The sequence below is a fragment of the Massilia sp. Root133 genome (assembly GCF_001426525.1).
In the GTDB taxonomy this organism is placed as follows: domain Bacteria; phylum Pseudomonadota; class Gammaproteobacteria; order Burkholderiales; family Burkholderiaceae_D; genus Telluria; species Telluria orientalis.
This window is the reverse complement of record NZ_LMEW01000012.1, coordinates 283,956-512,650: the sequence shown is the minus strand read 5'-3', so window position 1 is coordinate 512,650 and position 228,695 is coordinate 283,956. Positions and strand designations below refer to the sequence as shown.

Below are 228,695 nucleotides of genomic sequence, written 5' to 3'. Positions count from 1 at the left end.
ACTTCGACCTCGTACAGGAACTCGGGTTGAAAGTCCTGCGCTACGGGCCGCCCTTGCACAAGACGTGGCTCGGGCCCAAGCGCTACGACTGGGAATTCGCCGACCTGGCACTCAACGACCTGCGCCAGCGCAACATCGCATCGATCGTCGACCTGTGCCACTTCGGCGTGCCCGACTGGATCGGCAACTTCCAGAACCCGGATTTTCCCGAGTTGTTCGCCGAGTATGCCGGCACGTTCGCGCGGCGCTACCCATGGCTGCAGTTGTACACGCCGATCAACGAGATGTCGATCTGCGCCCTCTTCTCCGCCCTGTACGGCTGGTGGAACGAGCAGATGACGACGGACCGCGGCTTCGTCACGGCGACGAAGAACCTCGTCAAGGCGAACATCCTGGCCATGCATGCGATCCTGCAAGTGCGTCCGGACGCCCTGTTCGTGCAAAGCGAATCGACCGAATACTTTCACGCCGAAAGCCCGTCCGCCATCGGCCCCGCCGAGCTGTACAACTCCCGCCGCTTCCTGTCGCTGGACCTGAATTACGGCCGCCGCGTCGATTCCGAAATGTACGAATACATGATGGACAACGGCATGACGCGCGAGGAGTATCACTTCTTCCTGAACAATAATCTGAAGCACCACTGCATCATGGGCAACGATTATTACCAGACCAACGAGCACTACGTATCGGCGGACGGGCTGACGCGGGCGGCGGGCGAGATCTTCGGCTATGCCGTCATCACGCACCAGTACTACAACCGCTACCGGCTGCCCGTGATGCACACGGAAACGAACTTGTGCGAAGGGCCGCGCGGCGACGAGGCCGTGCACTGGCTGCGCAAGGAGTGGGCGAATGTCCTGCGCGTCCGCAATAACGGTGTGCCGCTGGTCGGGTTCACCTGGTATTCGCTGACGGACCAGGTCGACTGGGACACGGCCCTGCGCGAGAACAACGGCAACGTCAATGCGCTGGGCCTGTTCGACCTCGACCGCAAGATCCGCCCCGTCGGCATCGCCTACAAGGAGCTCGTGCGCGCGTGGATGGAAGTGCTGCCGACGCAAAGCGTCTGCCTGCAGGTGCCGATCGTGATGCCGCACGAATTCCAGCGCCATGTGCCGCCGCCGAGCGGCTGGCCATTCGACGAAGACGCGACGCTCGCGCCACGTACCGAAGAGCGCGAGTGACCCGCAAGGTCAATGCTCGGCGGGCCCGAACGTGTAGGTATCGCCGTGCGCCAGGTAGACGACCTGCTGGTCGAGTCCGGCCGCCTTCACCTCCCGTGCAAAGTCCGACAGCGGCGACTTGAACACGTCGTAGTCGTCGTAATGGATCGGAATCGCCTTTTTCGGCTGGACGATCTGCATCAGGGTCACGCCGTCCTTGCCGTCCATCGTGACCTTGAAGACACCCAGGATGCGCGTGCCGCCCAGGTGCAGCAGGGCGAGGTCGACACCGGGAAATCGTTGCGGGATCGCCTTCAGGTCGTCGTAGATCAACGTATCGCCGCTGACATACATGCGATAGGCCGGGGCCGCCGTGTTCGGGCCGAAGTCGAGGACCGATCCCATCACGGAGGGCAGCAGCGCCTGCATGCCCGCCTTGCCGTGGCGACCCGGGGCCGCCGTGATGCGCAGCCGGGCCTCGCCTTTTTCGATGTCGATCCGGTCCCACGTCGCCAGCCCGAACGTGCGCTGGAAGCCCATGTCCTTGAGCTTTTTCGCCGCCGACTTGGTCGTGATGATGGGAATGTTCTTGTCGAGTTTTTCCTGCACGAGCCTGTCGAAGTGATCCTCGTGCAAGTGAGAGAGCACGACGAGATCGATCGGCGGCAACTGTTCGAGATTCAGGGCCGGATTCGTGAGGCGTTCGGACGTGATGCCGTAGCCGAGGTGCACATGGTCGCCCTTGTGCAGGAAATTGGGATCCGTCAGGATCGTGAAGCCCTGGTAGCGGATCAGCACCGTCGCGGTGCCGATGAACTGGACGGTGCCGTTCGCTTCAGCGGGCGCACCCGCCGGTGGCAGCCTGAGTGCGAGCGTGGCGGATTCGGGCGCCTTCGTTTGCGCGCTTGCCATCACGCAACCGGACAGGAACATCACCATCATCCACACCACCCGGACCAGCACCATATCGCCTCCTTGCCATTGTCGAGTCAAGACTAGCATGGGGGTATGCACGCAGGCGTTCGCTAGCCTGCAGTCAACGAAAGGATGAGGGGGTGGCCTGCCCAGCTGGGTTCGAACCAGCGACCCTCAGCTTAGAAGGCTGATGCTCTATCCAACTGAGCTATGGGCAGTATGGCTTCATAAATGAAAACGGGCCGTCGAGGACAGCCCGTTTGCAAACGGTGGTCGGAGTACAAGGATTCGAACCTTGGACCCCCTGCTCCCAAAGCAGGTGCGCTACCGGGCTGCGCTACACTCCGATTGGAACGATCATACCCCGCCGGGCGGGAGGCGTCAATGAAGGGTCCCGCCGCGGCGGATGGTCAGACTTCGAAGCGCGCGGCGATGCGTTTGGCCATTGACTCGGCCAGTTCGGCGTTCTTCGCCTCCACCATGACACGCACCAACGGTTCCGTGCCGGACGGGCGGATCAGCACGCGGCCATTGTCGCCCAGTTCGCGCTCGACGTTCTCCTTTTCCGCCACGACGGCCGCGTTCTTCGTCCAGTCCGTACCCGGCTGCACGCGCACGTTGATCAGGGTCTGCGGATACAGCGTCAGGTCGCTGCAGCACTCGGCCAGGCCCTGGCCGGAACGCTTGAGCGCGGTCAACACCTGCAGTGCCGACACGATGCCGTCGCCGGTCGTGTGCTTGTCCAGCGCCAGCAGGTGGCCCGAGCCTTCGCCGCCCAGCAGCCAACCGCGGTCCTGCATCATTTCCAGCACGTAGCGGTCGCCGACCTTCGCGCGCGCAAAACCGATGCCCATGTCCTTGAACGCCACTTCGAGCGCCATATTGGTCATCAGGGTGCCGACGGCACCGGCCACCGGACCGGTCGCCATGCGCGCGCGCACCATCACGTACAACAGCTCGTCGCCGTTGTACAGGCGGCCTTTGGCGTCGCACATGATCAGGCGGTCGGCGTCGCCGTCCAGCGCGATGCCGAGGTCGGCCTCGTGCTCGACCACCGCGGCCGCCATCGCCTTCGGTGCCGTCGCGCCGACGCCGTCGTTGATGTTGAAGCCGTCCGGCTTGGTGCCCAGCTCGATGACTTCGGCGCCCAGTTCATGGAACACGTGCGGCGCAATGTTGTAGGCGGCGCCGTGGGCGCAGTCGACGACGATTTTCAGGCCGCGCAGGTCGAGCTCGTTCGGGAACGTGCTCTTGCAGAATTCGATGTAACGGCCCTGCGCGTCGCGCAGGCGCGTGGCCCGGCCCAGCTTTTCCGACGACACGCAGCCCATCGGCTGGTCGATCATCTCCTCGATTTCAAGCTCGACGGCATCGGGCAGCTTGGTGCCATGGCCGGAGAAGAACTTGATGCCGTTGTCCTGGAAAGGATTGTGCGAGGCCGAAATCACGACGCCCGCCTGCAGGCGCAGTGCGCGCGTCAGGTACGCGATGGCCGGGGTCGGCATCGGGCCGGCCAGCATCACGTCGACGCCGGCTGCCGAGAAACCGGCTTCCAGCGCCGCTTCCAGCATGTAGCCGGAAATACGCGTGTCCTTGCCGATCAGGACCGTTGGACGTTCGCTGGTGCCGGCCTTGTCCTTGGCCAGCACCTTGCCGGCGGCATAGCCCAGCCGCATCACGAAGTCAGGGGTGATGGGCGACTTGCCCACCAGGCCGCGTACGCCATCGGTACCGAAATATTTGCGTGCCATTAATTAAATTCTCTTCATCTATTGATTATTCGTAGTGGCCGCTTGCCAGACTTTCAGCGCATCCACCGTCTCTGCCACATCATGGACCCGTACGATCCGGGCGCCCTGCGCTGCCGCAGCGAGCGCACCGGCCAGGCTGCCGGCCAGCCGCTGCTCGACGCTGCGGCCCGTCACGGCGCCGATCATCGATTTGCGCGACAGGCCCGCCAATACGGGCAGGCCCAGTTCGCTTTCCATGCGGTTTATGCTCCGGAGCAAAGCATAATTATGCTCGACACTCTTCCCAAAACCAAATCCGGGATCAATCGTGATACGTTCGCGTGCCACACCCGCCGCCAGCAGCGCATCGATCCGCTCGCGCAGGAAGGCGATCACGTTGGCCACGACGTCGACGTATTCGGGCTGTGCCTGCATGTCCTGCGGGGTGCCCTGCATATGCATTACGCACAGCCCGCAGTCGCTGTCCTTCACGGCCTCGATCGCGCCGGGCGCGCGGAAGCCGTTGATGTCGTTGATCATGTCGGCGCCCGCGATGATCGCCTCGCGCATCACCTCGGGCTTGCAGGTATCGATCGACAGCGGATAGCCCAGTTCGCGCAACGCGTAGATGGCCGGCATGATACGGCGCAGCTCTTCGTCGACGGGGACGCTGGGCGAACCCGGACGCGTGGATTCGCCGCCGATGTCGATGATGTCGACGCCGTCCTTGATCATCTGCTCGGCCCGCTCCACGGCGAATTCGAGGCCCTGGTAGCGGCCGCCGTCGGAAAAGGAATCGGGGGTAACGTTGAGGATGCCCATGACCAGCGGGCGCTGGGCGAGGTTATAGCCGAAACGGCCGCACTGCAGATATTGACGCATGACGAAAAACCAACGGAATGAAGAATAAAAAGGCACCCGCTCGGGGTGCCTTTTCGAGGAGAGACCGCGCTGGTCAGGCCGGGGCGGTCGCGTTCGGGGCGACGCCGCTGTCGCTCGGAGGCGTGCGCTTGGTCAGGACGACCGACTTCGGCGGGCGCGGCTCGCGGCCGGCCATGATGTCGTTGATCTGGTCGGCGTCGATGGTTTCCCATTCGAGCAGCGCCTTCGTCATCACTTCGACCTTGTCGCGGTTTTCTTCCAGCAGGCGGCGTGCCAGCGTGTACTGCGTGTCGAGGATGTTGCGGATCTCGGCATCGACCTTTTGCTGCGTCGCTTCGGAGATGGTCTTCACGGAGCCGCCGAAGAAGCCTTCGTTCGGATCATCCTCGTAGACCATCACGCCCATGCTTTCCGACATGCCGAAGCGGGTCACCATCGAGCGGGCCAGCTTGGTCGCGCGGGCGAAGTCGTTCGAGGCGCCGGTCGACATCTGGCCGACGAAGATCTCCTCGGCGATACGGCCGCCGAACAGGATCGAGATCTCTTCCAGCATCTTGTCCTTGTAGCCGGACAGGCTGTCGTGCTCCGGCAGTTGCCACGTCAGGCCGAGGGCAAAGCCGCGCGGCATGATCGTGACCTTGTGCACCGGGTCCGCCTTCGGCAGCAGCTTGGCGATCACCGCGTGGCCCGACTCGTGGTACGCGGTGTTGCGGCGCTCTTCCTCGCGCATGACCATCGATTTGCGCTCCGGACCCATGAAGATCTTGTCCTTCGCGTCTTCGAAGTCGCTCATCTCGACGAGACGCTTGCTGCGGCGTGCGGCGAACAGCGCGGCTTCGTTGACGAGGTTGGCAAGGTCGGCGCCGGAGAAGCCCGGGGTGCCGCGCGCCAGGATGTCGGCCTTCACGTCGGTGCCGATCGGCACTTTACGCATGTGCACGTTCAGGATCTGTTCGCGACCGCGGATGTCCGGCAGGCCCACCATCACCTGGCGGTCGAAACGGCCCGGGCGCAGCAGCGCCTTGTCCAGCACGTCGGCACGGTTGGTCGCGGCGATCACGATCACGCCCGACGATGCCTCGAAGCCGTCCATCTCGACCAGCAGCTGGTTCAGCGTCTGTTCGCGTTCGTCGTTGCCGCCGCCCATGCCGGCGCCACGATGGCGGCCGACGGCGTCGATCTCGTCGATGAAGATGATGCACGGCGAATGTTTTTTCGCGTTCTCGAACATGTCGCGCACGCGCGACGCACCCACGCCGACGAACATCTCGACGAAGTCCGAACCGGAGATCGAGAAGAACGGGACCTTGGCTTCGCCGGCGATGGCGCGGGCCAGCAGCGTCTTGCCGGTACCCGGGGGGCCGACCATCAGCACGCCGCGCGGGATGCGACCGCCCAGTTTCTGGAACTTGGTCGGATCCTTCAGGAAGTCGACGATCTCGCCCACTTCTTCCTTCGCTTCGTCGCAGCCGGCGACGTCGGCGAACGTGACGGTGTTGTTCGTCTCGTCCATCATGCGCGCCTTCGACTTGCCGAACGAGAACGCCCCGCCCTTGCCGCCGCCCTGCATCTGGCGCATGAAGAACACCCAGACACCGATCAGGAGCAGCATCGGGAACCAGGAAATGAAGACTTGCTGGAGGAACGACGGTTCCTCGGGCGGCTTGACGTCGAAGCGCACGTTGTTGTCGCGCAGGTCGCCGATCAGGCCGCGGTCGAGCATGGTCGCGGTGGTGCGGACCTTGGTGTCGTCGGTGCGGGTCGCGGTGATGCTCGAACCTTCGATCACGACGTCCTTGATGCGTTTCGCCTTGACGTCATCGAGCAGCTCGGAATAAGCAATGGTCTTGCTGCCGCCCGCGACGCTGTGGTTGTCGAACTGCTTGAACAGCATGAACAACAGCAGCGCGACGACCACCCAGATGGCGGATTTGGAAAACATATTATTCACGAAGACTCCTCTGATGCGAACGCATCTTTTCCCATTTTTTCAAAGGCAGATTTTACCGCAATAAGCAGCCCGTGCCACGCACGACCGCCATAGTGCCTATGCTCCACTATAGCCGGTTTTTATTTCCGTTGCGCAGCCATCATGTACATAGACGTGGCTGTCCTTTGCTGATGTGCGGTTGTACCGCAGGAAATCAAGGGCGTTTCCGTCGAATTTCGCAATTTCAGGCGGCCGGATTTTTCAGCCCACGCCCCAGCAGGAAAATTTCCGAGGATTTGTCGCGGCTGGCCTTCGGTTTGATCTGTTTGACGACCTTGAATTCGGTGCGAAACTTCTCCAGGATCTGGGTAAATCCCATGTCCTTGAAGCATTTCACCAACAATGCCCCTGAAGGTTTGAGGTGCATTTGAGAGAACTCAATAGCGAGATCGATCAAATCCTCCATGCGCGCTGCATCCGCCGACGGAATACCGGAGAGATTCGGCGCCATGTCGGACAGCACGACGTCGGCCATGCGGCCTTCGAGGACGCCCGCCAGCTCGTCGAGCACCTCCTGCTCGCGGAAATCGCCCTGGATGAAATGCATGTCGGCGATCGGCTCCATCGGCAGGATGTCGAGGCCGATCATCGTGCCCTTGATGCCGCCCTCCTCGCCGCCGGCCAGCTTGCGCCGCGTGTACTGGCCCCAGCTGCCCGGCGTGCAGCCGAGGTCGACGATCACCTGGCCGGCCTTGATGAGCTTTTCGCTTTCGTCGATTTCCTTCAGCTTGTAGGCCGCACGGGCCCGGTAGCCCTCTTTCTGTGCCAATTTGACATAGGGATCGTTGATGTGATCGTGAATCCAGTTTTTATTGAATTTGTTCTTGGCCATTCGCGTAAAATACTGCTTTTAATAGGTATCTCAAAATAACATCATGATCAAACTTACACCGGTCGAGCGTGCAGCGCTGCGTGCGGAAGCCCACGGACTCAATCCTGTCGTCATGATCGGCGCAGACGGCCTGACCGAGGCCGTCATGAAGGAAATCTCGTCCAGCCTCGACGCACACGGCCTCATCAAGGTACGCGTGTTCGGCGACGACCGCGAAGAGCGCATCGCGATCTACGAACGCATCTGCGCGGAACTCGACGCCGCGCCGGTCCAGCACATCGGCAAGCTGCTCGTGCTGTACCGCCCGAAGAAGGACGACGTCAAGGAACGTTCGGCCAAGTCCGGCAAGGGCCTGCGCGAAGTCACCATCGTCAAGCCGAGCCCGAGCGGCACCAAGAAGCCGACCGTGACCAAGGTCCTGCTGAAAGGCAACGAGCGCGTCACGCAAGGCGGCAACATCAAACGGGCCAAGCCACGTCAGGCCAGCACCAAGAAGACGGCCCTGAAATAAGCCGTGTTCACCAAAAATTAACCGGGGCCGCTACCCCGGTTTTTTTTATGCCTCAGCGGGCCTTCACGACAAGAAGCGCGCCAAGGATGCTCTCGGCCAGGTACAACACCTGCGAGACCCCGTGCAGCGCCGCGAATGTCCCCCACTGCGGCGACGCCCGCACACCGGCCGGCCCGGCCGCTGCGCGGATCGCCGCCATCATCGGCTGCAGGCCCAGGTAGACGACGAGGCTGCATGCCAGCATGCCGGCGATCAGCGCATACAGCCAGCGCTTGCGCCGCGCGTCCACATCCGCCGCACGCGACGTCAGCAGCGCCAGCAACACGGCCAGCGCCATCGCCAGCCAGGCCGAGCGCGTCAGCATGACGCCGACGACGTTGCCCGCCTGCGTGCTGTCGAGCACGGCGAACGCGCTCGGCGCGGCCAGGTAGCTGACGGCCCAGATACTGCCGGCCCACAGGGCGGCCAGCAGCAGGCGCGCGTTGGCGAGCATCGTGGCGGAATTAAACGTAGCGGACTTCCAGGATTTCGTATTCGCGCGGGCCGGACGGCGCCTGCACTTCGACCACGTCGCCGGCGTATTTGCCGATCAGCGCGCGCGCGATCGGCGAGGTGACGGAGACCTTGTTCTCCTTGAGGTCGGCTTCGTCGATGCCGACGATCTGGTAGGTGACCTTCTGGCCGTTGTCGAGGTCTTCGAGGTCGACGGTCGAAGCGAACACGACGCGGCCTTCCGCATCCAGCGTGGACGGGTCGATGATCTGCGCGGTGGACAGCTTCTGCTCCAGCTCGGCGATTCGGCCTTCGACGAAGGCCTGGCGCTCCTTGGCGGCGTCGTATTCGGCGTTTTCCGACAGGTCGCCGTGCGAGCGCGCCTCGGCGATCGCATCGATCACGTTGCGGCGTTCCTTGGTCTTGAGCTGGTGCAGCTCTTCCTTCAACTTCTCGGCGCCGAATTTGGTCAATGGAGTGTTCATCGTATTCTGTTCTCAGTGTTTGCGGACGTACCAAGTGAAAACCACAGAGCCGCACGGCGCAAGCCGCGCGAACTCTGTGGTCTTAGGTACTGCTAAGCGGTGGTGCTATGTTACCGCATCGCCGCTTAGTTTAAGGTTTTATGCAGGCCTTGTAAATCGTACACCCGCAGTTCGTCCAGGTGACGCATGCCCTGCACGGCCGCCTCGGCGCCGGCGATGGTCGTGTAGGTGACCACGCGCGCCTGCAGTGCCGACGTACGGATCGTACGCGAGTCGGCGATGGCGCTGCGCTTCTCTTCGACCGTGTTCACCACCATCGCGATCTCGTGGTTCTTGATCATGTCGACGATGTGCGGACGGCCTTCGATCACCTTGTTGACCGGAGTGACCGGGATGCCGGCGGCGGCGATGACGGCCGCGGTGCCCTTCGTCGCGACGAGCGAGAAGCCCAGTTCGACGAGGTCGCGCGCCACTTTCACGGTGCGCGGCTTGTCCGAGCCCTTCACGGACAGGAACACGCGGCCGGTCTCCGGCAGGATGATGCCGGCCGCCAGCTGCGACTTGACGAACGCTTCGCCGAACGTCATGCCCACGCCCATCACTTCGCCCGTCGACTTCATCTCGGGGCCGAGAATCGTGTCGACGCCGGGGAACTTCACGAACGGGAACACGGCTTCCTTGACGCTGTAGAACGGCGGCACGATCTCTTTCGTGATGCCCTGCTGCGCCAGCGTCTGGCCGACCATGCAGCGCGCGGCGATCTTCGCCAGCTGCAGGCCCGTCGCCTTCGACACGAACGGCACGGTACGCGAGGCGCGCGGGTTCACTTCCAGCACATACACGGTGTCCACGGTCTGGCCGTCGACTTCCGACTGCTGGATCGCGAACTGCACGTTCATCAGGCCGACGACGTTCAGCGCCTTCGCCATCAGCGAGGTCTGGCGCTTCAGTTCATCGATCGTGGCCTGCGCCAGCGAGTACGGCGGCAGCGAGCACGCGGAGTCGCCCGAGTGCACGCCGGCCTGCTCGATGTGTTCCATCACGCCGCCGATGAAGGTCGTCTCGCCGTCCGAGATGCAGTCGACGTCGACTTCGATCGCGTCGTTCAGGAAGCGGTCCAGCAGCACCGGCGAATCGTTCGACACCTTCACGGCCTCGCGCATGTAGCGTTCGAGGTCGCGCTGCTCGTGGACGATCTCCATCGCGCGGCCGCCCAGCACGTACGACGGACGCACGACGAGCGGGTAGCCGATCTCGGACGCCAGCGCCAGCGCTTCGGCTTCCGTGCGCGCGGTGCGGTTCGGCGGCTGGCGCAGGCCCAGGTCCTGCAGCAGCTTCTGGAAGCGCTCGCGGTCTTCGGCCGCGTCGATCATGTCCGGCGACGTGCCGATGATCGGGACGCCGTTCTTTTCCAGGTCCAGCGCGAGCTTCAGCGGGGTCTGGCCGCCGTACTGGACGATCACGCCTTCCGGCTTTTCCAGGTCGACGATTTCGAGCACGTCTTCCAGGGTCAGCGATTCGAAGTAGAGGCGGTCGGACGTGTCGTAGTCGGTCGACACGGTCTCCGGGTTGCAGTTGACCATGATGGTCTCGTAGCCGTCTTCGCGCATCGCGAGGGCCGCGTGCACGCAGCAGTAGTCGAACTCGATACCCTGGCCGATGCGGTTCGGGCCACCGCCCAGCACCATGATCTTCTTCTTGTCGGTCGGGTTCGATTCGCACTCTTCGTCGTACGTCGAGTACATGTACGCGGTGTTGGTCGCGAATTCGGCGGCGCAGGTGTCGACGCGCTTGTAGACCGGACGGATGCCGAACTCGTGGCGCTTGGCGCGCACGGCTTCCGGCGTCGTCTGCATCAGGAACGCGAGGCGGCGGTCGGAGAAGCCCTTCTGCTTCAGTTTATACAGCGTCGGCTTGTCGAGGCTGTCCAGCTTCTGGTGATCCAGCCACAGTTCGATGTCGACGATTTCCTTGATCTGGATGAGGAACCACGGATCGATCTTGGTGAGGTTGTGCACCTCTTCCAGCGTGAAACCCTGCGCGAACGCATCGCCCACGTACCAGATGCGCTCCGGACCCGGCTCGCCCAGTTCTTCCTCGATCTTTTCGCGGTCGCGGGTCTTTTCGTTCAGGCCGTCGACGCCGACTTCCAGGCCGCGCAGCGCTTTCTGGAACGATTCCTGGAACGTGCGGCCCATCGCCATCACTTCGCCGACGGACTTCATCTGCGTGGTGAGGTGCTTGTCGGCGGTCGGGAATTTCTCGAACGTGAAGCGCGGGATCTTCGTCACGACGTAGTCGATCGACGGCTCGAACGAGGCCGGGGTCGCGCCGCCGGTGATCTCGTTGCGCAGTTCATCCAGCGTGAAGCCGACGGCCAGCTTCGCCGCCACTTTCGCGATCGGGAAGCCCGTGGCCTTCGATGCCAGCGCGGACGAACGCGACACGCGCGGGTTCATCTCGATGACGATCATGCGGCCGTCTTTCGGGTTGATCGAGAACTGCACGTTCGAGCCGCCCGTGTCGACGCCGATCTCGCGCAACACGTTGATCGACGCGTTGCGCATGATCTGGTATTCCTTGTCCGTCAAGGTCTGCGCCGGCGCGACGGTGATCGAGTCGCCGGTGTGCACGCCCATCGGGTCCAGGTTCTCGATCGAGCAGACGATGATGCAGTTGTCCTTCTTGTCGCGGACGACTTCCATCTCGTACTCTTTCCAGCCGAGCAGCGATTCTTCGATCAGCAGTTCGGAGGTCGGCGACGCTTCCAGGCCGCGCTTGCAGATCGCTTCGAATTCTTCTTCGTTGTAAGCGATGCCGCCGCCCGAGCCGCCCATCGTGAACGACGGACGGATGATGGTCGGGAAGCCCAGTTCGCGCTGCACGGCGCGCGCTTCGTCCATCGAGTGGGCGATGCCGGAACGGGCCGAACCCAGGCCGATCTTGGTCATCGCTTCCTTGAACTTGAAGCGGTCCTCGGCCTTGTCGATGGCTTCCGGCGTCGCGCCGATCAGTTCGACCTTGTACTTGTCGAGGACGCCGTGGCGGTGCAGGTCCAGCGCGCAGTTCAGCGCGGTCTGGCCGCCCATCGTCGGCAGGATCGCGTCGGGACGTTCCTTGTCGATGATGCGCTCGACGGCCTTCCACGTGATCGGCTCGATGTAGGTGACGTCGGCCGTTTCCGGGTCCGTCATGATGGTCGCCGGGTTCGAGTTGACCAGGATGACCTTGTAGCCTTCTTCGCGCAGCGCCTTGCAGGCCTGGGCGCCGGAGTAGTCGAATTCGACCGCCTGGCCGATGACGATCGGGCCCGCGCCGATGATCAGGATGCTTTTGATGTCAGTACGTTTTGGCATTTATTTCTTCTCACTTGCTGGCGTGGGCTTGCATCTTGCTGATGAAACGGTCGAACAGGTAGGCGACGTCCGTCGGGCCTGGCGACGCTTCCGGGTGGCCCTGGAAGCAGAACGCCGGCTTGTCGGTACGCTCGAAGCCCTGCAGCGAGCCGTCGAACAGCGACACGTGGGTCACGCGGCAGTTGGCCGGCAGCGTCGCGGCATCGACTGCGAAGCCGTGGTTCTGCGACGTGATCATGACCTGCTTCGAATCCAGGTCCTGCACCGGGTGGTTGGCGCCGTGGTGGCCGAACTTCATCTTGACGGTCTTCGCGCCCGAGGCCAGCGCCATGATCTGGTGGCCGAGGCAGATGCCGAACGTCGGGATGCCCGAGTCGATCACTTTCTTCGTCGCGGCGATCGCGTAGTCGCACGCGGCCGGATCGCCCGGACCATTGGCCAGGAAGATGCCGTCCGGATTCAGCGCCAGCGCTTCTTCCGCGGTGGCTTGCGCCGGCAACACGGTGATCTTGCAGCCGCGCTCGGCCAGCATGCGCAGGATGTTGCGCTTGACGCCGTAGTCGAAGGCGACGACGTGGAACTGCGGGTTCTCCTGCTTGCCGTAGCCCTCGCCCAGCTTCCATTCGGTCTGGTCGAACGTGTACGGTTCCTTGACGGAGACGACCTTCGCCAGGTCCATGCCGTTCAGGCCCGGGAACGAGCGCGCCAGTTCCAGCGCCTGCGCTTCCGACGGCTCATTGCCCTGCGTGCCGGTCAGGATCGCGCCGTTCTGGGCGCCCTTCTCGCGCAGGATGCGGGTCAGCTTGCGGGTGTCGATGCCGGCGATGGCGACGACGTTTTCCTGCTTCAGGTAGTCCGACAGCGATTGGGTGGAGCGGAAATTCGAGGCCAGCAGCGGCAGGTCACGGATGATCAGGCCGGCGGCGTGGACTTTCGAGGCTTCGACGTCTTCGGCGTTGATGCCGTAGTTGCCGATATGGGGGTACGTCAGCGTGACGATCTGACGCGAATAGCTGGGGTCGGTCAGGATTTCCTGGTACCCGGTGATGGCGGTATTGAATACCACTTCACCGATGGTGTGACCGGCGGCGCCGATCGAATATCCTTTGAAAATGGTTCCGTCTGCCAGAGCGAGGATGGCTGGAACGGCTGGGCCAGAAAAAAATGGCGGCAAGGGCAACTCCCGATAAAGTCGCCGTAGGCTGCGCCACGTCAGACCGGCCTGAACAGGGTGTGGGCATGCATCTCGCCCAGTGTTACAGGTCGCTAGATAGAGGTATGTGTGGGGTAGTCGCTACGGCAGATAAGTGATGGCTAAACCTCTGAATTATAGCGCGATTTATATCGGCCGGCAATCGCCTGCCCCACGTTTTTCCTCTAAATACCCTGCAGAAAAAAAATCGGCGGGCGGGCGCGACGATCTGTCGCACCACGCCCGCCGACTTGACGTAAACGTAAATTACAAGCCCAGCGCGGCGATACCGGCCTTGGCGATCTGCGCGTCTTCCGCCGATTTCACGCCCGACACGCCCACGGCGCCGACGACTTCGCCGTTGACGACGATGGGCACGCCGCCTTCCAGCATGCCGTCCAGTTCCGGTGCGCGGGCGAACGACACGCGGCCGTTGTTGATCATGTCTTCGTAGATCTTCGACTCACGACGGCCCAGCGCGGCCGTCCTGGCCTTTGCCGGGGCGATGTGGGCCGATACCGGGGCGGCGCCGTCCAGGCGCTGCAGCCACAGCGGGTGGCCGCCGTCGTCGCAGATGGCGATGACGACTTTCCAGCCGTTCGCGACCGCTTCGGCTTCGGCGCCGGCGGCGATCTTCTTGATGTCTTCGAGGGTAAGGACGGGCTTGGTTTGCATCTTGAGTCTTTCTTTCGTGTGGCGTTACAAAAAAGGTCTGCGATCAGCGCGCGGCCGACAGCGGGGCCGGCGTGCCCTGTTTGGCCTTCAGCCTGGCCTTGAGGTCGGCCATGACGCCGGCCGCGGCCTGCTCGCCGGCCAGCACGGCCAGGTTGCGGCCGGTGAAGTCGGCGCTGCCCATCGTGCCCAGCGCGGGCGTGATGACGACGTCGGCATCCTTCAGCTCGTACTGGTTCAGACGCTGGCCCATGATGGTGAAGGTCTGCATCAGCACATCCACGGAACTCGCGGTGGCCTGCGCTTCGGTCGCACTGGAGATATTAACCGCGATGATGAATTCGGCGCCCATTTCCTTCGCGAAGCGAACGGGCACGGGGGCGACGAGGCCGCCGTCGACGTAGCTGCGGCCGCTGATGACGACCGGCTGGAACACGCCGGGCACCGACGACGACGCGCGCACGGCCATGCCGGTGTTACCTCGGCGGAACAGGATCGGCTTGCCCGTCTTCAGGTCCGTGGCGACGGCGCCGAACGGAATCTTGAGCTTTTCGATCGGCTGGTTGTGCACGGCCTTGTTCACATAGGTCTGCAGCGCCTCCCCTTTCAGCACGCCGGGAGCCTTGCTGAAGAACGGGATGGCCCAGTCGGAGATCGTCGTCTCGTCCATGTCGAGGGCGATCTTCTGCAACTGGAATCCGTTGTAGCCGGACGCGTACAGCGCGCCGACGACGGAACCGGCACTCGTGCCGACGACGATGTCGGGCACGATGCCCTGGGCTTCCAGGGCCTTGATCACGCCGATGTGGGCGAACCCGCGCGCGGCGCCGCCGCCGAGGGCGAGCGCGATTTTCACGTGACGCAGCGGGACGGGAGTCGGCGTGGCGGCCACCGGCGCGGCCGGCTGGGTGGGCGTGGAGCCGCAGCCCGCGAGCAGTGCCGCGGCGCCGAGCGTGGCAAGAATGGAACGTCGGGAGAAGGTCATCCGGAGCGAGCTGATAAACGGGCAAAGATGGGATTGTAACCCGATACTGGCCAATCTCGCGGGATCCGGCAATGCAGGCGAACTTGGGTACCCGCCTGCGCGGGTACGACGTTTCAGGGCCTCAGGCCGCAAGACCGTCGCCCCTGCGCAGGCAGGGGCCCAAGTTGTCGTTACCCAGGCAGCGACGTATTCGGCAGCGTGGCCGTAAACACGCTGCCCTTGCCCGGCGTGGACCGGATCGCGAGCTTGCCGCCGTGGCGCAGCAGCACGTGCTTGACGATGGCGAGACCGAGGCCCGTGCCCTGCGTCTCGCGCGAGCGGCTCTTGTCGACGCGGTAGAAACGCTCCGTCAGGCGCGAGATGTGCTGCTCGTCGATGCCGATGCCGTTGTCGATCACTTCGAAACGCAGGTCGTTCGGGCCGCGCAGCCAGCGCAGTTCGATCCGGCCGCCTGCCGGCGTATAGCGCACGGCGTTGCTGGCCAGGTTGCCGAACGCGCTGCGCAGCTCTTCGCTGCTGCCCATCACGTCCGGACCGTCGACGGCGAAGTCGATCTCGTGGCGGCCGTTCGACAGCGCGCGCGCGTCGTTCGCCACCTGCGCGACGAGGGCGCGCACATCCACGCGCTCGCGCTTCAGGGGATACTCGTCCGATTCGAGGCGCGACAAGGTGAGCATGTCCTCGATCAGCCGCTGCATGCGCTGCGCCTGTTCCGTCATCAGCATCAGGTGCGCGGTGCGGGTCTTCTCGTCCAGGCCCGGGTCGGCGAGCGCGATCTCGAGGAAGCCGACGATCACCGTCAGCGGCGTGCGCAGCTCGTGCGATGCGTTGGCGATGAAGTCGCGGCGCATCGCTTCGATGCGGTCGGTGTCCGTCGCGTCGTGCGTGACGAGGATCTGGCGCCGGTTCTCGAACGGAATGATCTGCACGATCAGCTTGCGGCCGCGGATCGACAGCGTGAGTGGCTGTTCGTAGCGGCCAAGGATCAGGTAGTCGATGAATTCCGGGTGGCGGATCAGGTTCGTCACGCGCCGGCCCTTGTCCTGTTCCAGCGTGAGGCCCAGGTGGCGCTCCGCCGTCGGGTTGCACCATTCGAGGAACAGGACGTCGTCCATGATCGCCACGCCTTCCGGCAGCAGATGCATGGCCTGGCGGAAGCGCGCGAGCCATTCCGTCAACTCGTCGCGGTTGCGTTCGTCGTCGCGGCGGAGGCGGTACAACCGGGCGAAGACGTCCGTCCACGCGCCCCACCCGTCCGGCAGCTTCGTGCTCTGCGGGTCGTCGAGCCACTCGCCCAGCTTGTGCAAATAGGCCAGTTGGGAAATCAGCAGGCCGAGCGTGATGAGCAGCGCGAGCGCCAGCCCGGAGACAGGACCCAGCAGCCACCACGCGATGCCGGCGACCGCGAGCATCAGGGCCAGGCGCAGCAGCGCCGGGACCCAGAACATGACGCGAGGATTCAAGCGGACGACCTTTCTATTTTTCTTTCTCGCTCAGCATGTAGCCCACGCTGCGCACGGTCTTGATCAGCTTTTCCGCTTCCTTCAACGCCTTGCGCAGGCGGAGGACGTGGACGTCCACCGTGCGTTCCTCGACGGCCGCGGCGTCGCCCCACACCTTGTCGAGCAGCTGGCTGCGCGAAAACACGCGCTCGCGGTGCGCCATCAGGAATTTCAGCAGGCGGTATTCGGCGTTCCCCATATCGAGCTGGCGGCCGTCCAGGGTGACCGTGCAGCTGGCCGGATCGAGCATGACCGGACCGGCCGACAGCGGCGCCTCTGCCAGGTGCGGGCTCTTGCGGCGCAGCAGCGCTTTCGAGCGGGCCACCAGTTCGCGCGGCGAGAACGGCTTCGTCACGTAGTCGTCGGCGCCGGTATTGAGCCCCGCGATCTTGTCCTCTTCCATGCTCTTCGCCGTCAGCATGATGACGGGGATGTCCTGGAAATCGCGGTCGCCGCGCAGGCGCGACAGCAGGCGCAGGCCGCTCTGGTCGGGGAGCATCCAGTCCAGCAGCAGCAGGTCGGGCCTGCCGTGCACGATCGAATCCCAGGCCGACGCCACGTTCGCGGCCGTGCGGATATCCCAGCCCGTCTCGCGCAGCGAATAGCTCACCAGTTCGACGATCGCCGGCTCATCTTCGACAATCAGGACGCTCGTGTTGGCCGCCATCGATCACCCTTCTCCGCCGGCCGCGACGGCTTGCGGTTTGCTATGACGAATATCCCTGCCCTCGACCACGTAGATCACGTACTCGGCGATGTTCTTCGCGTGGTCGCCGATGCGCTCGATCGCCTTCGCGACCCACAATACGTCCAGCGCCGACGAGATCGTGCGCGGGTCTTCCATCATGAACGTGATCGTACTGCGCATGATGGTGCGGAACTCGTGGTCGATGACGTCGTCCTGGGCGATGATCTGCACGGCCGCCTTGCCGTCCAGGCGCGCGAACGCGTCCAGCGCGTCGTGCAGCATGTCGGCCGTGGCGCGCGAGATCGTGCGCACCGTCTCGTAGTGGTTAAAGCTGACCATGCCGCGCTCGTGCAGGCTCTTGGCCGTGCGGGCGATCTTGGCGGCCTCGTCGCCGATGCGCTCGAGGTCCGTGATCACCTTGATCGTCGCCATGATCGTACGCAGGTCGTTGGCGGCCGGCTGGCGGCGCACGATCAGGTGGCTGCAGGCGTCGTCCAGCTGCACTTCGAGCTGATTGACGGCGTGGTCGTCCGCCACGACCTTGTCGGCCTGCTCGGTGTTGCCGACGCGGAACGCATTCACCGCCTCGTCGAACTGCGTTTCCACCATGCCGCCCATGAGCAGCACTTTCGACCGGATCGCTTCCAGTTCCTGGTCGTACTGCTTGGAAGAGTGCTCGCCTACCATGTGTCCATCCTGTTCAATTTGGTTATCTTACCGCATCAGCCAAAGCGACCGGTGATGTAGTCTTGGGTTTCTTTTCGTACAGGGTTCAGGAACAGCTGGTCGGTCTCGCCGAATTCCACCAGTTCGCCCAGGTACATGTACGCCGTGTAGTCCGAGCAGCGCGCGGCCTGCTGCATGTTGTGCGTGACGATGGCGATCGTGTAGTCGCCCTTCAGTTCGCTGATCAGTTCCTCGATCTTGGACGTCGAGATCGGGTCCAGCGCGGAGGTCGGTTCGTCCAGCAGCAGCACGTCCGGCTTCACCGCGACGCCGCGCGCGATGCACAGGCGCTGCTGCTGGCCGCCGGACAGCGACAGGCCGCTCTTGTTCAGCTTGTCCTTCACTTCGGTCCACAGCGCGGCCTTCTTCAGCGCCCATTCCACGCGCTCGTCCATCTCGCCCTTGGACAGGTCTTCGTACAGGCGCACGCCGAACGCGATGTTGTCGTAGATGGACATCGGGAACGGCGTCGGCTTCTGGAACACCATGCCGATCTTCGCGCGCAGCATGTTCACGTCGACGCCAGGCTCCAGGATATTCCGGCCGCGGTACCGGATGGCGCCCTCGGCACGCTGGCCCGGGTACAGGTCGTACATGCGGTTCAGCGTGCGCAGCAAGGTCGACTTGCCGCAGCCCGACGGGCCGATGAATGCCGTGACCTGCTTGTCGTGGACGTCCAGGTTGACATTCTTCAGGCTCTTCGTCTTACCGTAATAAAAGTCCAGGCCGGAGATCTCGATCGTCTTGGTCTTCGGCTTGGCGTTGGTCGCCGGCGGCGTCGGGGTGGACAGGGTCTGGGTCATCATGGGATCTAGGGTCTTCGTCGATTTATTGCGGGTTCTTTTGGCGGAACAGGGTCCGCGACAGGATATTCAGGAGCAGCACGCTGAACGTCACCAGCAGTGCGGCGCCCCAGGCGAGGCTGCGCCAGTCTTCGTACGAGCTCATCGCGAACAGGTAGATCGCCACCGGCAGGTTGGCCATCGGCTGTTTCATGTCGAGGCTGAAGAACTGGTTGTTCAGCGCGGTGAACAGCAGCGGCGCCGTCTCGCCGGCGATACGGGCCACGGCCAGCAGCACGCCGGTCACGACGCCCGCCTTCACGGCGCGCAGGCGCACCATCATCGCCACTTTCCAGCGCGGCGCGCCCAGCGCGAACGCCGCTTCCAGCAGGCTGTTCGGCACCAGGTGCAGCATGTTGTCGGTCGTGCGGACGACGACCGGGATCGCGATCAGCGACAGCGCGATCGTGCCCGCATAGCCGGAGAAATGCCCGAAGCGTGCCACGCACAGGGCGTACACGAACAGGCCGACCACGATCGACGGTGCCGACAGCATGATGTCCGTGACGAAGCGCGTGACGGCGGCGAACTTGTTGTTCTGGCCGTACTCGGCGAGATAGATGCCGGCCAGGATGCCGACCGGCGTCGAGATCGCCGTGGACAGGCCGACCATCATGAGGCTGCCGACGATCGCGTTGCGCACACCGCCCGGGCTGCCCGGCGCCGGCGTGTCCATCGTGAACAGCGTGTGCGACAGTGCGCCGAAGCCATTGACCAGCAGGGTCTCCAGGATCCACAGCAGGAAGCCGAGGCCGATTGCCATCGCCAGCACGGACAGCGCGATGCCGATGCGGTGCGACAGCAGGCGGCGGCGATACACCGAATTGACAGGGGAATTAACTGCGGCATCCATTACTTCACCCCTTCCTTGCGGGACATCCCGACGAGCATCAATTTGGCGGCCGACAGCACGATGAACGTGATGGCGAACAGGATCAGGCCCAGCGCGAACAGCGAGGACACGTGCAATTGCGAGCTGGCTTCGGCGAATTCGTTGGCCAGCGTCGAGGAAATCGAATTACCCGGCGCGAACAGCGACAGCTTGATGTCGTTGGCATTGCCGATGACGAACGTGACGGCCATCGTCTCCCCCAGCGCGCGGCCCAGGCCCAGCATCACGCCGCCGACGACGCCGGCGCGGGTGTACGGCAGCACGATCTTGCGCACGACTTCCCATTTGGTGCAGCCGAGGCCGTAAGCGGATTCCTTCAGCACGGCCGGGACGATCTCGAACACGTCGCGCATGACGGAGGCGATGAACGGGATGATCATCACGGCAAGGATGATCCCGGCGGTCAGGAGGCCCAGGCCCATCGTCGGGCCCTGGAAGAACGGGCCGATGAACGGCAGCACGCCCAGCGTCTTTTTCAGGAACGGCTGGATGGTGTCGCCGAACAGCGGCGCGAACACGAACAGGCCCCACATGCCGTAGATGATCGACGGCACGCCGGCCAGCAGTTCGACGGCCATGCCCATCGGGCGGCGCAGCCAGGCCGGGCAGATCTCGGTGAGGAACAGCGCGATGCCGAAGCTGATGGGGAAAGCGACGAGCAGCGCGATGATCGACGTGACCAGCGTGCCCGTGATGGCGATCAGCGCGCCGAATTTGTCGTTGACGGGATCCCACTCGTTGGTGATGAGGAAGGATGCGCCGAATTCGCGGAACGCAGGCGCCGCGCCGATCGCCAGGGAAATGATGATGCCCACGAGGACGATCAGGACGCTCGCGGCGAACAACAGGGTCACCTTGTGGAAGATGAAGTCCTGGATGCGCTGCACGCGCATGGTATTGCGCAGTGCGACGTTGCGGGCTTCTTCCTGCAACGCGGCCTGGCCGGCCTCGTCGGCGGCGAGCGCGGGGTGTGCGTTCATGTGTTTGTCCAATTTATTACCTAGAAGCAAAAACGCGTCACTCCCACCTGCCCGACCTCGCGCCGGGAGGTGGGAGCGACGCTACCCACGCAGGGATTGCTCACCTTGGGTTTGCCCGATTACCAGATCGCCTTGCCCGAACCGTCTTTCAGGTTGTTCTTCCAGGCGGCTTCCACCAGCTTGGTGACGGACTCCGGCATCGGCACGTAGTCCAGCTCGTTGGCGGCGGCGGTGCCGCTCTTGAAGGCGTAGTCGAAGAACTTCAGGACTTCCTTGCCCTTGGCGCCATCGGCCTGCGACTTGTGAACGATGGCGTACGTCACGCCGGTGATCGGCCATGCGTTCTTGCCCGGCTGGTCGGTCAGGACGACGCCGAAGCCCGGTGCCTTGATCCAGTCCGCGTTGGCGGCGGCGGCCTTGAAGTTGTCGTCGTCCGGCTGCAGGAAGTTGCCGTCGCGGTTCTTCAGCTGGGTGTGGGCCAGCTTGTTCTTCTTGGCATATGCCCACTCGACGTAGCCGATCGAGCCCTTGATGCGCTGGACGTTGGCGGCGACGCCGTCATTGCCCTTGCCGCCCACGCCGACAGCCCATTTCACGGCGGTGCCCGCGCCGATCTTCGCCTTGAAATCCGGATTGGTCTGCGACAGGAAATTCGTGAACAGGAACGAGGTGCCCGAACCGTCGGCGCGGTGCACGACGGTGATGTCTTCGGCCGGCAGTTTCACGCCCGGGTTCAGGGCGGCGATGGCCTGGTCGTTCCACTTGGTAATCTTGCCCAGGTAGATGTCCGCAACCACCGGACCGGTCAGTTTCAGCTGGCCCGGCGCCACGCCGTCCAGGTTGACGATGGCGACGACGCCGCCCATGATGGTCGGGAACTGCATCAGGCCCGCTTCGTTCAGCTCTTCGACCGGCAGCGGCATGTCCGATGCGCCGAAGTCGACGGTCTTGGCCTTGATCTGCTTGATGCCGGCGCCCGAGCCGATCGATTGGTAGTTCAGGCCATTGCCGCTGGTCTTCTTGTACATCTCCGCCCATTTCGCGTAGATCGGGTAGGCGAAGGTGGAACCAGCACCGGTGATGTCGGCGGCCAGGGTCGCGGTGCTCGCGAACGCGGCGGTGGTGCCGATGATGATGGTTGCCAGCAGTTGCTTCATGCGCATATCAAGGTCCTTTGGTTAGGTGTGACACGGTTGATGCTGCGCAGTGTAGTGAGCAAATATGACGGCTTTATGACATGGCCAACCTGGCCATATGACATGCGGGATGCATCATGTGACGGCCCGAAAAAACATGTCACACAGCCCTGCGTGCCTTGTCACAATGTGCGGCTCCACCCTCTCCCACCGTCGAGAAAAGTGCCTTGTAAATACTTTTTCTTATGCTAATTTGAAAGTGTTTATGCAGTATGGAGGAGTAGTCCTACAATCTCGAATGACAGATGAGGGGGGAGCGCTCAACGGCGTTCGAACGGTATGTTATTCATTACAGGGATGCTGACCGGGATGGTCGTCCTCGTGCTGTATGGGGTGATTTCCGAAGGCATCGGCAGTTCACAAAAGTTGCACGACCGCTATCACGAATAGCATTGGGGGCCGCAGAGGTCTCATCAAAGAAAAAGCGGCGGGGCCCAAGGCACCCGCCGCTTTTCTTGTCAACCGGCCAATGAATCAGCGCAGGAAGCGTGACACCTGGCTCATCGCCGCCAGGTCCAGGTTCATGAACTGCAACCCGGCCTTGAATTCACCATTGCTGAAAATACAATACATCACCTTGACGCGCCCATGCAGGGGGAACGGTGTGCCGTCGACGAGCAGGTCGAAGCCGACCTGGCCCGTCTGCCCCGCCTGCAGCGGATGCGGCACGGTAATGCTGACGCCATTGGCGCCGATGTCGGATGTACGTCCCTGGACGGGGGCCTGGCCTTCCATCGCCAGGACGGCCCGCACCTTCAGGATCTTGCGTGCGGATTGCCTCTGATCTATTGCCACGATTAACCTGTGAGCCTTTTAAAAACGAGGTGGCATTATAGGTGCAAACGATAACCTTGCGTGTTACCGCTATTTAAGTTACGGCGATCAGTCGAGCTCGCGCAGCTTGCTGAATGCTTCATCGATCCGCTCGACGGCCACGATGTTCATTCCCTCGATCTTTTGCTTCGGCACATTGGCTTTCGGGATCACGGCGACGGAAAAGCCCAGCTTCGCCGCCTCGCGCAAACGCTCCTGCCCACGCGGGGCGGGACGGATCTCGCCGGCCAGGCCCACTTCGCCGAACACGACGAGGCCGCGGGGCAGCGGCTTGTTGCGCATCGACGAATTGATCGCCAGCAGGACGGCCAGGTCGGCCGCCGGCTCCGTGATCTTGACGCCGCCCACCGCGTTGATGAATACGTCCTGGTCGAACGCGGCGATGCCGGCATGGCGGTGCAGCACCGCGAGCAGCATTGCGAGGCGGTTCTGCTCGAGGCCGACGGACAGCCGGCGCGCGTTCGGCAAATGACTCGCGTCGACGAGCGCCTGCACTTCGACCAGCAGCGGCCGGGTACCCTCCTGCGTCACCATCACGCAGGAACCGGGCACCTGGTTGTCGTGTTGCGACAGGAATAGTGCGGACGGGTTCGACACGCCTTTCAGTCCCTTTTCCGTCATCGCGAACACGCCCAGCTCGTTGACGGCGCCGAAACGGTTCTTGATGGCGCGCACGAGGCGGAAGCTGGACTGCGTATCGCCTTCGAAATACAGCACGGTGTCGACGATGTGCTCCAGCACACGGGGCCCCGCGAGCGCGCCCTCCTTCGTCACGTGGCCGACGAGGATGATCGTCACGCCCGTCTGCTTGGCCACGCGCGTGAGCTGCGCCGCGCATTCGCGCACCTGCGAGACGGAACCGGGGGCCGACGTCAGCGCATCCGAGTACAAGGTCTGGATGGAGTCGATGACGGCGACGTCCGGCTTGAGGTCGGCAATGGTGCCGAGGATTTTTTCCAGCTGGATCTCGGCCTGCAGCTTCAGGTCTTTCGCCTCGACCTGCAGGCGGCGCGCGCGCAGGGCGATCTGGGCGCCGGATTCCTCGCCGGACACGTACAGCGTGCTGCGCGCCGCGGCCAGGTTCGCCAGCGCCTGCAGCAGCAAGGTCGACTTGCCGATGCCGGGATCGCCGCCGATCAGCACGACGCCGCCCGCGACGAGGCCGCCGCCCAGCACGCGGTCGAATTCGTCGATGCCGGTGCCGAAGCGGGGCACGTCGATCGCCTCGATGTCGGCCAACGACAGCACGGGGGCCGTCTGCGCCAGGCTTTTATGCATATGCGGCGCCTGCGACATGCGGTTCAGGCCGGCGGTCTCGACCTGCTCGGTCATCGTGTTCCAGGCCTTGCAATCGGCGCATTGGCCGGTCCAGCGGCTGGCGACGCTGCCGCAATCGCTGCAGACGAAACTGGTACGGGGTTTAGCCATGATTCCTTTTATTTACAAGACGGGATCGCACCCGAGCGGCGCCTCGGCCACGCGTACGCGCGGCGCCACGGCGCACATCAATTCATAGCCGATCGTGCCGGCGGCCTGCGCCACCTCGTCGATCGGGAGACCATCGCCCCACAGGGTGACCTTGCTGCCCACGCGCGCGTTCGCAATGGGCGACAGGTCGACGGCCATCATGTCCATCGACACCCGGCCGACGAGCGTCGTGCGGATGCCATCCACCAGCACGGGCGTGCCGTGCTCGGCGTGGCGCGGGTAGCCGTCCGCATAGCCGCAGGCGACGACGCCCACCGTCATGGTCCGGTCCGCCTGGAAGCGGCTGCCGTAGCCCACGCTGTCGCCCGGCTCGATGTGCTGGATGCCGATGATTTCCGATTTCAGCGTCATCGTGGGCAACAGGCCGTAATCCTTCGCCGAGCGGCCGCCCGGGGTGCCGCCATACAGCATGATGCCGGGACGGACCCAGTCGCTCTGCAATTCCTGGACGAGCTCCGCCGTGTGCAGCACGCCGCCCGAATTGGACAGGCTGCGCTCGCCCGGCAGACCGTCCGCGCCCAGACGGAAGCGGCGTACCTGCTCGCCGATCGACAGGCGCGGATGCTCCAGCTCGTCCGCGTTCGCGAAATGCGTCATCAAGGTGATGTTGCGGATGCCCGGGATGGCGCGCAGCCGCTGGTACGCCGCGGCGAACTCGTCCGGGCGGAAGCCGAGGCGGTTCATGCCCGTGTTCATTTTCAGGTGCACGTCGATGGGACGGTAGAGCTGGGTGTACTCCAGCATCTTGACCTGCTCGATGCAATGGACCGTGCTGTTGACATTATGTTCAGCCAGCAAGGGGATGTCCGACGTGTCGAAGATTCCCTCTAATAACAGGATCGGCTTCACCCAGCCCAGCTCGCGCAGGCGCAGCGCGTTTTCCGTTTCGATCAGGGCCAGGCCGTCGGCCTGCGCGAAGCCGCGCATGCCCCGTTCCAGGCCGTGTCCATACGCATTCGCCTTCACCACCGCCCAGACGTTCGCCTGCGGCGCACAGGCGCGCGCACGGGCCAGATTGTGCTGCATGGAGTCGAGGTGGATGGTGGCGTGCAGGGGACGTGGCATGGCTTGCAGATGGGGGCGACGGCTGAGAACGAAAGGTTTATTTTACTCCCGGCAGTGAAATGCCGTATTGTCGATTCCTTGGGCTAAGCGGTCTTTCATGGTATAAAGCAACCCATCCAGTTTTTTGAACCTTTCGAATGAACCGTGGTTTTTATACCATCATGGCGGCGCAGTTCTTCTCGTCGCTGGCCGACAACGCGCTGATATTTGTCTCGATCGGTCTGCTAACGGCGATGAAAGCCCCGGCTTCGCTCACTCCGCTGCTGAAGCTGTCGTTCGTCTTGTTCTACGTCCTCCTGGCGCCATTCGTCGGCGCGTTTGCCGATTCGATGCCCAAGGGACGGGTGATGTTCACCGCCAATTTAATCAAGGTTTTCGGCTGCTGCCTGATCTTCTTCGGCGCGCACCCTCTCATCGCCTGCACCGTCGTCGGCTTCGGCGCCGCCGTCTATTCCCCCGCCAAATACGGCATCCTGACCGAGCTGCTGCCGGCCGAACGACTCGTCGCGGCCAACGGCTGGATCGAGGGCCTGACCGTCATGTCCATCATCCTCGGCGCGGCCATGGGCGGCGCCCTCGTCAGTGCCCACGGCAGCGCCTGGCTGATGACGCTGGACGTGCCCTATATCGACACCGGCATCAACTCCTCGACCAAGGCCCAGCTCGCCGTGCTGATCGGCGTGTACGCGCTGGCGGCCGGCTTCAACCTGCGCATCCCGGACACCGGCGCCCGCTACGAGCACCAGGAACGCAATCCGGCCAAGCTGATCGCCGATTTCGCCGACTGCTCCGCCACGCTGTGGAAAGACAAGCTGGGCCAGATCTCGCTGGCCGTGACGACGCTGTTCTGGGGCGCCGGCGCGACGCTGCAATTGATCGTGCTGGAGTGGGCCAAGCGCTCGCTGCACATGTCCCTCGACAAGGCGACGGGGCTGATCGGCGTCGTCGCCATCGGGTCCGCGATCGGCGCGGCGATGGCGGCGAAGATGATCCCGCTGAAGAAATCGCTGACCGTGATCCCGCTCGGCATCATCATGGGCCTCGTCGTGACCTCGATGACGATCGTGTATTCGCTGCCGATCGCCGTCGTGCTGCTGCTGCTCATCGGCCTCCTGTCCGGCTACTTCGTCGTGCCGATGAACGCCCTGCTGCAGCACCGCGGCCACGTGCTGATGAGCGCCGGCCACTCGATCGCCGTGCAGAACTTCAACGAGAACCTCTCCATCCTCACCATGCTGGCGCTGTACGCCATCATGATCACGCTGAGCCTGGACCTGGACATCATCATCGTCCTGTTCGGCCTGTCGCTGGCCGGCATCATGTGGCTGATCGGCCGCCGCCACGCGGCGAACCAGCGCGAGCACGACTCGCTCGCGCTGATCGGCGAGCACAAGCACTGATTCAAGGCGTCAGTCGTAACACCGGGGTCAGAGCCCAAATTTCGGCAAGGTCCATAACGCAATTTCCAAAAACCGGGCTCTGACCCCGGTTTGCGGCGGTTAAGGATGCAGGCGGGCGTTGGCGCGGTCGCGCCAGTCGTCCGGGACGATGAAGCCTCGTTCGAATTCCACGATGTTGTCCGGCTCTTCGCGCACGAGCGCCACGAGCACGGGCGCGCTCGAGGCCATGAAGTGGTCTTCCAGTTCCGCAGCCAGCTGGGCCTTGTCCAGCATCCACACAGCCGATTGCGCGCGGAACGGCGGCAGCCATTGCAGGCGCGGCAGGATCAGGAAGCGGTCGCCGGGCAAGGCATCGAGTTCGGCCAACGGGCACCAGAAGCCGCGGCAATGGCCCGCCGTGATGCCCTGCATGGCCTGGTACGTCCCGCGCGGATAAAACAGCCAGCCCTTGACGAGCGCGCGCGCCGCGACGACGGGCCGCGGCAGCACGTCCTGCGCGGCCGGGTGGCTGCCCAGTTCGAGCTGGCGCTCGAACACCTTGCGCATCTTGCGGCCGAGGCTGTCGGCCAGGTTCGGACCGACGAACGTGTCGAAGCCCGTCGTGGCATCGCCCTGCAGCAGGTAGAATTTGGTGGCGAACTCGATGTGCTCGACGCCGCCCGCATTCCCCCCACCCTCCGCATCCAGCAGAAAATCGAACTCGCCGACGGTGTCGTTGCGGCTGGCCCGTACCTGCAGGCCGTGCGCGACGAGGCGGCCCTGGTGCGCGAAATAAAAGGCCATCAGCTTTTCCGCGTACAGGCCGAGGCGCGTATACATTTTCGAACCGAGTGCCGCGTCCAGCGGTGCGGGATCGGCATCGAGTTCGGCCAGCCAGCGCGCCGTCTCTTCCGTCATCGGACCGAGCGTCGCGATGCGGCCTTCCCAGTGCGGGTCGTGGATATCGAGGAGGTCGGGGGCGTCCAGCAGCCAGGCCAGCGCCCGCACCCGCGCACGCCGCAGATGGCGCCAGCGGCGTTCGAACAGAGCCTGGTACGTGTCAGCCTGAGCGCGCACGGGCGTTCCTTGCCCTGCACAAGTCGGCCCACGCGAGGGCCTTGTCGGCGCCGCGCCGCAGCAGTTCGCCCGGATGCAAGGTAGCCACCAGGTTCACCGTGCGTCCGCCCGTCTCCAGCGCGTGAGCGCTGCCCCGCGCGCCGGCCAGCGGTTCCGGCAGCGGGCGGCCCAGCAAGGTGTTGGCGGCGATCTGGCCCAGCGTGAGCACGGTCTGCGCTCCGGTCAGCGCGACTTCCCGTTCGAGGTAGGGACGGCACGCGGCCGCCTCCTGCGGCGTGGGCGCGCGCTCGCCGCCGTTCGGCGTCGTCGGGCGGCACTTGATCAGGTTCGTCACGTAGACGTCGCGCTCGCGGCCCATGCCGACGGCGGCCAGCATATTGTCCAGCAGCTTGCCGGAATCGCCCGCGAGCGGGACGCGCGCCTTGTCATCGGCAGCCGTCGTGGCCCCGGCCGCGACGACCCAGCGCGCCTGCTTCGCGCCCGTGCCCGGCACCGGCGCGCGCCCTTCGCGGCACGCGCTGCAGCGGCGGCACGCGGCGATGGCGATGGTGAGCTGGTCCCAGTCCATGGCCGCGATTTCTTCCGGCGTCGCGTCGCTCGGCAAGGCGGCATCGTCCCAGGCGGAATCGTGGTCGGCCGGCGGCGCCAGCGCGGACACGGATTGCGCGACGGGTTGCAGCGGCGTCGGTCCGGGCGGACGCGGCCCCGCCGGCGCAGGCCGTGGCGGGAGCACGGCCGGCACCGGCTGCGGCGCGGCCGGCTCGGCGACCGGCGCCAGTGCGGACGCCGACTGCGCCACCGGCTGCAGCGGCGTCGGTCCCGGGACGATGGCCACGTCGGCCTCGACGGCAGCGGCAGCAGATGCCGGCGCCGTGCGCAACTGCCACAGCGGCCCGAGGCCCATCTCGTTCAGGAAGATGGCGTCGCGTTCGCTGACACCGTTCATAACACATACCTCATCACGATCGCATCCTCGCGCCGCCCTTCGTGCGCGGGATAATAGCCCTTGCGGCGGCCGATCTCTTCATAGCCGTAGCGCCGGTACACCTCGAGTGCGCGCGTGTTCGACGGCCGCACCTCGAGCAGAATCGACGCCATGCGCTCTGCCCGCGACCTGGCCGCGATGCGGTCCAGCAGATAGCGCCCGACGCCGCGCCCGTGCAGCGGCGCCGCGACGGCCACGTCGAGCAGATGGGCTTCGTCCAGCGCATACATCAACAGGAAATACCCGGCCAGCGCGCCCGTCGGCGCGCGCAGCACCCAGGCGTCGTAGCCGCTCGCGAGCGAGTCCATGAAGTTCGCGCGGCTCCACGGATGCGGAAATACGCTGCATTCGAGGGCATGCACCTCGTCGACGTCGCCCACGACCATCGGGCGCAGTTCCAGGTGCGCGACCTCCGTCATCGCGCATCCGCCTTGGCCGCGTTGATGGCCTGGCGTTCGGCGCTCGTGTACGCGACCTTGTTGCGCAGGTAGAGCGGTTGCGCCTCGTCGGCCGGCACCGCGCGGCCCGCCGCCAGTGCAGCCACGCCCAGCACCGCGAATTCGCGCGCATGCGGCAGGATGTCGCCGTGCGCACCGGCCGCAAAAGGCGCGTCCGCGAAGGCTTCCGGATACGCCGCGAAGCCATTTCCGCACGCGGCCAGGCCGTCGACCATCTCCGGCGCGACGGCGCCCGGCGCGCTCAGCGCAGGCTCGCGCACGGCCTGCCATGCGCCGGTCCAGCGGTACTGCGCCCAATAGACTTCGCCCATGCGCGCATCCAGCACGGCGAGCACGTCGGCCGCGCCCGTGCGTGCGCGGCACGCCTCGGCCATCGCTTCCAGCGTCACCAGCGGCAGCACGGGTTTGCGCGCGCCAAACGCGAGACCCTGCGCCACGCCACACGCCGTGCGCACGCCCGTGAACGAACCCGGACCGGCGCCGAATGCGATCGCGTCGCAGTCGGCCAGGGCGATGCCGGCGTCGCGCAGCAGTTCCTGCACCATGGGCAGGACGGACTGCGAATGCGTGCGTACGCCGGACGATTCGCGGGTCAATACGCGGGTCAATAGAGGGGTGTCCGCGCCGTCCGCGCTGTTCAATAACGCGCAGGACGCCAGCTCGGACGAGGTTTCGATGGCGAGGATGATAGGCATGGCGTATTGTAACCCGGCGGCCCGGCCAGCCAAAAGCGCGGAACCGTTGTAGAATCGCGCCCATGTCCAGTCTGACCCTCGAGCCCGATACCCGCGACCAGGTCGCCGCCGCCCTCCACGGCGACGGCTGGATCGTCGCCTGCCTGTGCGCCGCCTGGTGCGGCACCTGCTCGTCCTACCGCGCCGCGTTCGACGGCCTGGCCGCGCGCCATCCCGACAAGACCTTCGTCTGGATCGACGTGGAAGACCAGGCCGACATCGTCGGCGACCTCGACGTCGAAAACTTCCCCACGCTGCTCGTGCAGCGCGGCGATGACGTCGCGTTCTTCGGCACCATGCTGCCGGATCCGAAAGTCGCCGACCGGCTGATCCAGGCGCAGGCGGAGCTGAGCAGCGCCGAACTCACGCGCCAGGCGGCCTCCACGCCGGAACGGCAGGCGTGGCAGCGCGAGTGCAACCTGCGCACCCTCATCGCCAACGCCGACGAGTGATCAACTCAAGCGCAGCGGCAGGCTGCGCAACCGCTGCCCCGTCAGCTTGAACACGGCGTTCGCCACGGCCGGCGCGACGGGCGGCACCGCGGGTTCGCCCATGCCTTCCGGCGGTTCCGCACTCGGTACGATGATGGTCTCCACCTCGGGCGCCTGCGCCATCCGCAGCACCGGATAATCGCCGAAATTCGTCTGCTGCGGCTGGCCATCCCTGAACGTGATTTCCCCCGCCAGCGCAGCCGACAGGCCGAACACGACGCTCGATTCGACCTGCTGCGCGACGATGTTCGGATTGACGACGAGGCCGCAATCGACGGCGCACACGACCTTGTGCACACGGATTTCCTTGTCTTCCACCGACACTTCCGCGACCTGCGCGACAACGGTGCCGAACGACTGGTGCACGGCGACACCGTGCGCGCGGCCGTCCGCCGGCGTCCCCGCGCGCGCGAGCGCGGCGTCCAGCACGGCCAGGTGGCGCGGATGGTCTTTCAGCAGCACGCGCCGCCACGCGACCGGGTCCTGCCCCGCAGCATGCGCCAACTCGTCCGCGAAGCTCTCCTTGAAGAACGCGTTGTGCGAGTGGCCGACCGAACGCCAGTACCCGATCGGCACGGCGCTGTCGACGGTCACGTGGCGGCTGCGGCGGTTCGCGATCGCGTACTGCAGGTCGTACTCGCCCTCGGCCGTCGTCTTGTCCGGACCGACGCCGGGCAGGCCGAGATTGCGCGGGAAGTACTGGTGGCCGATGGCGCCGCTCGCCAGCTTGCTGTCCCACGCGAGCACGCGCCCGTCCGCGCCGACGTGCGCCGTGTAGCGCGCCAGCGCGGCCGGGCGGTAGACGTCGTGGCCCGTGTCGTCCTCGCGCGTCCAGAGTAACTGCACCGGGCGGCCGCGCGTCTGCATGGCCACCGCGACGGCCTGCGCCACCATGTCCGTCTCCAGGCGCCGGCCGAAGCCGCCGCCCAGCATCGTCACCTCGATGGTCACGTCCTCGCGCGCGACGCCCGCAACCTTCGCCGCCACGTCCACCGCGATGCTCGGAACCTGCGTGGGCGACCACAGCGTTACTTTGCCGTTCAGGACCTGCGCCGTGCAGTTCTGCGGTTCCATCGTCGCGTGCGCGAGGAAGGGCGCGCGGTATTCGGCCTGCACGGTGCGCGTGCCCGCGAGTTCGGCCGCATCCTGGCTGCCGGCCTCGAAATACGCATGGCCCGATTCTTCATCGAGCGCCTTCGCAAAACCGGCGAACACGGACTCGCTCGACAACGCGGCATGCGGGCTCGCGGTCCACTGCACGGGCAGCGCCAGCGCGGCCTGCCTGGCCTGCCACCATCCCTTCGCCACCACGGCGACGCCGGCGCCCGCGCCGGACAACGGCGCGAGCGCGGACGACACGTCGACGACGTGCTCCACGCCCGGCAGCGCCGCCACCTTGCCCGCATCGAACCCCGCGACACGCGCACCCAGCACGGGCGCCATGCGCAGCGCCGCGTACAGCAGGCCTTCCGGCCGCACGTCGATGCCGAACACCGCGCGGCCGTTGACCTTCGATGGCGCGTCGCGCCGCGGCACGGGCTTGCCGATCAGGCGGAAGTCCGCGGGCGTCTTGAGGCGGACGTCGTCTGCATCGATGTCGCCGCCCAACGCGGCCGCGCGCCGCGCCAGCAGGCCGTACGGCGCGCGCCGTCCGTCCGGATGGAGCACCATGCCGTCGCGCGTCGACAGCGTCTCAGGTGTCGTCTTCCACTGTTCGGCGGCCGCGCGCAGCAGCATCGCGCGCGCGACGGCGCCGGCCGTACGCATCGTCGGCCACGCATCCTTCACGCTCGTCGAGCCGCCCGTGAACATGATGCCCAGCTCGCGCGCCACCTTGCCCGCGACCCAGCGTGCGCCCAGCTGGAAGTTGCCGGCATCGTCCGGATGGAACGGCAGGGTGTCGCGCAGGACGGTGAGGTTGGCGAAGATCTTGTCGATGGGCGCCTGCACGACGCGCACGGCTGCCAGCGGCGCGTCCAGCTCCTCGGCCAGCAGCACGGGCAGCGCCGTGTGCACGCCCTGCCCCATCTCGCTGCGCGGGACGACGACGTCGATGGTGCCGTCGGGGGAAATCGCGACCCAGCCGTTCAGGGCAACGGTGCGGGCATCGTGCACGGCAGCCGGCTCGGTCGCGCGCAAGCGCTGGCGCGGCGGCGCCACGCCCCAGCCGACGACGAGCGCCGCGCCCGCGGCCAGGCCGCCCAGCAGGAACCGGCGCCGGCCCCCGCGCACGGTGCGTACCGGACCGCCGTCCTCCTTATCCGAACCTGGTCCGCCCGTGTCCCGCATCGTCCTGCCTCCATGTCTCCAACAATTCAGCCGGCTCCACCGGCCGGCCGTACAGATAGCCCTGCGCGCGCCGGCAGCCGTGGCGCAGCAGGAAGGCCGCCTGCTCGGCGGTCTCCACGCCTTCCGCGATCACCGCGAGATCCATGCTCTTGCCCAGCTGGACGATGGCGACCGCGATCGCCTCGTCGTCCTTGTCGGCAGGGATGTCCTTGATGAAGCTGCGGTCGATTTTCAAGGTCTGCACCGGCAGCTGCTTCAGGTACGCGAGCGACGAGTAGCCCGTGCCGAAATCGTCGATCGCCAGTTCGACGCCCAGCGCGTGCAGGTCGTTGATGTACTGGAGCGCGTCGCCCGTATTCATTATCACGGACTCCGTCACCTCCAGCTGCAGCCGCTGCGGCGCCAGGCCGGTGCCGGCCAGCGCGCACGCCACGAGCGGTGCGACGCTGCCGCGGTCGAACTGGCGTCCGGACAGGTTCACCGCCACCTTGGGCACGTACAGCCCGGCCTTCTCCCAGCATACCACCTGGCGGCACGCCTGTTCCAGCACCCAGGCACCCAGCTGGCAGATGAAGCCGATGTCCTCGGCGAGCGGGATGAAGCGCGCGGGCGGCACGTGGCCCAGTTCCGCGCTGTGCCAGCGCACGAGGGCCTCGACGCCGATCAGGCGGCCCGTCTCGATCTCGACCTGCGGCTGGTAATGCAGGCGGATCTCGCCCCGCTCGATCGCGCGCCGCAGCAGGCCTTCCATGCGCAGTCTCTCGGCCCCGTCGCCGTCCATCGACGGCGCATATAGCTGGTAGCCGTTGCGGCCGCGCGCCTTGGCATGGTACATGGCCACGTCGGCATTCCGGATCAGCATGTTCATGTCGGCGGCATCCTGCGGGAACAGGCTGATGCCGACGCTGCCCGTGACGAACAATTCGTAGTCCGACACGAGCACGGGCCGCTCGAACAACTGCATCAGCTTTTCCGCCACCAGGCGCGCGCCGCGCGCGCCGTCGACGTCTTCCAGCAACACGATGAATTCGTCGCCGCCCAGGCGCGCCAGCGTGTCGCCGTCGCGCAGGCACTCGGCCAGCTGGCCCGCGACCTGCTTCAGCAGCTCGTCGCCGATGTGGTGGCCGAGCGTGTCGTTGACGGTCTTGAAGCGGTCGAGGTCGATGAACATCACCGCGAGCTCGCGGTTGTTGCGGGCCGCGCGCACCATCGCGTGCTGCAGGCGGTCGTGGAACAGCAGGCGGTTCGGCAGGCCCGTGAGCGGGTCGTGGTGCGCCAGGTGGTCCAGCTTGTCCTGCGATTCCTTGACCTTCGTGATGTCGGAAAATACGCAGACGTAGTGCGTGACGGCGTCGGCATCGTCGCGCACCGCGGACACGGTCAGCCACTCGAGGTACGTCTCGCCGTTCTTGCGGCGGTTCCGGAGTTCGCCGCGCCAGAAGCCCGTCTCCGCCAGGTCGGCCCACAGCGTCTCGGAGAACCCGGCGTCGTGGCTCGCCAGGCGCGTGAGGCTCGAATGCGTGCCGACCGCTTCGCTCTCCGTGTACCCGGTGATCTGCGTGAAGGCGGGGTTCGTCGCGACGATCTTGCCGTGCAGGTCGATCACCATCACGCCGTCGGCGATGTGTTCCAGCACGGTGGCCGACAGGCGCAGCTTTTCCTCGGTCTGGCGCCGCTCCGTGATGTCGGCGAACACCCAGATGCTGCCGTCGTCCTGGCGTTCCGGGTCGAGCGCGCGGCCGCTCACGGTGCACCACACCAGGCTGCCGTCGCGGCGGCGGAACTGGCGCTCGTCGCCGAAATCGCCGCCGCGCGCCAGCACGGGTTCCGCCACCTCGATGCCCTGCACGTAATCCTCGACGGTCGGGAACAGCACGCCGATCGGATCGCCCAGCAGCTCGCCCTCGCCGTAGCCGAACAATTCGTCGAAGCGGCGGTTGGTCGACACGACGCGGCGCTCGCGCACGTACATGATGCCGAACATGACGTTGTCCAGCACCGCGCCCTGCTCGGCCAGCAGCGCCTCGATGCGCATCTCGTTGTATTTGCGCTCGCTGATGTCGGAGATGATCCCGTCGATCCAGAACGCGGCGTTGTCGTCGAAGCCGACCGGCTGGCCGCTTTCCAGCACCCAGCGCTCGATGCCGGCGGCGTCCGTGATGCGGTATTCGATCTCGTAAGGCCGCACGGCCAGCACGGCCTCCTTGACGAAGTGCCGCTGCATCTTGCGGTCTTCCGGGCAGATGACGTCGGCCCAGCGGTCCGTGTGCGCGCCGATGAATCGAGCCGCAGGATAGCCGGAGATGTCTTCGATGGCGTCGCTGACGAAGTCGATCAGGCCACCCGGCCGGGCGCGGAACACGGCGCCCGGCACCTGCGTGACGATGGTGCGGAAGCGTTCCTCGCGCCGCGCGATGTCCTGGAACAGGTCGCCGATCGCGATCCGCATGTGTTCCAGCTGGCCGCCGAGCCGGCCCAGTTCGTCGTTCGTGGACAGCGCGAGCGGCGCGTCGAACTGGCCGCGCGACAGGTGGTCGGAAAAGCTCATCAGGGTGCCCAGCGGCGCCAGCAGGCGGCGCCGCAGCAGCATCAGGATCAGCAGCAGCGACACGCCCAGCTGCACGGCCAGCACCAGCGCGTAGCGCACCTGCTTGGCGCGCAACGATTGCTGGCTCAGGCTGTCGTCCATCTCGACCGTCACGTGGCCGATCGGCTGGCCGTGCACGACGACCTCGCGCTCGGCGCGCAGCACGTGGCCGGCGGGCGCGGCGGCCGCGCGGCGGTCGATGAAATCGCCCTCCGCCTGCGCGCCCACGTGCACGCGCACGACGGCCGGGTCGCGCATCAGCGAATCGACGAGCGAGCGGGCCGCGTCGATGTTCATGTTCCACAGCGATTCCTGCATGCCGAGGGCGAGGATGTCGGCATTGCGCTGCAGGGTCTCGTCCAGCTCGCGGCGCGCGGCCTGCTGTTCCTGCACGCCGATCATGAGGTAGCCGCCCACGACGGCCGGTATCGCCAGGCCGCCGGCCACCAGCACGAGCAGCGCGGCGTACAGCGAGCGGCCGTACAGCCGCGCGAGGCGCGACGGTAACGCGGACAGGGCGGCACGAGATATGAAGGCCATGGCGGACGGATGCGGTGCCGGTCAGCCTGTGGCTGATACGACAACTTTATGTGGTAAATCAATAAGTTAATGCTTTTTTTGATTATGCACGCAACAGTTGCCGTACGTCACATCTTTTTAAGGGCGCGCCCATGGTGGTAGCGGAAACCGTTACCTGGTTGCCACGTTGGCGATGCAGACTTACGTGATTTCCCATGCCGGTTGTGGAATTTCGCGATTGCGGGCGTAATACGGCCGATTACAGAATCGATACGCGACTTATCACACCGACAAATCATGCTCCCACCTCGATACCCCCAAGGCTGCCTCGGCCTGGCCCTCGCGTTCGCCTGCGCGACAGCGCACGGCGCCCCCATTCCCTACGCGACGGAACACGTGATCGCCGCGGACGACACCCCCGCCGCGATCGTCGCCAAGGCCGCGACAACCCTGCCCCGCCCCAACCAGTCCGCCTGGATGCGGCTGGAGCGCACGTTCTTCCTGCACTTCGGCGTCAATACCTTCAATGAAGTGGAATGGGGCAACGGCAAGGAAGACCCTGCCCTGTTCAATCCCACGCAACTGGACGCGCACCAGTGGCTGCGCGCGGTGAAGCAGCTCGACGGCAAGATGCTCGTGCTGGTGGCCAAGCACCACGACGGCTTCGCCATGTGGCCGTCGCGCTATACGGGCCACTCGTCGGCCGCGAGTCCCTGGCGCGGCGGCAAGGGCGATCTCGTGCGCGAGGTGGCCGAGGCGGCCCGCGGCGCCGGCGTCAAGCTCGGCATCTACCTGTCGCCGGCCGACCTGTACCAGCTGAAGACCAACCCCGCGAACCCGGCCGGCTATTACGGCAACGGCAGCGCGAAACGCCGCTCGACGATCCCGACCGACCCGGCCCGCTTCCAGAGCGACCCCGCGCAGGGGCGCACCCCGCCGCCGGGCCGGCCCACGTTCACGTACGAGGTCGACGACTACAACCGCTACTTCCTCAACCAGCTGTACGAACTGCTGACGGAATACGGACCGGTCCACGAAGTGTGGTTCGACGGCGCCAATCCCGACCCGAGCGTGGCCGAAACCTACGACTACGCGGCCTGGTACGACCTGATCCGCAAGCTGCAGCCGGACGCCGTCATCATGGGCAAGGGGCCGGACGTGCGCTGGGTCGGCACGGAAAGCGGCTACGGCCGCACGACCGAATGGAGCGTGATTCCACTGCCCACGGCGCCCCGCGCGTTCCAGTGGCCCGACATGCAGGCCGCGGACCTCGGCAGCCGGGCGCAGCTCAAACCCGGATCGCACCTGTGGTGGTACCCGGCCGAGACCAACGCGACCCTGCTGGCGAACGGCCAGTGGTTCTGGGCGCACGACAAGCGTCCCCGTCCCGTCACGCAGCTGGTCGACATCTTTTATTCGTCGATCGGCCGCAACGCCAACCTGATCCTGAACCTGTCGCCGGACAAGAGCGGCCTCGTGCCCGACGACCAGGTCGCGACGCTGGGCCAGCTGGGCGCCATCGTGCGCGCCACGTTCGCCGTCAACCTGGCGCGCGGCGCGCGCGTGACGGCCGACCACGCGGCCCCACGGCATGCCGCGCCGGCCGTCCTGGACGGCAGCCTGGACACCTGGTGGGAGGCCGCGCCCGGACGCAGCGACGGCACGCTCACGCTGACCCTGCCCCGGCGTACGCGCTTCGACGTCGTGTCGCTGCAGGAAGCGGTGGACCGGCGCGGCCAGCGCATCGAGTCGTTCGAGATCGAGACGTGGGACGGCGCGGCCTGGACCGCGCCCGCGCGCCACCCGGCCGACGTGACGACGACGGTCGGCCACCGCCGCCTGATCCGGCTGCGCGCCCCGGTGACGACGGACCGCGTGCGCCTGCGCATCACGGGCGCGCGCCTCGAACCGACGCTGGCGGAGATTGGGCTGTACAAGCAATCGGAGGACCTGTTGCCGCCCACGATCGCCGACCGCGATGCCGCCGGCGCCGTGCGGCTCGACCATCCGGCCGGCGGCACGATCGTCTACACGGTCGACGGCTCGGCCCCGACGGCCGCGTCGCCCGTGTACCGCGCGCCGCTGGCCATGCCCGGCAGCGGCATCGTGAAGGCGGCGCGCCTGCTGCCCGGCGGGCGGCTCGGCGTCGTCGGCGTGCGCGACTTCACGGGCTTGTCGCCGCGCGGCTTCACGGTCGTGGCGGCGGATGCCGAAGATGCCGGCCACGCGGCCGCACTCGCCGTCGACGGCGATCCCGCCACGTTCTGGCAGACGCCGTGGGGCGGCGGCCGGTCCATCCAGGTCGACATGGGCCAATCCCACCGCATCGCGGGCCTCGCCTACCTGCCACGGCAGGATGGGCAGGTGGCGGGGACGGCCGTGAACTACCGCTTCGAGACGAGCGCGGACGGGACGCACTGGCAGGCCGCCGTCGAACGGGGCACGTTCGCGAACGTCCACAACAACCCCGACCTGCAGACGGCCCGTTTCGCGCCGGTCGCCGCCCGCTTCTTCCGTTTCACGGTGCTGGACGATGTGTGGCGCTCCGGCTCGGCCAGCGCGGCCGAACTGTCCGTCATTCCCGCCGACGCCGATTGACCGCATGCCGACATGACGACCGAACACGACCACCGCGGCGCCACCATGCGCGCCGTCCTCCACTGCCTGCTCGCCGCATGCGCCGTGCTGCTGGCGGCGATGCAGTTCGCCCACGCGGCCCCGCGCGAGCGCCTGTCGCTGGATGCGGGGTGGCGCTTCCTGCGGGGCGACGTGCCCCTGCCGGCGATCCAGGGCCACGGCGCCAGCTACCTCAACGCGAAGGCAGGCGAGGCACAGGGTCCGGCCAATGCCGACTACGACGATTCCGACTGGCGCCGGGTCGACCTGCCGCACGACTGGGCGGTGGAAGGCCCGTTCGACGCCGCGCAGAACAAGTCGCAGGGCTACCGCCCGCGCGGCATCGGCTGGTACCGGCGCTACTTCACCTTGCCGGCGTCCGACCGCGGACGGCACATCGAGCTGCAGTTCGACGGCGTCGCCACGCACAGCACCGTGTGGGTCAACGGCATCGTGGTGAACCGCAACTGGTCGGGCTATAACGGCCGCTACATCGACATCACGCCGTACATGCGCTACGGCGCGGAGCCGAACACAATCGCCGTGCGCGTGGACGCTGAAGTGATGGAAGGCTGGTGGTACGAAGGCGCCGGCATCTACCGTCACACCTGGCTCGTCAAGCGCGACGCCATGCACATCGCCACCGACGGCATCCACGCGAATCCGGTGCGGAAGGACGGCCGCTGGACGCTGCCCGTGACGGTGGACGTCGACAGCAGCGCAGACAGCGCACGCAAGGCGCGCCTGGAAGTCAGCCTGCTCGATCCGGCCGGCCATGAAGTCGCGCACGCCGGCGCGCCCGTGCAGGTCGATGCGCTCGGCAAGGCCAGCGCGCGGCTGGCTCTGGCCATACGCAATCCCCAGCCGTGGACGCTGGCGAGGCCGGCGCTGTACCGCGTGCGCGCCGTTCTGCGCGATGCGACTGGCGAGCTGGATCGCGACGAGACGCACACGGGCTTTCGCACGATCCGCTTCGACGCCGACCGCGGCTTCTTCCTCAACGGCCAGCCGCTCAAACTGCAGGGCGTGGCGATCCACCAGGACCATGCCGGCGTGGGTGTCGCCGTGCCCGACGCGATCTGGGAATTCCGCCTGCGCCAGCTGAAGTCGATGGGCGTGAACGCGGTCCGCTTCGCGCACAACGCGCCCGCGGCCGAAGTCCTGGACAGCGCCGACCGCATCGGCCTTCTCGTGATGGACGAGAACCGCAACTTCAACACGTCGCCCGACTACATGCAGCAACTGACCTGGCTCGTGAAGCGCGACCGCAACCGTCCCAGCGTCATCCTGTGGTCGATTTTCAACGAAGAAACGCTGCAGGGCACGGAGGTCGGCTACGAGATGGCGCGCCGGATGGTCGGCGCCATCAAGCAACTCGACACGACGCGCCCCGTTACCGCCGCGATGCACAGCGGCCTGTTCGCCGCCAGGAGCGCCGTGCAGGCGCTGGACGTGGCGGGCATCAATTACCAGGTGTGGGAATACGACCGCTTCCACAAGATGTTCCCGCACAAGCCCGTGTTCAGTTCGGAGGACACCTCGGCCTTCATGTCGCGCGGCGAGTACACGACCGACCAGGACAAACACCTCGTCGCCAGCTATGACGACGACGCGGCCCAGTGGGGCCAGACGCAGCGCGGCAGCTGGAAGCAGATCAGCGCCCGTCCCTTCCTGGCCGGCAGCTTCGCGTGGACCGGCCTCGATTACCGCGGCGAACCGACGCCGCACGAGTGGCCCAGCGCCGGCTCGTTCTTCGGCATCATGGACCTGTGCGCGCTGCCGAAAAACGCGTACTGGTTCCGCCAGGCGCTGTGGCTGAAGGACCGCACCGTCGTCAAGGTCATGCCGCACTGGAACTGGGCCGGCAAGGAAGGACAGCCGGTCAAGGTGCGGGTCGCGACCAACGCGCCGCGCGTACGCCTGGTGCTGAACGGTGCCGTCATCGGCGAGCAAAACGTCGATCCGTTCGACATGGCGACGTTCCAGGTGCCGTATGCGCCGGGGCGGCTCGAAGCCGTGGCGCTGAAGGATGGCGCCGAGGTCGGGCGCGACCAGGTCGAGACGAGCGGCGCCCCCGCCCGCCTCGTGCTGGCGCCGGACCGTCCGGCGCTGGCCGGCGACGGCGCCGATGCCGTGCCCGTGACGGTGAGCGCCGTCGACGCGCAGGGCCGTCCCGTCGCCGACGCCAACCTGCACGTGACGTTCGACCTGGCCGGCCCGGGCGCCATCATCGGCGTCGGCAACGGCGACCCGAACTCGCACGAGTCCGAGAAGGCGCCCGAGCGCAACCTGTACAACGGCCTCGCGCAGGTGATCGTGCAAAGCCGCCGCGCGGGCCAGGGTCCGCTGATCTTGCGTGCGCACGCGGACGGCCTGCAATCCGCCGCGCTGGCGCTGGACGTGCGCGCCGTCGCGCCCATCCCCGCCGTCGCCGAGGCGGAGCCGCTCGTGCGGCCGGCGCCGTGGCGCACGTCGCCGCCGCAGGCCGACCGTCCGGATCCGAACCGGGTCCTGGCCGACAACGACATGAACACGTGGGGCTGGGGCGAACCGCCGCTGACACAGGCGCCCGCCGCGCTGCCGTGGCGCAGCTACCGCGTCGCGTTCGGCCTGCGCCGCGACCGCAACGACGGCCAGGCGCGGCTCGTCATGCGCGAGATCGCCGGCAAGGCCGAGGTGTGGCTGGACGGCGACAAGCTGGGCGAGAAGACGGCGTACGAACCTGGCCCGCTGACCCTGGCGGTGCCGAAAGGTGCGGGCTGGCGCACGCTCACCGTGCTGGTCGAAACGCAGCCGGGCCAGCCGTCCGGCCTGACGGGCGACGTGACGATCGAACCGGGTACGCCATGACGCCGCGCCCCCTCATCCTCGCCATCGCCCTGGCGTTGCACGGCGCCGGCGCCTGCGCGGCAGCCGTCACCGTGCACGATGCGCGCACGCTGGCCGCCGCGCTGGACCGGGCACGCGGCGACAAGCGCATCGACCGCATCGTGCTGGCTCCCGGCACGTATGCACTCGCGCAGACCATCGTCATCGACGAGCGCCTGTCCGGCCGGTCCGGCCATCCGTTCGAACTGGTGGGTGCGCCCGGCGCGCGCGTCGTGCTGAGCGGCGCGCCCGCCCTGCCCCTGCTGCGGTGGGAACCGTGGCGCGACGGCATCTGGCGCGCGCGCTACGCCGGTCCGGCGTTCCAGCGCTTGTGGCTGGACGGCCGGCGATTGGTGCGTGCGCGCTATCCGAACATCGGGGCCGACCCCGACGCCTTCGTTGGCGCCGCCGACGCCACCGCGCCGACCCGCGTGGCGCGCTGGCACGACCCCGCCGGCGCCGTCCTGCACGCGCTGCACGGCCTTGGCTGGGGCGGCGTACAGGTCACTATCCTCGGCAAGGATGCGAACGGCGGCCTGCGCTACGGCGCGCAAGTGGCCAACAACCGCGCCATGGAGCCCAGCGCGACCGCACGCTGGGTCGAGAACGTGTTCGAGGAACTCGATGCGCCGGGCGAGTGGTTCCACGACCGCACGGACGGCTGGCTGTACCTGAAGCCAGTGACGCCGGGCCGCCCGCACGCACGCGGCTTTGCCGCCGGCGCACTCGATACGCTCTTGCGCATCGCCGGACAGCGCAGCGACGTGCACGACGTCGCGGTACGCAACCTTGTGTTCACCCGCACGGAGCCCACGGTCCTGCAGGCGCTGGAACCGTTGCTGCGCTCCGACTGGAAATTCGCCCGGATCGGGGCCGTCACCGTGGAAAACGCGCGCGACGTGCGCATCGCCGACGGCGAATTCACGGACCTGGGGGGCCAGGGCGTCGTCGTCAGCGGCCGCGCCGCGGGCGTCGCCGTGACGGGCAACCACATCCACGGCATCGGCGCCACGGCGATCGCGTTCGTCGGGCGGCCGCAGGCCGTGCGCTCGCCGCTGTTCGAATATTATCAACAGCTGGACATGGACAAGATCGACCGCACGCCCGGGCCCGCATCCGACGCGTACCCGCACGATTCATCGGCGGTGGACAACCTGATCCACGACATCGGCACGATCGACAAGCAGGCCGCCGGCGTGGAGATTTCCATGGCGGCGCGCATCACGCTCGACCACAATTCGATTTACCACATGCCGCGCGCCGGCATCAACATCGGCGACGGCAATTGGGGCGGCCACAGCATCACGCACAACGACGTGTTCGACACCGTCCTCGAATCCGGCGACCACGGCGCATTCAACAGCTGGGGGCGCGACCGCTACTGGCACCCGGACCGGCTCGAGATGGACCGGCGCGTCGCCGCGGAACCCGCCCTGGCCCTGCTGGACGCGGTGGAACCGATCGTCATGAGGTACAACCGCTTCCGTTGCGACCACGGCTGGGACGTCGACCTCGACGACGGCGCCTCGAACTACGTGATCGAATCGAACCTGCTGCTGTCCGGCGGCCTGAAGCTGCGCGAAGGGTTCGCCCGCGTCGTGCGCAATAACATCCTCGTCAACAATACCTTTCATCCGCACGTATGGTTCGACGCCAGCGGCGACGTCTTCGAGCACAACGTCGTGATGGCGCCGTACCAGCCGGTGACGATCCGCCGCTGGGGCCGCAGCGTGGACCGCAACCTGTTCACGACGCGCGCGGCGCTGGCGGCGGCGCAGGCGCGGGGCACGGATGCCGGATCGATCGTCGCCGATCCCGCCTTCGCCGCGCCGCTGGCCGGCGACTACACGGTGACGGATACGGCCGCCTCCGCGCGCATCGGCTTCGTGAATTTCCCGATGACCGACTTCGGCGTGCGGCCCGCCCGCCTGAGGGCGCTGGCGAAGACACCGTCGTTCGCGGCGCCGGCCCACCCGGCCGACACCGGGCCTGACGCGGCGCCGCAATCGCTGGCCGGCATGACCGTGAAGGACGTGCGCACGGCGGGCGAGCAGTCGGCCGCCGGCCTGGGCCGCATCGCCGGCGTCCTCGTGCTGGCAGTGGAACCGGGCAGCCCGGCCGCCGCCGCGGGCTACCGGGCGCGCGACGTCATCGTCGGCGGTGCCGGCGGTACGGTCCTGGACGACGTGGCGGCGCTCCAGGCGTGGCTGGAGGCCGGGGCGGCCGGCGCGCGCGAACTCGTCGTCGTGCGCAATCAGGCGCGGGCGCGCCTGCCGGCGCCACGGCCGTAGGGCGGGTTCTCCGGCCCGCGCGCATGTTTGCGATGTGTTGGCGTTACGCGTGGGCACCGGGGTGCCCACCCTACCGGGACAGGCGCATGCCGCTGCTTATTGCGCCACGACCGGAACGGACGGCAGCGCCGGCACGGCCCGGACGCCGATCATGGTCTCGGAAGGCTTCAGGCCGGCCGCCGTGGCGCGCAGGACAAGACTGCCCGCGCCGCCGCGCCGGCTTTGCAGGATGACCTGGGCCAGACCGTTGTAGATCGTGACCTTGTCGCCTTTCTCCGGCGCGTGGTTGTTCGGATCGCCGTTGCCGACGCCGATGTTCGCGCCCGGACCGCTGACATCGAGCGCGACGGCCAGGTTCGCGGTGGGCACGGGCCGTCCCTGCGCGTCGATGGCCTCGACGGTCACCGGAACGGCGTCGCGGCCGTCGCCGGCCAGCGCGTTGCGGTCCGGCGTGAGGCGCAGCGCCATGGGCGCGCCGGTGGTCTCCACCGCAAAGCGCGCGACTTCGCGCCCATCCTTCTTCCCGACGGCTTCGAGCCGGCCCGGTGCCCAAGGCACCTGCCACTCCACCATCCTGAAGGGATCGGCCTTCTTTTCCTCGACGAGTTTACCGTTGAGGTAAAGCGCCACCGTGTCGGTGTTCGTTGCCGCCAGCACCTTGATCGGTTGTCCCTCCTGGCCCGCCCAGTTCCAGTGCGGCACCAGGGTCAGCACCGGCCGGTCCTTCACCCAGAGCGCCTGCCGGACGTAAAACTCGGTCGTGGGGAACCCGCAGAGATCCAGCGCGCCGAAGTGGGAGCTCGCGGACGGCCAGCCATACGGCGTGGGCTCGCCGCGGTAGGCAAAGCCCGTCCATGAAAAGCCGCCGGCAAACGACGGCTGCTTGGCGATCGCTTCCCATGCGCCGCGTGCCGTGCTGGTGGTTGCCCAACCCGGATAGACGTCATCGTACGAGGCTACGACCTTCGACCAGTCGGTCGTGTATTCCCCACGCGTCATGACCTGGGAGGTGTCCTCGGTGCTGACGATGGGCTTATCAGGATAGGCCGCGCGAATCTTGTCATATTCATCCGCCTGGTAGTTGATACCGACCACGTCCACACTGTGCGCCGCGTTCTTCGGATTCGCCTTGCCGTCCGCGCCCAGTTGCCCCATGTTCTGCGCGCCGGTCGTCGGCCGGGTGGTGTCGAGCTGCTTGACCACCGCGTTCATCACGCGCGCGATCTCCATGCCTTCTTCATTGACCTCGAGCCCCTCTTCGTTGAACAGGCTCCACAGGATCACACTGGGGTGGTTGCGATCGCGGCGCACGAGCCACCGGAGTTGCTTCAGGTATTCCGGCGACGCGTTGAAGTGCCTGGTCTCGTCCATCACGAGCATGCCGAGCCGGTCGGCGGCATCCAGCAGTTCCTTCGCCGGCGGGTTGTGCGCGGTGCGGTAGGCGTTCGAACCCATCTCCTTCAGCTTGCGCAGGCGGAAGTCCCAGAGCGAATCCGGCACGGCAACGCCGACGCCCGCGTGATCCTGGTGATTGCTGGTGCCCTGGAGCTTGAGCGGCTGGTCGTTGAGCAGGAATCCCTTCTGCGCGTCGAAGCGGATCGTGCGGAACCCGATGCTGGTGTCGACCGAGTCCACCGCCCTGTCGCCGCGCAGCACGGTCGTGCGCACCGTGTAGAGATTCGGCGACTCCACGGACCACAGCCGCGGTGCCGCCACCGGGACGGCGACCTTCGCCACGGTGTCGCCCTGGGAGACGATGCGCACCGGCGCGGAGCGGCTGCCCGCGATCCGCCGGCCCGCGGCATCGAACACCCCGACGTCCACGGCGGCCGAGGCGGTTCCGGAGCCGATATTGGCCAGCGTGACCTCGGCTGGAATCACCCAGCGTCCATCGGCGCCCTTGACGGGGTTGGCGTACACGCCGTCGGTGGCGATGTGGACGGGGCTGCGCTTGACCAGCCAGGTGTGGCGATAGATGCCGCCGCCTTCGTACCACCAGCCCTCGGCGTCCTCGGCATCCACCCGCACCGCGATGGTGTTGACGGCATCGTCGCCGTAGCGCGCCAGCGGCGTCATGTCGATCTGGAACGAGGCGTAGCCGCTCCAGTTGTGATGGACCTCGGTGCCGTTGACATACACCGTGCAGTGCGTCGCCACGCCGTCGAACTGCAGTTCGATGTTCTTGCCGCGATCGGAGGCGGGCAGCTTGAACGTGCGCCGGTACCACGCGATGCCGCGCGGGCGATAGCCCTGCTGCTTGAGCGCCTTCTCGTCGAAAGGCTGTTCGACGACCCAGTCGTGCGGCAGGTCGACCCGCTTCCAGCTCTTGTCGTCATAGCCGCGTGCCGCTGCGCCCCAGGCGCTGCCGGCCTTCGCGCCGTGGTAGGTGATGTCGGGGCCGTAGAGATTGACGCCCTGGCCGCCGGCGAAGGAATCGCGTGGGATGTCGCCGGGGTGGAAACGCCAGCCCTCGTCCAGCGAGAGGGTTTGCCGCAAAGCGGTGGAAGACGCCGGGCCGTCGGGTTGCGCGTGAACCGCGGGGTTCAGCGCGGACAGGCAAAGGGTCATGAAACCGAGGATGAATAAACGGATCATCGTAGGGGCGAGAATGATTGGATTGAAGAGTTGGCCGCGGGACAGCTCGACTGCGACCAAATAGAAAAATGCCAGTTAGCTTGACTGACTGGCATTCGGCTCGCAGCCTCCGCTTCTCATTGCGGCGCGCGGATCAGCCCCGGCGACGACGCGCCAGGCCGAAGGCCGCCACGCCGCCCAGCAGCAGCGACATGGTGCCCGGCAGCGGCACGGCCGCGGACGCGGCTTCCACGTCGACATTGGCGATCGCATTGACCGCGCCCGACGCGAAGCGCAGCTCGGTGACGCCGTTCAGTGCCGTGTTCCAGGTGCCGCCGCCCTGCAGGAAGGCCTGCAGGTTGCCGTCGGTCGACAGCGTGCTGCCGGTCGTGTAGTAGTCAAAGCTGCGCAGGTCGAACAGGCCGCCGCCGATGCGTGTCAGCGTGACGAAGGTGTCGGCGCCGTTCTCGAAGCCGTCGTGCCAGTTGTACGTCTGCGGGTCGAACGTGCCGTCGCCGACGTGGGCCGCGCCGGCGTCCGCCCCCGGCGCGTTCAGGGTCAGCCGGTAGCCCGACTCCTCGTACACGAGGTTCGTGCCGTCGTAGTGCATGTTGGCGGCGAGCGGGAAGCCGTCGCCGTACATCATCTCGGTCAGGCTGTCGAACGTCAGGACGGTCGCGCCGGCGTTGGCGGCCGCGACGCCCAGCGTCAGCGCGGCCAGGATTGCTTTCAGTTTCATATGCATGTCTCCAGGTATTCGAATAAGGGCCGGTCCCGTGTCCGACACGCGGGACCGGCGTTGCATCAGTAGCTGTACAGGACGCCGCGTGCGGCGCCGGCGAAGTACACGCGGCCAGGCACGGTCTGGTCGGCCGCGAGGTTGCTGATGCCGGCGTACTGGTGCTGGTCGTCGTTGATGCGGGTCCAGTTGGCGGCGCCGTCATCCGAGCGATACAAGCCCCACTGGCCGTTGATCACGCCCACGATATAGATCGATGCCGGGTACCTGGCGCCCGCCGGGGCCTTGCCAAGGGCGATCGACGTGGCGCCATAGATCGTCGGCTCGTAGTAGTTGTTGGGATTCGGAACCGACTGGGTCACGTTCAGCTTGGTCCAGTTGGCGCCCGCATCGGTCGAGTGCAGGATACTGAACCCGTCCACCACCCAGATGTCGCCTTCCGCGTTCGGATTGACGGCAATCGAGGTCTGTCCGAACTGGTTCAACGCGGCAACGTTCTTGAACGTGGCGCTCTCGGTGAACGTGCGGCCGCCGTCCGTCGACGTGTAGAAGTGCGCCGCGCCGCCCCATTGGGCCCACCATGCACCGCCCGAGTCGTATGCATAGACCTTGTTCGGGTTCTTGCGGTCGGCCACGACTTTATAGCCGCGCGACACGCTCATGCTTGGCAGCGCCGGCAGATTCGTGTAGGTCCACGTGTTGCCGTTGTCGGCCGTCCACGCCGGGACCGACTCGGCCGGTGCCCAGACCGCGCTGCCGGCCTTCGTGACGGCAATGCTGGCGGTTTCGGACTGGTGCGCCTTCGCGTCCGGGTGGTTGGTCGCGAACTTGTTCCAGCTTGTCCCGCCGTTGGTGGAGTAGGCGCCGACGATGTCCGGGTAGTCGTACGAGCCGGCGCCGATGGCGGCGATATAGTTGGGATTGGACCATGCGGCGTCGATGCCGAACGCGCTGCCGAACCAGTTGCCCGAGGTGCGCGTGGGCGACTTGAGGAGTTCCGTCTGCACGGTGACGCCGATGTCCAGGCCGGCGCGCATCAGCGCGTAGTTGGCGCCCGGCGCCGGGGCCATCAGGGCCTTCGTCGCGACTTCCTCGACGCCGCCGACGATGAAATTCCACGTCGGCTGCGCGGCCGACGCGTCGCGGGTCTCCCACACGCCGCCGCCAGTCACGTGCAGGACGCGGTCCGGATCGTTCGGGTCGATCTCGACGTCGTCCACCCAGCCGGAGTACCCGCCATCGGTCGGGTTGCGCGGCATCAGGTTGGCGATCTCGCGCCACGTCGCGCCGCCGTCGTCGGACAGCTGCACGGCCGGCATGCCGACCCAGTTCCCCCACGTGTTGGTCACGCCCAGCGCGATGCGGGTATGGGCGCCGGTGCCGGACACCGACAGGCCGCCCATGCCGAAGCTGGACCACTGGGTGTCGTCGTAGCCTTTCAGCAGGGTCCAGTTGGTGCCGTCGAACTTGTACAGGCGGCACGGACCGCCGGCGCCCGGGCCTTCGCCCTTCGTGAACGCCACGTACATCATGCCATCCTTCGCGCGCACCATGTGCGGGACGATGTAGCCCTGCACGTCGGCCGGGACGGGGATGCTGGTCCAGGACGCGCCGCCGTTGGTCGTCTTGTACAGGCCGGCGGTCAGGCCCGCCATGCCCGCGTAGTCCGGCGCCACTGCCGTGTAGATCGTCTGCGTGGCGGTGCCGGCGCCTTTGGTATCGGTATCGAAGATCACCTGCTCCACGCCGACCGGGCTGCTCCAGTAAGTCGTATCGATCTGTGCCTGGGTCATCGTCAGCGTCGATAGCGACGTCACCTGTTTCCACGTCTGGCCGCGGTCCGTGCTCTTCCACAGGCCGGCCGTGCGCGTGCCGTAGAACAGGATGGCCGGGTCGTTCGGGTCGACCATCAGGCGTTCGCCGATCGCGCGGCCCTGGTTGTTGCCGCCCGCCGGGAACGGCAGGTCGACGTGCGTCCAGTGGGTGCCGCGGTCGGTGGACATGTACAGACGCGCGGTGCTGCTGGCCCAGTTGTACATGCCGGCGCTCATGTAGACGCGCTGGTCGTCGGTCGGGTCGAGCGCCAGCGTTTCGCTGCCGTGGTAGAAGCCCTCGCCGGGGCCGAACATGTCCGTGATCGCGATCCAGGACGCGGCGGCCGCATCCCAGCGGTAGGCGCCGCCCACGTCGGTGCGCGCGTACAGCACGTCCGGGCTGGTCGGATGGAAGATCAGGCCCGGCACGTAACCGCCGCCGCCGAACTTCACGCTCCCGAAACGGGCGGGCTTGATGGTGGGGCTGGCCGAACCGATGGTGCCCGCCAGGACGGTCTGGCCGTTGGCGTGATCGGCCTCGCTGCCGCCGCAGCCGGCAGCGAGGCCCGCCACGACGCCAGCCAGGGCGATGAGTCGCATCTTGTGCATGTTTGTGTCTCCAGAATGATGGTGATGACGGTCCGGCAGCAGGCGTGCCCGCCGGGTTCGAACCATTCTGTGAGGCTGTCCATACGGCGGCAATGTCGAAAATCCTCAGGCGATCCACGAAATCCCGGAGCGTGCACGCGGCCCGACATGAAATTCCGCAGCGCCGGCAAAATTTTTACCAGTCGCCCCGGACGACGCGGGCGCACGGCCCCACCGGTGTTAGCATCCGCGCGCCAACCCATCACGACACGCCCATGACACCTCGACCTCTCTCCAGGACCGCCCTTGCGGCGGCCGTCGCCCTGACGCTGACCCTGCCCGCGCAGGCCGATCCCGCCGCCCGGGCGCACGCCCTGCTGGCCCGCATGACGCTGGACGAAAAGGCCAGCCAGCTGCAATCCACGTCACCCGCCATCGCGCGGCTCGGCATCCCGGCCTACAACTGGTGGAACGAAGGCCTGCACGGCGTCGCGCGGGCCGGCAACGCCACCGTGTTCCCGCAGGCGATCGGCCTGGCCGCCACGTGGAACGCCGCGCTCGCCGAACGCGTCGCGGACACCGTCGGCACCGAGTTCCGCGCGAAGTACCTGGAAACCGTGCATCCCGACGGCGGCGCCGACATGTACCGCGGCCTCACGGTGTGGTCGCCGAACGTGAACATCTTCCGCGATCCGCGCTGGGGGCGCGGCCAGGAGACGTATGGCGAAGACCCGTACCTGACGTCGCGCCTGGGCGTGGCGTACATCCGCGGCCTGCAGGGTTCCGATCCGGGCGCGCCGAAGGTATCGGCCACCGTCAAGCACTTCGCCGTGCACAGCGGCCCCGAAGCCGACCGCCACCGCGAGGACGTGCATCCTTCCCCGCGCGACCTGACGGAAACTTACCTGCCCGCGTTCCATGCGGCCGTGACGGAAGCGCATGTGCTGTCCCTCATGTGCGCGTACAACGCGGTGAACGGTCTGCCCGCCTGCGCCAGCGGCCCCCTGCTCAAGGATCTGCTGCGCGATGCGTGGAAGTTCCAGGGCCACGTCGTGTCCGACTGCGGCGCCATCGCCGACATCCACTCGGAAGGCGCGCACCGCTACGTCGACACGCCGGAACGCGCGGTGGCGGCGGCCATCAAGACGGGCACCGACGTGATGTGCGAGTTCGGCGACAGCCCGACGGCGACGCCCGCCACGACCGTGCGCGCGGTCCGGCAAGGCCTGCTGGCCGAGGCCGACGTCGATCGCGCCGTTCTGCGCCTGCTGGAAGCGCGCATCCGCCTCGGCCTGCTCGATGCACCGCGCCCTTGGGCCGGCATCACGGCGAAGGATTACGACACCCCGGCCGACCGCCGTCTGAATCTCGAGGCGGCGCGCCAGTCGCTCGTGCTGCTGAAGAACGACGGCCTGCTGCCGTTGAAGACGGCGCCGCGCCGCATCGCCGTGATCGGCCCGAACGCCGACAGCGTGGATGCGCTGGTCGGCAACTACAGCGGCACCCCGTCGAAGCCGATCACGGTGCTGGCCGGCCTGCGCGCCCGCTTCCCGCAGGCGCAGGTCACGTTCGTGGAAGGCACGGGCTGGGTCGCGCCGCCGCTGCAGGACGTGCCGGCGGACGCGCTGTGCCTGGACGCCGCGTGCACGCACCCTGGCGTGCGGACGGAACGCTTCGACAACCCCGACCTGGCGGGCGCGCCAGCCGCCGTCGACACGGGCGCGCAGGCGGCATTCAGGTGGGGCTGGCCGGACCGGTTCGACCGCAAGACGTCCACGCGCTGGAGCGGCTACCTGCGCGCCGCGGAGACCGGTCCGCATCACCTGCGGCTGAAAGGCGGACAGGGCTATCGCATCCGTATCGACGGACGTCTCGTCACGGACCTGTGGGACATCGCCTGGCCGACGACGAACACGCCGGTCGAACTCGCGGCCGGCAAGGTGTACCGGATCGAGATCGAGGCCCGGCAGCTCGGCTGGGACGGCGAACAGATGCTGCAGTGGACACGGCCCAGTTTCGACGACACGGCCGCCCTGGAAGCGGCGCGCGCGGCGGATCTCGTCGTGTTCGCGGGCGGCCTGACGTGGCAGCTGGAAGGCGAGGAAATGTCGGTCAATGCACCGGGTTTCGCCGGCGGCGACCGCACGAGTCTCGACCTGCCCGCGCCGCAGGAAGCGCTGCTGGAACGCCTGGGCAGCCTCGGCAAGCCGCTGGTGCTCGTCAACATGAGCGGCAGCGCCATGTCGCTGAACTGGGCCGCAGGTCACGTGCCGGCCATCATCCAGGCGTGGTACCCCGGCGGCGAAGGCGGCCAGGCCGTGGCGGAACTGATCGCCGGCGACTACAGTCCCGCCGGACGCCTGCCGGTAACGTTCTACAAGTCGGCGTCGGACCTGCCCCCGTTCAAGGACTACGGCATGCAGGGCCGTACCTACAAGTACTTCAAGGGCGAGCCGCTGTACCCGTTCGGCCATGGCCTGAGCTACACGCAGTTCTCGTACAAGCTCGCCGCGCCCGCGCCAAGGGCCGTGTGCGCCGGCTGCGCCGTCAAGGTCGCCGTCGACGTGAAGAACGACGGACCGCGCGCCGGCGACGAAGTCGTGCAGGTCTATGTCGCCCGTTCCGGTCCTGCGGCGCCCAACCGCACGCTCGTCCGCTTCGCCCGCGTCACGCTGCAGCCGGGCGAAAAACGCCGGCTGACGTTCGACCTGGACGGCAAGGCCCTCAGCACGGTCGATGCGGCCGGCAAGCGCAGCGTCGAGCCGGGCCAGGCCACCGTATGGATCGGCGGCGGCCAGCCTGGCCCGCGGACCGCGGGCGTCGCGCTGAAGGTCGGCGTCAAGGGCCGCCGCAGCCTGCCGCCGTTCTGACGCCCTACTCCTGCACGGTGACGACCACGACGGACTTCGCCGGCAGGGACAACACGAGCCCGCCGTCCCGGGCCGCGGCCTGGAACGGCGCCGGCCTGACGGCATCCGGCGCGGCGAACGTGTTGTGCGCGTCCATCGCGGCCGCCGTCAGCACGGAACCGGCCGCCCCGCGCGCGGCGGTGCCGCTCACGTCGACCGTGACGTCGGCCGCCGCGCGCGGGTTCGTATTGACGAGGGCAAGATACAGCTTGCCGTCCTTGCCGCGCGCCGCCGACGCGCTGACGGCCGGGATCGCGTCGGTGCCGAACGTGTACAGCGGATTGTGCGCCAGCGTCACCGGCACCGAGACCGCATCCTGGAACGGCACGTACATCCTGAAGACGTGGTAGGTCGGCGTCAGCACCATCCGCGCGCCGTCCGTGCGGACCATCGCCTGCAGCACGTTCACCATCTGCGCAATGCTCGTCATGCGCACGCGGTCCGCATGCGCATGGAAGATGTTGAAGTTGAGGGCCGCGACGAGCGCGTCGCGCAGGGAGTTCTGCTGCTGGAGGAAGCCCGGTCGGCTGCCCTCCTCGGCGTCGTACCACGTGCCCCATTCGTCGACGGCGAACATGAGCTTCTTCTGCGGGTCGTGCGCGTCCAGTTTCGCGACGTTGGCGGCGATGAACCCTTCCATGCGGCGCGTCTCGCTCAGCGTATGGATCCAGCGGCTTTCGTCGAAGCCGGCCGCACCGTACTTGCCGTTCTTGTCGGCGCCGGGCGACGTGTAATAGTGGAACGAGATCCCGTGCGCGCGCACGCCCCAGCCGCCGATGTGCTGGCTCAGGTAATCCGTCCAACTCGTATCCTCGTCGTGGCCGCCGGCCGCGATGAATTGCGTGTCGCCGCCGGGATGCAGGAAGGTCGCGTAGCGGCGGTAGGCGTCGGCGTACTGCTCCGGCCGCATATTGCCGCCGCAGCCCCACGCCTCGTTGCCGATGCCGAAGAACGCCACCTTGTACGGCGCCGGGTGGCCGTTGCGGGCACGCAGCCGGGCGAGGCTCGACGTGCCGTCCGCCGTCATGTATTCGATCCATTCCGACATCTCCCGCACGGTGCCGGTGCCGAGGTTGCCGTTGACGTAGGCATCCGCGCCGAGCTGTTCGACGAGGTCGAAGAATTCGTGCGTGCCGACGGCATTGTCCTCGTCGACGCCGCCCCAATTCGTGTTGATGCGCACGGGCCGCTGCGCGCGCGGGCCGATGCCGTCGCGCCAGTGGTACTGGTCGGCGAAGCAGCCTCCGGGCCAGCGCACGAGCGGCACGTGCAGCGCCTTCAGCGCGGCCACGACGTCGTTGCGCCAGCCGCGCGTGTTGGGGATCGTCGAGTCGGGACCGACCCACAGGCCGCCGTAGATGCCGGTACCGAGGTGCTCGGCGAACTGGCCATACACGTAGCGGCTGATGACGGGGCCCGGCTTGCCCGCGTCGATCGTGACGCCGACCTGCGCGGTGGCGAAGGTGGACGCGGCCGCGCAGACCGCGAGCGCGCACAATCGAAGTTTGTTCATGGTGGAATCTCCGTTCTCAATACGCGCGCAGCCGGATCTTCAGGATCGTGGGCCGCGCCGGCAGGTTGACACCATGGTCGACCTGGTCGCCATTCCAGTTGCGTTCCATGATCCAGCGCCCCTGCGGGTCGAACTGCCCTTCCTCCACGCGCGCGAACATGGAACGTTTGCCTTCGTTCGCGCCGGCCGGCCAGAAATGCAGGCGGACGTGCTGTCCGATCACGATGAACTCGTCGGCGCCGATCTGCGCGAAGGCCGCGCCGCCGTTCGGGGCCGCCGTGCCGGGCGGGTAGTCTTCCTCCTTCGCGTCCTTGCCCATCGTGCCGAACTGCCACTCGCGGAACGAGGCGGAGACGCCCCAGTCCTTGAGTACCAGCGACTGCGGCTTGCGGTCGTCGCCTTCCGCGATGCCGGCCGTGCGTCCTTCCAGCGCCCACCGTCCCCACTGCTGCGCCAGCGGCGCGAACGCGGCGTAGATGGTCCCGAACGGTTCGACCATGGTCTTGTCCGTGCGCTTGGAGCCCAGCGGATAATTGCTGTAGTCCGCGTAGTCGATGCCAAACGGCGCCACGCCGATCGCGCCGGCGCCGAGGATCCGGTAGACATAGCGGGCATACGCGGCCGCGTTGCCCATCTCCGGCACGAACAGCGCGTTGTCCGGGCGCTGGAACTTGTCCAGCGTCGCCGCCACGCTGTTCGATTGCGGCGCGTACAGGTCGGGACCGGCGACGTCGATGTGCGGGGCGGCGGCCTTGTAGATGTCGATCACGTCGTACGTCGGACCGCCGCTGGCGAAGTTGCCCTTCCACGGTGCCAGCGGTTCGAGCGGATCGCGCAGCGCATTGTTGACGAACATCGGCAGGTCGTACACGGCGCGTCCGGCCTGCGCGATGTCCTCGATGTAGTTGGCGACCGCCCAGGCGTGGAAATATTCGTCGGCATACGGACCGTAGACCTCCGACCAGGTGCCGCTCGCGGCGCCGGGCACGGGCGGCTTCTTGCGCGCGAGGACGGCCGCCGGCACCGGCTGGCGGAACGCCGCCTCGCCCCGCGGTGCGAAATCGCGCACGGTGCCGTAGGTGCCGACCTCGTTCTCGACCTGCACCATGATCACGGTGCGCTGCGCTTCGTCGATCTGCTTCAGGTGGCGCATCAGGGCGACGAACGCCTTCCTGTCGGCCACCAGGGTCTGCTCGCCCAGCGGCGACAGGCAGTAGCTGGCCTTGCCATCGCGGCCGAGCATGCGCGGGAAACGCTTGTCGTCGAACTTGACCCATTCGGGCGTGTACGCGGGGCCGGTGTTCTTCCAGGTACCGAACCACAGCAGCACGAGGCGCACGCCGTTGCGGCGGGCCTCGGCCACGAGCGTGTCGACGTAGCCGAAATCGAACTTGCCCTCGACGGGCTCGATCTGTTCCCACGCCACGGGGATCTCGAGCGTGTTGGCGTGGGCATCCTTGACGGCGGCCCAGACCTTGGGCAGCGCATTCGGATAGTTGCTGGAATTGTGGGCCTGCACGCCGAGCATGGTGAACGGCTTGCCGTCGACCAGCAGCGCATAGTGGCCGTCTTGCTGGACCAGGCGCGGCATCGGGGCGGCGGCCAGCGCCTGGGTGGAGATCAGGACGAGCGTGGCCAGCAGGTGATTGGAGCGTTTTTTCATACGTGGATCCGTCGGGTTGAATGAAATGGCCTCCCGCGACCGGCAAAGGTCGCGGGAGGCCTGTTCCGCAGCTGAATGCTTAGAACGTGTAGTTCATCTGGGCGCTGAAGGTGCGGCCCGTGTAGAAGGCGTTGTGCAGTTTCATGCCGACCTGCTGCTGCATGTACTGCCGGTAGACCTGGTTCGTCAGGTTGCCCACCTGGCCGCCCAGGCGCAGGTGGTCCGTGAACTTGTACTGGAAGCCCAGGTCGAGCTGGCCGTACGCGCCGCCCCAGGTCGGCAAGCCGTAGTTGACCGAGTAGCCCTGGCCGTAGTTCGGGCTGTCCGGGTTGCGGTCGATGCCATCGTTGCCGGCCGTGCCCCACGAGTTGGTCGACTGCAGGTACTTCGAGCGCCAGCTGTACGCGAGGCGCAGCGACACCGCGTCCTTGTCGTACAACAGCGCCACGTTATACGAGTTCTTCGACAGGCCCACCAATGGCATGTCGCCGAACACCCGGCCGTCGGTGTCGCAGCCTTGCAGGTTGCGGACCATGTTGGCCATCAGCGTGTCCTTCGGCGTGCACCAGGTGCCATTGACCGGGTTGTGGTACGTCGTGCTGCTGTCGATATATGTGAAGTTGCTCGACACGCCAAGGCCGGAGAACAGGCCCGGCAGCTTGTCGAAGTAGGTCTGGAAGCCCGCCTCGATGCCGCTGACGCGGGCGTCCATGCCGTTCACGGGCCCCGTGACCATGAAGTCGTGCGTCGTTCCGGTGACGTCCTGCAGCGGATAGACCGTCGTCTGCGCGATGATGACGTCCTTCAGCCGCTTGTTGAAGACGCCGAACGTCGCCGAGCTGGCGCGGCCGAAGTAGTACTCGGCCGTCAGGTCGAGGTTGGTGGCCATGACCGGACGGAGCGACGTATTGCCGCGCAGCTGGCCGTTGTACGCGATCGAGTCGACCACCGGCTTCTGGTCGTCGCCGGGCGGCGTGTGCGTCTTGATGTCCATGCCCAGCGTCGTGTAGGCCTGCAGCAGGTAGAAGTCCGGACGCGACATGCCCTTCGACAGCCCGAGGCGGAACTGCAGCTCGTCGCTGGCCTTCAGCTTCAGGTTCAGGCTCGGCAGCACGCGCGTGTAGGTGCTCTCGAACGTCTGCTTCTCCGACTGCGCGGGAATGTCCGGCACGCCCGGCAGCAGCGGCTTGTTGGGCGGCGTGAACAGCGTGTAGCCGATCGACTTCGGATTCGTGCGCACGACGCGCACGCCGACGTTGCCGTCGATGGGATACGCGAGCTTGTCGAACGCGAAGCGCAGCTGGGCGTAGGCCGCCTGCGTGCGTTCGTGCTGGTCGTTCAGGCCGATCGCATCGCCGAACTTCGGCGGTTTGTAGCTGCAGTCGTTGTTGCGGCCGGTCGCGTTGGCTTCGTTGCACAGGGTCGTGTAGTAGTCGTGCAGCTTGTTGACGGCGTCGACCGAATTGGCCAGCGACGCGTCGGGCACGATCACCGGTGCCGGCGACGCCGCGGAACCGCCGAAGAAGTTCTTGAACTGGTGCAGGCCGAAGCCCTGGGCGAAGCGCGGGTCGCCCAGGCCGGCGAACTGCGCCAGCGGCTGCCACGACTGGTTGCCGACCGCCCATCCCTGCGAGATCTGGACCCATTCGGAATCGTGGGTGGACTGCGTCACCGCCGAGCGGTCGGTCACGCGCACGCCGAAGCGCAGGTCGTTGAGGATCGGATGGTCGAACGTGTACTTCGCGTCCAGGCGCGCCGTGTTCATCTGCGCCTTCGCCACGTCATGATGCACCTGCGTGAAGCCCCAGTAGTAGTGCGACGGATCGGCCAGGTATGCCCGCGACGCCTGGTCGAACGAGATCGACGGCATGCCGCCGCGCAGGTCGACCGTCTGGCCGGGCACCCAACCGCCCAGGCCGACCGTGTTGTCGTAGCCGTCCGTCGTGGCCTGCACGTGCTGCAGGTCGGCCTTGAAGGTCCACGCGTCGCTGGCGCGCCAGGTGCCCGACCACGACACGTCGCGCGTGTCGGACGTGCGGCCGCTCGCGCGCGCATCGGTGCCGAAGCCCAGGCCCGTGCCGAAGCCCGGACCGCTGTTGGTGGTGTCGTGCAGCGTGCCGGTCAGCAGGGCGCCGTTGGCGTCGTACGTGGCGCCCGGATCCAGCGACAAGGTGGCCGGGTTCGTGCCGCCGAAGTAGGAGTGCTCGTCCGAGTGCTGCTTGTAGCGCGAACGCAGGAACGTCACGTACGAGCTGAAGTCGCCCTTCTTCCACTGCAGCGCGCCATACAGGCCGTCGCGGGTGCGGTCGAAGGTGTTCTGTCCCCAGCTCGCGGACGGGGTGACCCAGACGCGCTTGCCGGGCACGAGGTCGTCGCGCGAGCTGTACGGGGCGATCGACAGGCTGTCGCTCTGGTTCGCGATCTTCGAGTGCGCGAGGTCGATCAGCACGCCGACCTGGCCGAACCGCGTGTCCCAGCGGTCCGAGTACAGGCCGGACACGGACGGCGGCGCGGTCTTCTGCCGCAGCGACGAGCGCGAGACCTCGGTCGACAGCGCCACCTTGCGGCCCTTGGCATCGAACGGCAGCGCGGTGCGCAGGTTGACCAGGCCGCCGATGCCGCCTTCGATCTGCTCGGCGGACGGGTTCTTGTACACGTCCACGCCGGCCATCAGCTCGGGCGGCACGTCCTCGAAGCTCAGCGCGCGGCCGCCATTGGCGGAGAACGCGTCGCGGCCGTTGAATTCGGAGCGGACCTGGCCCGCGCCCAGGCCGCGGATCGACACGCCCGTGCCTTCGGCCGCGTAGTGGTTGACGCTGTCGCCCACGCCCTGCTGCGGGTCGACCCGGTTCATCGTGCGGTCGATGCTCACGCCGACGACCCGCTGCAGCACTTCCGTCACCGATTTGTCCGGCAGCTTGCCGATGTCGTCGGCGACGATCGAGTCGACGATTTCGTCCGCGTTCTTCTTGATGTTCTGCGCCGACTCGAGCGCCGCGCGCTGGCCGTGCACGACCACCGTGGCCGGTTCGGTCTGCGCCAGCGCGGCGCCGCTTGCCATCAGGGCGAGCTGCGCGACGCCGATGGCGATCGCTGTTTTCCTGGTATTGTTCACCTTGTCAAGTCTCCGTGTTGTCCTGGATGTCGTCGCCGTCGAATACGTGCGGCGATCCCTCATTCTGTTTGCCGCACCGGCCCGCAGCAATTTCGAAATCCCTCAAACAACCAACGAAAACAAGGCGCGCTTCGACACGGGCCCAAAAAAAGGGACGGCCGGAGCCGTCCCTTAACCCACTTGAACGCGGGAGGAGATGATGCTGCGCATCGATCGGAGAACGATGCGCGAGCCACCCATGCATTCTACGGACCGCCATCCGGCGTCGCCAGAACGAAATCCCTCAAATTGTTGGTGAAAATCCGTGGGCGCGGGCGCGTTACGGCCCGGCGGATTCCGGTGCGCTGTCGCGCAGCTTGCGGAAGGTCTTCGGCGTGCAGCCGTATTCTTCCTTGAAGAGTTTGTTGAAGTAGGAGACGTTCCGGTAGCCCACGGCATAGGCGATTTCCGCCACGCTCGTGTCTTCCTTCGCGCCCAGCAGGCGCGCCGCCTCGGTCAGCCTGAGCTTGTTCAGGTACGTGGAAAACGTGAAGCCCAGCTCCGCCTTGAGGATCTCGTTGATCTTGTTGCGGCCGATGCCGAGCTTGTTCACCGTGGTCTCGACATCCAGTTCCGGGTTGACGTATTCCGTCGCCATGAAGCGCAGGATGGCGCTCTGCTCCTTGTCGCGATGCAGGTCCTGCGACAACTGCTGATAGGCGACCAGGGGAATGTCGCGCCGCATCTTGTCCTTCACTTCCGCCAGCAATGCCCGGGTATGGCGGCGGAAGAACCACAGGCCATAGGCCGGCCACGCGACGACCATGAACGCCGCGAACAGGGCCAGGTAGCGCATGTCGCGCCCCGTCAGGGTAAGGTTCCTGACCTGGACGGTCGAGAGCACGCCGTAGGGGCTCTGGAACGTGCTGCCGAACGAGAGCTTGGCGATCCGTGTCAGCGTGTGTTCCTGGCGCGCGAGGTTCAGCCCGTACCTGTCGAACCACCACTGGTCGGTGCGCAGACGCGCCAGGTCGAGCTCGACGTGCTCGCCGTTCTTGTTGCAGAAAAAATAGGTGTAGGGGGTGCGATAGGTATCGAACCGGCCGGGAACCGATACCTGGTCGTCGAACAGCACGAGGCCGAATGCCAGCGTGTTGGCCGGCGCGCAGTTGACGTCGAACTCCACCGCGCTGTAGCGGGACAGGTCGACGTGCGTGAACTTGCCGGCGCGGTCGCGGAACGCCACTTCCGCGTGGACGAACGGATACGCCGCCGCCTTGACGGACGTGAACTCGAAGCTCAGCGTGGCGGCGTCGTCGATCAGCCTGGCCGTCGAACGCCCGCCCACGGCCGAATCGGCCATGATCTCGGCGTGCCACGGCAGGCTGCTGTCCGCGGCGGGCAGCAGCGGCAGCCGGACATAGGTGCTGCGGACGCAGGCATAGCCGATGAGAACGCTCGCCACGACGAGCCCCAGCAGCCCGGCGAGCGCCTTGTTGTAGAAACTCTGCATTACCTGCTGCCACCTCGACGAATTTAGGCTTGGCGGCCGTCTTGCGGCCCCATCAACATAATGACAGGTCGCCCATGGATTTGTCGAGATGCGCGCCGGGTGGCGCGGGCGTCAGGCCTGCAGCGCGACTTCCTGCGGTATAGCCTGCGCCAGCGCCACGCGCTGCTGGTATTCCCGCGGCGAACAACCGAGCTCGCGCTTGAACACGGCGAACAGGTATTGCATCGATGTAAAGCCGCAACGCTGCGCCACCTCGGCCACGCTGCAATCCCCTTCCGCCAGCAGCGCGGTCGCGGCATCGAGCTTGAAGCGCAGGATCTCGTCGTGCACGCTGCAGGCCAGTTCCTGCTGGAAATACGTCTCGAGGGTGGAGCGCGAGACGCCGACGTAATCGGCGACCTGGTCGCCCTTGATGCCCTGGCAGGCATACTGGCGGATAAAATGCCGGGCACGCATGACGCGGGGGTTCTTGACGGGCTGGTGGCTGCTCGACGCGAGCACGTTGATGCCGGCGGGCGGCACCAGGATGCGCGAGCATTCCAGATACGTCCCTTCGAGCAGCTGATGCAGCATCCGGGCCGCGGTGCGGCCGATCTCGTTCGAGCCCTGGATCACGGAGCTGAGCGGGATACACGACAGCATGCGTGCCAGCGGATCGTTGTCGATGCCGATGATGGCGACCTGTTCCGGCACGGCGATATTAGCAAACTGACAAGCCTGCAGCAACTGGCGCGCGCGCGCATCGGTGGCGGCGATGATCCCGATGGGTTTTGGCAGGCTCTGCAGCCACCGTACCTGCTGCGCGACGTCCTCCTCCCAGCTGCGGGCGCCCTCTCCGCGCAGGATCTCGACGTCGAATTTGTCGCGCTGCATCAGGAACCGGAACGCCTTTTCGCGCTCGAGCGCCCATGGGTGCTTCGTCCCGTCGGGCAGGGAAAACAGGGCGAACCGGCGCAATCCAACGTCGATCAGGTGGGTATAGGCGAGGTTGACGAGCTTGAAGTTGTCGGTCGCGACATACGGCACGTTGGCCGGATAATCGGCCTCGTTCGCGTATGAGCCGCCGACGGCGACGACGGGCACGGGGCTGTCGGCCAGCGCCGCGGCTACGGCCGGGTCGTCGAAGTGGGCGATGATGCCGTCACCTTGCCAACGCGCAAGACTCGACAGGCGCAAACGAAAATCATCTTCGATGAACAATTCCCACGATGTCCGCCGGCTCGACAGGTAACCGGCGATACCGCCGATGACCTCCCGGGCGAACGCCTGGTTGGCATCAAATAACAATGCAATGCGATGTGTTTTTGGGCACTTCATTGGCGACGGTCTCCATGTTGCGTCCTGGCTGGACGTCTCTTTTCAATCCGGCAATGTCCCAAAGTATCTTTTCGAGTGCGCTGTTCCCTGTAGAATTTTTTTAATCGACTCCTAGGAGGATACGAATAGTTGAAGTTTTACATGCCAAAAGTGTTATTTGCGGGCGCCAAGCGGCAATGATGCAGGCTTGCTATCATCGGGGTCTTTATATATTGAGGAGGCATCCATGACACTTTCCCTGTACACGGCTTCGGTCCCCGTGTTCCGCCAGATCCTGGGCAGCCTGTCCGCCATCCTGACGAAGGCCGAGGCGCACGCGGACGCGAAGAAGCTGGATCCGAACGCGCTGCTGCAGGCGCGCCTGTTCCCGGACATGTTCCCGCTCGTGCGCCAGGTGCAGCTGGCGACGGATTTCGCCAAGGGCGCGGCCGCGCGCCTCGCGGGCGCCGACGTGCCGCGGTACGACGATGTGGAGACGGATTTCGCGGGCCTGCAGGCACGCCTTGAAAAGACGCTGGCCTTCCTGGACACGGTGGCGCGCGAGGCGGTGGATGCCGGCGGCGACCGCGACGTGACGATCGGCACGGGCGCCAACCAGCGCCAGTTCAAGGGCCAGGTTTATTTGTTGCACTACGCGCTGCCGAACTTCTATTTCCACGCCGCGACGGCGTACGACATCCTGCGCCATAACGGGCTGGAGATCGGCAAGCGGGATTTCGTCGGGACGTTCTGATCAGGTATTGCGGCGCGGGTAGCCCTGCGCCAGGATGCGCTGCCACACCACTTCCTTCTGCTCGGCCGTCATCGAGACCCAGTGCGCCACCTCGACGACGGTCCGGCCGCAGCCGCGGCAGATGTCGTCGAAGGTGGTCGAGCAGACTGCGACACAGGGCGTGTCCGGCCTCACCGGCAGGGGCGTTCCCTGCTGCGCGTCAACGGGCCGGGCCGACATCGAGCTTGTCCCAGCCTTCGTGGCCGAGCTGTTCCATGGTCTCGATATTCTTCTCGAAGATCTCGGCCGCATCGGGGATCGCTTCCACGGCACGGTCGATGCTGTCTTCGCGCAAGAGCTGCAGCACCGGGTAAGGCGAACGGTTCGTAAAGTTCTCGATGTCGTTCGGGTCCGTGTCCGCGAACTGGTAGTCAGGGTGGAAGCTGGCGATCTGCAGCTCGCCGTCCAGGCTCATGTCTTCGACGGCGGCGTCGGCCACATCGAGGAATTCATTGAAGTCCAGGAAATCCTGCAGCACGTACGGGTGGATCAGCAGGGTCGTGTCGACCTGCTCCGGGTCCGTGTCGGCCAGCAGCTGCAGCTCGTCCATCAGCGTGTCCAGCAGGGATTCCGGCGCGCGCGCGTGGGAGACGACATAGCGCACCTGGTCCTTCACTTGCACCGCCTTCGCGAACGGACAAAGGTTCAGGCCGATCACGGCGCGGTCGACCCAGCGCCGGGTGGCGGCGATGATGGCGTCATCGTCCACGTTCTCGTTGGTAGTGCTCATTCGATGCTTTCCAAAAATACAAAACTGCTTGGTGCAGAGACGGCAATTGTACGCTTTTTGCGTCCTCTCATGGAACATCCGACAAGCCGGACTAACTTGAAAGACAGGCTGGTATTACCCGGCAGTCCATGAAGTCCAGGTACAAATTTGACAATGCCGGGCTCGTGAAAGCACCGATTTTCTCCGTCGAAATTTCATATACACCCATGGGTATCTACCAAAGCGCTTGATTTTCGTCAGTCAAAGACAAGCTCGCTGGAACCATACCCCCTCATATATCGTCTTAACGGGTGTCCTCGTTAGCAAAAAGAATAGACAAGATTTTTTGTAACTGCGCCGACATATTTCTTGACTGACTCGGTAACTGGTCCGTACACTCCGACTTCACTCGTCAGTCCTGCCGTTCCTGGACGCAACACTGGAAAGCTATGAACGAAACGACTCGCTCCACTTACGCCCTGGCCATCGCGCTCCTGTCCGTCTCCGCGATCAGCCACGCCGCCGACAGCGCCCCGAGCCCGATCGCCCAGAGCAGCAGCAGCGCGGCCGCCATGGCCAAGGCGATCCTGCCGCAATCCCCGACCCCGTCCAAGTCCGACGACTACAAGGACCCCGACCTGTGGGCCCGCATCCGCAGCGGCTACGCCATTCCCGACATCGACAACGCCCTCGTCGCCAAGCACGTGCAGTGGTACGCGAGCCGTCCGGACTACCTGACGCGCACCTCGGGCCGCGCGTCGCTGTACCTGTACCACGTCGTGCAGGAGCTGGAAAAGCGCGGCATGCCGACGGAACTGGCCCTGCTGCCCGTGATCGAATCCGCGTTCAACCCGCAGGCCCTGTCGAACGCCGACGCGGCCGGCATCTGGCAGTTCGTGCCGGGCACGGGACGCGACTTCAACCTGCAGCAGAACATGTTCAAGGACGAGCGCCGCGGCGTACTCGCCTCGACCGACGCCGCCCTCACCTACCTGCAGCGCCTGTACACGATGTTCGGCGACTGGCAGCTGGCACTCGCCGCCTATAACTGGGGCGAAGGCAATGTGCAGAAGGCGATCCAGAAAAACCGCGCGCTGGGCAAACCGACCGACTTCGAGAGCCTGGCCGAGCTGATGCCAGCGGAAACCCGCAACTACGTGCCGAAGCTGCAGGCCGTCAAGAACATCATCGCCAATCCGGCCCAGTACGGCGTCGCGCTGCCGACGATCGACAACACGCCGTATTTCGTCGCCGTCGACAAGACGTCCGACATCGACCTGGCCGTGGCCGCCCAGCTGGCGGAGATGTCTGTCGACGAATTCAAGGCCCTGAACCCGCAATTCAAGAAGCCCGTGATCACGGGCGAATCGACCAAGATCCTGCTGCCGAAGGAAAACGCCGAGAAGTTCAACCTGAACCTCGCGCAATGGGGCCGCGCGCTGTCCACCTGGACCACGCACAAGATCACCTCGGCCCGCGAAAGCATCGCCTCGCTGGCCGCGAAACTGGGCACGACCCCGGAAGTCATCCGCCAGGCCAACAATATCCCGCCGCAGATGCGCCTGAAGGCCGGCTCGACCATCCTCGTGCCGAAGACCAGTGCTACCGCGGGCAACGACATCGCCGAAAGCATCGTCGAGAACGCGTCGATGGTGCTGGAAGCCGACCGCGGCGAATCGCGCCGCAACGGCCGCAAGCTGTCCGGCGCCCAGCGCTTCAAGGCCAGCGCCGCGCATGCCGTGGCCGAGATCAAGAGCCGCGTGTCGCGCGGCTCCAAGCCGGCCGTCAACGCCAACGGCCGCAAGCGCCGCTGATTTCGTATCGTTTCGACCACGCGACGGGCCCACGACCCGTCAATACGCGCACATCTGGACGCGTGCCGTGCACGCTATTCAAAAGTGCGGTATAGTGTTGGTTGTGCGCTGCAATAAACATGGCAGTTCGCCGACAGCAGTACCACTAGCAGCTACGCAAGCCCAGGCATCCACGAAGGGTGCCTCTCCATAAAGCCCTCCCGCCCTGTGTGCCGAAACTGGCACCGTCCCGGCGCAAAGCTTTTGTGCCGAAATTTCTTTCGTTTCAGAGTCATTTCGTATCGTTGGCTCGCGTTGCTATTTCGCGTTCCGCTCCGAATAGCGTGGACGCTCACTGATCCATACCGAAAGTAAAGTTAAACAATGAGTTTTGAAGCACTAGGCTTACACGCGTCCATCGTCAAGGCAGTCTTCCAGGCCGGCTATGAAAAGCCGACCCCGGTGCAGGAGCAGGCGGTGCCGGCAGCGATCGCGGGCCGCGACCTGCTGGTCTCGTCGCAAACCGGTTCCGGCAAGACGGCGGCATTCATGCTGCCCTCCCTGCACAAATTCGCCGACGCCGAACCGGCCGCGGCCGGCCGTACCCCTGCGCAGGAAGCGCAGGCAGCACGTGCTCGTGGCGAGCGCGTCCGTTTCAAGGCAGCCCAGCCGAAAATGCTGGTCCTGACTCCGACCCGCGAACTGGCCCTGCAGGTGACCACCGCGACCGAACAGTACACCGCACACATGCGCCGCATCCGCGCCGTGTCGATCCTGGGCGGCATGCCGTATCCGAAGCAGATGCAACTGCTGGCCAAGAATCCGGAAATCCTCGTCGCGACCCCGGGCCGTCTGATCGACCACATGGAGTCGGGCAAGATCGACTTCTCGCAGCTCGAGATCCTCGTGCTGGACGAAGCGGACCGCATGCTGGACATGGGCTTCATCGACGACATCGAGAAGATCGTCGCCGCGACGCCGGAAACGCGCCAGACCATGCTGTTCTCGGCCACGCTGGATGGCGTCGTCGGCAACATGGCGCGCCGCATCACCAAGAACCCGCAGGTGATCCAGATCATGAGCGCGGCCAACCGCCACGAGAACATCACGCAGAAGGTGCACTTCGTCGACGACCTGTCGCACAAGAACCGCCTGCTCGACCACCTGCTGCGCGATGAAACCATGGACCAGGCCGTCGTGTTCACGGCGACCAAGCGTGACGCCGACATGATCGCCGACCGCCTGAACATCGCCGGCTTCGCGGCCGCCGCACTGCATGGCGACATGCACCAGGGCGCCCGCAACCGCACGCTGGACAGCATGCGTCGCGGCCAGGTGCGCGTGCTCGTGGCAACCGACGTCGCCGCGCGCGGCATCGACGTGCCGTCGATCACCCACGTGGTCAACTACGACCTGCCGAAGTTCCCGGAAGACTATGTGCACCGCATCGGCCGCACGGGCCGCGCCGGCCGCAACGGTACGGCAGTCTCGCTCGTGAACCACGCGGAAAGCATGAACGTGCGCCGCATCGAGCGCTTCACCAAGCAGACCATTCCGGTCGACGTGGTGGAAGGCTTCGAGCCGAAGCGTTCGGCAGCACCCCGTTCGGGCGCGCGTCCGGGCTGGAAACCGGGCGATGGCCGCAACGGCAAACCGGGCCAGCGCAGCTTCCACAAGCCGGCCGGTGAAGGCTACCGTGGCGACGCACCGCGTCGCGAAGGCGGTTACCGCAGCGAAGGCGCACCGCGCACGGAAGGCGGCTATCAGGGCCAGCGCCGCGAAGGTGGCTACCGCACTGAAAGCGCACCGCGTAGCGAAGGCGGCTACCAGGGCCAGCGTCGCGAAGGCGGCTTCCGTAGCGAAAGCGCCCCGCGCCGCGAACGCCCGGCCTTCGGCGCGCATCCGCGCTCGGCCGACTCGGCTCGTCGTACGTTCGGCGACCGCTAAGCTTCAGCAGGCATAAAGAAACCCCCGGCATCGCAAGGTGCCGGGGGTTTTGCTTATTTGTTTCATAAGGCGCAGCTGCGGAATCCGGCGAAGATGTCGTCCCGCTCCGGCGTGAAGAAATTGCGGAAATGCGGCGAGCGCAAGCGCGCCGGCGTCGCGAACGACGCGCCGCGCAAGGTCTGGCGCGTGCCGAACCACGGCGCCGAATAATCGCGGTAGCGGTCCGCCTCGAAGCCCGCGAACGGCAGGAAGGGGGACGCCGTCCATTCCCACAACTGCCCCCACGCAAAGCCCGGCTGGTTCGATCCCGCCGCGTATTCCCACTCGTCTTCCGTCGGCAGCCGGCGGCCCGCCCACGCGCACCAGGCCTGCGCCTCGTACAGGTTCACGTGGCGCACGGGTTCCGCGAGGTCGAGCGCGACCGGCCGGCCGAAGCGCACCGTGTACCAATCCTCGCCCTCGCGCGCCCAGTAGCGCGGCGCCGAGCGCTCCTGCGTCATCAGCCACGCGCGGCCGGCCTCCGTCCAGTACTGCGAACGCTCGTAGCCGCCGTCGTGCACGAAGTCGAGGTAGGCGGCCGTGCTGACGAGTCCCGCGTCGATGGCGAACGGGGCGACCTTGACGAGCGCGGCGTTTCGCTCGTTGTCGAACACGAAGCCCCTCGACTGGTCGCCGCCGCGCATGAACGACCCGCCGGGGAACGCGATGTCGCCCGCGCTGCCCGCGGCCGTCGACTGCGCGCGTGGCGCCAGCGCCCCCGCCGGCGCCGGCGCCGGCGCGCCGCGCGACTGCAGCGTCTGCAGGGAGTACAGGAAGGCTTCGCCGTGCATGTCCTCATGCGCCAGTGCCAGACGATACGGATACAGCGCGAGGTCGTCGTCGGCCTCGTGCGCGAGACGGTCGAGGATGCGGTCGAGCACCTCGTGGCAATAGGTTTTCACCGCACCCGGCGGCGGCAGGTCGAGCGTCCAGCGCGCGGCGTGCGGGACGGTGCCGGAATCGAACCAGTCGTCGCCGCGCGCCAGCAGCGAGTGGCCGCTGGCGGCGCCCGGCCGGCTGTCCAGTGCGCCGCGCAGCACGAACCATTCGGCGAACCAGGCCGTATGACCCAGTTCCCACAACGGCGGATTCACGATGGGCAGGCGCGGCACGCGGGCCGCGTCGTCGTAGCCGGCGGCCGCGAGGGCCTCGAACAGCGCGAGCGTATAATGCCGCGCATCCTGCAATGCGACGGCCAGTTCCCTGGGTCCCGCGTGGCGGAACGATGCTTGATTGACGGTCATGCATCATTGTACGACCAATTCCGACTCCGATTCCTACCGATGGCACGAGCGCACATCCACATCGTCAGCCCCGCATCCGCCCGCGAAAACAATGGCAACTGGCAGACCGCAAGCCGCTGGCGGCGCCACCTCGCGCGCGACTACCGCGTCACGATCGGCCCCGGCTGGCAACCGGGAGATGGCGTACCGGACCTGTTGATCGCGCTGCACGCGCGCCGCTCCGCGGCCGCACTGACCGCGTTCAGCGATGCGCATCCGGACCGGCCTGCGCTGCTCGTCCTGACGGGCACTGACCTCTACCGCGACATCCACGACGACGCCGGCGCGCAAGGCTCGCTCGCCCGCGCGCACGCGCTCGTCGTGCTGCAGCCGCGCGGGCTGGACGAGCTGCCGGAAGCCGTCCGCGCGAAGACGCACGTGATCTACCAGTCGGCGCCGCGCCTGCGTCCCGCCCGGCCGCGCATGCCGCGCGACGTCGCGATGATCGGCCACCTGCGCATCGAGAAGGATCCGCAGACGTTCATGGATGCGGCCCGCCTCGTCGGCACGCCGGGCGTACGCCTCGTGCACATCGGCGCCGCGCTCGACGCGGACCTCGGCCGCCGCGCGCAGGAAACGCAGGACGCGACGTCCACCTACCGCTGGCTCGGCGCCCTGCCCCACATGGCGACGCGGCGCCGGCTGCGCCGCTGCCACGCGATGGTCATCGCATCGCGCATGGAGGGCGGCGCGAACGTCATCATCGAAGCGGTGACGAGCGGCGTGCCGGTGCTGGCATCGAACATCTCCGGCAACGTCGGCATGCTGGGCGACGACTACGCGGGCCTGTTCGCACCGGGCGATGCGCAGGCGCTGGCCCGTTTGATCGAACGCAGCGCGACCGACCCGCGTTTCGCCGAGCGCCTGCGCCGCCAGTGCGCGGCGCGCGCGGCCCTGTTCGCCCCCGCCGTCGAGCGAGCACGCCTGCTCGACTTGGTGGATAATCTTCTTCTTCAATCAACGCAAGCACACGAAGGCACCGTATGAACACATCCGCCGACCAACCCATCAAACTGACCTCGTTCTCCCACGGCGGCGGCTGCGGCTGCAAGATCGCGCCGGGCGTGCTGTCCGAGATCCTGAAAAAGTCGAGCGGCTTCCCCGTGCCGAAAGAGCTCATGGTCGGCATCGAGACGGCCGACGACGCGGCCGTCTACAAGCTGAACGACGAGCAGGCGCTGATCGCCACGACCGACTTCTTCATGCCCATCGTCGACGACCCGTTCGACTTCGGCCGCATCGCCGCCACCAACGCGATCTCGGACGTGTATGCGATGGGCGGCACGCCGATCATGGCGCTGGCCCTCGTCGGCATGCCGATCAACAAGCTGCCGCTGGAGACGATCGGCAAGATCATCCAGGGCGGCGAATCGATCTGCGCGGAAGCGGGCATCCCCATCGCGGGCGGTCACACGATCGACTCCGTGGAACCCATCTACGGCCTCGTCGTGATGGGTCTCGTGCACCCGTCGAAGGTGAAGCGCAACGCGGATGCGCGCGCGGGCGACGTGCTCGTCCTCGGCAAGCCGCTGGGCGTGGGCGTGCTGTCGGCCGCGCTGAAGAAGGATCAACTGGATGCGGACGGCTATGCCGCGATGGTCGCGAACACGACGAAGCTGAACAAGCCGGGCAAGGCGTTGTCGGAACTGGCGGGCGTGCACGCGCTGACGGACGTCACCGGCTTCGGCCTGCTGGGCCACCTGCTCGAGCTGGCGCGCGGCGCGCGGCTGACGGCGCAGCTCGACATGGCGAACATCCCGCTGCTGCCGGGTGTCGAGGCGCTGGCCCATGCCGGCTTTTTCACGGGCGCGTCAAGCCGCAACTGGGATGCGTACGGCCACGACGTCGAACTGGGCGCCGCGATCACGGACACGCAGCGCGTGCTGCTGACGGACCCGCAGACGTCGGGCGGCCTGCTCGTCGCCTGCGATCCGGGCAGCGTCGACGAGGTGGTGGCGCTGTTCCGCCGCGAAGGCTTCGGCGACGCGGCCGTCATCGGGTCGATGGCGGCCGGCGCGCCGAAAGTCGTCGTCGGCTGAACGCCCGGTCAAACCGTAAACAGGCCGCCGTCGCGGTCCGGATGCGTCGCGTCCGGATCGATGTCGAGCACGGCCCCGTCCGCGCCGGGAATGCGCACGGGCAGCAGCTGGATGATGTCGTAGCGCTTCTGTTCCGCGTACAGGCGCGAGCCCGCGAAGGCGGTCGACTGCGACAGCCAGGACAGGGCCGCCTGGCCCCGCTCGACCAGCGTGCCGCAGCACAGGCCCGAGCCGTACACGCCCACGCGGTACGACGGTTTGCCTTCCGCCGCCACGTACAGCGCCGCGTGCACGCCGGTAAAATAATTGCTGACGGCGCCGTCGAGATCGGCCTGCGTCGGATCGTAGTCGACTGCGAAATAGATCGCGGAGCCGAACGGTTGCTTGACCACGTCACGGGCCATCTGGAAGGCCGCCGCGCCGTCCGCCAGGCCCTGCGCGCGCGTAAAAAAGCCGGCGCGGGTGCCGCTCGTTTCCCACACGACGCCGAGCGCGAGTCCCGCCTGCGACAGCGCCCGCGCCTCGCCCAGCGACAAATTCTTGGCCGCGTTGTGGCTGTAGTAGCGCAGCGCGAACGCGTAGCCCTGTTCCTGCAGCGCCTGGGCGTGGCGCGTCAGTTCCATCGTCGTGTCGAGACCTTTCAGTACGGGCATGGTGTCCTCCTGGCGACATGAAGCGCGTACTGTGACACTCGGCTCATCCAGAGAAGTTGATTGTTCGCAAAAACCGTGGTGACCAAACGACAACACACGAAACGCTTGACACGCCAAACAAAATTCACTTAGAGTGGAGAAATGTTCTCCCCTCTGCCTCTGTCGACTTCCCTATCGCTTGCCCGCGCGCTAACGCCGGCAGCCCTGCTACTACGCGCGTAAATCGCCGCTGTCCCGCCCGGCCAAGCTTGCCGGATTCGTAGCCCAAGGAAAGTTGTACCGATGTTTGCCACGACCACATCCACGCTGTCTGTTATTTCCGCCGGAGCTTTCCTGCTGTCTGCCGGCGCACGTGTGGTGTTTCGCTCGCTAAAACTACCGATCGGTTGCCGGGCCTAGCGTCCGTGGCCCGTCCGGCAGCCTCCCGCCACCACGATCGAAACGACACCTTCACCAGCATTTGATAATCAGGAGCACCGCCATGTTGACCAACCCTTCCGCCAAATACCGCCCCTTCCCCGCCGTCCCGTTGGCCGACCGCCAGTGGCCGAACCGCATCATCGACAAGCCGCCGGTCTGGATGAGCACCGACCTGCGCGACGGCAACCAGGCACTCATCGAGCCGATGAGCCCGGAAAAGAAACTGCGCTTCTTCGAAAAGCTCGTGCAGATCGGCGTGAAGGAAATCGAGGTGGGCTTCCCGTCCGCGTCGCAGACGGACTTCGACTTCGTGCGCATGCTGGTCGAGGAAAAGCGCATTCCGGACGACGTCACCATCATCGTGCTGACGCAGGCTCGTGAAGAACTGATCCGCCGCACCGTCGAATCGTGCGTGGGCGCCAGGCAGGCCATCGTCCACGTCTACAACTCGGTCGCGCCGGTGTTCCGCCGCGTCGTGTTCGGCATGAACCAGGACGAGATCGTGCAGATCGCCGTCAACGGCACGAAGCTGATCAAGGAACTGGTCGCCCAGCATCCGGACACGAAATGGGGCCTCGAATACTCGCCGGAGTCGTTCTCGACGACGGAACTGGATTTCTCCAAGCGCATCGTCGACGCCGTCGTCGACGTGTGGCAGCCGAGCGCGGACAACAAGGTGATCGTCAACCTGCCGTCGACCGTGGAAGCGGCGACGCCGAACGTCTACGCCGACCAGATCGAATGGATGTGCCGTAACCTGAAGCAGCGCGAGAACCTCGTGATCAGCGTGCACCCGCACAACGACCGCGGCACCGCCGTCGCCGCCGCCGAGCTGGCCGTGATGGCCGGCGCCGACCGCGTCGAAGGCTGTTTGTTCGGCAACGGCGAGCGCACCGGCAACGTCGACCTGGTCACCCTCGCGCTGAACCTGTACACGCAAGGCGTGCACCCGGGCCTGGACTTCTCGGACATCGATGCCGTCCGCCAGCTGGTCGAGGAATGCAACCAGATCCCCGTGCACCCGCGCCATCCGTACGTCGGCGACCTCGTGTTCACCGCGTTCTCCGGCTCGCACCAGGACGCGATCAAGAAGGGCTTCGCGAAGCAGCAGGCGGACGCGATCTGGGAGGTGCCGTACCTGCCGATCGACCCGGCCGACCTGGGCCGCAGCTACGACGCCGTGATCCGCGTGAACAGCCAGTCCGGCAAGGGCGGCATGGCCTACCTGCTCGAGCAGGAATACGGCCTCGAACTGCCGCGCCGCCTGCAGATCGAATTCTCGCGCGTCGTGCAGAAGCATGCCGACGCCACCGGCGGCGAAGTGGCCGCCGCCGACATCCACGCCCTGTTCGACCGTGAGTACTTCAACCAGGAAAACGCGGCCTACCGCTACGTCTCGCACCGCCTGGTCGAGAACAGCGAGGGCGAGGAGCGCGTGCAGATCGACACGACCGTCCAGCACAACCGCGTGACGGAGCCGCACCAGGGCACCGGCAACGGCCCGATCGACGCCTTCGTCAACGCGCTCGGCCTGGACATCCGTTTGATGGACTACCACGAGCACTCGATCGGCTCGGGCGCCGATGCGCGCGCCGCCTGCTACGTCGAGCTGCGCCTCGCGAACGGCCCCACGCTGTTCGGCGCCGCCATCGACAGCAATATCGTGACCGCGTCGTTCAAGGCCGTGTTGTCGGCCGTGAACCGCCAGCTGGCGCTCAGCGCGGAACAGGCGCCGCAGCAGGCCGCCTGACCAGTCCTTCCAGCACCCCGGCGACCGTCTCCGCCTGACGGTCCGCATCGAACGCCGCGTGGCGCCGCGCAAATGCCTGCGCCGCCACGCGCAAGCCGCTCCCCGCCAGCATCCGGCCCACGACGGCATTCCAGTCGAGCGGGCGCGCCATCTCGTTCACGTTGATCCCGGCACCCAGCCGGCGCACGCGGCGCGCCGTCAGGAACGACTCGGCCGTGCGCGGCAGCAGCAGCAAGGGCACGCCGGCCAGCAGCGCCTGCGACACGGTCGATTCGCCTGCATGGCAGATTGCGAAGGCCGACTGGCGCAAGGCATGGTCCAATGCCACCGGCCCCTCGGCCCACGCGATCAGCGGATGCGCGTACGGCGGCGCGGCGCCCGCCGCCACGTCGGGCAGGTAGCACAGCGTGCGGCAGCCGGCGCGCGCCAGCGCTTCCAGCATCGCCCCATGCTCCGGGTGTGGCCCGCGCAGGTAGGCGAACACGCGCGGCCCAGCGCCTTCCGGCCAAGCGGGCACTCCTGCGCCGGTGCCGCCGATCGTGGGGCCGAACCAGCGCGCATCCGTCTCCGCGCGGCCCCACGGATCGAGTTCCGGCCACGTGCACAGCAGCGGCGCATCGCCCCGCAACAGGTCGGCCGCGCGCGCGTACGCCGGCGCGCCATGGCGGGCCAGCACGGCATTGGCGGTCGCCAGCACGCGTGCTTCGGTCGCCGCCATGCGCGCCTGCGGGACCGCTTCCCAGTCGCGCAGCGGCGGCAGCGGTCCGGCGGGCGGAATCTGGAAGCCCGCGCCGACGGCGCTGCTCGCGATGCCGAGGCTGCGCGCGGCCAGCAGTGCGCCCGGTGCGTAATCGCCCACGACGACGTCAGCCTGGAGCGCGCTGAATAAATGGCGCCAGCCGCCGACGAGCCCCGTCATCGCGTCCGCATCGAGCCAGCCGCAGGCGAGCAGGATGTCGGCGAGACTCGCCTCGCCGGGCGGCAGCCCTTCCACGCGGTGCAGCCACAGGGGCGCCTGGTAGACGGGGAGGCGCATGTCGGCCAGCAGGCGGCGCGTGTGCACGAGGTCGCGCAACACGAACGATACGGCGTGCCCGCGCGCGATGAGCGGTCGTGCGAGCGCTTTCAGGCGGCCGGCGTGGCCGAGCGCCGCGCCGAGTTCCCAGCAAAAGACGATATTGGCCATCAGGGCGCCGTCCGCATCGGCTGCGGATCTTCTCCTTGCCCCTTCTGCCCCACGCGCTCGTATTCCGCGATGACCTGGGCGCCGAACAGCAGCAGGCTGGCCGCGATCTCGAGGCTGAACATGACGACGATCGCGGTGCTCATCGAGCCGTACACGAGGTTCACCTTCGACAGCGTCGTGAAGTACCACACGAGCACATGGCGCGCGACTTCCCACAGCAGCGCGGCCGTCACGCCGCCGATGAGCGCATGCGACAGCGACAGCCGCCCCACCGGCATCACGAGGTAGATCGACGTCAGCACGAGGATCTCGCCCACGAGTCCCAGCAGGTACAGCAGCGCGCCGGACACGCCGTGCAGCGACCACGTGCGGCCGAACAGTTCGACGCTCTCCGAACCGATCACCTGCAGCGTGCCGGCGACGAGCGTCACGATCATCACGCCAAAGCCCAGCGCGAGGATGTAGCAGTATGGGAGCACGGCCGACACGAGGAAGTGGCGGCGGCGTACGGCCACGCGATGCACGAAGATCACGCTCATCGCGTTCTCCAGCACGGTGAACGCGAGGGAGCTGAAGAACAGCATCGTGAAGCCAAGCACCCACGTGATCAGGTCGCGCGTGTCCAGGAAGTGCGCCACCTCCGCCACGATCGAGCCGGACTGCCCCGGCACGAGCAGTTCCAGGTAGCGGCGCAGGGTGAGCAGCAGGTTGACCTGGTCGATGAAGTGCGACAGCACGACGACGACCAGCATCAGGAACGGCACGATCGACAGCAGCGCGTAATAGGCGACGGCGCCGGCCAGCAGCAGGCCCTGGTTGGCGCGGAAGGCGCGCACGCACTGCAGGGTGAAGTCGAGCGGGTGCGCGACGATCCACGCATTGGCGCGCCGGTTCAGCACACGCAGGCGCAGGCCGCGCGCCGGCTTCATCGCGCCAGCCTGATCCCGCTGAACTGCCAGCGTGCGCCGGCCGGGAAAAAGTTGCGGTAGCTGGCGCGCGCATGCCCGTGCGGCGTCGCGCAAGACGAGCCGCGCAGCACATACTGGTTGACCATGAACTTGCCGTTGTACTCGCCGATCGCACCCGCGGCCGGGGCGAAGCCGGGGTAAGGCGCGTAGCTGCTCGCGGTCCACTGCCAGCACTCGCCGAACATCTGCGCGAGGCCGCTGCTGCCCGCCGCGCGCGGATGCAGGTCGCCGCAGGTCAGCGCGGCGTCGCGCGCCGCGAACTCCCACTCCGCTTCGGTCGGCAGGCGCGCGCCGCGCCAGCGCGCGTACGCGTCGGCTTCGTACAGCGACACGTGCGCGACGGGCCGCGCCAGGTCCAGCGCCTGCAGGCCGTGCAAGGTGAACTCGCGCCGGCGGTCGCCGTCGTCGACCCAGTACAGCGGCGCGTCCAGCGTGCCGTTCGCGACGAGGTCCCAGCCGTCGGACAGCCACAGCGACGGATCGCGGTACCCGCCCGCCTCGACGAATTCGAGGTACTCGCCGTTCGTCACGAGGCGCGACGCGAGCGCGAACGGTTGCAGGTACTGGCGGTGGCGCGGGCTTTCGTTGTCGAAGGCGAAGCCGTCGCCGGCGTGGCCGATCTCGGCGAGGCCGCCGTCGAACTCGATCCAGGCCAGCGGTTCCACCGGGCCCGATGCGGGCAGCGGCGAATCGATATAGGCCGGGTACAGCGGATTGCGCGACAGCAGGTGCTTGACGTCCGTGAGGATCAGTTCCTGGTGCTGCTGCTCGTGCTGCAGGCCCAGCTCGACCAGGGCCGCGAGTTCGGCGTCGTCCGGCCTGGAAGCCAGCAGGCGCAGCAGGCGGGCGTCGACGGCGGCCCGGTAGGCCTGCACCTCGGCCAGCGCCGGCCGCGTCAGGAGGCCCCGCTGGGCGCGCGGATGCTTCGCGCCGACGCCGTTGTAGTAGGAGTTGAACAGCACGCGGAACGCCGCGTCGTGGGGCCGGAAGCCGGGTTCGCGCGGCTCGAGGATGAAGGTCTCGAAGAACCACGTGGTATGCGCCAGGTGCCATTTGATCGGGCTTGCGTCGGGCATCGACTGGGCACAGCAGTCCTCGGCCGTCAGCGGCTCGGCCAGGTGCAGCGTGCGCTGCCGGACGTGTGCGAACGCGGTGGACAGGCGGTGTTCGGAGGCTCCCATCGCGACTCCTTCAATGCGACAGTGCGCGCGCGTAGATCACGGCGAACCACTGTTTCGGGTCCGTCCACACGCGCGCGGCCGCGAAGCCCGCCTGGGCCAGCAGGCCGACGGCGTCGCTCTGGCGGTATTTGTAGCTGTTCTCCGTGTGGATCCACTCGCCCGCCGCGAACCGGCGGCTGCCGCCGCGCCACGTCACCTGCTGCACGGTCTGCGCTTCCAGGTGCATCTCGACGCGGCCCTGGGCCGGGTTGTAGAGGCCGCGGTGGCGCCACTGGCGGATGTCGAAGTCGGCGCCCAGCAGGCGGTTCACGTGGCGCAGCACGTTGAGGTTGAACGCGGCCGTCACGCCCAGCGCATCGTCGTAGGCGGCGTCCAGCACGGCATGCTCCTTGGCGAGGTCGATGCCTATGAGGAGCCCCCCGTCGCGCCCGCACTGCGCATGCACGCGCTGCAGGAAATCGCGCGCCTCGTCGGGCGTGAAATTGCCGATCGACGAGCCGGGATAAAAGAACAGGCGGCGCTCCTCGCGCACGCTGTCGGGCAGTTCGAGGCTGCCCGAGAAATCCATGCCGAGCGGGCGCATCTCGATGTGGCGGAAGCGCTGGCGCAGGCGCTCGACGGCATCGAGCAGGAATTCGGCCGAGATGTCGACGGGAACGTACTGGCGCGGCTGCAGCAGCGGGAACAGGTTCGCCGCCTTGGCGCAATTGCCGGCGCCCAGGTCGATCAACGTGGCACCGGTGCCGACCGTACGTGCGATCTCGGGGCCGTGCAGGTCGAAGATGCCGGCTTCCGTCCGCGTGGGGTAGTACTCCGGCAATTCGCAGATCGCCTCGAACAGCTTCGACCCCAGGGGGTCGTACAGGAACTTGGGCGAGATCCAGGCCTGGCGCGCGCTCAGGCTTTCTGCCAGCTCGGCGGGTATGTGCAATCCATCGTTGTTTACTACGGGCACTGCGGGCGATGTGGTGTTCAGCATCGGGTGTCCTCGGTGGTGCGGCCGCACCGTGCGGCCGGCTGGAATGTTGCCGTTCCGGCCATGATACGCGATTCCGCGATTCCGCACGCACGCCCTTACCCTGCAAGAATTCGGGGTCAGAGCACATTTTTCGGCAAATTTGGGGTCAGAGCACGATTTGATCTGGCGCAAAATCCCGCTTTTCGGCGCCGCCGGCCGTCCCGACCAAGCCGTTTCAGACCTGGGCAGACAGATCATTATCCAATGATCAATTGGCCAAAAATGTGCTCTGACCCCGAATTGGGGGGCGTGCTAGAGTAGTGGTTTTGTCAATCGGCGTTCCATGCTCGAACTCGTCAATCTCAGCAAATCCTATGGCGGCCGCGCCGTGCTCGCGGCGTTGTCGCACCGGTTCGAACCCGGCGAGTTCGTCGCGATCATGGGGGAGTCGGGCGTCGGCAAGTCCACCTTGCTGAACCTGATTGCCGGACTCGACGCGCCCGATAGCGGCGAGGTCCGCGTCGATGGGACGCCGATGTCGGCGCTCGACGACGATGCCGCCACCCGGCTGCGCCGTACGCGCATGGGTTTTATCTTCCAGGCGTTCCACGTGCTGCCGCACCTGACGCTGCTGCAGAACGTCGCGCTGCCGTTGCTGCTCAATGGCCGCCCCGACGCCGCCCGCGCCACGCAGATGCTCGACGCGGTCGGCCTCGGAGGACGCGGCGCCGATTTCCCGCGCCAGTTGTCCGGCGGCGAGCTGCAGCGGGTGGCCATCGCGCGCGCGCTCGTGCACCGCCCCGCCCTGCTGCTGGCGGACGAGCCCACCGGCAACCTCGACCCCGACACGGCCGCCGGCATCCTGCACCTGCTGCGCACCGAGATCAAGGCCAGCGGCGCCGGCGCCATCATGGTCACCCACTCCCACGCGGCCGCCGCCCTGGCCGACCGGACCTTCGTCTTGACCCGCGCCGGACTGAAATTAGCGTAAGTTCCTGCAAGAAAGACGCATCTTATGGCGTTTTAGTCATGAACAGTGCGTCATAGTTGTCAACTCCGTAGTAGCATTCCAACAAACCCACCAGGCATAAGTCATCAATAAATCGGTCGGGCTGGATTCCGTTCGGGCAGGGCATGAGGCGGACGGACCCCGCAACTCTCCAAAACAGTCGATCTGTCTTGAACATAACCCCAATGCGGAGGAGTTCATGAGCGTACGGCAGAAAAAACAGGAGTTGCTCGAGGCGATGCAGCGCGCCCGGGCCATGGAGCCGTCGAGTTTTGTTCCGAACAAATTGCTCGACACATTAATTCAACGAATGCAGCTGAAGAACGACGCGGAACTGTGCCGCGTCCTGGAGGTACAGCCACCCATCATCAGCAAGATCCGGCACCGCAAGCTGAACGTCGGCGCCACGATCCTGCTGCGGATGCACGAGAAGTCGAATATCCCGATCCGCGAGCTGAAGGAGCTGACGGCGGAAGCGCGCACGGAGCCGCCGCCGACCCATCACTGAATGCGGTTCACTCGCCGGGCGGGCGGCCGGTCTTGAGCTGGGGCAGGCTGTCGAGCACGGCGCGCAACGACGCCGTGTCCAGCTGGCCGAGCAGCGCCACGCCCATGCGCAGCAGCTCGCTCTTCTTGACTTCGAAGCCGGCCTTCAGGCAGGCCTGCTTGACAGTGGCGAGCACGGCGTATTCCTGCTCGGGCATGGTGAAGCTGTCGCGCACGAGGTGCGGCCGCACGGCCGGTGCAGGCGCGGCCTTGGCACGCGTGGTTTTCACCGGCGCCGCGATCGCGCGCGCGGCCTCGCGCGCCACCTTCGCCGGCGTGGGCGCGGCCTTCGCGCGCACCGGCTTGGCCGGCGCAACAGCCGCCTTCTTCACCGCCGCCACCTTCTTCGCCGGCGCGGCTTTCGTCGCCACCGCCTTCTTCGCCGCGGGCTTCGCAGCTGTCTTTACGGGCGTTTTCGCCGCCGTCGTCCTCGCCATGGGACCTCCATCTTCAAACAAGCCAAACAATATATATCATTTAGCCGTTTTCCGGAAGATCAGGCGTCCGGCTCCGCGTCACGGAACTCCTCCGCGATCGCCGCGAACTGCCCTTCGATCTCGCAGAACGCATCCAGCACGTCCGGATCGAAATGCGTGCCGCGCCCCTTGCGCATCACGTCCAGCGCCTGCTGGTGCGTGAACGCGGGTTTGTACACGCGGCGCGAGATCAGCGCGTCGTACACGTCGGCCACGGCCATCAGGCGCGCCGACAGCGGGATCTGTTCGCCCGCCAGGCGGTCCGGATAGCCGGAACCGTCCCACTTCTCCTGGTGCGAGTGGGCGATCTCGCGTGCGAACATCAGGAAGCCGTTGGTCCCGCCGATGTGCTTCTCGACGAGCATGATGGTGTCGCGCCCGTACACGGCGTGCAGCTTCATGACCTCGAATTCCTCGCGGTCGAGCACACCGGGTTTCAGCAGGATGCGGTCGGGGATGCCGACCTTGCCGATGTCGTGCAGCGGCACGGAGCGGTACAGGAGCTCGATGTTCTCGTCGGTGAGGTCCGCCGCGAAGCGCGGATGGTGCTGCAGGTGCCGCGCGAGCGCGCGCACGTAGTGCTGCGTGCGGCGGATGTGATGGTCGCCGAGGCTCACCGCCGCGTTGTCGCGCGTCTCGGCCAGGGTGCCCATGGCCATGATGATCGCTTCCTGCATCAGCGCCAGCTGCGCCGTACGGTCCTGCACGAGCTTTTCCAGGTTCTCGTTGTGCGCCTGCAGCTGGCGGCGCGCGCCCGCCAGCGTCAGTTGCGTGGCCACGCGGGCGAACAGGATCGGGGGGCTGATCGGCTTGGCGATGTAGTCCACGGCGCCCAGCGACAGGCCCATCGCCTCGTCCTCGACCTGGTTCTTCGCGGTCAGGAAGATCACGGGGATGTCGGCCGTGACGGGGTTCGCTTTCAGCTGGCGGCACGTCTCGTAGCCGTCCAGGCCGGGCATCATCACGTCGAGCAGGATCAGGTCCAGGCCGGGCGTCGACTGCGCGATCTGCAGCGCCAGGCTGCCGTTGTTGGCGACCTTCGTGTTGTAGCGGTCCTTGAGCAGGCGCGACAACAGCATGATGTTGTCGGGCGTGTCGTCGACGATCAGGATCGTCGGCTTGTCCTTGTTGCTCGTGCTCGTCTTTTCGGTGGTGACAATGTTCATCAGGTTTCCGCGGTATCGGGGCGGGTTGCGGCGGGCAACTGCTGGCGCGCCTCTTCGAATTCGTAACGGGACAGGTGCTGCTCCAGCCGCGCCATGTGCTCGGCGTCGAGCACGCCGGCCAGGCGCGCGCGCACCGTCTCGAAGTAGTCAATGGCATCGCCCGAGTACTCGGCCAGCAGCTGGTCGAGCTGGGCCACGGCGTCGAGCGCGGCATCGTCCGCATCCGTGGCGACCGACGGCGGCGCCGGCGGCGCGGGCGGCGGCGGTGCGATGGCGGCGCGGGCAAAATAGCGGTCGAGCGACTCCATGGTCGCATCGACGGCCGCTTCCAGCGCGCGCACGCCGGCCGCGAGGCGGCCGCGGTCGGGCGCCGCCAGTCCGAGGCCCTCTTCCACCGACTGCGCCAGGGTCTGCAGCTCGCGCGCGCCGATGTTGCCGGCCACGCCGCGCAACGTATGCGCCCGCGCGGCCGCCTGGCGCAGGCGGCGCGCCTGGTAGTCGGCGCGGATCTGGGCGCCCGCGTCGCGCTGGGTGGCGCGGAAGCGGTCCAGCAGCTGCACGTACAGCGCGACGTTGCCGGCCACGTGGCGCAGGCCGTACGCGGAGTCGATGCCGGACACGGTCGACAGGCCCGGCAGCGTGGGACCGTCCGCCACGACGGCGCCGCCGGACGACAGCGGCGGCGGCACGGCCTGGCCGATCCAGCGCGCCAGCGTGGTGTACAGCTTCTCCGGCTCGACGGGCTTGGTGATGTAGTCCTGCATGCCCTCGCGCAGGCAGCGCTCGCGGATCTCGGCCAGCGCATGCGCCGTCATCGCGACGATCGGCAGCTTGTCGAAGCGCGCATCCTTGCGCAGTTCGACGGTGGCCGCGTGGCCGTCCAGCTGCGGCATTTCGAGGTCCATCAGCACGAGGTCGTAGGCCTGCGGGCCGCCGTCGTACAGCATGTCCAGCGCCTCGTTGCCGGTGGCGGCGACGTCCACCGCGATGTTCTGCGCCTGCAGCAGTTCCAGCGCGATCTCCTGGTTGACCTGGTTGTCCTCGACGAGCAGCACGCGCGCCGCGTGATCGCCCGGCGCCCCGAATTTTCCATTCCTCCTGCTGTGCGCATGCGGCGCGCGCGGCGGCGCGAACAGGGCGACGAGCGTGTCGACGAGGGCCGACTGGCCAATCGGCTTGCACAGGAAACCGCGGATGCCCGCCGCTTCCGCTTCTTTCTGCACTTCCTCGCGGCCGAACGCCGTCACGAGCACGGTCGACGGCGGATGGCGCAGCGCCGGGTTGCCGGCGATGCGGCGCGCCAGTTCGATGCCGTTCATGCCCGGCATCTGCCAGTCCGTCAGCACGACGCGGTAAGGGTCGCCCGCCGCGTCGGCCGCGAGCAGCGCGCTTTCCGCCTCGGCGCCGCTGGCGGCGAGATCCACGCGCAGCGGCAGCGTCTGCAGCGCTTCGCTCATGATCTCGCGCGCGACGTCGGAATCGTCGACGAGCAGCAGGCGCGCGCCGTCCAGTTCCGGCGGCGCGACGGCCACGCGTTCCGGCTCGCCGGACAGCGGGAAGTCGAGGTCGAAGTGGAACGTCGAGCCCTTGCCCGGGCTGCTCGCGACGACGATGCGCCCGCCCATCAGGCCGACCAGCTGCTGCGAGATCGACAGGCCCAGCCCCGTCCCGCCGTACTCGCGCGTCGTGCTGCCGTTGGCCTGGCTGAACGCGCGGAACAGTTTCGCCTGCTGCTGTTCGCTCATGCCGATGCCCGTGTCGCGCACGGCGAATCGCAAGGTGGCATAGCCGTCGCGGAAGCGGTCCGCGGCCGGATCGTCGAGGCGCATGCACGACAGTTCCAGCTCGCCCGCCGGCGTGAATTTCACCGCGTTGTTGACGAGGTTGATGAGGACCTGGCCCAGGCGCAGCGGGTCGCCCACGAGCATGCGCGGGATCGCGTGCGGCACATGGAACAGGTATTCCAGGTGCTTGTCGGCCGCCTTCTGGCTCGTCACGCTGGCCACGTTCGCGAGCACGTCGTCCAGGCAGAACGGGATGTGCTCGACGTCCAGCTTGCCCGCCTCGATCTTGGAAAAGTCGAGGATGTCGTTGATGATCCCCAGCAGCGACAGCGCGGCGCGGTGGATCTTGCCGACGTAGTCCTGCTGCTTGGGCGAGAGCTCGGTGCGCAAGGCCAGATAGGCCATGCCGATGATCGCGCTCATCGGCGTGCGGATCTCGTGGCTCATGTTGGCCAGGAATTCCGACTTGGCGACGTTGGCCGCCTCCGCGCGCACGTTGGCCGCGACGAGCGACTGCTCGCGCTCGCGCCGCTCGGAGATGTCGCGGATGAACGAGCAGAATTCGTAGTCGTCGCTCGTGGCCAGCTGCACGCGCGTGATGGCCAGCTCGATCGGAAACTCCACGCCGTCGCGGCGCAGGGCGTACGTCTCGATGCGGCTGTCCAGCACCCCGCCCACGCCGCTGCGCTCGTAGCGCGCGAGGCCGTTGCGGTGCGCGGCGCGGTGGCGCTCCGGCACGATGCAATCCGAGAGGTCGCGGCCCAGCACTTCTTCGCCCTTCCAGCCGAACATCTTTTCCGCCTGCGCGTTCCAGCCGACGATGCGGCCCTGGCGGTCCATGCGCACGACGGCGTCCAGCGCCGTGTCGACGATGGCCTGCAGCTTGGCCTGGCTGCCCTGCGCCATGCGCATCGAATCCAGCAGCTCGCGCGTGCGCGCAGCGATCTTCTGCTCGAGGTCTTCGTTCAGGTCGCGCAGCTGCTGTTCGATCACGCTCTTTTCGCGCAGCAGGCCGTTCGTCACCTGCTCGGCGCGGCGCAGCCGGTTCAACGTGTCGCGGAAGCTGCGCACGGCCGAGGACAGGCGGCCGATCTGGTCGCGCCGGCCGATGCCGGACAAGTGGATGTCGGTCTCGCCGCGCGCCAGCTTTTCCAGCGCTTCCTGGATGTCGGCGAACGGCTGCGTCATGCGGCGGCCGATCAGCAGCACGCACAGGGTGATGGCCAGGGTGAGGATCAGGTTGCCCAGCACGGTCTGGATGATCTGGCGGCGCAGGTCGGCGTCGATCTGGCGGCGCGAGATCGCCAGGTCGATCGAGCCGACCAGGTATTCGCGGTTGCCGTCGTGGTAGACGACCTTCTGCTGCACCCGTTCGGCGCCCTCCTCGTCCGCGCCCGAGCCGAGCGACGCGAGCACCATGCCGTTCGGCGCCAGCACGCGCAGCATGATCACTTCCGGCGTGCCGCCCAAGGCATCGACGACCGAGGACACGGCCGCGCTGTTGATGTCGAACAGCGGCCGCGCCAGCGCGTGCGACACCACGTTGGCCTGGCGTTCGACCCGTTCCCCCAGCCGCGCGCCCGCTTCGCGGTGCAGCGAATGCATCACCCAGGTCGTGTACACCGTCGTCGACAGCGCCACCGCCAGCACGATGCCGGCGCCGAGCCGGAACACGATGTTCTGGCGCCAGCTGTCGACGAGGCCCCGTACGAGTCCCCCCGGGCGGCGCGCACCGGTGGACGCCAGCGGATTAATGACCGCCTCCCGGATGGCCGGTCAGCTCGCGCTCGCGGCGGCGGTAGGCGGGGCTCGTGCGCACGTCCTCGATCGTCTTCCAGATGCGTTCCGCGAGGTCCGGCTGCTGCGCGACGAAGGCGTGCGACAGCAGCAGGTAGTACGGCTTTTCGATCAGCGGCACGGGCAGCATTTCGATCTGCGTGGCGTACGCCGACCGCATCAGCCGCATCGCGTCGCCGCCGCCGAGGGCCGCCGCCACGAGGCGGCCGGCCAGCATCTTCTGCACCAGTTCGTCGGCCTGCTGGCTGCCCTCGTCCACGGTCACGTTCCGGGCACGCAGGAAGTCACCGATGGAGTAGCCGAGCTGGAAGCCGATGCGGCCGTCCACGTTGGCGAAACGCTTGCCGTCCCAGTCGACCTTGCCGCCCTTGCGCCGCACCAGGACGTAGCGGTCGACGTGCATGCGCCGGGCCGGATCGGCCTCGCCATCGCCGCCTTTCACGCCGGGATAGGCGCCGAGCGCCAGGCGCTCGCGGCTGAAGCTGACGGCGAAGGCCCCGTTGACCTGGTTCGCCTTGACCTGCGCGAGACAGCGCTTCCACGGCATGCTCTGGTAATCGAGCGTGAGCCCGAGGCGCCGCGCCACTTCGGCCAGCAGTTCGAAATTCAGGCCGCCGCCGTCCAGGGTGCGCCACGGCAGCACTTCCTGGCGCTCGAAGCACAGCGACACGGTGCCCGCCGCGAACGACGGCGCGCCGGCGAGCAAACAGCAGGCGATCGATCCGTGGCGAAGGAAGCGCAGCATGGCTTGGGTAGGGCGGCAGCGGCAATAATGATTAAAAACAGACAACAGTATGCCAGACCTTGCCGACAAAACCTACGTGGACCGTCAAGCCGCCAGCGCGGCGCGGCCGTGGCGCAACTCGGCCAGCACGCCGGCGCGCAGCCCGGTCTTCGGCACCTCCAGCTCCTCGATCTCCAGCTCTTCCATGAGCCCCAGCAGGATGGCCAGCGCGGCCGTCACGTCGCGCAGGCGCAGGTGACCGAGGCCGGCCAGCGCTGCCCCGCCGCCGCCCTGGCCGAGCGCGCGTGCCGCGAGCGACTCGAGCCGGGTGCGCGTGATGGGACCGGCCAGGTCGTTGTCGGCCAGCAGCCGCGCCAGGGTGTGGATGGTGCCGGAGGCGCCGCACGCGCGGTCGCGGCGGCCGGGGCCGAACGCGGGCGTCTCGTCGCCCAGCTTGGCGCGGGTGGATGCGATCGCGGCCGCGAACGACACCGCGTCGATGCGTCCGCCGCTGAAGAACGTGAGGGCCAGGCGCGACGTGCCCAGGCCCAGCGACGCCACCTTCTGCACGTGGCGTCCGGTGCCCAGCGCGAGCTGCGTCGAGCCGCCGCCGATGCCCAGCACCAGCGTGCGCGTGTCCGGGTCGTGCGTCGCGCCGTCGGCCACGCCGAGATAGGTCAGGACGGCTTCCTGCTCGCCGGTCAGCACATGCACCGGATGGCCGAGCAGCTGCTGCGCGGCCGGCAGGAACAGGTGGCTGTTGCGGGCCATGCGCAGGGTCGACGTGGCGACCACGCGTACGGCGGCCAGCGCATGGTCGGACAGGCGCGCGCGGATCGTGCGCAGGCAGTCGAAGGCGCTGTCCATCGCCTCGGGGCTCAGGCAGCCCTGCGCGTCCAGCGCGGCGGCCAGGCGCAGCGGCGCATGGAAACTGTCGAGGGGCCGCAGCGCGCCGTCCTCGACGACGCCGACGAGCAGGCGGAAACTGTCCGAGCCAAGGACGAGTGCGGCGTGAATGGGAGGTGTGGTGCTCATGCAGACTCCGAAGTCGAAAACGGCGCCACGATAGCGGGGCTGGATGACGGATCGATGACAGGAGCATCGTTGATCACATTATCATAAGCCATGCGCGCCCAAGGCGCCATGGCGGACACGGGTGTTCGTACGCGCCCCGGCGCGGGGGCGTTCATTCTTCTTCCACCGGCGCCAGTACGGCTGCCGCCACTTCGACCCGGTTGCGCCCCGCCTTCTTGGCCACCCGCAACGCCTCGTCGGCGCGGGCCAGCAAGGTGACGGTGCTGTCGTCGGGGCGGATCGTCGTGACGCCGAAGCTGGCCGTCAATGAAATCATCGCCCGCTCGGTCTTGACGCGCTCCGCTTCGATCGCGGCGCGCATGCGCTCGGCGACCATCGCCGCATCGTCCAGGTTCGTGCGCGGCAGCAGGATCGCGAATTCCACGCCTACCAGGCGGCCCAGCAGGTCGCTGTCGCGCAACTGGCGCTTGCACGTATTGATCAGGTGCGCGAGCACGACGTCGCCGGCCGGGTGGCCGTAGCCGTCATTGATGCGTTTAAACTGGTCGAGGTCGAACACGACGAGGGCGGTCGGCTGGCCGGGACGGCGCGCCAGCGCCATCCATGGGGCCAGGGCCTGGAAGAAGCCGCGCCGGTTCGGCACGTCGGTGAGCGGGTCGTTGACTTCCAGGCGCGCCAGCTCGGCCTGTTCGCGCTCGCGGCCCAGCAGCAGCCAGCCGAAGCCGCCGACGAGGGCCAGCAGATACAGGGCGCCCGAGTGCAGCTGGCGCAGGATGTCGCTCGTCATCCAGCCCCAGCCCGCGGGCGCCAGCAGCACGAGCGCGCCGCGCGCGCCGACGACGACGGCCAGCGCGGTCGTCGCCAGCGCGAGGAAGCGCTGCAGCATCGATGCGGCCGCCCAGCCGCGCGCCAGCGCCGCCGCGAGCGACAAATAAAAGCCGCCGAGGACCAGCGACGCGGCCACGGCGCGCAGGCCGATCGGGTCGATCAGCCAGCACAGCAGGAAGGCGGCGACGGCCAGTCCCAGCGCGGGGAGCGTGGCGCGGCGCCAGCGCAGGCGGCCGGCGCGTTCCCACGCGGCGCCGGATTCCCAGGCCACGCCGGCGAACACGAGGACGTAGGCGATGGGCAGCGCGAGGCCTTCCGGCACGACGCCCGCCGCGCCGATGGCCAGCAGCAGCCAGCCGGCGCCCTGGTACAGGCGCGACCAGCCCCACGTCGGCACGGCCGGACGGCCGGCATGACCGGATTGTTCGAAGAAAAACAGGGTGGCGCACAAGGCCAGGTTGCCGAGTGCCAGTGCCAGGACCATCGTGGTGGCATCCATCGTCACCTCAGCATTCGTGCACGACTGCGGTCGTGCCGTCGCCGACGCGGCTGGACCAGGCACGCGTCCAGTACTCCCGTTCGGCCCCGGTGGGCGGTTCGTGCCAGAACACGATCAGGGTCCCTTTATGGTCGTGGATCTGGGTCAGCTTCTCGACGAAACCCGGGTTGCCGTCCACGTCCGCCAGCGCCATCGCATATCCATAGACGCGATCCAGGCGCTCGATGCGGTCCGGTTCGGTCTGGCTGTTGGTGGCGGTAATGGTCGGGTGGTCCAGGAACATGAGGTCTCCGCGTGGGCTGCAACGGCCAGCTTATCAGAAACCTATCGACCGCAACAAGTTCACCTATACTTGGCGGCATGCCTCACAACAGCCCCACCCCGCCGCTCGTACGTACGCACCGGGGCCGCCGGACACTCGAATTCGTCCCCGGCGACATCCAGAGCGAGATGCTGCTGGCCCGGCCCGACGCCCTCGTGCTGGCCTATTTGCGCGCCATGATGGGTTTTGTCCTGTTCGCGCCGTCTCCCATCCGCATCGTGATGGTCGGGCTCGGCGGCGGCTCGCTCGCCAAGTTCTGCCACCGCCATTTTCCCGACGCGCACATCACCGTCATCGAACTCCGCGCCGACGTGATCGCCCTGCGCGACGCCTTCCACGTGCCGCTCGACAGCGCGCGCTTCGCGGTCGTCCATGCCGACGCGGCCGAGTGGCTGGCCGCGCATCCCGGCTCGGCCGATGTACTTCTGGTCGATGGCTTCGACGCGCGCGGACTGCCGCCCAGGCTGGCCGACACGCCCTTTTATACGGACTGCCGACGCGCGCTGCGGCCCGGCGGCGTGCTCGTGGCCAACGTCTTCACGTACGATCCGCGCTACCCGGACGTGATGGACGCGCTGGATACCGTGTTCGCCGGCCACACCTGCTGGTTCGACAAGGTCGCGGGCAACAACCGCATCGTGTATGCGTTGCACGCCCCCGGGGATGCCGCCCTGCGCCGCATGACGGCGCTGCGGCGGCGGCGCGGGCTCGGCCTCGGATTATTGAATCGGCTAGCCATTCGATCCATCCTTGCCTGGATCGCATCGCGATCTGTTTTGGCCCTACCACACCTTCGCGCTACGCGGTCCCGCTTGTGACAATTTGTTTGCGGAAACTAGAGTTTCTGTGACAAACTGATGCCTCTTCATGCCTTAGGGCAAGCTCTCATCTTTCATGCATAGGGAACCCTGGATGTCGCGTCGTCGACTGCCGTTTTCGCTCACGCTCGCAGCAGGCCTCACGCTGGCCGGCGGCCTGGCCGCAACCGCGGTGCTGACGGTTGCCGTCAGCCGTCTCGAATACGACAACAAGGCGCTGGCCTTCGAACAGGGGACCGGTGTGCGCGTGGCCGCCCTGCGCCAGGGCATGGACGATGCAGTCGAAGTCCTGAACGTGACCAACCAGCTGTTCACGACCGTGCAGCCGGTCACGCGCGCGCAATTCCACGATTTCACGACGCCGCTGCTGCAGCGTAATCCGTACATCCGCGCCTTCAATTTCCACCGCGTCGTGGACGCCGCCGACCGCGCCGCGTTCGAAGCGGACCTGCGCCAGTTCCAGCCCGACCTCGTGGTGCGCGAGATGCGCGGCCGCGCGCGCGTGGCGGCGCCGGCGCGCGAACGCTACCACGTCGTCGACTATCTCGAACCCATGCAGGGTAACGAGGCGGCCCTCGGCCTGGACGTCAGCCAGAACCATCAGGTCATGGACGCCCTCGGGCGGGCGCAGGCGAGCGGCCGTGCCGCCCTCACCAGCCTGCTGCAGATCGCCCAGGCGCCCGGCGCCCCCAGTTTCGAAGTGCTGATGCCCGTGTACGCCCGCGGCGGCCGCCTGCTGGGCGACACCGCCGCCGTGGTCTCCGTGCCGACCCTTGCCAATGCCACGCTGGCCAGGGCCGGCCTGCTGGACGACCACAGCATCCAGTTGAAATTCTATGCCGGCGGCCGCGCCGATCCGGCCCACCTCGCCTATGCGAGCCGCGCCGTGACGTCGTCCGAAGCGCCCGTCCCGCTGATGTCGGGCGGCTACACGGGCCGCGCCTTGAACACCTTCACGGTCGGCGGCCAGTCGTGGACCGTGGAAGCCATCGCCGCGCCCAGCCCGTGGCTGGCCGACCATCTCGGCTCGACCCTGCTGCTGACCGGCGGCGTGCTGTCGACCCTGCTCCTGTGCGCCTTCGTGCAGGCGGCCGGCGAGCGCGCGCGCAAGGTGCAGGAACTGGTACGCGAGCGCACCGCCGACCTGAAGCTGACGAACCAGCGCCTGATCGACGACGTCCTCGCGCGCAAGCGCACGGAAAAAGCGCTGCAGGAAAGCGAGCAGCGCTTCCGCCAGCTCGTCGCCATGTCGTCCGACTGGTATTGGGAACAGGACGAGGAATTCCGTTTTACCCACGTCACCGGCGACTTCACGGAAAAATCCGGCATCGCCACCGAGCGCGTGCTCGGCCGCCGCCGCTGGGACTACGTGCCGGCGCTGACGGACACCGAGCTGGGCCGCGACCACGTCGCCACCCTGGAAGCGCACGAACCCTTCCGCAACCTCGAATACCGCGTCGTCGACGACAACGGCGAGGAGCGCTGGTTCTGCATCAACGGCCAGCCGACGTTCGACGAGACGGGCCGCTTCACCGGCTACCGCGGCACCGGCAGCGACATCACGGCGCGCAAGGTCACCGAGCAGCGCGTGCACCACGTGGCCCAGCACGACGTGCTGACGGGCCTGCCCAACCGCTCGCTGCTGCAGGACCGCCTGGGCCAGGCCGTCGCGTACGCCACCCGCAGCGGCCACCAGGTGTGGGTGATGCTGATCGACCTGGACCGCTTCAAGTACGTCAACGACAGCATGGGCCACAAGGCCGGCGACGTCCTGCTGATGACGGTCGCGGCGCGCCTGCGCTCGTCGCTGCGCGACACGGATACCGTCGCGCGCCTGTCCGGCGACGAATTCGTCGTGATCCTGTCCGAGCACCACGACCAGCCGCTCACGCCGGACATCGTGCAGCGCGTCATGGATTCCGTCGCGCAGCCCGTCATGCTGGGCACCAAGGAGTTCTTCGTCACCTGCAGCATCGGCGTGGCCGCGTTCCCGAGCGACGGCACGCCGTCCGAGAACCTGATCGAGCACGCGGACATCGCCATGTACCGCGCCAAGAAACTGGGCCGCAACAACTTCCAGTTCTATACGCCGGCCATGAACGAGGAATCGCTGGAGCGCGTGCGCATCGAGAGCGCGCTGCGCAATGCCCTCGAACGCAACGAATTCGTGCTGCACTACCAGCCGCAGGTCGACCTGCAGACGGGCCGCATCGTCGGCATGGAAGCGCTGATCCGCTGGAAGCATCCGGAACTGGGCATGGTGCCGCCGTCGCGCTTCATCGGCATCGCCGAGGACACGGGCCTGATCGTGCCGATCGGCGCCTGGGTGATGCGCACCGCGTGCGCCCAGAACAAGGCCTGGCACGATGCGGGCCTGGGCAAGCTGCGCGTGGCCGTGAACCTGTCGGCGCGCCAGTTCGGCGCGGCCGACCTGCTGCCGGGCATCGAGGCGGTGCTGGGCGACACCGGCCTGGATCCGTCCTGCCTCGAACTGGAACTGACGGAAAGCCTGTTCATGAGCGACGTCACGCCGGCCGTGGAATTGCTGCACCGCATGAAATCGCTGGGCGTGAACCTGTCGATCGACGATTTCGGCACGGGCTACTCCAGCTTCTCGTACCTGTCGCGCTTCCCGATCGACGTGCTGAAGATCGACCGCTCGTTCGTCAACGACATCACGCACGACGCCAACGATGCCGCCATCGTCGCCTCGATCATCGCGCTGGCGCACAACCTGCGCCTGTCCGTGATCGCCGAGGGTGTCGAAACGGCCGAACAGCTCGATTACCTGCGCCACCAGGGCTGCGACGAAATGCAGGGATATTACTTCTCGAAGCCGCTCCCGGCCCATGAATTCGAGCAATTGCTGCGCCAGCGGCGCGGCCTGACGGCCCCGGAAGACGAGCCGCAGACGGCCGCCGCCTGAAGAAATCTCGAATCCGCTTTAAGTTTGGATTACAAGTGCGATATTTCGTGCAATTTCCTGTGGCTTAATCAATATCGTTCTCATACAATACTCCGTGATTCTTTGGCAATACACTCACCGAGCATTGATGATGATGACTGAACTGAATATCGACACCGCCGCGGCCACCCTGGCGGAACGCAGGCCGCGCACCGACATGCGCACGCGCGACCTCGTCAACCAGGCCGTCGCGTCCGTTCCCACGCTGGGGCTGCAGCGCGCCGCGGAATTCCTCGCGGCGATGGGCGTGCCGGCGGAGATCGCGGTGCGGGCACTGGTGTACCCGAACCGCCGCCGGACGAATTAATTTTGCTGTGATGCGATGTCGGCCAGGGATTCGCGTCCCCGCGCCGTCAATTCGAACCCGCCCTCGGCCCGCGCCGCAATGTGCGACTTGCGGCTGAGGAACTGGACGACGTCGTCATCCACATTCGCCGCCGGGTCCGCCTCGAGCGCGCGCAGCGCCTGCACGCAGCGGCGCAGGAACAGCAGTTCCGTCCCCTGCGGCGTCAACGCCAGGTTCCCGTTCTTCGCATACTGGATCAGCTTCAGGCCCGACAGGCGCTTTGCGTTGCGCCCGACACAGGCATTGACGCGGTCGGTCTTCGCGCCGCGCCGGATGAATTCGAGCGCATCGTATTCGTCGCCCGTCAGTTTCAGATTCTTCATTACCACTTTCCAAGAGAACAAGCCCGCCATGGTAACGGCGACGGGCCGTCCCGGCAACCTGTCTGGCGTCAGCGCAACGCCCGCACGGCGGCCCAGACGAGGCCCGCACCCGCCAGCACACCCAGCGCCACGGCCGCGTGCATCTTGTGCGACCCCAGCAGCGGGCCGCGGCCCAGCGGAATCTTGTTGTACAAGGTGGTGCTCATGCTTTTCTCCTCCGAAAATCGTTGGCCTTCGCGCCTATTATTAAAAAGTTCCTGCAAGATATATGTGCGCCAGCGTACACAAGCGGCGATCCTATTGCGCGCCGGGGCCGGACGTGGACTGTTAGTATTGCGCCAACACGACAACGCAATGGAGCACACCATGAGAACCGACATTCCGAAACCGGATCCGGGCGCCGACGCCCCGCCGAACATGCACGAAGCGGACATCGGCAGCGGGGAGCGCTCGCCCGGCCAGCATGAAACGGACGAGATGATCCGCGACATTCCCAAGCGCGGCAGCGACGAGGGAAATAAACGGGACGCCGGCCAGGCCGGCAGCCAGCAATCGACGTCGAACAAGACCTGAACCTCGGGCCTGAACCTCGGGCCTGACCCTCTCGTGACAAAGGATGGGGCGACGCGACGGTCCGCCCCATCCTTTCCCCTTCACCTACTCATTCCGCCTTGATGGGCGGTTCCGGCGCGTCCGGCTCCTTCACCGGTGCGCGCGCCGGCGCCGGCACGTCGTCCGGATCCGGACTCGGCTGGGGCGGCGGCAGTTCCGGGTCGGGCGTCGTGGGGTCCGGCGTGGAATGTGCGTATTCCGGCAAACTCATCGATTTTCTCCGGCGTACAGGCTCAACGGCCTTCTTTCTGCTTGGCGCCGCCGCCCGCACCTTTGCCCTTGCCGGCCTTCACGGTCGACATATGGTCGTGGCTGCTTTTCTCCTTGACCCCCGCCTTCTGTTTCTGGACGTCCTCCTCGGACTGGTTACCGGACTGCTTGTTCTGGCTACCTGTGGATTTCGATTGGGTCATGATGATCTCCCTATGGTTGCGGTTGACGTTGTGTGCAGCCTAGCATGGAAGATCGCGGCGGGTTTTCAATCGTGCGGGCCGCATCCGCTTTGCTATAGTCGAGCCCATGACACGCCTCGCCGCCCTCGCCCTCACTCTCGCCATGACCTCTACCGTGCACGCCGCCCCGATGACGCTGGACGACTACCTGGCCCTGTCCGGCCCCGCGCCCGCCGCCACCCTGCGCTACGGCGCCGCGCCGTCGCAGTACGCCGAACTGTTCCTGCCGTCCGGCACGGGGCCGTTCCCCGTGGCCGTGCTCGTGCACGGCGGCTGCTGGACGAAGGAATTCGGCGGCATCACGCAGCTGCGCAACATGGCGGGGGCGCTGGCGGCGCGCGGCATCGCCGTGTGGAACGTGGAATACCGCCGCGTCGACGAGGCCGGCGGCGGCTACCCGGGCACCTACCAGGACATGAACGCGGCCCTCGACCTGCTCGCGCGCACCGCCAGGGAACATCCGCTCGACCTCGGCCGCCTCGTGGCCGTCGGGCACTCGGCCGGCGGCCAGCTCGTGCAATGGCTGGCGGCGCGGCCCCGCATCCCCGCGTCGAGCCCGCTGTACCGCAAGGACATCGTGCCGGTGCGCCAGGTCGTCAGCCTGGGTGGCCTGGCCGATCTGCGGCGCGAGGCCGCGCTGCTGAAGACGAGTTGCGGCCGCGAGACCGTCGAACTGGCCGGCACGCCGAGCGCGGACCGGCCGGACGTGTTTTCCGACACGAACGCAGGCGACCTGATGCCGAACGGCAGCCATACGATCCTCGTCACCGGCGAGCTGGACACGATCTCGCCCCCGCGCGTCGCGCACGACTTCGCGGCCCGCGCCCGTGCGGCCGGCGACGGCGCCGAGGTCGTGATCCTGCCGGGCGCCAGCCATTACGACGAGGTGGCGGCGACGTCGAGCGCATGGCCGCGCGTGCTGCGGGCGATCGAGTCGGCGCTGGGCCTGGACGCGCGTTGACGGGGCTTGGAGCGCCTGACAAAGCTTCTCCAAGTCGCTTTAAGAGATGAGTGAGCGGGCGGGCTAGATGGCCGTCATCTTAACGCTCGGACTTCTGCGCTCTTGCTCCGCGCAGGCCGACGACAACTGCTTAGGGCGCGCTCAACTTCAACCGTTTCAATACTTCGAGAACAATTTCGGGGTCTGGCGCCATGCTTGTGCAACGACACTTACGGGGACATAAGACACAACGGACCTGGTTGCCCGCCTCGGACGCTGGCGAGATGCCCAGAATTTACGATCTGGTCGATGGCTTGTTCGACGGATGTTTTGGCTGCGCATTCAATCGGTCGACGCAACTCAACGTACGGCCGTTCTGCACTTGATTAACTGAGGTATTGTGGAGCGTGCTACTGATTTGCTATCTCATTTATGCGGACAAGCCTTTTTGCAACAACTGTGTAACGAGTTCATTCAATTCGACGCCGCGCTCTTTGCTCAAAGTCTGCAACTGCTTGACTAGGTCGCTGTTGAGCTTGACGGCAAACGGCACCAGACCCAGCGCGCGCTCACGTTCGCGTTGTTCGCGACGGTCGGGCATAGCTGCCGACGCTCCTACACCGTACGTTGCGCCTTTCGCACTCATTTGATTCATCAGTTTCTTCGCGTCGCTTTTTGCCAGGTCTGTCTTTTTCATTGCTTGCCTTTGATTTGAGTAGATTGAGGCCGCATTTTACTCGCGAAAGGAGCGGGACAATGCGGCACCTACACCGATGTGACTGCAACGTCCGTTTCTGGCCGATCTACATGCGGCTACTGGCCCACACAAATAACTTTAGTTTCATACTGTTGGGCATTTTCTTTTTTCTTTGCGGCCCACGTGACCACTTCCTGAGCTTCAGCGGATGTCATGACAGTTGCTTTCTCTTTATTCTTAATAAATGACACGCCCTCGAACTTGCCTTCCTTGCTACGCATGACTCTGGCAAAAACGGGCGCCGCCTTACCGTCGTCAGTGCGCTTGTTTTGCTGGACGAGGTAACGCTGGTCGATTGTTTCCATGATAAGACTCCATACTTGCAGACGAAATCAGCATTCTACGGCGCGTGAAGCGCCACCAGGAAAACATGGCGGGAGCAATGATCATTCTTGCCAGGATGACGCCGGTTGCTGAACGTCAGGACCCAACCGAAAGCGTACCTATTCGCGGCTTTCGCCGCTCTCAGGTTTTCGATGCGCTTCCGTGGGTATGATCCTGCCTGTAACGCACCCCACAAGCGGGGTCGTGAGGTTGTTGCCACCGAAGCAAGTCAGCGGCTATGCCACGGGCTCTTACTCGGGAAACACGATCTTCTTCGCCAGCCGCTGGTCGACCACGAGATCTTCCTGCGCGACGGCAACGCACGGCAGGATATAGCCCTCGCGTTTTTCGTCGAGGGACAACCCCGGCCATTCCACGAGATAGCGCACCTTGCCGCCCGCGAGGCGGCAGATGCATGTGCGGCACGTGCCGTTGCGGCAGGAACTGGGCAGGTCGATGCCGGCCCGTTCGGCGGCGTGCAGCACCGTCGTCTCCGTGTCGGTGTCGAAGGACCAGCCGGACGGCTGCAGGGTGATGGTCAACATGGTCATGCGGCGGATTGTACCGCCGGCCTGACAGGCTTGGGTTCGTTCCCGCACAGAGCCCCGTCTTGCGCGGCACTAACCTGAAGCCAACGCAATTTCAGGCAGGACACCATGTTGAAAACGACCCGCATCCCCCTTTTGATCGCCCTGCTGGCCGGCCTCGCCGGTCCGGCGGGCGCCGCGCAACCGCAGGCGCAGCCGGCCGCCGCTACGCCGGCCGCGCAGCCCGCTCCGGCCGCCGCACGGGCGGCCGAGTTCGAGCGCCTGCTGCGCGCCCAGGTGCTGCTCGACCGCGCCCACTTCTCGCCCGGCGAAATCGACGGCGCCTACGGCTCCAACATGCGCCAGGCGCTGGCCGGCTTCCAGAAGGCGCGCGGTCTCGATCCGACCGGCAAGCTCGACGACGCCACGTGGAACGCGCTGAACACCGACCAGACGCCGACCCTGCTGACCTACACGCTGGCTGACACCGACGTCGCGGGCCCGTTCCAGCGCGTGCCGGACGACATGATGGAAAAGGCCAAGCTGCCCACGCTCGGCTACGCCACGCCGGCGGAAGGTCTCGGCGAGAAATTCCACGCGAGCCCGGCGCTGCTGGAAAAGCTCAACCCCGGCAAGGACCTGGGCCGCGCCGGCGAGCAGATCGTCGTGCCGAACGTCGTCGGCACCCCGGCGCTGGCGCCGGCCGCGCGCGTCGTCGTGTCGAAGGAAGGCCGCATCCTGCAGCTGCAGGACGCGGCGGGGACCGTGCTGGCCCAGTATCCCGTGTCGAGCGGCAGCGAACACGATCCTCTGCCGATCGGCGACTGGAAGATCGAAGGCGTGCACCGCAACCCCACGTACCACTACAACCCGAAACTGTTCTGGGACGCCAAGCCGGGCGACAAGAAAACGACGGTCGCGGCGGGTCCCAACAACCCGGTCGGCGTCGTGTGGATCGACCTGACCAAGCCGCATTACGGCATCCACGGCACGCCGGTGCCGGCCTCGGTGGGCAAGAGCGAATCGCACGGCTGCATCCGCTTGACGAACTGGAGCGCATCGGAAGTGGCGGGGCTCGTCCAGGCGGGCACGGAGGTCGTACTGCAAGACTAAAACGAAGCAAAGGAGACGACGATGAGATGGTTGATGACCTTCCTGCTCGGCGTGCTGGTGGGCGCCGGCGGCCTGTTCGTCTGGCTGCGCCAGATGCCCCACGCCCCCGCCACCCCACCGGCCGTGGCCGCGGACACGGGCGCCCTGCCCGCGCCGCCGCCGCCATCGAGCGGCATCGACGGCAAGCTGCCGCCGGCGCCGCAGGTCATGCCCGACCTCACGGAACTCGACCTGCCGCTGCGTCCCGCCGCCTCGGACACGCCCGTCACCGCAGCGGGCACGGCGCCCGCGCCGTCCGTCCCGCCGGGCAAGCTGCTCGTACCCGTCGACGGCATGCCGTTCTCCAAACTCGCCGACACCTACGACCAGCCGCGCGGCACGGAACGCCACCACGAAGCGCTGGACATCATGGCGCCGAAAGGCACGAAGGTGGTCGCGGTGGCGGACGGCAAGATCGTGAAGCTGTTCACGAGCAAGCCAGGCGGGCTGACCGTGTACCAGTTCGATCCGACCGAAAAATATGCCTATTACTATGCGCACCTGGACCGCTATGCGGACGGCCTGCAGGAAGGCGCGCAGGTCAAGCGCGGCGACCTGATCGGCTATGTGGGCGCGACCGGCAATGCCGATCCGAACGCGCCGCACCTGCACTTCGCCGTGTTCGAACTGACGCCCGAGAAGCAGTGGTGGAAAGGGACGCCGGTGAATCCGTATCCGTTGCTGCAGCCCTGAAGTTTTCTGCTCGGCTACTCCTCAGCCATTGCGATAATATGAACAAAATCGCTGCCTGAGGGGACTATGAAGAACATCGATCGACGCCGTCGCACCGTATGCATGGGCATGCTGGGCGGACTTGCCGGACTGACCATGGGCAATGCCGCCCGGGCGCGTCCCACCATCGACGACGCGGCGCACGTCTTCCGGCTCGACGGCGGCGCCGTCACCTACGCGTTCGGCGTCAACCCGGATGGCCGCCTGCAGACCATGTACTGGGGCAGCGCACTGTCCCCGGACGATCCGCTGCCGGCGCCGGCACCGGTCGCCGAGAACTCCAGCAACGAAACGTCGATCACCGTCACGCCGTTCGAGTATCCCGGCTTCGGCGCGGGCCTGACGGTGGAGCCGGCCCTGAAGGTCACCTTTCCCGATGGCGTGCGCGACCTGGACCTGCGCTACGCCGGCCACCAGCTCGACGGCGACCGCATCCTGGTCAGGCTCAAGGATGTCAGTCGCGCCGTGCACGTCACGCTCGCCTATGCGATGGAAGCCGCAACCGGGATCCTGACGCGCAGTGCCGTGGTCGAGAACCGGACGAACGGCTGGATCCAGGTCGACCAGATGGCCGCGGCCAGCATCAACCTGCCGTACGCCGACGATTACCGGCTGTCGTACCTGACGGGACGCTGGGCCGGCGAGTTCGCGCTGCAAACCCGCCCGGTCGGTCCCGGCGCGACGGTGATCGAGAGCCGCAAGGGCGTGACGTCGCACCAGGCCAACCCGTGGATTGCGCTGAGCCGGGCCATGACCGAAGAGGAGTCCGGCCCCGTGTGGTTCGGCGCACTGGGCTGGAGCGGCGCGTGGCGCATCGGTGTCGACATGGATGCGCTTGGCGGCGTCCGCATGACGGCCGGCTACAACCCCTTCGATTTCGCCTATCGGCTCAAGCCCGGCGAACGCCTCTCCTCGCCCATGTTCCACGCGGGATATTCCGGCGAAGGGTTCGGCGGCGCGTCGCGCCTGTTCCATCGCTACCAGCGCACGCGCATCCTGCCGGGCGCGCCGGCGTTGCGTCCGCGGCCCGTTCTCTACAATTCATGGGAGGCGACCGAGTTCGCCGTCGACGAAGCGGGCCAGATGGCGCTCGCGGAGAAGGCCGCCGGCCTCGGCATCGAACGCTTCGTCGTCGACGACGGCTGGTTCGGCGCGCGCAACAGTTCGAAAGCCGGCCTCGGCGACTGGGTCGTCAACACCAAGAAATTCCCGAGCGGGCTGACGCCCCTCATCCGACGCGTCAACGACCTGGGCATGGAATTCGGGCTGTGGGTCGAACCGGAGATGGTCAATCCGGACAGCGATTTGTACCGGGCCCATCCCGATTGGGTCATCCACTTTCCGGGACGCACGCGCTCCGAAGCCCGCGACCAGCTGGTGCTCAACCTGGCGCGCAAGGACGTGTACGACCACCTGCTCATGGTATTGGACAGGCTGCTCGGCGCGAACAACATCGCGTTTCTGAAGTGGGACCATAACCGCGCCTGGTCCGAACCGGGCTGGCCGCAGGTGCCGCCCGCGGAGCAGCAACGCCTGTACGTGACGTACGTGGACAATCTCTACAAGCTGCTCGGCGAACTGCGCCGGCGCCACCCGAAGGTCGAGATCGAATCGTGCGCCAGCGGCGGCGGCCGCGTCGATCTCGGCATCATGGCCCTGACCGACGAGGTCTGGGTGTCGGACAATACCGATCCGTACGACAGGCTGTTGATCCAGGATGGCTTCAGCCAGGCCTATGCGCCGGCGATCATGATGGCCTGGGTCACCGACTCGCCCAACTGGGTCAACAAGCGCGCCACGTCGCTGGAATACCGGTTCCTGTCGTCCATGCAGGGCGCGCTCGGGATCGGCGCGAACCTGAACCACTGGAGCGCGAACGACTTCACGCAAGCGAAGCGCCTTATCGCCGAGTACAAGCGTATTCGGGTGACCGTCCAACAAGGCGATCTGTACCGCTTGATCTCGCCGCAGGGCGGCTCGGCACGGTCCGCGACGCTGTCGGTCGCGCAGGACGGCAACCAGGCCGTCCTCTTCGCCTTCCTTCATTCCGGCGGCATGCGCAATCCGGCGCCCCATATCCAGTTGCGCGGACTCGATCCACGGAAGACGTATGCGCTGCGCACCATTGCAGGGGGCGTGGCGCCGCGCACACCAAAGCAGGCGAGCGGCGCCTATTGGATGGGACAAGGGATCCAGCCCAACCTCGTCGGCGACTTCCAGGCCGCGGCCATTGTCCTGGAAGCCGCCTGACGAGGAGCGCTTTTACTGTCCCGGCGGCTCATCCACGTCCGCGCCCACGTTGATCGCGGCATACGCCCGCTGCACGGCAATCAGCTCGCGGCTGCTCTTGCCGTACAGCTCGCCTGCAGCCTCGATCATCTTGGCGCGCGCATCCGCGTAATTGGTACTCGACGTGAACTTGGTCGTGTTCGCCTTGAACCAGATCCGGTAGGCCTTGTCGAGCCCGATGCCCGTCATCGCGGCCGGTGTCCTGACGAGGTATTTGCTGTAATAATCACCGGCCTTGTCCGCGCTGGAGCCCTGTGCGAGGAAGTAGAACATGCGGTTGTTCGGGCCGCTGCTGTAGTGCACGTCCAGGCGCTTGATCGAGCTGTTCCAGGCGTCCGGGCTGCTGCCGTCCTTGCTGGGGCGGTACATCCAGCGCAGCGGCGTGCCCGACTTGCTGATCTCCTTGCCTAGCACCCAGTCGTTGCCCGTGAGCGGGACAGTGTCGCCCTTGCCGCCCCCGCGCGCATACGCTTCGACGGCCTCGCCGTTGATGTCCGACGACGATTCGTTCAGTCCGCCCGATTCTCCCGCATACGTCAGGTTCGACGTGGCGGCCGTCACGCCATGGCCCATCTCGTGGCCGATCACGTCGATCGAGCCCAGGCTGTTGAAGCTGGAGCCGTCGCCGATGAACATGCAGCGGCACGTGTCGCTGTAATACGCGTTGTCGTATGCCGTGTTGACGTGTGCCGCGATGTACGTGGCCGTATTGTGCCCGTCCAGCGACAACCAGTTGAACACGTTCTTCATCGTGTCGTACGTGTTCATCAGGCCCCACATCGCGTTCACGGCGGCCGTCTGGCCGTTCGCGTTCGTCGTCGAGCCGCCGTTCACGTACTGCTTGCCGTCGCCCCACGTATTCGTATCGTTGACGTAGACGCTGCCCGCGCTCGTGCCATGGTTCGCGTTCGTGATCGCCATCGCGCCGAACGTGCCGCCCGTGCCGCGGGTGTCGTCGATCATCCTGTATTTGCCCTCGGCGAGCGTCGTGTTGATGGGCACATCGCCGTTGTACTGGCTGTGGCCCACGCCGACCACCGTCTGCAGCATGTTCCACTGGGCGAGAATGGCGCCGTCGCGCGCGCTCACGATGGTGTCGTGGTACACGGGCTTGTCGCCCGCGACCATGCGCGTGTGCACGAGGTAGGCGAGTTCGTAGTGATCGACGACTTCCTGCACGTCGAGCGCGTTGAGCTCCTGCTCCTGCTTGTCGCGCGCGTCCGGCACGCGTTCCGTGCGCATCGCGGGCCAGATGATCAGCTCCGCGCTGGGCGGCGTCTCGTGGCGCGCCGAGGCGCCCAGCGAAGCCAGCGCCGCATCGATCGCGGCCTTCGACGAGATCGCCGGCACGACGCTGAAATCCGAACCCGGCCCGGCGGCGTCGGCCTTCACGAAGTTGGTGCGCTGCTCGGAATCCGATTCGGACAGGATCTTGCCGTTGGCATCCAGGACAAGCACGGATTCGAAGCCGAAGATGCGCACGTTCTTGTACGTGTGGGCCACGCGCACGACCTGCGTGCCCTGCGTGCCGGGATGCCGCGCGACGATCGCATCACCGTGGCGCGCATCCTGCCCGCGCGCGGCGCGGCGCGCGTCCAGCTGGGCCAGCAATGCCGCGTCCAGCTGCGGGGACGCGGCAACCGCCGGGCTCATCGTGCCGGGGCCGGCCGCGCCCGCGGGCACGACGACCGCCAGTGACAGGGCGCCGAACGACGCCAGCAACATCTTGCGCTTGTTCATGAGATTTCCTTTCATTGAGCGGGCACACCGATGCAGTGTGGCCGAGCTCGCTTAAAGGAATTTGCTCAAGCGCAAAGAGCCCCACGGCGCCTTGCGGCTGCCGTGAGGCGGATGAAAAGGTGCGGATGACGGTGCGCCCAGGCGCACCTCACGGGACGCTCAGCGCTCGCGCCGGCGCATCAGGTACACGGCCGTGCCGACGACGGCACCGGCCAGTACCGCCTTCTTCACGAGGCCGGCCCGGTTATGCTCCCACTCGGCCTTGATGCCCATTTCGCCCAGCACGTTCGGCACCTTGCCGTGGGCGAGGTCCTCGCCGATGCCCTCGACGACGTTCACGCGGTCCGCCGCGAGCAGCAGGAGCCAATGGCGCAGGTCGTTTTCCGACCATTTGAACGCGAGGCGGCGCATCATGCCGGACAGGCCTTTCGGCGGCTGCGCGGTGCCGAAGATCGGCGTGATGCCGGGCCGTTCGGTCGACACGAGGACCTCGACGTCTTCCGGCTGCTGGGGCAGCTTGCCCTCGTGCGGGTGGATGAAGCGCGCGGGCATGCGCTCCATCGGCACGGCCGGGCGGTTCTTGCGGTCGAGGTCGGCGCCCCAGCCTTCGATGTGCGACAACTCCTCGCGGCTCGGGCGGCGCGGGCCGTCCGCCATGTCGCCCTGCAGCGGATGCGCATGCACGTGGCCCGCGTCGTCGTGGTGCGGATGATCGTGGTGATGATTGTGTTCCATGACGTCTCCTCAATGCAAAGCGGTGGCCTTCACGGCCTGGACCTCGCGCGCGGACGGCGGGATCAGGACGGGCTTGATGCAGTTGTCGAGCTTGCTCGAGAAGATGTGGTAGGCGTCCGCCACCTCTTCCAGCGGCACCCGGTGCGTGATGATTTCCTTCGGATTCAGGCGGCCTTCGCGGATGTGTTCGATCAGGCGCGGCAGGTGGCGTTTCACGCTGGCCTGGTTGGCGCGGATCGTCAGGCCCTTGTTCACCACGTTGCCGATGGGGACCGCGTTGAACGTCGGGCCATACACGCCCACGATCGACACGTTGCCGCCCTTGCGCACGCTGTTGATGGCCCAGTGCAGCACGGTCGAGGCGCCGGCCTGCACCTTCATCAGGCGGCCCGTCAGCGTCTGCGCGATGGAACCGGCCGCATCGCCGCCTACGCAATCGATGGTGACGTCCGCGCCCATCCAGTCGGTCATCTTCTTGATGTGTTCCGCCATGTCGTTCACTTCGCGGAAGTTCACAACCTCGCATTGGGCAAAGCGCTTGACGAATTCCAGGCGGTACTCGACCTCGTCCACGACGATCACCCTGCCCGCGCCCATCAGCCACGCGGCTTTCGCGGCGAAGATGCCGACCGGGCCGGCGCCGAAGACGACCACCGTGTCGCCTTCCTGGATGTCGCCCATCTCGGCGGCCTGGTAGCCCGTCGGGAGGGCGTCGGTCAGCAGCACGGCGTCGTCCAGGTGCAGGTCGTCGGGGATCGGGTACGGGCCCACGTCGGCCATCGGCACGCGCACGTACTCGGCCTGGCCGCCGTCGTAGCCGCCGGCCGTGTGCGAATAACCGTAGATGCCGCCGACGGCCGTCGCTTCCGGATTCGTGTTGTGGCAATTGCCGAAGAGTTCGCGCTGGCAGAAGAAACAGGATCCGCAGAACAGGTTGAACGGCACCAGGACCCGGTCGCCGGCCTTCAGCGTCTGCACGTCGCGGCCCACGTCCACGACTTCGCCGACGAATTCATGGCCGAACGTATGGCCCACGCGCGTGTCGGGCACCATGCCGTGGTAAAGGTGCAGGTCGGACCCGCAGATGCAGGAGCGCAGCACGCGCACGATGGCGTCGCCCGGGTGTTCGATGACGGGATCGGGCTTGTAATCGGCGCGGACGCGATACGGTCCCCTGTAATTCATTGCCAGCATAATTCCTCCTCATGGATGACGGCCCGCCGTAACGGACGAGCGCTTGACAACAAGGTATGTCAAAACGCTAAGGAAGGCGATAGGCGCACGGAAACGAACAGCGGATTCGGAACGCTTTTTTCGAGGCTTCGTAGTGCTTTGTTTTTAAAAGGAAATTTATTGATTTTACGAACGAAAACGGCCGCACGCGGCGGCCGTCGTCCGGAGGCGGAGGGGGTCAGAGCGCGCGCGCCTCGAACGTATTGCACTGCTCGACGGAGCCCGTCTCCAGGCCGCGCTTGAACCAGCGCACGCGCTGCGCCGAGGTGCCGTGCGTGAACGAATCCGGCACGACCTCGCCGCGCGACTGGCGTTGCAGCGCGTCGTCGCCGATGGCGCTCGCCGCGTTCAGCGCGGACTCGATGTCGCCCTGTTCGATGATCTGCTTGGCCTGGTTGGTGTGGTAGGCCCACACGCCGGCGAAGCAGTCGGCCTGCAGTTCCAGCCGCACGGACGCGGCGTTGGCGTCCCGTTCCGACAGATGCTGGCGCGCGCTGTCGACCTTGCCCGAGATGCCCAGCAGGTTCTGCACGTGGTGGCCGACCTCGTGCGCGATCACGTACGCCTGCGTGAATTCGCCGCCCACCTTGAAGCGCTGCTGCATCATGCGGAAGAACGTCAGGTCGATGTAGACCTTGCGGTCGGCCGGGCAATAGAACGGCCCGACGGCGGACTGGCCCGTGCCGCAGCCGCCGGTCGGCGTGCGGCCCGAGTACAGCACGAGATGCGGCGGCGAATACGTCGCGCCGTTGGCGCGGAAGATCTGCGTCCACGTGTCTTCGGTGTAGCCGAGCACGGTGCGCACGAACTGCGTCTCGCGGTCGTTCGCGGGCGGATGCGCCGGCGCCTGCTGGACCTGGGCCGGCGAGCCGCCCGACAGCAGGCTCAGGATCGTGGACGGCGACACGCCGAAGAACCACGAACCGATCAGTGCCACGACGATCGTGCCGATGCCGACGGTCCCGCCGCCGATGCCGAATCCGCCGCCGCCCCCACCGCCGCGGCGGTCCTCGATGTTGTCGCTTTGCCTGTCGCCTTCCCAACGCATGATGTTCTCCTTGCTTGTTGTCGAGCCGGAGGACCGTCAGCGTTCCCTGGCACGCCTGATCTTCACCGACCCCATGTTTTCGCGCGCATCCTTGAGGCGGAACTCGTCGTCCACCGCCAGGCCGGCGCGTTCTTCGTCGTGCAGCACGCGTTCGTGGCGTTCCCGTTGGACCTCACGCTCCAGTCGCTCGCGAAGGGTTACGTCCGGCGTCGTCTTCATGGTCATCCTCGTCTGTAGGGCCACGCGTCCTGCATCAGCCCGTCCATTGTGCATACGGCGCGCGGCCGCATCTGTTCGAACTTTCACATAAGCCGCATCATGCCATATGGCAGATCCGGGGTGCATGACAGCCTGTCCACGTCTCTGTGCGCCTGCGTACGGACGCGCGGGCAAGCGCGGTGCAAGCTCCGCGCATGACCCCGACCGCCCCCACCTTCGCCCACCACGACGCGCTGGCCGCGCTCGGCCGCAGTCTACAGGCCACCGGCTACCGTTTCGTGACCGTCACCCCCGCCACGCACCGCCGGGTCAACAATCGTCCGGAAAATGCCTGGGCGCACGACCTGCGCGGCGTGTTCGGCTGGAGCCGGCCATACCGCGCGGACGTGCTGCCCGAGCCCATGGCCGGCCAGCTGCGCGCGGCCGGCCTGGCGGTCCCGGAGGGCGCGGACGGCTGGCGTGCCGGCGTGCGCGCCTCGACCATCGGCGACCACCTGTACTTTCATTCGGCCTGGCCCACCTCCGACGAGGACGCCGTGTTCTTCGGTCCCGACACGTACCGCTACACGAGCGCCCTCAAGCGCGTCCTCGGTGCGCCCGGGGGCTTGCGCCGTGCGGTGCGGCGCGCCGTCGACATCGGGGCCGGCGCCGGTCCGGGCGCGATCGAACTGGCGCTGCGCTGTCCCGACGCCACCGTCTACGCGGCCGACATCAACCCGGCCGCGCTGGCGCTCGCGGAGGTCAACGCGGGCCTGAACGGGGCGCACAACGTCGTGCCCTGCCGCAGCGACCTGCTCGACGGGATCGAAGGCGGCTTCGATCTCATCATGTCGAACCCGCCGTACATCCTCGACCCGGACGAGCTGACGTACCGCCACGGCGGCGGCACGCACGGCGCCGAACTGTCGATCCGCATCGTGCACGCGGCGCTGGACCGGCTGCATCCCGGCGGGAGCCTGCTGCTGTACACGGGCGTGGCCATCGTCGACGGTGCCGACCCGTTCCTCGCCGCCATCCGCGAACGCCTCGATGCCGACACGGACGGCTGGTCGTACGAGGAGCTGGATCCCGACGTCTTCGGCGGCCAGCTCGGCTGCGAAGGCTACGAACAGGTGGAGCGCATCGCGGCCGTGTGGCTGCACGCCATCCGCCGCGGGTAAGTACCTGCACGGTCGAGACGATCGGGCAAAACGCTGCGGCATCCGGGCATGGCCGCCCGCGCGCCGCGCCCCCAGAATGGCTTCCATGCAGCGCCCTTACAAGGAGACGATCATGGAAGCCGCACGTCCCGCCGTCGCCGCCGCACCCGCGGCATCGACCACCCTCTCATACTTGCCCGTCGGCCTGTTCGGCGCCGTGATGGGTCTCACCGGCCTGGCCGTCGCCTGGCGCCTCGCGCACCAGGCGTACGGCGCGCCGGCCGTCGTCGGCCAGGCCATCGGCGCCCTCGCCATCGTCACCTTCGCCGTGCTGGCCATCGCCTACGGCATCAAGGCCGCCGCCGGCTGGTCCACGGTGCGCGCCGAGTTCTCCCATCCGGTCGGGGGCAATCTGTTCGGCACGCCGCTCATCAGCCTCCTGCTGCTGCCGTTCCTGCTGGCCGACGCCAGCCTGGGCCTGGCCCGCCTCGCTTGGGTGCTGGGCGCCGTCGGGATGACCGTGTTCGCGTGGGCCATCGTCACCCGCTGGCTGTCCGTGCGCCATACGCCGGCCCAGGTGGCGCCGGCGTGGATCGTGCCGGTCGTGGGCATGCTCGACATCCCGCTGGCCGCACCGGCGCTGCGCTGGGACGGCCTGCATGGCGTGATGGTGTTCGGCCTCGCCGTCGGCCTGTTCTTCGCGCTGCCGCTGCTGGCAATGCTGCTGTCGCGCCTCATCACGGAAGACCCGCTGCCGCCCGCGCTGCAGCCGTCGCTGCTGATCCTGCTGGCGCCTTTCGCGGTGGGCTACTCGGCCTACACGACCACGTTCGGCCACGTCGACGCGTTCGCGCAAGGTCTCGTCATGATCATGCTGTTCCTGCTGCCGGTGCTGCTGGCGCGCCTCGTGCACCTGCCGGCCTGCTCGCCGTTCCGCGTCGCGTGGTGGGCCGCCAGCTTCCCGCTCGCCGCGTCGGCCGTGACCGCGCTGCGTTACGCGGCGGTGGTGGACAGCCCGGTGATGGATGGCATTGCACTGCTCATCCTCGGCATCGCCACGCTTGTCATCGCGGTGTTCGCGGTGCAGACGCTGGCCGGCATCGTGCGGGGCCGCCTGCGTGAACTGAGCTAGTCAGCCCTGAAACCGTCGTCCCCGGACTAGGCGTCCCCTTGGCGGGGACCCAATTTGCACGCGTTATCGCGATGCACGCAGCACTTGGGTTCCCGCCTCCGCGGGAACGACGACTCATGCGCTAGATGGTCACAAGCCCGTTCTTCATCGCCATCGCCGCCGCATGCCCGCGCGTCGAGACGTTCAGCTTGGCCATGAAGTTGCGCACATGGACCTTGACCGTCCACGGGCTGATGCCGAGGATGGTGCCGATCGCTTCGTTGGTCTTGCCGACGCAGACCAGCTGCAGGACTTCGCGCTCGCGGGACGACAGCTCGACCTCCTGCGCGCGGACCTTGAGCCGGTAGTGCGTGCGCAGCGCGGCGTGCAGGTGCGGCACGATGAGCTGGAGCAGCCGCATCTTTTCTTCCCCGCCGTCCGCCACGCCCGCGAAGCAAAAGTAACTGGTCGCGCCGCCGTGCAGGTCCTTGACGCCGTGGGCCATCATGTTGCGCATGCCGTGCCGGCGGAACGACGCGAGCCACGCGGCATCTTCCGGCTCGACGAATGCGGCACGCGCGGCCTCGTCGAAATAGACGGGCGCGTCGTCCATCAGCCAGCGGCGGATCACGGGACTCGCGATGCGGCCGCGCCCGTCGACGATGCCGTCGACGAACTCACTGGGAAAGCCGGCATCGACGACGTCCAGCACGGCCACCGGGGCGACCGTTGCGATGCCGCACACGAAGCGCTCGTGCGGCAATATCCGTTGCAGCAGCGGATACACGTCGTCCATGAAGCCCCTGCGCGAGGCGATGCCCTGGCAGGCGGAGAACAGGGCGAGGATGCGATGTTCGATGGGTGAGTTCATGGCCGCAAGGATGCGCCATCGCGACCCGGCGCGCATGCCACATCCGTGGGGGGAAATCGGCATCAGCGCATGAGCTCCGCCAGCTTGTCCGTGCGCGCGGCCCAGTCGGCGGCGTCGGGCAGTGCCGGCTTGCGCTGCGTGATGGGTGGCCAGCGCCGCGCCAGGTCGTCGTTCAGCGCCAGCCAGTGGAGCTGGTCCGGCGCCAGCTCGCTTTCCGCCACGATGGCCCCGACGGGACACTCCACTTCGCACAACCCGCAATCGACGCAGCGCTCCGGGTCGATGGCGAGGAAGTTGGCGCCTTCATGGAAACAGTCCACCGGGCACACCTGGATGCAGTCCGTGTGCTTGCAGCCGATGCAGGGTTCGGTCACGACATACGTCACGCTGCCTCCCGTTCACGCGGTGAGGCCGCCGTCGATGACGAACGTCTGGCCCGTGATATAGGCGGCATCGGTCGAGGCCAGGTAGGTCGCGAGCGACGCCACTTCGCGCACCGAGCCGAAACGGCGCAGCGGGATGCCGGCGCCGAGGGACTTCAGCTTCGCTTCGGGGATCTCCGCCGTCATCTCGGTCGTGATGAAGCCGGGCGCGATGGCGTTCACGCGCACGTTGAAGCGGCCCAGTTCCAGCGCGAGCGAGCGGGTCATGCCGATCATCGCGGCCTTCGTGGCCGAGTAATTCGTCTGCCCGACGTTGCCCTTGAAGCCGGACACGGACGACATCTGCAGGATCACGCCGTCGCCCTCTTCCACCATCGCATGCGCGAAGGCGCGGGTGACGTAGAACGAGGCGTTCAGGTTGGCGTTGACGACGTCCGTCCACTGTTCGCGGCTCATGCGCATCAGGACCGCGTCGCGCGTGATGCCGACGTTGTTGACGACGGCATGCGGCGCCCCCCGCTCCACGAGCAGCCCGCGCGCCAGCGCGTTGACGGCTTCCTCGTCCGCGCTGTCGCAGCAGTGACCCGCCGCGTGCGCGCCGGCGTCCGCCATCTCGCGCACGAGTGTCGCGGCCGCCTCGTGCGAGCGCTGGTAGGTGAACACGACGTCGTAGCCGGCCGCGCAGAAGGCGGCGACGAGACCGCGGCCGATGCCGCGCGTGCCGCCCGTGACCAGTACCCACTGTTTCTTTACTGCGTTCGAATCCATGAATGACAGTCCTTGCCTGAAGTTGAATGATCGAGAAAATCGAGGATGGCGCCGCGGTAGGCGCCTGGGAATGCCTTGCGCGCGTCAAGGTGGCCGCAGTCCGGATACACGCGCACGCTGCTCGCGCCGCAGAGGTCGCGCAGATGGGCCACCTCGGCTTGCGTGATGAACGGATCGTCCCCGCCGAACAGGAACAGGCGCGGCAAGTCGTGCGGCAGCGGCAGCGAGCGGAAGATGGGGCGCGTGCCCGTCGCATCGGCCCAGCGGCTCGTGCTCATGCCGCGCATGACGGCACCCGTCACGCCGCCGCCGAAGAAGCGCGCGACCGTGGCCGGCACGCTGTCGCACAGCACCGACGCGAACGCCGTGCGGCCCGTCGCGATGGCGTGCAGCACGTGGAAGGCGCCGAACGACGCGCCCAGCACGTGCACGGGCAGGCCCGGCCAGGTGTCGTGCGTCCATTCGCCCAGCGCGACGACGTCTTCCGCGAACGACATGCCGTCCACCGTACTGCGGCCGAAGCCCTTGAAGTCGAAACCGACGACGTGGTAGCCCGCGTCGGCCAGCCACGCGTGGTAGCCATGGTTGAAGAACCAGTGCATGCCGTACTTGAGGAACGGGTGGCACAGCAGGACGACGCCCCGTGCCGGCACGCGCCGGCTCGTGTAGACCGCGCCGGCCAGCCAGCTGCCGTCCGTGCTCGTGTGGACGAACGGTTCGAGGCCCGCGAGGCCGTCGCCGCGCCAGCCGAAGACGGGCTTGAACAACGTGCGCATCAGGACGCCTCCCGATACACGAGCGACTAAGCTGCCCATTGTTTCGCCTTCATTTCCGCATACCCGAATGCCGCCTCGTAACTGGGGCCGGCGACCCAGGCGCTGAGAAAATGGACGCCCGCGATCGGGAACGCGTGGTGGAATACGTGGCCGGACAAGTCCGTCCCCACCATCGCGCCATACCCGGCGCCGTCCGTGTTGTTGGTAAAACGCTCGTACGTGCGCGGCGTCGACACTTCCGTGTACACGACATGCCCGCGCAAGCCCGGTTTCGCGGCATACAACCGCTCGAGCAGCACGTTCAGCGCGCGTGCCTTCTTCAGCTTGTACGCGGGCGAGCGGCGCTCCGGCCAGTGCGCCATCGCATCCAGCACGTTGAGGCAGACGATGCGCCCGCCGTCCGGATCGAGCGCGTGGTAGTTCGTGACCTCCATGACGCTGTCGCGCCAGTAGGCCCGCTCGCACGCCTCGTCGCTTGCGCAGCCTGCGCGTGCCGCGCGGCTCGCGTCGGCGCCGCACGCGAATACCATCGTCTCCGTGCTGGACAGGCCCAGGTCCGCCGGCGCCGCGTCCGTCGTCAGGTACACGGTCGTCGTCGAGCGCGACGGCTTCAGGTTGTCCAGCTTGCGCCATACGGGGCCCAACGCCGGCTGGTCGTCGAACAGGGTGCGCAGCGCGTAGTGCGGCGCCGCGTTCAGGTACACGCGGTCCGCGTAGAAATCGCCTTTCGCCGTCGTCACGCCGCGTACCTTGCCGGCGTCGTCGCCGATGATCTTGCGGACCGCGGTCCCCAGCAGCACCTGGCCGCCGGCCGCGACGATGCGGCGCGCGAGCACGTCCGACAGGCGCTGCGACGCGCCTTCGACGTAGGCATTGCCTTGCGTGAGCGTCGCGTACACCACGTGCAGGAAGTACAGGTAGCCCAGGTCTTCCGCGAAGCCCCCCACGTAGATGCCGGTGGCGGCGAGGATCTCGCGCAGCCACGGATCGTTGATGCGTTCGGCCAGCGCCTGCGCCAGCGTCACGTGTTTCAAATGCTTGTGAGCGTAGCGCAGCTGCGCGAAGTCCGGCTCGAAGGTTCCGTCCATCATCTGGAACTGGTGGTAGCCGTTGCGGCCGTGGACGGCCACCTCGTCGAAGAAGCGGTCCAGGCCCGCGCGCTCGTGCGGGAAGCGGTCCTGCAACGCCTGGCGGAAGGCATCGACGCCGTTGCCGAAGCGGATGGACCCGCCGGGCAGGCAAGCCTCGAAATAATCGGCCGGCACCTTCAGGCCCAGTTCCCCGTCGAGCCCGAGGTCGGCGAAGATCCGGCGCAGATTGCCGCCCTCCCCCATGCCGCTCAGCTTGTGCAGGCTGCAGTCGAAGGCGGCGCCCGCCTTCGGGCGCCGGAACACGGTCGCATACCCGCCCGGCACGCCGTGCTTGTCGATGACGAGGATGCGCGCGCCGGGATGCCGCTTCACTACCTGCGCGCCGAACGCGAGGCTGGTGATGCCGGCGCCGACGCAGATCGCGTCCCAACGGCTGCCGGCGTCCATCACGAGACTCCCACCTTGCGCAGCCAGGCGTACAGCGGCGCGAAGCGCTTGTCGTTGAGCGCCAGGCTCCGTTCCGAGTAGCGCACGGCGTCGATCGCGGACTGGTCGCCGCAGGCGATCGGAAACGCGAACGACGTGTGGCGCGCGATCTCCGGGTTGTACGTGAACTGCGGGACGAGCCGCGCCATCAGGCCGCGCATCATCTGGCGCATCTGCGTCGCCTGTTCGTCCGGCGCATGCTCGAAGAACGACTCGCCGACCCAGCGGCCGAACGCGATGTGGCGCGCCTCCTCCAGGTGGTGCTGGTAGAACATCTCGCGCGTCAGCGGCTCGACGACGTCGTCCTGCGACACGAACATCGCCGACAGCTCGGCCACCCATTCGAGCAGCAAGGTCGCGATGATGCCGGCCACCGGATGCATCTTCGGCAGCTGCACGGTCAGCATCTCGTGCAGGCCGTCCGGTGCGCCGAACAGGGGCAGCCGCGCCACCTTCATATAGCGCCGGAACATCAGCGTGTGCATGATTTCCTCTTTCGAGAAGATCATCAGGTATTCGCGCACGTCCGGCGCCAGCGCATCCGCGTGGGCATTCAGGTAGCCCATGTACAGGGGCGGCAGCGTCTGTTCGAGCAGGATGAACATCGACACGTCGCGCGCGTTTTCCAGCCACAGCACCTCGTGGCGTTGCGCGTCCGTCAGCGCGTCGAACCACGGCGTGCCGTAGATCCAGCAGTGCTCCATCTTCTTGGGCACGCCCTGGCGATCGACACCCGTCCGCCACGGCACGACCTGGTTCAGGTCCATGGGCGCGGCATGCGATTTTTCGATCAGGGTCTCCACGCCGAGCCGGCCGCGCGGGCTGAGCGGGATGATGGGCGGTTGGCCGGTCATCACGCCACCGCCGCCTGCGGCTGGTTCGCCTCGATGTAGGCGTACAGGTCGCCCAGGTTCTTCAACTGGCCCGCTGCGAACAGGTCCGGCGTGATCTCGACCTTGAATTTTTTCTTGATGCGCAGCTGGATTTCCACGTAATCCAGGCTGTCCAGTTCCAGTTCCTCGAACGTCAGCGCCGGGACGAGCGCCGACTCGTCGACGTCCTTCAGTTCCACGATCGCATCCTGCAGGAATTCGGCTACATTCATTTGTTACCTCCGTTGATTAGTTAGGGATATCGGTGTCGAACCTGGCGACCAGGCCGACTTCCACCAGCATGACGAGACGGCCCGCACACAGGACCGGCAGCGCGACGACGCCGCCGACCTGATTGCCGCTGGCGAGCAATTCGGGCGTGAGCAAGGCGTGATGCAGTTGATTCCACTGGTCCGCATCGTGCGGCGCATCGAAGAACGCCGCGTCGAACGTGACCGTGTGGCTCGATTGCACGACGACCCGCGACGCCGGCGCGCCGCCGGACAGGCGCAGCATGTGGGCGTGCGCCAGGCGTTCGAGGACGTGCAGCCGCGAGCGCATGAATTCGGAAAACACGACGGCGTCAAGCGCGATCCAGCGCTCGCGCACGTGCGGGTACGTGGCGAAGAAGCGGTCGAGATGGGCGCGTTCCAAGGGCTTGCCGCGCGGCGTGTCGCCCTGCAGCTGGCCCGACGGGTCGCCCGCGCGCCCGTACGTGCCGCGGAAGTGTTCGAGCTTGCCGGCCGCGGCTTTTCCGTCCATCCCGTGGAGCCGGAACGCGATGCCGCCGGCCGCCGGCTTGGTCGTGAAGACGACGTCGCGGTCGTGCGCGATGGGGTTGCGCAGCAGGGTGCGGAACTTCATCCAGCCGTCCGGCGCGACGGCCTGCGCCGCAGCTTCCTTCATCGGCATCATCGCAAGCATGCCGTGGACGATCAGCGCATCGAGGCCGGCCGCCCTGGCGTGCGCGAGGTCGAAGTGGATCGGATTGCGGTCGCTGGAAAACTGCGCCCACTGCTCCACCGCGGGCATGTCGAACGACAGGTTCAGCGGCGTCGGCGCGGCGGCCAGGTGTTGTGCGGTCTGCATTGCCCTCTCCTTACGCGCGCTCGACGACGAGGGCGCTGTTGGCACCGCCGAAGCCGAAGCTGACGTTGAGGGCCGCGTCGATCCGTTCCACCTGCCGGTGTTCGTTCGGCGTGTAATCGAGGTCGCACGCGGGATCGGCTTCGTCCATGTGGATCGTGGCGGGGATGATGCCCGTCTCCAGCGTCTTCAGGCAGAAGATCGTCTCCAGCGCACCGGCCGCGCCGATCAGGTGGCCCGTGTACGACTTGGTGCTCGACATCGGGATGCCGGCCGCGCCGTCGCCGAACGCCGACTTGATCGTGTTCGTCTCGTTGACGTCGTTGATCGGCGTGGACGTGCCGTGCAGGTTGATGTAGCCGATGCGCTGCGGTGCCTGGCCGACGGCCTGCACGACCGCCATGTGGCGTGCACGCAGGTCGTCGGCGGGCGCCGTCATGTCGTACGCGTCCGAGTAATTGCCGTAGCCCGTGATCTCGCCGAGGATCGTGGCGCCGCGCGCCAGCGCATGCTCACGCTCTTCCAGGCACAGCACGGCCGCGCCTTCGGCCAGCACGAAGCCGCTGCGCCGTGCGCTGAACGGGCAGCAGGCGCGGCGCACGTCGTGCTGTTCCTTGCTCAGCGCCTGGATGACGTCGATCGACCAGACGTTGAACGTCTCCTTCAGCGATTCGCTGCCGCCGGCGAGCATCACCTTCGCGCGGCCGGACTTGATGACTTGATACGCGTCGCCGATGGCGATGGTGCCCGTCGCGCAGGCGGCGACCGGCGTGTTCTGGTAGCCGCGCAGGTTCCAGTTCAGCGCGACGGCGGCCGTGGCGATGCTGTGCATGGACATCAGGGTGGCGAACGACGACGACAGGCCGCTCTCGCGGTAATCGTTGTTGTTGTCGTTGACCGAGTCCATGCCGCCCCAGCCCGTGCCGATGATGGCGCCGACGTCGAACGGGGACGTCGCGAACTGCTGCACATCGTCGGCGCTGCCGAAGGCCATCTGCATCGCTTCGCGCGAGGCGATCAAGGCGTTCTTCGCGAACGTCGGCAGCATTTTCAGCACAGCTTTCGGGAAGCCGGCGTAGCGCTGGCGCCTGTCTTCCATGAAGCTGAAGTAGCGGGCGTGGATCTTGGGGTCGGGGAATTCGGTCAGTTGGTAACCGACGCGGTAATTCATGATCGCGTTCCAGATGTCCGGGACGCTTTCTCCTAATGCGGAGACGGCTCCGTAGCCGGTGACGACGACGCGGGTGGCGGGCATTGACTTCTCCAGTCGGTGAAAGGTTAAATTTCGATGGAGGAAGTGTTACGCGGATGGGGTGGGCGGACAATACTCCGATCGGGTTATCGGGGGGTAGTCCCTCCCTGCGGGGGGTGGGTTTGCAAGACACACAGGCGACGCTTGCGATTCTCTTACCCACCGTCTATAATTCGGCCTCACGCGAAACGACCGCATGATAAAAGTTACCAGGAGAGGTGGCAGAGTGGTCGAATGTACCTGACTCGAAATCAGGCGTACGGGTGACCGTACCGTGGGTTCGAATCCCACCCTCTCCGCCAGAACAAACAAGGCCCCATCGGGGCCTTTTTTGTTTTGGCGGAGAGAGCAAGGCGCCTGCGCGCCTTGCGCGGTGGGATTCGAAGGGCTGGGCTTGCAAGCCGGATTGAGCTGCGCTCAATCCTCTCCGAAGCGCCCATCTGCCGCCCGCAACGCGGACGGCCCCGCGCGCCGGGGGCGCGCGCTGCAAAGCGCGCAGTTCCGCTCCTTACTCACGAACGAGGTTGACCAGCTCCCTCCCCTGCTCGAACGCCGTCAAACTCTCGATGGTCGTCCGCATGATCTGCCCGATCGCCTCCACCGTGAAAAACGCCTGGTGCCCGGTGACGATCACGTTCGGAAACGACACCAGCCGCTGGATCACGTCGTCGGTGATGATCGTCGACGACAGATCCTGGAAGAACAGGCTCGCTTCCTGCTCGTACACGTCGATCGCGAGGCCGCCCAGCTGCCCCGTCTTCAGCGCGGCAATCGCGGCCTCCGTGTCGACCAGCCCGCCGCGGCTCGTGTTCACGAGGATGCCGCCCCGCTTCGCCCGCGCCAGCGATGCCGCGTTCACGATGTGGCGCGTCTCTTCCGTCAGCGGGCAGTGCAGCGAGACGACGTCGCTGCAGTCCAGCAGCTCGTCGATGGTGGCGTAGCGCCCGCCCAGCGCCTCGAACGCGGGCGACGGGTAGCGGTCATGGCCGACCACCGTGCAGCCGAAGCCGGTCATGATGCGGGCGAAGATCGTGCCGATCTTGCCCGTACCGATCACCCCCACGGTCTTGCCGTGCAGGTCGAAGCCCATCAGGCCGTGCAGGTCGAAGTTGCCGTCGCGCGTGCGGGCGCTCGCGCGGGCGATCTTGCGGTTCACGGCCAGCAGCAGGCCCACCGCGAATTCCGCCACCGAATGCGGCGAATAGTCGGTCACGCGCACGACGGCGATGCCGAGCCGCTCCGCCGCGGGAACGTCGATGTGGTTGTAGCCGGTGGAGCGCGTCGCCACCAGGCGCGTGCCCTGCCGGGCGAGCAGCGCGAGGACCTCTGCGTCGACAGCGTCGTTGACGAAGACGCAGACGGCCGCGCAGCCTGCGGCGAGCGCGACCGTCGACGGCGTCAGGCGGTCTTCCAGGAAGCGCAGGTCGTGGCCGGCTTCCCGGTTGGCGTCCGACAGCATCGATTTATCGTACGGACGGGTGCTGAAGATGGCGGTTTTCATGACCGCCAGTCTAGCGCAATCAGGGTGCGAGGCCCGCCATCAACGCATCCAGTGTCGCCTGGCCGCGCACCTGGTACGTGCGGCGGTCGAAGATGCTGCCCGACTGGTCGTCCGGTGCGCCGACGTCCCAGAAGAACGGCAGCACGCCGTTGGCGCGGGCCTTCTTGACGACGTAGGTGTGGTAGTAGTTGCGCGACTTGAGGTGCAGCGCCAGCGAGTCGCCCGTCAGGTTCGTGCGACGCTGGGCAGCGAATTCGCCGAGCAGGACCGGAATGCCCTTGTCGACGAATGCCGTCTTCAGGCTGGCGAATTGCGCATCGACGTAGTCTTCCTCGCCCCACGTCGGATTACGGTCGGTATCCGTCGTCGAGTGGTTGCCCGCGCCCCAGTAATAAGCCTGTTTGCCCCAGGATTCATCCTTGTTCATCAGCGCGAAATTGAATGGCGCATAGAAGTGGATCTCGGCCATCATCCGGCCAGCCACCTTGTCGGCCGGCAGCGTCGGCATGTATTTCACCAGCAGGTCGATATTCGTCTCCGGGGCCTGCACGACCAGCACGCGGTAGGCGTTGCGGCCGCCAGTGGAGCGCACGGCGTCGACGAAGGTCTGGTGATAGCTCTGCAGGACGGCGACCGCCGTTTTCAGCGTCGGCACGTCGGTGTTCTGCTCGTTGCCCGTCGCCGGTTCGTTGGCGCTGGCGAACATCACGTGGTCGTCGAAATCGCGCAGCGTGGTCGCGATCTGTTCCCAATATGCCTTCTGCTTGGCATTCACGGCATCCTTCTTCTCGGGCGTGATGTTCTTTTCCAACCAGCCGCCGTCCCAGTGGATGTTGACCAGAACGTACATATCGTTGTCGACACAATACTGAACAACCTGTTTCACGCGGGCGAGCCAGGTGGCGCTGATCTGGCCCGTCTTCTGGTCCGCGTACTGGTCCCACGCCACGGGCAGGCGGATCGCGTTGAAGCCGGCTTTCTTGACGGTCTGGATGAGCTCATTCGTGATCAGCGGATTGCCCCAGGCCGTTTCGCCGCCGATGGCTTCCATCGTGTTGCCGATGTTGAAGCCGATGCGGACCGATGCCGCGATCTGCCGGGCGTCGTGCGACATGCCCGACATGTCGGCCGGGAGGGGATTCGTGTTGTAGCTTGGGTATGTGCCTGCGGTCGGTGCGGGCGTGGGTGCGGGTGCGGGCGCCGGTGCGGGTGCGGGAGCGGGTGCTGGCGTGACGGCAACCGGCGCGGTCGCCGGCGATGCGGAACCGCCGCCACCGCCGCAACCGGCGAGCAACGCCGCGAGCAATGCGGCAGACAGCGTGGACAAGGCTTTCATGGATCTCCTCCAGGTATTTCTGATAAACCTGCAGGGTAGAAAAGTCTTATTCCTTGCGGATAGCTATTGGCGGAAAATTGCTAGCAATATGCAGATTGTTGAAGGATTTTTGGAGGCTGTGTTAGCGGCGCGGGCTTTGCGGGCTTTGCAGCGCGCGCCCTCGGCGCGCGGGGCCGTCCGCGTTGCGGACGGCAGATGGGCGATTCGAAGAGGATTGAGCGCAGCTCAATCCGGCTCGCAAGCCCAGTCCTTCGAATCCCACCGCGCAGGGCGCGCAGGCGCCCTGCTCTCTCCACCAAAAACAAAAGGCTCCCGATGGGAGCCTTTTGTTTTTAATCTTGGCGGAGAGGGTGGGATTCGAACCCACGGTACGGTCACCCGTACGCCTGATTTCGAGTCAGGTACATTCGACCACTCTGCCACCTCTCCTGGTAACCGGTCGCTTGTGCGCGTGAGGCCGCATTATAGACGGCCTCCCGCGAAAACGGAAGGGCTATTTGATTACGCCGCCGGAACCAGCCGCTCCAGCCCGCCCATGTACGGACGCAGCACGTCCGGCACGACGACGCTGCCGTCCGCCTGCTGGTAATTCTCCAGCACGGCGACGAGCGTGCGGCCCACGGCCAGGCCCGAACCGTTCAGCGTGTGCAGCAGCTCCGGCTTGCCCTTGGCGTTGCGGAAGCGGGCCTGCATGTTGCGGGCCTGGAAATCTTCGCAGTTCGACAGCGACGAGATCTCGCGGTACGTGTTCTGCGCCGGCAGCCACACTTCCAGGTCATAGGTTTTCGCGGCGGAAAAACCCATATCGCCCGTGCACAGCTGCATCACGCGGTACGGCAGGCCCAGGTTCTTCAGGATCGTCTCGGCCTGGCCCACCATCTCTTCCAGCGCGTCGTACGACTGTTCCGGATGCGCGATTTGCACGAGCTCGACCTTGTCGAACTGGTGCTGGCGGATCATGCCGCGGGTGTCGCGGCCGTAGCTGCCCGCTTCCGAGCGGAAGCACGGGGTGTGGGCCGTGATCTTGATCGGCAGGGTGTCAAGCGCGACGATCTCGTCGCGCACCATGTTGGTCAGCGACACTTCCGACGTCGGGATCAGGTAGAAATTCTCACCCTCGCCTTCGGCGCCGCCCTTTTTCACGGCGAACAGGTCTTCCTCGAACTTCGGCAGCTGGCCCGTGCCGCGCAGCGAATCCGCGTTGACCATGTACGGGGTGTAGCACTCGGTGTAGCCGTGCTGGCCCGTGTGCGTGTCCAGCATGTATTGCGCCAGCGCGCGGTGCAGGCGGGCGATGCCGCCTTTCATCACGGCGAAGCGCGAGCCCGTCAGCTTGGTCGCGGTGTCGAAATCGAGGCCCAGCGGGCTGCCGACGTCGACGTGGTCCTTCACTTCGAAATCGAAAGCGCGCGGCGTGCCCACCTTGCGCACTTCCACGTTGCCCGACTCGTCCTGGCCCACCGGCGTGGACGGGTGCGGCAGGTTCGGGATCGCGGCCATGAACTGGGCCAGCTTGTCCTGCACCTGGGACAGCAGCGTCTCGTTGGCCTTCAACTCGTCGCCGATGCCGGCCACGTCCGCCATCACGGCGCTCGTGTCCTCGCCCTTGCCTTTCAGCATGCCGATCTGCTTGGACAGCGAGTTGCGCTTGCCCTGCAATTCCTCGGTGCGCGTCTGGATCGCCTTGCGCTCGGCTTCGAGGGCGTTGAATCCGGCGACGTCGAGCTGGTACTTGCGGCTCGCGAGGCGCGCGGCGACGTTGTCGATGTCTTTGCGGAGGAGTTGGATGTCTATCATTGTCGGGATTGTCGCAGGGTGGGATATCGAAACCGCAATTGTACCAAGTCGTAGGCGGCGCATGTCCTCATCCGCGCGCCGATCTTTTGGTCGATCCGGCACCATCATCGGCTGGAGCTATGGGCTGAACTGGCTGAGTTTCCGCTTTCCCCGGTTCCGCCGTTTCGCACTGGCGCCGCCGATCCGCATCATTAAGGACGGGGTGAAACAGGATGCCGCGCTGCGCGGCGAGCTGATCAGCGATGAGGAATTGCGGGCGATGCTGCACGAGCACGAAGTCGAGGACATCGCCCAGGTCCGGCGCGCCTGGCTGGAGCCGGACGGCCAGTTGACGGTGCTGCGCCGGCGCGGCGCGCGCGACGATGGCGGCACGGGCAGCCCGCCGCGGCGCGGGTTGTAATCAGCCGGCGCGGGCGTCGTCGTCCAGGCTGCGCAGCCAGGCCAGCTTTTCCGCGATCTTCGCCTCGATCCCGCGCGGCACCGGCTGGTACCAGCCCGGCTCCGGCATGCCATCCGGCAAATAGGTCTCGCCGGCCGCATACGCATGCGGTTCGTCGTGGGCGTAGCGGTAGTCGTGGCCGTAGCCAAGTTCCTTCATGAGCTTGGTCGGCGCATTGCGCAAATGGACCGGGACCTCGCGCGATTTATCTTTCCGCACGAACGCCATCGCCGCATTGAACGCGTTGTAGCCGGCATTGCTCTTGGCGGCGATGGCGAGGTAGATGACGGCCTGGCCCAGCGCGAGCTCGCCCTCCGGCGACCCGAGGCGCTCGAACGTCTCGACCGCATCGTTGGCGAGCTGGATCGCGCGCGGGTCGGCGATGCCGATGTCTTCCCAGGCCATGCGGACGATGCGCCGTCCCAGGTATTTCGGATCGGCGCCGCCGTCCAGCATGCGGCACAGCCAGTACAGCGCGGCGTCCGGATGCGAACCGCGCACGGACTTGTGCAGGGCCGAGATCTGGTCGTAGAAATTGTCGCCGCCCTTGTCGAAGCGGCGCGCGTTCAAGGTGAGCGCGTTCTCGACGAATTCGCGCGTGATGTGCGCCGTCTGCGCCGTGTCGGCCGACGTCTTCGTCTGCTCCAGCAGGTTCAGGAAGCGGCGGGCGTCACCGTCCGCGTAGCCGATCAGCGTCTGGACGGCGACATCGTCGAACTGCAGGTGCGCCAGGCCGCCCTGTTGGCGCGCGCGTTCCAGCAACTGGCGCATCTCGTCGTCGTTCAGCGCCTTCAGCACGTACACCTGCGAGCGCGACAGCAGTGCCGAGTTGACTTCGAACGACGGGTTTTCCGTCGTCGCGCCGATCAGCGTGACGAGGCCGGATTCGACGAACGGCAGCAGCGCGTCCTGCTGCGACTTGTTGAAGCGGTGGATCTCGTCGATGAACAGGATCGTGTGGTGCCCGGACGCCAGGTAGTGCTCGGCCTGTTCGATGGCGGCGCGGATGTCCTTCACGCCCGACAGCACTGCGGACAGCGCGATGAATTCGCAGTCGAACGCGTTCGCCGTGAGGCGCGCCAGCGTGGTCTTGCCGACGCCCGGCGGGCCCCACAGGATCATCGAATGCGGACGCCCCGATTTGAACACGAGATTCAATGGCTTGCCCTCGCCCAGCAAATGGCTCTGGCCGATCACCTCGGCGATCGTCTTCGGGCGCAGGCTTTCCGCCAGCGGGGCGGCGGGTTCGGTCTTGAAAAGGTCATCCATGGGCTGCGTTGTTCTTGTTCATCTTGCCTATGTATGGCCGGCGCGTCGAAAGCGCAAGCGGCTTACTGCAAGGGGTCTATTGATTAACGACCTCCGCGCCTTTCGGCACGTCGAACTCGAACGTCTGCGCGCCGAGCGCCGGGTTGCGCTGGACGTTCGTGAATTTCAGCATCACCGTCTGGCCGAAGTTGTCCTTCAACTCCATCGCCTGCGGGAAGCCGTCCTTGAGGCCGATGCCGATCTGTTCGAACGTCGTGTCCTTCGACTTCGGCGTCGCGTTCAGCCATTCCAGGCCGTCGTGCGTGCCCGCTTCGGCCAGCGTGAAATTCTTTTCCAGGTCGTTGCTGCCGAACAGGATCGCGGCCGGCGAGCTGCCCAGCGCGCCGCCCAGCTTGCGCGTCGTGACCTGGTTCAGGTCCTTGTCGTACAGGTACAGGGTCTCGCCGTCGGCCTGCAGCAGTTGCTCGTACGGCTTCTGGTACGTCCAGATGAATTTGCCGGGGCGCGCGAACACGAAGGTGCCGCTCGAGACCTTGCCCGTCCTGGTCTTCAGGACCTGCGTCTGCGTGAATTCGCCGCGGGCGGACCTGGTGCCGGCGACGAAGGATTTGAACTGGTCCAGGGCAGTGGCGTGGGCCGCGCCCGCGATCAAAAAGGTCGTAGCAATCAGTGTAGTTTTCAGCATTCTCATTCCGCGTTCGTTGCCGGCACCAGGATGTCCCGGTTGCCGTTCGATTGCATCGGCGACACGATGCCGCTTTGCTCCATCTGCTCGAGCAGGCGCGCGGCGCGGTTGTAGCCGATGCGCAGGTGGCGCTGCACCAGCGAGATCGACGCCCGGCGGTTCTTCAGCACCACGGCCACGGCCTGGTCGTACATCGCGTCGGACTCGCCGCCGCCTTCGCCGGCCGGCACGCCGTCGGCGCCGCCGCCATCCTCAGCCACGCCGCCTTCGAGGATGCCCTCAATGTAATTCGGTTCGCCCGTGGACTGGAGATGTTTTACAACTCGATGCACTTCGTCGTCCGAGACAAAGGCGCCGTGCACGCGGATCGGCAGGCCCGTGCCCGGCGGCATGTACAGCATGTCGCCCATGCCCAGCAGCGTCTCCGCGCCCATCTGGTCGAGGATGGTGCGCGAGTCGATCTTGGACGACACCTGGAACGCGATACGCGTCGGGATGTTCGCCTTGATCAGGCCCGTGATGACGTCCACGGACGGGCGTTGCGTCGCGAGGATCAGGTGGATGCCGGCCGCGCGCGCCTTCTGGGCGATACGGGCGATCAGTTCCTCGACCTTCTTGCCGACCACCATCATCAGGTCGGCCAGCTCGTCGATGATGATGACGATCGTCGGCAGCTTGTCGAGCGGCTCCGGGGCGTCGGGCGTCAGCGAGAACGGGTTCGGGATGTGTTCCTCGCGCTTGGCCGCTTCCGCGATCTTGCTGTTGTAGCCGGCCAGGTTACGCACCCCCAGCTTCGACATCAGTTTATACCGCCGCTCCATCTCGTTCACGGCCCAGTTCAGCGCGTGGCCGGCCTGGCGCATGTCCGTGACGACCGGCGCCAGCAGGTGCGGAATGCCTTCGTACACCGACATCTCCAGCATCTTCGGGTCGATCAGGATCAGGCGCACGTCGGCAGGATCGGCTTTATAGAGCAGCGACAGGATCGTCGCGTTGATGCCGACGGATTTACCGGAACCCGTCGTACCCGCCACCAGCAGGTGCGGCATCTTCGCGAGGTCGGCGACGACCGGCTTGCCGGCAATGTCCTTGCCCAGCGCGACCGTGAGGCTCGACGCGCTGTCGCCATACACTTTCGAGCCAAGGATTTCCGTCAGGCGCACGATCTGGCGCTTCGGATTCGGCAGCTCGAGCGCCATGTAGTTCTTGCCGGGGATCGTCTCGACGACGCGGATCGACGTCAGCGACAGCGAACGCGCCAGGTCGCGCGCCAGGTTGACGATCTGGCTACCCTTCACGCCCGTCGCGGGCTCGATCTCGTAGCGCGTGACGACCGGGCCCGGATATGCGGCCACGACCTTCGCCTCGACGCCGAAGTCGGACAGCTTCTTCTCGATCAGGCGGCTCGTGAACTCCAGCGTATCGATGGCAACGGATTCCTGGACGGGCGGCGCCTCGTCCAGCAGCGCCAGCGGCGGCAGCGTGCTGTCGCCGTGGACTTCGAACAGGTGCGACTGGCGTTCCTTTTCGGCGCGCTCGGAACGCGGCACGGTCGTCATCGCCGGCTCGATCTTGATGGGCGACGGATTCGGCGCGGAGGCCGGCGGCAGCGGCGCTTTCACGGGCGCCGGCGCGGGTGCGCGCGGGGCCTCGTCCGGCTCGTCGAGCGATGGCTCCCACGCGGACGGTGCCGCAGGGGCCGCTGCATCGTCGATCTGCGGCTCGGCCCGGGCGCGGGCCAGCTTCGCCTCTCCGCGCGCCTTCACCTTCGCCTTCATCTTGGCGAGGAAGCCCGGCGCCGGCGGCACGTCTTCGTGCGCCTCGTCGAACTCGTCGTCGCGCGGCGTCTCGATGCGGACCGGCGAACCGGCATGTTTTTCCACGTACTTGGCGCGCTCGTGCACGACGACTTCATCGCGCTTGTTCGCGGCCACTTCGCCATAGCGGCGGTCTTCGCGGTCTTCGTAGCGCAGGCGGAACCAGTCCCACGTCGTCTCGACGGATTCGCCGATGCGCTCGGCCACCGCCAGCCACGACACCTGGAAATACCAGGAAAAGCCGAGGCCGAACAGCAGCAGCAGGAGCAAGGTCGCGCCCGTGAAACCGAATGCGGTGTGGGCGGAATGGCCGATCAGCTGGCCCAGCACGCCGCCGGCCGCGCGCGGCAGCTCGACTTTCAGGGACCACATGCGCAGGTATTCCAATCCCACGCTGCCGGCGAACATCAGCACGAAACCGATCCACCGGATCAAGGTTTCGCCCTGGTGCTCGGGCTCCTGTTCCGCTTCCTGGACGATGAACCTGGTATGTAATCGCCGATAGCCCTTCCAGACGGCGCGCGTAAAGCAGACACACAACCACCAGGCGGAAAAGCCGAAAATGAACAACAATAAATCGGCCAGCCAGGCGCCGGCACGGCCGCCCAGGTTGGCGACGTGGGCGACGGCGTTCTCATGCGACCAGCCCGGATCGGCCTTGTTATAGCTGAGCAAAATGAGGACGAAATACAACAGCGCGACGGCCGTGGCCAGCCAGCGCGCCTCCGACAACAGGCGCACGAGCCGGTTCGGCAGCGGCTGGCGCGGCGGTCGCGGCTTGTGAGTATAGGTCGTGCTCGTCGATGGACTATTCTTGCTCATTGCGGTGTGAAACGGTACTGCCGGGTAACAATTCCCCAAAGATGAACATTCTAAGCGATATAGCGCCGCGTTGGCCCCACGATTCATGCTTGTTTGCATCATCGACTATAATCGCGGGTTCAACGCCTCTTGATTCCCGCACTGCCCGGCCCCACTTTCCGGGCATCATCCAATAGAAGAAGTTCACACATGACCACTCGCAAACATGCCAAAGTCCTGATCCTCGGTTCCGGCCCCGCCGGTTACAGCGCTGCCGTGTACGCCGCGCGCGCCAATCTCAGTCCGATGCTGGTGACCGGTGTCGAGCAGGGTGGTCAACTGATGACGACGACCGACGTCGAGAACTGGCCGGGCGACCCGCTGGGCGTGCAAGGTCCGGAACTGATGCAGCGCCTGCTGCAGCACGCGGAGCGCTTCAATACCGAGATCGTGTTCGACCACATCCACACGACGTACCTGAACGAGAAGCCGATCCGCCTGGTGGGCGACTCGCACGAGTTCACGTGCGACGCGCTGATCATCGCGACCGGCGCCTCCGCGCAATACCTCGGCCTGCCCAGCGAACAGGAATTCATGGGCAAAGGCGTGTCCGCCTGCGCCACGTGCGACGGCTTCTTCTACCGCAACCAGGAAGTCGCGGTGATCGGCGGCGGCAACACCGCGGTCGAGGAAGCGCTGTACCTGTCGAACATCGCGACGAAGGTCACGCTGATCCACCGCCGCGACAAGTTCCGCGCCGAACCGATCCTCGTCGACCGCCTGATGGCCAAGGTCGCAGAAGGCAAGATCGCGCTGGAACTGAACCAGACGCTGGACGAGGTCAAGGGCGACCAGAGCGGCGTGACCGGCCTGCAGCTGAAGTCGACGGACGGCGGTTCGACCAAGGAGCTCAAGGTGCACGGCCTGTTCGTGGCGATCGGCCACAAGCCGAACACGGGCATCTTCGAAGGCCAGATCGACATGCACAACGGCTACATCAAGACCCGCGGCGGCAGCGAAGGCATGGCCACCGCGACCAACGTCCCGGGCGTGTTCGCGGCCGGCGACGTGCAGGACCACGTGTACCGCCAGGCGATCACGTCGTCCGGATCGGGCTGCATGGCCGCGCTGGATGCCCAGCGTTACCTGGAAGCCATGGAGTAATTGAAAGGCGGTTCGATGGCGGGCACGCCAGCTTGCCGGGGGCAAGCCGGCGAATTGAATTGCGTTAGCAATCATGAAACAATTCTCTGAACTGAAATCCCTGCGCGACAAGCTCAAGGAAGACGAAAGGCTGCGCGCCATCGAAAAGGCCGAGCGGGAAAAGCGCGAGCGCATCGCGCGCGAGCGCGCCGTCGAATTCCGCTCGGCCGTCACGGACGTCGTCAAGATGCCCGAATCGGACCGCTACGTATGGCGGCCGATGCACGAATTCGAAACCCGCGGCCAGCCGCTGCCCACGCGTCCCCGCACACTGGAAGAAGAAACGGCCGCCGTGCTGCGCGAGTCGATGCTGTCCGACCAGTTCGACGTGGACGGCCTGCTCGACGAAGACCCGTCCCTCAGCTGGTCGGCGCCCGGCGTCGGCCCGGACGTCGTCAAAAAGCTGCGCAAGCGCCACTGGCCCGTCGAGGACGAGCTGGACCTGCACGGCCTCACGCGCGACCTGGCGCGGCGCCACGTCGACGCCTATCTCCGCAAATCCAGCAAGCGCGGCATCCGCTGCGTGCGCATCATCCATGGCGTGGGCTATGGCTCGGCCGGCGGCGAACCGGTCCTGCGCGGCATGGTCCACAGCTGGCTCGTGCAGACGGGCGACGTGGTCGCGTTCTGCGTCGCGAACCGGGCCGACGGGGGCAACGGCGCATTGATCGTCCTCCTGCGCCCCGCATTGCTGGATTGAGCACTCTTTCCCACTGTCAAGTCGTAGAATAAATCCGTTAAAACATGGCCATATTGGCATGTTTTATTGTCAAAAATACGCACCGAATTGACGAAACGGGTAAGATGCCTATGACGTAGTGCCGAGGTGGTGCTGCCAGCATAAGGATGAGCGAGTGAAGTCCAGTAGCCCGGTGCCGATGGCAGCGCCCCAGCGGGTCGACCTGCAGAACTGTGCGGACGAACCGATCCATATCCCCGGCTTCATCCAGCCGCATGGCGCCCTGCTCTCCCTGTCGGACGCCGGGCTCGTCGAAGGCTGGAGCACCAACATCGCCACCGTCATGGACAACGAGCCCGCGCTGGGACAACCCTTCGGCACGCTCGGGCTGCCGGAGGCGGTGACTGAACTCATCCAGGAATGCCTGGCCACGATGGAGGACGGCGACGCGCCGGCCACGGTGGCGGCCCTGTCCATCGGCGGACGCGAATACGACTGCGTCGTGCATGGGCACATGCACCGCGTGCTCGTCGAATTCGAGACGCGCGAGGCCAGCATGGAGGAAGTGGCCCAGTTCGCGATCAAGGCGCACTCGTCGATCGACCGCCTGCGCCGCCAGCGCAGCATCGACGGCCTGCTGGAGGCCACCGTGCGCCAGATCCGCGAATTCACGGGCTTCGACCGCGTGATGGCCTACCGCTTCCGCAGCGACGATTCGGGCGATGTGGTGGCCGAGGCACGCCGCGACGACCTCGTGCCCTACCTCGGCCAGCGCTACCCGGCCGGCGACATCCCGCCGCAGGCGCGCCGTTTATACGTGCTGAACACCCTGCGCATGATCGCCGACGTCGGCTACCACGCCGTGCCGCTGCTAGGCGCGGAAGGCAGCGCGCCGCTCGACCTGAGCTTCGCCGTGCTGCGCAGCGTGTCGCCGGTCCACGTGGAGTATCTGCAGAACATGGGCGTGGGCGCGTCGATGAGCGTGTCGATCGTCGTTCATGGCCGCCTGTGGGGCCTGATCGCGTGCCACCACATGGCGCCGAAGCGCGTGCCCTATTCCGTCCGGATGGCGGCCGACGTGCTCGCGCAGGTGATCGCCTCCACCGTGCAGGGCATCGAGGCGCGCGAGGACGCGGAACTGGTCGAGCACGCGGCCAAGGTGCGCACCAGCCTCGTCGAATCGCTGCTGCTGGAAGACGACCCGCTCGAAGCCCTCGTCGAGCATGGCGACGGCCTGCTGGAATCCACGCATGCGCAGGCGCTCGTCGTGAGCCAGTACGGGCGCGTCGTGTGCCGCGGCGTCGACCAGGCGCTGGGCGACGCCATCGTCGCGTCGCTGCCGGCCGAGCCGCACGACATCGTCACCCGGACATCCGTGAAGGAGTGGCCGGACGCGATCCAGGCCCGGCTCGGCAAATGGGTCGGCATGCTGGGCCTGCCCTTCGACCCGCCCAGCGGCGGCTGGTGCGTGCTGCTGCGCACGGAACAGATCGAGGAAGTGGCCTGGGGCGGCAAGCCGGACAAGACCCAGGCCGGCCCGCTGGGCGAGCGCCTGACGCCGCGCGGTTCGTTCGAAGCCTGGCACGAGACGGTGCGCGGCCTCGCCCACCCGTGGGAAGACGGCATCCTCACGCATGCGCGCATGATGCTGGGCGAACTGGCGCGCGTGTCGAACGCGCGCCGCGCCCAGACGGAATCCACGCGCGCGCAACTGCTCGCCATGCTGGGCCACGACCTGCGCGACCCGCTCAACTCGATCAACATGGCCGGCATGGTCCTCGAGCGCACGGATGGCGTCGGCAACAAGGGCACCCTGGGCAAGCGCATCCAGTCGTCCAGCAACCGCATGCAGCGCATGATCGGCCAGGTGCTGGACATGAGCCGCATCGACCGCGGCCTCTCGCTCGGCATCGACCTCCAGCCCGTCGACCTCGCGGCCCTCCTCGAGGACATGGTCGAGGAAGCGCGCCTCGCCTATCCGACCATCGTCTACGATTTGCACACCGTCGGGCCGGCGTTCGTGCTGGCGGATGGCGGCCGGCTCGGCCAGGTGGTGTCGAACCTGCTGTCCAACGCCCGCCACCACGGCGAGCCGAACCAGCCGATCACCATCCGCCTCGTGCCGCGGGACGGTCCCGGTCTTGGCCTTGCTGTGCTGGAAATCGCGAACGCGGGCGCGCCGATCCCGGCGGAGAACGAGGCCGCGCTGTTCAACCCGTTCAAGCGCAGCTCGCTGAACAATCCGCGCAACCGTACCGGCATGGGGCTCGGCCTGTACATCGCCCAGCAGATCGTGCGCGAACACGAGGGCGAGATCGACTATCGGCACGAGAATGGCAAGGTGATCTTCGCCGTCCGCCTGCCGCTGGCACCGAACGCACACTGACACCGCCGGGGCCGGCATGCTAGTCTAGCAACATGGAGACGATCGCCCCCCGCATGCACCTCATCACCGTCATTGAAATCGTTGCGATCCTGGTGGGCGCGTTCTCGGGATTCATCGAGGCGCGGAGAAAGCGCATGGACGTGGTGGGGGTGTTCACGGTGGCCTTCATCGCCGCATTCGGCGGCGGCACCCTGCGCGACATCCTGCTCGATAAACGGCCGCTGTTCTGGGTGATCCACCAGGAGTACGCGATCCTGATCTTCGTGCTGGCCCTCGTCGCGACGCCGCTGATCCGCACGCTGCGCCAGATCGTGTCGGAACGGCTGATCGTCATCGCCGACGCGGTCGGCCTGGGGCTGTTTTCGGTGGCGGGCGTGTCGTCCGCGCTGGACGCGCACATGCCGCTGTTCATCGCCTCGATGATGGGCGTGATCACGGGGATCTTCGGCGGCGTGATGCGCGACATCGTCTGCAACGAAGTGCCGATGGTGTTCAGGGACGGCAAGCCCTACGCGATCTGCGCGTTCCTCGGCAACTGGATGTTCCTGCTGCTGGGGATGAACGGCTTTCCGCACGATTTCGCGCTGTGGTCCAGCGCGATGTTCATCGTCGTGTTCCGGCTGGTGGCGTGGAGGTTCGATGTGCGGGTGGGGCGCTAGTGCGTCATTCCCGCGCAGGCGGGAATCCATGCGGAGCCTCAGAATACGGCCAACGCTGCATGACTGCATCGATTGCCGGAGCTTCAGTATGGGTCCCCGCCTTCGCGGGGACGACGTTATACGGCGTCCGGTCCCGTCTCGCCCGTACGGATACGAATCACCTGCTCCACTTCCTGCACGAAGATCTTGCCGTCGCCGATCTTGCCGGTCCGCGCCGCCTTGATGATCGCATCCACGACCTGCTCGGTCAGCGCATCGTCGACCACCACTTCGATCTTCACCTTGGGCAGGAAATCGACCACGTATTCGGCGCCGCGGTACAGTTCCGTGTGGCCCTTCTGGCGGCCGAAGCCCTTCACTTCCGTGACGGTCAGGCCGGTGACGTTCACTTCGGCCAGCGCTTCGCGCACTTCGTCCAGTTTGAACGGCTTGATCACGCAGGTAATCTGTTTCATCTTCATCTCCTAAGAATTTCCCGGGATTATCGCATGGCGCCCGTCAGTCCGGAATCCTCGCCAGCTGGTCCATCCACACGGTCGCTTCCGAGTCGCTCGGCGCGCGCCAGTCGCCGCGCGGGGACAGCGAGCCGCCGTTGCCGACCTTCGGCCCGTTCGGCACGCACGAGCGCTTGAACTGGCTCGTCTTGAAGAAGCGCCACAGGAAGATGCCGAGGTTTTTCTTGATCGCCGCGAGGTCGTACTGGTTGCGCGCCGGGCTGCCGCCCTCCGGCCACGGCCCCGCCGCGCTATCCTGCCACGCGCTCCACGAGAGGAACGCGACCTTCGCCGGGCCGAAACCGTAGCGCAAGGTGTAGTACAGGTTGAAGTCCTGCAGCTCGTACGGCCCGATGAAATCTTCCGTCACCTGCGCCGGCTTGTTCGCCTCCCCCACCTTGCCCGGGACCAGCTCCGGCGAGATCTCCGTCTCCAGCACGTTGATCAGGACGTCGGAGCCCGTGTCGCCGATCTGCTTCGTGTCCGCGACCCAGCGCACGAGGTGGGAAATGAGCGTCTTCGGCACGCTCGCGTTGACGTTGTAGTGCGACATGTGGTCGCCCACGCCATACGTGCACCAGCCCAGCGCCAGTTCGGACAAATCGCCCGTGCCGATCACGATCGCGTGGTGGTGGTTCGCGAGGCGGAACAGGTGGCTGGTGCGCTCGCCCGCCTGCACGTTCTCGAACGTCACGTCGTACTGCTCGGCGCCTTCCGCATACGGATGGCCGAGGTCCTTCAGCATCTGGATGCAGCTGGGGCGGATGTCGATCTCGTGCGCCGTGCAGCCGACGACGCGCATCAGTTCGCGCGCCTGGCGCAGCGTGCGCTCGCTCGTCGCGAAGCCCGGCATCGTGTACGCGAGGATGTTCGTGCGGGAGAGCCCCAGCTTGTCCAGCGCCTTGGCGCAGACGAGCAGCGCGTGCGTGGAGTCGAGGCCGCCGGAGATGCCGATGACGACTTTCTGGTGCCCGGACGACTGCAGCCGCTGCACGAGCGCCTGCACCTGGATGTTGTAGACCTCCGTGCAGCGCTCGTCGCGGCGGCGGCCGTCGGCCGGCACGTACGGGAAGCGCTCGACGAGGCGCGCCAGCGGCAGGTCTTTCCCGATCGGCAGCGGCACGGCGAAGGTCTGCACGCGGAATTTTTCGACTTCGTGCGCGTGGCGGCGCACCGATTGCGCGAACGTCGTCGTGTGCATGCGGTCGACCGACAGGCGTTCCAGGTCGACGTCGCCGAAGATGATGTGCGAATCGGCCAGGAAGCGCTCGGACTCGGCCAGCTTGTCGCCCTTTTCGTAGATCAGTGACTGGCCGTCCCACGCCATGTCCGTCGTCGATTCGCCGCGGCCCGCCGACGTGTACAGGTACGCGGCGAGGCAGCGCGCGGACTGCTGCGACACGAGCTGGTGCCGGTAGCCGCTCTTCCCGACGACGACGTTCGACGCCGACAGGTTCACCAGCACCGTCGCACCGGCCAGCGCGGCGTACGAGGACGGCGGGACCGGCACCCACACGTCTTCGCAGATCTCGACGTGGAAGCGGAACAGCGGCTGGTTCTCGAGCTCGAAGATCTGTTCGGGACCGAACGGCACGTCCTGGCCCAGCAAGGTGATCCGGTCGACGGCCGCGTTGTCCGCGGGACTGAACTGCCGACTTTCATAAAATTCGCCATAATTGGGCAGGTAGCTTTTCGGGACCACACCCAGGATGCGGCCACCGGCGACGACCACGGCACAGTTGAACAGCACGTGGTTGACGCGCAGCGGCGCGCCGACGACGACGGCCAGCGGGAGCGTGCTTGAGGCCGCGACCACCTCGGCCAGCGCGTCCAGCACGGCGTCGAGCAGCGCGCGCTGGTGGAACAGGTCGTCGCACGTGTAGGCCGACAGCCCCAGTTCGGGGAAGGCGGCCAGCACGGCGCCATGCTCGGCGGCTTCACGCGCAAGGCGGATCGTTTCCTGCGCATTGAATGCGGGGTCCGCGACCTTGCAGCGCGGGCTGGCGACGGCGACGCGCGCGAAATCATGGGAGTACAGGTTGAAGAATCGCTTATCCATAGGTCTCAACAGCTCACGGAAGTCATCTTGAATTATCGCACGCATATCGTTTCTTCTCTGTCCGAGATCGGGCAGGCGGACTGGGATACCCTCGTGGCCCAGCAGCAGGCCCCGAACCCCTTCCTGTCCTTTGCCTTCCTGCACGCCCTGCACGAATCCGGCAGCGCCACGCCGGAGACGGGCTGGCAGCCGCAATACATCGCCCTGTATGACAAGGATGAGCGCCTGGCCGCCGCCCTGCCCCTGTACGTGAAAGGCCATTCGTACGGCGAATACGTGTTCGACTGGGCCTGGGCCAACGCCTACCAGGAGCATGGGCTCGACTATTACCCGAAGCTGCTGTCCGCGATCCCGTTCACGCCCGTCAGCGGCCCGCGCCTGCTCGCGCGCGACGCGGACGCGCGGGCGGCGCTCGTCGACGTGCTCGTGAAAACGCAAAAGGCGACGGAGGTCTCGTCCACGCACGTGCTGTTCCCGCCGGACGAGCAGGCGAAGCAGCTCGCCGATGCCGGCTTCCTGCTGCGCAGCGGCGTGCAGTTCCACTGGATGAATGCGGGCTACGCCACGTTCGACGAGTTCCTCGCGACGCTCGAGCAAAAGAAGCGCAAGAACATCCGCGCCGAGCGGAGAAAAGTGCGCGAGGCGGGCGTGACGTTGCGCCGCGTGCGCGGTCCGGACATCACCGACGAGGAATGGCGTTTCTTCGCGCGCTGCTACCGCAACACCTACTCGGAACACTTCTCGAAGCCCTATCTGAACCTGGACTTCTTCCGCCGCATCGGCAAGACGATGCCGGACAACCTGCTGCTCGTGATCGCGGAGCGGGACGGCCACCCGATCGCGGCGTCGCTCGTCGTGCACGACAAGACCACCTTGTACGGCCGCTACTGGGGGGCACTGGAACACGTGCCCTGCCTGCACTTCGAGACGGCCTATTACCAGCCGCTGGAATTCTGCATCGAACAGGGCATCCAGGTGTTCGAAGGCGGCGCGCAGGGCGAGCACAAGATGGCGCGCGGGTTCCTGCCGACGCGGACGTGGTCCGCGCACTGGCTCGCACATCCATCGTTCGCCGATGCCGTCGAGCGCTTCCTGGAACGGGAGGCCGGCGGCATCGACGATTACATCGATGAACTCAACGACCGGAACCCGTTCCGTACAGGATCGTGACGGCCGCGACGAGACCGCCCTTGTTCATGCGAGCTCCGCGACGAGTCGGCCCAGCGTACGCAGCGCGTCCTCGGTCGCCTGGGTCCACGGGTAGCTGTAGTTGAGGCGGATGCAGTGCGTCCAGCTGCCGCGCGCCGAAAACATGTGGCCGGGGCCGACGGTGATCCCGTGCTCGAGGGCGCGGGCGTACAGCCGCATCGCATCGACGCCGCCCGCCAGTTCCACCCACAGCACGTAGCCGCCCTGCGGTTCCGAGACGCGGGTGCCGGCCGGGAAGAAGCGCAGCACGGCGGCCGCCATCATCCGCGCGCGCTGCGCATACCCCTTGCGCACCTGGCGCAGGTGGCGGTCGAAGCCGTCGTGCTGCAGGTAGTCCGCGATCGCCAGCTGCGGCAGCGACGGCGTGCTGAGTGTATTCAGGAATTTCAGCTTTTCCACCTGGGCCGCGTAGCGTCCCGCCAGCGCCCAGCCGATGCGGTAGTTCGACGTCAGGCTCTTCGAGAACGACGCGCAGTGCAGCACGAGGCCGCGCGTATCCCATGTCTTGAGGGGGCACGGGTGGCTGTCGCCGTAATACAGCTCGTCGTAGACGCAGTTCTCGATCGCGGGGATGCCGTGCTCCGCGAGCAGCGCCACGAGTTCGCGCTTGCGCCCGTCCGGCATGAGGAAGCCGAGGGGATTCTGGAAGTTCGGCATCACCATCACCGCGGCCACGCGCTGGCTGGCCAGGATCGTGCGCAGCGCGTCGACATCGATACCGGTGCGCCGGTTCGTCGGCACCTCGAGCGCGCGCATGCCCATGCGCTCGATCGCGTGCAGCATCGCGTAGAACGTCGGCGACTCGACGGCGATGGTATCGCCCGGCCTGGCGACGGCCTGCAGGCACAGGTTGATGGCCTCGGTGGCGCCGACGGTGACGATGATCTCGGCCGGATCGACGGCGACCCCGTGTTCCATGTAGCGGCGCGCGATCTGGCGGATCAGTTGCGGATTCCCCGGCGGCAGGTCGTCCAGCACGCTGACGGGGCGGCTGCGCGCGATCGCGTTGGCGTACCGGCTGATGCGCGCCGCCGGGAAGGCGGCCGGATCCGGGTACGGCGAACCGAGCGGCGCCGCGCCTTGCGTGCGGATCGTGCGCAACGTGGACAGCACGAGCCGGCTCACGTCCACTTCCGACGACAACGTCAGGGCGGGCGCCGGCTCGGCGGCACGAGGCGAGACGCGCGGCCGGGCGCGCACGAAGAAGCCGGATTGCGGCCGGCTCTCGATGACGCCCCTGCTCTCCAGCAGCGAGTACGCGCGCAGCACCGTGCTGATGCTCAGCTTGCGGCGCTGGCTGGCCTGGCGCACGGAGGGCAGCCGTTCCCCTTCCAGCAGCACGCCGCGCGCGACCTGGCCTTCGACTTCGGCGGCGAGGGACTCGTAGAGCTTCATGCGGACGAGTATAGCGCAGCGGTACAGTTGCAGCAGCGGGGGGCCAACTGTACTCCTTCCGCAGCTGCGCAACTGTATCTGCACAGTGCAAGGCTCATCCATGACACTGTTGCCATCGCAAATGGAGAGGCAAGCATGGCCGAGAACGACACCGGAGGGCGCATCGCCCCGTATCCCAACCCCGCCGGCGGCTGGGGCGCGCTGAAATACGTGGCGCTGAACCTGGTCCGCGAACGCGTGGGCAGGAACAGCATCGGGACGCTGCTCGCGCAGAACCAGCCGGACGGCTTCGACTGCCCCGGCTGCGCGTGGCCCGACCGCGTCCATACGTCCACGTTCGAATTCTGCGAGAACGGCGTCAAGGCCGTGGCGGCGGAAGCGACGAGCAAGCGCGTGCCGCCCGAGTTCTTCGCACGGCACACGGTGACGGAACTGATGGCGCAAAGCGACTTCGAACTGGAACAGCACGGCCGCCTGACGGACCCGATGGTGTACGACCGCGCCACCGACAAATACATGCCCATCGCGTGGGACGACGCGTTCGCCCTGATCGCACGCCACCTGAACGCACTGGACGATCCCGACCGCGCCGCGTTCTACACGTCCGGCCGCGCCAGCAACGAAGCCGCGTTCCTGTACCAGCTGTTCGCGCGCATGGTCGGCACCAACAACTTCCCCGACTGTTCCAACATGTGCCACGAGGCGACGAGCCGCGGCCTGCCCGGCACGGTGGGTATCGGCAAGGGCACCGTCACGCTGGACGATTTCGACGAGGCCGACGCCATCCTGATCTTCGGCCAGAACCCGGCCACGAACCATCCGCGCATGATGGGCCTCCTGCGCGAATGCGCGAAACGGGGCGCCGCCATCGTGTCGATCAACCCGCTGAAGGAGCGCGGCCTGGAACGCTTCCAGGACCCGCAAAGCCCGGCCGAGATGCTCACCAATGCCAGCACGCCGATCAGCTCCATGTTCGTGCGCCCGCGCGTGTCCGGCGACCTGGCCCTCATCAAGGCCGTGGCCAGGCGCGTGCTGGAACTGGACGACGATGCTCTCGCCGGCGGCGCCCCGCGCGTGCTCGACACGGCATTCATCGACGCCCACACGACCGGCTTCGCCGCGTTCGCGGCCGACCTGCGCGCCGAGGACTGGGGCATGCTGCTGGTGGAATCGGGCGTGCCGCGCGCCGACATCGAACGCCTGGCGCGGCTGTACGCGAGCGCCGACCGCGTGATCGCGTGCTGGGGCATGGGCCTGACCCAGCACAAGCAATCGGTGGCGGCCGTGCAGATGCTGTCGAACCTGATGATGATGCGCGGGCAGATCGGCCGCCGCGGCGCCGGCCTGTGCCCCGTGCGCGGCCACTCGAACGTGCAGGGCGACCGCACGGTCGGCATCGAGGAACGCCCCACGCCCGCCTTCCTCGACCGCCTGGGCCAGGTGTTCGACTTCGCGCCGCCGCGCCACCACGGGCTCGACGTCGTGGCCACGATCCGCGGCATGGTGGACGGCCGCGTGAACGTGTTCGTCGGCCTGGGCGGCAACTTCGCGGCCGCCACGCCCGACACCCCGCTCACGTGGGCCGGCCTGCGCCAGTGCGCGCTGACGGTGCAGGTGTCGACGAAGCTGAACCGCAGCCACCTCGTGCACGGCCGCGACGCGCTGATCCTGCCCACGCTGGGCCGCACGGAGATCGACCTGCAGGACGGCGTGGCGCAGGGCGTGACGGTGGAAGACTCGATGAGCATGGTGCACATCTCGTACGGCATCAACCGCCCCGCGTCGCCCAACCTGCTGTCCGAAATCGCCATCGTCGCGCGCATGGCCCACGCCACGCTGGGAAGCGGCAAGGTGGACTGGCTGGCGCGCGCCGCGAACTATGCGCTGATCCGCGACGACATCGAGAAGGTGTTCGACGACTTCTACGACTACAACGCGCGCGTGGCCAGGCCGGGCGGCTTCCACCTGCGCGTGGCGTCGCGCGAGCGCACGTGGGCGACGCCGAGTGCGCGGGCGCAGTTCGTCGTCAACGCGATCGACCGCGACACGGCGATCCACCGCGCCCGCGCCATCCACGGCGAGCGCCTGTTGACCATGATGACGACCCGCTCGCACGACCAGTACAACACGACCATCTACGGCCTGGACGACCGCTACCGCGGCGTGTTCGGCATGCGCCGCGTCGTGTTCATCCATCGCGACGATCTCGCGATGCTGGGACTGGAGGCGGGCGACAAGGTCGACATCACGAGCGTGTGGAACGACGGCATCGAACGCCGCGCGGACGGCTTCCTGCTCGTCGAATACGACATCCCGCGCGGCTGCGTCGGCGCCTACTATCCGGAGACGAATCCGCTCGTCCCGCTGGACAGCGTGGCCGTGGGCGCGGGCACGCCGACGTCGAAGTCGATTCCGGTGCTGCTGCACCCTGCGGGCCAGGATCTCGTCAAGGCTGCGAACACCTGAACCGTCATTCCCGCGCAGGCGGGAATCCAAGTTCTGCTTGCACCTCGGCAGCGCGTACAACTTGGGCCCCCGCCTGCGCGCACTGCTGTCCGGAATAATTTTTACCGTCGAAAGCGGGAACCCATGCTGACTGCTCGAAGTCGACTCTTTGTAGCCAACGAGGTGGAAATGAAGAACGTAGTTAGCATACTCAGTATGGATTCCCGCTTACGCGGGAATGACGATGCTATTTCTGACGGTTTTTGAAAACAATATTCCGGACACTAGTGCGCCTGCGCGGGGACGACATTCTTAATGCTGCTGACTGGCGTTCCTGGCGCGGAGAGGCGTGCCAGCGCGGCGGAAATGCCCGCTGCCGGCAACGTATAGCGCGCATACGGCACCCCGCGGTTGGGCGGCAGGTCGTGCTCGCGCACGAAGCCGATCGACTCGTACAACCGCAACGCGGTCGCCATGATGGGACTCGTGTGCAACCCGACGGCCGGCGCCCCCGCACGCCGCGCCCGTTCGAGCGAGGCCGCGACGAGCGCGCGGCCGATGCCGCCGCCGCGCGCCGCCGGGTCGACGACCAGCATGCGGATCACCGACCAGTCGTCCGGATAGATCGCGCCGCGCGGCCGTCCCGGCCCCACGTGCACGACGGCCCCCGCGACAACGCCGCCACGCTCCGCCACGAGCAGGTCGCCGTCCGCGGCCAGGTCGGCCATCCGGCCGATGCCCGCGCTGAACGTGGGCCAGTCCTCGTAATCGCCCGCATACTGCGCGAACGCGGCCAGCGCGACGGCGTTGACGGCGGCGCGGTCGGCCTCGACGTAGTCACGGATCATGCCGCCTTCCCCATGTCGCCGTTATGCCACCACAGCTTCGGATTGTTGTCGGCCAGGTCGCGCAGCAGGTCCCACACGACTTTCACGCGGCGCAGCCGGTACAGGTCCGTCGGCGCCGCGAGCCAGAACGAGCGCTCGGCATAAAAGCCCGGCAGCACGGGCACGAGGCGGCCGTCGTCCGGCACGGCGTACGGCGGCGCCATCATGAGGCCCATGCCCAGCGACGCGGCCTCGATCTGGGCCGTCATGCCCGAGCAGCACAGCCGGCGGCGCGGCGTGAATCCGAGCTCGTTCAGGTACGACAGCTCGCGGCTCGCGAGGCGGTCCTGCACATAATCGACGAAGTCGTGGCGTTCCAGGTCCGCGTGCGTGCGGATCGGCGGGTGCTTCGCCAGGTAGGTCGGCGCCGCGTACAAATAAAATCGGAAGGAGGCGAGCCGCGTGACCATGTAGCGCCCCGTCGACGGCGGGTCGAGCATGACGCCGAGGTCGGCCTCGCGGTTGGCGAGGTTGGCGAAGCGCGGCAGCGCCAGCAGGTCGATCGACAGGTCGGGGTGATCTTCGAACAGCTTCACGAGCAACGGCGCGACGACCCGCGTGCCGAACACCTCCGGCACGCCCAGCCGCACGACGCCGGCCGCCGCCACCTCCGCGCCGCCCAGCTGCTCGGTGGCCGCGAGCGCCGCGCCTTCCATCGCCTCGGCGTGCGGCAGCAGGGCCTGGCCCATCTCCGTCAGCTCGTAGCCTTCGCGCGACCGGTCGAACAGGGTCGTGCCCAGCTGCTGCTCGAGGCGGTCGATGCGGCGCGCCACCGTCGTGTGCTCCACGTCCAGGCGGCGCGACGCCCCGGACAGGGTGCCGGCGCGCGCCAGCTCCAGGAAAAACCGCAAGTCCGTCCATTCCGGCAGGCTGTGCATGTCTGTCTCCCCGTTCCTCGATCCGTCACGCATGGGATCGCCATTCGCTGCGGCTTTTTCGGGAACCGTTGTTTGATATCAAGGTGACATATTGTGCACCAGTGCACATTGCCGCTGCAACGTTTTCGGAACAGCGCTTGCGTATGCACAGCAAACCCGCTTTCCGGACGTTGCGACACGCCGCGCCCTCTGGCGCCGCCCCTCGCGGGACGTCCCACGGCGTTGTGCATAAATGCACACCCTGTGGGCGCGGCGTTGTCTTTTCAGCCAAATTCATCCGAGGCACACTGTGATGCATGCGAAGACTGAACGCATGACACCACAACAAAATCAGGAGACCTCAATGCGTCTTAGCAAGAAAAAACAGCAGCTGATCCAGCGCTCGGCTGCCGCCCTGCTCGTCTTGTCCGGCGGTGCCGCCGGCGCCGCGCACGCCCAGGAGTCGGGTGCCGCCAGCGGTGCCGCCGGCAGTGTCGTCACTGCACCGGAAGGCACGATCGAGAAAGTCGTCGTCACCGCGCGCCGGCGCGAGGAAACGCTGCAGGATGTCCCGGTGTCCGTTACTGCGTTCAGCGCCGACCAGCTCTCCAAGCAGGCCGTCCCGGACGTCGTCGCCCTGGCGACGGCGCTGCCGAACACCACCCTGAAGGCATCGCGCGCCACCAACTCGACCCTCACCGCGTTCATCCGGGGCGTGGGCCAGGCCGACCCGCTGGCCGGCTTCGAATCCGGCGTCGGCATCTACCTGGACGACGTGTATCTCGCCCGTCCGCAGGGCGCCGTGGCCGACATCTACGACGTCGAGCGCATCGAGGTGCTGCGCGGCCCGCAGGGCACGCTGTACGGCCGCAACACCATCGGCGGCGCCGTCAAGTACGTCACCCGCAAGCTGGCCCCGCGGACGGACGTGCGCCTGCGCGGCACCCTGGGCAACTACCAGGAACGCGACGCGGTCATCACGGCCAGCACGCCCGTCAACGAGCAGCTGCGCGTGGGCGGCACGGTCGCACGATTCAAGCACGGCGGCTACGGCACGAACCTGTTCGACGGTTCGCCGAACTACGACAAGGACCTGAAGGCCGCGCGCCTGTCGGCCGAATGGACGCCGACGCCCGACCTGTTCATCCGTCTCGCGGGCGACATCACGCAGGACGACTCGCATCCGAAGAACGGCCACCGCCTCATCGCCGGCCGCACGAGCGGCGCGCCGATCCTGTCCAACGTGTACGACTCGAATGCGGAGATGCTGACGGCCCTCGGCCACAAGCAGTCGGTGCGCCAGCACGGCGTCGCCGCCACCGTCGAGTGGAACGTGTCGCCCGAGCTGACGTTCAAGTCGATCACCGCGCAGCGCCAGGACAAATCGTGGGCGCCGATCGACTTCGATTCGCTGCCCGTCATCGACATGGAAGTGCCGGCGCTGTACACGAACCGCCAGTTCAGCCAGGAGTTCAACCTGACCTACACCGGTCCGAAGATCCAGGGCACGGCCGGCGTCTACTACATCGACGCGAACGCCTACAACAAGTTCGACACGATCCTCGCGGGCGCCGTCCCGACCAGCACCTTCACGAGCGGCAGCATCGACACGAAGGCCTGGGCCGCATACGCCGACGGCAGCTACAACCTGACCGACGCGCTGCAGCTGTCGCTGGGCGGCCGCTACACGGTGGACAAGCGCGACGCCGACATCTACCGCCAGATCTACCTGGGCCTGAAAGGCACGCCGGAAATGGGCAACCCGGGCGCACTGCTGTTCCGCACCGACACCGACCTGCGCGACCTGTCGCGCGAGGACAAGAAGTTCACGCCGCGCATCGCCCTGAGCTGGAAGGCGACGCCGTCGCAGAACGTGTACGCGTCGTATTCGAAGGGCTTCAAGGGCGGCGGCTTCGATCCGCGCACGAACGTGGTCGGCACGAAGATCTCGCAGGCGCAGGCCCGGGCCGGCTACAAGCCCGAGACGATTGGCACCTATGAACTGGGCCTGAAATCCTCGTTCAACGGCGGCCGCATCACGACCAACACGGCCGTGTTCTACAGCGACTACAAGGACGTGCAGATCCCGGGCTCGGTGGCCATCGACACGAACGGCGACGGCAAGGACGACAGCTTCGCGGGCCTCACGACCAACGCGGGCAAGGCCAAGATCAAGGGCTTCGAATTCGAGGCCGTGGCCCACCTGACGAAGGAATTCTCGCTGTCCGGCATGTACAGCTACATCGACGCCAAGTACAACGAGTACATCGTGGCGGGCGTGAACGTGGCCGACCAGCGCCACTTCCAGAACACGCCGCGCAACTCGGCGAACCTGCGCGCCACCTACGAGGTGCCGATGCCGCTGGCGGGCTACGACGGCCGCCTGTCGCTGATCGGCAGCGCGTCGTACCGCGGCCAGACGTACCAGTTCGAGGCACCGTCCGTCATCGACCAGGACGCGTACAAGCTGTACGACGCCAGCATCGTCTGGACGCGCGCCGACGGCAAGATCCGCGCCGGCCTGCACGGCAAGAACCTGTCTGACGTGCACTACAAGACGGCGGGCTATCTGTTCCCGACGTTGGGCAACGAAGGCACGCTGACGGCCTTCTACGGTGCGCCGCGCACCGTGCAGGGGACGATCGAGTACCGCTTCTGACCCGCCCCACCGCGTGGCCGGTTCGCCCGGCCACGCGCCCCACACCGGCATCCGCCGCACTACCGAACATCGAACGACAGGATATCGCCAGCGTGGCCAACTACACCTCCATCCGCTATACGAGCAACGACGGCCTCGCGCTGCATGCGCGGGACTACCCCGCGGACGCCGGCGCGACGGGGCGCCTGCCCGTGATCTGCATCCACGGATTGACGCGCAACGCATCCGACTTCGACGAGTTCGCGCCGATCGTGGCCCGCCAGGGCCGGCGCGTGCTGGCGCTCGACGTGCGCGGCCGCGGCGAGTCGCAGCGCGATCCGAATCCCGACAACTACACGCCGAGCGTGTACGCCGGGGACGTCGCCCGGTTCATGGCGGACCTGCACATCCCGCGCGCCGTGTTCGTCGGCACGTCGATGGGCGGCCTGATCACGATGACCCTGGCCGCGAAGCACATCGACCTGATCGCCGCCGCGGTGATCAACGACATCGGCCCCGTGATCTCGGAAAAAGGCCTCGCGCGCATCGCAGGCTACACGGGCCGGACGGCCGCCGTGGATTCGTGGGCCGCCGCCGCCGGCTACGTCCGCGACATCAACGCGTGCGCCTTCCCGGACAACGTCGATGCCGACTGGGACAAATGGGCGCGCCGCGCCTTCGCCCCGGACGCCGCCGGCCGGCTGGCGCCACGCTACGACCCGAATATCGCGATCGCGCTGCAAACCGGTAAACTCAGGCCGACGTCGCTGCCGCTGCGGATGGCGTTCCGCAAGCTCACGCAGGAACGTCCCGTATTGCTCGTGCGCGGCACGCTGTCGGACCTGCTCGAAGAACGCCAGGCCGCGTGGATGCGGCGCGCGGCGCCAGACATGACCTGCGTCGAAGTCCCGAACGTGGGCCATGCGCCGATGCTGACGGAACCGGTCGCGCTGGACGCGATCCTCAAGTTCCTGGCGAACGTGCCCTAACAATCAAGGAGACGACATGAAACACATTAAACCCCTGCCCCTGGCCCTGTTCGCCGCCTTCGCCATGACGGCGACCGGCGCCGCGCTGGCCGCCCCCGACCTGAAAGTCGCCCTCATCGCCGGCAAGACGGGCCAGCTGGAATCCTATGCCAAGGAAACGGAGACCGGCTTCATGCTGGGCCTCGAATACCTCACGGGCGGCAAGATGGAAATCAACGGCCGCAAGCTGAAGGTCATCGTCAAGGACGACCAGGGCAAGCCCGACCTCTCGCGCACCCTGCTGGCGGAAGCCTATGGCGACGACAAGGCCGACATCGCCGTCGGCACGACGTCGTCCGGCGCCGCGCTCGCGATGCTGCCCGTCGCCAAGGAGTACAAGAAGGTGCTGATCGTCGAACCGGCCGTGGCCGACGAGATCACGGGCGCCAAGTGGAACAAGTACATCTTCCGCACCGCGCGCAATTCGATGCAGGACGCGCTGGCCGCCGCGTCGACGCTGAAGAACGGCAGCGTCGCGTTCCTCGCGCAGGATTACGCGTTCGGCCGCGACGCCATCAAGGCCGGCAAGGAAGCGCTGGCCGCCACGGGCAGCAAGGCGAACGTCGTGCACGAGGAATACGCGCCGGCCGCCGCGACGGACTTTACCGCGCCCACGCAGCGCCTGTTCGACGCGCTGAAGGACAAGCCGCAGCCGCGCGTGCTGGCGATCGTCTGGGCCGGTCCGAACCCGATGAACAAGATCGCGGACATGAAGCCGGAACGCTACGGCATCTCGCTGGCCCCGGGCGGCAACATCCTGCCCGTGATGAAGACGTGGAAGGCCTACGCCGGCACGGAAGGCACCATCAATTACTACTACGGCTTCCCGAAGAACAAGATGAACGACTGGCTCGTGGCCGAGCACACGAAGCGCTACAAGGCTCCGCCCGACATGTTCACGGCGGGCGGCATGGCGGCGGCGGCGGCCGTCGTCGCGGCGCTGCAGAAAGTCTCGTCCGGGAACGGCGACCAGATGGCGGCGGCGATGGAAGGCATGTCGTTCGAGACGCCGAAGGGATTGATGACGTTCCGCAAGGAAGACCACCAGGCGCTGCAGCCGATGTACCATTTCCGCATCAAGAAGGACCAGAAGAACGAATGGGACCTGCTGGAACTGGTACGCGAAATCCCGGCCAGCGAGCTGCCGCTGCCCGTGCGGAACAAACGCTGACATGACCGCGCCTTCGCTCGCCACGCGCGACTTGACCATCCGCTTCGGCGGCCACGTGGCCGTCAACGCGGTGACGGCCGAGTTCTACCCGGGCACGCTGACCGTGATCGTGGGCCCGAACGGCGCCGGCAAGACGACGTACTTCAACCTCGTCTCGGGCCAGCTGCCGGCGACGTCCGGCAGCGTGTTCGTGGGCGGCCAGGACGTCACGCGGCTCGGCCCCGCGCGCCGCACGCGCCTGGGCGTGGGCCGCGCGTTCCAGCTGACGAACCTGTTCCCGCATTTGACGGTGCTGGAGAACGTGCGGCTGGCCGTGCAAAGCCGCGCCGGCATCGGCATGAGCATGCTGTCGCTGTGGTTCGGCCACAAGGAAGTCATCCAGCGCGCCGAACACTACCTCGAACGCGTATCGATGAGCAGCAAGCGCGCCTCTCTCGTCGGCACGCTGTCGCACGGCGACCAGCGCAAGCTGGAGGTGGCGATCCTGCTCGCACTGGAACCGTCCATCCTGATGTTCGACGAACCCACGGCCGGCATGAGCGTGGACGAGGTGCCGGTCGTGCTCGACCTGATCCACCAGGTCAAGGCCGAGCGCAACCGGACCGTCCTGCTCGTCGAGCACAAGATGGACGTCGTGCGACAACTTGCCGACCGCATCGTCGTGCTGCACAACGGCACGCTGGTGGCGGACGGCCAGCCGGCCGAGGTGATGCAATCGAAAATCGTGCAGGAGGCCTATCTTGGCACCCCCGAACCCGCATGACACGCTGAGAACGACACTGCCCATGACCGAACCCATCCTCACGCTGTCCGGCGTCCACACCCACATCGGCCAGTACCACATCCTGCAGGGCGTCGACCTCGTCGTCCCGCGCGGCGGCCTGGCCGTGCTGCTGGGCCGCAACGGCGCCGGCAAGACGACCACCTTGCGCACCATCATGGGCCTGTGGAAGGCCAGCCGCGGGACGATCACGTTCGACGGCCGCGACATCACGAAGCTGTCCACACCGGACATCGCCCGCGCCGGCATCGCCTACGTCCCGGAAAGCATGGCCGTGTTTTCCGAACTGACGGTGCGCGAGAATTTATATCTCGCCGCGCGCAACGGCCCGCTGGACGCGGCGCGCGTGGACTGGATCTGCGGCTTCTTCCCCGCGCTGAAGAAGTTCTGGAACTACCCGGCGGGCAATCTGTCGGGCGGCCAGAAGCAGATGGTGGCCATCGCCCGCGCGATCGTCGAGCCGAAGAAGCTGCTGCTCGTGGACGAGCCGACCAAGGGCCTCGCCCCCGCCATCGTGCAAAGCCTGATGGCGGCGTTCCGCGACCTCAAGGACACGAGCACGACCATCCTGCTCGTCGAACAGAATTTCAACTTCGTGCGCACCCTGGGCGACAGCGTGAGCGTGATGGACGACGGCCGTGTCGTCCACGCGGGCCTGATGCACGACCTGGCGCACGACGACGCCCTGCAGCAGCGCCTGCTGGGCCTGTCGCTCGACTCCCATCAATGAATGAGACAACGATGAGTGCAACCCTCCCAATTGCCCAGGCGGATGCGCCGTTGCCGGCAGCACGGCGCGACATCGCCCCACTGCTGCTCGTGCCGGCCGTCGTGCTGGCGGCGCTGCCCTTCATGAGCCTGCCGACCTGGATCACCCTGACGGTGGCCGGGCTCGCGATGGGCATGATGATCTTCATCATGGCCAGCGGTCTCACGCTGGTGTTCGGCCTGATGAGCGTGCTGAACTTCGGCCATGGCGCCTTCGTCTCCGTCGGCGCGTTCACCGCGACGTTCGTGCTGCTGCCGATGCGCGGCTGGCTCGAGATGGATTCCCTGCTCGCCAACCTCGGCGTGCTGGGCCTCGCCGTGCTGCTCGCGATGGTCGTGACGGCGCTGCTCGGCTGGGCGTTCGAACGGGTCGTCATCATGCCCGTGTACGGCCAGCATTTGAAGCAGATCCTGATCACGATGGGCGGCATGATCGTGTCCGAACAACTCATCAACGTGATCTGGGGTTCCGAACAGATCGCCCTGCCGCTGCCGGCCGCGTTGCGCGGTGCCGTGTTCCTGGGCGAGGCCGCCATCGAGAAATACCGGCTGCTGGCGGTCGTCGTCGGCCTCGTCGTGTTCGCCGCGATGTTCGTCACTCTGAACCGCACCAAGATCGGTTTGCTGATCCGTGCCGGCGTCGAGAATGGCGAGATGGTCGAGGCGCTGGGCTACCGCATTCGCCGCCTGTTCGTCGGCGTGTTCGCGGCCGGCTCCGCGCTGGCGGGCCTCGGCGGCGTCATGTGGGGCCTGTACAAGGAAACGCTCGTGGCGCACATGGGCAGCGAGATCATGGTGCTGACGTTCATCGTCATCATCATCGGCGGCCTGGGGTCCGTCGGCGGCTGCTTCATCGGCTCCCTGCTGATCGCGCTCGTCGCCAACTACGCCGGCTTCCTCGCGCCGAAGGTGGCGCTCGTCTCGAACATCGCGCTGATGATCGCCGTCCTCCTGTGGCGCCCGGCCGGCCTGTACTCGAAAGGACGTCATTGACATGCTGACCCAGCTTCTCTCCGGCGACCTGCCGCGCAGCCGTGCGTTGACCGCCCTCCTCGTCGTCATCCTGCTCGGCCTGCTGTTCGCGCCGTTCCTCTTTTCCGGCGCGCGCCCGCTGAACACGGCGGCCACGATCTGCGTCTACATCGTGCTCGTCGCGTCGTACGACCTGCTGCTCGGCTATACCGGCATCGTCTCGTTCGCCCACACGATGTTCTACGGCATCGGCGCGTACGGCGTCGGCATCGCGCTGGCGAGCGTGGACGAGCCGACGTGGAGCGCCATCGTCACGGGCATCGTCGCGGCGCTGGCGCTGACCGTCGTCCTGGCCTTCGTCATCGGCCTGTTCGCCCTGCGCGTGCGCGCCATCTTCTACGCGATGATCACCCTGGCCGTCGCGTCGTCGTTCTCCGTGCTCGCGTCGCAGCTGTCCGACTTCACCGGCGGCGAGGACGGCCGCACGTTCAGCGTGCCGGAAGTCCTGTCGCCAGGCTTCACGCTGATGGAGAACGAGGTGTTCGGGCGCAGCGTCGACGGCAAGCTGGTCACCTATTACGTCGTGTTCGCGGGCTGCCTCGTGCTGTTCCTGTTCCTGCTGCGGCTCGTGAACTCGCCATTCGGCCGCGTGCTGCAGGCGATCCGCGAGAACGAGTTCCGCGCCGAGGCGCTCGGCTACCGCACCGTCGTCTACCGCATCTGGGCCAACGTGCTGGGCGCCGTCGTCGCCGCGCTGGCCGGCGCGCTGATGGCGCTGTGGCTGCGCTACGTGGGGCCCAAGACGAGCCTCGGCTTCGAAGTGATGACGGACATCCTGCTCATCGTCGTCATCGGCGGCATGGGCACCATGTACGGCGCGGTCGTGGGCGCCACGCTGTTCATCCTCGCGCAGAACTATCTCAAGACCCTGATGGGCCAGGCCTCCGAGATGCTGTCCGGCGTCCCGCTGCTGGCCGCCGCGCTGCATCCGGACCGCTGGATGCTGTGGCTCGGCGTGCTGTTCATCCTCTCCATCTACTTCTTCCCGATCGGCATCGTCGGCAAGCTGCGGCTGCGCCGCTTCGCACGCTGATCTCATCCGCCGGAGGGCAGCCTTGCCCTCCGGTCCCGTCTCGCGGCCCGGCGCGGCCCGTCCATCGATACCCCGTTTTGTCCAGCCTGTTCGTTAGCTGAAAATCAAGGGTCGTTATCATCCGACTCATAAGATGGGCCCATGCATAGTTCATGAAAGGGCGTCCATGAAACCCGTAAGAACCTTGTTCGCGACAGCCGCGCTGTCGCTGGCCGCACTGGGCGCGACGACCGCGCGGGCTGCCGGGGTCGAAGTACTCAGCGAAGGATTCGACGACGTGGCGGGCCTCTCCGGATGGGCCCAGGTCAACCACAGCGTGCCCGCCGGCAGCGCCTGGTTCCAGGGCAATCCGGCGCTGTTCCCGGCCCAGTCGGGTGCGCCCGATGCCTACGCGGCCGCCAACTTCCTCAGCGCCGCGAACGGCAGCGGCAGCGTCGACAACTGGCTGATCACGCCGGTGCTCGCCCTGTCCGGCACCACGGTGCTGAGCTTTTACACGCGGCACGATGCGCTGCCCGGCTTCAACGACCTGCTCGAAGTGCGCTACGCGGCGGGTACGGGCACCGACATGGCAGACTTCACGACGCTGCTGACGACGATCGGCGGCACGGCCGGCTACCCGACGGACTGGCAGCAGTTTACGGCGACCATCACGAACAGCGGCAACGGCCGCTTCGCATTCCGCTACCTGGGACCGGCTGATACCCTGAACTATGTCGGCCTCGATACGGTCTCGGTAGTGACGGCGGTACCCGAGCCCGCGCACTGGATGATGCTGGCGCTGGGCCTGGGCATGATCACCCTGCTGCGCCGCCAGTCACGCCTTTGAACCGGAGGAAGCCATGTCCAAGGAAAAACTGCTCACCATCGGCACGCTGGCCGCCCTGTGCGTACTGGCCGCCTTTTCGATGCACGCCAGGGCCGCGGGCCAGGAAGGCATGGTCGTCGTGCGCGATCCGCAGACCGGCCAGTTGCGCGCGCCGACGGCCGACGAGCTGAAGGAACTGCGCGCCAAAGCGCCGGCCACCGCCGGCCTCGCCGCACCCCGCACGCAGGGCACGATGAGCCGCCGCGACGGCTCGCGCGGCGTGCGCCTCGGCGAGAAAAGCATGGTCTACGAAGTCGTCACGCGCGGTCCCGACGGCAAGCTGACGAGCGAATGCGTGCAGGGCCAGACACTGGACCACAACCCGGACCACAACCACGGGGAGCCGAAGCATGAAAGCCGTTGAATCGTCGCGCCTGCAACGGGTCCTGGGCGCCCTCGCCGGCGTCGCCGCCGCCTGTGCATTCACCGTCGGCGCGGCCGCCCCGGCCCGGGCCGCGGCCACCATCGTGATCGTCAACCTGAACGCGCCTGGCGTCGGCTTCAACGACCCGACCCCGGTCGCGCCCGTCGGCGGCAATACCGGCACGACGCTCGGCGAGCAGCGCCTGAACGCATTCCGGCGCGCGGCCGACATCTGGGGCGCGACGCTCACGAGCAGCGTGCCGATCCGCATCGGCGCGTCGTTCGTGCCGCTGTCTTGCACGGCCACGAGCGCCGTCCTCGGCGCGGCCGGCGCCAACGAGGTCTGGTCCGACTTCCCGGGCGCGCCGCGCACGTCGACGTGGTACCCGAGCGCCCTGGCCAGCAAGCTGGCGGGCCAGGACGTCGCGACGCCGGGCGAGCCGCACATCATCGCCCGCTTCAACGCGCGCCTCGGGCTGTTCCCCGACTGCCTGCCGGGCTCCGGCTTCTACCTCGGCCTCGACGACCAGTTCGGCAGCCAGATCGACCTTGTCACGGTGCTGCTGCACGAATTCGCGCACGGCCTCGGCTTCCAGACGTTCACCGACGACGAGACGGGCGCCGAGATCCAGGGCATCCCGTCGATCTGGGATTACTACCTGCTGAACAACCGCACGGGCAAGCTGTGGGTGGAAATGACGGACGCCGAACGCGCCGAGTCGGCCGTGTCGTGGCGCGGACTGTCCTGGAACGGGCCGATCGTGACGGCCGCCGTGCCGCAGGTGCTGGATCCGGTCTCGAACCTGGCCGTCAGCGGTGCCGCCGCCGGCACCGCCGGGGGCAACTATACGGTGGGCGATGCGTCGTTCGGCCCGCCGCTGTCGAATCCGCCCGTCGCCGGCCAGCTGATGCCCGTCGTCGACCAGCCCACCGGCACGGGCCTCGCCTGCGATCCGCTGAATGCGGTGAACAGCCTCGCCGTGCGCGGCAACATCGCCCTCGTGGACCGCGGCACGTGCGACTTCGTCACCAAGGCCCGCAACGTGCAGGCGGCGGGCGCGCTGGGCATGGTCGTGGCGGACAACCAGCCGGGCGACGTCGGCGGCATGAGTGGCAACGACGCCAGCATCACGATCCCGTCCGTGCGCATCACGCAGGCCGACGGTATCAGGCTGAAGGCAGCGCTGGAGCGCCGCTCGCGCACGCAGTCGGGCGTCGTGGCCGGCCTGGGGCTCGACACGACGCGCCTGGCCGGCACGGACAGCGCGGGCCGCATCCTGATGTACACGCCGACCACGTACTCACCGGGCTCGACCGTGTCGCACTACACGACGGAGGCCAAGCCGAACCAGTTGATGGAACCGGCGATCAACACCGACCTGACGCACGAGGTGACGCCGCCGCGCGACCTGACCTACCCGCTGCTGCGCGACATCGGATGGTGACGGTGGTGACGTAAACGACAAAGGGCCGCTCACCCGAAGGTGGCGGCCCTTGCGACCGAAGTGCGGGCGTTATGCGCCCTTCGACTCGTGGTTCTTCACGCCGGCAAGGATCTCTTCCTTGGCCGCGTCCGGGCCTTCCCAGCCTTCGACCTTGACCCACTTGCCCTTTTCCAGGTCCTTGTAGTGCTCGAAGAAGTGCTGGATCTGGCGCAGGGTCAGTTCCTGGACGTCCTCGACCTTTTGCAGGTGCGAATAGATCGGCAGGATTTTTTCGACCGGCACGGCCAGGATCTTCGAGTCGCCGCCGGCTTCGTCGGTCATCTTCAGCACGCCCAGTGCGCGACAACGCACGACGACGCCCGGGATCAGCGCGAACGGGGTGATGACCAGCACGTCGCACGGGTCGCCGTCGTCGGCGATCGTGTTCGGGATGTAGCCGTAGTTGCACGGGTAGTGCATCGCGGTACCCATGAAGCGGTCGACGAAGATCGCGCCGGATTCCTTGTCCACTTCGTACTTGATCGGATCGGCGTTCATCGGGATTTCGATGACGACGTTGAAATCGTTCGGCACATCGCGGCCGGCGTTGACGTTATTCAGGCTCATGGATAGTCCTTGGTTGCTGGAGAAACAATAAAAGGTCGATTATAACGAATCGCCTCGGGCTTGTGCGCCGCACAAGGTCGCGTAAGCACCGAAATGCCCGCCGCAACAGGCAGTCTGTTGGTCCGCCCCACACACTCGGAAGCACGGTGTTGGCGGGATCCCGACCGGGCAGGCCTCTTTTGCCAGGGGAATCCCCCGATCGCAGGGTGGCACGCCTCCTGCTGGATAGCCGTCGGCGGGCAGCCGCCCGCGTCACCAATCCGAGGGGAACGACATGAACATCCAGAAACACATGGAGGCCATCTTCATCACGGCGCTGGCCATCGCCGGCGCCGGATCGATCGTCATCGACCGCCTGCCGGATGCCCGGGCAACGCCGGCCGTCCCGGTCGCGAACAGTATCGGCATGCCCGGCCACATGGCCGTGATCATCGTGCGCGGCAAGCGGGACGCACGCCGCGCATGACGATCACAGCACCGTCGCCAGCGCGCACGACCGGTAATGCCTGTCGGCCTCTTCGCGCTGGCCCAGCGCCTCGTGCAGCTGCGCCAGTTTCAGGTGGGCTTCGCGCACCATGTGCGGCTCGGTGGCGTCGGACAACGCCTGCTCCAGGTAGCGCTGGGCCTTGCCCCACAGTTTCTGGCGCAGGCACAGGGAACCCAGCGTCAGTTCCAGTTCCGGATCGTTCGGATGGGCGCGCAGCCAGGTTTCGCAATTCTCGATCTGCGCCAGCAGCGTGGCCGAACCTTCCGGACCGGCCGCCTCGCGGTAGGCGCGCACGACGCGCTCGTCCCAGCCGGCTTTCAGGGCATCCTCGACGATGCCGCGGGCGTCGTCGTGCAGGCCGCGCGCATTCAGCGCTGCCGCGGCACGCGCCGCGATGGTCGGTTTCACCCGGTCCCCGGCCGGGACGCCGGCCCACACGCGGCGGATCGACTCGGCGTCGTGGCCGCCTTCGGACAGCAGCGCGTCGTACGCCAACTCACGCAGGCGCGCGGACAGCGCGGGGTGCAGGGCGTTGCGCTTGTCGAGGATGCGCACCAGACGCAGCACCTCGGGCCAGTTGCGCGCCTGCTGGTTGGCCTTCATGGCCCATTGCAGCGCGTGGATATGGCGCTGGCCGCTGGCGTTCAGTTCCGCGACGGCTTCCAGCGCGCCTTCCGGCTTGTGGTCGTCGACGAGCAGTTCCGTCACCGTCATCAGGCGCGCCGTCTTGAGGGACTGGTCGTGCACGACGCCCGCGAGCCAGGCGTCGCGGCGCGCCGGTTCGCGCATGCGGTGCGCGGCCCGGGCGCCGATCAGCGCGGCGAGGCCGGCGTTCTCGGGCAGGTCGGCGGCGCGCATGGCGGCCTTCTCGGCATGGCCGAAGCGGCCTTCGAACAGGGCTTTCAACGCTTCGCGCAGGCCGCGGTTCGCTTCGCGTTCACGCTTGCGGTAGCGGTACTGGGCCACGCGCTCGGGCATGCCCAGCGTGGCCCGCACGGCGCGGACGAGGCCGTACAGCACGAGGAACAGCAGGAACGCCAGCACGACGAACAGGTTCAGCGACAGGTCGATCCGGTGCGGCGGATAGAAAAAGACGACGTTGCCGGGATTGAAACGCGCGGTCACGGCAATGCCGATCGCCGCGGCCATCAAGGCGACTAACCAGAGTAATAAACGCATCGTTCAGGCCCCGCGCTTCACGGCTTCGATTTGTAATTGCGCACGGCGTTCAGGCTCTCCGACAAGTCGGGCACGTCGATGGTGACGTTGTTGGCCTGCACCTGGCGCAGCAGGGCCTGCGCGGCCTGCGTCGAGCGTGCCTTCGTGTCGAAGTACTTCACGAGCTGCTGCTGTGCGGAATTGATGTCGTCGCGGAACGTGCCTTCGTTGCGCGACAGCAGCGCCAGGCGCGCATTCAGCAGACGCAGCTTGAGGTTCTCGCGCACGAAATACGATTCGCTCGGCGACAGCATCAGCGCATCCGGATTGTCGACCGTGCGCACGCGGATCAATTGCCGGATGTCGTCCCACATCTCGTGGCTCCAGTTGCGCCACGTTTCCGTCATGCGCTGGGCCAGCGTCCGGTCGGCCGGTGCCGCGGCCTTGCCGGCCACCGCAAACGCGTTCACGCGCGACGGCGCGATCGGCTCGGCCGGCTTTTCGTCGGACAGCAGCGGCAGGTTGTCGATCTGCGAAATGACGTTGTCGAGGCGCAGAGCGATGCCGGGCTGGTCGACGGACGGCAGCGCCTTCAGCTTTTCGATGTCGCGCGCAATGGCGCGGCGGATCGTGATGAATTGCGGCTTGTCGGAGCGCGACAGGGACCGGTCGGCGTTCTGCAGCGCGATCAGCGCGCCCTGCACGTTCCCGGCCAGCTGCAACTGCTGGCTCGCGGTGGACAGCACCTGCTCGATCTCGGACAACGCCCATTCGTCGCGGTTCTTCGAGATGTCCTGGTACATCTGCTCGAGCGCGGCCTGCTGGCTCTGCGCTTCGGTCTGGCGGTTTTCCAGCACGCCGACCTTCACCTGCAACTCCTTGGCCGCCTCCTGGATCTCGCGCACGGCCTGCGCCGTCTCGGCGTTCGAGGCATTGTCCTTTTGCAGCGTGCGCGCGACATCCTCGCGCAGCTTGTTGAAACGGCTGTGCGTGGAATACGTCTGGAGGGCAAGCAGGATGGCCAGCGCGAGGATGGCGACGTTCTGCGGCTTCTGCAGCAGCCCGCCGACCCTGGTACCCTCGGGAACACGCGGCTCGCCGGGGCCCGCCGGCGCCGGCGTCACATAGCTTTCCGGCGGAACGACCGGACCGCCCATGTTTGGTTTTTCTGGATTGTTGGGCAATTCGTTCATGCTCGTGATTGTAACGCGGCAAGCAGCCGCTCGTCGCCCGACCCCGTGAGCGTCACAGTGGTGAAACCCAGTGCAGAGGCCGTTTCCGCGATGCGGGCATGCGGAACGATCAAGTGCTGCCGTTGCAGATTTGCCACACTTGCTCCGCCGTCAAGCTGCTCGACGAGGCCGGCCAGCCCGCGCAGGGCTTCCGAGCTCGTGATTATCCAGTCGTTCGGGCCTGCCAGCAAGGCGCGCAGCGACGCGGCCAGGTCCGGCGTCAGGTTCGGGACGGCGCGGCGGTAGGCGGCAACGGTCTCGACCTCGATGCCGGCCGCGCGCAAGGCGTCCGGCAACACTTCGCGGCCCGTCTCGCCGCGCACGACGAGCACCTTGCGGCCCGCCAGCGCGGCCAGGTCGAGTGCCTGCAGCAGGTGTTCGGAATCGCTGCGGGCCGGGTCGAGCGGGACATGGACGCGGTAACCGTCGCCGGCGATGCCGTGGCGGGCCAGCGCGGCCCGGCTGCCCTCGCCCACGACGGCGAGCGCCACCTCGGCCGGCCACGCGTCGAGATGGGCAAACGCGGCGTCGACGGCATTCGGCGACACGAACGCGACCAGCGCATACTCGCGCAGCCGGCCGAGCGCGGCGCGCAGCGGGGCGGCATCTAGCAACGGGGAAATGTCCAGCAATGGCAGGATCAGCGGTGTGCGGCCGAGCGCCGCCACCGCGCGGGCCAGCGGCTCGGCCTGCTGGCGCGGACGGGTGATGACGACCGCGTCAGGCATCGCCCGCGGCGGTCGCCTTGCATTCGGCCAGGATCCCGGCGGCATCCTGCGCGGCCAGCTTCTGCGCCACCTGCTCGCCCACCGCTTCCGGCAACGCGGCCGGGCCGCTGGCGTCCGCGAACGCGCTGCGGCGGCCGTCCGGCGTGGCGACCATGGCGCGCAGGTGCAGGGTATCGCCGTCGACGGTCGCATGCGCCGCCAGCGGGATCTGGCAGCTGCCGCCGAACACTTGCGACACTTTACGTTCGGCCTGCACGGCCTGCGCCGTGTGCGTGTGGTTCAGCGGCGCCAGCAGTGCGCGGACGTCGAAGCCGGCGGCATTGCCCGACAGGATCTCGATCGCCATCGCGCCCTGCCCTGCGGCCGGCAGGCTCTCTTCCGGCTCGAGGTAGGCACGGATGCGGCGCGTGAGGCCCAGGCGCTTGAGGCCGGCGGCGGCGAGGATGATCGCGGCGTAGTCGCCACGGTCGAGCTTGCCCAGACGCGTGTCGAGGTTGCCGCGCAGCGGCTTGATCACGAGCTGCGGATAGCGCGCGGCGATCAGGGCCTGGCGGCGCAGGCTGCTCGTGCCGACGATGCTGCCTGCCGGCAACGCGGCGAGGCTGTCGAAATCGTTGGAGACGAAGGCGTCGCGCGGGTCTTCGCGTTCGAGGATGGCGGCCAGTTCAAAGCCTTCCGGCAATTCCATCGGCACGTCCTTGAGGGAGTGCACGGCCAGGTGGGCGCGGCCGTCGGCCATCGCCACTTCGAGCTCCTTCACGAACAAACCCTTGCCGCCGACCTTGGACAGCGTCTTGTCGAGAATCTGGTCGCCGCGCGTGGTCATGCCGAGAATGTCGATTTGGCACTGCGGATATAATGCTGCGAGCCGGTCGCGCACATGCGTGGCCTGCCACATGGCCAGCCGGCTTTCGCGCGATGCGATAATCAGTTGCGCGGGAACATGCTGCGTCGTGTCGTTGGAGTTCAAAACGGTTTCTTTCACTGTCGTTGCGCCCGGATCGGGCAGCGCCGGTTAAGCCCATACCTGAGATCACAAATTCTAGCATGGGCCTACCCGCAGGCCATGGCAAACCGCCAGCGCGCCCCGCAGGACCTTTGGTAATACCGATTCGTTGTATCTGCAGTTTCAACAATTCAACCATGGTCGATATGGACAATCCCGCTGCACTCTCCCCCCAACCGCCCGGCAACGTCGACAAGGACGCGCCGCTGAAAGAAGACATCCGCCTGCTCGGCCGCCTCCTCGGCGACGTGCTGCGCGACCAGGAAGGCGAAGCCGTGTTCGACGTCGTCGAAACGATCCGCCAGACCGCCGTGCGCTTCCGCCGCGAAGACGACGCGCAAGCCGGCACCGAACTCAAGACGCTGCTGGCGAAACTGTCGCGCGAAGAGACGAACTCCGTCGTGCGCGCCTTCTCGTACTTCTCGCACCTGGCCAACATCGCGGAAGACCAGCACCACATCCGCCGCCGCCGCGCCCACCTGCTGGCCGGCTCGAAGCCGCAGCCGTCCAGCGTCGCCTACGCCCTCACCCGCCTGAAGGATGCGGGCGTCGCGCAGGACACCGTCGAAGGCTTCCTGCGCGAAGCGCTGATCGCCCCCGTGCTGACGGCGCACCCGACCGAAGTCCAGCGCAAGTCGACGCTCGACGCCGAGCACGACATCGCCCGCCTGCTGGCCGAGCGCGACCTGCCGCTGACGCCGAAGGAACGCGCGCGCAACCTGCAACTGCTGCAGGCCCGCATCGCGACCTTGTGGCAGACCCGCATGCTGCGCTACGAAAAACTGACGGTGGCGGACGAGATCGAGAACGCCCTGTCCTACTACCGCGCGACGTTCCTGCGCGAGCTGCCGGCCGTGTACGACGACGTCGAGGAAGAGATCGCGGCGCAGTACGGATCCGCGGCCGATGGCCTGGACGACGCGGCGTACATGCAGATGGGCAGCTGGATCGGCGGCGACCGCGACGGCAACCCGAACGTCAACGCCGCCACGATGCAGCGCGCGCTCGTGCGCCACTCGACGACCATCTTCGATTTCTATCTCGACGAAGTGCACGCGCTGGGCGCGGAACTGTCGCCGTCCACGCTGCTCGTGTCCGCGAGCCCCGCGCTGCTGGCGCTGGCCGATGCGTCGCCGGACCACTCCCCGCACCGCAGCGACGAGCCTTACCGCCGCGCGCTGATCGGCGTCTACGCCCGCCTCGCGTCGACGGCGCGCGAACTCGGCGCCACCAACATCCTGCGCAAGGAAGTGGGCCATGCGGATGCGTACCGCGATGCATCGGAGTTCCGCGCGGAGCTGCAGGTGCTCGCCGATTCGCTGAACGAGAACCACGGCGCCATCCTCGCAGTGCCGCGCCTGAACGGCCTCGTACGCGCGGCGCGCATCTTCGGCTTCCACCTCGCCTCGCTCGACATGCGCCAGAGCTCCGACGTACACGAGAAAGTGCTGGCCGAGCTGTTCGCGCGCGCGGGCGTGGAAGGCGATTACGCCGCGCTGTCCGAGGACGCGAAAGTCAGACTGCTGCTGGACGAACTGGCGCAGCCACGCCTGCTGTACACGCCGTACGAAAGCTATTCGGACATCACGAATTCCGAACTGCAGATCCTGCGCACGGCGCGCGAGATCCGCAAGCGCTACGGCACGCGCGCGATCCGCAACTACATCATCTCGCACACGGAAGAAGTGTCCGACCTGCTGGAAGTCCTGCTGCTGCAAAAGGAAACGGGGCTGTTCCGCCCCAGCGAGAAGAAGAGCGACGCGATGGTGATCCCGCTGTTCGAAACCATCCCCGACCTGCAGCGCGCGGCCGAGATCATGGGCACGTGGATGGCGCTGCCGATCGTGGCCGACGTGATCGAGCACCAGGGTCGCCTGCAGGAAGTCATGCTGGGCTATTCGGACTCGAACAAGGACGGCGGTTTCCTGACGTCGAACTGGGAGCTGTACCAGGCGGAGCTGAAGCTGGTGAAGGTGTTCGCGGACGCGAACGTCAAGCTGCGCCTGTTCCACGGCCGCGGCGGCACGGTGGGCCGCGGCGGCGGTCCGAGCTACGACGCGATCCTCGCGCAGCCACCGGGCACCGTCAACGGCCAGATCCGCCTGACGGAACAGGGCGAGATCATCTCGTCGAAGTTCAGCAATCCGGAAATCGGCCGCCGCAACCTCGAACTGCTGGTCGCCGCGACGCTGGAAGCGGGCCTGATGCCGCACGGCGCGGACCGCGAACAGATCGAGCGCCTGTCCCGCTTCGAGCCCGTGATGGCCGAGCTGTCGCAGCGCGCGTACAAGGCCTACCGCGACCTCGTGTACGAGACGCCGGGCTTCACGGACTACTTCTTCGCCGCGACGCCGATCGCCGAGATCGCGGAACTGAACCTCGGTTCGCGCCCCGCGTCACGCAAGTCGACGCGCCGCATCGAAGACCTGCGCGCGATCCCCTGGGGCTTCTCGTGGGGCCAGTGCCGCCTGCTGCTGCCGGGCTGGTTCGGCTTCGGCGCCGCCGTCTCCGGCTGGCTCGCCGAGGGCGACCGCGACCAGCGCCTGGCGCTGCTGCGCGAGATGGCGCAGCACTGGCCGTTCTTCGCGACGCTGCTGTCGAACATGGACATGGTACTGGCCAAGAGCGACCTCGCCATCGCGTCGCGCTACGCGGAACTGGTGCCGGATGCCGATCTGCGCGAGCGCATCTTCAAGCGCATCGCGGCCGAGTATGCGGAGACGCTGCATTGCCTCACGCTCGTCACGGGCACGGAGGAACGCCTCGTGAACAATCCGCTGCTGGCGCGGTCGATCCAGAACCGGTTTGCGTATCTCGATCCGCTCAATCACCTGCAGGTCGAGCTGATCCAAAGGCATCGGGCGCTGTCGGCCGAGGAAGAGGTCGATGAGCGGGTGCATCGCGGGATTCACCTGTCGATCAATGGTGTTGCGGCGGGGTTGCGCAACACGGGCTGACGATCACTTCACCCGTAACGACAGGGCCCCGGAAACGGGGCCCTGTTCGTTTCAGCACTGCGCATTAAGCTGTACGACGCGCTCTCCCGACGGTCGTCAGGTTGTGTTCGCTCAAATGTCACTCAAGCATGAGCTTGAATAATTACAAGGTTCCCAGCGCAACGCTTGGGATACCCACGGTGCACTGAGCGTGATCAACCTGAAAGGGGTACGACCGATGGCAGATCCCGACATCGCAAGAACGTTCGCCGAAGTTCAATATGTGCTGAGAGATCGCCACCGGCCGCTTCGCCTGCTTCTTGATGGGATGACCAAGGCCGGAAACGAGTCGCTCCTGCCGCAACGAATAATCGGCAGCGAAGCGATCTGCGGCGGATTCAATTTCCGGATGCTGTGTGTGTCCGAGAGCGCGACCCTGCCCCTCAAGAACTTCATCGGGGTGCCTGCCGAACTACAAATCGTCACCGACCGCGGCCAGCTACGCCGTATATGCGGGCTCGTCACTGAGGCTGCTTCGGGCCAAAGCGACGGCGGGCTCGCCACGTATCAATTAGTCATGAGCGATGCGCTTTCGGTGCTGGAAAGCAAAGTCAACACGCGTGTGTTCCGAGATAAAAGCGAACTGGAGATCGTGCAGATACTGGTCGCCGAGTGGCAGAAAAGCATGGGGGTTCTGGGAGCATCCTTCGATCTGGCAATCGACGCCAGCCTCGCCAATCGCCGTTTTCCCAAACGCCAGTTCATCATGCAGCACAACGAGTCAGACGCCGCCTTCGTTCGTCGGTTGCTACAAAGACGCGGGATAGGCTGGTTTTTTCGTCCCGGACTGACGACGGGCGCCGGGTCGTCCGAAACCGGTCGGGCGCCATCAAGGATCGGACATACCTTGGTATTGTTCGCCGATTCGAGTCAACTCGACCAAAATGCCGCCGGGTTGGTGCGATTTCATCGCGACGATGCAACTGAGCAGCGCGACACCATCACCGGATGGAGCGCGGTACGTGCGCTCCGTTCGGGGAGTACGTCGTTATTCAGCTGGGACTACCTTCAGCCCAGCAATACGATGTTCATGAGGGCCCAGGTACCGGCTCAGGCCGATCAGGGCGAACAAGGCAACCAACTGGCCGCCGGACTGGACGATTACCAGGTCGCAGCCCCGCACATCGGCGACAGTCCGCGCGATCTGTTGGACCTGAACGACGCGCAGATGGCTTACCACGAGTACGCCGCCAAATGGTTCAAAGGCGAAGGCAGCGTACGCGACCTGGCCGTCGGCGAGTGGTTCAGCCTGAAAGGCCATCCGGAAATCGACGCCCATCCCGACAGCGCGCGGCAGTTCGTCGTCACGTCTCAGCACATCATTGCGGAGAACAACCTACCGGTGGACATTGGCGCACGTGTGGAGCGACTCTTCGAACGTAGCGGCTGGGCCCGCGGCACAGCTGCGTCGCAACGGACCGATGACGACCGGACGCTGCGTTACCAGACAAGCTTCACGTGCGTGCGCAGGAGCATCCGCATCGTTCCGCCCCGCCCGATCCTGCCGCGCCCACAATTACAGTCGGCAATCGTCGTCGGCCCGGAGAGCGAAGTCGTGTGGTGCGATCCGCTGGGGCGTGTCAAGGTTCGTTTCCTGGCTACGCGGCCACAAGACCACGGGCATGCGGCCGGCGCCGGCAGTTCGGATTCGGATCGTGACTCGGCTTGGGTACGTGTCTCGTCCAGCTGGGCAGGAAACGGTCTCGGGGCCCGTCTCCTGCCCCCGGTCGGCACCGAAGTGCTGATCGACTTTGCAGGCGGTGATCCCGACAAGCCAGTCATCGTCGGACAGGTGTACAACGGCGACTCGCCACCGCCCATGTTCGTCGGAGAGGACGCGTTGCCCGGTACCCGCCACCAATCCGGCCTGCGCAGCCGGGAGATTCGTGGCCGACGCGGTAACCAGCTTCGGCTGGACGATACGACCGGCCAGATCAGTGCGCAGCTGGCCAGTGACCATGGTAAGACGGAGCTGAACCTTGGTTATCTCACTGAGCCGCGCCGAGAGAATGGCGCGCGGCCACGCGGTGACGGCGCGGAACTACGCACCAACGAAGCGATTGCCCTGCGCGCGGCACGCGGTATCTTGCTGAGTGCCTGGAAACTGCTCGACGGCTCGGACAGCAAGGGTACCCAGCTCGCACGCAACGAATACCTCGACCTGCTGCGCGAATGCGGTGAACTGTGCACTTCACTCGGCAACTACGCCGCAGAGCACAACGGCCTGGCGATCGATGCCAAGGAACAGGACGCACCGCGCGCACGGGTCAAGAACTGGGAGGACGGAAGCAACACCGCGCCCGAAGCCGCCGAGCCAAGAGAGCCGGTCATCGCCGTGACCTCGCCGGCCGGCATCGGTTTCGCGAGCTCCAAGGCCATCGTCAGCTACTCAGCCAGCAACGTCGACACCACGGCCCAACAGCACTTGCAACTTACGGCTGGTCAGCGTTTTGCAGTCAATGCCGGCAATGGCATTTCGCTCTTTGCCCGCGGTGGCGGACTCAGTGCAATCGCGCACGTCGGAAAACTGCTGGTGCAAAGCCAGCATGACGATATCGCTGTCAACTCCGCCAAGGACGTTCAAGTGACCGCCAGCGAAGGCTCGATTACGGTATCGGCCAAGACCATCCTCCTCGTTGCGCAGGACGGCTCATTCCTCAAGCTCGGGGAAGGATCCCCGGTCTTCGGGAGCAAGGAGGCCCTCAAGTTCCACGCACCTGATTTCACTTGGGATGGCCCGGAGACGATGAGTGCACAGCTCCCCACATTCAAGAAGGACGGGACCGATCTCAAGTTCGAGCCTCGTCTCTATCCGCATCTCGACGGCGGCGTGCCGGCTGCCGGAATGGCTTACAAGATCGAGTCCGCGGCCGGTGACGGTGCGGGAAAAACCGACGCGCAAGGGGCGACCTCGACCTTGAAGCACGAGCAGATGCACGTTGCGAGCATAGATCTCAAGGAAGAAGACCAGCCATGACCGATGCAAAAAGCGCTTCGCTTTACAAGAAACTGCCATTCAGCCGGGGTAAGGGGCAAGGCGTTACTTTGCCCGGACAAGGAAACAAGAAGATCGTCGGCGTCAGGCACAACCTGCCCGGCTCCATCATCCTCGTACATGGCGTGAACGATGTTGGCGTCAGTTACGACGCGGTGGAATCGGGTTTGTGCGAAGGGCTGGCGGAGCGCCTGTGCGGTGATCTGACACCAGGTACGTATCGCATGCCGCAAGCCGCCGACCGCGAGAAGTTAGAGGACGATCCCGACGACGTTTTCTACAAGCGTAAGATCGGCGACGATACGCACAGTCCGATTATTCCATTCTACTGGGGGTTTCGCGAAGAATCAGCGCACGTGGTCGACTGGAGGAAAACACCCCACGGTCAAGCAGTCGACCGCTACGGCAACCGGCTGGACAGAGATTACTCGAAAGAAGGCGGCCCGTTCGCCAATGCGACATCGTCGCTACCGGAGATGTGGAACCGAGGTAAAAGCGATGCTTATGGAAGCTTAGACTGGGCGTCGCACGATGCTACTCACCCAATCCTGAAGAACCCGGGACGGCTCTACATGATTCTGGCTGCACGACGCCTCGCCGCCTTGATTTCAATGATCCGCGATTATGATGAGGACGAAACAGTCTCGATTGTCGCTCATAGCCAAGGCTGCTTACTCAGCCTGTTAGCGCAGGCCTTTCTCCTCGACCCAAAAATGCAGAAAGATCAGCCTGGCGCACGTCCGGCCGATACACTCATCCTGTGCAACCCGCCTTACAGCCTCGTCGATGAATTGCCAACAGCAGCGGCGCTCGTGAACGGATATTCGGGCGCGGACGTGCAGATGTTGAAAGACACGGACCGATATCGATTCGTGAAAGGCGGACAGACTTTGCACGCTCGTCTCACGACTTTGGCAAACATCGTGAAGGGCGTACACGATAAAAAACATCCGACGCCTGTATTCTCGGAACTATCCGATACAAAAAAACACATGGGCGCAGTCGGCCCTAAATGGGAGGCGTCCAACGATCGCGATAACCGGGGCAAGGTCTACCTCTACTTTTCTCCGGAAGACATGACGGTAGCATTCGCTGGTGTCGAGGGAATCGGCTGGCAGGGGGTACCCGACATTTTACGCGGCCATCGTTTGGAAACTCGCTCCACAGGCGATGCAATAACGGCAATCGACAACTTTGCGCCACAGTCCTCGCCATCGGCCACGATATACAAGCCACTTGCTGCGTTAGGCTCCGGATTCTTTCAACGCGTTTTCACATTAAAGCGGCGCCCAGATTATCGTAACGGCAAACTTGTCCTAGTAGGCCAGTCCCCCCACGATTTTGCGTTAAGAGTGCCCGGGGAAGACGACCATGGCCACACTGCCGCGAGCGATTCCTTCATAAGCAATCACAGCTTGCGTGAGCACTTGCCTAGAGCGAGTGAAGCGCCGAGTGATGCATCCCCTGAAGAGCGAGCTCGCTTCGGTCTACGCCGCATTACCGGTGAAGCCTTGCCGAAGCCGGTTATGGCTAGCATGGGCGAAAGCGCCTTCCCGGACGCGCAGCATCGCTACGGCGCGAGTGAGAACATCGACCAAATCGACGCGGCCATCTCCGTGACCAGCGATTTCGGCATCGATGGACACCATTGGGAATGCGTCTCCGATCCGTGTGGCATCGCCGTAAAATTGCGAGGCTATCAACCGATTGCTAGCCCACGTCTCGACGTCTATCCCGGCAGAGTGGTGAAGGTCAACGAACAGCGGCAAGTGTTGACGGAAAAGCTCAATCGCGACAAGAAAATCGAGGACAGATGCGAGGTCAAGAATGTGTACGTTTGCCTAGAGATCGGTTTTGAACGCCCACTCAACCCGCCCAAACTGTTGATCGAACGAAGCGAAACTCCGAACGAAGCCCGGCTGCGCTGGCAAAAAACGAACACATCACGCTCATTCCATAGCGCGATTTACGCTGGCCGCAAGAATCATAGCCAAGTGACCGCGTACGACGTGGCCATTGGTGGTGGCAAGGCGCCAACACATCCGCTGTTCTATAAGTATCTGTGTGCGGTAGCGGATTGGAGGTTGAAGGATACCCTTGAAAAAGAGTCACCTCGACATAGCATCCTCAAATGGAGCAAATTCCTGCAAGAGTTTGCAATCTACTGGACAGATGAACGTCCTTGGCGAAAGGCGCTCATCGAAGGTAACCAAATATATTACTCAACCGGCAAATTACCCGCCGATCTGCCGCTACCGCCGGAGGGACTTCCGCAATGCCTTGTTGTGGAATCGATGGCTGGAACAGTCGGGAAGGTTGACCGAGCACCCTCATGAGTACATTTCGCCCGACGAGGCATTCAGGAGCAAAAGCATCTTAGGCAATGTAGTGTTACGCCTGACGCATATGTCGATATTTATGATTTCGACAATGCAATCGCAGCATCCAACAAGCGGAGATAACAATGAGCAAACCCTGGTGGCTCCTGGCGGTCGCGTTAGGAATCGGACTGGTATTTGGAGGACGATGGGTGCTGGCGCGACGCGACGCAGATGCGCGCCAGACGCAAGCATCAGCTGCTGCTGCAAAGGAGCGTGATCAAGCAGCGACCACGCATAGCGAGCAGGGACGGCACGAGTACGTGCTAGAAGTGATCAATCTAGGGGTTACCCTGGACAAGTACCGACAGGGCAAATTATGGACTGCACTTCAAACCGGCAACCCGTACACATCCCTTCGCGAGCATGATCCCAAAAAATACCCATGGACGATGTTTGACAAGCTTGGCCAGAGCGGCGGGCGAAGTGGTGACACGTTGGAAAACGGTGCCGGTTACACCGTTACCGAATGGGGAACGCCGGTATTCAACGCAAGGCCTCCCGATACGAGTAAGTATGCAGGCAACCCACTTATGCCGGACATGGGGATTGCCGCTTCAGCTGAGTCATCTGGCATGTCGACCAGCCTATTTGTGGCCGGCCCGGCCCGCTTTGCCGAACGACCAGACCACATCCTCGAAGACGTTTTCGAGTTCTTCGATGCCAACCCTGATGTCCCGTATGTCGTATTGAACTCAGACGACGGAATGGCCGTTCGCGACGTGTCCCAGTCGCCTGGTTCGCCATCGCTCGTCAAAGAGGGTTACTACGTCCCCCAAATGCCGGACGCATCAGCGCTCTTCGTCCTTGCGCGCCGCGAGCGGGTCGATCCGATTCGTCCTTTCGTCTACGAAGATATCGACGATTACCGAACCCCGATGGAGTTGCTCAACCGCGATGGAGTCGCGCGACGCCTGTTTCTGGGCTACCTCGACTTGACGAAGTCGTTGCCGCGCCCAGAAACGGTGACTCACAATCGTCCCCCAACCATCCCCGAATGGCTGGAATACGCCGCCAAGTTCAGCACGCGCCCAGACATCCGCGGCACTGGCCAGATCAGTTTCCTGGATCGCGAGTTCAACGCAAAGCACCGACCACCGCCCGACTGGAAACCGACTCCCTGGTTCCCCATCCCATGGAGCAAACTGCAGCTCCAACAATTCGACAGCATGGCCTCGCTCGGCTTCATTCATCGGCCTGTCTTCGTGAAGACGACCGATGAGCACGGCAAACCGCTCCCCCGGCGCGATGCGCGACAAAAAGCGCTGATGGAAGGCTTGCAGGAAGCACTACGCACCCTGCCCGAGGCCGAGCGCGCCAAAGGGCCGGCGCGCGTGATCGCCGCCACGAATAACCAAACCGAGCAACTTGTTGCTCTCGAAGGCATGCTGCACCAGTACGCCGCGCAAGGCGGTCCTGAAATCGACAGCGGCAAGGTCGACCAGTTCATCAACATCGACCGGCGCCTCGGCAACACGGGGGCGGCGACTTTATTCATGCAGATGGCGATCGGCGTCATGGGCAGTTACCGCGCCGGAGGGCCAAGCCTGGCCGTCAACCTGCGCGACCCGCACGAAGCGACTCTCATTTTCATCAGTCCGCCTTCCGATGAAAAGCGCAAAGCCCAGCAAGAATCACGCGGTGACGTATTCCGGAGTATCAGATCGATGGCGGCGCCTGCGGAGAGCGACGTTGCCACGGCCGTCAAGTAAATCTCACTCTCAACGACGACAAATGCCATGAAAAACGTCATCAGACTGGGCGACGTCACGACCCACGGCGGCAAGGTAATCAGCGCCAGCGCATCTCACTTCAAAGTCCACGGCGTTCCAGTGGCCTGCGTGGGCGACACGTGCAGCTGTCCCATCCCTGGCCACTCAGGCTGCACGATCACCAGCGGTTCTCCGCACCACACAATCAGCGGCAAGCACATTGCATTCGATGGCGACAGTCTGAGTTGTGGAGCGAAGCTGATCTCAAGCTTTCAGCATTTCAGCACAAAGATATAGCGTAAGTCGCGTACGACGTTAGCGTCTGACGGACACGCCAAACGCCAGGCTCAACCCCGGCGTCTGGCGATTCACCCCATGCACCACCATCGCGTCGATCTGGCAATCCCTGTTCACGAGCCACGACACGCCCGTGTCGACGATCGCCTGCGTCCCATGCCCGATCTGCGGCGCGGCCACTTCCGCGAAGCCGTGCAGCCGCTCGCTGAACGCCTTCCCGACCGACGCCGCGAACACGCCGTACGTAACATCGCTGTCGCGCACCACGCCCGGCATCACGCCCAGCGACCAGTCGTGCCCGAGATCCCACTCCACCGGTAGCTCGATGGACGGCCGGAACCCGCTGCCGCGCAGCGCCGCACTGCCCATGGGCAGCGCCACCTCGGCGATCATCCCGACGGATGGCCGCATGCCGTCCGGGTCGGCGACATGCCATTTCACGCCGGCGGACAGGTCGGCCCAGCCGGCACTGACCGTGTGCGCGCCGGACGCGGGGTCGCCCGCGTGCTCGATCGTGCGCCCGTCCGTCTCCACGCGCAGTTCGAGCGCGTCGGCCACGCCGATGCGCAGCAGGGTCGGCGTCGTGAGCGTGCGCACGTGCGCCTCCAGGTCGCGCTGGCGGTCCCATTGGACGCCCGTCTCGAGCTGGACGCGGTGGCTGCCCACCACCTGGCTCGAGTTGGCGACGTTGGGACGGTCGGGGTTGATGGTGTCGTCGTCCGCACGGGCGGCCGGGACGGACAGGACGCCTGCCAGCAGGCAGGCCAGGGAAGCGGAGCGGATCGAAGTTTGCATACCGACAGTATGCCAAGGCCGGGCCGGCGTGGCCTAACCTGTCTACATCGTAATCATTGCAGCGCCAGGCGCGCGGCCCCGACCGGCGGCTGCGGCGCACGCGGCGCGGCGGCGGGCGGCGCGGCGAGCACGAAACTGGCCACGAGCCGCTGCAGCTGCTCCGCCTGTTCCTGCATCGCGCTCGCCGCGGCCGTCGCTTCTTCCACCAGCGCCGCGTTCTGCTGCGTGGCGTCGTCGATCGCGCCGATGGCGCGGTTGACCTGGCCGATGCCTTGCTCCTGCTCGCCGCTGGCGATGCTGATCTCGCCCATGATCGCGGTCACGCGGCCCACGCTGTCGACGACGTCGCGCATCGTGGCGCCCGCTTCCGCGACGAGGCGCGTGCCGGCATCGACCCGGGCCACGGAATCGTCGATGAGACCCTTGATCTCGTGCGCCGCCGCATTGGCGCGCTGGGCCAGGGTGCGCACCTCGCCCGCGACGACGGCAAATCCCCGTCCCTGCTCGCCCGCGCGGGCCGCTTCCACCGCTGCATTCAGCGCGAGGATGTTGGTCTGGAACGCGATCCCTTCGATGACGCCGATGATGTCGACGATGCGGCGCGCGGACGTGTCGATCGCACCCATCGTGTCGACCACCTGGCCCACGACGGCGCCGCCGCGCTGGGCGATGCCGGATGCCGATTGCGCGAGGCTGTCCGCCTGGCGAGCGTGCTCGGCGTTCTGGCGCACGGTCGCCGTCAGCTGTTCGATCGACGTCACCGTCTGTTCCAGCGCCCCGGCCTGCGCTTCCGTGCGGCGCGACAGGTCGGCGTTGCCGCCCGCGATCTGCGCCGTGCTGGTCGCGATGGCCTCGGTGCCGCCGCGCACGTCGCCGACGATGCGGCGCAGGCTGGCCTGCATCGCGCCCAGCGCGCGGTTCAGGCGCCCCGTCTCGCTGCGGTCGCCGTCGCCGCACGCGAGGTCGGTGTCGAGGCGGCCGGCCGCGATGCGGTCGGCGAGGTCAATCGCGGCGTCGAGCGGACGGCTGATCGAGCGTACGAGCAGCACGCCCGCCACGAACGTCGTCAGCGCGGCCAGCAGCGCCATCATGATCACTTGCACGCGCGCGCGGCGCACCGTCGCGTCGCCGGCGGCGCGGGTGTCGTCCGACGCGGCTTCGATTTGTCCGGACAGCGCCTCCATGCTTTTTTCGAGTACGTGGAAGCGGTCCATGAACGCCGGATACGCGGCGCGCGCGGCGGCGGGATCGGACACCTTCAGGATATCGTCGACGCCGCGCAGGTAAGCGTCGACGTCCGGCTTGACCTTGTCGATGGCCGCACGGATCGCGGGATCCTTCACCTGCCTGTCGAGGTTCGCCATCATCTCGCGGAACAGCGCCTTGTGTTCGGCGGCTTCGCGCCGGGCGGCGTCGCGCGCGGCCGTGTCGGCATCGCCCGCCAGCAGCGCGGCCAGCACGTCGGCCCGGAGGGCGTCGTGCGCCTGGTCGGCCTGCATCTGGTGGCGGATGGCGCTGCCGTTGCCGGTGATGGCGTCCATGGCGCCGTCGAGCTGGCCGACGGCCAGTTCGCCGATGCCGCCGACCATGACGACGAAGGCGATGGCGGTGACGTTCCAGGCCAGCATGCGCTGGCGGATGGTGAAGCGGTTCAGCATGGGAATTCCTTCCGTTATCGGCGCACCGACAGGCCCAGGCCGATGCCCAGGTCCGCCGTGCGGCGGTTCAGGCCGCGGCTCAGCGCGGCGTCCAGTTGAATGTCGTTCGTGAGCAGCCATGTCACGCCGGTGTCGAAGACGGCCTGCGTGCCGCCGCGGTTGGCGCGCGCGATGCGCGGCGCGGCCAGTTCGACGAAGCCGTGCACGCGTTCCGTGATGTCGCGGCCGACCGTGGCGGCGAGGATGCCGTAGCCGCGGCGGGCGCCGCGCTCGTCGTTGTCGGTGCCGGCGCCGGGCATGATGCCGATCCCGACGCCATTGGCCAGCTCCCACTCGGCGGCGACACGCAGCGACGGGCGCACGCCGGAACCCCGCAGGGCCTTGCTGCCGCCGGGCAGGTCCGCATGCAGCAGCCAGCCCAGCGACGGTGCGGCGCCGTCCTGGTCGGCCGTATGCCATTTGATGCCGACGGACGTGTCGGCGTAGCCGGCCATCGTCGCGCCGCCCGCGTGTGCGACGGTGCGGCCGTCCGTCTCGAAGCGCAGCTCCGTCGTCTCACCCAGGCCGATGCGCAGCAGGGTCGGCGTCGTGAGCGTGCGCGCGGTCACGCCGCCGGCGCGGTCGCGCTCCCACTGCAGGCTCGTTTCCAGCTGCAGGCGGCCTTTGCCGACAACCTGGCTGGATTCGACGAAGTCGGGACGGTCGGTGGAAATCGTGTCGTCATCGCCGGCCGATGCGGCGAGCGGCAGGCCGCAAGCGGCGGCCAACAAAAGGAAAGAAAAGCGAGCCATGTGGATATGTGGAACAGTCGATGTGCCAAGTATCCGCAAGCTGGCTCGTCAATACCAGACAGATTGTGAATTTCTCGATAGAACCATTTTTCGTTTGATAACTTATGTCGGGGCGGCACCACAAAGCTTGTCGGAGCAGCATGCCGAACGCCGTGTATCAACCCTGCATGGAAATGCGATGGCCGGGGCGCAACGACATGGCGATGAGCGCCAGTACGAGGCAGAGCGCGGCCATCAACCACCACGCGGGTGCGAGATTCGAGAGGTGCTCGCGCAGCAGTCCGGCGGCGAGCGGCAGGATCGCCGCCAGCAGGTAGCCGCCGCCCTGGACGAAACCCACGATCGCACCGGCATCCTCCGGGTTATCGCCGTGGTCCATCGCGACGATGAGCGACAGGGGGAACAGCGCACCGATACCGAGCCCGGCCAGCAGGGCCGCCGGCCATGCGAGAGCGGCCGGGGCGAGGGAAAAGCCGAGCATCCCCGCGAGGAGCGCGCCGATCGCCAGGAGCAGCACCACACGCCGGTCGGGCGTCCGGCCAACCACGGCGGACACGGCGATCCCTGCCGCCACTTCCGCGCATGTCAGGGCGCCGAGCAACGCCCCCGCCGCTTCCGGCGACCAGCCGAGCTGCGTGTAAAACGGCGGCAGCCACGCCAATACCAGGGTATAGGCGCCGGTGCCCAGGCCGAAAAAACCCAGCAGGAGCCAGCCGCGCCTCTTGCGATGGACCGGGCGCCGTGCCGCGTGCACCGGCAGCGCATCGGGTTGCGACGTGGCCAGGCACCAGGCCGCCAGTCCCACCAGGGCGGGGAACACCCATACGCCCAGGGCCGCGGTCCAGGTCATGCCTTGCGCCAGCCATGGACTGGCCGCGCTGGAGATCATCGCCCCGCCCATGATCGCGGTCGAATAGATACCCATCACCGTTGCCGTGTGCCCTCCCGCGCGGTGCCGGATCGCCATCGGCATCAACGCCTGGACCATCGCGATGCCGATGCCGCCTGCGATCGCCGTCGCGAGCAATGCGGTGGGGCCGCTCCACGCCCAGCGTCCCAGGCAGGTCAGTACGATGAGCAGCACGCCGGACGCGATGCCCCGGCGCGCGCCGAGTGCGGCTTGCAGGCGGGAGGCGCCCAGCATGCACACGCCCATCAATGCGACCGGCAGCGTGGTCAGCAGGCTGGCCCCGGTATCGCTCAGTCCCGTCTCGCGCTGGATCACGTCGAGCAGGGGCCCGATCGTCGCCATCGTGGGACGGAGGTTGATTCCAACGAGCACGACCGCTGCTGGAAAGGCATATGCGCCGAGTGATTTTGACATGTCGAGTTCCTGGAACCGTTCGACGCTTGGCTGCGCGACGGCCATTCCATATAATTTGATGTGAAGATATTTTATCTCTACATCAAGATACTTGCAAACATGGATAGAGCACAAAATGCAGCGACTCAATGGGCGCGCGAACGCCCGGACCTCGACGTCGGGCCCATGATCCTGTTGGGGCGCCTTGGCGAGGCGGGCGTGGTGATCATGCGCGACCACCTCAATCCGCTATTCGCGCGCTTCGGCCTGCAGCCTGGCGAATTCGACGTGCTGGCAACGCTGCGGCGCAGCGGCGCGCCCTATGCGTTGACGCCGACCGACCTCTACGAAGCCGCCATGATCTCCTCTGGAAGCATGACGAATCGCATCGATCGGCTGGAAAAGGCCGGGCTCGTGCAACGCCAGCCCAACCCAAGGGATGGCCGGGGCACCCTGGTGGCGCTCTCCGCCACGGGACTCGCCCTCATCGACGAGGCCGTCGTCGCGCATGTCGCCAACCAGCAGGCCGTCGTCAGCGGGTTGACGGAGAAGGAGCAGGCGCAGCTTTCAACCCTCCTTGCCAAGCTCCTCGCCTCGACCAGCGGCACGGCGCCAGGCTGATCACGTCGCGGTTTCGGCGTGTAACGACGCCAGCACGGCGGGCCGCGCGCCGATCCGCCGCACATAGGCCTGCAGCGCGGGCCAGTGGCCGAGATCGATGGAAAAGAACCTGCACCAGCCCAGCACGGTGAAGAGGTAGGCGTCGGCGACGCTGAAAGACGCGCCCGCCAGATAGTCCTGGCGGCCCAGGACGTCTTGCAAGAAATCGAATCGGCTGGACAGCCTGGTGCGGAAGCAGGCCAGGGCCTCTTCGGGAAGTGCCGTGTTGAACAACGGGGCCGAACCGGCATGGATCTCCGTGGCGACGAAGTTCAGCCACTCCTGGAGCCGCACCCGCTCCCAGGTGCCGGCGCGCGGCGCCAGTCCGCTTTCCGGGTCGAGGTCGGCCAGGTACTGGACGATGGCCGGACCTTCGGTCAACACCTGGCCGTCGTCCAGTTCGAGCGCGGCCACATAGCCCTTCGGATTGACGGTGCGGAAATCGCGGCCGTCCGCGGTGAGCCTGGTCCGGTTGTCGACCTTGACGAGATCGAACGGCAAGCCGAGTTCGCGCAACACGATGTGGGGAGACAGCGAACAGGTATGGGGGGCGTAGTACAGCTTCATGGAACTCCTCGGAACGTTGGACACGGTCGAGCAGTATCCTCGTGGCCCATTAGCCCGTAAAATTAATGTCTGATTTTCCACGTATTAGCTGAGCTACTGATTCCCATGATGAACCTCTTGCATTGGCGCCTGCTGGTCGCCGTCGCCGATGCCGGCAACATGTCGCGCGGCGCCGAGCGCGTGGGCATTACGCAGTCCGGTGCCAGCCAGGCCATCGCGCAGCTGGAAGCGTCGCTGGGATTCAAGGTGTTCACGCGCGAGCGGCGGCACATCGGGATCACGGCGCTGGGCGAGCAGGTCGTGGAGCAGGCCCGTGCGATGGTGGAACGTCTCGACGCGATTCGCGCGCTGGCCGATGACAGCCGGGGCCTCAATGGGGGCCGTATCCGCCTGGCCAGTTTTCCATCGGTAATCTCGACGCTGCTGCCTGGCCTGCTGCGGGATTTCCAGCGCCGCCATCCCGGCATTGCACTGGTGGCACTGGAAGGCACGGACGAGGAGGTGGAAGCGTGGCTGGACGCCGGCACGGTGGAATTGGGGGTGGTGTTGAATCCCGCCCCGGGCCGCGCGGCAGCGATACTTGGGCGCGACGCGTGGGTGGCGGTGCTGCCTTCCAGTCATCGCCTGGGCCGCCGCGCCAGCGGGAACGGCGTCACGCTCGGAGAAATGGCCGCGCAGCCGTTCATTCTCGCCACGGGCGGCTGCGCCGTGCATGGCCAGCGTCTCGTGGAACAGGCGGGCCTGCGCCTGCCGGACATCCGCGTGACGGTGCGCGACTGGGCCAGCGCCTGCATGCTGGTGCGCGAAGGCATGGGCGTCGCTCTCGTGCCCGAATCGACGTTGCCTGAAGACCGGCGCGGGCTGCGCGTCATGCAGCTGACGCCGCCTGTACACCGCGAATTCGGCCTGGTCTGCTCCGAGGCCGCGAAGGCGTCCCGCCCGGTGCAGGCCTTCCTCACAGGACTTCTGCCCGCGCAATAAAAAAGCCGCGCGGCCCGGACGGGCGGCGCGGCTGTTCGGGACTCGCGTAACGCTTACTGGTTCTGCAGGAACGTCTTGAGCTTGTCCGAGCGCGACGGCTGGCGCAGCTTGCTCATCGCCTTCGCTTCGATCTGGCGGATACGCTCGCGGGTCACGTCGAACTGCTTGCCCACTTCTTCCAGCGTGTGGTCGTTCGACATCTCGACGCCGTAGCGCATGCGCAGCACCTTCGCTTCGCGCGGGGTCAGCGAGTCCAGCACTTCCTTGATCACGTTGCGCATCGACGCGTGCATCGCGGCGTCCAGCGGGGCCAGGGTCGCGTTGTCCTCGATGAAGTCGCCCAGCTGCGAATCGCCGTCCTCGCCCATCGGGGTTTCCATCGAGATCGGTTCCTTCGCGATCTTCATGATCTCGCGGACCTTCGATTCCGGCATTTCCATCTTCGTCGCCAAGGTCGCCATGTCCGGCTCGGTGCCCGTTTCCTGCATGATCTGGCGCGAGATGCGGTTCATCTTGTTGATCGTCTCGATCATGTGCACCGGCACGCGGATCGTGCGGGCCATGTCGGCGATCGAACGCGTGATCGCCTGGCGGATCCACCACGTCGCGTACGTCGAGAATTTATAGCCGCGACGGTACTCGAACTTGTCGACCGCCTTCAGCAGGCCGATGTTGCCTTCCTGGATCAGGTCGAGGAACTGCAGGCCGCGGTTGATGTACTTCTTCGCGATCGAGATCACGAGACGCAGGTTGGCCACGGTCATTTCGCGCTTCGCGGTGCGGGCGCGCTTTTCGCCGGCCGCCATCTGGCGGTTGATGGTGCGCAGGTCCGCCAGCGGCAGCGCCACGCGCGCCTGCAGGTCGATCATGCGCTGCTGCAGTTCCAGGATCGCCGGGGCGTTGCGTTTCAACACGGCGCTGTACGGATACGCGCAGTCGACTTCGCGCTGCACCCATTCCAGGTCGGTCTCGTTGCCCGGGAAGACCTTGATGAAGTGGGCGCGCGGCATGCCGCAGCGGTTCACGCAGATGTCCAGCACGGCGCGTTCGATCGAGCGCACCTCGTCCATCTGGTGGCGCAGCGTGTCGCACAGCTTTTCCACGACTTTCGCCGTGAAGCGGATGCCCAGCAGTTCCGACGAGATCACTTCCTGCGCGGCCGTGTAGGCCGGCGAGCCGTAGCCCTGCGTCTTGAACGCGTGACCCATCTTGTCGAACTGCTTCTCGATGAGGGAGAACTTGTCCAGCGCGCCCTTCTTCAGCGCGGCCAGCTGTTCGGCCGAGTAGCCCGCCGCGGCGCTGCCGCCGGCACCGCCCTCGTCTTCCTCTTCCTCGACGTCGTCGGCTTCCTCGTCCTCGTCCTCGTCGCTCGCGCTGGTCACCGGCGCGGTGGCGGAGGCGCCTTCGTTGTGGTCGATCAGGCCGTCCACGACGTCATCGATCTTCAGCTCGTCCTTGGCGATCTTGTGCGACAGCGCGATGATCTCGGAAATCGTCACCGGGCACGCGGAGATCGCCTGCACCATGTCCTTCAGGCCATCCTCGATGCGCTTGGCGATCGCGATCTCGCCTTCGCGCGTCAGCAGCGACACGGCGCCCATCTCGCGCATGTACATGCGGACCGGATCGGTCGTGCGGCCGAAGTCGGAGTCGACGGTCGACAACGCGGTCGCGGCGGCCGCTTCCACTTCGTCTTCGGAGGTCGGCGTGACGACGGCGTCCGACAGCAGCATCATTTCCGCTTCCGGCGCGCGCTCGTAGACCGCGATGCCCATGTCGTTGAACGTCGCGATGATGCCTTCGATCGCTTCCGGATCGATGATGTTTTCCGGCAGCTGGTCGTTGATCTCCGCGTGGGTCAGGTAGCCGCGCTCCTTGCCCATGTTGATCAGGTTCTTCAGCTGCTGGCGGCGCTTTTCCAGCTCCTCGGCCGAAAAGCCTTCCGCGGCGCCGAACAGGTTGGCGCTGCCCTTGGCCTTGCGCTCACGCAGTTTCGACGCGGCCTTCAGCTCGGCGCGCTCGACGGCGTTCAGCGCCGCGATCTCGTCGTTCTCCGGCACGAATTCGCTCGGCTTGCGGCCGCGGCGGCCCGGCACCTTCACTTGCGGCAGCAGGTAGCCGGACGTGTCGATCGCGGCCAGCGCGGCGGCGTCCGTCGTCGTGCTGACGGTGCCGGTCGGCTGCGCGGACGTCGTCGACGCGGCGGACGGCTCGATGCGGCGCGCCGTGCGGGTGCGCACGACGCGGGCGGCCGGCTCGGCGCCGGGGGCGGCAACGGCCGGCGCCTGCGGCGCGGCGGCGACCGGTTCCGGAACGGCTGCGGCGGCCGGCGCGGCGTCGGCTTTCAGCGCGGCCAGGCGCGAGACGCGCTTCTTGACGATCACCGGCGGCGCGGCGGGCGCGGTCGGCGTCGGGATCACGTCGTCCGTCTCATCGAAGGCCACGGCGGCGACGGGCGCGACGACGGGCTCGGCAGCCTCTGCGACAGGCTCGGCAACGTCTTCCGCTGCCTGCACGTCGGCAGCGACGGCCTCGGCCTGCGCTTCGTCCGCGGCGGCGGCGTCGTCGAACTGTTCCGGCTGCAGACGCGACGCTTCCTCGGCCTGCACTGCCTTCAGCGACGCGAGGCGCGAACGCGTCTTCACCACCGTCACCTTGGCTGCCGCTTCCGTTTCGAGGAAATACGAGGTCGCGGTCTTCGGCACCGACAGCTGGGCCGTGCTCTTGGCCGGCGCTTTCTTCGCTGTCAGTGTCAGGGTCTTGGCGGTGTTTTTCATAGTCTTTCTCCAGTCGAGGCGTGGCGCGGTGCCTGCGAAGTCAATAACCCACCTGGTCCGCTTGGCGGTCCTTGTGGGCGGGGATGAGGGAAGGCCCTAGAAGGATGAACTTAACTAAGGGCGGAAAGCCCGATATCAAGCACTCCTGCCGCTGCCCGGCGGGCGCCCCGGGCAGCCGGGATGGGCTGCGGCGCGCGTGCACAGTGGGTTCAAGCGGAACGGAACGTGGTCGAAATCGCGGGTTAGCATGTCGGAACGAAAAAAAGCCCGTCAGACAACGGGCTTGAATCTATTTTCCAGAGGAGAAATAGAGGAGACGGAGGCATTATGCCTTAAGGAAATGTTTAGCGATAATTGAAATATCCGATATGGGATATCACTCAGACGCATATTTCCTTTTCCTCTTCCTGACCCTGGCTGCGTCGGCGCAAACCGTGCGCAAGGAAAGGGGCGGATCATACACGATTTCTTGCCCGCGCGCCGCTGTACATGCATGAAATCACCGTCATCTACTCAATAAAACGATCCTTTACATGGCTCAGCGGCACGCGCGCGGCGCGGCCATGCTATCCTTCCGCTTCCCGTTCTTACCATGAAGTCAATGAATACGATGAGTCCTGTCGCCGAGCTCCCCGAGGCCACCGAAAACGCCACCCCCGCCACGCCCGACGCGCCTGCGAATGACGCGCCGGCTGCGGCCCCGGAAGCCGCCCAGTCGCCCCGCGCCCTGCTCAAGCAGCTGCAACAACAGTTCAAGGCCTTCCGCGACTGCCTGCCGCTGGCGATCGGCATCGACAAGCAGGTGCTGGCGCGCCTGCCCGGCCTGAACCGCAAGACGATGCGCGCCGCGCTGGGCATCCACACGGGCTCGATGCGCTACCTGCGCGCGATGGAAAAAGCCACCGTGCGCTACGACCTGGACGGCAATCCGGGCGCCGAGGTGACGGACACGCACCGCCAGCACGCCAAGGAAATGCTGCAGGAACGCTTCAAGAAGGAAGCCGAGCGCAAGAAGGCCGAGCGCGATGCCGCCGCCCAGGTGGAAGCCGACCGCAAGCGCCAGGAAAAGCTGCAACAGCTGGCCTCCAAGTTCGCGAAACGCTGATCCGGCAGCACGGATGAGCGAGGCCGAGGACGCCCTCCCCCCTTACGAAGGCATCACCCTGGCCGACGTGCGTCTCGTACGCACGCGCCAGGATGCGGACGGCGCGCTGTCCGCGCTGCTGGCGTCCGACGTCATCGGCTTCGACACCGAATCCAAGCCCACGTTCCAGAAGGGCGAGCAATCGACGGGACCGCATCTCGTCCAGCTCGCCACCGACCAGCACGCCTATCTGTTCCAGATCGGCACGCTCAAGCCGCGCGCGCCGGACGCTCCCGCCGATACGCCGCCTGGCGTCGACGTGCTGCGCGCCGTGCTGGAATCGCCTGCCATCCTGAAAGTCGGCTTCGGCCTCGGCGACGACCTGCGCCGCCTGCGCGCCAAACTGGGCATCGAGACGTGCAACGTGCTCGACCTGTCCACGGCCCTGCGCCGCGGCGAGCGCAATGCGCTGGGCGCGAAGACGGCCGTCGCGCGCTTCTTCGGCAAGCGCCTGCAGAAATCGCGCAAGATCACGACGACCAACTGGGCCCTGCCGCGCCTGTCCGACAAGCAGATCCTGTACGCGGCCGACGACGCCCACGTCGCCCTGCGCATCTACCGCCACTGGCGCGCAAATCCGCCGCCCCCGCTGCCGCCAAAGCCGGTCGCCGGCGGGCCGCGGCGGGCCGCGCAACCCAAGCCGCGCACCTGAGCATGCGCCGGCTCGTCGTGTTGCTGCTCCTGCTGGCCGGCTGCTCGCGCCACGAGGGTCCGGTCGACGGCGCGACCGTCTTCAAGCCGTGCGCGTCCTGCCACCAGATCGGCGCGAACGCCCACGGCGGCTTCGGGCCGCAGCTCAACGGCCTGTTCGGCCGCCGCGCCGGCAGCACGCCCGATTTCAAATATTCCGATGCGATGAAGGCAGCGGGCATCGTGTGGGACGAACGCACGCTGGCCGCCTACCTGCGCGATCCGGACAAGATGGTACCGGGCACCAAGATGCGCTTCTGGGGCATCCACGACGAGCAAGAGATGGCCGCGCTGCTGGCTTATCTGCGCACATTCCAGGACGCGCATTGAAGGGTACGCTTTAAATTAGCGTTTTCAAAAGATTGCGTGAAGTTCAAGTCGACGCGGTATCATGCCGCTAGTACTTTCTCGTCGACCACAGGAACGTCATGTATTTGCGCCCCGCCTTGCTGTTGCTGGCAACCCTGCACATGGCTCCGACACTGGCCCGGCAAGCCGTGCCGGACACGCTGGAACGCCGCGTGGCCGCGTGCACGTCGTGCCACGGCAGTGCGTCCGCGCCGGCGCCGCAGCCGGCGTCGGGTCCGAACTACTACCCGCGCATCGCCGGCAAGCCGGCCGGCTACCTGTACAACCAGTTGCAGAACTTCCGCGCGGGGCGCCGCCAGTACCCGTTGATGACCTACATGGTCGAGCACATGTCCGACGATTACCTGCGCGAGATCGCGACATGGTTCTCGACGCAGCACGTGCCCGCGCCCGTGCTGGCGCGCGCCAGCCTGCCGGCGGGCCAGCTCGAGCGGGGCCACGAACTCGTCACGCGCGGCGACGCCACGCTGAAGGTGCCGGCCTGCGTCGCATGCCATGGCCAGCGCCTGACGGGCGCCCTGCCCGCCATCCCCGGCCTGCTGGGCCTGCCGCGCGACTACATCAACGCCCAGTTCGGCGCCTGGCGGAACGGCACCCGCCGCGCCCACGCGCCCGACTGCATGGCGACGATCGCCGGGCGCCTGTCGCTGGCGGACGTGGCCGCCATCTCGGGCTGGCTCGCGAGCGAACCGGTGCCGGACGATGCCACGCCCGCGCCCGACGTGAATCACCCGATGCCGCTCGCGTGCGGCAGCGAACCGGAGCGGCGGCCATGAAGCGCATCGTCATCCTGGTCCTCGTCGTGGCGGCACTGGCCGCCGTGTTCGTCGCGTGGCCGCGCGCCGAATTCATCCCGTCGCGCGCGCAGGCAGCGTGGGCGGCCACACCCGCCAACATCGCCCGCGGCGCCTATCTCGCCCGCGCGGGCGACTGCATGGCGTGCCACACCGCGCGCGGCGGCACGCCGTATGCGGGCGGACGCGCGCTGGCCACGCCGTTCGGCACCGTCTACGCGCCGAACATCACGCCGGACGCGCAGACGGGCATCGGCGCCTGGACCGCGGACGATTTCTGGAATGCCCTGCACAACGGCATCGGAAAAGAGGGCCGCTTGCTGTACCCGGCCTTCCCGTACACGAACACGACGAAGGTCACGCGCGACGACGCCGACGCCCTGTACGCCTGGCTGCGCAGCCTCGCGCCCGTGAACCAGAAAAATCGCCCGCACGCATTACGCTTCCCGTACGACCGCCAGATCGTGCTGGCCGGCTGGCGCCTGCTGTATTTCAAGCCGGGCGTGTACGCGCCGCAGCCTGCGCAAGGCGCCGAGTGGAACCGGGGCGCCTACCTCGTCGAAGGCCTGGGCCATTGCGGCGCCTGCCACAGCCCGCGCAACGGCCTCGGCGCGACGGGCTCCCGGCTGTCCGGCGGCCACATCCCTATCGTCGGCTGGTACGCGCCCGCGCTGGACGCCGACAACGAGGCGGGCCTCGGCAACTGGGACCAGGCGCACATCGTGCAGCTGCTGCGGACGGGCGTCGCGCCGCGCGGCGCCGTGTTCGGGCCGATGGCGGAAGTCGTGGGACAAAGCCTGCAATACCTGACCGACGCGGATGCGGGGGCGATGGCGACGTATCTGAAATCGCTGCCGGCCGATCCAGCGCCGCGGCGGCCAATCACGCCGCCGCCCGAGGAGATCATGAAGGCGGGCAAGAAGCTGTACGAACACCACTGCGTCGACTGCCACGGCAGCGACGGCCGCGGCGCGAGCGTCGCCGGACATCCCGCGTATCCGCCGCTGGCCGGCAATGGCGCGTTGACGATGACCGATCCGGTGAACGCCATCCGCATCGTGCTGAACGGCGGCTTCCCGCCCACGACCGAGGGGAATCCGCGGCCGTTCGGCATGCCGCCGTACAGTCCCCTGCTGGACGACGCGGAGGTGGCGGCTGTCGTGACCTATGTGAGGAATAGCTGGGGCAATGCGGCACCGGACGTCACGCCGCCGGAAGTCAACCGGTGGCGGGCGGTGCCGCTGGACTGAGCCGCGGCCGCGTGAGAATTCACGCATTTTGCATCGGCATCGGTCGTGTAACCTTGCGGGGATATTGCCGGAGGAGTCAGACCGTTTGAAACCCAGCCTTGAAATCGTGCATCACCACGGCGCGGAACACAAAACGCCACGCCGCTGTCCCAACTGCCAGGCCAACGCCCGGGATCGATTTTGTTCCCTGTGCGGCGAGACACTCACCGTCCACTCGCCGTCGGCGGGGGAGTTCATCCATGAGTTCATCGGTCATTACGTGGCGCTGGAAGGCAGGTTATGGCGTACGCTGCGCCTGCTGATGTCCAGGCCGGGGCAGTTGACGGTGGATTTCCTGCGCGGACGGCGCGTGCCCTATATCGACCCTTTGCGCCTGTATCTGACGCTGAGCCTGGTGATGTTCGGGCTGATCAAACTGTATGGCGTCGACCTTCCCCAAGTCACGTTCGACGACCGGTCGTTCGGCGCCACCTACAGCCACGCGATGCCCGGCCTGGCGAGAGACGACGGTACATTCCCTGTCGCCGCGCTGTCCATCAAAGGCAAGTCGGACAGTGGGACGCACACGGTGGGGCAAGCGCTCATGACGCTCGGCAGTGTCGACCCGACATGGGCAAAGAACGCCCAGCGCTTCATGGCTGCGGCGCCGGAAGAACAGGCCGACATCGTCAACCACGGTTTCCTGGCCAACCTGCCCTACATGCTGATCGGCGCGCTTCCGCTGTTTGCCGGTTATCTCAAGCTGATCTGGTGGCGCTCGCGCCGCCGCTACGGCGACCATCTCGTCTTCGCCCTGCACACCACGGCGTTCGCATTCGTGCTCGCAAGCGTGATGATCGTCATACCGGGCAATCTGGGCTGGCTGATCGCCTGCGCGGCCCAAGGGAACTTCGCCCTCGTGTCGGCCTGGGATATTGTGCAGCTACTGCCCGTCGCGTGGATCGTGGCCTATGTGCCCGCCGCGATGCATACTGTCTACGGCGGCGGCAGATTGGCCGCCGTTGGGCGATCCCTCGTGCTGATGACGGTGCATGTCACGGTGATTTGCAGCCTCGTCGTCGGGGCCGAGATCATTGCGATCCTCCGGCACGGATAACCCCCATCACAAGGAGAACGATATGCCGAACTATCGCGTCTGGTACCGCAACAACGAGGAACCGCTGGAATTCACCACGCCCGGCCGCATCAGCGAGGCGGAGATGCTCGACCAGGTCCTCGCGCACGAAGGCATCGAGCCCACAGGCCCGACGACCGTGCAGGCGCTCATCGCCAGCCACGGGCTGGCGCCCGTGCGCTACACGGAAGACGAGAGCGAGATGAACACGATCGGATAGCGGATCTGTTGGACTGATTACTGGCGGATGTCATTACCGACGCGCTCCGCCCCTATCGCTTTCATGTATTCGACCAATGCCCAACGTTCGGCATCGGTCAGCTGCGCGTTGCCGTAATCGTGTCCGCCATTCGAGTTCCCGACGACGGAAGTTTGATATAGGAAGGTATTGTCCGCACTCGATTTTGCCGATCGGTAGCCCGGATCCGACGCGTTGGTCACGAAGCCGACACGTTGCGGATCGAATTCCCGTGTCCCTACGTCGAACACGGGAGGGCGCTGCGTTGGCGGCAGGAGAAGGTCGTAGAGGCTTGCGACGGAACCATTATGCAAATACGGTGGCGTTGCCCAGATACCTGTAAGAGGTCTTGCTTTGTACGCGAGGAGTGGACTGGTTTTCTCGTCCATACAATGCTGCAAACGCTCGGCTTTCCCTTGGAACAGCGTAGGGGGTATTTCCAGCGTCAACGCGGAGTCGTTTTGCTCCGGGCGGGCCTCATCTTTGCGAAGATTGAACTGGTCAGTCATTAAGAGCACGCTACGCACGTTGACGGCATACTTGGCGAGTTCGTCTTTCCGATAATAAATCGAACCGATGACTGCGGTGGCAAGCAGATCGGCCACATCTTCTGTCTTGCCGTATTTTCGGCCAGCACCAATGAAGAAATTCTTGGGGGTCGAATACAATAGGCCGCTGTTTGCCCGGTAAGTGTAAGCATTGCACGCCATCCAGGGATCAGTTTCGACAGCATCGGCGCCCCACAACGGGCTCATTTCCTTCCGAATCGAAGTCTTCAGGTCGTCACGCTTCAATACCTGATGACACTTCCAACAATGCTTTTCAAACAGCACCTTCCCTGCACTCCATCCATCCGGATTAATCGCAGGAAACGCCTGCGGCCATTTCGGCGGCTTCAGCGTCGACAGCTGCTTTTCAAGCGCGAGAAGATTCTGCACCCGTGCGCTATTCGGATAGCCATTAAACGCCGGGCCGGGCTTGAGCAACGTCAGGTCCGCAAACACGCCAATCACCTCGCCCACATTACGTCCCAACGCGCCGATATCGAGGCTATTACCCAGCGGCTTATTTTCCGCAATCCCATTCCATTGCACCTTCTTGTGCTGATGTATATTCCACAGAAATGGATAGCTGACCGGTGCATCTGCCGGATTGAACGGTTGCTGGGCACCCTCGGTCCGCAACAGTATTTTGTTAAAGATGTGTCCAAAAGCGTCGAGACGTCCGAATCCATATTCAATGTCGGTCTCATTCGCCCGCTCGACCCGCGTTTGCCAATCCACGAGTTTCCCAAGCGCGGCGGTCAGCATGGCCCGGCTCTCCGGTGCATCGTCCTGTCTTAAAACCCGTTTGGCGAAGCGGTCAAATTTTTCAGGATTTTCTTTCGTTGCGCGGAGTGCCTTGTCCAAGGACTTCATATAGCCTTGGAAATCCGCCAGCGTCGGTGCGCCTTCGATCCTGACCGTGACATTATGGTAAGTTATTTCATTCGTATGGCAGGCCGCGCAATTCATGCCGACCCACGGCTCCCGACTGGATTGGTTCTTTTTCCATCTCAGCCGGGTAATTTCCGAGAATCTTCTGTCGTCCTGAACGTCTACGGCAAAACCAACAGGAAGCGGCGTGGGATTCGCGGTGGCATCCGTCAAATAACGATATTTTTCGGTATGACTACGCAATAAGAACGGATCGTTGTTATCCGGCTGCTCGAGTGCTTGAAACCACGTCAGAGGAAGCAGCCGCGATCCCTGCGACAGGGTATACCATGTTTTTTTCTGCGCGTCAGTCCATCCTTGATCCACGTCGCCGGCGTCCATCTCCGCCGTATAGGCATAAATGGACAGGAATGCGATCATGCCCGCCGTACCCCATTTGATTATTTTATCTTTCCGCATTATTGTTCTCGCTATGTGATTTGCATCGCGTTTTGGTGTACGGCCAAGAAATCATAATCTTCTAAAATTATTTTTACAATAACCTCGCGAATCACCCCTCCGCAATCGATATATGGCCGACCGTATAAATGAGTGTGGTGGCGCCGACGACTGCCGGTTCACTGTCCCACAGATGAAAGCGTACGATTGTCCAGTCTCCAGGTTCATATCCCGCCACTGCCACGAGCGCTCCGCTGTCGAGCGCCTCTGCGGCCAGGCGTGTCTCTGCCCTGCGCAACGCTTCCAGGTCGGCGCCGGGCGGAATCGTCCGCCGCTCGACGGACGCGAAGCGCGCGTGCTCGAAGCCCGGCGCACATCGCGCCTGCCACACGAGCCACGTCGCCACCGACGGCCGGCCGAACGCCTGCGCCACGCCCGCGAATCCGGGGCCGTTCAGGAACGCGTGCATCCCGTCGACCGTGTTCCAGACGTAGAACGGCGCATACGCATTGTCCTGCGCCGGCCCCGTCTTGCGCGCGCTGAGATAGGCCTTGAACAGCAGCCCCGGGAAGCCGTCCATCAGGTGGCCCTTGTCCGCGATGCGCCGGTCGATGATCGCCATGTCGTAATCGGCGGGCAGCGGAAAGCGGTACTGCATGGCGATCATGTTTTCTGCTCCGCCAACGGCGCCGCGATGCCGTTGCTGAACGACCAGTCGGCGTAGTCCGTCGTCTGGACGATGACCATCAGGTCTTGCGGCCGCAGTCCGGGCGATACGGCCAGCAGGTCGGCGAGGCGCTGGTAGAACGCCTGCTTGGTCTCGGGGTCGCGCGGCTTGCCGCCGGTGACGCAGACGAGGACGAAATCGTCGCTGCGCGGGCCGCCGAGGTAATCGCGGTCGAAGATCAGTTCCTCGGGGTCGTGCTGGTGGATGGCGTGGAAGCGGTCCGCGACGGGGATGCGGAAGGCGTCGACGAGCGCCTGGTGCACGGCGTCGGATACGGCGCGCAGGTAGTCGCGCGGTTTGCCGCGGCGCAGGGAGATGCGGACGAAGGGCATGACGGCCTCCTCACTTCAGATCGCCGAGCAGGCGCGCGGCGGTGGCGGCCGCGGGCCAGCCCGCATAGAAGGCCAGGTGCGTCACGACTTCTTCCAGCTCGACCCGGGTGACACCGTTGTCGAGCGCGGTCTGCAGGTGGAACGGCAGCTGCCCGTCGCGGCACAGCGCGACCAGGCACGCGACCGTCACGAGGCTGCGGTCCCGTTTGTTCAATGCGTCCCGCTCCCACACTTCGCCGAACAGCACGCGGTCCGAGAGATCGGCCAGCGCGGGAACGGCACCGAGGGCCCGCCGGCCCATGCCTGTCAAAGTCGTCATCGTTTGCTCCTTTTTTGGTTGACCAGGCCATGATAGAAGCGCACGATAATTTCGAAAATCGAATATATTTGAAGTGACACTTCACCAAAACGGGACGATCATGGGACGCACGAATTTCGACATGGACGCGCTGCGCAGCTTTTGCGAAGGTGTGGATCTCGGGAGCTTCGCGAAGGCGGCCGACCGGCTCGGACGGTCGACGTCGGCCATCAGCATGCAGATGAAGAAGCTGGAAGGACAGGCCGGCACGGACCTGCTGCGCAAATCCGGGCGCGGCCTGGAACTCACGGCGGCCGGTGAAACACTGCTCGGTTATGCGCGCCGCATTCTCGACCTGAACGACGAGGCGCGCACGGCGCTGGCCGGTCTGGAGCTCGAAGGCACAGTCAGGCTGGGCCTGCAGGAAGATTTCGGCGAACGCCTGCTGTCGAATGTCCTCGGCCGCTTCATGCGCAGCCATCCGGACTTGCAGATCGAAGCCGTCATCGCCCGCAACAGCGAACTCATCGCGCAACTGCAGGCCGGGAAGATCGACCTCGCGCTCGCGTGGCACACCGGCGTGGACCTGCCATACGTGGATTTGCTGGGCGACTATCCCATGCGCTGGATCGGGTCGGCGACACAAAACCCTGCCCGCGAACCGGTGCGCCTCGTCGCGCTGCAGGCGCCCTGCCTGATGCGCAAGGCGGCGACCGACGCGCTCGACCGGGCCGGCATCCCCTGGCGCATCGTCTACACGAGCGCCAGCCTGGCGGGCATCTGGGCGGCGGTCGCGGCGGGGCTCGGCGTGACCGTGCGGACCAGCCTGGGATTGCCGGGCGACGTACACGTGCTCGATGGCTTGCCGGCGCTGCCCGCCATCCGGCTCGCGCTGTACAGCGGCGCGGCGACGCCCTCCATGGCCTGCAAGCGCATGGCCGCACTCATCAAGGAACACATCGTGGGCTGACGCCCGTCACACCATCTCCGCAAACCCGATCCGGTCCGTGGTCGCCGCGCGCGCCTCGTCCACGCCGACCACGTGTGCGGCCAGCAGCGCTTCCAGCACACTGTTCATCGTGTGGCAGCCGGGTCCGCGTCCCGCGTTCATGTGCGCGCGGATGGCGCCCAGGTCGCCCTCCTCGATCATCGCGGCAACGGCCGGATTGATGGTCAGGCATTCCGTGGCCAGGTGGTAGCGGTTGCCCTGCTTCGACGGCAGCAGCGCCTGGCACAGCACGCCGCGCAGCGCGTGCGCGAGGGCCTGGTTTTGCGCTTCCGAATTGCCCAGCAGGCGCAGCATCTTTTGCAGGCCCAGTTCCGTCGAGCGCGCGTGCAAGGTCGCCAGCACGAGCGGGCCGGATTCGGCCAGCGCCAGCGCTTCCTGCGCGGTCTGCGCATCGCGGATCTCGCCGATGACGATCACGTCCGGACGCTCGCGCAGCGCGTCCAGCGCGCCGAGGTAATAGCTTTCGACGTCGCCGTCGACACCCACCTCGCGCTGCGTGATGATGCATTTGCGCTGCGGGATCAGGGTCTCGACCGGATCCTCGATGGTGATGATGTGGCCCGAGCGCTGCTTGTTGATCTCGTCGAGCATGGACGCGATCGTCGTCGACTTGCCCTGGCACGTGTCGCCGATGATCAGCACGAGGCCACTGGTCAGGCGCGCGAATTCGCGCTCGTCGGCGTGCAGGCCGAGCGTGTCCAGCGCCAGCGGTTCCTTCGGGAAGCGGCGGATCACGCAGCCCAGGCGCTTCTTGCCCTGGAAGCTGAAGCAGTTGGCGCGGATGCGCGCCGTGTGCAGGTCGATCGAGCGGTCGAAGGCGCGGTCGGCGATACGCTCGGCCCAGTTCGGCTCGATGACGTCGAAGAACTCTTCCAGCTCTTCCTTCGTGATGGGCGAGTCCGTCACCGCGACGAGGCCCTTCGGCTGGCGCAGCATCAACGGACTGTTCTGGTGGATGATGATGTCCGAAAACACCAGCTTCGAATTCAGCAGGTGCAATATCTGCTCGACCAGGGTGCCGAACACCGGATGGTCTTCGTTTTCGATATACGACAGGGTGGGAATCTGCGAGGACTGGTGGTATTCCATCATGCGTCGAATGGCAAACGGGCTCGGATGAGCGATCCATTCATTATAAAACCGGCATCCTGTCAAAATTCCAACTGGAAAGATATTTTTTCTAACACCAAGCTTCGAGCGTGCCCTGGCCGCCACATCGTTTCGATTGTTAGCGCACGACATTTTCGTGTTAGCATCTTCGAAAACTTATAACAGGAGACTACGATGACTCGCCACATCCCGTTCGCGCTCGCGCCGCTGGCGCTGGCTGCCCTGCTCACCACGGCACCCGCACTGGCCCAGCAGGATCCCGCGGCCCGCGCCGCCAGCCTCGTCGCCAAGATGACGCTTGAGGAAAAAGCGGCACAGCTGGGCAACGACGCCCCCGCGATCCCGCGGCTGAAAATCCCGAAATACAACTGGTGGAACGAGGGCCTGCACGGCGTCGCGCGCGCCGGCTACGCGACCGTGTTCCCGCAGGCCGTCGGCATGGCCGCGACGTGGGACGAGGGGCTGATGCACGACGTGGGCGACGTCATCGCGACCGAATTCCGCGCGAAATACCTTGCCACGCGCGCGCCGGACGGCGGCACAGACTGGTACCGCGGCCTCACCGTGTGGTCGCCCAACATCAACATCTTCCGCGACCCGCGCTGGGGCCGCGGCCAGGAGACCTATGGCGAAGACCCGTACCTGACGTCGCGCATCGCCATCAACTTCATCCACGGCCTGCAGGGCGACGACGCGCAATCGTTCAAGACGATCGCCACCGCCAAGCACTTCGCCGTGCACAGCGGGCCGGAATCGAACCGCCACCGCGAAGACGTCCACCCGTCCCCGCACGACCTCGAGGACACGTATTTGCCGGCGTTCCGCGCCACCGTCACGGAGGGCAAGGTCGCGTCCGTCATGTGCGCGTACAACGCCGTCAACGGCATCCCCGCGTGCGCCAGCGACGACCTGATGGAGCAGCACCTGCGCCGCGCCTGGGGCTTCAAGGGCTTCGTCGTGTCGGACTGCGGCGCGGCCGCCAACATCTACCGCGACGACAGCCTGCACTACACGAAGACGCCCGAGCAGGCCGTGGCCGCGTCGTTCAGCGCGGGCATGGACCTGATCTGCGGCGACTACCGCAACAAGATGACGACCGAGGCCGGCCCCATCGTCAACGCCGTGCGCCAGGGAGAATTGAAGGAAGCCGTCGTCGACCGCGCGCTCGTGCGCCTGTTCGAATACCGCATCCGCCTGGGCTTGCTCGATGCGAACCCGCCGCAGGCGTACGCCGCCATCAAGCCGACCGACAACGACACCCCGGCCCACCGCGCCGTCGCGCTGAAGACGGCGCAAGAGGCGATGGTGCTGCTGAAGAACGACGGCCTGCTGCCGTTGAAGAAGACGCCGAAGACCATCGCCGTCATCGGCCCGAACGCGGACAGCGAGGATGCGCTGGTCGGCAACTACAACGGCCAGCCGTCGCATCCGGTGACGGTGCTGGCCGGCATCCGCGCCCGCTTCCCCGATGCGAAGGTGGTGTATGCGCCGGGCACGGGCCTCGTCGGACCGGCGGAACCGCCCGTGCCGGACGCGAACCTGTGCGTCGACGCCGCGTGCCGCACGCCGGGCCTGAAGGCCGAGCATTTCGAGGGACCGGACCTGGCGGGCACCGCGCGGGGCGCCGTCGAAAAGAACGCCCGCGCCGCGTGGCAGGAAGGCGGCCACAATGCGTCCGCGCGCTGGAGCGGCTACCTGAAGGCGCCGCGCACGGGCGATTACAGCCTGCGCTACCTGAGCAATGCCGGCTACCGCATCTGGGTCGACGGCAAGCAGATCGTGGATGCGTGGGACGTCACCGACTCGCCGTCGATCGAAGCGGGCAAGGCGAAGCTGCAGGCGGGTAAAACCTATCCGATCCGGATCGAGGCCGTGCAGCGCGGCGCGCGCGGCGACCAGAAACTCGTATGGAGCACGCCCATCGACGCCAGCCGCGAAGCCGTCGACCTGGCGCGCCGCGCGGACCTCGTCGTGTTCGTGGCCGGCCTGTCCGCCAACCTGGAAGGCGAGGAACTGAAGCTGCAGGTGCCCGGCTTCGCGGGCGGCGACCGCACGAGCCTCGACCTGCCCGCGCCGCAGGAGCGCCTGCTGGAACAAGTCGTCGGCACCGGCAAGCCGACCGTGCTCGTGCTGATGAGCGGCAGCGCGCTGTCCGTCAACTGGGCCGACAAGCACGTGCCGGCCATCGTCCAGGCCTGGTATCCGGGCGGCGAAGGGGGGCACGCGGTCGCCGGCCTGATCGCGGGCGACTACAGCCCGGCGGGCCGCCTGCCCGTCACGTTCTACCGCGGCGTGGACGGCCTGCCGGCCTTCACCGACTACCGCATGGACGGCCGCACCTACCGCTATTTCAAGGGCGACGTGCTGTACCCGTTCGGCCACGGCCTGTCGTACACGACGTTCCGCTACGGGACGCCGGCGCTGTCGGCGCCGTCCGTCGCGGCGGGCAGCCCGGTGAACGTGGACGTCGAGGTGGCCAACACGGGCAAGCGCGACGGCGACGAGGTCGTCCAGCTGTACGTGGCCAAGCCGGGCGACGCCGCCAACCCGACCCTCGCGGGCTTCCGCCGCATCCACCTGAAGGCCGGGGAACGCCAGCGCGTCACGCTGGCGCTGGATGCCCGCGCCCTGTCGCAAGTCGACGCGGCCGGCGCGCGCAAGGTCGTGCCGGGGGCGTACACCGTGTACCTGGGCGGCGGGCAGCCGGGGCATGCGCAGACGGTCAAGGCGGCGCTGACGGTGACCGGAACGGCATTTGGTCTACCGAAGTAATCGTCTGACCCGCTACTTAAGCACAGTCGTCCCCGCCTCCGCGGGGACGACGTATTTATTGCGCGTTTCACCCCGCCTGCGTGCATTCCGGTCCGGCTTTCATGCGTTTTGTCGCAAACCGGTACCCCGCCCGCCGCCTCCCGCATACGATGTGCACATCGACACCATCCATGCACATCAGGGAGACCACCATGACCCACCATCAAACCCGCCGTTTCCTCCTCGCCGCCTGCGCCCTCGCCTGCATCGCCCTCGCCCCACAGGCCGAAGCGGGCGATTGGCCCTGGAGCAGGAGCGAACAGGTGCAGGGCAGCGGCCGCGTGCAAAGCCAGGCACGCGAAGTCGCCCACTTCAGCGGTCTCGCGATGTCCCTGCCGGGCAACGTCGAGATCAAGAGCGGCAGCAGCCGCGAAGGCGTGACGGTGGAGGCGGACGACAACCTGCTGCCGCTGATCGAAACCGTCGTCGAAGACGGCACCTTGAAGATCCGCGCCAAGCGCAACGCGAACCTGCGCACCCGTAACCTGAAAGTCGTCGTGCAGGCGCGCGACATCGACCGTCTCGCGCTGGGCGGCTCCGGCAATATCGATGCGGACGTCGTGCGCGGCAGCCGCGTGCGCTTCGACGTGGGCGGCTCCGGTTCCATCAAGGTCCGCAAGCTGGAAGGCGAATCCGTCAACGTCGCCCTCGGCGGCAGCGGCAACCTGCAGGCGCTGGACGGCACGGCGCGCAGCACGTCGATCTCGATCGGCGGCTCGGGCACCGTCGACCTGGGCCACGTGCGGACCGAGAACGCCAGCGTCACCGTGGCCGGCTCCGGCGACGCGACCTTGTGGGTGCGCGACAGCCTGAGCCTGACCGTGGCCGGTTCCGGCGACGTCAATTACTACGGCGACCCGCAGGTCACCCGCTCGGTGGTCGGCTCGGGCAACGTGAAGCGCCTGGGCGCCTCTCCCCGTTGATCACAGATCCCACCGCACCTCGGCCACGACGGTCCGCTGCGTGTACGGGTGAAACGCCCAGTAGGTGCGGTCGTTGAGGTTGTCCACACCGACCGCCGCGCTCCAGTGGCGGTCGAACCGGTAGCGCACCCGCGCATCGAACACGAGATAATCCGACACCCCCATGTACGCCTCGCCGTTCGGGTCGCTGTTGTCCAGCGTCCCGTACTGGCGGCCGCTGTAGCGCCCCCCCAGCGTCGCGGTCCAGTGGTCGTTCGCCTTCCACGTCGCCAGCATCGTCGCGCGCCAGCGCGGCACGCGGGGCTGCCACTTGCCCACGCTGGCCGGGAAGCCCGCGTTCTCCGTGATGATGGAGTCGGCAAACGTGACGCTGCCCGTCAGGTCGAGTCCCTTCACGCCGACGTCGTCCGCCTGCGCCGCGATTTCGAGGCCGTTCGTGCGGATGCGGCCCACGTTCTGCACCGTGTTCACCGTCGTGCCGCCGGCGACGAGCAACGGCTGCGAATACAGCGCGTCGCGCGTCGTTTCGCGGAACAGCGTGACGCGCAGCGAGCCCTTGTCGTCCAGCGTCTCGGCCGACAGCTCGCTCGTCCACGACTTCTCGGCCTTGAGGTTCGGATTGCTGTTGACGATGGCATTGTCGACGATGGAACCCTGGAACAGCTCGGCCGCCGTCGGATTGCGCACGGCGCGACCCGTCGAGGCCTTCAAGGTCCAGTCGGAACTGACGCGCCACGCCAGCGCGGCCTTCGGCGACCATGCCGTCGCGCTGCGTGACGGGAAGCCCAGCGGCGCCGCCAGCACGGCGTTCGACAATTCTCCCCCATAGGCGCGCCACCGCTCGAAGCGGGCACCGACCGTCGCACGCCACGCGTCGCCGATGCGCCAGTTGTCCTGCGCATACAAGCTTTCCAGCCACGTGTTCCCGTTGAAGACCGAGACCTGGCGGCCGTCGCCCGCGTGCAGCCAGTCACCCGCGCTGCCGAACACGCGCGTGCGCAGCTTCGCGTGGTCCGACTGCAGGCCGAATTCGACCGTGTGGTCCTCCGGCCGCCAGATGCCTTTCAGCGCCAGCGTGTTCCAGCCGCTGCCGTGCATGTCCGTGACCTGGCCCGCGCCGTTCGTGTCGGCGTCGGGCACGAGCACGGTCGGCGTGCGCACGAGGTCGCGCGCGTAGTCGTACAGGCTGGCGGCGATCTCCCAGTCGAACGCGTCGCGGCTGTGCCGCTTGAGCGACAGCCCGTGCATCGCGTGTTCCAGCGTGGCGCGGCTGGGCGCGAAGTCGGATGCGCGGACGTCGTACGCGCGGCCATCGATGTTGACGCGGGTTGCGGTGTACACCGGGTTGCCCGCCGCATCGCGCAGATACGAATCGGCCACGCGCTTCGCCTCGTTGCGCCACCAGCCGAACGTGTAGCTCGCGCGCAGCTGCGGCGTGATGTCCCAGGCGAGCTTGACTTTCGCGTGGTCCTGCACGGTGTGCGTCTGGCTCGTCGCGCCGATCAGCCACCAGTCCCTGTTCGACGGATTGCGGCCGGCCACGGCGCCCGTCACCGGGATGCCTCCACCGCCCGGCACGCCGGCCGACAGCAGCTTATTGGCGAACCCGATGGGCTGCGCATCGCTGTCCAGGCGCGACACGTCGATCCAGTACGACCACGCGCCGCTGCGGTCGCCCAGCGAGGCGCTGCCCTGCCAGCCGTCGTAGCGGTCATCCGTGCGGAAAAGGTTGAAGCCCTGCGAATGGCCGGACAGCTTGACGTGAGCTTCGCGCTTCGCCGGCATGCGGGTCTGGAAATCGACGACGGCGCCGACGGAATTGCCCGGATACGCAGCCGCGAACGGGCCATAGAGCACGTCGACGCGCTCGATCTCTTCCGGCGTGACGAGGCCCCAGCGCGGCGTGTACGTGGCGCCGTTGCCGAGCAGGTTGGACAGGAGGATACCGTCCGCGTACACGAGCGAGCGCGCGCTGTTGCCCGTGCCGGACGCGCGGCTCGCGAGCACGGCGTGGTCGTAGTCGCCCGTGTAGCGCTTGCGCACGTTCAGGCTGGGCAGGTATTTCAGCGCGTCTTCGCTGTCGACCGCGTTGATCCGGTCCTCGACCTGGGCACCCGTGATGCCTTCGATCGTCGTCGGGATCTGCGCCGGCAGCGACGTGGGGCGGCCGCCCGTGACGACCACGGTTTCCAGGTGCGTGTCGTCCGCATGGACGTGCGTCGCCAGGCACGCCAGCGCGGCGAGCGCGAGGCGATGATGTCGGAATCGCATGGGCACCTCAGTGATGGTGCATCGGCATCGCGGCGGGCAGCACTTCCAGCACCGGCGCGGGCGTCTTCGATTCGGGGGCGACGTCGGCCCAGTCCACGCGGCCCTTCTCGCACTGCTGGCCGACCTTGAACACCAGGCGGCCCGGCGCCTCGGGGAGTTTGGCCTGCAGCGTGAACTCGTCGTAGTACGCGTCCGGCAGCGGGCCGCCGCGCCAGTTGATCTCGCGCGGGGCCAGCGTGATGATCCAGCCCGGCTTGGGCATCGGCTTCGCCGTGACGCCTTCCGGCAGCTGCACCGTGATGCCGGTCGTCGCGCTGCCGGCGCAGCCGTGGCCGACCTTGAACACGAGGGTTTGATGGGCGCCCGCCGGCGCGGTGGCCGGAGCGACGGTGATATGGGCGTGCGCCAGCGGCGCCGCGAGCAAGGCAGCGATCCAGAGAGCTTTCATGTGGCCTCCGTCAGTGAGCAGCGGTGTAAGTCAGCGGTTTGACCGGCACCTGCACGGTGACGTTCTCGCGCTTCTTGTCCGCCCCGACGAAAGTCAAGGTCAGCGGTACCTGCTGGCCTTCCTTGAGCTGCTGCTTCAGGTCGAACAGCATGACGTGGTAGCCGCCGGACGACAGGTTGACGCTCTGGCCGGCCGGCAGGTCGATGCCGTCGACCTTTTGCATGCGCATCGTCTGGCCTTCCATGGCCATCTGGTGGACTTCGGCGCGGCCCGCGACGGGGCTTTGCACATCGACGAGGCGCGTGGCCTTGGGCGAACGCAGCTGCATGAAGGCGCCGCCCGTCTTCTGGGCCGGCACGGTGGCGCGGATCCACGGGTCGCCGACGGTCACCTGGGCGAACGCGGCGGACGACGTGAACAGGCTGGCCGCGGCCAGCACGAGGAATTTGTTGTACATGACTTTACCTGACAAAAAATGGAACGAAGGGAAATACGAGTCAGGCAAAGACAGGCGGACCGCGCGGCACGGCCGCGAGCCAGACGGCCAGCGGACGGGGCGCGTGATGGAACAGGAAGGGACGGGCTTCCGTGCCGTCCACGAGCGCGAGCGGCGGGTGCACGGGCGGCGGCAGGCCGTGGCTGCCCGCGTGGGCGAGACAATAGCCGCAATCGTCCAGGACGCTCATGCCGGCATGCTCGTCCTGCACGAGCAGCGCGGCCGCGGCGGCGAACGAGGCGCCGCCGTCCACGCTGCAGACGTCCAGCGGAATCGTCGGCCGGCTGGCGGCCACCGCATGCGAGACCGTCGGCGCGAGCGCGTTCAGCAGCACGGCGAACAGTGCCAGCCACACGAAACGCAGGCGCTTTGTCATCGAACGAATCGGCATAGTCGACATGTGCCGATTATAGCCGTGGATGCACGATCTGGCGCACGCGGCCCCTGTGACATTTTGTCCAGTCGATCAGCGCTCGGCCATCAGGACTTCGCGCTCGACCTGCACGGTGCGCTCGCCGTCCGTCAGCCACACCTGGCCGTCCTGGATCGTGCATTGCAGCTGCATCGAACGCTGGGCCATCTGCTCCAGCTGGGCGCTCGTTTCCGCCGGGATGTTGATGATGGAAATCTTTTTGGTACGTTCGAGCTTGCTGGCCAGGCCCTTGAACCAGATGTTGCTGGTGGCGCTGTAGCAGTACACGATCACGTGTCCGGCCCGGCCGGCCGCCTTCATGAGGCGGCGTTCGTCGGGCTGGCCGACCTCGATCCAGAGGTCGATCGCACCGGTGAGGTCCTTGAGCCACAGTGCGGGCTCCTCGACGTCGAACAGGTCCTTGCCGTACGCGAGCGCCGGGTCGGCGTGCAAGGCGAAGGCGAGCAGGCGGATCATCACGCGCTCGTCGGTTTCCGAAGGATGCCGCGCGATCGTGAGCGCGTGCTCCTGGTAATAGTTGCGGTCCATGTCCGCAATGTTCAGGTCTGCCTTGTAAATCGTTGCTTTCAGGGCCATGCTCGAGTGTTGCCTTTTATTTTATGGTTCAGCTGAACACGACGGTCTTGTCGCCGTTCAGCAGGATACGGTGTTCCACGAACCACTTGACCGCACGGGCCAGCACGACGCTCTCGACGTCGCGGCCGATGGCCGTCAGCTGCTCCACGCTCATGGCGTGGTCGACGCGCTCGACGTCCTGCTCGATGATCGGGCCTTCGTCCAGGTCGCCCGTGACGAAGTGGGCCGTCGCACCGATCAGCTTGACGCCGCGGCGATGCGCCTGCGCATACGGACGCGCGCCCTTGAAGCTGGGCAGGAACGAATGGTGGATATTGATCGCCCTGCCCTTCAAGGCATCGCACAGCCCCGGCGACAGGATCTGCATGTAGCGCGCCAGCACGACCAGGTCGATGCGGTGGGTATCCAGCAAGTCGATGATGCGCGCCTCCTGGGCGAGCTTGGCCGATTCGCTGGCACCGGCCTCGAGCGGCAAGTGGTGGAACGGGATATTGTAACTGGCCGCGAGCTGGTAGAAGTCCATGTGGTTCGACACGATGGCCGGAATCTCCACCGGCAGCAGGCCGCTGCGGTAGCGGAACAGCAGGTCGTTGAGGCAATGGCCGATCTTCGACACCATGATCAGCACGCGCGGCTTGGCGCCGGCGTCGTGCAGTGCGCCGTCCGCGCCCAGGTCCCCGCACAGCGAACCGAAACCGGCGCGCAGCAATTCGTCCGAAATGGCATCGTCTTCCAGCGCGAAGTGGATACGCATGAAGAACAGCTTCGATTCCGGATCGCCGAACTGGGCCGAGTCGATGATGTTGCAGCCATGTTCGGCCAGGAAGCCCGAGACGCGCAGCACGATACCGCGGTGGTCCAGGCAGGACAAGGTCAGGATATATTCTGGATACATTGCTAAAAACTTCAGAATGGTTGAGGTTGACTGAGCCCGGCCATTGTCGCATGGATTGCCATCCCGGCATTTCCCCCACACCGGGGTCAGAGCCCGATTTAAAGAAATTGCCTAAAACCGGGCTCTGACCCCGGTTTCAACAGGAGACGCAAATGACAACGAATCGCCAGTTCCGCCTCGCCGCCCGCCCCGTCGGCATGCCCAAGCCCACCGACTGGCAGCTGACCGAGGAGGCTCTCGCGCCGCTGCAGGACGGCGAGGTGCGCGTGCGTGTGCTCTACCTGTCGCTCGATCCGGCCATGCGCGGCTGGATGAACGAAGGCAAGTCGTATATCCGTCCCGTCGCCATCGGCGAAGTGATGCGCGCGGGCGGGATCGGCGTCGTCGAGGCGTCGAACTCGCCGCACGTGGCCGTCGGCGACACCCTGACCGGCAGCTTCGGCGTGCAGCAGTACTGGACGGGCCCCGTCGACGCGAAGGCGGCCGCGGCCATGAAGATCGATCCCGCGCTCGCCCCGCTGCCGGCCTGGCTGAACGTGCTGGGCATGCCCGGCATGACCGCCTACTTCGGCCTCACGGACATCGGCCAGCCGAAGGCGGGAGAGACCGTCGTCGTGTCGGCCGCGGCGGGCGCCGTCGGGGCTACCGTCGGCCAGGTGGCGAAGCAGTTGGGTTGCCGCGCCGTCGGCATCGCCGGGGGGCCGGACAAATGCCGCTACGTCGTCGAGGAGCTCGGGTTCGACGCGTGCATCGACTACAAGGCGGGCGATGTCCCGGCGGGACTCAAGCAACATTGCCCGCAGGGCGTGGACGTCTATTTCGACAACGTGGGCGGCGACATCCTCGACGCCGTGCTGGCCCGCATCAACCTGAAGGCGCGCATCGTGATCTGCGGCGCGATCTCGCAGTACAACAACACGACGCCCGTGCGCGGCCCGGCCAATTACCTGTCGCTGCTCGTGAACCGGGCGCGCATGGAAGGCATGGTGGTGTTCGACTACGCGGCGCGCTATCCGGAAGGCGTGCAACGCCTCGGCGCCTGGCTGCAGGCAGGGGCAATCAAGAGCCGCGAGCACGTGGTCGAAGGCCTCGATCACTTCCCGGACGCCCTCGCGATGCTGTTCGAAGGGAAGAACTTCGGGAAGCTGGTGCTGAAGGTGACGGACGACGCACATTGAACCAACCGCACGCCGCCGGAACCATTTGATCCCCTGCCTCTCTAACCGCACGAGCGCATCCATGAACGCTCGTTGATAGTTCAGGCACAAGGAGATCGATATGGCGACAAGCAAGGAAGGCGGCCACAAGAGCGCGGCCGACGCCGGCGGCAACGAGCAGAAAAGCCAGCCGGCCAAGCGCGGTTTCGCTGCGATGGACCAGAACCAGCAGCGTCAAATCGCCAGCAAGGGCGGCCAGGCCGCTCACCAGAAGGGCACGGCGCACGAATTCGATTCGGAAGAAGCGCGCCGGGCGGGCCAGAAAGGCGGCGAAGTGGTCAGCCGCAACCGCGCCCACATGGCCGACATCGGCCGCAAGGGCGGGGAAAGCCGGCAATCGGCCAACCGCGCCGCCGCCGCCGCAAAATCGGGCAACCAGGCGGGCACCCAGGCGGGCAACCGCCAGGGCAGCAAGGAGTCTTGAACTTCGGGAAGATTCCCCTCACCACAGCGCTCAAGCGCCGACCGCGCCGCCGTGCCGGGCGCGGTCGCTCATCGCATTGCCGGGAGATGCGCCTGGAACATGGACGTGCTACAGTTCCAGGCTTATGTCCACCGCTTCCCACCTCAAATACCTGGCTGCGTATCCCGCGCACATCCTGTCCCAGGTCGAGCGCCTGATCGCCGACAACCGCCTGGCCGACCACCTGCGCCAGCGCTATCCCGACGCGCACGACGTCCGCACCGACAAGGCCTTGTACGGCTACGTGCAGGATCTGAAAGATGAATACCTGCGCAACGCCGAGCCCGTCTCGAAAGTGGCGTACGACAGCAAGATCGGCATCGTCCAGCAGGCCCTCGGCCTGCACACCGCGATCTCGCGCGTGCAGGGCGGCCGTTTGAAAGCCAAGCACGAGATCCGCATCGGCACCGTGTTCCGCGACACGCCACCGGCCTTCCTGCGCATGATCGCCGTGCACGAACTGGCGCACCTGAAGGAAAAAGACCACGACAAGGCGTTCTATAAACTGTGCTGCTGGATGGAGCCGGACTACCACCAGTTCGAATTCGACGTGCGCCTCTATCTCACCCAGCTGGATCTGGGCGGCGAACGGCTGTGGGCGTGATCGATCCCCGAGCGCTCTCCGGAAGTTGTATCAAGCATGATGAATGGCCGAAATGACCACCATCCCTCGTTGCCGTAGCACAACAGGATATTGAACATCGGCCGCCGCGGACCAAAAGCTGTCGACTTCCGCATGCACACCGATTAAAGTCGAGATCGGCGCTTCCTGCGCCCGGTGCCTGCCGTCCGCGCAGGCTGAATGAATTCCGGCCGTTCGGCCGATCCCGACGAGACCCATGCAGCAACAACGCCTCGCCCAATTCCTGTTTCTTTCGCTGTCCGGACTTGCCGCCGCCGGCGCCGCGCGCGCCCAGGACAAGCCGGACTGGCGCATATCCGGCTTCGGTACGCTGGGCGTCGTGCACGCGAGCGAACGCGAGGCGGATTACACATCGTCCGTCTTCAAGGCCAACGGTGCCGGCGCCACGCGCCGCTGGAGCACCGACGTCGACAGCCGCCTCGGCGTGCAGCTCGACGCCACGCTCGCGCGCCATTGGTCGGCCGTGCTGCAGGTGGTCAGCGAACAAGGCCTCGACAACACCTACCGGCCGCGCGTCGAATGGGCCAACATCAAGTACCAGGCGACGCCCGAACTGGCGCTGCGCGTCGGCCGCATCGCGCTGCCCGTCTTCCTGACCGCGGACTACCGCAAGGTCGGCTATGCGTATCCGTGGGTGCGCCCGCCCGTCGAAGGCTATGACGTCCTCCCGGTGACGAGCAGCGACGGCATCGACGCCACGCTGCGCTGGGGCGTGGGACCGGTCCGCAATGCGTCGCAGGTGTTCTATGGCCATAGCGCCGTGTCGCTGATCGAGCCGCTGCACGTGTACGGGCGCCGCGGCGTCGGTATCTCGAACACGAGCGACTGGGGCGCGCTCAGCGTGCGCGCCAACGTGGCCAGCGCCGAGATCTCCAGCGACATCGGCGCCGAATTGTTCCGCGCGTTCGACGCCTTCGGCCCCGTCGGCCGGGACCTGACCCGGCGCTACGCGCTGGACCACAAGCGCATGATGCTCGCGAATATCGGCGTGAACTACGACCCGGGCGCGTGGTTCGTGATGGCCGAAGCGGGCCGCACGGTCAGCCGTTCCTTCCTGGGCTCGACGCGCAGCGCCTACGTCAGCGCGGGCTGGCGCTGGCGGGCGTTCACGCCGTACGCGACGTATGCGCGCGTGCGCGCCGCCGGCGCGACGACGGATCCCGGCCTGCCGGTCGCCGCCCTGCCCCCGTCGCTGGCGCCGGCGGCGGCCGCGCTGAACGCCGGCCTGAACACCCTGCTGTGGACGATCCCGCAACAGACATCGCAGGCGGCGGGCGTGCGCTGGGACCTGCGCACGAACATGGCCCTCAAGCTGCAATACGACCGCGTGACGCCGCTGGAAGGCTCGCGCGGCACGTTCATCAACCCGACGACGCGCTTCGTGCCAGGCCACCCGGTCCACGTGGCCAGCGTCGCACTCGACTTCGTGTACTAGCATGGCGACGCTCAAGTATTCCCGCCAGCTGGGCACGTCCCTGCTGTGCTGCATCCTGGCCGGCGCGCCGGCGACAGCGGCCGATCTCGTCGTGATCGTCTCCGTGCGCAATCCCGTCGCCGCGCTGCGCGCCGACCAGGTGGCCGCGATCTTCCTCGGCCAGTCCGTGCGTTTCCCGGACGGCACGGAAGCGGTGCCGTTCGACCTGCGCCTCGGCGCGCCGATGCGCGACGAGTTCTATGCGCGCGTGACGAACAAGACCCCCGCGCTGCTGAAGGCGCACTGGTCGAAGCTGGTCTTCACGGGCCGCGGCCAGCCGCCCTCCGAGCTGGCGGACAGCGCGGCCGTACGGCGCAAGGTGGCCGACGATCCGGAAGCGATCGGGTATATCGAACGCAGCGCGCTCGACGCGAGCGTGCGCGCGGTCCTCGTGGTGCAGTGATGACGTCGCCCGCCGCCTCCGACCGCCGCCGTCCGCGCTGGCTCGCGCGCGCCCTCGAGACCTATTTTGCGCTGCCGCTGTTCGCCGTGCTGCCGCTGCTGGCGATCTGGATCGCGACATTCCACTTCATCGAAACGGAGCGGCGCGCGGCCGTCGACGCGGCGCGCGATGCCGTGCGCGAGCAGCTCGAGACGTACGAGGCGCAGGTCGCGCGCAACCTGAACGCCATCGACCAGACGCTGAAGGTCATCAAGTATTCCGTCGAACTGAACGGCCCCCACGCCGCCCTGCCCACGCTGCGCGCCGAGGAACTGCTGCCGCCCGGCCTCGTGTTCCAGGTCAGCGTGGCGGACCGCGACGGCACCATCGTCGACAGCAATCCGTCCATGCCGGCGCATGACGTGTCGCGCGCGCCCTACTTCACCGTGCACGCGAACGGCGGCGGCCACGCGGTATTCGTCAGCCAGACCGTCGGCGACACCGCACGGTCCGAGCCGCACCTGCACTTCACGCGCCGCATCGATGATGGCCACGGGCGCTTCGCCGGCGTCGCCATCGTCGAAGTCGATCCGGCGTATTTCACCAGCTCGTACGAACGCTCGCGCGGGGGCGAACTGGGCCTGCTGGCGCTCGTCGGCAGCGACGGCGTCGCGCGCGCCGTGCGCATCGGCGACAAGGTGTCGTGGGGCCAGCCGATCGCGCTCGACGGCATCAAGGAGGAAGCCCTGGCCCCGCAGCCGACGGCGCCGGACGGCATCGAACGCTATGCGGGCGCGCGCCGCCTGGCGGGCTTCCCGCTCACGGTCGTCGTGGGCCTGGCCGACAGCGAACAGATGGCGCAGTACGAGCAGCACTACGGCACCTACCTCGTCGGCGCGACGGCCGCGAGTTCGCTGCTCGTCGCCGTCGTCGCGATGATCAGCGCGTGGTCGTGGCAGGTGGCCAAGGCGCGCCGGCGCGAGCGCCAGGCACAGCAGACCTATGCGGCCGCGTCGGAAGCGAGCCCGGACGCGTTCTTCGTGCTGCGCAGCGTGACGGGCACGGACGGCACCATCGTCGACTTCCTCGTCGAGGGCTCCAACAGCCGGTCCGAACTCTTCACCGGCATCGCCAGCGAGGCGCTGCGCGGCCAGCTGCTGGGCGATGCGCTGCCGTATTGCCGCACGAACGGCATGTGGGAACACCTCGTGCAAGTGGTGCTCGAACAGCGCGTCATCGAGGCCGAGTGGCAGGCGACCGCTGGCCCGACGGCCGGGCGCTGGCTGCAGCGCCAGATCGTGCCCGTCGAAGGCGGCGCCGTCGCGATGGTGCGCGACATCACGGAGCGCAAGCTGGCCGAGGAACGCATCCGCCACATGGCCCACCACGACGAGCTGACCGGCCTCCCGAACCGCAGCCTGATCCGCGACCGCCTGGACCAGGCCGTGCGCAACGCCCACCGCAACGGCGGCCATCTCGCCCTCGCCTTCGTCGACCTGGACGGTTTCAAGCTCGTCAACGACGGCCTCGGCCACAACGCCGGCGACGAATTGCTGAAGGTCGTGGGCAGCCGCATGGAGGCCTGCCTGCGCCGCACGGACACCCTCGGCCGCCTGGGCGGCGACGAGTTCGTGATCCTGCTGCCGGAGGCCGGCGAAAGCCCGCTCGCGCTCACGCCCGTGCTGGAAAAGATCCGGCAAGCCGTCACGGAGCCCGTGCAGATCGGCGACCAGGCCGTGCGCGTGAGCTGCAGCATGGGCGTCGTCGTGTACCCGCGCGACGGCGAGGACCCGAAGACCCTCATGATGAACGCCGACGCCGCGATGTACCGCGCCAAGGACCTGGGCAGCAACAACTTCCAGTTCTACACACGCGAGATGAATGCCAGCGTCGAGGCAAAGCTCGTGATGCTGGAGGATATGCGCCGGGCGCTGGACGCGACGCTGGCGGACGAGACGCACGACGCCACCGAGGGCCAGGCGCCCGCGCTGCAAGCCCCCGCGGGGCGCTTCCACCTGTTGTACCAGCCGAAGGTCGACCTGCGCACGGGCCGTTTGTTCGGCGTGGAAGCGCTGATCCGCTGGCGCCATCCGGAACACGGTATCGTGCCGCCGATGCGCTTCATCGGGCTCGCGGAGGAATCGGGCCTGATCGTCGGCCTGGGCGAATGGGTCCTGCGCACCGCGTGCCGCCAGGCCCAGTTATGGCGCGCGGCGGGGCTGGATCCGCTCACGGTGTCCGTGAACGTGTCGGCCCGCCAGTTCGAGGAAAAGCGCCTCGTCGAACGCATCGCCGGCGCCCTGCGCGACACCGGCCTGCCGCCCTGCGCGCTGGACCTGGAAGTGACGGAAAGCCTGCTGATGCGCGACCTGAACCAGGCCATCGAACGCATGCGCGAACTGAAGGAGATGGGCGTCACGCTGTCGATCGACGATTTCGGCACTGGCTATTCGAGCCTGTCCGCGTTGAAATCGTTCCCGATCTCGACGCTCAAGATCGACAAGTCGTTCGTGCGCGACCTGGCCTCCAGCTCGGACGACCAGGCGATCGCGCTGGCCGTGATCTCGCTCGGACACCGCCTGCACCTGCGCGTGATCGCCGAGGGCGTGGAGACGGTCGAGCAGCGCGACTTCCTGCTGGCGAACGACTGCGACGAGATGCAGGGCTATCTGTTCAGCCCTCCAGTGCCGGCCGAGCGCATCACGGAGATGCTGCAGGCCCAGCAACGCCAGCCGCGCGACGTTGCGCAACTGGCGGGGGCACGAGCATGATCACCCGCCACGAGGCGGCGCGCATGCTGTTCGGCGCGGACCGCAAGCTGCACCGCATGCTGCAATACTGGGCCGGCACGGCCATCATGTACACGATCGTCATCGGCATGTTGTTCGGCCCCGCCGCGCTCGCGGGACAGCCGCAGGCCCGTGCCATCTGCCTCTACGTCGCCGCGGGCGTGGCCGTGTTCTACCCGCTGGTGCGCATCGGCGCCCGCATCGGGCTCGCGCCGACCATCCTGGCGGGCCTGCAGGGCATCTTCAGCATCAGCTGCCACGTCTGGGGCTATTCGATCGCCGGGCCGCTGCGCGGCGCGACCCTGGTGGGGTTGCCGGTCATCGTCGTGTTCTGCGTCTTCGCCCTGCGTCCGCGCCAGACCCTGATGCTGACCGCCTTCAACCTGTCCGTCATGGGCGGCACGATGTGGTGGCACGCAGCGCATGATCCGCTGCATTTTCCGCCGGCGGCCGAAGCCGTGAACTTCGTGTTCGTGGCGGTCGCCTCGCTTGCGGTCACCCTGCTGACCGGCGAAATGAGCAAGCTGCGCGCACGCCTGAAGACCCAGAAGGACGAGCTGCTGACGGCGCTCGACACGATCCGCACGCTGGCCACCATCGACGAGCTGACCAAGCTGGCCAACCGCCGCCACATGAACGAGCTGCTGGCGCAGGAAGAGCGCCGGCGCGACGCCGCGCGCGGACCGACCTGCATCGCCGTGCTCGACATCGACTTCTTCAAGCGGATCAACGACAGCTTCGGCCATGCGGCGGGCGACAGCGTGCTGCGCGACTTCGCGCGGGCCACGCGCGCCGAGCTGCGCGAAGGCGACGCGCTGGCGCGCTGGGGCGGCGAGGAATTCCTGCTGATGCTGCCGAACACGACGCCCGCCAACGCCCGCGCCGTGCTGGAGCGCATGCGCGCGCGCGTGGCCGCACTGGAGCCCTGCGATGGCGCCACGGAGCGCGTCAGCTTCTCGGCCGGCCTGAGCATCTGGCACCCCGACGAGCCCATCGCCGAGACCGTGAACCGCGCCGACAAGGCCCTGTACGCGGCCAAGGTGGCGGGACGCAACCGGGTGATCGAGGCCTGACGCCGTCAGCGTCCGGACCGGGTCACGCGGAACCAGTCGACGTCGACGTAATCGCGCACGATCGGCCGCGGGCCGCCGCCCTCGCGCGGCGCGTCGGTGTCGCCCTTGATCCACGTGAACACGGCGGGCCGGCTGCCTTTCCACCACGAGAACGGCGCGAGCTTCACCGGCGTGCCGGCCGCATGGAAGTCCCCGCTGCCGTCGCGCGCATACGAGAAGCGCACGGTCTGGTCTTCCGCCACGGCCGCGCGCAGGACGATCGCCTTGCCGTCGACCTTGCCCACCCGCGTCTCCACGCCGCCGTTCGCCACCGTCACATAGTCCTTGCCATCCTCGTGCACGACGCCGACCCACGGCACGCCGACGCCGAACAGCACGAGGCCCGCGCGCTGGCGCTCGCCCAGCCCTTGCAGTTCCAGCCGTGTCGTGATCTCGGACGCAGGGCCCTGCAGGATCTGCGTGAGGACGTTGCGCGCGCCGACGAGGTATTTCGCCTCGTTGGCCTGCAGGCGCAGATAGCCGGGCCGCTGCGCGAGGCTCCAGTGCGCGTCGTCCGGATTGTGGTTCCACGACCATTGCAGGCCCAGCGCCGGCGCGGCGAATTCGTCCGAGTCCTGCAGCCGGTCCGCGGGCGCGCTGCGGCCCGTGTCCGGGACCGGTCCCTCGAGCACGGGCAGGCCGGCTTGTCCCATCTCCGGCCAGTCATCCTTCCACACGACCGGCTGCAGGTGCGCAACGCGCCCGAACGCGCCCGTGCGGTTGAAGTGGATGAACCAGCCCTGCCCCGACGGCGTCTCGACCCAGCCGCCCTGGTGCGGCCCCTCGATGCCATTCCCCGGCAGCAGCACCTTGCGCGCCTCGTACGGCCCGTCGATACGCCGCGCGCGCAGCACGGCCTGCGGTCCGTGGCCCACGCCGCCGATGGGCGCGAAGATGTAGTAATAGCCGTTGCGCTTGTAGACCTTGGGCCCTTCCAGCGTGGGCAGGTTGACCTTGTCCTCGACGATCGTCCTGCCTGCGTCGAGCACGCGCGTGCCGTCCGCGCTCATCGCATGCAGGATCAGCGGCCCGGCGCCGACCTTCGAGTGGACGAGGTAGGCCTTGCCGTCGTCGTCCCAGAACGGGCACGGATCTTCGTAGCCCGGGCCGGCGACGACGGCGACGGGCGCGCTCCACGGCCCGGCCGGGTCATTCGCCGTGCTCATGAAGATGCCCTCGTCCGGCGTCGCCCAGTACACGTAGAATTTACCCGCATGCGCGCGCAGCGACGGCGCCCACACGCCGCGGGCATAGCGCTGTCCCGTGACGGGCTTCGACGTGCTGTCCGTCAGGGTGTACGGCGGGACCATGTCGTACGCAGGGTCGAACGGGAGCCGCGGCAGCACGTGGCCGGCGATGGTCCAGTGCACGAGGTCTTTCGAGCGCAGCACGGGCAGGCCCGGCGAGAAGTGAAAGCTCGACGCGACGAGCCAGTAATCGTCGCCGGACCGGATCACGTCCGGATCGGAATAGTCGGCGTACAGGATCGGGTTGCGGTAGGTTTGCACGGGTTCCGCCGCGTGCGCGGTGCCCAGCAGGATGGCCAGCAGGAAGACGAGTGATTTCATGGTGTGCAGGGAGAGTCGGCGTCGGGGCCCGCCAGCAGCATCGGGCGCGGATCGGGGCCGGTGGTGGTGAAGCGTACGCGCTGCAAGGTCAGGCGGCGCACGTGGCGCGTCCACAGGCCGTAGGCGGGCATCACGGGTGAGAACATGTGCGGGTCAGGATACCCGGCGGGCGCTTCGGGGATGTCCTGCTGGCGTATCGCCGGCTCGGTCGTCGCGGTCATGGGCAGGTCGACGTCGCGCAGCAGCACGTCCTCAATCGCATGGCCGGGCACGCCCGTGAAGAACGAGCCGCGCCTGCCGTTGTCGCTGCCCGTGATGCGGTCGAACACGATGCGGCGCAGGCGGCCCGGCTGCGGGCGCGCCTGTTCCGGCCGCACGCGCCCGCGGTCGCCCAGGCGCAGGAACAGCGGACTCTCGGCGCGCACGATGTGCGCGTCGTGCACGAGCACCCGTTCGACCGTGGCGCCGTCGACGGTTTCCCACGAGATGCCGCCGTCGGCCTTGCGGCGCTTCATCGCGCGCATGTCGGCCGCCGGCCCGCCAACTTCCACGTGGCGCACGAGCACGTTGCGGAAATCGCCCTGAGAATCCGTGCCGAACTTCAGCGCGTTACAGGTGCTGTACAGGCGGCAGTGCTCGACGAGCACCTGGTCGATCGGCCGCTGGCTCGCGCCCTTGAAGCACAGAGCATCGTCCTCGGCGCTGATGAAGCAGTTGCGCACGATGACGCGGCGGCAGCCGTCGATGTCGATGCCGTCGTTGTTGTGGTTCGCCTGGTTCTCGACGTGGATGCCGTCCACGATCAGGTTGTCGCAGTTCAGGTAGTTCTGCATCCAGCACGGCGAATCCTTCAACCGGATGTCCGCGATGACGACCTGGCTGCAATCGAGCATGCGGATGAGGAACGGCCGGCCCGGCGTGGCGCCGGTCGTTTCCTGGCCCGGGAAGTTGTCCGGCGTGCCGCGCCCGTCGATGAGGCCCTTGCCGCGGACGCCGACGCGCGTGCAGCCCTCGGCGAAGATCAGCGACTGGTTCATTCCCATATTGCTGTCCTGGACCGTGGGCCGGCGCGCGCGCCGCTCCGGATAGTCCTTCAAGTCCGTACTGGCCAGCAGGCGCGCGCCTTCCGCCACTTCCAGCATCACGCCGGAGCGCAGGTCGATCGTGCCGCTGACGTAGTCGCCCTGCGCCAGCCGCACGATGCCGCCGCCGGCCGCCGCGCAGGCGTCGACGGCGCGCCGGATCGCGGGCGTCGCCAGTTCGCCGGTGCGCAGGCCGTAAGCCTCGGGCACGAACACCTTGTCCGGCACGGCCCACGGGCGCAGGGTGCGCGTGAGCTCGTCCGCCATCGCGTCCAGGTCGCGCCGCAGCGCGTCGGCCCAGCCGGCGCCGCGCACGCGGCGCCCCGCGCACGCCGCGCCCCGCGCGACGGCGGGCAGCAGCCACGGCGCCAGCAGCGCCGCCCGCAGCAGGGTACGTCGTTCCGTCATCTTGCGGGTCTCCTTCACAGTTTCACGTTCAGGGTCACGAACAGCTGGCGTCCGAGCGTGTCGTACGTGGCCGGGATCGTGTTATTCGCCGGCAGCTGCGCGGAACCGAGGATCGGCGGATCCTTGTCCAGCACATTGCGCACGCCGCCGGTCAGGTTGACCATGCGGCTGAATTCCCAGCCGGCGGTCAAATCCAGCCAAGTATAGGACTTGATCTTCGGATTCGTCAGCGATTCCAGCGCGGGCGGGTTCGCGGCCAGCGCGTACGAGTCGACTGTCACGGGGCCGGTATAGCGTGCGCGGGCCGACAGCAGCAGCGGTCCCCGTTTCATGCTGACGCGCGTCGTGCCCTTCCAGCGCGGTACCGGCTGGCCGCACGTGCCGCCCCACGTGCCCACGCAGCGGTTCTTCAGCCCGGGCAGGTCCTGGATCGGCGTGAACGTCAGCTCGTTCACGTACGTCCAGTTGGAATCGAGCGTCCACTGGATGCCGTCCCTCGTAAAATTGTAGTGCCCCGCGAGGTCCACGCCGCGCGTCGCGATGCCGCCGATGTTCGCGTTCGTCGTCATCACGTACGTCGGTGCCGCGATCTGGCCCGTGATCGGATCCCGGTTGATCGCGCGGCAGTACACGCTGGCCGCGTTGCGGATCGTGTTGTAGCACAGGTCGAGCACGGACTGGATGCCGCCGCCGCCGAGGGTCGAGATCGCGTCGTCGACAGTGATGCGGTACCAGTCCACGCTCAGCTGCAGGCCTTTCACGGACGGCGGCATGAACACGGCGCCGACGGTGACGGTGTGCGACGTTTCCGCCGACAGGTCCGGGTTGCCGCCGACGACCTGCGTGATGAACGGCGACGGTTGGACGGCCGGGTCGAACACGAGGTTCGCGGGCACGCCCGTCGCTTCGCACAGCACGCGCACGGCCTGGGTCTGCTGCGCCAGCGGGGCGCGGCTCGAGCACGGGTCGGTCGCGGTCGGGCCGTTCGTGCCCTGCCCGCCGAACAACTCGCCCACGTTCGGGGCGCGGATCGATTTCTGCTTCTGCGCGCGGAACGTCAGCGCACGGGTGGGCGCCCATTCCGCGCCGATGGAACTGGTCCACACCTTGCCGACCGACGCGACGTCGTAATCGGAGCGGCGGAACGCGCCCGATACGGACAGGCTTTTCGCGAACGGCTTGTCGGCCAGCAGCGGCACGCGCACCTCGCCGTACACTTCCTTCACCGTCGTCGAGCCCTTCGTCGCGCGGGCCGCGTTCCAGCCCGAGACGTCGCCGGACGACAGGAACACGTCGGGGCTGTAGGCGCTGTACGCGTAGCGGCGCTCGAAGCCCGTGGAGAAGTCGATGGCGCCGGCCGGCACGTCCATCAGCGATCCCGCCACGTTACCGGCCAGGACGTTCTGCTCCGCCGTGATCTTCGACTTCGACGCCACCGAGATCGCATTGGCCGACGCCTCCGTCAGGTTCTGGCCGAACGGATTCAGCACGGGCGCCGCGCCGTTCTGCGCCAGGGTCGCGTTCTGGAAGCGGCTCAGCGAGATGGAGCCCGCCTGGTCCTGCGTCTCCGTCGTGCGCGCCTTCGTGTAGTACACGTCGTACTTCAGGTCGCGCAGCCAGCGTTCCGACACGTCCGGCAGGCTGCCGCGCAGGCCCAGCGCGATGCGGTAGACCTGGTGGTCCGTGTCCGCCACGCGTCCGCCCAGGTCGGAGAAGCGGCGGTTGTAATTCAACACGGCGAGACCGTCGCCCGGCGTGGTGGTGAGCGACGACGTGCCATTGGTGACGCGCGTGGTGCCCGTCTCGCGCAGGTCCAGCTGGCGCAGGACTTCCTGCATCTGCGGGCTCAGATACGGGTTGTTCGTATTGAAGAGGAAGTTGCCGCTGGCGCTCGTCGGGCCGATCTGCACGCTCGCGGAATTGCTGCTGAAGTGCGCCTCCATGTAGCCGGTGGCGCGCTCGCTGAAATCGTAGTGGGCGAACGCATTGCTCATCCAGCGCTTCTGCGGCGTCACCATGTACGACAGCGGGCCGAGATCGTACGCATCGCCCGGCGCCGCGTACGGACGCACCGTCCTGCCGGTCGGGTCGAAGATGGCGCCGAGGGTCGACATGTTCTGCAGCCCGGCCGCGATGAGCGCCGCGTTCAGTGCCGGATTCGACGCGGCGGAACCGACGACGGGCAGGTTGCCGATGCGTCCCGTCGGCACGTTCGACGAGCCGCTGAAGATCAGGCCCGGACGCCCGCCCGCCGCCACGCAGGTCTGCCCCGCCGGCACCGCGAGCGGCGTGCCGGGACGCGTGGACGACCACGATGCCGCCGTCACGCAGCCATCTCCGAGCGACGGCAGCGCCCAGCCGCCACGTTCGCCGCGCGTAAAGCCGTCGCGGTCCATGTAGTTGACGGAGACGACGACATTGCCCCTGCCCCCGCCGAAATTGCCGCCTACGGTGAGATCGATCGAATCGTTCGGCGTGCGCGTGGGCTGGTCGACACTCCTCTGCGCGTTGATCTCCACGCCTTCGAAATGATCGCGCAGGATGAAGTTGACGACGCCGGAGATGGCGTCCGAGCCGTACACGGCGGACGAACCGCCCGTCACCGTCTCCACGCGTTTCACGAGCGCCGCCGGGATCGTGTTGACGTCGGTGGTGAAATCCGGGCCCGTGATGGCGAAGCGGCGGCCGTTCACGAGCACCAGGTTGCGCGTCGGCCCCAGGTTGCGCAGGTTGAGCGTCGACGTGCCGGACGGCTGGCCCGGCTGCACCGTGTTCGCCGTCGGGCTGCTGAGCTGGTTCGCGGTGAACTGCGGCGTATCCGACAGCATCACCTCGAGGTTCTGCGTGCCGGTCAATTTCAGTTCCTGCGCGTCGACCGTCGTCACGGGCGTCGGGGCGAGGAAGCCGCGGCTGGCCAGGCGGGAGCCGGTCACGACGACTTTGTTCTCCTCGGGCTTCGGTGCGTCGGCTTCCTGCGCGTTCGCGTGGCAACCGAGATTTGCCGCGATCAGTAACGCGGACATCGTTGTTGTGTGGTGGGCGCGGGCCCGCTTTTGCTTGCGTCTCGTCTTCATGCCGTTTTTCCTTATGGATTATCGATGGGCGTAAAGATGGTAGACAGCCGCCTCGAACAGGGTCAATCGGCGACCGCTCAGTGGACTGACCGAAAGGAAATCTGGTCAAAAACGTGATCAAAATGGGAAAACAAGGGGAAAGGCAGGCAGTTATCATCGGCTGTCGCATCCCTGGAGACACCATGCCCGCCTTTGCCATCGCCGCCCTGCTGCTGCTTGTGTCGGTCCTGCCCGCGCACGCGGCCGACCGCATCGACCGCCAGGCCCTCGTCACGCGTCATTCCCCGCGCCTGACGGCGCCCGACCCGTGGGCGCCGCTCAGCGTCGGCAATGGCCGCTTCTGTTTCACCGCCGACGTGACGGGCTTGCAGACCTTCGCCGACCATTACCGCGCCGACGGCATCGGCCTCGAAACGCAGGCACGGTGGGCGTGGCACGAAGATCCGAATCCGCACGGGTACAAGCTCGCCGACGCGAACAAGGCCTACACGGCGCACGGCAAGACCGTGGACTATCCGACGCGGATGGACGTGCCGGCCGCCGCCTGGCTGCGCGAGAATCCGCATCCGCAGCCGCTCGGCCAGCTCGCCATCGCCTACACGCACCGCGACGGCAAACCGCTCGCGCTGGCGGACGTGGGCGCGATCGACCAGCGCCTCGACCTGTGGCGCGGCGTGCTCACGAGCGCGTACACCATCGACGGCGAACGGGTCGTCGTGACGACGGCCGTCGACCCGGACCGCGACACGCTCGCCGTGCGCATCGAATCGACGCTGTTCGGGCGCGGCCTGGCCGTGCGGTTCGCGCTTCCGCGCGGCTACGTCGGCGGCATCAAGCAGAATCCGCCGCTGGACTGGTCGCAGCCGGCGTCGCACACGACGACGATCGTGACGCGCACGGCCGACACCCTCGTGCTCGCGCATGCGCGCGACGGCTATCGCTACGGTGCGGCGCTGCGCGCCTCGATGCCCTTGACCATCGCGACACCGGCGCCGCACACGTTCGAACTGCGACCGAAGTCCGGCCGGGTGCTCGCCTTCACGCTCGCGTATGCGCCGGACAAGCCGGCGCCGGATGCGGCGGACGTCTTCGCGCGCAGCGCCGCGCATTGGCCCGCGTTCTGGCGGAGCGGCGGCGCCGTCGATTTCAGCGGCAGCACGGATCCGCGCGCGGCCGAGCTGGAACGGCGCGTCGTGCTGTCGCAATACCTGACGGCGATCCAGGCGGGCGGCGATTTTCCGCCGCAGGAAAGCGGGCTGACGACGTCGACGTGGTACGGCAAGCACCACACGGAGATGATCTGGTGGCACACGGCGCACTTCGCGCTGTGGGGCCGCCCGGTGTACCTGGCGCGCGCGCTGGACTGGTTCCGCGCCACGCTGCCCGCCGCGCGCGCCGTCGCGGCGGCACGCGGGCTGCAGGGTGCGCGCTGGCCCAAGATGACGAGTCCGCAGGGGCGCGAGAGCCCCGGCGGCAATCCGCTGATCGTGTGGAACCAGCCGCACCCGATCCACCTCGCGGAACTGTTGTACCGCGCCGACCCCACGCCCGCGACGCTCCAGCGTTACCGCAACCTCGTGTTCGCGACGGCCGATGCGATGGCGTCGATGCTCGCGTGGGACGACAGGTACAAACGCTGGGTCCTGGGCCCGCCGCTGTGGATCGCGCAGGAGATCCACGATCCGGCCGCCAGCATGAACCCGGCGTACGAACTGTCGTACTGGTCGACGGCGCTGGACATCGCGCAGGCCTGGCGCACGCGCCTCGGCCTGCCGCGCAACAGCGACTGGGACGAAAAGCGCCGGCACCTGTCCGCCCTCCCGGTCAAGGACGGCAAATACGTCGCGCTCGAATCGGTCCCGGACACGTGGGACGACGTCGCCAGCCGCCAGGACCACCCGTCGTTCCTGATGGCGCTGGGGCAGCTGCCGGGCGCCGGCGTCGACCGCGCCGTCATGGACCGCACGCTGGACGCCGTGCTCGCGCGATGGGACTGGAAGGCGAAGATCTGGGGCTGGGACTATCCGATGATCGCGATGACGGCGGCGCGCCTGGGCCGTCCGGAGACGGCCGTCGACGTGCTGATGAAGACGGGCGTGCCGAACAACGGCTACACGGCGGCCGGGCACAATCCGAACACGGACTTGCCCGTCTACCTGCCCGGCAACGGCGCGCTGCTGGCCGCCGTCGCGATGATGGCGGGCGGCTGGGATGGCGCGCCGGCCGGGGCGGCGCCCGGGTTTCCGCACAACGGGAAGTGGGTCGTGCGGGCCGAGGGGTTGAAGCCGCTGCCTTGAGTCAGCCTAAAAACTGCTCGAAGTCGACTCTTTGTAGCCAACGAGGTGGAAATGAAGAACGTAGTTAGCATACTCAGTATGGATTCCCGCTTGCGCGGGAATGACGATGCTGTTTCTGACGGTTTTTGAGAACAATATTCCGGACACTAGCGCGCAGGCGGGATAGCGCCATTGGCGCTATCCCGCCAAGTTTTGCTCGCCGCGATAACGCGTGCAAATTGGATCCCCGCCGAGGGGAACGCCTAGTCCGGGGACGACCTAGCTAGGCCAGCATCGCGCACATGGTCCCGTGCAGCCCCAACTGCGCCCCATCCAACGCAATGCAATCCTGCGCCGGCGGCGTCTCCGGCTCGACAACGATCACCTTCACGCCCGCCTGCTCCAGCCATTGCACGGACAGGTCGGCGACGCCGCTGTCCGTGATCACCGTGTGCACCTGCTTCAGGTTGCACAGGATCAGGCCCGCGCGGCGCGCGAACTTGGAGCTGTCCACCAGCACGACGAGCTTCTCGGCCTGGCCGATCAGGCGCCGTTCGGCGCGGATCAGCAGCGGGTCGGTCTCGACGAGGCCCAGCATCGACAGCCCGGACACGCTCATGAACATCTTCGAGGCGTACTGGTCGCCCGTCGCATCGTTGTCGAACGGCGACAGGATGACGTTCTCGTCGCGGTAGACGGTCCCGCCCGGGATCAGCACTTCGTTCTGGCTCGTCGCCAGCAGCCGGTCGGCCATCAGGAACGAGTTGGTCATGATCTTGAGGCTGCGGTCGGCCAGGAAGTCGGCCATCATGAACGTCGTCGTGCCGCCGTTGATGATGATGGTCTCGCCGTCCTCGCACAGCGCGGCCGCGTGGCGGGCGATCGCGTACTTGCGCGCGGCGTTGGCGCGCAGGTTGTCGGCGAAGGTGTCGTTGGCGAGGCCGCCCAGGCGCTTCTTCCGCGGGGTCGTCTCGGCCCCGCCGCGCGTGCGGTGGATGAGGTTGCGGGCGGCGAGCCAGCTGATGTCGCGCCGGATCGTGGACGGCGACGCGTCCAGCGATTCGACCAGCTCGTGCACGGTGGCCGCCTTGCGCTCGTCGAGCAGTTTGAGCAGGCGGTTGCGACGCTTGTTGATCATGGTGTCTCCTTCTCGATATCGAAATCGATCCGGCGTGCGGCGGCCCCGTTGTCGTGGTGGATGGGGATCGACGCGTATCGCGTTCATCGTGCAAGCCGAATCGCCTTGTGCTGCTGCCAAAATATGATAGCGCACAACAATGATGTTAGGGACGCGCGATCGATATCATTTCAGGGCGCAGGGAGACACCCTGATTCGCTCGTTGAGCGATCAGGAAACGGTCAATGTTTCCGCAAACATCGAGCGATTGGATCAGGCTTGACGCAGGCGGCGGATCAGCACGTCGGGGTCGGCGTCGCGCACCAGCAACTCCGCGTGCGCGGGACGCACGAAGCCGGTGCCGACGAGATGGTCGATGAAGGACGCGAGGCCGTCGTAGAAGCCGTTCACGTTGAGAAGGCCGATGGGCTTGGCGTGGATGCCCAGCTGGGCCCACGTGACCATCTCGAACAGTTCTTCCAGCGTGCCCATCCCGCCCGGCATGGCGATGAAGCCTTCGGCCAGGTCGGACATCATCGCCTTCCGTTCGTGCATGTCCTTCACGACGAACAGCCGCGTGAGGCCGGCGTGGCCCACTTCGCGCTCGACGAGGTGCTTCGGGATCACGCCCGTCGCGTCGCCGCCGAGGCGCAGCACTTCGTCGGCGATCACGCCCATCAGGCCCACCTTGCCGCCGCCATAGACGAGGCCGATGTTGTGCTCGACGAGGGCGCGCGCCAGGCCGCGGGCGGCGTCGGCATAGACAGGATCGGCGCCCAGCGAGGCGCCGCAATAGACGGCGATGGATTTCATGGCGCTTCCGGTGGCAGTTTGGCGAGGAAGTCGTCGGACAGGCGCTGGAACAGCGCGAGCGTCTCGCCGCGCAGGTAAGGCCCCAGCATCGACAGCACCTGGTAGCAGCCGCGCGCAAGCGCGTCCGCGATGGCCTGCTGCTCGCTGTACTTGCGCGGATTGCGCACGTATTCGTACGACAGCCAGTACGTGGCGACGACGACCATGTTCGTCGCCATGGCGCCGATCTGCGCGTCGCCCGCTTCCAGCGAACCTTCGCTGCGCAGGTCTTCGCACAGCTGGCGCGCGACCTTGATCTTGTGGGCGAGGATCGCCTTGAAGTGCAGTTCCAGCTTGCGGTTGCGCGACAGGAGGTCGTTCAGGTCGCGGTAGAAGAACCGGTACTTCCAGATCAACTCGAACATGAGGTGCAGGTACAGCCACACATCTTCCATGTTCGAGCGGCGGCCGGCCGGGACGGTCAGCATGCGCTCGATCTCCGCCTCGAACTGGACGAAGATCGAATTCACGATGTCGTCCTTGTTGCGGAAGTGGTAGTACAGGTTCCCCGGCGAGATGTTCATCTCGTCGGCGATCACGGTCGTGGTGATGTTCGGTTCGCCGAATTCGTTGAACAGCCGCAGCGACAGCTCGAGGATGCGCTCGCGGGTTCGGCGCGGGGCTTTCTGTTGCATGGAAACAAGTATGGGTGGACTCACGTGCAAGGATATCATCGACCGGACCCTCAGGCCATGGCCGGCTGCACTTCGCGCAGAACGCGCAACACCTCGGCCAGCACGCGGGGGTTGCTGCCCAGCGCCACGTGGCCCACGCCGCCGAATGCGATGGTGCGCGCGCCCGGAAGGATGCTCGAATCCTGCGGCGCGACGATGTTGTCGTGGTACGTGTAGATGGAGACGATGCGCGCACGGACATCCTGGGTCTCGCCCGCCGCCAGGTCGCGCAGCCACGCGCTGTCCCGCCGCATCTGCGCGGCGTTCTCGCCCAGGCCGAGGTTCGCCAGCACCGTGCCGTGGTGCGGCGTGCCGAGCGTGATCAACCTGGCCACGCGCGCGCTCCCGTATGAGCGCATCCACGCGCGCGCCGCCAGCCCGCCCATGCTGTGGGCGACGATGGCGATCTGCGCGGCGCCCGTCGCGGCGCACAGCGCCTGCACGCGCGCCTCGATCAGCGGCGCGTAATCGTCGATGCTGCCCGCGACCGGCTCCAGGTCGATGGTGGCGTGGCTGATGCGCTCGCGGTCCAGCAGCGGTTCCAGGTGCGCCCAGAAGCCGCTGTTGCAGCCGTAGCCGTGCACGAGCAGCACGGGCACGCGGCCACTGTCGAGGTGGAGGGACATGCGCGCGCAGCCGCGCGGCACGTGCCAGGACGTGACCAGCATACTGGCCCGGAACTCCTCGGCCAGCATGCGCAGGCGTGCCGCCGGTCCGAGCCGGTAATCGGGCGACGTGTGGCTCGCCGCGCGCGCCGCCATGACAAAGTTGTTCATGTTGATCGCGAGGCGCACGACGACGACGGCGCCGGCCCCCGCCAGCAGCGCGCCCCACGCCGGGACGCCCCGGTGCAGCAGCGCCCACGCGACCAGCAGCGCCGCGGCCAGCTGCACGAGCAGGACGAGGCGCAGCAGGGTGCGGGCGCTGGCCGGCATGTCTTACGCCTGCGGCCGCGCGGCCGGCCGGCCCGTGAGGGATTGCGCCAGGTCGCTGGCGAGGCGTGCCGTGATGCCGTAGATCGACAGCTGGGGATTGGCGCCGATCGACGTCGGGAACAGCGAGCCGTCGTGCACGGACACGTTGGCCAGGCCGCGGTAACGGCCATCGGGCCCCGTGACACCATCGCGGTCCGCCATCGCGCAGCCGCCCATCACGTGCGCCGACACGACGCGCGTCAGGTGGCGCTCGAACGGCAGCGCGGCGATGCCGGCCTTCGCCTCGTTCCAGCCGGCGTAGCGCGGCGCCCGTTCGTGCGCGACCTGCACGCCGCTGGCGCCGGCCGCGAACTGGATCTCGGCCATCGTCAGCAGGGCGCGGCGGGCGCCGTCCCACAGCGGATCGTTGAGCGGATAGTCGAGGAGCGGAGATCCATCCCCGTTCAGGCCCACGGTGCCGCCCTGCGACTCGGGATGAAAGCCGTCGCGCAGCAGCGCCAGCATCCCCTGCAGGTGCGGGAAGTGGCGCATCATCTCGGCGTGCTCGCGGCCGAAGCCCTGCATCGTCGTCGCCAGCAGCACGGGGTGCAGCGGCGGCGCTTCCAGCTTGAAGCCGAGCGGGCCGTCGATCGCCTGGGTGTGCAGGAAGTGGTCCGAATAGACCGTCTGCGGCGCGCCCGCGTAGCCGTCCACGCGCTGCGGGAACAGCGCCGCCGACACGAGCGTGGGATGCAGGAACGTGCGCTTGCCCAGCTTTCCGCTCGGGTCGGGCGCCTTCGAGCGCAGCAGCAGCGCGGGCGTGTTGATGGCGCCGCCCGCGAGCACGTAGTGGCGGGCGCGCAGGCGCAGGCGGCGTCCGGTGGCGTGCAGGCCGCCCGCGTCGAGCAGCGTGCAATCGAGGCCGTCGGCCTGGTCGCCCTTGATTACCAGGCGTTCGGCGCGGGCGCGCGTGACGAGGATTGCGCCGTGGTCCAGCGCGGACGGGATCGTCGTCACGAGCATCGACTGCTTCGCGTTCGTCGGACAGCCCATGCCGCAATAGCCGAGGTTCCAGCAGCCGTTGACGTTGCGGCGGATGAGGCCCGTCGGGATGCCGAGCTTCTCCGCGCCGCGCCGCAGCAGGTCGTTGTTCTCGTTCGGCGCGCCGGGCCAGTCGGCCACGTGCAGCCGCGCTTCCATCAATGCGAACCACGGCGCCAGCCCGGCCTCGCTGTACGTCGACAGGCCGAAGCGCTGCTGCCAGAACGCGAGCGTCGCCGGCGGCGTGCGGAAGCTCGACGTCCAGTTCACCGTCGTCGACCCGCCCACCGTGCGGCCCTGCAGGATGTTGATGCCCTTGTCGCGCGTCTTGCGGGCGGCCGATTCCTGGTACAGCGCCGGGTAGGCGTCCGCCTCGCGCATCCTGAAGTCGCTCGATGACTTGAGTGCGCCCTCCTCCACGACGATCACGGACAGGCCGGACAGCGCGAGGATCTCCGCCGTCACGCCGCCGCCGGCGCCGCTGCCGACGATGACGACGTCGGCGTCCAGCGCGCGGTCTTTTTCCTCGCGCGCGCCGTCGATGACCTTCCAGCCGCGCGCGAGGCCGGCCACGATGGGATCGGGAATTGCGCTCATGCCAGCTCCTTCAGCGGGCCGGGATAGCCGATGGCGTCCCAGTGCGCGGGCTCGCTGTACCAGGCGCCCAGCACGAGGTCGTGCAGCGCCGCGTACGCCGTGCGCAGCAGGGACAGGCGGTGCAGGCGCCAGTCCTGCAGGAACGCGGCGACGTCCGCCTCCTTCGCGGCTGCCCAGCCGTCCGGGATGCCCGTCAGCAGGCGCCGCGCCGGACCGAGCGCGAGCAGCCCGAACAGGTCCTGTACTTCCTGCTGGGCCGGCAGCGGCAGGCCAAGGATGGTCTGATGCACGCGCGCCGTCGTCGCGGCGATGGCACGGGCGCGGTCGGCGGGGGCGTCCGGCAAGGCCCCGGACAGGATCGCGGCGACGATGGCGTCGAGCGCGGCGCGCGCCTCGCCGTCGAGCACGAAGCCGCGCGGGGGTGCCGGATGCGTGTGCCGGTACCAGCCGCCGCCGGCGGCCAGGACCGCCGCCGACAGCAGGCCGGCCTTCAGGAAGGTTCTGCGGGTTGTCTCCATGCCTACCCTTTGTATGTGTTTTTTCAAAGTGTAAGCGAAAGAACAGGTCAGGCGACCAATTCGAACTAGAGCAAGCCGTCTAGGAGTCCCGCCCCGTGGACTTCATCACCTGGCGGGCAATGCCGCGCAGGATGTTAACTTCTTCCGTCTCCAGCTGCGTGCGCGCGAACAGGCGCTTCAGGCGCGGCATCAGCTTTTTCGGGTTGCTCGCGTTGAGGAAGCCGATCGCGACCAGTGCTTCTTCGAGATGGGCGTACATGCCCTCGATCTGCGCGACGCTCGCCGCCTCGCCGTGGAAGCCGATGCCTTCCTGCGTGCGGCTCAGTCGAGCATTATCGCCCTGCGCGGCCAGCCGGCATTCGTACGCGAGCACCTGCGCGGCCTGGGACAGGTTCAGGGACGAATACTCCGGATTGGCCGGAATGTTGATCAGGACGTTGCACTGCTCGACGATCTGGTTCGGCAGGCCGAAGCGCTCGTTGCCGAGGATGAGCGCTGGCTGCAGGTCTTGCGTCCCTGCCGCGTGCGCGGAAAATTCGCGCGGCGTCCATACAGGCGGCGAGAACTCGCGCAGGCGGGCCGATACCGCCGCCGCGAAATTGCAGCCGTCCAGCGCCTCGGCGATGGAATCGACGATCCGCGCGCCCTGGAGCACGTCGAGGGCGCCGCTGGCGAAGGCGACCGCTTCCGGGTCGTGCAACGGGTCGTTGCAACGCGGGGCGACGAGCACGAGGTCGGAAAATCCCATCGTCTTCATGGCGCGCGCCACCGAGCCGACGTTGCCGGCGCGGCTCGTCTCCACCAGCACGAAGCGTAGACGTTTGAAAAGAGAAGAGACAGTTTCGGTCGGGTTCATTTAAAATAACGCCATCGCGCGGTGACGGGCGTTGAAATGCGGGCAAGAAGCTCGCGATTTTAACGGCTTCGGCACCGCTTTGCTCTTTAATTATTTCTCGTTCAGATCGTTCACGGCGCCGTTGCGCGGTGGGCGTCAGCATTTTTTTACGGAAGCCCTCTATGCATCCCATGCTCAACACGGCCATCAAGGCCGCCCGCCGCGCCGCGACCGTCATCAACCGCGCATCGTTCGACCTCGACCGCATCACCGTCAGCGAAAAGAGCCACAACAACTTCGTCACCGACATCGACCAGGCGTCGGAACAGGCCATCGTCGAAACCTTGCTGAAAGCCTACCCCGACCACGCCATCCTCGGCGAAGAATCGGGCCCCACCGCGAACCTGAACGACGACAGCGAGTACGTCTGGATCATCGATCCGATCGACGGCACCACCAACTTCCTCCACGGCTACCCGAACTACTGCATCTCGATCGCACTGCAACAGCGCGGCGTGATCACGCAGGCCGTCATCTACGACCCGGTCCGCAACGACCTGTTCACCGCCACCAAGGGCGCCGGCGCCTACCTGAACGACAAGCGCATCCGCGTACGCAATCCGGACCGCATCAACAAGGCCCTGATCGGCTCCGGCCACGGCGCCGAGCCGCGCGACCTGGCCGAATACCTGCGCATGTACGAAGTGGTCGCCCCGCGCTGCCACGGCCTGCGCTCGAGCGGCTCGGCCGCGCTGGAACTGGCCAACGTGGCCGCCGGCCGCGTCGACGGCTACTTCGAAAAGAACCTGAAAATCTGGGACATCGCCGCCGGTTCGCTGCTCGTGACCGAAGCGGGCGGCATCGTCGGCGAGTTCGACGGCGAGTCGGAATACCTGAACAAGGGCGACATCATCGCCGCCGGCCCGAAGGTCTTCGCCGGCATGGTCGCGCTGCTGAAGCCCTTCGCCTGAGCGGCCTCCCGCCGTTTCGCGTAAAATACGCCCTGTGTAAGTCCGGGGAATGCCGCGGGCCTTGCTGGCCGCGCGGCTTTCCCGCCGCAGGCGGCGTTGTCGGCCTGTCAAGATTGCCTCCGGCACCCACGAGGTGCCGCGCCCCCGCTTCCACCGGTCCTGTCATAAACGACACAGGCCGCGCTAAAATTTCCATAGCGAAACATATTTAACTATAATGTCGCGTGATCGTTGACGTTTGTCATCACGTTCGCGTCTTGGCGCCCGGCACCAGTACCGGCCGCCCTGAGTGTGTAAACCGATCGGCTGGACTGGCGTTTCCGTGGGAACACGAGAAACGACGGGCCGATCCCTACCAGATAACTATGTCATTCAATACTCTCGGTCTGTCCGACGCCATCGTGCGCGCCGTCACTGAAGCGGGCTATACCGCACCGACTCCGATCCAGGCCAAGGCGATCCCCGCCGTGCTGGGCGGAGGCGACCTGCTGGCAGGCGCCCAGACCGGCACCGGCAAGACCGCCGGCTTCACGCTGCCCGTGCTGCACCGCCTGTCGACCGACAAATTCGGCGCCGCGCTGACCAGCAAGACGTCCAAGCGCCCGATCCGTGCCCTAGTGCTCGCCCCGACCCGCGAACTCGCGGCCCAGGTCGAGGAAAACGTGCGCATGTATGCCAAGCACACGAACCTGAACTCCGCCGTGATCTTCGGCGGCGTCGGCATCCACCCGCAGATCAAGCTGCTGGCGAACGGCGTCGACATCCTCGTCGCCACGCCGGGCCGCCTGCTCGACCACGTCGCCCAGGGCACGATCAAGCTCGACAAGATCGAGATCCTGATCCTGGACGAGGCCGACCGCATGCTGGACATGGGCTTCATCCACGACATCCGCAAAGTACTGGCCGTGCTGCCGCCGAAGCGCCAGAACCTGCTGTTCTCGGCCACGTTCTCGGACGAGATCAAGGGCCTGGCCGACCGCCTGCTGGACAACCCCGCCATGATCGAGGTCGCGCCGCGCAACTCGACCGTCGAAGTCATCGCCCAGAAGATCCACCCGGTCGACCGCGACAAGAAGCACCCGATGCTGGCGCACCTGATCAAGACGCACGGCTGGAAACAGGTGCTCGTGTTCACCCGCACCAAGCACGGCGCCAACAAACTCGTCGAGCAACTGGGCAAGGACGGCATCGGCGCGATGGCGATCCACGGCAACAAGAGCCAGTCGGCACGCACCAAGGCGCTGGCCGAGTTCAAGGACGGCAGCCTGACGGCGCTCGTCGCCACCGACATCGCGGCGCGCGGCATCGACATCGACCAGCTGCCGCACGTTGTGAACTACGACCTGCCGAACGTGCCGGAAGACTACGTGCACCGCATTGGCCGCACGGGCCGCGCCGGCGCCACCGGTGAAGCGGTGTCGCTCGTCTGCGTCGACGAGCACCAGATGCTGAAGGACATCGAAAAGCTGATCAAGCAGACGCTGCCCCGCCAGGTGATCGCGGGCTTCGAGCCGGATCCGACGGCGAAGCCGCAACCGATCCAGCTGCGCAGCGGCGTAGCGGGCCATCCGAACCGCGGCCGCCCGGGCGGCAACCGTGGCGCCGGCAATGGCGCGGGCGGTGCGCGCGCACAGGGCGCGGGCCAACGCAATGGCGGCAACGGCGGCAATGGTGGAAACAGCGGCGGCGGCGCACGCACCGGCCAGCCGGGCAACCGCAACGGCGGCAACGGCGGCGGTCGCAGCCAGGGCCGCGGCCCGCGTCCGGCATCCGCAGCGCGTTCGGGCGGCGAACGCTAACACTTAGCACTGCTCACCAACAAAGACCGGGACCAGCTCCCGGTCTTTTTTTACCCAAAACAAAAGCCCAAATTCGGGGTCAGAGCACTTTTTCGATCAATGTCCGGCAAGCCAAGAATTCGAGCGGTTCGCCCGTTGCGCCCATGAGTAAATCGGCGTCAGCCGGCAGAACTTGCTTCGAAGATCATCCACCAAAATGAGCTCTGACCCCGAAGTTGCAAAAAATTTGGACCTGACCCCGAATTTATTTGTGCACTCAAGTACTTGCCAATGGTCGACATTCTCCATATACTTGACGAATCAAGTAACCATTAAGTACCAGGAGTCATCATGTCCGACAGTCTCACCACCGAATTCTGCCTGCGCCTCGCGCGGGCCTGGGCGACGCTCGCGCGCCGGCTCGACAGCGCCCTCGGCGGCCACCACGGCATCAGCTTTGCCGATTATCAGTTGCTACTGCACTTGCAGCGCGCACCCGGCGGGCGTTTGCGCCGTGTCGACCTGGCCGACCGGTTGGGACTGACCGCGTCCGGCGTCACGCGTTCCCTGCTGCCGCTGGAAAAGATCGGCCTCGTCACGCGCCAGAGCGACCCGCGCGACGCCCGCGTCGGCTACGCGCTGATTACGCCGACCGGCGACGAGCTGGTGACGAACGCGACGACCGTCGTCGACAACATCAGCCGCGCCATGCTGGGCGCACCGTCCGGCGACCAGTTGCGCGCGACGTCCGACCTGCTCGCGCAGCTCGCCGGCATCCAGCGCTGATCCACCTTCGTACCACCAACACGATGGCGTGCCGGCCAGGCCCGCGACGCCCGAAAAACGACAAGGAGACGAGCATGCAAGACGCACCGAACCCGCGCACCGCCCTGCTGCGCGACCGGAATTTCACCTGGCTGATGAGCGGCGGCGTCATCTCCACCCTCGGCGACCAGTTCACGCTGATCGCCCTGCCCTGGCTCGTGCTCAAGCTGACGGGCGATGCCGTCGCGCTGGGCATGGCCGTCGCGCTGATGGGCATTCCGCGCGCCATCCTGATCCTGTTCGGCGGCGCGCTCGTCGACCGCCACTCGCCCAAGCGCATCCTGATGCTCACCAAGCACGTCAACACGGTGCTGCTGGCGGTGCTCGCGGTCCTCGTCTACACCGGCCAGGCGCACCTGCCCGTCGTGCTCGCGCTGGCGCTGGGCCTGTCGCTCGCATCGGCGTTCAGCATTCCGGCCGGCACGTCGATGCTGCCGCACGCCGTCGCCCCGCAGCACCTGCAGGCCGCGAATGGGATGATGATGGGACTGCGCCAGATTACGATGCTGGCCGGGCCGCTGCTGGCGGGCCTGTTGTTCGCGCTGGCCGGCGACGGCAGCGACGGTCCGCAGCACATGCGCGGCCTGGCGCTCGCGTTCGGCTTCGACTGCATCAGTTTCGCCCTGTCCGCCTGGACGCTCGCCAAGGTCCAGCCGCGCCCGTTCGCGCCGGCCGCCAGGCAGCCGGTGTTGAAGTCCGTGGCCGACGGTCTCGCGGCCGTGTGGCGCGACACCATGATGCGCACGTGCTTCATCTACTGGGGCCTGTGCGCCTGCGTGATCGGCGGCGTGATGCAGGTCGCGCTGCCGCTGCTGGCGAGCAGCCGCCTGCACGGTGCGTCCGCGCTGGGTCTGTTGATGGGTGCGCATGGCGCCGGCGCGCTGCTGGGCATGGCTGCGAGTGGCATCGCCGGGAAACGGCGTGCGGGCAACCTCGGCATGACCCTGCTGCTGATCGACGGCATCGCCGGCGTCCTGCTGATGCCGCTGGGCCTGGTCACCGCCAGTTGGCAGGGCATGTTGATCAACGTCGCCATCGGCGTGCTGGGCGGGTTCGTGCAGGTCGCCGTGTTCACGTGGATCCAGCAGCGCGTGCCGCGCGAACTGCTGGGCCGGACGATGAGCCTGTTCATGTTCATCTTCATGGGCCTGGCGCCGCTGGCGGCCGTCGCGGCCGGCTGGATCGCCAGCCGCGTCTCCCTGGCGACCCTGTTCGGCGGCTCTGGCCTGTTCCTCGTGGGCGCCGCGCTGCTGGCCTGGCTGTTCACGCCGATGCGCGCGCTGCGCGCTGCGCCGGCCGGCACGATGGTTTAGGATAGCGGGTTGTTTCACCGCCAAGAGGAATTCGCATGCCCCGCTTCGCCGCCAACCTGAGCCTGATGTTCAACGAGCTCGGCTTCCTGGAACGCTTTGCCGCCGCCCGCGCGGCCGGTTTCGACGGCGTCGAGTTCCTGTTTCCTTACGCCTTCGAGGCGGAGCAGATCGCCGGCCGCCTGCAACGCTACCAGCTGGAACTGGCGCTGCATAATTTTCCGGCCGGCGACTGGGCGGCGGGCGAGCGGGGCATGACCTGCGACCCGCGCCGCGTAGGCGAATTCCAGGACACCGTCGAGCTGGCGCTGGAATACGCGCTCGACCTGGGCGTGAAGCGCCTGCACTGCCTGGCGGGCAAGCTGCCGCCGAACGTCGCCCCCGAGCGCGCGCACACGACGTTCGTCGACAACCTGCGCTTCGCCGCCGCCGCGCTGGCCCCGCACGGCATCGACCTGCTGATCGAGCCGATCAACGACCGCGACATCCCCGGCTATTTCCTCACGAAGAGTGCGCAGGCCGCCGCCATCATCGCGGAAGCCGCCGCGCCGAACCTGTTCCTGCAATACGACATCTATCACATGCAGCGCATGGAGGGCGACCTCGCCAATACGCTGCGCGAACGCATGCCGCTGATCCGCCACATCCAGCTGGCCGACGTGCCGGGCCGCCATGAGCCGGGCACCGGCGAGATCAATTTCCCCTTCCTGTTCCGCACGCTCGACGCGCTGGGCTACGACGGCTGGGTCGGCTGCGAATACATCCCGCTGGGCGATACCGTGGCCGGCCTGGGTTGGCGCACGGCCTTGACTTGAGCATTGGCAATGACAGCATCCGCCAGTTTGAAAGAATGAGGGCTTTTCGGGCCGGCCTTTTGCCGTCCAGAAAGGACCCATGGACCTGCGACGCTGTTTTACCCTGATCGTCCTCGCCGCCACCCTGGTGCTCGGCGGCTGCGCCAGTACCGGCCCCGTGAGCCTGGCGGAGGTGCGGCAATTCGCCGACGCGTCGGCCAAACTGGGCGGCTACGGCGAGCTGTCGCGCCGCTATCGCGACACCTACGAGCGCGAACAACCGTACCTCTCTCCCGCCGCCGACCGCATCGCGAAGGAAAACGATGCGCGCCGGCGTGCCGTGTACGACGACTTCGTCAGCATCCAGAAGACCGTCGTGCTGTACATGCAGACGTTGAGCGTGCTGGCGGGCGACGCGCGCTACGACTTGTCCGACCGCATCGACGACCTCGGCAATGGTCTCAAGGCGAACGCGGAATCCGGCCTGCAGCAGCGCCAGATCGCCGCGTACACGGGCCTGACACGGCTGCTGACGCGGGTGATTGCATCGGGCTACCAGAACCGCAGCGTCGAGACGATGGTGCGCGACGGCGACGCCGATGTGCAAGTCTTGCTGGAGGCCATGATCGAGCTGACCCGCCTGTACGCGAAGACCAACGACAACGAGAAGAAGACCGTGCTCGGCATCTTCGATGTCGAAATCCCGTTCTCCACCAAGACGTCCGACCGCATGCTCGTGACCTTGGCCAAGGTCCATTATCTCAACAAGTCGACGGAGTACAAGCTGGTCGACAAACGCTATGACCTGGCCCTCCAGGGTTTGACGAAGGTCGCCCTGGGCCACCAGAAACTGCGCGAAAACCTGAATAACCTGCACGGCGACGAAGTGCGCAAGTTGCTGGCCGTCTATGCGCGCGACCTGACGAAACTGCGCGACGCCCTGTCCGATTGAGCGCACGAGGAGAGATCATGGCAAACGACGAGAAACCGAAACAGGCTGCGCCCGCCGCGCCGCCGCCGCCCAGCCCGGCCGAGGCGTTGTCGACCGCGCACCAGGTCGAGGAATTGGCCGACAAGCTGTCGGCGTGCGCGGACAGCATCCACCAGCGCGTCATGCGCGACATCCGCCGCCACCAGGGCCAGGACGTGCCGGAACCGGAGCAGATGGCCGCGCGCGCCCTGTTGAACGCCGAGATGGAATTGCGCCAGCGCGCCAACCGGCTGTATGCGGAGGCGGCCGCATGCGTCGTGTCGGCGCTGGGCCAGCCGCAAGCGCACCTGATCCAGCTGACGGTGGACGCCGCCGACAAGATCAAGCGCATTACCCGCATCGGCGACGGCATCACGCTCGTCGCGCGCCTGCTGGGCTTGGCTGCGGCCGCCAGCACGGGCCAGGTCGTCCCCATCCTCGCGGCCCTCGACGGGCTCAAGACCCAGCTCGACATCGTCGCCATCGACAACGCGCCGTCCCTGCCCGCCTCGTCGGCCTGAATGCGGCCGCCGTGCGGCGGTATCCACGCCCCTCGTTCCGCGCTACACTGAAATCGCCGCCGCGCGGCTTCCAACGACACGAACGAGGGGACATCCATGAAAGCCATTCCGCACGCCGCTTCCGGTGCATGTCGTCACGTCTTCGCTGTCGTGTGACCATGGAATCCCTCACACCCGAGCAGCTGGCGCTGCTCAAGACCATGCTGGAGCAGCGTCTTGCCGCGCTGTCCAGCATCGAGGAGCCGCACCCGGATGCGGGAGAATTGCCTGTGGAAGATGTGGAGACGTCGCCGCTGGACCGCGCCACCGTCCGTCTGCTGAACGACCTGTCGCGCGAAGCGGCCGGCCATCACTCGGCCGAGATGCGCCAGCTGCGCCAGGCGCTCGCCCGGATCGAGGACGGCAGCTACGGCTATTGCGAGGACTGCGGCCAGCCGATCGGCGCGTCGCGCCTGCTGGCCCGGCCGGAGGCGCGCCTGTGCATCGACTGCCAGACGCGGGCCGAGCGGCGCTAGTTCAATACATGTGTTGCCCGCCGTTGATGGCCAGGTTGGCGCCCGTCATGAAACCGGCGTCTTCCGACACGAGATAGGCGACGAGGCCGGCGATCTCGTCCGGCTCGCCCAGCCGCCCCATCGGGATCTGCGGCAGGATCTTGCCATTCATCACGTCGGCCGGTACGGCCTCGACCATCTTCGTGCGCAGATAGCCGGGCGACACCGTGTTGACGGTGACGCCGTGGCGCGCCATCTCCAACGCCAGTGCCTTCGTGAAGCCGTGCATGCCGGCCTTGGCGGCCGAGTAATTGGCCTGCCCAAAGGCGCCCTGCTGGCCGTTGACGGACGAGATATTGACGATGCGGCCAAATTGCTGCGCCATCATCGGTTCGATCGCCTGCTTGCTCATGTTGAACACGCTGTCGAGATCGGCACGCAGGACGTCCTGCCAATCGTCCAGGGTCATCTTGCGCAGGCTGCGGTCGCGCGTGATGCCGGCATTGTTCACCAGCACGTCGAGCCGGCCCATTTCGGCCAGCAGTTTCTGCATCATCCATTCGCAGTCGCCGTAGTCGGTGACGTCGACGCGATACGTCGTGAATCGGTACCCTTCGTCTCTCTGGGCGGCTAGCCACGCGTCAGGCGTGGCATTGCCGGGCGAATAGGTTGCCGCCACGCGGAACCCCTCCGCCTGCAGGCGCCGGCAGATCGCCGTGCCCAGTCCCCCCATCCCTCCAGTCACCAAGGCTACTTTGTTGTCGTGCATGGTTTCGTCGTCCTTCATCAACCTGCCGCGCCGGGTGCGCAGCACGAAACATCGAGTCTAGGGGGACGGACAAAGACGTCGTTGACGAAACGCAAATAGACGCGGGGGACGCGGACTCAGTGAATCATGTCGGGCGGCGACGCCGGATCGAAATCGGCCCAGTCGCCATCGACGATATTGCCTTTCGCGCGCTCGATGTGGTGGGCGCCCAGGCCGCGCAGCAGGTCGACGGCGCGCGACTCGAGACCGGGATCGTCGAAGGCGACCGCGATGAGCATGCCGGCCGGGCGGTTTTCCATCGGCGCGCGGCCGCCCTCCTCGCGTTCGCCGGGATCCTTCATCTTCGTAAAGCTGAACAGCGAGCCGACGTGGGCGCCCAGGAGGCCGCCGACCACGGGGCCCAGCGGTCCGGTCACGGGGGCCGTCGCGGCGCCGGCCACGATGCCGACCGCCGCACCGGCACCGGCGCCCTGGGCCACGCCTTCCGGCGATTCCTTGGCGCCCGGCGAGTGGATGTTGTCGCCGCCGATCGGCGTCAGGTCGTGCTGGCCCGGCTGGCTCAGGTAGAACCCGCTGATGCGTTCGCTCGGGAACCCGGCGTCGATCAGGGCACGGCGCGCCCGCTCGACGTCATCCTGCAGCTGGAAGTGCCCTGCAATGATCGTGGACATGGATGACCTCCTGCATATAAAGGTGTGGCCATGATGCCTCCCGCTGGGCTCGGTCTCTGTACGCGAGCGCACGCAGCGGAGCCGCTAGCGCCACTGTCCGTAGACCATGCCGTAGTGCTCCGGTTCCGGTGCCGGCGCGGGGAACCAGTCGCGTGGGTCCACGCGGTAATACGCCTGGAACTCCGCATACAGTTGCGGATGGCGCGCGGCCAGCTCGTACGGCTGTTCGAAGAAACTCTCCGTGGCCACGGCGAAGAACTCGGCCGGATTCGTGGCGCCGTACGGATCGAGCACGTCGCGCTGGCCCCAGTAGGCGTCACGCCGCAGCAGCGCGAAATCGTGCGACAGCGTTTCCGACCAGCTCCGGTAGCGCTCCGGGCTGCCGAGGAAGGGCGCGCCGTTGTTGCTGCCCGATTCGCTGTCGAGCTGGTGCGCGAACTCGTGCAGCACGACGTTGTGCGTGCCCTCGGCCGCCAGGCCGGCGCGGCGCACGTGTTCCCAGGACAGCACGACGCGCCCGTCGCCCCACGATTCGCCCAGCAGGTCCTGGCGCGTTTCCGTGACGACGCCGGCCGCGTCATGCTCGCGCCGCGGCACGAGGAAGGCGCCCGGGTAGACGAGCACGGCGTGCAGGCCCGGATACACGCGGCTGGGCCGGTTCAGCAGCAGCAGGCACGCCTGCGCGGCGATCGTCACGCGCATCTCTTCCGTCACCTCGAGCCCGGCGCAGCCGACGAACGTCTTCTGGTGCAGGAACTGCTTGACGAGGCGCTGCAATTGCAAGCGCAGGTCGGACGGCATGCCCCGGTACTGGTCCACGTTGCGCTCGATGATGCCGAGCTGGGCCGCGGTGAGCGGACGCGCCAGCACGCGGCGCAGGCGCCAGCGCGGCAGCAGCCACGCGAACAGCACGCCGAGCGCGAGCACGGCGCAGACGATAGCGGCTTCCATCGTGTTCTCCCGATACCGGCGTTACTGGGCCTCTTGCGCGCGCGGCGCGAAATACGCCGCGACGGCCTCCGCATCGCCGATCAGCTTGCCGCCGATGAAGACCTGCGGCCACGTGGCGGCGCCAGAGACGGCGCGCAGCACGCTGGTGGTGATCTTCGCATCCTGCGGGATGTCCGTAAAGACGATGCCGTTCGCCTTCAGCACGGCCTTGGCGCGCGCGCAGAACGGGCAGCCGGGTTTGGAAAACATCACGACGGGTTCGCGCGGCGTGGCGTCCGGGTTGAGGTAGCGCAGCATGGTGTCGGCGTCCGACACTTCGAACGGATCGCCTTCCTTGTCCGGCTCGATGAACACCTTGGCGATGATGCCGTCCTTGACAAGCATCGAATAGCGCCACGACCGCTTGCCGAAGCCGAGGTCGCGCTTGTCGACGAGCAGGCCCATGCCTTCCGTGAAGTCGCCGTTGCCGTCGGGGATCATGGTGATGTTGCCCGCCTCCTGCCCAGCCTGCCAGGACTGCATCACGAAGGCATCGTTGACGGAGATGCAGACGATCTCATCGACGCCGTTCTCGCGGAAGGCGGGTGCCAGCTCGTTGTAGCGCGGCAGGTGTGCCGAGGAACAGGTCGGCGTGAAGGCGCCTGGCAAGGCGAACACGACGGCGGTCTTTCCCTTGAACAGTTCATCGGTCGTGATGTCGCGCCACTGGTCATTGGGGCGCGCCTTGAACGTCACCTGGGGAACGGGTTGGCCTTCCAGCGATTCGGCACTCGGCAGCATGGAGTCTCCTTGATGGGGTAAGCGGTCGGGGTGCCGCACCCGGCATATGAGCACGCTTGTCGCCTTTTCAATTGGAATCCTGCAAAAAAACAGCGCCACCCGGCCTTGCGGCGGGGTGGCGCAGCTGACGGCGGCACGTCACGCGGCCGCCATCAACGCCAGCGCGCTCAGACGCGCTCTTTGGCAACCTGGCTCGGAGGCGGGCCGAACAGTGCGGCGACGAGCGGATCGCGGGTCACCGGGCTGCGGTTGACGCGGATCGCGTAATGCGTGTCGTCGGCAAGGATGTGGAAGTGGCGGCCGGTGCCGGCCATGCTCTGCTCGCGCAGGCCCGGACGCTCCTTGCGCGGGGCGGCGCCTTCGCGCTTGGGCTGGCAGATGGCGCCCAGGAAGGCCTTGACGCGATCCGGATCCGGCGAAATGCGGTAGACGGCCTTGCCCAGGTAGGTGGCGGTACCTTCGATGTAACGGGCCAGTTCGATGA

At 66.7% G+C, this 228,695-nt stretch carries 195 protein-coding genes, 4 tRNA genes and 1 pseudogene (2 of these 200 cut by a window edge); 78 read left to right on the top strand and 122 right to left on the bottom strand.

Going from position 1 to position 228,695, the window contains the following annotated elements; translation table 11 throughout:
- A protein-coding gene (locus ASD28_RS12955; RefSeq protein ID WP_082577730.1) for a family 1 glycosylhydrolase crosses the window boundary here: on the top strand, positions 1-1,184 show its 3' portion. 118 nt of this gene lie to the left of the window's left edge; the window shows 1,184 of its 1,302 coding nt (coding positions 119-1,302); its start codon lies off the left edge, out of view; its stop codon occupies positions 1,182-1,184.
- 9 nt (positions 1,185-1,193) lie between these two features.
- Here ASD28_RS12955 and ASD28_RS12950 read toward each other — a convergent pair whose 3' ends face one another.
- The 7 genes from ASD28_RS12950 to ASD28_RS12920 form a co-directional block, all read right to left on the bottom strand.
- Entirely contained in the window at positions 1,194-2,129 is a 936-nt protein-coding gene (locus tag ASD28_RS12950) for an MBL fold metallo-hydrolase (RefSeq protein WP_082577729.1), read from the bottom strand.
- A gap of 90 nt (positions 2,130-2,219) precedes the next feature.
- Positions 2,220-2,296, bottom strand: a tRNA-Arg gene (locus ASD28_RS12945).
- A gap of 52 nt (positions 2,297-2,348) precedes the next feature.
- Positions 2,349-2,425, bottom strand: a tRNA-Pro gene (locus tag ASD28_RS12940).
- Between the two features lie 63 nt (positions 2,426-2,488).
- Positions 2,489-3,829: a phosphoglucosamine mutase gene (gene glmM, locus ASD28_RS12935; protein ID WP_056127993.1), complete on the bottom strand. Its 1,341-nt coding sequence runs from the start codon at positions 3,827-3,829 to the stop codon at positions 2,489-2,491.
- Positions 3,830-3,847: 18 nt separating this feature from the next.
- On the bottom strand, positions 3,848-4,690 hold the full coding sequence (gene folP, locus ASD28_RS12930) for a dihydropteroate synthase (RefSeq protein ID WP_056128468.1): 843 nt from the start codon (positions 4,688-4,690) through the stop codon (positions 3,848-3,850).
- 73 nt (positions 4,691-4,763) lie between these two features.
- Entirely contained in the window at positions 4,764-6,641 is a 1,878-nt protein-coding gene (gene ftsH, locus ASD28_RS12925; RefSeq protein WP_056127991.1) for an ATP-dependent zinc metalloprotease FtsH, read from the bottom strand.
- A gap of 223 nt (positions 6,642-6,864) precedes the next feature.
- A complete protein-coding gene (locus tag ASD28_RS12920; RefSeq protein ID WP_056127987.1) occupies positions 6,865-7,512 on the bottom strand; it encodes an RlmE family RNA methyltransferase in 648 nt (215 codons plus the stop codon).
- A gap of 43 nt (positions 7,513-7,555) precedes the next feature.
- On the opposite strand from ASD28_RS12920, the gene yhbY reads away from it, so the two are divergent.
- Complete coding sequence (gene yhbY / locus ASD28_RS12915; RefSeq protein WP_056127985.1) at positions 7,556-8,023, top strand: ribosome assembly RNA-binding protein YhbY; 468 nt, start codon at positions 7,556-7,558, stop codon at positions 8,021-8,023.
- A gap of 52 nt (positions 8,024-8,075) precedes the next feature.
- Here yhbY and ASD28_RS12910 read toward each other — a convergent pair whose 3' ends face one another.
- From ASD28_RS12910 to alr, 16 genes are all read right to left on the bottom strand, one after another.
- A complete protein-coding gene (locus ASD28_RS12910; RefSeq protein ID WP_056127983.1) occupies positions 8,076-8,516 on the bottom strand; it encodes a DUF4149 domain-containing protein in 441 nt (146 codons plus the stop codon).
- Positions 8,517-8,526: 10 nt separating this feature from the next.
- A complete protein-coding gene (gene greA, locus ASD28_RS12905) occupies positions 8,527-9,000 on the bottom strand; it encodes a transcription elongation factor GreA (RefSeq protein ID WP_056127980.1) in 474 nt (157 codons plus the stop codon).
- Between the two features lie 125 nt (positions 9,001-9,125).
- Positions 9,126-12,356 (bottom strand): carbamoyl-phosphate synthase large subunit, encoded by a 3,231-nt coding sequence (carB, locus tag ASD28_RS12900; RefSeq protein WP_056127977.1) that lies wholly within the window; start codon positions 12,354-12,356, stop codon positions 9,126-9,128.
- A gap of 10 nt (positions 12,357-12,366) precedes the next feature.
- A complete protein-coding gene (carA, locus tag ASD28_RS12895) occupies positions 12,367-13,530 on the bottom strand; it encodes a glutamine-hydrolyzing carbamoyl-phosphate synthase small subunit (protein ID WP_056127974.1) in 1,164 nt (387 codons plus the stop codon).
- Between the two features lie 285 nt (positions 13,531-13,815).
- The gene (locus ASD28_RS12890; protein WP_056127969.1) at positions 13,816-14,223 is read right to left on the bottom strand and encodes a heme-binding protein; all 408 of its coding nucleotides are present in this window, start codon (positions 14,221-14,223) and stop codon (positions 13,816-13,818) included.
- 43 nt (positions 14,224-14,266) lie between these two features.
- Positions 14,267-15,205, bottom strand: coding sequence for a patatin-like phospholipase family protein (locus ASD28_RS12885; protein WP_056127965.1), 939 nt, complete (start codon positions 15,203-15,205; stop codon positions 14,267-14,269).
- 170 nt (positions 15,206-15,375) lie between these two features.
- Positions 15,376-16,668 (bottom strand): phosphate regulon sensor histidine kinase PhoR, encoded by a 1,293-nt coding sequence (gene phoR / locus ASD28_RS12880; protein WP_056127961.1) that lies wholly within the window; start codon positions 16,666-16,668, stop codon positions 15,376-15,378.
- 13 nt (positions 16,669-16,681) lie between these two features.
- Complete coding sequence (locus ASD28_RS12875) at positions 16,682-17,374, bottom strand: response regulator (RefSeq protein WP_056127958.1); 693 nt, start codon at positions 17,372-17,374, stop codon at positions 16,682-16,684.
- Positions 17,375-17,377: 3 nt separating this feature from the next.
- Positions 17,378-18,082 (bottom strand): phosphate signaling complex protein PhoU, encoded by a 705-nt coding sequence (gene phoU, locus ASD28_RS12870; RefSeq protein WP_056127954.1) that lies wholly within the window; start codon positions 18,080-18,082, stop codon positions 17,378-17,380.
- A 35-nt stretch (positions 18,083-18,117) separates the two neighbouring features.
- Positions 18,118-18,927 carry a phosphate ABC transporter ATP-binding protein PstB gene (gene pstB / locus ASD28_RS12865; RefSeq protein WP_082579132.1) on the bottom strand — a complete coding sequence of 270 codons (810 nt, stop codon included), beginning with the start codon at positions 18,925-18,927 and terminating at the stop codon, positions 18,118-18,120.
- A gap of 22 nt (positions 18,928-18,949) precedes the next feature.
- The gene (gene pstA, locus ASD28_RS12860) at positions 18,950-19,816 is read right to left on the bottom strand and encodes a phosphate ABC transporter permease PstA (protein WP_056127952.1); all 867 of its coding nucleotides are present in this window, start codon (positions 19,814-19,816) and stop codon (positions 18,950-18,952) included.
- Entirely contained in the window at positions 19,816-20,748 is a 933-nt protein-coding gene (gene pstC, locus ASD28_RS12855) for a phosphate ABC transporter permease subunit PstC (protein ID WP_371770033.1), read from the bottom strand. Before pstC ends, pstA begins: the two co-directional genes overlap by 1 nt.
- Positions 20,749-20,954: 206 nt before the next feature.
- Positions 20,955-21,998, bottom strand: a complete 1,044-nt coding sequence (gene pstS, locus ASD28_RS12850; protein WP_056127946.1) for a phosphate ABC transporter substrate-binding protein PstS — start codon at positions 21,996-21,998, stop codon at positions 20,955-20,957.
- A 507-nt stretch (positions 21,999-22,505) separates the two neighbouring features.
- Entirely contained in the window at positions 22,506-22,826 is a 321-nt protein-coding gene (locus ASD28_RS12845) for a PilZ domain-containing protein (RefSeq protein WP_082577727.1), read from the bottom strand.
- An 87-nt stretch (positions 22,827-22,913) separates the two neighbouring features.
- A complete protein-coding gene (gene radA, locus ASD28_RS12840) occupies positions 22,914-24,293 on the bottom strand; it encodes a DNA repair protein RadA (protein ID WP_056127940.1) in 1,380 nt (459 codons plus the stop codon).
- Between the two features lie 12 nt (positions 24,294-24,305).
- The gene (gene alr, locus ASD28_RS12835; RefSeq protein WP_056127938.1) at positions 24,306-25,418 is read right to left on the bottom strand and encodes an alanine racemase; all 1,113 of its coding nucleotides are present in this window, start codon (positions 25,416-25,418) and stop codon (positions 24,306-24,308) included.
- A gap of 137 nt (positions 25,419-25,555) precedes the next feature.
- Here alr and lplT point away from each other — a divergent pair, with 137 nt between their 5' ends.
- Positions 25,556-26,818, top strand: a complete 1,263-nt coding sequence (gene lplT / locus ASD28_RS12830) for a lysophospholipid transporter LplT (RefSeq protein WP_056127936.1) — start codon at positions 25,556-25,558, stop codon at positions 26,816-26,818.
- A 99-nt stretch (positions 26,819-26,917) separates the two neighbouring features.
- Here the strand turns inward: lplT and ASD28_RS12825 are convergent, their stop codons facing one another.
- The 4 genes from ASD28_RS12825 to tsaB are packed head-to-tail and all read right to left on the bottom strand — an operon-like array spanning position 26,918 to position 30,012.
- Positions 26,918-27,874: a DUF1853 family protein gene (locus ASD28_RS12825; RefSeq protein WP_156404039.1), complete on the bottom strand. Its 957-nt coding sequence runs from the start codon at positions 27,872-27,874 to the stop codon at positions 26,918-26,920.
- Positions 27,858-28,820 (bottom strand): uracil-DNA glycosylase family protein, encoded by a 963-nt coding sequence (locus ASD28_RS12820; protein WP_056127934.1) that lies wholly within the window; start codon positions 28,818-28,820, stop codon positions 27,858-27,860. The genes ASD28_RS12825 and ASD28_RS12820 overlap by 17 nt, the downstream gene beginning before the upstream one ends.
- Positions 28,817-29,278: a ribosomal protein S18-alanine N-acetyltransferase gene (gene rimI, locus ASD28_RS12815; RefSeq protein WP_056127931.1), complete on the bottom strand. Its 462-nt coding sequence runs from the start codon at positions 29,276-29,278 to the stop codon at positions 28,817-28,819. Before rimI ends, ASD28_RS12820 begins: the two co-directional genes overlap by 4 nt.
- Positions 29,275-30,012 (bottom strand): tRNA (adenosine(37)-N6)-threonylcarbamoyltransferase complex dimerization subunit type 1 TsaB, encoded by a 738-nt coding sequence (gene tsaB / locus ASD28_RS12810; RefSeq protein WP_056127927.1) that lies wholly within the window; start codon positions 30,010-30,012, stop codon positions 29,275-29,277. Before tsaB ends, rimI begins: the two co-directional genes overlap by 4 nt.
- Before the next feature lie 62 nt (positions 30,013-30,074).
- Here tsaB and ASD28_RS12805 point away from each other — a divergent pair, with 62 nt between their 5' ends.
- Positions 30,075-30,503: a thioredoxin family protein gene (locus ASD28_RS12805; RefSeq protein ID WP_056127923.1), complete on the top strand. Its 429-nt coding sequence runs from the start codon at positions 30,075-30,077 to the stop codon at positions 30,501-30,503.
- On the opposite strand, the gene ASD28_RS12800 is transcribed toward ASD28_RS12805, so the two are convergent.
- Both ASD28_RS12800 and ASD28_RS12795 read right to left on the bottom strand, forming a co-directional pair.
- Positions 30,504-32,831, bottom strand: a complete 2,328-nt coding sequence (locus ASD28_RS12800) for a xanthine dehydrogenase family protein molybdopterin-binding subunit (RefSeq protein ID WP_082577726.1) — start codon at positions 32,829-32,831, stop codon at positions 30,504-30,506.
- The gene (locus ASD28_RS12795; protein WP_056127920.1) at positions 32,800-35,958 is read right to left on the bottom strand and encodes a bifunctional diguanylate cyclase/phosphodiesterase; all 3,159 of its coding nucleotides are present in this window, start codon (positions 35,956-35,958) and stop codon (positions 32,800-32,802) included. Before ASD28_RS12795 ends, ASD28_RS12800 begins: the two co-directional genes overlap by 32 nt.
- Positions 35,959-36,234: 276 nt before the next feature.
- Here ASD28_RS12795 and ASD28_RS12790 point away from each other — a divergent pair, with 276 nt between their 5' ends.
- From ASD28_RS12790 to ASD28_RS12780, 3 genes are read left to right on the top strand one after another with little or no spacing between them, the layout of a single operon-like run.
- The gene (locus tag ASD28_RS12790; RefSeq protein ID WP_056127917.1) at positions 36,235-38,535 is read left to right on the top strand and encodes an alpha-L-fucosidase; all 2,301 of its coding nucleotides are present in this window, start codon (positions 36,235-36,237) and stop codon (positions 38,533-38,535) included.
- Between the two features lie 12 nt (positions 38,536-38,547).
- Entirely contained in the window at positions 38,548-41,403 is a 2,856-nt protein-coding gene (gene galA / locus ASD28_RS12785; RefSeq protein ID WP_229412391.1) for a beta-galactosidase GalA, read from the top strand.
- Positions 41,400-43,712 (top strand): PDZ domain-containing protein, encoded by a 2,313-nt coding sequence (locus ASD28_RS12780; protein ID WP_056127914.1) that lies wholly within the window; start codon positions 41,400-41,402, stop codon positions 43,710-43,712. The genes galA (ASD28_RS12785) and ASD28_RS12780 overlap by 4 nt, the downstream gene beginning before the upstream one ends.
- A 96-nt stretch (positions 43,713-43,808) precedes the next feature.
- Here ASD28_RS12780 and galA (ASD28_RS12775) read toward each other — a convergent pair whose 3' ends face one another.
- The 3 genes from galA (ASD28_RS12775) to ASD28_RS12765 form a co-directional block, all read right to left on the bottom strand.
- The gene (galA, locus tag ASD28_RS12775; RefSeq protein ID WP_056127912.1) at positions 43,809-46,307 is read right to left on the bottom strand and encodes a beta-galactosidase GalA; all 2,499 of its coding nucleotides are present in this window, start codon (positions 46,305-46,307) and stop codon (positions 43,809-43,811) included.
- A 133-nt stretch (positions 46,308-46,440) separates the two neighbouring features.
- Positions 46,441-47,025: a PEP-CTERM sorting domain-containing protein gene (locus ASD28_RS12770; protein ID WP_056127908.1), complete on the bottom strand. Its 585-nt coding sequence runs from the start codon at positions 47,023-47,025 to the stop codon at positions 46,441-46,443.
- A 65-nt stretch (positions 47,026-47,090) separates the two neighbouring features.
- Complete coding sequence (locus tag ASD28_RS12765; RefSeq protein ID WP_056127905.1) at positions 47,091-49,448, bottom strand: hypothetical protein; 2,358 nt, start codon at positions 49,446-49,448, stop codon at positions 47,091-47,093.
- Between the two features lie 254 nt (positions 49,449-49,702).
- Between ASD28_RS12765 and ASD28_RS12760 the strand changes: the two genes are divergently transcribed.
- On the top strand, positions 49,703-52,297 hold the full coding sequence (locus ASD28_RS12760; RefSeq protein WP_056127902.1) for a glycoside hydrolase family 3 C-terminal domain-containing protein: 2,595 nt from the start codon (positions 49,703-49,705) through the stop codon (positions 52,295-52,297).
- Between the two features lie 4 nt (positions 52,298-52,301).
- Here ASD28_RS12760 and ASD28_RS12755 read toward each other — a convergent pair whose 3' ends face one another.
- The 5 genes from ASD28_RS12755 to ASD28_RS12735 all read right to left on the bottom strand — a co-directional run bounded on the left by ASD28_RS12755 (position 52,302) and on the right by ASD28_RS12735 (position 61,436).
- The gene (locus ASD28_RS12755) at positions 52,302-53,849 is read right to left on the bottom strand and encodes an alpha-N-arabinofuranosidase (protein WP_056127900.1); all 1,548 of its coding nucleotides are present in this window, start codon (positions 53,847-53,849) and stop codon (positions 52,302-52,304) included.
- Between the two features lie 16 nt (positions 53,850-53,865).
- Positions 53,866-55,512, bottom strand: coding sequence for a DUF5597 domain-containing protein (locus ASD28_RS12750; RefSeq protein ID WP_056127895.1), 1,647 nt, complete (start codon positions 55,510-55,512; stop codon positions 53,866-53,868).
- A 79-nt stretch (positions 55,513-55,591) separates the two neighbouring features.
- Entirely contained in the window at positions 55,592-58,627 is a 3,036-nt protein-coding gene (locus ASD28_RS12745; RefSeq protein WP_229412390.1) for a TonB-dependent receptor, read from the bottom strand.
- A gap of 319 nt (positions 58,628-58,946) precedes the next feature.
- Positions 58,947-60,119, bottom strand: a complete 1,173-nt coding sequence (locus ASD28_RS12740) for an AraC family transcriptional regulator (RefSeq protein ID WP_056127893.1) — start codon at positions 60,117-60,119, stop codon at positions 58,947-58,949.
- Between the two features lie 111 nt (positions 60,120-60,230).
- Positions 60,231-61,436 (bottom strand): DNA-binding transcriptional regulator, encoded by a 1,206-nt coding sequence (locus tag ASD28_RS12735; RefSeq protein WP_056127890.1) that lies wholly within the window; start codon positions 61,434-61,436, stop codon positions 60,231-60,233.
- A 226-nt stretch (positions 61,437-61,662) separates the two neighbouring features.
- Between ASD28_RS12735 and ASD28_RS12730 the strand changes: the two genes are divergently transcribed.
- Positions 61,663-62,169, top strand: coding sequence for a DUF1993 family protein (locus tag ASD28_RS12730; RefSeq protein ID WP_056127887.1), 507 nt, complete (start codon positions 61,663-61,665; stop codon positions 62,167-62,169).
- Here ASD28_RS12730 and ASD28_RS12725 read toward each other — a convergent pair whose 3' ends face one another.
- On the bottom strand, positions 62,170-62,388 hold the full coding sequence (locus tag ASD28_RS12725; protein ID WP_056127884.1) for a DUF1289 domain-containing protein: 219 nt from the start codon (positions 62,386-62,388) through the stop codon (positions 62,170-62,172).
- Entirely contained in the window at positions 62,369-62,938 is a 570-nt protein-coding gene (locus tag ASD28_RS12720) for a DUF1415 domain-containing protein (protein ID WP_056127882.1), read from the bottom strand. Before ASD28_RS12720 ends, ASD28_RS12725 begins: the two co-directional genes overlap by 20 nt.
- Before the next feature lie 428 nt (positions 62,939-63,366).
- Between ASD28_RS12720 and ASD28_RS12715 the strand changes: the two genes are divergently transcribed.
- Together ASD28_RS12715 and ASD28_RS12710 are read left to right on the top strand one after the other, a co-directional pair.
- Positions 63,367-64,731: a transglycosylase SLT domain-containing protein gene (locus tag ASD28_RS12715; protein WP_056127877.1), complete on the top strand. Its 1,365-nt coding sequence runs from the start codon at positions 63,367-63,369 to the stop codon at positions 64,729-64,731.
- 363 nt (positions 64,732-65,094) lie between these two features.
- Positions 65,095-66,657, top strand: coding sequence for a DEAD/DEAH box helicase (locus ASD28_RS12710; RefSeq protein WP_056127874.1), 1,563 nt, complete (start codon positions 65,095-65,097; stop codon positions 66,655-66,657).
- A gap of 62 nt (positions 66,658-66,719) precedes the next feature.
- On the opposite strand, the gene senA is transcribed toward ASD28_RS12710, so the two are convergent.
- A complete protein-coding gene (senA, locus tag ASD28_RS12705; RefSeq protein ID WP_200949097.1) occupies positions 66,720-67,940 on the bottom strand; it encodes a selenoneine synthase SenA in 1,221 nt (406 codons plus the stop codon).
- A gap of 39 nt (positions 67,941-67,979) precedes the next feature.
- On the opposite strand from senA, the gene senB reads away from it, so the two are divergent.
- Positions 67,980-68,966: a selenoneine biosynthesis selenosugar synthase SenB gene (gene senB / locus ASD28_RS12700; protein WP_056127872.1), complete on the top strand. Its 987-nt coding sequence runs from the start codon at positions 67,980-67,982 to the stop codon at positions 68,964-68,966.
- Positions 68,963-70,018 carry a selenide, water dikinase SelD gene (selD, locus tag ASD28_RS12695; RefSeq protein ID WP_056127869.1) on the top strand — a complete coding sequence of 352 codons (1,056 nt, stop codon included), beginning with the start codon at positions 68,963-68,965 and terminating at the stop codon, positions 70,016-70,018. The genes senB and selD overlap by 4 nt, the downstream gene beginning before the upstream one ends.
- Positions 70,019-70,026: 8 nt before the next feature.
- On the opposite strand, the gene ASD28_RS12690 is transcribed toward selD, so the two are convergent.
- Positions 70,027-70,671, bottom strand: coding sequence for a DUF1906 domain-containing protein (locus ASD28_RS12690; protein WP_056127866.1), 645 nt, complete (start codon positions 70,669-70,671; stop codon positions 70,027-70,029).
- 481 nt (positions 70,672-71,152) lie between these two features.
- Here ASD28_RS12690 and leuA point away from each other — a divergent pair, with 481 nt between their 5' ends.
- On the top strand, positions 71,153-72,841 hold the full coding sequence (leuA, locus tag ASD28_RS12685) for a 2-isopropylmalate synthase (protein WP_056127864.1): 1,689 nt from the start codon (positions 71,153-71,155) through the stop codon (positions 72,839-72,841).
- Here leuA and ASD28_RS12680 read toward each other — a convergent pair.
- The 4 genes from ASD28_RS12680 to egtD are packed head-to-tail and all read right to left on the bottom strand — an operon-like array spanning position 72,807 to position 77,155.
- Complete coding sequence (locus ASD28_RS12680) at positions 72,807-74,027, bottom strand: nucleotide disphospho-sugar-binding domain-containing protein (protein WP_056127862.1); 1,221 nt, start codon at positions 74,025-74,027, stop codon at positions 72,807-72,809. The genes leuA and ASD28_RS12680 overlap by 35 nt on opposite strands.
- Positions 74,027-74,956, bottom strand: coding sequence for a YihY/virulence factor BrkB family protein (locus ASD28_RS12675; RefSeq protein ID WP_056127860.1), 930 nt, complete (start codon positions 74,954-74,956; stop codon positions 74,027-74,029). The genes ASD28_RS12680 and ASD28_RS12675 overlap by 1 nt, the downstream gene beginning before the upstream one ends.
- Positions 74,953-76,176 carry an ergothioneine biosynthesis protein EgtB gene (gene egtB, locus ASD28_RS12670; protein ID WP_056127858.1) on the bottom strand — a complete coding sequence of 408 codons (1,224 nt, stop codon included), beginning with the start codon at positions 76,174-76,176 and terminating at the stop codon, positions 74,953-74,955. Before egtB ends, ASD28_RS12675 begins: the two co-directional genes overlap by 4 nt.
- A 10-nt stretch (positions 76,177-76,186) precedes the next feature.
- A complete protein-coding gene (gene egtD / locus ASD28_RS12665) occupies positions 76,187-77,155 on the bottom strand; it encodes an L-histidine N(alpha)-methyltransferase (RefSeq protein ID WP_082577724.1) in 969 nt (322 codons plus the stop codon).
- 322 nt (positions 77,156-77,477) lie between these two features.
- On the opposite strand from egtD, the gene ASD28_RS12660 reads away from it, so the two are divergent.
- Both ASD28_RS12660 and ASD28_RS12655 read left to right on the top strand, forming a co-directional pair.
- A complete protein-coding gene (locus ASD28_RS12660) occupies positions 77,478-78,125 on the top strand; it encodes an ABC transporter ATP-binding protein (protein WP_056127855.1) in 648 nt (215 codons plus the stop codon).
- 217 nt (positions 78,126-78,342) lie between these two features.
- Positions 78,343-78,651: a hypothetical protein gene (locus ASD28_RS12655; protein ID WP_056127852.1), complete on the top strand. Its 309-nt coding sequence runs from the start codon at positions 78,343-78,345 to the stop codon at positions 78,649-78,651.
- Positions 78,652-78,658: 7 nt separating this feature from the next.
- On the opposite strand, the gene ASD28_RS12650 is transcribed toward ASD28_RS12655, so the two are convergent.
- The 7 genes from ASD28_RS12650 to ASD28_RS12620 all read right to left on the bottom strand — a co-directional run bounded on the left by ASD28_RS12650 (position 78,659) and on the right by ASD28_RS12620 (position 87,281).
- A complete protein-coding gene (locus ASD28_RS12650) occupies positions 78,659-79,126 on the bottom strand; it encodes a hypothetical protein (RefSeq protein WP_056127848.1) in 468 nt (155 codons plus the stop codon).
- 59 nt (positions 79,127-79,185) lie between these two features.
- On the bottom strand, positions 79,186-80,331 hold the full coding sequence (locus tag ASD28_RS12645) for a two-component system response regulator (RefSeq protein WP_056127845.1): 1,146 nt from the start codon (positions 80,329-80,331) through the stop codon (positions 79,186-79,188).
- The gene (locus tag ASD28_RS12640; protein ID WP_056127843.1) at positions 80,331-83,789 is read right to left on the bottom strand and encodes a response regulator; all 3,459 of its coding nucleotides are present in this window, start codon (positions 83,787-83,789) and stop codon (positions 80,331-80,333) included. The genes ASD28_RS12645 and ASD28_RS12640 overlap by 1 nt, the downstream gene beginning before the upstream one ends.
- Positions 83,790-83,865: 76 nt before the next feature.
- The gene (locus ASD28_RS12635; RefSeq protein ID WP_056127838.1) at positions 83,866-84,657 is read right to left on the bottom strand and encodes an ABC transporter substrate-binding protein; all 792 of its coding nucleotides are present in this window, start codon (positions 84,655-84,657) and stop codon (positions 83,866-83,868) included.
- 84 nt (positions 84,658-84,741) lie between these two features.
- A complete protein-coding gene (locus ASD28_RS12630; protein WP_056127835.1) occupies positions 84,742-85,671 on the bottom strand; it encodes a hypothetical protein in 930 nt (309 codons plus the stop codon).
- 151 nt (positions 85,672-85,822) lie between these two features.
- Complete coding sequence (locus tag ASD28_RS12625; protein ID WP_056128444.1) at positions 85,823-86,998, bottom strand: GGDEF domain-containing protein; 1,176 nt, start codon at positions 86,996-86,998, stop codon at positions 85,823-85,825.
- Between the two features lie 7 nt (positions 86,999-87,005).
- On the bottom strand, positions 87,006-87,281 hold the full coding sequence (locus tag ASD28_RS12620) for a hypothetical protein (RefSeq protein ID WP_056127832.1): 276 nt from the start codon (positions 87,279-87,281) through the stop codon (positions 87,006-87,008).
- Positions 87,282-87,358: 77 nt separating this feature from the next.
- Between ASD28_RS12620 and ASD28_RS12615 the strand changes: the two genes are divergently transcribed.
- From ASD28_RS12615 to ASD28_RS12605, 3 genes are all read left to right on the top strand, one after another.
- Positions 87,359-88,138, top strand: a complete 780-nt coding sequence (locus ASD28_RS12615) for a fused MFS/spermidine synthase (protein ID WP_056127829.1) — start codon at positions 87,359-87,361, stop codon at positions 88,136-88,138.
- Between the two features lie 94 nt (positions 88,139-88,232).
- On the top strand, positions 88,233-91,064 hold the full coding sequence (locus ASD28_RS12610; RefSeq protein WP_056127827.1) for an EAL domain-containing protein: 2,832 nt from the start codon (positions 88,233-88,235) through the stop codon (positions 91,062-91,064).
- A gap of 127 nt (positions 91,065-91,191) precedes the next feature.
- Positions 91,192-91,410: a hypothetical protein gene (locus ASD28_RS12605; RefSeq protein WP_056127824.1), complete on the top strand. Its 219-nt coding sequence runs from the start codon at positions 91,192-91,194 to the stop codon at positions 91,408-91,410.
- On the opposite strand, the gene ASD28_RS12600 is transcribed toward ASD28_RS12605, so the two are convergent.
- Positions 91,407-91,772: a hypothetical protein gene (locus ASD28_RS12600; RefSeq protein ID WP_056127822.1), complete on the bottom strand. Its 366-nt coding sequence runs from the start codon at positions 91,770-91,772 to the stop codon at positions 91,407-91,409. The two genes, ASD28_RS12605 and ASD28_RS12600, sit on opposite strands and share 4 nt — an antisense overlap.
- 68 nt (positions 91,773-91,840) lie before the next feature.
- On the bottom strand, positions 91,841-91,978 hold the full coding sequence (locus ASD28_RS32440) for a hypothetical protein (protein ID WP_181158819.1): 138 nt from the start codon (positions 91,976-91,978) through the stop codon (positions 91,841-91,843).
- Positions 91,979-92,138: 160 nt separating this feature from the next.
- Here ASD28_RS32440 and ASD28_RS12595 point away from each other — a divergent pair, with 160 nt between their 5' ends.
- Entirely contained in the window at positions 92,139-92,345 is a 207-nt protein-coding gene (locus ASD28_RS12595; RefSeq protein WP_056127816.1) for a hypothetical protein, read from the top strand.
- Between the two features lie 88 nt (positions 92,346-92,433).
- Here ASD28_RS12595 and ASD28_RS32435 read toward each other — a convergent pair whose 3' ends face one another.
- Together ASD28_RS32435 and ASD28_RS12590 are read right to left on the bottom strand one after the other, a co-directional pair.
- The gene (locus ASD28_RS32435; protein ID WP_200949089.1) at positions 92,434-92,595 is read right to left on the bottom strand and encodes a hypothetical protein; all 162 of its coding nucleotides are present in this window, start codon (positions 92,593-92,595) and stop codon (positions 92,434-92,436) included.
- A 22-nt stretch (positions 92,596-92,617) separates the two neighbouring features.
- The gene (locus ASD28_RS12590) at positions 92,618-92,797 is read right to left on the bottom strand and encodes a hypothetical protein (protein WP_036234269.1); all 180 of its coding nucleotides are present in this window, start codon (positions 92,795-92,797) and stop codon (positions 92,618-92,620) included.
- Positions 92,798-92,903: 106 nt separating this feature from the next.
- Here ASD28_RS12590 and ASD28_RS12585 point away from each other — a divergent pair, with 106 nt between their 5' ends.
- Complete coding sequence (locus tag ASD28_RS12585) at positions 92,904-93,797, top strand: alpha/beta hydrolase (RefSeq protein WP_056127814.1); 894 nt, start codon at positions 92,904-92,906, stop codon at positions 93,795-93,797.
- A 409-nt stretch (positions 93,798-94,206) separates the two neighbouring features.
- On the opposite strand, the gene ASD28_RS12580 is transcribed toward ASD28_RS12585, so the two are convergent.
- From ASD28_RS12580 to ASD28_RS12570, 3 genes are all read right to left on the bottom strand, one after another.
- Entirely contained in the window at positions 94,207-94,473 is a 267-nt protein-coding gene (locus ASD28_RS12580; protein WP_056127812.1) for a hypothetical protein, read from the bottom strand.
- Between the two features lie 116 nt (positions 94,474-94,589).
- Complete coding sequence (locus ASD28_RS12575; protein WP_056127809.1) at positions 94,590-94,838, bottom strand: hypothetical protein; 249 nt, start codon at positions 94,836-94,838, stop codon at positions 94,590-94,592.
- A gap of 270 nt (positions 94,839-95,108) precedes the next feature.
- The gene (locus ASD28_RS12570; RefSeq protein WP_200949087.1) at positions 95,109-95,408 is read right to left on the bottom strand and encodes a 2Fe-2S iron-sulfur cluster-binding protein; all 300 of its coding nucleotides are present in this window, start codon (positions 95,406-95,408) and stop codon (positions 95,109-95,111) included.
- A gap of 105 nt (positions 95,409-95,513) precedes the next feature.
- On the opposite strand from ASD28_RS12570, the gene ASD28_RS12565 reads away from it, so the two are divergent.
- The 3 genes from ASD28_RS12565 to ASD28_RS12555 all read left to right on the top strand — a co-directional run bounded on the left by ASD28_RS12565 (position 95,514) and on the right by ASD28_RS12555 (position 99,518).
- Complete coding sequence (locus ASD28_RS12565; protein ID WP_056127805.1) at positions 95,514-96,497, top strand: L,D-transpeptidase; 984 nt, start codon at positions 95,514-95,516, stop codon at positions 96,495-96,497.
- Between the two features lie 21 nt (positions 96,498-96,518).
- Positions 96,519-97,229 carry a M23 family metallopeptidase gene (locus tag ASD28_RS12560; RefSeq protein ID WP_056127802.1) on the top strand — a complete coding sequence of 237 codons (711 nt, stop codon included), beginning with the start codon at positions 96,519-96,521 and terminating at the stop codon, positions 97,227-97,229.
- 66 nt (positions 97,230-97,295) lie between these two features.
- Positions 97,296-99,518: an alpha-galactosidase gene (locus ASD28_RS12555; protein WP_056127800.1), complete on the top strand. Its 2,223-nt coding sequence runs from the start codon at positions 97,296-97,298 to the stop codon at positions 99,516-99,518.
- A 12-nt stretch (positions 99,519-99,530) separates the two neighbouring features.
- Here the strand turns inward: ASD28_RS12555 and ASD28_RS12550 are convergent, their stop codons facing one another.
- From ASD28_RS12550 to ASD28_RS12530, 5 genes are all read right to left on the bottom strand, one after another.
- A complete protein-coding gene (locus tag ASD28_RS12550; RefSeq protein WP_082577723.1) occupies positions 99,531-101,297 on the bottom strand; it encodes a M4 family metallopeptidase in 1,767 nt (588 codons plus the stop codon).
- Between the two features lie 159 nt (positions 101,298-101,456).
- Positions 101,457-102,032 (bottom strand): hypothetical protein, encoded by a 576-nt coding sequence (locus ASD28_RS12545; protein ID WP_156404038.1) that lies wholly within the window; start codon positions 102,030-102,032, stop codon positions 101,457-101,459.
- Positions 102,033-102,041: 9 nt separating this feature from the next.
- The gene (locus ASD28_RS12540; protein ID WP_056127794.1) at positions 102,042-103,226 is read right to left on the bottom strand and encodes a zinc-dependent alcohol dehydrogenase; all 1,185 of its coding nucleotides are present in this window, start codon (positions 103,224-103,226) and stop codon (positions 102,042-102,044) included.
- Positions 103,227-103,443: 217 nt separating this feature from the next.
- Positions 103,444-104,313: a neutral zinc metallopeptidase gene (locus ASD28_RS12535; protein WP_056127791.1), complete on the bottom strand. Its 870-nt coding sequence runs from the start codon at positions 104,311-104,313 to the stop codon at positions 103,444-103,446.
- Positions 104,314-104,349: 36 nt separating this feature from the next.
- Entirely contained in the window at positions 104,350-104,532 is a 183-nt protein-coding gene (locus ASD28_RS12530) for a hypothetical protein (RefSeq protein WP_056128436.1), read from the bottom strand.
- A gap of 194 nt (positions 104,533-104,726) precedes the next feature.
- Between ASD28_RS12530 and ASD28_RS12525 the strand changes: the two genes are divergently transcribed.
- Together ASD28_RS12525 and ASD28_RS12520 are read left to right on the top strand one after the other, a co-directional pair.
- Positions 104,727-105,692: a class I SAM-dependent methyltransferase gene (locus ASD28_RS12525; RefSeq protein WP_056127788.1), complete on the top strand. Its 966-nt coding sequence runs from the start codon at positions 104,727-104,729 to the stop codon at positions 105,690-105,692.
- A gap of 112 nt (positions 105,693-105,804) precedes the next feature.
- Entirely contained in the window at positions 105,805-106,803 is a 999-nt protein-coding gene (locus tag ASD28_RS12520; RefSeq protein ID WP_056127785.1) for an SLAC1 anion channel family protein, read from the top strand.
- Between the two features lie 121 nt (positions 106,804-106,924).
- Here ASD28_RS12520 and ASD28_RS12515 read toward each other — a convergent pair whose 3' ends face one another.
- The 9 genes from ASD28_RS12515 to ASD28_RS12475 all read right to left on the bottom strand — a co-directional run bounded on the left by ASD28_RS12515 (position 106,925) and on the right by ASD28_RS12475 (position 114,370).
- Positions 106,925-107,653 (bottom strand): LuxR family transcriptional regulator, encoded by a 729-nt coding sequence (locus ASD28_RS12515; protein ID WP_160408585.1) that lies wholly within the window; start codon positions 107,651-107,653, stop codon positions 106,925-106,927.
- A gap of 62 nt (positions 107,654-107,715) precedes the next feature.
- Positions 107,716-108,039, bottom strand: coding sequence for a ferredoxin FdxA (gene fdxA, locus ASD28_RS12510; RefSeq protein WP_056127780.1), 324 nt, complete (start codon positions 108,037-108,039; stop codon positions 107,716-107,718).
- A 12-nt stretch (positions 108,040-108,051) separates the two neighbouring features.
- Entirely contained in the window at positions 108,052-108,804 is a 753-nt protein-coding gene (gene fabG, locus ASD28_RS12505) for a 3-oxoacyl-ACP reductase FabG (protein ID WP_056127777.1), read from the bottom strand.
- On the bottom strand, positions 108,786-109,580 hold the full coding sequence (locus ASD28_RS12500) for an alpha/beta hydrolase (RefSeq protein ID WP_056127775.1): 795 nt from the start codon (positions 109,578-109,580) through the stop codon (positions 108,786-108,788). The genes fabG and ASD28_RS12500 overlap by 19 nt, the downstream gene beginning before the upstream one ends.
- A gap of 26 nt (positions 109,581-109,606) precedes the next feature.
- Positions 109,607-111,118, bottom strand: a complete 1,512-nt coding sequence (locus tag ASD28_RS12495; protein WP_056127772.1) for an NAD(P)/FAD-dependent oxidoreductase — start codon at positions 111,116-111,118, stop codon at positions 109,607-109,609.
- On the bottom strand, positions 111,118-112,011 hold the full coding sequence (locus ASD28_RS12490) for a diiron oxygenase (RefSeq protein WP_056127769.1): 894 nt from the start codon (positions 112,009-112,011) through the stop codon (positions 111,118-111,120). The genes ASD28_RS12495 and ASD28_RS12490 overlap by 1 nt, the downstream gene beginning before the upstream one ends.
- On the bottom strand, positions 112,011-112,262 hold the full coding sequence (locus tag ASD28_RS12485) for an acyl carrier protein (RefSeq protein ID WP_056127766.1): 252 nt from the start codon (positions 112,260-112,262) through the stop codon (positions 112,011-112,013). Before ASD28_RS12485 ends, ASD28_RS12490 begins: the two co-directional genes overlap by 1 nt.
- Positions 112,263-112,278: 16 nt before the next feature.
- Positions 112,279-113,118, bottom strand: a complete 840-nt coding sequence (locus ASD28_RS12480) for a MaoC/PaaZ C-terminal domain-containing protein (RefSeq protein ID WP_056127763.1) — start codon at positions 113,116-113,118, stop codon at positions 112,279-112,281.
- A gap of 10 nt (positions 113,119-113,128) precedes the next feature.
- Positions 113,129-114,370 (bottom strand): beta-ketoacyl-[acyl-carrier-protein] synthase family protein, encoded by a 1,242-nt coding sequence (locus ASD28_RS12475; protein ID WP_056127759.1) that lies wholly within the window; start codon positions 114,368-114,370, stop codon positions 113,129-113,131.
- 209 nt (positions 114,371-114,579) lie between these two features.
- On the opposite strand from ASD28_RS12475, the gene ASD28_RS12470 reads away from it, so the two are divergent.
- Positions 114,580-114,669: transfer RNA gene (locus ASD28_RS12470), tRNA-Ser, on the top strand.
- 206 nt (positions 114,670-114,875) lie between these two features.
- On the opposite strand, the gene ASD28_RS12465 is transcribed toward ASD28_RS12470, so the two are convergent.
- The 4 genes from ASD28_RS12465 to serS form a co-directional block, all read right to left on the bottom strand.
- Positions 114,876-115,868, bottom strand: a complete 993-nt coding sequence (locus ASD28_RS12465) for a 2-hydroxyacid dehydrogenase (RefSeq protein ID WP_056127756.1) — start codon at positions 115,866-115,868, stop codon at positions 114,876-114,878.
- 19 nt (positions 115,869-115,887) lie between these two features.
- On the bottom strand, positions 115,888-117,204 hold the full coding sequence (locus ASD28_RS12460; RefSeq protein WP_200949086.1) for a glycoside hydrolase family 5 protein: 1,317 nt from the start codon (positions 117,202-117,204) through the stop codon (positions 115,888-115,890).
- A gap of 339 nt (positions 117,205-117,543) precedes the next feature.
- Positions 117,544-117,633: transfer RNA gene (locus ASD28_RS12455), tRNA-Ser, on the bottom strand.
- A 72-nt stretch (positions 117,634-117,705) separates the two neighbouring features.
- On the bottom strand, positions 117,706-119,001 hold the full coding sequence (gene serS, locus ASD28_RS12450) for a serine--tRNA ligase (protein WP_056127753.1): 1,296 nt from the start codon (positions 118,999-119,001) through the stop codon (positions 117,706-117,708).
- 61 nt (positions 119,002-119,062) lie between these two features.
- On the opposite strand from serS, the gene ASD28_RS12445 reads away from it, so the two are divergent.
- The gene (locus ASD28_RS12445; protein ID WP_056127751.1) at positions 119,063-119,401 is read left to right on the top strand and encodes a YetF domain-containing protein; all 339 of its coding nucleotides are present in this window, start codon (positions 119,063-119,065) and stop codon (positions 119,399-119,401) included.
- Here ASD28_RS12445 and ASD28_RS12440 read toward each other — a convergent pair whose 3' ends face one another.
- From ASD28_RS12440 to ASD28_RS33330, 3 genes and pseudogenes are all read right to left on the bottom strand, one after another.
- The gene (locus tag ASD28_RS12440; protein WP_056127748.1) at positions 119,402-120,709 is read right to left on the bottom strand and encodes a replication-associated recombination protein A; all 1,308 of its coding nucleotides are present in this window, start codon (positions 120,707-120,709) and stop codon (positions 119,402-119,404) included.
- Positions 120,710-120,785: 76 nt separating this feature from the next.
- The gene (gene lolA / locus ASD28_RS12435) at positions 120,786-121,394 is read right to left on the bottom strand and encodes an outer membrane lipoprotein chaperone LolA (protein ID WP_373994858.1); all 609 of its coding nucleotides are present in this window, start codon (positions 121,392-121,394) and stop codon (positions 120,786-120,788) included.
- A gap of 2 nt (positions 121,395-121,396) precedes the next feature.
- Positions 121,397-123,982, bottom strand: a pseudogene (locus ASD28_RS33330) (DNA translocase FtsK); the annotation flags it as partial.
- Positions 123,983-124,222: 240 nt separating this feature from the next.
- Here ASD28_RS33330 and trxB point away from each other — a divergent pair.
- The 4 genes from trxB to ASD28_RS12410 all read left to right on the top strand — a co-directional run bounded on the left by trxB (position 124,223) and on the right by ASD28_RS12410 (position 128,939).
- Positions 124,223-125,176 carry a thioredoxin-disulfide reductase gene (trxB, locus tag ASD28_RS12425; protein ID WP_056127740.1) on the top strand — a complete coding sequence of 318 codons (954 nt, stop codon included), beginning with the start codon at positions 124,223-124,225 and terminating at the stop codon, positions 125,174-125,176.
- 73 nt (positions 125,177-125,249) lie between these two features.
- Positions 125,250-125,915 carry a Smr/MutS family protein gene (locus tag ASD28_RS12420; RefSeq protein ID WP_056127737.1) on the top strand — a complete coding sequence of 222 codons (666 nt, stop codon included), beginning with the start codon at positions 125,250-125,252 and terminating at the stop codon, positions 125,913-125,915.
- A 178-nt stretch (positions 125,916-126,093) separates the two neighbouring features.
- Positions 126,094-128,280: an ATP-binding protein gene (locus ASD28_RS12415; protein ID WP_056127733.1), complete on the top strand. Its 2,187-nt coding sequence runs from the start codon at positions 126,094-126,096 to the stop codon at positions 128,278-128,280.
- Between the two features lie 53 nt (positions 128,281-128,333).
- Entirely contained in the window at positions 128,334-128,939 is a 606-nt protein-coding gene (locus tag ASD28_RS12410) for a trimeric intracellular cation channel family protein (RefSeq protein ID WP_056127730.1), read from the top strand.
- Between the two features lie 116 nt (positions 128,940-129,055).
- Here the strand turns inward: ASD28_RS12410 and ASD28_RS12405 are convergent, their stop codons facing one another.
- Together ASD28_RS12405 and ASD28_RS12400 are read right to left on the bottom strand one after the other, a co-directional pair.
- A complete protein-coding gene (locus ASD28_RS12405) occupies positions 129,056-129,394 on the bottom strand; it encodes a P-II family nitrogen regulator (protein WP_036236923.1) in 339 nt (112 codons plus the stop codon).
- A 43-nt stretch (positions 129,395-129,437) separates the two neighbouring features.
- Entirely contained in the window at positions 129,438-131,492 is a 2,055-nt protein-coding gene (locus ASD28_RS12400) for an NAD(+) synthase (RefSeq protein ID WP_056127725.1), read from the bottom strand.
- A gap of 27 nt (positions 131,493-131,519) precedes the next feature.
- Between ASD28_RS12400 and ASD28_RS12395 the strand changes: the two genes are divergently transcribed.
- The gene (locus tag ASD28_RS12395) at positions 131,520-132,662 is read left to right on the top strand and encodes a GNAT family N-acetyltransferase (protein WP_056127723.1); all 1,143 of its coding nucleotides are present in this window, start codon (positions 131,520-131,522) and stop codon (positions 132,660-132,662) included.
- Between the two features lie 24 nt (positions 132,663-132,686).
- Here ASD28_RS12395 and ASD28_RS12390 read toward each other — a convergent pair whose 3' ends face one another.
- Positions 132,687-134,096 (bottom strand): PLP-dependent aminotransferase family protein, encoded by a 1,410-nt coding sequence (locus ASD28_RS12390; protein ID WP_056127721.1) that lies wholly within the window; start codon positions 134,094-134,096, stop codon positions 132,687-132,689.
- A 135-nt stretch (positions 134,097-134,231) separates the two neighbouring features.
- Here ASD28_RS12390 and ASD28_RS12385 point away from each other — a divergent pair, with 135 nt between their 5' ends.
- Entirely contained in the window at positions 134,232-136,562 is a 2,331-nt protein-coding gene (locus ASD28_RS12385; RefSeq protein ID WP_056127718.1) for an FdhF/YdeP family oxidoreductase, read from the top strand.
- A gap of 263 nt (positions 136,563-136,825) precedes the next feature.
- Here the strand turns inward: ASD28_RS12385 and ASD28_RS12380 are convergent, their stop codons facing one another.
- Positions 136,826-137,389 carry an N-acetyltransferase gene (locus tag ASD28_RS12380; protein WP_056127716.1) on the bottom strand — a complete coding sequence of 188 codons (564 nt, stop codon included), beginning with the start codon at positions 137,387-137,389 and terminating at the stop codon, positions 136,826-136,828.
- Positions 137,386-138,306 carry a LysR family transcriptional regulator gene (locus tag ASD28_RS12375; RefSeq protein WP_056127713.1) on the bottom strand — a complete coding sequence of 307 codons (921 nt, stop codon included), beginning with the start codon at positions 138,304-138,306 and terminating at the stop codon, positions 137,386-137,388. The genes ASD28_RS12380 and ASD28_RS12375 overlap by 4 nt, the downstream gene beginning before the upstream one ends.
- A gap of 343 nt (positions 138,307-138,649) precedes the next feature.
- Here ASD28_RS12375 and ASD28_RS12370 point away from each other — a divergent pair, with 343 nt between their 5' ends.
- From ASD28_RS12370 to ASD28_RS12325, 10 genes are all read left to right on the top strand, one after another.
- Positions 138,650-140,944 (top strand): TonB-dependent receptor, encoded by a 2,295-nt coding sequence (locus ASD28_RS12370; protein ID WP_056127711.1) that lies wholly within the window; start codon positions 138,650-138,652, stop codon positions 140,942-140,944.
- A gap of 92 nt (positions 140,945-141,036) precedes the next feature.
- Complete coding sequence (locus ASD28_RS12365) at positions 141,037-141,912, top strand: alpha/beta fold hydrolase (protein ID WP_056127708.1); 876 nt, start codon at positions 141,037-141,039, stop codon at positions 141,910-141,912.
- Positions 141,913-141,928: 16 nt separating this feature from the next.
- Entirely contained in the window at positions 141,929-143,122 is a 1,194-nt protein-coding gene (locus ASD28_RS12360) for a substrate-binding domain-containing protein (RefSeq protein ID WP_056127705.1), read from the top strand.
- 1 nt (position 143,123) lies between these two features.
- Positions 143,124-143,885, top strand: coding sequence for an ABC transporter ATP-binding protein (locus ASD28_RS12355; RefSeq protein ID WP_056127702.1), 762 nt, complete (start codon positions 143,124-143,126; stop codon positions 143,883-143,885).
- Between the two features lie 22 nt (positions 143,886-143,907).
- A complete protein-coding gene (locus ASD28_RS12350; protein ID WP_056127698.1) occupies positions 143,908-144,633 on the top strand; it encodes an ABC transporter ATP-binding protein in 726 nt (241 codons plus the stop codon).
- 11 nt (positions 144,634-144,644) lie between these two features.
- A complete protein-coding gene (locus ASD28_RS12345) occupies positions 144,645-145,664 on the top strand; it encodes a branched-chain amino acid ABC transporter permease (protein WP_056127696.1) in 1,020 nt (339 codons plus the stop codon).
- A gap of 1 nt (position 145,665) precedes the next feature.
- The gene (locus ASD28_RS12340) at positions 145,666-146,736 is read left to right on the top strand and encodes a branched-chain amino acid ABC transporter permease (protein ID WP_056127692.1); all 1,071 of its coding nucleotides are present in this window, start codon (positions 145,666-145,668) and stop codon (positions 146,734-146,736) included.
- Positions 146,737-146,902: 166 nt separating this feature from the next.
- Positions 146,903-147,565 (top strand): choice-of-anchor J family PEP-CTERM protein, encoded by a 663-nt coding sequence (locus ASD28_RS12335; protein ID WP_162252930.1) that lies wholly within the window; start codon positions 146,903-146,905, stop codon positions 147,563-147,565.
- Positions 147,566-147,578: 13 nt separating this feature from the next.
- On the top strand, positions 147,579-147,968 hold the full coding sequence (locus ASD28_RS12330; RefSeq protein WP_056127687.1) for a post-PEP-CTERM-1 domain-containing protein: 390 nt from the start codon (positions 147,579-147,581) through the stop codon (positions 147,966-147,968).
- Complete coding sequence (locus ASD28_RS12325; RefSeq protein ID WP_200951824.1) at positions 147,955-149,412, top strand: PA domain-containing protein; 1,458 nt, start codon at positions 147,955-147,957, stop codon at positions 149,410-149,412. The genes ASD28_RS12330 and ASD28_RS12325 overlap by 14 nt, the downstream gene beginning before the upstream one ends.
- A gap of 69 nt (positions 149,413-149,481) precedes the next feature.
- On the opposite strand, the gene ppa is transcribed toward ASD28_RS12325, so the two are convergent.
- Positions 149,482-150,018, bottom strand: coding sequence for an inorganic diphosphatase (ppa, locus tag ASD28_RS12320; RefSeq protein ID WP_056127683.1), 537 nt, complete (start codon positions 150,016-150,018; stop codon positions 149,482-149,484).
- Positions 150,019-150,292: 274 nt separating this feature from the next.
- On the opposite strand from ppa, the gene ASD28_RS12315 reads away from it, so the two are divergent.
- Complete coding sequence (locus ASD28_RS12315) at positions 150,293-150,484, top strand: hypothetical protein (protein ID WP_056127681.1); 192 nt, start codon at positions 150,293-150,295, stop codon at positions 150,482-150,484.
- Positions 150,485-150,487: 3 nt separating this feature from the next.
- Here ASD28_RS12315 and ASD28_RS12310 read toward each other — a convergent pair whose 3' ends face one another.
- Genes ASD28_RS12310 through hemC form a run of 4 tightly spaced genes read right to left on the bottom strand, consistent with a single transcriptional unit; the run spans position 150,488 to position 154,593 of the window.
- Positions 150,488-151,684, bottom strand: coding sequence for a heme biosynthesis protein HemY (locus ASD28_RS12310; RefSeq protein ID WP_082577716.1), 1,197 nt, complete (start codon positions 151,682-151,684; stop codon positions 150,488-150,490).
- 17 nt (positions 151,685-151,701) lie between these two features.
- Positions 151,702-152,856 carry a uroporphyrinogen-III C-methyltransferase gene (locus ASD28_RS12305; protein WP_056127676.1) on the bottom strand — a complete coding sequence of 385 codons (1,155 nt, stop codon included), beginning with the start codon at positions 152,854-152,856 and terminating at the stop codon, positions 151,702-151,704.
- Positions 152,853-153,623 carry a uroporphyrinogen-III synthase gene (locus ASD28_RS12300; protein ID WP_056127674.1) on the bottom strand — a complete coding sequence of 257 codons (771 nt, stop codon included), beginning with the start codon at positions 153,621-153,623 and terminating at the stop codon, positions 152,853-152,855. The genes ASD28_RS12305 and ASD28_RS12300 overlap by 4 nt, the downstream gene beginning before the upstream one ends.
- On the bottom strand, positions 153,616-154,593 hold the full coding sequence (gene hemC / locus ASD28_RS12295) for a hydroxymethylbilane synthase (protein ID WP_307167974.1): 978 nt from the start codon (positions 154,591-154,593) through the stop codon (positions 153,616-153,618). The genes ASD28_RS12300 and hemC overlap by 8 nt, the downstream gene beginning before the upstream one ends.
- A 77-nt stretch (positions 154,594-154,670) precedes the next feature.
- On the opposite strand from hemC, the gene ppc reads away from it, so the two are divergent.
- The 5 genes from ppc (at position 154,671) to ASD28_RS31015 (ending at position 165,007) form a co-directional block, all read left to right on the top strand.
- Entirely contained in the window at positions 154,671-157,586 is a 2,916-nt protein-coding gene (gene ppc / locus ASD28_RS12290) for a phosphoenolpyruvate carboxylase (protein WP_082577714.1), read from the top strand.
- A gap of 190 nt (positions 157,587-157,776) precedes the next feature.
- Entirely contained in the window at positions 157,777-160,602 is a 2,826-nt protein-coding gene (locus tag ASD28_RS12285) for a type VI secretion system Vgr family protein (protein WP_229412344.1), read from the top strand.
- Positions 160,599-162,956 carry a DUF3274 domain-containing protein gene (locus ASD28_RS31020; RefSeq protein WP_082577713.1) on the top strand — a complete coding sequence of 786 codons (2,358 nt, stop codon included), beginning with the start codon at positions 160,599-160,601 and terminating at the stop codon, positions 162,954-162,956. The genes ASD28_RS12285 and ASD28_RS31020 overlap by 4 nt, the downstream gene beginning before the upstream one ends.
- Positions 162,957-163,084: 128 nt before the next feature.
- Positions 163,085-164,710, top strand: coding sequence for a DUF2875 family protein (locus tag ASD28_RS12270; protein WP_082577712.1), 1,626 nt, complete (start codon positions 163,085-163,087; stop codon positions 164,708-164,710).
- A gap of 27 nt (positions 164,711-164,737) precedes the next feature.
- Positions 164,738-165,007, top strand: coding sequence for a PAAR domain-containing protein (locus tag ASD28_RS31015; protein WP_082577711.1), 270 nt, complete (start codon positions 164,738-164,740; stop codon positions 165,005-165,007).
- Between the two features lie 18 nt (positions 165,008-165,025).
- Here the strand turns inward: ASD28_RS31015 and ASD28_RS12265 are convergent, their stop codons facing one another.
- The 4 genes from ASD28_RS12265 to ASD28_RS12250 form a co-directional block, all read right to left on the bottom strand.
- Entirely contained in the window at positions 165,026-165,802 is a 777-nt protein-coding gene (locus ASD28_RS12265; RefSeq protein WP_056127656.1) for a transporter, read from the bottom strand.
- Between the two features lie 53 nt (positions 165,803-165,855).
- Entirely contained in the window at positions 165,856-167,460 is a 1,605-nt protein-coding gene (locus ASD28_RS12260; RefSeq protein WP_056127655.1) for a methyl-accepting chemotaxis protein, read from the bottom strand.
- 14 nt (positions 167,461-167,474) lie between these two features.
- Positions 167,475-168,251, bottom strand: coding sequence for a transporter (locus ASD28_RS12255; RefSeq protein ID WP_056127652.1), 777 nt, complete (start codon positions 168,249-168,251; stop codon positions 167,475-167,477).
- Positions 168,252-168,408: 157 nt separating this feature from the next.
- Complete coding sequence (locus ASD28_RS12250; protein ID WP_056128421.1) at positions 168,409-169,575, bottom strand: MFS transporter; 1,167 nt, start codon at positions 169,573-169,575, stop codon at positions 168,409-168,411.
- 99 nt (positions 169,576-169,674) lie between these two features.
- Between ASD28_RS12250 and ASD28_RS12245 the strand changes: the two genes are divergently transcribed.
- A complete protein-coding gene (locus ASD28_RS12245; protein WP_056128419.1) occupies positions 169,675-170,175 on the top strand; it encodes a MarR family winged helix-turn-helix transcriptional regulator in 501 nt (166 codons plus the stop codon).
- On the opposite strand, the gene gstA is transcribed toward ASD28_RS12245, so the two are convergent.
- Positions 170,176-170,781, bottom strand: coding sequence for a glutathione transferase GstA (gene gstA / locus ASD28_RS12240; protein WP_056127649.1), 606 nt, complete (start codon positions 170,779-170,781; stop codon positions 170,176-170,178).
- 105 nt (positions 170,782-170,886) lie between these two features.
- Between gstA and ASD28_RS12235 the strand changes: the two genes are divergently transcribed.
- On the top strand, positions 170,887-171,762 hold the full coding sequence (locus ASD28_RS12235) for a LysR family transcriptional regulator (protein WP_200949082.1): 876 nt from the start codon (positions 170,887-170,889) through the stop codon (positions 171,760-171,762).
- A gap of 53 nt (positions 171,763-171,815) precedes the next feature.
- On the opposite strand, the gene rpoD is transcribed toward ASD28_RS12235, so the two are convergent.
- A complete protein-coding gene (gene rpoD, locus ASD28_RS12230) occupies positions 171,816-174,539 on the bottom strand; it encodes an RNA polymerase sigma factor RpoD (RefSeq protein ID WP_229412343.1) in 2,724 nt (907 codons plus the stop codon).
- Positions 174,540-175,140: 601 nt separating this feature from the next.
- On the opposite strand from rpoD, the gene ASD28_RS12225 reads away from it, so the two are divergent.
- From ASD28_RS12225 to ASD28_RS12195, 7 genes are all read left to right on the top strand, one after another.
- Positions 175,141-175,644 (top strand): ProQ/FINO family protein, encoded by a 504-nt coding sequence (locus tag ASD28_RS12225; protein WP_056127639.1) that lies wholly within the window; start codon positions 175,141-175,143, stop codon positions 175,642-175,644.
- Positions 175,645-175,657: 13 nt separating this feature from the next.
- On the top strand, positions 175,658-176,335 hold the full coding sequence (locus ASD28_RS12220) for a 3'-5' exonuclease (RefSeq protein WP_056127636.1): 678 nt from the start codon (positions 175,658-175,660) through the stop codon (positions 176,333-176,335).
- 2 nt (positions 176,336-176,337) lie between these two features.
- Positions 176,338-176,703 carry a cytochrome c family protein gene (locus tag ASD28_RS12215; RefSeq protein ID WP_056127634.1) on the top strand — a complete coding sequence of 122 codons (366 nt, stop codon included), beginning with the start codon at positions 176,338-176,340 and terminating at the stop codon, positions 176,701-176,703.
- Between the two features lie 98 nt (positions 176,704-176,801).
- Positions 176,802-177,518: a cytochrome c gene (locus tag ASD28_RS12210; protein ID WP_056127631.1), complete on the top strand. Its 717-nt coding sequence runs from the start codon at positions 176,802-176,804 to the stop codon at positions 177,516-177,518.
- Entirely contained in the window at positions 177,515-178,786 is a 1,272-nt protein-coding gene (locus ASD28_RS12205) for a cytochrome c (RefSeq protein ID WP_056127629.1), read from the top strand. Before ASD28_RS12210 ends, ASD28_RS12205 begins: the two co-directional genes overlap by 4 nt.
- Positions 178,787-178,871: 85 nt before the next feature.
- Positions 178,872-179,882, top strand: a complete 1,011-nt coding sequence (locus tag ASD28_RS12200) for a DUF3667 domain-containing protein (protein WP_162252929.1) — start codon at positions 178,872-178,874, stop codon at positions 179,880-179,882.
- A 22-nt stretch (positions 179,883-179,904) separates the two neighbouring features.
- A complete protein-coding gene (locus tag ASD28_RS12195) occupies positions 179,905-180,120 on the top strand; it encodes a hypothetical protein (RefSeq protein ID WP_056127623.1) in 216 nt (71 codons plus the stop codon).
- Between the two features lie 17 nt (positions 180,121-180,137).
- Here ASD28_RS12195 and ASD28_RS12190 read toward each other — a convergent pair whose 3' ends face one another.
- The 4 genes from ASD28_RS12190 to ASD28_RS12175 form a co-directional block, all read right to left on the bottom strand.
- Positions 180,138-181,994 (bottom strand): di-heme-cytochrome C peroxidase, encoded by a 1,857-nt coding sequence (locus ASD28_RS12190; RefSeq protein WP_056127620.1) that lies wholly within the window; start codon positions 181,992-181,994, stop codon positions 180,138-180,140.
- 130 nt (positions 181,995-182,124) lie between these two features.
- Positions 182,125-182,679: a DUF4865 family protein gene (locus tag ASD28_RS12185; RefSeq protein ID WP_056127619.1), complete on the bottom strand. Its 555-nt coding sequence runs from the start codon at positions 182,677-182,679 to the stop codon at positions 182,125-182,127.
- Positions 182,676-183,071, bottom strand: a complete 396-nt coding sequence (locus ASD28_RS12180) for a tautomerase family protein (RefSeq protein WP_056127616.1) — start codon at positions 183,069-183,071, stop codon at positions 182,676-182,678. The genes ASD28_RS12185 and ASD28_RS12180 overlap by 4 nt, the downstream gene beginning before the upstream one ends.
- A 10-nt stretch (positions 183,072-183,081) precedes the next feature.
- On the bottom strand, positions 183,082-183,390 hold the full coding sequence (locus tag ASD28_RS12175) for a carboxymuconolactone decarboxylase family protein (protein ID WP_056127613.1): 309 nt from the start codon (positions 183,388-183,390) through the stop codon (positions 183,082-183,084).
- A 100-nt stretch (positions 183,391-183,490) separates the two neighbouring features.
- On the opposite strand from ASD28_RS12175, the gene ASD28_RS12170 reads away from it, so the two are divergent.
- Complete coding sequence (locus tag ASD28_RS12170) at positions 183,491-184,339, top strand: LysR substrate-binding domain-containing protein (RefSeq protein ID WP_056127610.1); 849 nt, start codon at positions 183,491-183,493, stop codon at positions 184,337-184,339.
- Positions 184,340-184,345: 6 nt separating this feature from the next.
- On the opposite strand, the gene ASD28_RS12165 is transcribed toward ASD28_RS12170, so the two are convergent.
- Positions 184,346-185,467 carry a type IV pilus twitching motility protein PilT gene (locus ASD28_RS12165; protein WP_056128410.1) on the bottom strand — a complete coding sequence of 374 codons (1,122 nt, stop codon included), beginning with the start codon at positions 185,465-185,467 and terminating at the stop codon, positions 184,346-184,348.
- Between the two features lie 195 nt (positions 185,468-185,662).
- Between ASD28_RS12165 and ASD28_RS12160 the strand changes: the two genes are divergently transcribed.
- The gene (locus ASD28_RS12160) at positions 185,663-188,260 is read left to right on the top strand and encodes a glycoside hydrolase family 3 protein (RefSeq protein WP_056127607.1); all 2,598 of its coding nucleotides are present in this window, start codon (positions 185,663-185,665) and stop codon (positions 188,258-188,260) included.
- A gap of 191 nt (positions 188,261-188,451) precedes the next feature.
- A complete protein-coding gene (locus ASD28_RS12155; RefSeq protein WP_229412341.1) occupies positions 188,452-189,222 on the top strand; it encodes a head GIN domain-containing protein in 771 nt (256 codons plus the stop codon).
- Here the strand turns inward: ASD28_RS12155 and ASD28_RS12150 are convergent, their stop codons facing one another.
- From ASD28_RS12150 to purU, 6 genes are all read right to left on the bottom strand, one after another.
- Positions 189,223-191,493 carry a TonB-dependent receptor gene (locus tag ASD28_RS12150; RefSeq protein ID WP_056127600.1) on the bottom strand — a complete coding sequence of 757 codons (2,271 nt, stop codon included), beginning with the start codon at positions 191,491-191,493 and terminating at the stop codon, positions 189,223-189,225.
- A 7-nt stretch (positions 191,494-191,500) separates the two neighbouring features.
- A complete protein-coding gene (locus ASD28_RS12145) occupies positions 191,501-191,941 on the bottom strand; it encodes a YcnI family protein (RefSeq protein WP_056127595.1) in 441 nt (146 codons plus the stop codon).
- Positions 191,942-191,951: 10 nt separating this feature from the next.
- On the bottom strand, positions 191,952-192,398 hold the full coding sequence (locus ASD28_RS12140; protein WP_056127592.1) for a copper chaperone PCu(A)C: 447 nt from the start codon (positions 192,396-192,398) through the stop codon (positions 191,952-191,954).
- A gap of 40 nt (positions 192,399-192,438) precedes the next feature.
- On the bottom strand, positions 192,439-192,813 hold the full coding sequence (locus ASD28_RS12135; protein WP_056127589.1) for a DUF2946 domain-containing protein: 375 nt from the start codon (positions 192,811-192,813) through the stop codon (positions 192,439-192,441).
- Positions 192,814-192,903: 90 nt separating this feature from the next.
- The gene (locus ASD28_RS12130) at positions 192,904-193,446 is read right to left on the bottom strand and encodes a YaeQ family protein (RefSeq protein ID WP_056127586.1); all 543 of its coding nucleotides are present in this window, start codon (positions 193,444-193,446) and stop codon (positions 192,904-192,906) included.
- 28 nt (positions 193,447-193,474) lie between these two features.
- Positions 193,475-194,341, bottom strand: coding sequence for a formyltetrahydrofolate deformylase (purU, locus tag ASD28_RS12125; RefSeq protein ID WP_056127582.1), 867 nt, complete (start codon positions 194,339-194,341; stop codon positions 193,475-193,477).
- A 152-nt stretch (positions 194,342-194,493) separates the two neighbouring features.
- Here purU and ASD28_RS12120 point away from each other — a divergent pair, with 152 nt between their 5' ends.
- The 7 genes from ASD28_RS12120 to ASD28_RS12090 all read left to right on the top strand — a co-directional run bounded on the left by ASD28_RS12120 (position 194,494) and on the right by ASD28_RS12090 (position 202,382).
- Complete coding sequence (locus tag ASD28_RS12120; RefSeq protein WP_056127579.1) at positions 194,494-195,519, top strand: NADP-dependent oxidoreductase; 1,026 nt, start codon at positions 194,494-194,496, stop codon at positions 195,517-195,519.
- Between the two features lie 100 nt (positions 195,520-195,619).
- On the top strand, positions 195,620-195,982 hold the full coding sequence (locus ASD28_RS12115) for a KGG domain-containing protein (protein WP_056127576.1): 363 nt from the start codon (positions 195,620-195,622) through the stop codon (positions 195,980-195,982).
- A 124-nt stretch (positions 195,983-196,106) separates the two neighbouring features.
- Complete coding sequence (locus tag ASD28_RS12110; protein ID WP_056127573.1) at positions 196,107-196,625, top strand: YgjP-like metallopeptidase domain-containing protein; 519 nt, start codon at positions 196,107-196,109, stop codon at positions 196,623-196,625.
- Between the two features lie 235 nt (positions 196,626-196,860).
- Positions 196,861-198,099, top strand: coding sequence for a porin (locus ASD28_RS12105; RefSeq protein ID WP_056127570.1), 1,239 nt, complete (start codon positions 196,861-196,863; stop codon positions 198,097-198,099).
- A gap of 1 nt (position 198,100) precedes the next feature.
- Entirely contained in the window at positions 198,101-198,541 is a 441-nt protein-coding gene (locus ASD28_RS12100; protein ID WP_056127566.1) for a hypothetical protein, read from the top strand.
- Positions 198,541-201,291, top strand: coding sequence for an EAL domain-containing protein (locus tag ASD28_RS12095; RefSeq protein ID WP_056127563.1), 2,751 nt, complete (start codon positions 198,541-198,543; stop codon positions 201,289-201,291). The genes ASD28_RS12100 and ASD28_RS12095 overlap by 1 nt, the downstream gene beginning before the upstream one ends.
- Complete coding sequence (locus ASD28_RS12090; RefSeq protein ID WP_056127560.1) at positions 201,288-202,382, top strand: diguanylate cyclase; 1,095 nt, start codon at positions 201,288-201,290, stop codon at positions 202,380-202,382. The genes ASD28_RS12095 and ASD28_RS12090 overlap by 4 nt, the downstream gene beginning before the upstream one ends.
- A 5-nt stretch (positions 202,383-202,387) precedes the next feature.
- Here ASD28_RS12090 and ASD28_RS12085 read toward each other — a convergent pair whose 3' ends face one another.
- From ASD28_RS12085 to ASD28_RS12075, 3 genes are read right to left on the bottom strand one after another with little or no spacing between them, the layout of a single operon-like run.
- Positions 202,388-203,989, bottom strand: coding sequence for a glycoside hydrolase 43 family protein (locus ASD28_RS12085; RefSeq protein WP_082577708.1), 1,602 nt, complete (start codon positions 203,987-203,989; stop codon positions 202,388-202,390).
- The gene (locus ASD28_RS12080; protein WP_056127557.1) at positions 203,986-205,479 is read right to left on the bottom strand and encodes a glycoside hydrolase family 28 protein; all 1,494 of its coding nucleotides are present in this window, start codon (positions 205,477-205,479) and stop codon (positions 203,986-203,988) included. Before ASD28_RS12080 ends, ASD28_RS12085 begins: the two co-directional genes overlap by 4 nt.
- Positions 205,480-205,493: 14 nt before the next feature.
- Positions 205,494-208,553 carry a TonB-dependent receptor domain-containing protein gene (locus tag ASD28_RS12075; protein ID WP_082577707.1) on the bottom strand — a complete coding sequence of 1,020 codons (3,060 nt, stop codon included), beginning with the start codon at positions 208,551-208,553 and terminating at the stop codon, positions 205,494-205,496.
- Between the two features lie 182 nt (positions 208,554-208,735).
- On the opposite strand from ASD28_RS12075, the gene ASD28_RS12070 reads away from it, so the two are divergent.
- On the top strand, positions 208,736-210,850 hold the full coding sequence (locus ASD28_RS12070) for a hypothetical protein (RefSeq protein ID WP_056127555.1): 2,115 nt from the start codon (positions 208,736-208,738) through the stop codon (positions 210,848-210,850).
- 262 nt (positions 210,851-211,112) lie between these two features.
- Here ASD28_RS12070 and ASD28_RS12065 read toward each other — a convergent pair whose 3' ends face one another.
- The 7 genes from ASD28_RS12065 to ASD28_RS12035 all read right to left on the bottom strand — a co-directional run bounded on the left by ASD28_RS12065 (position 211,113) and on the right by ASD28_RS12035 (position 217,398).
- Positions 211,113-211,967, bottom strand: a complete 855-nt coding sequence (locus ASD28_RS12065; protein ID WP_056127552.1) for a DeoR/GlpR family DNA-binding transcription regulator — start codon at positions 211,965-211,967, stop codon at positions 211,113-211,115.
- A 252-nt stretch (positions 211,968-212,219) separates the two neighbouring features.
- Positions 212,220-212,759 carry a TIGR00730 family Rossman fold protein gene (locus tag ASD28_RS12060; protein WP_056127549.1) on the bottom strand — a complete coding sequence of 180 codons (540 nt, stop codon included), beginning with the start codon at positions 212,757-212,759 and terminating at the stop codon, positions 212,220-212,222.
- Positions 212,756-213,433, bottom strand: a complete 678-nt coding sequence (locus tag ASD28_RS12055) for a TetR/AcrR family transcriptional regulator (RefSeq protein WP_056127546.1) — start codon at positions 213,431-213,433, stop codon at positions 212,756-212,758. Before ASD28_RS12055 ends, ASD28_RS12060 begins: the two co-directional genes overlap by 4 nt.
- Before the next feature lie 50 nt (positions 213,434-213,483).
- Positions 213,484-214,407 carry an alpha/beta fold hydrolase gene (locus ASD28_RS12050; protein WP_056127543.1) on the bottom strand — a complete coding sequence of 308 codons (924 nt, stop codon included), beginning with the start codon at positions 214,405-214,407 and terminating at the stop codon, positions 213,484-213,486.
- A 3-nt stretch (positions 214,408-214,410) separates the two neighbouring features.
- Positions 214,411-216,024: a GMC family oxidoreductase gene (locus tag ASD28_RS12045; protein WP_056127540.1), complete on the bottom strand. Its 1,614-nt coding sequence runs from the start codon at positions 216,022-216,024 to the stop codon at positions 214,411-214,413.
- Positions 216,021-216,542, bottom strand: coding sequence for a twin-arginine translocation signal domain-containing protein (locus ASD28_RS12040; protein ID WP_056127537.1), 522 nt, complete (start codon positions 216,540-216,542; stop codon positions 216,021-216,023). Before ASD28_RS12040 ends, ASD28_RS12045 begins: the two co-directional genes overlap by 4 nt.
- Before the next feature lie 79 nt (positions 216,543-216,621).
- Positions 216,622-217,398, bottom strand: a complete 777-nt coding sequence (locus ASD28_RS12035) for an RNA methyltransferase (protein WP_056127534.1) — start codon at positions 217,396-217,398, stop codon at positions 216,622-216,624.
- A gap of 170 nt (positions 217,399-217,568) precedes the next feature.
- On the opposite strand from ASD28_RS12035, the gene ASD28_RS12030 reads away from it, so the two are divergent.
- The 8 genes from ASD28_RS12030 (at position 217,569) to ASD28_RS11995 (ending at position 225,061) form a co-directional block, all read left to right on the top strand.
- Positions 217,569-218,348, top strand: a complete 780-nt coding sequence (locus ASD28_RS12030) for an inositol monophosphatase family protein (protein ID WP_056128404.1) — start codon at positions 217,569-217,571, stop codon at positions 218,346-218,348.
- Positions 218,349-218,713: 365 nt separating this feature from the next.
- Complete coding sequence (locus tag ASD28_RS12025) at positions 218,714-220,147, top strand: DEAD/DEAH box helicase (RefSeq protein WP_056127531.1); 1,434 nt, start codon at positions 218,714-218,716, stop codon at positions 220,145-220,147.
- A gap of 330 nt (positions 220,148-220,477) precedes the next feature.
- Positions 220,478-220,912: a MarR family winged helix-turn-helix transcriptional regulator gene (locus tag ASD28_RS12020; RefSeq protein ID WP_056127527.1), complete on the top strand. Its 435-nt coding sequence runs from the start codon at positions 220,478-220,480 to the stop codon at positions 220,910-220,912.
- A 74-nt stretch (positions 220,913-220,986) separates the two neighbouring features.
- Positions 220,987-222,264 (top strand): MFS transporter, encoded by a 1,278-nt coding sequence (locus ASD28_RS12015; RefSeq protein ID WP_056127523.1) that lies wholly within the window; start codon positions 220,987-220,989, stop codon positions 222,262-222,264.
- Positions 222,265-222,299: 35 nt separating this feature from the next.
- A complete protein-coding gene (gene otnI / locus ASD28_RS12010) occupies positions 222,300-223,076 on the top strand; it encodes a 2-oxo-tetronate isomerase (protein WP_056127520.1) in 777 nt (258 codons plus the stop codon).
- Between the two features lie 79 nt (positions 223,077-223,155).
- The gene (locus ASD28_RS12005) at positions 223,156-224,007 is read left to right on the top strand and encodes a hypothetical protein (RefSeq protein ID WP_056127517.1); all 852 of its coding nucleotides are present in this window, start codon (positions 223,156-223,158) and stop codon (positions 224,005-224,007) included.
- Between the two features lie 17 nt (positions 224,008-224,024).
- Entirely contained in the window at positions 224,025-224,546 is a 522-nt protein-coding gene (locus ASD28_RS12000) for a hypothetical protein (protein WP_229412340.1), read from the top strand.
- A gap of 158 nt (positions 224,547-224,704) precedes the next feature.
- Positions 224,705-225,061 (top strand): TraR/DksA family transcriptional regulator, encoded by a 357-nt coding sequence (locus ASD28_RS11995; protein ID WP_082577706.1) that lies wholly within the window; start codon positions 224,705-224,707, stop codon positions 225,059-225,061.
- A gap of 1 nt (position 225,062) precedes the next feature.
- On the opposite strand, the gene phbB is transcribed toward ASD28_RS11995, so the two are convergent.
- The 5 genes from phbB to ASD28_RS11970 form a co-directional block, all read right to left on the bottom strand.
- Entirely contained in the window at positions 225,063-225,809 is a 747-nt protein-coding gene (gene phbB / locus ASD28_RS11990; RefSeq protein WP_056128399.1) for an acetoacetyl-CoA reductase, read from the bottom strand.
- A gap of 116 nt (positions 225,810-225,925) precedes the next feature.
- Entirely contained in the window at positions 225,926-226,480 is a 555-nt protein-coding gene (locus ASD28_RS11985; RefSeq protein ID WP_056127511.1) for a hypothetical protein, read from the bottom strand.
- A gap of 84 nt (positions 226,481-226,564) precedes the next feature.
- Positions 226,565-227,431 (bottom strand): zinc-dependent peptidase, encoded by an 867-nt coding sequence (locus ASD28_RS11980; protein WP_056127508.1) that lies wholly within the window; start codon positions 227,429-227,431, stop codon positions 226,565-226,567.
- Positions 227,432-227,452: 21 nt separating this feature from the next.
- On the bottom strand, positions 227,453-228,211 hold the full coding sequence (locus tag ASD28_RS11975) for a glutathione peroxidase (RefSeq protein ID WP_056127505.1): 759 nt from the start codon (positions 228,209-228,211) through the stop codon (positions 227,453-227,455).
- Between the two features lie 167 nt (positions 228,212-228,378).
- Positions 228,379-228,695: the 3' portion of a winged helix-turn-helix domain-containing protein gene (locus tag ASD28_RS11970; RefSeq protein ID WP_056127502.1), read on the bottom strand. The gene runs 298 nt beyond the window's last position; only the last 317 of its 615 coding nucleotides appear in the window; the start codon falls outside the window, past its right edge — the gene reads right to left on this strand; the stop codon is at positions 228,379-228,381.

What these genes read in the sequence shown, in the direction of transcription:
- egtB (WP_056127858.1), bottom strand. Translation starts at nt 76,176, where the DNA reads ATGGGAGCCTCCGAACACCGCCTGTCCACCGCGTTCGCACACGTCCGG.
- ASD28_RS12090 (WP_056127560.1), top strand. Translation starts at nt 201,288, where the DNA reads ATGATCACCCGCCACGAGGCGGCGCGCATGCTGTTCGGCGCGGACCGC.
- ASD28_RS12215 (WP_056127634.1), top strand. Translation starts at nt 176,338, where the DNA reads ATGCGCCGGCTCGTCGTGTTGCTGCTCCTGCTGGCCGGCTGCTCGCGC.
- ASD28_RS12005 (WP_056127517.1), top strand. Translation starts at nt 223,156, where the DNA reads ATGGACCTGCGACGCTGTTTTACCCTGATCGTCCTCGCCGCCACCCTG.
- ASD28_RS12370 (WP_056127711.1), top strand. Translation starts at nt 138,650, where the DNA reads ATGCGTCTTAGCAAGAAAAAACAGCAGCTGATCCAGCGCTCGGCTGCC.
- ASD28_RS12650 (WP_056127848.1), bottom strand. Translation starts at nt 79,126, where the DNA reads ATGGCGAGGACGACGGCGGCGAAAACGCCCGTAAAGACAGCTGCGAAG.
- ASD28_RS12635 (WP_056127838.1), bottom strand. Translation starts at nt 84,657, where the DNA reads ATGCTGCGCTTCCTTCGCCACGGATCGATCGCCTGCTGTTTGCTCGCC.
- ASD28_RS12260 (WP_056127655.1), bottom strand. Translation starts at nt 167,460, where the DNA reads ATGCTGAACCGCTTCACCATCCGCCAGCGCATGCTGGCCTGGAACGTC.
- ASD28_RS12015 (WP_056127523.1), top strand. Translation starts at nt 220,987, where the DNA reads ATGCAAGACGCACCGAACCCGCGCACCGCCCTGCTGCGCGACCGGAAT.
- ASD28_RS12445 (WP_056127751.1), top strand. Translation starts at nt 119,063, where the DNA reads ATGTCCTCATCCGCGCGCCGATCTTTTGGTCGATCCGGCACCATCATC.
- ASD28_RS12605 (WP_056127824.1), top strand. Translation starts at nt 91,192, where the DNA reads ATGATGATGACTGAACTGAATATCGACACCGCCGCGGCCACCCTGGCG.
- rimI (WP_056127931.1), bottom strand. Translation starts at nt 29,278, where the DNA reads ATGACGGAGGTCGCGCACCTGGAACTGCGCCCGATGGTCGTGGGCGAC.
- ASD28_RS12890 (WP_056127969.1), bottom strand. Translation starts at nt 14,223, where the DNA reads ATGCAAACCAAGCCCGTCCTTACCCTCGAAGACATCAAGAAGATCGCC.
- ASD28_RS12690 (WP_056127866.1), bottom strand. Translation starts at nt 70,671, where the DNA reads ATGCCCGTACTGAAAGGTCTCGACACGACGATGGAACTGACGCGCCAC.
- ASD28_RS12095 (WP_056127563.1), top strand. Translation starts at nt 198,541, where the DNA reads ATGACGTCGCCCGCCGCCTCCGACCGCCGCCGTCCGCGCTGGCTCGCG.
- ASD28_RS12555 (WP_056127800.1), top strand. Translation starts at nt 97,296, where the DNA reads ATGAAGAACATCGATCGACGCCGTCGCACCGTATGCATGGGCATGCTG.
- ASD28_RS12795 (WP_056127920.1), bottom strand. Translation starts at nt 35,958, where the DNA reads ATGGCCTTCATATCTCGTGCCGCCCTGTCCGCGTTACCGTCGCGCCTC.
- ASD28_RS12580 (WP_056127812.1), bottom strand. Translation starts at nt 94,473, where the DNA reads ATGAAAAAGACAGACCTGGCAAAAAGCGACGCGAAGAAACTGATGAAT.
- ASD28_RS12750 (WP_056127895.1), bottom strand. Translation starts at nt 55,512, where the DNA reads ATGAAAAAACGCTCCAATCACCTGCTGGCCACGCTCGTCCTGATCTCC.
- ASD28_RS12130 (WP_056127586.1), bottom strand. Translation starts at nt 193,446, where the DNA reads ATGGCCCTGAAAGCAACGATTTACAAGGCAGACCTGAACATTGCGGAC.
- ASD28_RS12735 (WP_056127890.1), bottom strand. Translation starts at nt 61,436, where the DNA reads ATGAAGTGCCCAAAAACACATCGCATTGCATTGTTATTTGATGCCAAC.
- ASD28_RS12565 (WP_056127805.1), top strand. Translation starts at nt 95,514, where the DNA reads ATGTTGAAAACGACCCGCATCCCCCTTTTGATCGCCCTGCTGGCCGGC.
- ASD28_RS11985 (WP_056127511.1), bottom strand. Translation starts at nt 226,480, where the DNA reads ATGTCCACGATCATTGCAGGGCACTTCCAGCTGCAGGATGACGTCGAG.
- ASD28_RS12340 (WP_056127692.1), top strand. Translation starts at nt 145,666, where the DNA reads ATGCTGACCCAGCTTCTCTCCGGCGACCTGCCGCGCAGCCGTGCGTTG.
- ASD28_RS11975 (WP_056127505.1), bottom strand. Translation starts at nt 228,211, where the DNA reads ATGCTGCCGAGTGCCGAATCGCTGGAAGGCCAACCCGTTCCCCAGGTG.
- ASD28_RS12075 (WP_082577707.1), bottom strand. Translation starts at nt 208,553, where the DNA reads ATGAAGACGAGACGCAAGCAAAAGCGGGCCCGCGCCCACCACACAACA.
- phbB (WP_056128399.1), bottom strand. Translation starts at nt 225,809, where the DNA reads ATGCACGACAACAAAGTAGCCTTGGTGACTGGAGGGATGGGGGGACTG.
- senA (WP_200949097.1), bottom strand. Translation starts at nt 67,940, where the DNA reads ATGACCGTCAATCAAGCATCGTTCCGCCACGCGGGACCCAGGGAACTG.
- ASD28_RS12400 (WP_056127725.1), bottom strand. Translation starts at nt 131,492, where the DNA reads ATGGATAAGCGATTCTTCAACCTGTACTCCCATGATTTCGCGCGCGTC.
- ASD28_RS12235 (WP_200949082.1), top strand. Translation starts at nt 170,887, where the DNA reads ATGATGAACCTCTTGCATTGGCGCCTGCTGGTCGCCGTCGCCGATGCC.
- ASD28_RS12270 (WP_082577712.1), top strand. Translation starts at nt 163,085, where the DNA reads ATGAGCAAACCCTGGTGGCTCCTGGCGGTCGCGTTAGGAATCGGACTG.
- ASD28_RS12910 (WP_056127983.1), bottom strand. Translation starts at nt 8,516, where the DNA reads ATGCTCGCCAACGCGCGCCTGCTGCTGGCCGCCCTGTGGGCCGGCAGT.
- ASD28_RS12755 (WP_056127900.1), bottom strand. Translation starts at nt 53,849, where the DNA reads ATGAACAAACTTCGATTGTGCGCGCTCGCGGTCTGCGCGGCCGCGTCC.
- ASD28_RS12570 (WP_200949087.1), bottom strand. Translation starts at nt 95,408, where the DNA reads ATGACCATGTTGACCATCACCCTGCAGCCGTCCGGCTGGTCCTTCGAC.
- ASD28_RS12040 (WP_056127537.1), bottom strand. Translation starts at nt 216,542, where the DNA reads ATGGAGACAACCCGCAGAACCTTCCTGAAGGCCGGCCTGCTGTCGGCG.
- ASD28_RS12180 (WP_056127616.1), bottom strand. Translation starts at nt 183,071, where the DNA reads ATGCCCTTCGTCCGCATCTCCCTGCGCCGCGGCAAACCGCGCGACTAC.
- senB (WP_056127872.1), top strand. Translation starts at nt 67,980, where the DNA reads ATGGCACGAGCGCACATCCACATCGTCAGCCCCGCATCCGCCCGCGAA.
- ASD28_RS12220 (WP_056127636.1), top strand. Translation starts at nt 175,658, where the DNA reads ATGAGCGAGGCCGAGGACGCCCTCCCCCCTTACGAAGGCATCACCCTG.
- ASD28_RS31015 (WP_082577711.1), top strand. Translation starts at nt 164,738, where the DNA reads ATGAAAAACGTCATCAGACTGGGCGACGTCACGACCCACGGCGGCAAG.
- ASD28_RS12550 (WP_082577723.1), bottom strand. Translation starts at nt 101,297, where the DNA reads ATGAACAAGCGCAAGATGTTGCTGGCGTCGTTCGGCGCCCTGTCACTG.
- ASD28_RS12350 (WP_056127698.1), top strand. Translation starts at nt 143,908, where the DNA reads ATGACCGAACCCATCCTCACGCTGTCCGGCGTCCACACCCACATCGGC.
- ASD28_RS12780 (WP_056127914.1), top strand. Translation starts at nt 41,400, where the DNA reads ATGACGCCGCGCCCCCTCATCCTCGCCATCGCCCTGGCGTTGCACGGC.
- ASD28_RS12190 (WP_056127620.1), bottom strand. Translation starts at nt 181,994, where the DNA reads ATGATCGCATTCCTGTCCATTTATGCCTATACGGCGGAGATGGACGCC.
- ppa (WP_056127683.1), bottom strand. Translation starts at nt 150,018, where the DNA reads ATGAGCCTGAATAACGTCAACGCCGGCCGCGATGTGCCGAACGATTTC.
- lolA (WP_373994858.1), bottom strand. Translation starts at nt 121,394, where the DNA reads ATGCTGAAAACTACACTGATTGCTACGACCTTTTTGATCGCGGGCGCG.
- ASD28_RS12385 (WP_056127718.1), top strand. Translation starts at nt 134,232, where the DNA reads ATGGCCGAGAACGACACCGGAGGGCGCATCGCCCCGTATCCCAACCCC.
- ASD28_RS12720 (WP_056127882.1), bottom strand. Translation starts at nt 62,938, where the DNA reads ATGAGCACTACCAACGAGAACGTGGACGATGACGCCATCATCGCCGCC.
- ASD28_RS12390 (WP_056127721.1), bottom strand. Translation starts at nt 134,096, where the DNA reads ATGAAGCTCTACGAGTCCCTCGCCGCCGAAGTCGAAGGCCAGGTCGCG.
- ASD28_RS12680 (WP_056127862.1), bottom strand. Translation starts at nt 74,027, where the DNA reads ATGGCCAATATCGTCTTTTGCTGGGAACTCGGCGCGGCGCTCGGCCAC.
- ASD28_RS31020 (WP_082577713.1), top strand. Translation starts at nt 160,599, where the DNA reads ATGACCGATGCAAAAAGCGCTTCGCTTTACAAGAAACTGCCATTCAGC.
- ASD28_RS12335 (WP_162252930.1), top strand. Translation starts at nt 146,903, where the DNA reads ATGAAACCCGTAAGAACCTTGTTCGCGACAGCCGCGCTGTCGCTGGCC.
- ASD28_RS12225 (WP_056127639.1), top strand. Translation starts at nt 175,141, where the DNA reads ATGAATACGATGAGTCCTGTCGCCGAGCTCCCCGAGGCCACCGAAAAC.
- greA (WP_056127980.1), bottom strand. Translation starts at nt 9,000, where the DNA reads ATGAACACTCCATTGACCAAATTCGGCGCCGAGAAGTTGAAGGAAGAG.
- galA (WP_229412391.1), top strand. Translation starts at nt 38,548, where the DNA reads ATGACGACCGAACACGACCACCGCGGCGCCACCATGCGCGCCGTCCTC.
- ASD28_RS12250 (WP_056128421.1), bottom strand. Translation starts at nt 169,575, where the DNA reads ATGTCAAAATCACTCGGCGCATATGCCTTTCCAGCAGCGGTCGTGCTC.
- ASD28_RS11980 (WP_056127508.1), bottom strand. Translation starts at nt 227,431, where the DNA reads ATGGAAGCCGCTATCGTCTGCGCCGTGCTCGCGCTCGGCGTGCTGTTC.
- ASD28_RS12165 (WP_056128410.1), bottom strand. Translation starts at nt 185,467, where the DNA reads ATGGAATACCACCAGTCCTCGCAGATTCCCACCCTGTCGTATATCGAA.
- otnI (WP_056127520.1), top strand. Translation starts at nt 222,300, where the DNA reads ATGCCCCGCTTCGCCGCCAACCTGAGCCTGATGTTCAACGAGCTCGGC.
- tsaB (WP_056127927.1), bottom strand. Translation starts at nt 30,012, where the DNA reads ATGCCTATCATCCTCGCCATCGAAACCTCGTCCGAGCTGGCGTCCTGC.
- ASD28_RS12360 (WP_056127705.1), top strand. Translation starts at nt 141,929, where the DNA reads ATGAAACACATTAAACCCCTGCCCCTGGCCCTGTTCGCCGCCTTCGCC.
- purU (WP_056127582.1), bottom strand. Translation starts at nt 194,341, where the DNA reads ATGTATCCAGAATATATCCTGACCTTGTCCTGCCTGGACCACCGCGGT.
- ASD28_RS12820 (WP_056127934.1), bottom strand. Translation starts at nt 28,820, where the DNA reads ATGAACGGTGTCAGCGAACGCGACGCCATCTTCCTGAACGAGATGGGC.
- ASD28_RS12150 (WP_056127600.1), bottom strand. Translation starts at nt 191,493, where the DNA reads ATGCGATTCCGACATCATCGCCTCGCGCTCGCCGCGCTGGCGTGCCTG.
- ASD28_RS12135 (WP_056127589.1), bottom strand. Translation starts at nt 192,813, where the DNA reads ATGACAAAGCGCCTGCGTTTCGTGTGGCTGGCACTGTTCGCCGTGCTG.
- ASD28_RS12105 (WP_056127570.1), top strand. Translation starts at nt 196,861, where the DNA reads ATGCAGCAACAACGCCTCGCCCAATTCCTGTTTCTTTCGCTGTCCGGA.
- ASD28_RS12420 (WP_056127737.1), top strand. Translation starts at nt 125,250, where the DNA reads ATGAAACAATTCTCTGAACTGAAATCCCTGCGCGACAAGCTCAAGGAA.
- ASD28_RS12675 (WP_056127860.1), bottom strand. Translation starts at nt 74,956, where the DNA reads ATGAAGCCGGCGCGCGGCCTGCGCCTGCGTGTGCTGAACCGGCGCGCC.
- ASD28_RS12525 (WP_056127788.1), top strand. Translation starts at nt 104,727, where the DNA reads ATGACCCCGACCGCCCCCACCTTCGCCCACCACGACGCGCTGGCCGCG.
- ASD28_RS12710 (WP_056127874.1), top strand. Translation starts at nt 65,095, where the DNA reads ATGAGTTTTGAAGCACTAGGCTTACACGCGTCCATCGTCAAGGCAGTC.
- leuA (WP_056127864.1), top strand. Translation starts at nt 71,153, where the DNA reads ATGTTGACCAACCCTTCCGCCAAATACCGCCCCTTCCCCGCCGTCCCG.
- ASD28_RS12155 (WP_229412341.1), top strand. Translation starts at nt 188,452, where the DNA reads ATGACCCACCATCAAACCCGCCGTTTCCTCCTCGCCGCCTGCGCCCTC.
- ASD28_RS12770 (WP_056127908.1), bottom strand. Translation starts at nt 47,025, where the DNA reads ATGAAACTGAAAGCAATCCTGGCCGCGCTGACGCTGGGCGTCGCGGCC.
- ASD28_RS12305 (WP_056127676.1), bottom strand. Translation starts at nt 152,856, where the DNA reads ATGAACGAATTGCCCAACAATCCAGAAAAACCAAACATGGGCGGTCCG.
- ASD28_RS12115 (WP_056127576.1), top strand. Translation starts at nt 195,620, where the DNA reads ATGGCGACAAGCAAGGAAGGCGGCCACAAGAGCGCGGCCGACGCCGGC.
- phoU (WP_056127954.1), bottom strand. Translation starts at nt 18,082, where the DNA reads ATGGTAGGCGAGCACTCTTCCAAGCAGTACGACCAGGAACTGGAAGCG.
- ASD28_RS12480 (WP_056127763.1), bottom strand. Translation starts at nt 113,118, where the DNA reads ATGCAGACCGCACAACACCTGGCCGCCGCGCCGACGCCGCTGAACCTG.
- ASD28_RS12560 (WP_056127802.1), top strand. Translation starts at nt 96,519, where the DNA reads ATGAGATGGTTGATGACCTTCCTGCTCGGCGTGCTGGTGGGCGCCGGC.
- ASD28_RS11995 (WP_082577706.1), top strand. Translation starts at nt 224,705, where the DNA reads ATGGAATCCCTCACACCCGAGCAGCTGGCGCTGCTCAAGACCATGCTG.
- ASD28_RS12315 (WP_056127681.1), top strand. Translation starts at nt 150,293, where the DNA reads ATGAACATCCAGAAACACATGGAGGCCATCTTCATCACGGCGCTGGCC.
- ASD28_RS12885 (WP_056127965.1), bottom strand. Translation starts at nt 15,205, where the DNA reads ATGACCTTCTCCCGACGTTCCATTCTTGCCACGCTCGGCGCCGCGGCA.
- ASD28_RS12410 (WP_056127730.1), top strand. Translation starts at nt 128,334, where the DNA reads ATGCACCTCATCACCGTCATTGAAATCGTTGCGATCCTGGTGGGCGCG.
- ASD28_RS12950 (WP_082577729.1), bottom strand. Translation starts at nt 2,129, where the DNA reads ATGGTGCTGGTCCGGGTGGTGTGGATGATGGTGATGTTCCTGTCCGGT.
- ASD28_RS12920 (WP_056127987.1), bottom strand. Translation starts at nt 7,512, where the DNA reads ATGGCCAAGAACAAATTCAATAAAAACTGGATTCACGATCACATCAAC.
- ASD28_RS12595 (WP_056127816.1), top strand. Translation starts at nt 92,139, where the DNA reads ATGAGAACCGACATTCCGAAACCGGATCCGGGCGCCGACGCCCCGCCG.
- ASD28_RS12520 (WP_056127785.1), top strand. Translation starts at nt 105,805, where the DNA reads ATGGAAGCCGCACGTCCCGCCGTCGCCGCCGCACCCGCGGCATCGACC.
- ASD28_RS12055 (WP_056127546.1), bottom strand. Translation starts at nt 213,433, where the DNA reads ATGCAACAGAAAGCCCCGCGCCGAACCCGCGAGCGCATCCTCGAGCTG.
- ASD28_RS12025 (WP_056127531.1), top strand. Translation starts at nt 218,714, where the DNA reads ATGTCATTCAATACTCTCGGTCTGTCCGACGCCATCGTGCGCGCCGTC.
- ASD28_RS12205 (WP_056127629.1), top strand. Translation starts at nt 177,515, where the DNA reads ATGAAGCGCATCGTCATCCTGGTCCTCGTCGTGGCGGCACTGGCCGCC.
- ASD28_RS12080 (WP_056127557.1), bottom strand. Translation starts at nt 205,479, where the DNA reads ATGACGGAACGACGTACCCTGCTGCGGGCGGCGCTGCTGGCGCCGTGG.
- gstA (WP_056127649.1), bottom strand. Translation starts at nt 170,781, where the DNA reads ATGAAGCTGTACTACGCCCCCCATACCTGTTCGCTGTCTCCCCACATC.
- ASD28_RS12545 (WP_156404038.1), bottom strand. Translation starts at nt 102,032, where the DNA reads ATGGAACACAATCATCACCACGATCATCCGCACCACGACGACGCGGGC.
- ASD28_RS12610 (WP_056127827.1), top strand. Translation starts at nt 88,233, where the DNA reads ATGTCGCGTCGTCGACTGCCGTTTTCGCTCACGCTCGCAGCAGGCCTC.
- trxB (WP_056127740.1), top strand. Translation starts at nt 124,223, where the DNA reads ATGACCACTCGCAAACATGCCAAAGTCCTGATCCTCGGTTCCGGCCCC.
- ASD28_RS12535 (WP_056127791.1), bottom strand. Translation starts at nt 104,313, where the DNA reads ATGCGTTGGGAAGGCGACAGGCAAAGCGACAACATCGAGGACCGCCGC.
- ASD28_RS12645 (WP_056127845.1), bottom strand. Translation starts at nt 80,331, where the DNA reads ATGAACATTGTCACCACCGAAAAGACGAGCACGAGCAACAAGGACAAG.
- ASD28_RS12325 (WP_200951824.1), top strand. Translation starts at nt 147,955, where the DNA reads ATGAAAGCCGTTGAATCGTCGCGCCTGCAACGGGTCCTGGGCGCCCTC.
- ASD28_RS12440 (WP_056127748.1), bottom strand. Translation starts at nt 120,709, where the DNA reads ATGGATGACCTTTTCAAGACCGAACCCGCCGCCCCGCTGGCGGAAAGC.
- ASD28_RS12500 (WP_056127775.1), bottom strand. Translation starts at nt 109,580, where the DNA reads ATGCGCACGTTGTTCAAGCCCGTCTTCGGCTGGCGCGGCGACGGCCTC.
- ASD28_RS12495 (WP_056127772.1), bottom strand. Translation starts at nt 111,118, where the DNA reads ATGGACGCCGGCAGCCGTTGGGACGCGATCTGCGTCGGCGCCGGCATC.
- rpoD (WP_229412343.1), bottom strand. Translation starts at nt 174,539, where the DNA reads ATGAAAAACACCGCCAAGACCCTGACACTGACAGCGAAGAAAGCGCCG.
- ASD28_RS12110 (WP_056127573.1), top strand. Translation starts at nt 196,107, where the DNA reads ATGTCCACCGCTTCCCACCTCAAATACCTGGCTGCGTATCCCGCGCAC.
- ASD28_RS12065 (WP_056127552.1), bottom strand. Translation starts at nt 211,967, where the DNA reads ATGATCAACAAGCGTCGCAACCGCCTGCTCAAACTGCTCGACGAGCGC.
- ASD28_RS12765 (WP_056127905.1), bottom strand. Translation starts at nt 49,448, where the DNA reads ATGCACAAGATGCGACTCATCGCCCTGGCTGGCGTCGTGGCGGGCCTC.
- ASD28_RS12760 (WP_056127902.1), top strand. Translation starts at nt 49,703, where the DNA reads ATGACACCTCGACCTCTCTCCAGGACCGCCCTTGCGGCGGCCGTCGCC.
- ASD28_RS12185 (WP_056127619.1), bottom strand. Translation starts at nt 182,679, where the DNA reads ATGATCGCCATGCAGTACCGCTTTCCGCTGCCCGCCGATTACGACATG.
- ASD28_RS12415 (WP_056127733.1), top strand. Translation starts at nt 126,094, where the DNA reads ATGGCAGCGCCCCAGCGGGTCGACCTGCAGAACTGTGCGGACGAACCG.
- ASD28_RS12730 (WP_056127887.1), top strand. Translation starts at nt 61,663, where the DNA reads ATGACACTTTCCCTGTACACGGCTTCGGTCCCCGTGTTCCGCCAGATC.
- carB (WP_056127977.1), bottom strand. Translation starts at nt 12,356, where the DNA reads ATGCCAAAACGTACTGACATCAAAAGCATCCTGATCATCGGCGCGGGC.
- ASD28_RS12585 (WP_056127814.1), top strand. Translation starts at nt 92,904, where the DNA reads ATGACACGCCTCGCCGCCCTCGCCCTCACTCTCGCCATGACCTCTACC.
- ASD28_RS12120 (WP_056127579.1), top strand. Translation starts at nt 194,494, where the DNA reads ATGACAACGAATCGCCAGTTCCGCCTCGCCGCCCGCCCCGTCGGCATG.
- ASD28_RS12490 (WP_056127769.1), bottom strand. Translation starts at nt 112,011, where the DNA reads ATGACCGGCCAACCGCCCATCATCCCGCTCAGCCCGCGCGGCCGGCTC.
- ASD28_RS12355 (WP_056127702.1), top strand. Translation starts at nt 143,124, where the DNA reads ATGACCGCGCCTTCGCTCGCCACGCGCGACTTGACCATCCGCTTCGGC.
- ASD28_RS12045 (WP_056127540.1), bottom strand. Translation starts at nt 216,024, where the DNA reads ATGAGCGCAATTCCCGATCCCATCGTGGCCGGCCTCGCGCGCGGCTGG.
- ASD28_RS12265 (WP_056127656.1), bottom strand. Translation starts at nt 165,802, where the DNA reads ATGCAAACTTCGATCCGCTCCGCTTCCCTGGCCTGCCTGCTGGCAGGC.
- ASD28_RS12740 (WP_056127893.1), bottom strand. Translation starts at nt 60,119, where the DNA reads ATGCAGAGTTTCTACAACAAGGCGCTCGCCGGGCTGCTGGGGCTCGTC.
- ASD28_RS12715 (WP_056127877.1), top strand. Translation starts at nt 63,367, where the DNA reads ATGAACGAAACGACTCGCTCCACTTACGCCCTGGCCATCGCGCTCCTG.
- ASD28_RS32435 (WP_200949089.1), bottom strand. Translation starts at nt 92,595, where the DNA reads ATGAGTTTGCCGGAATACGCACATTCCACGCCGGACCCCACGACGCCC.
- ASD28_RS12485 (WP_056127766.1), bottom strand. Translation starts at nt 112,262, where the DNA reads ATGAATGTAGCCGAATTCCTGCAGGATGCGATCGTGGAACTGAAGGAC.
- yhbY (WP_056127985.1), top strand. Translation starts at nt 7,556, where the DNA reads ATGATCAAACTTACACCGGTCGAGCGTGCAGCGCTGCGTGCGGAAGCC.
- ASD28_RS12100 (WP_056127566.1), top strand. Translation starts at nt 198,101, where the DNA reads ATGGCGACGCTCAAGTATTCCCGCCAGCTGGGCACGTCCCTGCTGTGC.
- ASD28_RS12245 (WP_056128419.1), top strand. Translation starts at nt 169,675, where the DNA reads ATGGATAGAGCACAAAATGCAGCGACTCAATGGGCGCGCGAACGCCCG.
- pstC (WP_371770033.1), bottom strand. Translation starts at nt 20,748, where the DNA reads ATGCGCGTGCAGCGCATCCAGGACTTCATCTTCCACAAGGTGACCCTG.
- ASD28_RS12380 (WP_056127716.1), bottom strand. Translation starts at nt 137,389, where the DNA reads ATGATCCGTGACTACGTCGAGGCCGACCGCGCCGCCGTCAACGCCGTC.
- ASD28_RS12800 (WP_082577726.1), bottom strand. Translation starts at nt 32,831, where the DNA reads ATGCGGGACACGGGCGGACCAGGTTCGGATAAGGAGGACGGCGGTCCG.
- ASD28_RS12000 (WP_229412340.1), top strand. Translation starts at nt 224,025, where the DNA reads ATGGCAAACGACGAGAAACCGAAACAGGCTGCGCCCGCCGCGCCGCCG.
- ASD28_RS12195 (WP_056127623.1), top strand. Translation starts at nt 179,905, where the DNA reads ATGCCGAACTATCGCGTCTGGTACCGCAACAACGAGGAACCGCTGGAA.
- ASD28_RS12310 (WP_082577716.1), bottom strand. Translation starts at nt 151,684, where the DNA reads ATGCGTTTATTACTCTGGTTAGTCGCCTTGATGGCCGCGGCGATCGGC.
- ASD28_RS12255 (WP_056127652.1), bottom strand. Translation starts at nt 168,251, where the DNA reads ATGGCTCGCTTTTCTTTCCTTTTGTTGGCCGCCGCTTGCGGCCTGCCG.
- ASD28_RS12145 (WP_056127595.1), bottom strand. Translation starts at nt 191,941, where the DNA reads ATGAAAGCTCTCTGGATCGCTGCCTTGCTCGCGGCGCCGCTGGCGCAC.
- ASD28_RS12170 (WP_056127610.1), top strand. Translation starts at nt 183,491, where the DNA reads ATGGGACGCACGAATTTCGACATGGACGCGCTGCGCAGCTTTTGCGAA.
- folP (WP_056128468.1), bottom strand. Translation starts at nt 4,690, where the DNA reads ATGCGTCAATATCTGCAGTGCGGCCGTTTCGGCTATAACCTCGCCCAG.
- pstA (WP_056127952.1), bottom strand. Translation starts at nt 19,816, where the DNA reads ATGGATGCCGCAGTTAATTCCCCTGTCAATTCGGTGTATCGCCGCCGC.
- ASD28_RS12405 (WP_036236923.1), bottom strand. Translation starts at nt 129,394, where the DNA reads ATGAAACAGATTACCTGCGTGATCAAGCCGTTCAAACTGGACGAAGTG.
- ASD28_RS12475 (WP_056127759.1), bottom strand. Translation starts at nt 114,370, where the DNA reads ATGCCCGCCACCCGCGTCGTCGTCACCGGCTACGGAGCCGTCTCCGCA.
- ASD28_RS12460 (WP_200949086.1), bottom strand. Translation starts at nt 117,204, where the DNA reads ATGAAAGCCTTGTCCACGCTGTCTGCCGCATTGCTCGCGGCGTTGCTC.
- ASD28_RS12300 (WP_056127674.1), bottom strand. Translation starts at nt 153,623, where the DNA reads ATGCCTGACGCGGTCGTCATCACCCGTCCGCGCCAGCAGGCCGAGCCG.
- ASD28_RS12600 (WP_056127822.1), bottom strand. Translation starts at nt 91,772, where the DNA reads ATGAAGAATCTGAAACTGACGGGCGACGAATACGATGCGCTCGAATTC.
- ASD28_RS12575 (WP_056127809.1), bottom strand. Translation starts at nt 94,838, where the DNA reads ATGGAAACAATCGACCAGCGTTACCTCGTCCAGCAAAACAAGCGCACT.
- ASD28_RS12175 (WP_056127613.1), bottom strand. Translation starts at nt 183,390, where the DNA reads ATGACGACTTTGACAGGCATGGGCCGGCGGGCCCTCGGTGCCGTTCCC.
- ASD28_RS12725 (WP_056127884.1), bottom strand. Translation starts at nt 62,388, where the DNA reads ATGTCGGCCCGGCCCGTTGACGCGCAGCAGGGAACGCCCCTGCCGGTG.
- ASD28_RS12140 (WP_056127592.1), bottom strand. Translation starts at nt 192,398, where the DNA reads ATGTACAACAAATTCCTCGTGCTGGCCGCGGCCAGCCTGTTCACGTCG.
- ASD28_RS12210 (WP_056127631.1), top strand. Translation starts at nt 176,802, where the DNA reads ATGTATTTGCGCCCCGCCTTGCTGTTGCTGGCAACCCTGCACATGGCT.
- ASD28_RS12020 (WP_056127527.1), top strand. Translation starts at nt 220,478, where the DNA reads ATGTCCGACAGTCTCACCACCGAATTCTGCCTGCGCCTCGCGCGGGCC.
- selD (WP_056127869.1), top strand. Translation starts at nt 68,963, where the DNA reads ATGAACACATCCGCCGACCAACCCATCAAACTGACCTCGTTCTCCCAC.
- radA (WP_056127940.1), bottom strand. Translation starts at nt 24,293, where the DNA reads ATGGCTAAACCCCGTACCAGTTTCGTCTGCAGCGATTGCGGCAGCGTC.
- ASD28_RS12660 (WP_056127855.1), top strand. Translation starts at nt 77,478, where the DNA reads ATGCTCGAACTCGTCAATCTCAGCAAATCCTATGGCGGCCGCGCCGTG.
- pstB (WP_082579132.1), bottom strand. Translation starts at nt 18,927, where the DNA reads ATGATGACCCAGACCCTGTCCACCCCGACGCCGCCGGCGACCAACGCC.
- ASD28_RS12330 (WP_056127687.1), top strand. Translation starts at nt 147,579, where the DNA reads ATGTCCAAGGAAAAACTGCTCACCATCGGCACGCTGGCCGCCCTGTGC.
- ASD28_RS12875 (WP_056127958.1), bottom strand. Translation starts at nt 17,374, where the DNA reads ATGGCGGCCAACACGAGCGTCCTGATTGTCGAAGATGAGCCGGCGATC.
- ASD28_RS12345 (WP_056127696.1), top strand. Translation starts at nt 144,645, where the DNA reads ATGAGTGCAACCCTCCCAATTGCCCAGGCGGATGCGCCGTTGCCGGCA.
- serS (WP_056127753.1), bottom strand. Translation starts at nt 119,001, where the DNA reads ATGATAGACATCCAACTCCTCCGCAAAGACATCGACAACGTCGCCGCG.
- ASD28_RS32440 (WP_181158819.1), bottom strand. Translation starts at nt 91,978, where the DNA reads ATGAGCACCACCTTGTACAACAAGATTCCGCTGGGCCGCGGCCCGCTG.
- alr (WP_056127938.1), bottom strand. Translation starts at nt 25,418, where the DNA reads ATGCCACGTCCCCTGCACGCCACCATCCACCTCGACTCCATGCAGCAC.
- ASD28_RS12050 (WP_056127543.1), bottom strand. Translation starts at nt 214,407, where the DNA reads ATGCCGGCCAGCGCCCGCACCCTGCTGCGCCTCGTCCTGCTCGTGCAG.
- galA (WP_056127912.1), bottom strand. Translation starts at nt 46,307, where the DNA reads ATGATCCGTTTATTCATCCTCGGTTTCATGACCCTTTGCCTGTCCGCG.
- ASD28_RS12630 (WP_056127835.1), bottom strand. Translation starts at nt 85,671, where the DNA reads ATGAGCACCACACCTCCCATTCACGCCGCACTCGTCCTTGGCTCGGAC.
- ASD28_RS12085 (WP_082577708.1), bottom strand. Translation starts at nt 203,989, where the DNA reads ATGAAATCACTCGTCTTCCTGCTGGCCATCCTGCTGGGCACCGCGCAC.
- ASD28_RS12035 (WP_056127534.1), bottom strand. Translation starts at nt 217,398, where the DNA reads ATGAACCCGACCGAAACTGTCTCTTCTCTTTTCAAACGTCTACGCTTC.
- ASD28_RS12790 (WP_056127917.1), top strand. Translation starts at nt 36,235, where the DNA reads ATGCTCCCACCTCGATACCCCCAAGGCTGCCTCGGCCTGGCCCTCGCG.
- ASD28_RS12070 (WP_056127555.1), top strand. Translation starts at nt 208,736, where the DNA reads ATGCCCGCCTTTGCCATCGCCGCCCTGCTGCTGCTTGTGTCGGTCCTG.
- ASD28_RS12515 (WP_160408585.1), bottom strand. Translation starts at nt 107,653, where the DNA reads ATGAACTCACCCATCGAACATCGCATCCTCGCCCTGTTCTCCGCCTGC.
- ASD28_RS12030 (WP_056128404.1), top strand. Translation starts at nt 217,569, where the DNA reads ATGCTCAACACGGCCATCAAGGCCGCCCGCCGCGCCGCGACCGTCATC.
- ppc (WP_082577714.1), top strand. Translation starts at nt 154,671, where the DNA reads ATGGGCCTACCCGCAGGCCATGGCAAACCGCCAGCGCGCCCCGCAGGA.
- glmM (WP_056127993.1), bottom strand. Translation starts at nt 3,829, where the DNA reads ATGGCACGCAAATATTTCGGTACCGATGGCGTACGCGGCCTGGTGGGC.
- pstS (WP_056127946.1), bottom strand. Translation starts at nt 21,998, where the DNA reads ATGCGCATGAAGCAACTGCTGGCAACCATCATCATCGGCACCACCGCC.
- ASD28_RS12465 (WP_056127756.1), bottom strand. Translation starts at nt 115,868, where the DNA reads ATGAAAACCGCCATCTTCAGCACCCGTCCGTACGATAAATCGATGCTG.
- ASD28_RS12060 (WP_056127549.1), bottom strand. Translation starts at nt 212,759, where the DNA reads ATGAAATCCATCGCCGTCTATTGCGGCGCCTCGCTGGGCGCCGATCCT.
- ASD28_RS12160 (WP_056127607.1), top strand. Translation starts at nt 185,663, where the DNA reads ATGACTCGCCACATCCCGTTCGCGCTCGCGCCGCTGGCGCTGGCTGCC.
- ASD28_RS12540 (WP_056127794.1), bottom strand. Translation starts at nt 103,226, where the DNA reads ATGCTGGCAATGAATTACAGGGGACCGTATCGCGTCCGCGCCGATTAC.
- ASD28_RS12530 (WP_056128436.1), bottom strand. Translation starts at nt 104,532, where the DNA reads ATGAAGACGACGCCGGACGTAACCCTTCGCGAGCGACTGGAGCGTGAG.
- ASD28_RS12655 (WP_056127852.1), top strand. Translation starts at nt 78,343, where the DNA reads ATGAGCGTACGGCAGAAAAAACAGGAGTTGCTCGAGGCGATGCAGCGC.
- fabG (WP_056127777.1), bottom strand. Translation starts at nt 108,804, where the DNA reads ATGGATTCGAACGCAGTAAAGAAACAGTGGGTACTGGTCACGGGCGGC.
- ASD28_RS12620 (WP_056127832.1), bottom strand. Translation starts at nt 87,281, where the DNA reads ATGTTCCTGGACCACCCGACCATTACCGCCACCAACAGCCAGACCGAA.
- lplT (WP_056127936.1), top strand. Translation starts at nt 25,556, where the DNA reads ATGAACCGTGGTTTTTATACCATCATGGCGGCGCAGTTCTTCTCGTCG.
- egtD (WP_082577724.1), bottom strand. Translation starts at nt 77,155, where the DNA reads ATGCTGAACACCACATCGCCCGCAGTGCCCGTAGTAAACAACGATGGA.
- ASD28_RS12625 (WP_056128444.1), bottom strand. Translation starts at nt 86,998, where the DNA reads ATGGATGCCACCACGATGGTCCTGGCACTGGCACTCGGCAACCTGGCC.
- ASD28_RS12375 (WP_056127713.1), bottom strand. Translation starts at nt 138,306, where the DNA reads ATGCACAGCCTGCCGGAATGGACGGACTTGCGGTTTTTCCTGGAGCTG.
- ASD28_RS12590 (WP_036234269.1), bottom strand. Translation starts at nt 92,797, where the DNA reads ATGACCCAATCGAAATCCACAGGTAGCCAGAACAAGCAGTCCGGTAAC.
- ASD28_RS12805 (WP_056127923.1), top strand. Translation starts at nt 30,075, where the DNA reads ATGTCCAGTCTGACCCTCGAGCCCGATACCCGCGACCAGGTCGCCGCC.
- ASD28_RS12615 (WP_056127829.1), top strand. Translation starts at nt 87,359, where the DNA reads ATGCCTCACAACAGCCCCACCCCGCCGCTCGTACGTACGCACCGGGGC.